The sequence below is a fragment of the Vibrio algarum genome, from assembly GCF_028204155.1.
Lineage (GTDB): Bacteria > Pseudomonadota > Gammaproteobacteria > Enterobacterales > Vibrionaceae > Vibrio > Vibrio algarum.
The window spans coordinates 575,738-806,423 of sequence record NZ_JAQLOI010000001.1 but is presented as its reverse complement, the minus strand read 5'-3'; the positions used below and the strand labels follow the sequence as shown (position 1 = coordinate 806,423).

Below are 230,686 nucleotides of genomic sequence, written 5' to 3'. Positions count from 1 at the left end.
TTCAGCCAAAATTGCTGCAAATAAAATTGGTAAGGCTGCGTTTTTTGCTCCGCCGATTTCGACTTCACCACTAAGAGCGGTATCGGAGCCCGTAACTCTAAACTTTTCCATATAAACCTTATAACGACATCAATTTCTTATCGCGTTCCCATTCTTCTGGGGTAAACGCTTTAATAGTAACAGCATGAATATCATTTCGTTGAATGTATTCCATCAGAGGAGAGTAAATTAATTGTTGTTTTTTAACTCGACTCAATGTTTCGAAACATGCGTCAATAGCAATTACTTCAAATTGACTTCCGTCACCTTTTACATGAATCTCTTGAATTTCAAGAGATTCTTCTAGAATTTTTTTACGTCTGTACTTTCCACGATAGATCCCATCTATTTTTTTATATGATTAACCAACATGGTTTCTATGTTGCTCAATTGGAATAATGTTCGTAACTGCTCAGGCACGAAGCTGAGCATTATATGACAGTTTGAATTTTTTGCATGCTGAATTAGATGAATTAACATAGCCATACCCGCAGAATCGACTCGATGAGTCTCTTCCAGTGAGACTTCACATTCTGAACTGGTCGGTTCCCAATCTTGAATAGTGGCCCAAAGGGCAGGCACAGTATCCCGGGTAAGTTCACCTGAAAGTTCATAGCCACTGGCTTTTTTTAACCACTGACACTCACTCAATTTGCCTCTCCTTCAAATCGGATCGGCCGACTAGATAACTCTGCTAATTCTTCAGTAACAGATGGAATGCCTTCTTTTCTAATTTTAGGGCCCCATTCAGACTGTTTGCTGGATAGAAGGCTAACACCTTCTGCGACCATATCAAAAGCCAACCATTCACCTGTTTTCTTGTTTACTCGCAACTTAAACTCAACCTTTATATCCGGTCGAGGAGCATCAACCACATCAAGCTTAACGCTATAGTTTCTTTTGGTAACGTCTAACTTTGTTTTGGGTTCAAACCGAACGCTTTGATCAGAGTATAGAGTTAACACCTGCGCATACGAAGTAACTAGATAATGACGAAAGGCCTCAACAAACTCTCTTACATTGTCTTTATTTTTCTCTTGCTTAAGATACTTGCCCAGCACTTTCAATGCAGAATAACGATAATCGACATAAGGCATCAGCTCTTCTTCAACGACAACCTTTAGTCGTTCAGGGTTCTCGCGAATACTTTCATTTTCCAATTTTAGTCGATCAAATAACTTTTGAGAGACCACTTTAGTCATCTCATATGGTTGGGTTCTATCGATATCTTGCGCGTAACCTGTGCTTGATATTGCTACCGTTAAGATAGCGACTTGAGCAATTTTCTTTATCCAATTCATAATCCGTTACTCCTCATCAGAACCGTTTACGCTATATAGTACTTGTCCGATTAAGTCTTCCAATACTAATGCTGATTTCGTATCTTCAATAAAATCACCATTTCCAAGCATCTCGATATCTTCATCTACAAAACCAGGAATAAGGCCAATGTATTGCTCACCGATTAAACCTGAGGTTAATATCTCTGCGCTTGAAGTTTCAGGAAATTGCCCATATTGTTCATCGATAGATAAAGTAACCACAGGTGTAAAACTGTCTTTATCTAGATCAATCGCACTCACTCTACCTACAACTACTCCACCAATTTTTACTGGTGATCGTACTTTCAGGCTACCAATATTATCGAAGTAAGCTTGCAGTTTATAAGCATTTCCAGAGCTCAGTCCTGTAACGTTCGCGACTTTAAATACCATGATTAAAATAGCGATCACACCAGCTAATACGAAAGCACCGACCCATAATTCCAATTTACGTGTTTGTTGCATTATCAGTTCCCGAACATCAAAGCTGTTAAGACAAAATCCAGTCCTAACACGGCTAAAGAAGAGTGCACTACCGTGCGTGTTGTTGCTTTACTTATACCTTCCGAAGTTGGTATCGCATCATAACCATTAAATAAAGCAATCCAAGTAACGGTAATTGCAAACACCGTACACTTTATAAAACTGTTGCCGACATCGCGTCCTAGTTGAACGGATGATTGAATAGCAGACCAAAAACTACCATGATCAACACCTTTCCAATCAACACCAACTATTTGCCCGCCCCAGATACCAACCGTTATAAAAATCATGGCAAGTAAAGGCATGGAAATTAGCCCGGCCCAAAATCTAGGTGCAATGACTCTTTTTAGTGGGTCTACGGCCATCATTTCTAGGCTGGAAATTTGCTCTGTTGCCTTCATTAATCCAATTTCTGCCGTAAGGGCCGATCCCGCTCTACCGGCAAATAATAGCGCAGTCACTACTGGTCCTAATTCTCTTAGAAGCGAAAGCGTCACCATTTGTCCTAAGCTACCTTCCGCACCGTAATCAATTAAGACAACAAAGCCTTGAAGGCTCAATACCATACCAATAAACAAGCCTGATACAATAATGATAGCGAGAGATTGGACACCAATGCTATAGAGTTGTTTTATCAATAATGGGAAATTTTTTATTGGGTGCGGCCTATTAAATATAGCGCCCACCAGCATTAATGTCGCTCGTCCAAAAGAACGGCATCTATTTATCGCATTTATACCCAAATTTTCTAAATAGCTAAGTAAAGGGTTAAACATGCTTATTTAAGTCCTCTGCAATGGGCTTAGCCGGAAATCGGAATGGTACGGGGCCATCTGCGTGTCCCATTAAAAATTGTTGTACCATAGGGTCTGGGTTTTCTCTTAATTCTTGTGGTGATCCTGACGCTATTATACGTCCATCCGCAAGTAAATATACTTGGTCAGCAATACTCATGACCTCCGGTACATCATGAGACACAACAATCGAAGTTAAACCAAGCGCCTCATTTAAGCTTCGGATCAATTGTACCAATACGCCCATTGTAATAGGGTCTTGCCCCACAAATGGTTCATCATACATGATAAGCTCAGGGTCAAGAGCAATCGCACGAGCTAACGCTGCTCTTCGAGCCATACCGCCAGAAAGCTCACTAGGCATTAAGTTCTCAGCGCCTCGCAGTCCTACAGCTTCAAGCTTTAAAGCAACGAGCGTACTAATTAACTCTTCAGACAATTGAGTATGTTCACGTAAAGGAAAAGCCACGTTATCGAATAGATTAAGATCCGTAAATAGAGCGCCAGATTGAAATAACATGCTCATTTTTTTCTTGCTTGATAAAGCTGGCTTCGCCCTAGCTTAGGGATATTCTGATTATCAAACCAGATCTCACCGAATTCGGGTAAAATTTGACCACCAATAAGCCTTAACAGAGTTGTTTTACCAATACCTGACGGTCCCATAATTGCCGTAATCTTACCTTCAGGAACGGTTAGATTAACGTTATCAAAGATGGTGCGTTCTCCCCGGCTAAAGGTAAGATTTTTTATTATCACAAAATCTTTTTCTGGCATAATCCCACTTTTCTAATTGGCTGATACTGTTAAAGCTATCAATTTAAACGTTATAATATCGACAATCTTGGCTAAGATACATAAGATTCAGATTCTAACCCTATTTCGACTAGAATTAGTACTCTTTCTAAGCGTATAATTCACGAATTGAGCAAAGGAATGTCTTCATTTGACTTTAGTACCAAAAAAACGGGAAAACATTCCCCCATTAGATTCTCCAAAATTAAACTTCCCTTTTATAACGCTGAAAGTAGAATTAGCGGCCACCTGTTTAATAGTGCAATTTTGTAGGAATCATCATGCTTGAAGCAGTTACTTTTCTAATAGTGGGTTTAATATTTTTAGTCTGGAGTGCCGATAAATTAGTTTTCGGTGCAGCAGCTCTGGCTAAAAACATCGGTATATCACCACTTGTCATTGGAATGACCATCTTAGCTATGGGCTCTTCAGCGCCAGAAATGATGGTTTCTGCGACAGCCTCACTAGCAGGAAAATCTGATACCGCTGTAGGTAATGTGCTGGGCTCAAACATTGCCAATATCGCGTTGATATTAGGCATAACTGCACTAATCAAACCACTTTCAATCAGTTCTGGCGTCATTCGTCGTGAACTTCCTCTCATGATTGTAGTCACTTTATTAGCAGGTGTTCTTCTTTGGGATAGCCACTTAGGCTATTACGAAGGTGTCACCTTGTTCGTGCTTTTTGCTGCGTTCATCATTGCAATGATGCGAATCAGCCACAAAGAAAAGAAAAATGGTGATTCATTTATTGAAGATCAAGAGTCCGAAATACCTGATGGTGTCAGCAATTGGAAAGCTGGCATGTGGGTTGTTATCGGCCTAATTGTACTTCCTCTTGCCGCCGACACATTGGTGGATAACGCTGTCGTTATAGCAAAGTTTTTCGGTATGAGCGATCTAATTATCGGTCTAACTATCATTGCAATAGGCACTAGCCTACCGGAATTAGCGGCTTCACTTGCGGGAGTATTAAAAGGTGAAGATGATATGGCTGTAGGGAATATTATTGGCTCAAATGTCTTTAATATTTTAGCGGTAATGGGCATTCCAGGCATCCTCAATCCATCCATGTTAAGTGAACATGCTATGGCACGAGATTTTTGGGTTATGCTTGGGGTTTCTTTGCTATTAGTACTTTTTGCCTTAGGAAAATCACGGAGCATCAACCGTATAGAGGGTGGTATCTTGTTTGCCTGCTTTGTCGGTTACCAAGTTTACCTCTTTGCGAATATGAGCGCATAATTCAGACGTTACTAATAGACTACATCGGAGTTTTTAATACATGTCCACGTTCGACTATAAAAGTTCAGCCATTAAGGTCTTAGATACTGAAATTGCAGGGCTCAAACAGTTAGTTCAATACTTTAATGATGACTTCTGTTCAGCATGTGACTTAATCCTTAATAATAAAGGGAAAGTTGTTGTAATGGGCATGGGTAAGTCAGGGCATATTGGTAACAAAATAGCGGCGACATTAGCAAGTACAGGAACTTCAGCATTTTTTGTTCATCCCGGGGAAGCCTCACATGGCGACCTTGGAATGATAGAACCAACAGATATTGTCATTGCTATCTCCAACTCTGGTGAGTCTTCCGAGATACTCTCTCTATTTCCTGTTCTGAAACGATTGAACATAAAGCTCATCAGCATGACTGGAAAACCACAGTCTACAATGGCGAAACTATCCGACATCCATCTGCAGATCACCGTTCCAGAAGAAGCGTGTCCTCTAGGTCAAGCACCAACAAGCAGCACAACCGCAACACTCGTTATGGGTGATGCTTTAGCCGTATCTTTATTACGTGCTCGCGGTTTTACGTCTGAAGACTTCGCGCTCTCTCATCCTGGTGGTGCATTGGGAAGAAAACTGCTTCTCAAACTAAAAGACATCATGCGCACAGGCGAAAACCTCCCTAAAGTGACAGAAACAGCCTTAATTCGAGATGCTTTAATAGAAATATCTCAAAAAGGGCTAGGCATGACTGCTATTGTTGATCAATACGACAAAGTACTTGGCATATTTACAGATGGTGATTTAAGACGGTTGTTAGATGAACAAGTAGATGTTTACTCCACGCAAATTGGTGATGTGATGACCAAAAGCCCTACAATGGCCGTTCCGAACATGCTCGCTGTTGAAGGGGTAAATATGATGCAAGAGAAAAGAATTACCAGCTTATTGTTGTGTGAAGACGAAAAATTAGTAGGCGCTCTCAATATGCATGATCTTTTAAAAGCAGGAGTAATGTAGTGTCAATTTCATCTCAAAACAATCTTGTTACTACCTTGTATGGCTCCGTTTCAAAAGAGATTTTCGACATTGCAAAGGAAATTAAATTACTCATCTGCGATGTTGACGGCGTTTTTTCAGACGGCCTAATTTACATGGGCAACCAAGGTGAAGAAATAAAAACGTTTCATACTCGTGATGGGTATGGCGTAAAATCGCTCATGAATGCTGGAATCGAAATTGCGATTATTACTGGCCGAAAATCACAAATTGTTCAAAACAGAATGGAAGCGCTAGGCATAAAGCTCATCTATCAGGGACAAGATGACAAAGTCAAGGCATACCAAGACATCTGTTCTAAACTAAGTATCTCACCAGAATTTACTGGGTACATTGGAGATGACCTTATCGATTGGCCTGTTATGGAAAAAGTCGCATTGAAGGTTTGTGTTGCAGACGGACACCCATTGCTTGCGAAACGAGCTAACTATGTAACCCATATAAAAGGCGGTTATGGCGCAGTGAGAGAGGTGTGTGACCTAATATTAGAAGCTAAAAATGAGTTAGATGCACATAAAGGTCTGAGCATATGAGCATTTCTCGCCTTTTGTATACCATCTTGATATTAGTAGCCGGCTATTCCGCCTACTATTTATTTGGTGTAAAAGACGTAGAAGTAATCCAGATTAGTCCAAACCTTGAACTGCCGGCTCTCAGCGGCCGAGATGTCGACAACGCAAGTTATAACGATTATGGTGTTAGAAGTTATCGAATTACCTCGGCTTATTTAGATCACTATGCAGTCAGCGGTGACACAAAATTCGAATACCCTGTCCTTTATATTTATAAGGATGGTGAACTTAAAGAGTGGGAAATCACAGCAGATCGTGGCACTTTAGATAAAAATCACGTCTTAACTCTGTATGATAACGTGCTCGCAAAAAACTTATTACCTGATGCTGGTTTTGATACCATGGCAACAGACAGCCTCTCTATTCATTTGGATAATAGAGATTTTTGGGCAGACAATCCGGTATTGTTGGTCGGCCCAACATTTGAAAACAAAGGGCAAGCGATGAAAGGTAATTTTGGCCAAAACGTCGCTACGCTGCTTAATCATGTACAAGGTAGATATGAAACTTTTACACCTTAGCCTTATAGCTTGTCTACTCGCGACAGGCAGCGCTTATGCACTTAAGTCTGACTCTGAACAACCAGTATATATAGATTCTGACACTCAAAATCTAGATATGAAAAGTAACACCGTTACTTTTACGGGTGATGTAAAACTTAAGCAAGGGAGCATAAATATCAATGCCGATAAACTTATCGTCATTAGAAACCCTGAAGACGGCTCACTAAGAGAAATCGAAGGTTACGGTGCACCAGCCACATTTTCTCAATTAACGGATGATGGCAAAACATTAAACGGACAAGCTAAAGAGCTTTACTATGACGTAAGTGATGACCAACTGACGATGATCGCTGATGCTGTGCTGTCTCAAGATGAAAGCACCATCAAAGGGAATAAAATCACCTACAAAATAACCTCACAAAAACTTACCGCAGATAGCGGTGCAGGTGAACGCGTCAAAACCGTTCTTCAACCAGCGCAAGCAAGCAAACCATAATATGGCAATATTAAAAGCAGAGCACTTAGCTAAAAGCTATAAAAATAGAAAAGTCGTTGCCGATGTTAGCTTAACGGTCGAATCAGGGCAGATAGTTGGGCTGCTTGGCCCAAACGGTGCCGGTAAAACCACTTCTTTTTATATGATTGTCGGCCTTGTCGCACGCGATGAAGGCAGGATCATGATTGACGATAACGATATAAGTATTCTTCCAATGCATAGTCGTTCCCGTATGGGGATTGGCTATTTGCCTCAAGAGGCATCCATATTTCGAAAGTTATCCGTTGAAGACAACATAATGGCCGTTCTAGAAACACGGAAAGAACTAAGCAGAGAAGACAGACAAGATAAAATGGAAGACTTGTTGGATGAATTCAACATTCAACATATCAGAAAAAACACAGGTATGTCTCTATCAGGCGGAGAACGTCGACGCGTCGAGATAGCAAGAGCCTTAGCTGCAAACCCAGAGTTCATATTACTGGATGAACCATTTGCAGGTGTCGATCCTATCTCTGTCATCGACATAAAAAAAATTATTGAACATTTAAGAGACCGAGGGTTAGGTGTACTTATAACTGACCACAACGTCCGCGAAACACTTGATGTATGTGAAAGAGCCTACATTGTTAGTCAAGGTCACCTCATAGCCGAAGGGACACCAGATCAAGTTCTTAACAATGAACAGGTAAAACAGGTTTATCTCGGTGAACAATTCCGTCTATGATTAAAGTAACAAAGAAAATGGATTTATTTGGTGCCTAATTTTAAGCATCAAAAATAAGAACAAGGTTTTAAATACTGGATGAAACCATCATTACAACTCAAACTTGGCCAACAGCTTGCTATGACACCTCAGTTACAGCAAGCAATTCGCTTGTTGCAACTGTCGACTCTAGACCTTCAACAAGAGATTCAAGAGGCATTAGAATCAAACCCTTTACTCGATGTCGATGAAGGCCAAGAAGAAGCCGCGGCTTCTGAAAACAATGAAAAAGAAAAAAACGATACCTCAACGGAGGCTACTGCTGAAGTAACCGCAGAACCAGAGGCGCAAGACAGCTCTGAAGTAATTGAAAAGTCAGAAATTTCTGACGACTTAGAAATTGATGCATCATGGGATGATGTTTACAGTGCCAATACAGGAAATACCGGCATTGCCCTTGATGACGATATGCCTATTTATCAAGGAGAAACCACTCAGAGCCTTCAAGATTATCTTCTATGGCAACTCGACTTAACTCCCTTTTCAGAGACAGACCAAACCATTGCAACGGCAATAATTGATGCGGTTGATGATTATGGTTATCTAACAGTATCTGTTGAGGATATTCTTGAAAGCGTTAGTAGTGAAGAAGTTGAATTGGATGAGGTTGAAGCCGTCTTAAAACGAATCCAACAATTCGACCCGTTAGGTGTGGCCTCTCGAAACCTTCAAGAATGTTTACTCCTTCAGCTTGCTACTTATCCCGAAGATACTCCTTGGTTAACAGAAACAAAGCTTGTGTTAACTAATCATATCGATCAGCTAGGTAACCGCGATTACAAACTAATTTCTAAAGAGAGTAAGCTAAAAGAAGCCCAACTCCGCGAAGTGATGCAGTTAATTCAACAGCTTGATCCTCGACCGGGCAGCTCTATAACACCAGATGAAACAGAATATGTCATCCCAGACGTCTCTGTGTTTAAAGATAAAGGAAAATGGTCAGTTACGATAAATCCAGACAGCGTACCAAGGTTGAAAGTAAATCAACAATACGCGGCATTAGGTAAAGGCAACAGTGCTGATAGTCAATTTATTCGTAGCAACCTACAAGAAGCAAAATGGCTAATAAAAAGTTTAGAAAGTCGTAATGAAACTCTATTAAAAGTATCTCGCTGCATTGTTGAGCATCAACAAGACTTCTTCGAATTTGGAGAAGAGGCCATGAAGCCAATGGTTCTAAATGACATAGCCTTAGCGGTCGAAATGCATGAGTCCACTATTTCTAGGGTAACCACGCAGAAATTTATGCATACACCTAGAGGTATTTTCGAACTTAAATATTTTTTCTCAAGCCATGTAAGTACTGATAATGGTGGAGAATGTTCATCAACGGCAATTCGAGCATTAATTAAGAAGTTGGTCGCGGCAGAAAATACAGCCAAACCATTAAGTGATAGCAAGATTGCCGCACTGTTAGCTGATCAAGGGATTCAGGTCGCAAGACGGACCATTGCAAAATACCGTGAGTCTTTAGGTATTGCTCCTTCGAGTCAGCGCAAACGCCTACTGTAGGCATCGATAAAAAGGAAAGTCTATGCAAATCAATATTAAAGGGCATCACGTTGATCTTACCGATTCAATGCAAGACTACGTCAATTCGAAATTTCTAAAACTAGAGCGTTTTTTCGAACATATAAATAATGTTCATGTGGTATTGCGCATAGAAAAAGTGCACCATATCGCGGAAGCAACACTGCATGTCAGTCAAGGTGATATTCATGCCACGGCAGACGAAGAGAACATGTATGCTGCTATAGACTCTTTAGTAGATAAGCTAGTACGCCAGTTAAACAAACATAAAGAAAAACTTAATAGTCATTAACTATGCAAATTAACCAAGTACTCTCATTGGACTGCACTAAAAGTGCAGTCCAATGCACAAGTAAAAAGCGAGCTTTAGAGCTCATCAGTCAAATAGCTGCCGAACACACTGGGCAAAATTCAAACGAACTGTTCGAATGTATGCTAAACCGTGAAAAAATGGGCAGTACTGGCATCGGTAACGGAATTGCAATTCCGCACGCAAGAATGACATGCTCAGATGAAGCAGTGGCTATTTTAGTTCAGTGTAGTGAACCAATTGCGTTCGACTCCATTGATAATAAACCTGTCGACCTATTATTTGCTCTTCTCGTCCCAGACGCACAATGCAAAGAGCATTTAAAAACGCTTTCTTCTATGGCTGAACGCTTAAGTGACAAGCAAGTTTTAAAACAACTTAGAGCAGCTAAAAGCGATGAAGAGCTTTTTGAGGTAATGATAAATAAAGCATGAATGGTGTAACTCAACAACAGGAAACAGCCCAATTAGTCATTATTAGTGGTCAGTCTGGCGCAGGAAAAAGTGTTGCGTTAAGAGTACTCGAAGATCTCGGTTATTATACCGTTGATAACCTCCCCATTGATTTACTCGACCAATTCATTAATTCGACGAAAAACAGTCAACAGAATGTTGCTGTCAGCATCGATATTAGAAATCTACCCAACAATCCTCAGTTTGTTACCCAGAAACTAACAGAATTAAGAAAAACGACCGATATGACACTGTTCTTTTTGGGAGCGACTCCTAGCTCCCTTTTAAAACGGTACAGTGAAACCCGACGCATTCATCCGCTTTCATTAGGCAAAGACAAGCTATCACTCGATCAAGCAATCGAAAAAGAGAAGCTGATTCTTGAATATGTAAAAGAGCAAGCCGATTTAGTCATTGATAGTAGTGACCAATCTCTGCACGATTTAAGTGAGTTGGTTCGCACAAGAATCTTAGGCCGAGAAAGACAAGAGCTCGTTATGGTATTCGAGTCATTTGGATTTAAATATGGGTTACCCCATGACGCTGACTATATTTTTGATGTGCGTTTTTTACCGAATCCACACTGGCAACCAGAGCTTAGGCCCTTCACTGGATTGGATACGCCCGTAAAGAATTTTCTTCAGACTCAAAAACAGGTCATCGAATTACAACAAGATATACAGCAGTTTATACAAAAATGGCTCCCCTCTTTAGAGCAGAATAATAGAAGCTACCTTACCATAGCGATAGGTTGTACTGGAGGTAAGCACCGCTCTGTGTATATAACACAACAACTTGGGGAATATTTTAAGGCCCAAGGTAAGCAAGTACAGATTAGACATACCAGTATTGAAAAACTCCGAGGTTAATTAGTGACTCAAAAATGTAGTAAAAAAGTGCTAATCCAAAACCGCTTGGGCTTGCACGCTAGAGCGGCGGTTAAACTCGTTGAACTAGCACAAAGTTACGATGCAGACATCACCGTCAGTAATGAAGAAAACAAAGAAATGTCAGCAGACAGCGTGATGGGGTTAATCATGTTAGAATCGTCGCAAGGTCAATACGTGACCATTTCAGCCACTGGTACCGATGCACCCATCGCTTTAGACGCGGTATGCGAATTAATTGAATCCAAATTTGAAGAAGACGAATAATCGATTTTGACACTGTTCCATCAATATCGATTATAAAAAATTCCTCTTGGTAATAAGAACTTATTAAATAAGGTACAAAATTAGGTTACTATTCACGAATTATAGTCACTAATTTATGTGGGGGAGAAAATGGCAGAGCCGCAACAAGAACTCGATCAAGCTCAACAAGCTCACCAAACCCTACAAGAAGTCAGCGACGCTCTCGATAGCGGTCGCTTTGTTCATGTTCGTCGCCAACTGCAGGACATGGAACCGGAAGATATCGCTCATCTTCTAGAAGCCTCTCCACGAAAATCTCGCGATGTACTTTGGCAATTAACCGATCCTGAAGACTATGGTGAAATCCTCGATGAACTAAACGAGGATGTCAAAGATGCGCTTGTGTCCCAAATGCCGCCTGAAAAGCTTGTAGAAGCAACAGAAGGCATGGATACCGATGACTTGGCTTATGTACTTCGAAGCTTACCTGATGACGTATCTAAAGAGATTTTAGGTCAAATGGATATCGCAGATAGGCATAGAGTAGAAACGGCTCTTGCTTATCCAGAAGACACCGCTGGCGGTATCATGAATACCGACGTAACCACTATTCGTGGAGACGTAGAACTCGACGTTGTATTGCGCTATTTGCGCATGAAAGGTGAGCTACCTGATGTTACCGATGCCCTCTATGTCATTGATGAGGATAGTCGCCTCATTGGGCATCTATCCTTAACAACATTGATAACCACACAACCTGATATTCAAGTCTGTGATGTGATGGACGACGCTGATGAAGCTATTCCAGTGGACGCCAGTGATTCTGATGTTGCTAGCTTGTTTGAGCGACGTGATTGGGTATCGGCCCCTGTTGTTGATGAAAATCAACACCTTGTTGGTCGAATTACCATCGATGACGTTGTTGATATTATCCGTGAAGATGCTGAGCACTCAATGATGAGCTTAGCTGGTATGGATGATGACGAAGATACCTTTGCTCCTGTTTTTCAATCCACCAAACGAAGAAGTGTTTGGCTTGGTGCAAATGTACTCGCAGCCCTTGCGGCAGCCTCAGTCTCCAACATGTTTGAGGCAACGCTTGAACAAATGGCAGCAATTGCAGTACTCATGACAATCGTCCCTTCTATGGGAGGGGTTGCCGGAAATCAAACCGTTGCTCTTGTTATTCGAGGGTTAGCTCTTGGTCATATCGGTGATAGTAATAAGAAAGAATTACTGCTAAAAGAAGCGGCGATTGGGTTCTTAAATGGGCTAGTTTGGGCATGTATCATTGGTGGAATAGTCGTGGTGTGGAAAGATGATTGGTTGCTTGGCGGTATTATATCTGCGGCAATGTTAACCAATTTAATCGTAGCGGGTATTGCTGGGGTTACTATTCCAATATTTCTTAAGAAAATGAACATTGATCCGGCTTTGGCGGGTGGGATGGCATTAACTACCATCACTGATGTGATTGGCCTATCTGTCTTTTTAGGGTTAGCCACCATATTTATTTAATGACAAAATGCCTAGAGCTTAGCACCTAGACATTTTGTCATAACGTTGTTTTATTCCCCAGCGACTTTCATCGATTCAATTAATACCGACCCAGTCTGAATCTGAGATCGTGTTTCAATATCAGAGCCTACAGCGACAATCTGCTTAAACATGTCTATTAAGTTACCTGCAATGGTCACTTCGGAGACAGGGTACTGAATTTCACCATTTTCTACCCAGAACCCAGCCGCTCCTCTAGAATAATCGCCAGTGACAACATTAACGCCTTGTCCCATGAGCTCAGTGACCAAAAGTCCAGTTCCAAGCTCTTTTAACATCTTTTGAAAGTCTTGCCCTGTCGATTTCACAAACCAATTATGAATACCGCCAGCGTGCCCAGTCGGTGTCATGTCCAATTTACGTGCTGAATAGCTCGTCAGAAGATAAGTCGCCAGTATACCGTCGGTAATAATAGAACGATCTTGAGTGAACACACCTTCACTATCAAATGGACTAGAAGCTAATCCTTTGAGGGCATGAGGTTTCTCTTCGATATTAAACCAATCAGGAAACACTTGAGTGTTTAAGGCATCCAGTAGGAAAGACGATTTTCGATATAGATTACCACCACTAATGGCCATCACTAAATGACCGATCAGTCCTGTAGCAACATCTGCAGCAAATAAGATAGGGAACTTACCAGTGCCTATCTTACGCGCATCCAAACGAGCGACCGTTTTTTCAGAAGAGCTTATACCGACTTGTTCCGGTGTCCACAAATCATCGACAGAACGAGCAACACTATAGCTATAGTCTCGCTCCATGACACCATTTTTTCCTTCACCGATCATGACACAACTGGTGCTGTGACGACTAGACGCATAACTCGCGAGTAGACCATGGCTATTCCCATAAACTCTTAGGCCATAATGACTATCATAACTAGCACCGTCACTCTGCTTAATGAGATCGCTATACTCTAGAGCGGCGGTTTCTGCTGCTATAGCAATTTTAGCAGCATGGTCCGGGTCGGGCTCATCGGGGTGAAAAAGATCCAAATCAGGAATGTTTTTCACCATGAGTTCTTTCGGTGCAGGACCTGAGAATGGATCTTCCGACGTGTATTTCGCTATATCAAGTGCAGCCTCAACTGTTTGTTGTATCGCTCTTTCACTTAAATCTGATGTGGATGCACTACCTTTGCACTGACCACGGTAAACCGTAATGCCTAAAGCACCGTCACTATTAAATTCTACGTTCTCTACTTCGCACATGCGAGTTGACACGCTAATGCCTGTTGTCTTAGTAATAGCGACTTCTGCGGCGTCTGCCGTTCCAGTGGCTAGTTTAAGCGCTTTCTCGACAGCAAGTTCAAGTTCTACTTTTTGCTGGGCAATCTGTTGTTTTGCGTCCATAATTTTAGTTCTTTCTAGATTATCTTTGCTTAGAATAACAAGCTTTTCGCATTCTCCCCATAATTCTTGCTAAAATAGTGTTATATCTCTCTAGATAACTACGAGTATCTAAAAAAATGGCCAGAAAAAACCAAAAAGCACCATGGGAAGAAGAAGAAGAAATCATCTGGGTGAGTAAAACCGAGATGAAGAATGATATGGAAGAGTTGCAAAAAATCGGGGTAGACCTAGTGGGTTTGAAAGCCTCTGTTTTGGAAAAATTCCCGCTTCCCGACACACTACGTATTGCAATCACAGATGCGCAACGTTTTAAGAACGAAGCAAAGCGTCGACAGTTGCAATACATTGGCAAGTTAATGCGAACAATTGAAGTGGAACCAATTCAAGCCGCCTTAGATAAATTTCATAATAAACATTCTCAAGCTACCGCTGAGTTACATAAACTTGAACAGCTTAGAGATAAACTTATTGAGCAAGGTGATGTAGTGCTCAATGAAATATTAGAAACCTATCCAGATGCAGACAGGCAGCGTATGCGCCAACTTTACTTACAAGCAAACAGAGAAAAGAAAGCGAATAAACCGCCAAAAGCCTATAGAGAAATATTCCAAATACTGAAGGAATTAAACGAAAAGCCCGAATAGTACCGTTCTCACTGTTAGGGCTAGTGTAATACTAGCCCTAATTTTTTGTATTTTTGCTTAAAACTCTAAATACAGACTATTCCGTACCACCCACGGTAATCGAATCTATCTTCAATGTGGGTTGCCCAACACCAACAGGCACACTTTGACCCGCTTTACCACAAACACCAACACCTTTGTCTAATGACAGATCATTTCCTACCATAGAGACTTGTTGCATCGCTTCTATACCTGACCCGATAAGTGTCGCTCCTTTTACTGGACGAGTTACCTTACCATTTTCAATTAAATAGGCTTCTGAGGTTGAGAATACAAATTTACCTGAAGTTATATCCACTTGCCCACCACCAAAGTTTGGCGCATATAGCCCCTTTTTAACCGTTGATATGATCTCTTCTGGCGTATGCTTACCTGGCAGCATATAGGTATTGGTCATTCGTGGCATTGGCAAATGGGCATAAGACTCTCTGCGTCCATTACCCGTTGGGTTTACCCCCATAAGATGGGCATTATGCTTATCTTGTATATAGCCTTTCAGTACTCCGTTTTCAATAAGAGTATTGTATTGTCCCTTTACTCCTTCATCATCAATATTCAGTGACCCACGGCGATCAACCATGGTTCCGTCATCAACAATAGTACAGAGTTCAGAAGTAACCTTGTCGCCGATTTTTCCTGAAAAAACTGAAGAACCTTTACGATTAAAGTCCCCTTCAAGGCCATGACCAACCGCTTCATGTAATAGTACTCCAGGCCAACCTGCGCCTAATACAACCGGCATTGCTCCCGCAGGTGCGGCATCTGCCTCTAGGTTAACCAAAGCTTGTCTGATGGCTTCGTCCGCGAATGCATAAGCCGCCTTTCTTCCATCATCATCTGCAATAAATTTGTCATAACCGTAGCGACCACCACCACCAGAGCTCCCTCTTTCTCTTCTATCACCTTTCTTCGCTAATACACTGATAGAAAGTCTGACTAAAGGTCGAATATCGGCAGCATATGTGCCATCTGTAGCAGCAACTAGTACCTGTTCATAAACGCCACTCAAGCTAACCGACACTTCCTGAATCAAAGGTTCTTTGGTTCGAATATAGGCATCTAGTTCTTTGAGGAGATCAATTTTTTGTTGCTTCTCTAAGCTTTCTAACGGATTGATATCGGAATAACTATTGTTGTTAGAAGAACGACTAAACGTTTTCACTTGGCCAGACTGCCCTTGCTGCGCAATACCTTTCGCAGCAACAGCACTTTGCATTAGACTATCTAATTGGATTTGATCTGAGTAAGCGAATCCTGTTTTTTCACCTGCAACGGCTCTGACTCCTACGCCACGATCAATATTGAAAGATCCGTCCTTAATAATGCGATCCTCCAACACTAAGGACTCATGCCAACTAGACTGAAAATATATATCCGCATAATCAATTTGACGTGTTGCAATGTTCGCTAACGTATCAGCAATATTCTGTTCAGTTAAACCAGAGGAGTTGAGTAAATCATTTTCCACACGATTAATGGTCATTCGTTGCCTTTATTCTGCTGTTAATAGAGTTTGAAATCGTACATGTCTCTGTAGAGGCATATTGCTTCGTACTGATTGCGTTATCCGATGATCTATATCATCGAGCAAAACTCCGACTTCACTGCTAAGTTGTTGGGTGATTTTACCCCAAGGTGAAACTATCATTGAGTGTCCCCACGTTTCTCGGCCACATGGGTGTCGACCGGTTTGTCCACTTGCGATTAACCAACATTGAGTTTCAATTGCCCTTGCTCTCAATAATACTTCCCAATGTGCGTCTCCAGTTGGTGCGGTAAACGCAGCTGGTAGAGTAATAATTTCTGCTCCTTCTGATACTAGCTTGGAAAATAGCTGTGGGAAACGAATGTCATAACAAATTGCCAGTCCAAGCTTTCCTATAGGAGTATCTACAACGACGACTCTCTCTCCGGACTGAAAAACTTCAGATTCTCGATAGCGAGTATGTTTATCGTCCACATCGGCATCAAACATGTGCAGCTTGTCATAATCGGCAACCAACTCTCCCATGCTATTGATAACTATGCATGTGGTACTGATTTTGTCCTCTCGGATGATGGGCATACTTCCAATAACTAACCACAATTTATAGCGTTTAGCCATGGCAAATAATTGCTCTTGAACAATACCCGAACCTAGTTGTTCCGCATTGAGTCGATAGTCATCTTTAGACCCAAATACGACGCAATTTTCAGGAGTTAGAACTAATTTAGCACCATCTTTAGCCAATTGCTTAAGCTGAATATCGATAAACGCCAAATTTTTTAATGGTTCTGGGCCAGATGTCATCTGGATTACACCAATACTATGCATATTACTTCCCTGCCTTTTTCTTAGAATCGGGTAGCGTAAACGCACCTTTACTCCATGACCGCTCTATCACCTCTGGGGAGTCTAGCGGCCCTACAACGTGGTAACGAATTTTAGTAAATACATCCACAACAGGAGAAATAACCGTTGAAATCGCAAACACAACAATAGCAGTTTGAGGAGCAACGGCAAAGGCGGTCAGTACCGGTATCCCCGAGGTTAAATCTGGCGTAAATTCCACTTCAGCATCGACTCTATTTAGATTTAGATCCGCCATACCGCGAATGCTCATCTCACCAGCCGTCGCATCCATTTCTATATCATTGGTAATAAATATACCATTTTCAATTTTACCAGAGCCTGTGATACTACTAAATGCTAACCCATTATCAAAAATGTCGGTAAAATCAAGCTGCATCTTTCTAATAATGGAGTCTAAACTAAACATCCCTAATAGTTTCGCCGCTCCACCCGCCTCAGATATTATCCCTTTACCGAACTCCGTTTTCATCTCACCATTCAACGTATTTACTTGTGCAGACCAAGGCGCACCCTGCCATGACAGCTGCGATGAAATGTCAAAAGGTGCTTTTTGTATACCAGAGCTAATGCCGAACCTATCCATCAATTCGGTATTGTTTTCACCTTTCATAGTCATATCTATGCTTGATTGACTCGTGGTATTGGTAAGATCCCACCAACCTTTTGCTTTGATGTGATTGGTTCCACTATTGATGTCAATGTTTTTCCAGTTAAGGCGCTCACCTTGCCTTTGCAGATCAACGTTTACTCTGCCAACTTTATAACCTTGTAACCAAAAATCTTTAATGTTTACCGTTAAGTTTGGTATCAGTCGATGGAAATTACGATCAAACTCGCTGATTAATGGCTGCTCTTTATCAGCATGAAATAAAGGTTTATCCGAAGCACCTTCATCCAACCAAGGTACATATATGTGTAACCAGTCCAGCGCAACAGTCAAATCATAAGGTTCTAAATAATTTGCTTGCCCTTTAACTTCAGAGCTATCGACACTAAGAATCCAAGATAAGTTTTTTTCTTCGCGTTAAATTTGACCTTATGCCAATCAAGAGAAGCCAATGTAAGCGTATCTGCCGATATATTTAGTCGTTGTGGCACGGGAATTTCAGGAGTATTCATCTGACTCAAGCGCGACGATTGCTTTGTGGTAGTCTGCTCTGTTAGCAGTGACAGCCAGTCATCAAGGTTAAAATGAGGAATCCGCAATATAACATCATGTCCTACAATTGGACTAACTTTGAACCCCCCTTTACCGACAAGTAAACTAGTCGCCTTTAGAATTGGCGTTGACTTGGTAATATCAATTTCTGCTTGGTATTTCACGTCTGGCAACTGCACGCGAGCTGAAATAACCTCTTGATTACCAGAAGCTTGCATCTGTAACTTAACTTTGTCTCCAGACACTTTATCCAGAGGGGCTGGATATTGACTCGATATAAACTCTAGATTGGCAGATGTATCAACTTGATAAGTGAAGCCAACATCATTAAGTTGAATGTCTAAATCCATACTCCATGGGGCGTGGCCTTGCACTCTTTTCGTCCATTTACTCCCGACGTAAGGCGCTAATGGTTCGACTTCCCAATCCCCAAGAATATTAATATCTACCGCATAAGATGATTCTAAATCTTCCCCTTTAAAATCGACTGATATCGGTTGTTCAAGTAGGCTTGCCGACAACCCAGAAGTTTGAACAATATCATTATCAAAGGTGATTCTACCTTTTGCTTGCTCAAGCTCCATTGGCGGGGTCTGAATACTAATATGATTCCCCACTAAGTCAGCGTATCCCCAAGCCCTAGACTCTTGGCTCATATCAAATGGTATTTTGAGTTGGAATTCCGACGTCACATTTCCTTTTACTCTCACGGTGGTTAACGCTGCCCCCACAGAGTTAACAAGTGGTGTCGCCATCATGTAATCACGAACAGCTTGACCAGTACCCGTTGCCTTCGCCTCTATTTCTACCGCACCCGTGGGTCTCAAATGCGCAATCTGTCCAGTTACCCTCTCTGCTTTAACGCCATTTAATGTTGCTGACCGAGAGTCTAGATACATTGATTCATTTTCAAATAGCAAATCAAGTTGCATATCAGTGATGGTTGGCCAGTTTGTATCAAAGCTAAATTTGGTGTTATACAAACCAACTTGAGCCTGAAATACGCCATTATTTTGGGTGTATGGGAAGGAGCTTAACGGCCCATACCAAATAATCTTCGCATTTTCCGCTTTACCACCTTGTATGGCGGTAGATAAGTAATCGGTTAAGCTTTGTCCCAGCGCTCTTGTTGGCAAATAGCGCCATGTTTCACCCGCGTTATAAACATCCGCTTCAGCGTACAGTGAGAGAAAGGCTGGTTGATCGGTTGGAAAATCAATTTTAAAAGCACCTTGAGCTTGTAGATCCGGTGTTGCAACGGTAATTTTATCTGCCCAAAGTCGCCAACCAAAATCGTCTAATTCCCAAACTATTTCGACTTCACCGTTTTTTATTCGTAAAGGTGCCTGGAATACATCCCCATAAGGCAGTACATCATCAACCAAGGTTGCACGTGCAAATAGTTTTGAACCATTCCCGGAAATATCCGCTTTAAGATCATGAACTTCGGGTAATAATTCCCACTGTTTTATTCCCGCACTACTAATTGACGCAGAATAAGCAACCGACGTATCTTCTTTGGCTTTTGATACTCTGATATCTTCAATCAAACCGTGCGGGTCTAATCTATCTAGCCATTGGTTAACAGACGCTGAGTTCGGAACTAAGTGCGCTAAAGGTCTTAAAGAGGCTATTTCGAGTTGGGATGCGTTGAGCGTCCATTCGTCTGGTTCCCATTTGAAGGCAAGATCCATACTAGGCCACTCATATTCATTACTTCTGATTCGAAGTGAATGTCCACTTACCTGCCATCCTTCTTTGTCTTGTAGCGGTATGAGTTTAAATATACCTTCTTCTATTTGGAGTAAGTGGTTACTTTCTTTTTTCCATAGCAATTCTGATGGTAAAAGCTCTACATAAGCGTGTATTGGCTGATTATTCTCGACACTAAACCAACTATTAAAACTAATGTGGCCACTTTCTATGCCAGTCTGTTCCATTAATTCATTGCTTAGCCAAGGCGTAATTCTTATGTTGTTCGCCTGAAGGTAAAAATCACCAGAGATATCTTGAATCGAGCCATTGTCTTTGAAATCTGCTTTGACTGCTAATTGGTTAATATGGCTACCTGAAACACTGATAGAGCCTTCTAACTTATGCTGCGTTCCTATGTTACGCCACCTTAACTGCTCAATATCGAGAGCTCGACTATCGCCATCATATGTTTGATAAACAACCTGAGAATCGAATAAATTAAAGTCTTTTAACTGACGGAAGAACAGCTTCTCTATCTGCTCAACAAAAGTAAGTCTCTGGCCTTGCTTTACGCTTTTTTCTTGTTGCCCATCATTTTTTTCAAAAAAATTAATACTACTGACGTCTAGGTGTAAACCTTTAACGTTCAGAGAAGCGACTTGAGGTTCAAGCGTGATTAGAGATTGAATCAGATCAAATTCGAGCTCGACGGTATCAATAGAAAAAGTGATGTCTTCAGTTGAGTCACCTTGAACATCAAGCTGCCTGAGGGAAATAGAAGGGTGAGTATTTCGCCAGTATCCTTTTACTTCTCCAATGCCAAAAGGAATGCCAGTAATATCACCAACTATTTGAGAAATTTCGGACTTAAAGTCATTCAATCGAGGAAGAGAAACACGCAAAACGGTCACAGCAATGGCTAAAGAAACCATTACTGTGACAATTAACCACATTACAAATCGCCCACTACGGGCGGCAAATGAAGTCACAAATACTCCATTACATCATGACGACGTCGAACTGTTCCTGAATATAAAGAGGCTCAGCCTGAATCTTAACTTGTTTTCCTATGAAGACTTCTAACTCAGCAAGAGCATGTGACTCTTCGCCTTCTAGGGTCTCGGCTACGGCTGGTGAGGCATATACTACAAATTTATCAGCTTCATAAGCTCGATTAACACGCGTAATTTCACGTAAGACTTCATAGCAAACTGTTTCAACAGTTTTCACTGAACCACGGCCTTCACACGTTGGACACTTAGAACAGAGAACATGTTCAATACTTTCTCTTGTTCTCTTACGGGTCATCTCAACTAATCCCAAGTTTGTAAAACCATTGATATTTGTTTTTACTCTATCAACAGCTAACGCTTGCTCTAGTGATGCGACAACTCTGTTACGGTGATCTTCCGACATCATATCAATGAAATCGATAATGATGATACCACCTAAATTTCTTAACCTTAATTGACGAGCAATGGCTTGAGTCGCTTCTGTATTCGTATTGAATATAGTCTCTTCAAGGTTTCTACGTCCCACAAATGCACCCGTATTAATATCAACGGTTGTCATTGCTTCCGTTTGATCGATGATCAAATAACCACCAGATTTCAATACCACTTTACGATCTAAAGAACGTTGTATCTCGTTCTCTGCATCAAACATATCAAAGATAGGCTTATCGCCTTCGTAAAGCTCTAATTTATCTGTAAGCTCTGGTACGAATTCTGAGGTGAATTCTTTAAGCGTTTCAAACACCAATCGAGAATCCACTTGAATTCTGGTCAACTCTGTACCTACAAAATCACGTAAAATACGCTGAGCAAGGCCGAGTTCACCATATAACGTCGAGCGAGTTTTGTACTTTGCTCGTCTTTCACCCACTTTTTTCCATAGTCGTTTTAAGAAAACAGCATCTTGAGCAAGCTCTTGTTCATCTGCGCCTTCTGCAGCAGTCCGAATAATGAATCCGCCTTCTTCATCACAATATTCTGCAACGGTTTTTTTAAGCGGTTTCTTTCTGCTTCACTATCTATTCGCTGAGAAACACCTACATGGCTCGCGCCAGGCATAAATACAAGATATCGAGAAGGGAGTGTAATGTCAGTGGTGAGTCTGGCACCTTTTGTACCAAGTGGGTCTTTGACTACTTGAACAACAATATCTTGGCCTTGACGAACTAGCTCTGAAATATCCCGAACCTGAAACTGTTGTTTTTCGTTTTCCGCAACACATTCCGTATGAGGAACAATATCTGAAGCATGTAAAAAAGCGGCTTTTTCTAATCCAATATCCACAAAAGCGGCCTGCATTCCCGGTAAAACACGAGATACACGACCTTTATAGATATTTCCAACGATTCCACGGCGAGCTTCACGCTCAATATGGACTTCTTGAAGGATACCACCTTCAATCATCGCTACCCTTGTTTCACTCGGAGTAACGTTTATCAACAACTCTGCACTCATGAGAGTACCTCAGTAAGCTTATAAAAATTCTTGCAAGAGCTGATCAGTTTCAAATAGAGGTAAGCCTACTACCGCGTAGTAGCTCCCTTCAATACGTGAGACAAATCGCCCACCTAAACCTTGTATTCCGTAACTACCAGCTTTATCACACGGTTCGCCTGATTGCCAATATTGGCTTATTTCTTCTTCTTTTAAAGGCTTAAACCATACGTCTGTTGTCACAAGCTTCGATAAAAACTTGTCTTTGGTGACAACAGTTACTGCCGTTAATACTTGATGCTTTTGTCCCGACATCGCTTGCAACATCTGCTTAGAATCTTGAAAATCAGCCGGTTTTTCAAGTACTCGACCTTGTAGTACCACGACCGTATCTGAACCTAGGACCGTTGCATCTTGATGCGCCATTTCTAACCCAGCAACGGCTTTTTCATAGGATAGCCGCAACACGTAGTCAGAAGGAGATTCGTCTTCCTCTTTTTTTCTATTACGTCTGGTTTAACAATGTGAAAACGATAACCAGCCTGTTGCAATAATTCTTTTCTACGTGGTGAACCTGAAGCTAAATAGAGATCCATTTTATACACTTACTCGTGTTTATTATCTTATATGCCAGTGTCTACGAACTCTTCGCAGTAACATAAATAACCAAGGCCAAAGGATACAGTCTATTAACCCTGCCCATAGTGACATCGGATTAAAAACAACATCTTGGATGATATATTCTCCACCAAACTCGAAAATTTTGGCCATCACGCTAATCAGCCCAATAAATATCGCTTGTTGCCAAAGTGCCATATTTCGGATTACAAGAAAATTAGCCGCAACTAAAAATACGGTAATGGACATCACTATGCCACGAATACCTAATGTGGAACCTAGCAATAAGTCCCATATTAAACCCAAGACAAAACCCGTACCTACATTGACTCTATGTGGTAGAGCCAATACCCAATAACAAGTAACGAGAAGTAACCAAGATGGTCGAAATAGATCCAGACCACCGGGCCAAGGAATAGTTTGCAATATTAATGCGACTAGAAAAGTCGCCCAAATCACGAGCTTCCCACGAAAAATACTATTGGCCATTCGAGTCCCCAACTACTTCTGCACTTTCTACTGACTCGATACTATTGACTAAAGATTTGGCCTGTTGCTGCCTATTTTCATTTGGCCATACAAGTAGCAAATACCTTAATCGATCAAACTCAACAACTGGGTCAGCCTCAATTTTAGCGAATTGACGGCTATTATCATTGTCCACCTTAGACACATATCCAACTGGGTACCCTTCAGGATATAGACCACCTAAACCAGATGTCACCAACAAGTCACCAACTTGAATATCAGTGCTAAGCGAAATATGTTCTAAATAAATCGATTCAAGATCGCCACTGCCTGAAGCAATCACTCTCAAATCATTACGAACCACTTGGACAGGAATCGAGTTATTTGAATCCACAAGCAGAAGTACTCTGGCGTTATGCCCGGCAACAAACGTTACCTGACCAACAATACCATTTTCGTTTATAACCGGTTGACCAACGTAAACACCATCGGTATGGCCTTTATCTATCACCACTTGATGTCGGTAAGGCGAAGAGTCAACAGCCATTACTTCAGTAACAACCTTCTTCTCATCGCGAATAAATGGCGAGCCTAATAGCTTGCGTAATCTTTTGTTTTCTTCTTGATATTGATTCAATAGCCCTAAATCGCTTTTTAGCAATAATACTTCTCTTTTTAAAGCAGTATTGCTTACTAGCAATTCTTGTCGAGAGTTAAACCTCTCATACAAACCATCGAACATAATTCGAGGTAAATTTGCGGCATATTGAATCGGAGCGACAACGCTGTTGAGGACATATCGAACATTAGAAAATGTATCAAGACGACTGTCAGCCAGCATTAAGCTGGCTGATAGTGATATTGCGAAAAATAGGCGCAATTGCAGAGAAGGTCCTCTGCCGAAAATTGGTTTCATTCCATTTCACCCACTCGTACTGGATAAATGGAATTATTCTTCACTAAAAAGATCACCGCCATGCATATCGATCATTTCTAACGCTTTACCGCCACCACGAGCAACACACGTAAGTGGATCTTCAGCGATAACAACAGGGATCCCTGTCTCTTCCATCAGTAATCGATCAATATCTTTCAATAACGCACCACCGCCCGTTAGCACCATGCCATTTTCTGAAATATCAGCGGCAAGTTCTGGCGGACATTGCTCTAGAGCAACCATGACAGCAGATACAATACCTGTTAATGGTTCTTGTAGCGCTTCTAAAATTTCATTCGAGTTAAGCGTAAAGCTGCGAGGCACACCTTCAGCCAGGTTACGACCGCGAACTTCAATTTCCGCCACGTCATCGCCAGGGTAAGCAGAACCAATAACGTGTTTGATTTTTTCTGCTGTTGCTTCACCAATTAAGCTTCCGTAGTTACGGCGCACATAATTGATAATAGCTTCATCAAAGCGGTCACCACCTATACGAACAGATGAAGAGTAAACAACATCATTAAGTGAAATAACCGCAACTTCAGTTGTTCCACCACCAATATCAATAACCATAGAACCGGTTGGCTCGGATACCCTTAGGCCAGCACCTATTGCCGCGGCCATTGGTTCATCAATCAGATAGACCTCACGAGCACCAGCGCCTAATGCAGACTCGCGGATAGCACGACGTTCAACTTGTGTAGAACCACAAGGAACACATACCAGTACGCGCGGGCTTGGTTTAAGAATGCTGTTGTCATGCACTTGCTTGATAAAGTGCTGTAGCATTTTTTCGGTTACATAAAAATCCGCAATAACGCCATCTTTCATAGGACGAATAGCAGAAATAGAGCCTGGCGTACGGCCGAGCATCTGTTTCGCTTCATGTCCTACTGCCGCAACGCTTTTTGCTGTTCCTGCGCGTTTTTGGCTAATAGCAACTACTGAAGGTTCATCAAGAACAATACCTTGTCCTTTAACATAAATTAGGGTGTTTGCGGTACCTAGATCAATTGATAGGTCATTTGAAAACATACCACGAAGTTTCTTAAACATATTCTTCGCTCATTCGCATAATATTAGAAGACAAAATTGCACTAAATGTACCAATGCATTGCCATTACAGCAAGGCATTGCTGCATAAACATGGGGTTAATCTCTCTTTTTCTTACAACCTTCTGACAAAAACCCCTTTTTAATAAGTTTTACTGCCCTGTAAAGCGATTTTCTCCTCGGAAAATCACTCTGTCATTTCCTCGGTAGATGCCAAACGTTACGACGGCCGACGGATCTTCTTCCTCTGTCCCATCCCAATAATATTGTAACCATGGCTGATCTACGTCAGAGCCGTAACAATTTATGTTGCTCCCAGAGACGCTATTGTCTCCTTGCCTTAACCACACCTTTACTTGCTCTCTAGCTGAGGTGGATTGCTGAGCATAAAGATCGCTAAATTCTCCAGTTTGGACGTTTGCATTTGAAGATGCGCCTTCTAAGGTAACATTACTGCTATTACTAAGCTCCGACCAAAGGACTTGTGTGCAGTAACCAGTAGAATTTAATACGCTACCGCTGTCTTGGCTGTTTTGGATAAAATCATCACTGCTTTCATCCCAGTATTCCACTCTCAAGGGAATACTAATGTTAGTTCCTTCATTGCCACCAACATCATCCAGTACCATGCGACCATACCTAAAGTCCGGTTGCTCTGAAAACCGTTGACCCGATAATGTGCCATCCAGATTAGAGTCAAAATCTAAAGACTCAAAATCCACTTCGTCAACTTTACTAGAGACCAATCCAAAATTAGAATTGCTGCTATTAAACGGACCATCTAATGTTGCTCCATTTTTCACAAAACTAAAGTCACTGATTCCTACTGTAATTTGCCCCGTGCTCGAGCCCCAATCAGAAGCCGACCAAGCTAGGTTTAAAGGCAAAATGCGACTTGATTCCACATTTTGCCAGTTGTCATTGCCATCACTATCAGGAATATTAGCGGTCGCTCTGTAGGTGATAGTGGAAATGTATGATGAGCCAAAACGTCCATAATTTGTCGTTATTAAAGGGCTTCCTTCATTGTCACTTCGGCTACTTTCTGCCTGAACAATAAAGTTGTGCTCAATATCCTGCCCCATATACGCAAAATCACTGTGGTTATCTGCGTATTTCCAAACGGTGTCGCTATTTTCAATGATGGTTAAGTGGTGAGGATAAAATCGTCCAACTTCTCGACTTCCCGTATCAATGGTCATATCTAGATATAAATTCGTATCACTGTCTGTAATGTCGTCAATATCTGCCGATATCAGTAAACTACCCACCTCATTCCAGTAAAGGTTATTGAATAGATAGTACGGACTGTCCGTGGTACCACTATTTGCGGTATGAAGTAGACTCTCTCCAGCACTAATGATAATACCCGATTCATCTTTAATGATGATCGACGAGCCTGTACCAGTGACACCACTTGTTGGTGTCTGCTTTTCCGCTCGAAGATAAACGGTAGCCGTTTCTGCATCACTAGCAAAAAAATTGGTGGTGATATCCGCACTACATTTAGACTCTAAGTCTGCGGTTCCCGCTGACTCTACATAAACAATGGGTATGACTTTGAGTGAGAAGAGTTCGCCTGCAGCCGTATAGGCGCTTCCACTACTAGAAGTGCCATCCATCGCTGAGCCGTTTTCATCACATATTGCGAATGTCCACGGTCTAGCATGAATTTCAAATGCACCACTAAGGGTACCAGTCCCATCAATTGGGCAATCATCAAAACCAGAGCAATCAAAATTCGTATCCGTGAGTGTGAGTAAGGATTTACCTGACTCCCAGTACGTAATATCCAAATTTGCAATACCATCTTCAAAATCAACCGGGGTGCCACCACCCGACTCATTGCTAATGTCTAAACTGCCCAGTGTTCCTGTTAAAGGCGATATTAATGAGTGAGTATAGGGGACACTACTTTGGTCATAATTGTCGACTTCCGTTTTGCTTCCATCATCACACGCAAGCACTTTAATCGTAATCTGCTGCTCTCTACCTGCGACCACCTTTTGCGTATCCGAATCAAAACTAAAAGGAACGAACTGATAAATACCGTTTGCCGAGTCAGCATCAGAGTAATTAACGAGACTCGCCTCTACATCGACTTCACCTGCGTTCGTTTTAGTTAAGTAGAGTGTTAAAACACCATTTACAACACTAAAGGTACCTGAGCTCACACCAGTTGTCGTGCTATCACTCGACAGCAACCCACCGTTGGATGCTTCGACAAATACAGTGCCTGAAAAATCATTGGCAACCCCACTTTGGTCTCTCACTTCAAAGCTCAATACCTGTGTATCGCAGACCAGTGAATAATCGATCGTTGGCTCTAGAACCAGTTCATACTCAGTAGGTTGTGATGTATCGAAACAGCTACTGTTTCCAATTATTTTTGCTCCTGACTGACTTAAAGTTAGATTTTTAGCCGTCGCCGCCCCTTCTAAAACTGAATTTTCTAACGTTAATCTATTTGCAAGAATTTTGGCTTTTAACTGACTTCCACTGTTAATCTTAATAGACATTGTTGCGTCTGGGCCAAGTATGGTTACATCGTCAGGTACCCCAGTTTGTATAACATCAATAGGATTATAAAAAGTGAAAGTAGTGCCGACAAAAATATTGGTATCGGTTCCTGTTTTTATCGAGTTACCCTGTGTATGAATAAGAAAGTTTTCAAACGTATAATTACCACCACTCGAAAACTCTGTTATTACTGGCGAGTTATACACATTGTAATTCTGTATTCTAAAATCATCTTCCGCAGGAAAAACAACCGTAAAGGACTCGTTGTTTATGCTAGTAATACTCAGGCTTTTTAAACTCTTAAGAATATAAATCGTGACATCTTGTCCCTGCTTATCATAGGAACAATATTGACTATTATTGCCACACACCCTTTTGTAACTATTTCCATTGTTACCATTGTGGCCTTCAATAACTAACACATCACCAGGGAACACGTCACTGATTTGCAGATCTACCTCAACTTTATCGATACTGTCGAGCCCATTAATGCAATAACCCGACTCACAGTTGTAATTAGAGGAATACGTATGATCCGATACGTTATCAAACGCCGTATTTACGTAATACTTATTATCTGAACCTTGGTAGACGTAGCTAGATGGCCACCCGTTAATATGAAAATCACTCGTCTTAGGGTTCGTTAAACTTAAGTTATCATCGTTATTTGGCGTCGTTCCTTTTGTGTACCAAGATTGAGCCGGTGCTGGAAATAGTTGGCATACACCAATGTCTTCTATCTCTTCATAAAAGACAAAATAGCCTATCTCTTCTGAGATGTGCGCTCTACTTCCTGAATTCGTTGTATCCTCCTCTATAACGAAGCTCACTTCCGAGCCATTGATATCACAACGACGAAGCCAACCTCCATCACTGCCATTTCGAGTCTGTTGACTCGCGACAACCCCGGTTAAAGAGTTCAAAGAAGTGGAGGCATAAACCGCACAACTATCCGCAATGGGCGTATCATTACTTCCATTAAGCGTATTTAAAGTTGAAAACGAACGAGAAAACTCAACGTGTGTATCTTCAACTGTGCCAGTAAAAGGCTCCGTAACAAGAAAGGCAATTTGTTCCGAATTATAGTTATAACCTGAAACTGACGAGCGAGACAATTCCAGAGACAAATCGACGCTAACCCGAGAAACACTCTTAATCCCTGTCGTAATCCAGTTATCATCATTATTACGACTTTGAACCTGTCCTAGAACGACGGGAGTTGATGTGAACTCGACGAAATTGGGATTTTGAGAAAAATCGACGCTAGTAAAATTAGAGGTAGCATTCGTGCTAGTACTACTGATGTCTGCGTAATCTGCATACACTTTATTTCCGTCAAAATAAGCAACACCCGGCTCAATAGCAAGATAACTCACGGAAGTCATTGGCTCTGAATTTGATGATGAAATAGCAGAAGGAATTTCTTGTACAATGCTTGCGCTGGTTGTGGATACCGACGTCACCGATAATGAAGCGGGGATATCCGCATCCATCAGCCCCGTATCAATGGTCGGCATAATAAAAACAAGAGGGGTAATATCGAATGTCTCTTCAAAACTGATATCGCAGCTACCACCGTTACAACTTGCCACGCCAAATTCATACATAGCATCATCACTGTATTGCCGTTCAAAACTGGGTAACGAATCTTCGCAACGGATATTTGACGTTCCTGAAGTACTCTCAATAACGGTACTATTACCGTTATGTATTTCTCGAACGCTACTATCCAGTGGGGCTCCCCAACTAGTCGTCGAGGTGGCTTTTCTGTAATAATTCAACTCATTTGTGGCGGCTTCATATGTTATGGCTGCATCATATTCACGAAATAGTGTTCCTCCATTAACATACAAATCGACATCATACATTTCAGCTGTTTCGCTACGACTTGTACTGAGTAGATAGAAGTCCTCATGGGAACCAGGTTGTTGAAGTTCAACGTTTTGAATGTAGAGCGCACCAGAGATATTAAAATAAACGGTAAAATCAGAGTTTGCGTTGACGCTACAACTTTCACTATCCCTATTCGAAGGTAAATCCCCTAAAGCCCAACTAAAAGTAGACATAAGACCAAGGACAATAGTTAATAACAACCTCATCATTACTCTCCAACCGCCTTTAGCCAGACTTCTTGTTCACGCTGTACCTGAAAAATTGACCCTGAACTACAAACAGCCTGTGTAGTGATACGATAATATTTAAGGTCGTCAGGCAATGTTGCCTCAGGTGCAGTACAGCTTATTATCGGCTCATTACAGGGCAGCTCATCGGCTAAGTCTACCCCTGCTGTAGTATTGTTGTTTATCGCGGTGCAGTTAGTAGCTAACTCAGAAAGGCTTCCATCGCCTCCAATGGGATATAACCGGGTAAGTGCCCATTCACTAGCGGAATTGGCTAAAAACCAAGCTTGAGTGCCTAAGTTTTCTCTTGTTAACGTGTCTTGGTTCGACCATTTTATGCGGATTAAATTAGTGGCGAGCAAGCTCATCACCACAACGATAAATACCGCCATGATGATCATATTGCCTTGTTGCCTTTTTACTTTAGCAGCGCGCCTTTGCTTAAGGTACATTTAACACCTGCACATCGTGTTTATAGAAGCTCTCTTCGTCATCATTAACAAACAGTAAATCCATGTGGACCAGACCACCTCTTTGTAATGTCGGCTCGGTATATTTAAACTGGCTTCGTGAAAAATCTAGTCCATCACCCACGGTATTTTTGCTCCCTGAGCCCACCGCTTTCGTCATAACACCTGTACTTGAAATACAATAAGAGACCAGATCAGAATAAGTATAGTAACGACGGGAAATTGAGTGGCTATCAAAATCATCATCCACTTTATAGCTGTAGACCGTAGAACTCGTGCCCAATTCAACTTCAGTACAAGAAGTAATACCATTATCTCGGCACCCCGCCAAAGAAACAGATCGACTATTGTTAGTAAGATCTGAAGGTTGGCTTGGGTTTATAGTGAGGCGGTCACCGCTCGCACCGCTCATTCGTGCCCCTTGATTGTCGACCACAAATTGAAGGGTACGGTCTATCTCATTACGTGAATAAAAACCTGCATTATTGATAGGATAAAATGTTAGGCACTTTTCAACTAGCGGATCACTCACGACATTAAAACTATTTGGCACCGCGTGGCGTATTTCCCGGGTAATTTTTTCGATGATAAATCGAGCTTGATTTTGAATTCTCTGTCTATCAATACTATCCGCGTAGCCACGACTGCCCATTTCAATGACAGAACCTGCGCCGATAAATATGATGCCCACAATAATGATGGTCATCACCATTTCTATAAGAGTAAAACCTTTAATTTTCATCAATAGTTTCCTCTATGAGCAACAAAATCGTACGCGCCATAGTTACCTGCAACAATCTCTACTGTCACTTTTTTAAACTGACTTGAGCCATCAATTGAATCTTCAACAACGACGACATTTGCAACAAAATTTGGGTATTCGTCACTGATATTCTCACCCAAAATATCGGTCAAGCTGCCCACTTCACTCTCTGTACAATTCGACTTACTTGCCTCATTTGTGTACCAACAACCGATATAATCATCCACATCATTAAAATTTTCAGGTTTACGTTCAGTACCATCAAGCTCATTTGAGCCAGCATCAGGCCCTAAAGAGGTAGAACAAGACACCAAGTCTCCATTGGCATCACTTTCACCACAGCGAGTAATGCCGCCATCGGGATCGCTATAATGATCATACCCTCTCGCTAAAATTTCTGTCATTAAGCTGTTAGCCAACGCAGAGGCCCGCACTTCATAGTGTGAACGAGCAGAGTCTTGTATTTGAGGAAACAGAAAAGAAGTCAGTGTCACCATCGCAATACCAATAATAACGATAGCAACGATGCTCTCAATCAGAGTAAACCCTGCCGCTTTTATTGTGTACCGATTAACAGCCATAAACATATCCTACGCTAGTAATACAGACACTAACGGTTTCTGTCGGGCTTTTTATATCAATTTGCACGCTGCTCGGGGTTGGTTCTCCCAACAGGTCAAAATCGACCGTCATACTCGGTTCAAAACTCACATCTGCTGGTAAAACAAGGTTATTGCTGCGTGAGTCATCGGTTGAGCTGCAACTGGCTAAAGAGCCTAAGCAATCACTGGTTACCGAAAGGCGATATTCCGATGAAAGGCTGTCTGAGGAATCGATATTGGATTGCATACGACCAAGCTGAATCTGGCGTATGATTGATATGGCTTGTTCTTGAGCTGCATAAGGGGAAAAACTGGAAGATCCGATATAGCGGCTAGCCGCATAGACGGAAAGTATGCTGAGAAGGAGAATAACAACGACTAGTTCAACTAGGGTAAAGCCGCTTGAATAACTGAGCTTCGACTTCATAAGATCCACTTTGTTATACCATAGATATTAATCGATAATTAACCCTGCACACTCAATAAAAAGAATAAATACGAGGAGCTAATAAGCTCCTCGTATTATTTTTGCTATTAATCGCATTCTTCGACAACGATCGTTGGTTCTTGTGCAACTGTTCCAGCAGGAACTAAACTATAGGAAACATAACAATTATCAAGCGTTCCTGTTGTGGGAAGGGTCAAGCTAGCCAACGTGTAATAAATGAAATTTGTAGCGACTCCTCCAGTGATACCGCTGCTTGCAACTTCTACCCACTGCTCGTCATCATCAAGACCAGTAACTACAGCTTCAATACCCGTTGAAGTTGCAGTCGGGTAACCCCATGCAATATTGACAGTTTTTCCATCTATAGTACGATCAGTAGCTGTCGCTACAGATTCATAGCCTTCAATAGCAGACTTCGCATACACTATTCCTGAAGCACCTTGCATTGCTCCTCTCAAACCTTCCAAACTTGCTTGGCGAGCGTCAGTCTGCAAATTCAAAAACCTAGGTGCCGCTGTAACAGCTAAAATACCCAGAATAACAATTACCACTACCAATTCGATTAGGGTAAAACCACCTTGTCTTTTCATAACTTCATCTCTCTAAATAAAATGTCACAAGCTCAGAACAACTGAATACTTGAAATTATAATTAATGCCAGATTGCCATACCTACGCTAATAAGTAGAGCTAATATACTAATAAATAGTGATGCATATCATCAATATCGTGAATTTAATTTGTTAGGTTAACCAACACACGTCCTGTGGTTATATCGTACTCAAAATTATGGTTCGTTGTGCCTTCTAATTGTGTATACGTACATGACGTCCCGCTGTTTGTCGCTTCTGCAGAATAGCGCGCATCTGTGTCCGAGGTGTCATTTTCAACAACCGTTGGCGGGTTTTGTAAAAGGTTTTCCATCAACTCTAAACAAATAGCATCTGTCGCCGCTGTAACATCAGAGCTTGTTGTGCTTGAAACCGCAATTGGGTAGCCATCACGAAAGCCACTGTTGGCTGAATCGGTAAGGATAAAATCAACACCGTCGTAATCAACCATATTCACATCGTTCTCTTGAGGTCTTGATTCCGCTTCCCATTGAGCTCGCGCAGAAAGTACTGCTGTTGCATAACCACCCGCAACACCTTCAATACTCGCTTTTTTCGCCTCGTCTGTGATATCTAAAAACTTTGGCAATGCGGCTACGGCTAAAAGGCCAACAACAACAATGACAATAACTAATTCAACGAGCGAGAAACCAGCCTGCTTCTTCATACTATTTTCTAACCTTTTCTTTGGGGCGCATTTTATCTATATGTATCATTTACTTGATTAACCTTTTGTTAATTCATATGCACCACTGATAAATCAATACTAACTGATAGCTTTTTATCTATAAGTTTCAATATTATAGCACTGTGTTCTTTATAAGAATAACTACAAATATAGCCATTTCCGATATTATTACTTTTTATACTTGTAAATTTCTGCCCAAATACATCTTTGCTTTCATTTAGTAGCAAAAGCCAGTACTCACAATCAACAATGTCGTTTTTGATTGGTAAAGGCCAACCTTCTGAATTAAATTGAATTTGTTGCCCTTCAATTAGCATCGTTTCCGGCCGTTTTTGAATCAACCAATTCTCTTTGTAATAGTTGGCCTTATTCAACATTCGTTTTGCAGCAACGGCATAAGCCGTTTCTACCGTTGTAACTTGTAACTTCTGTCCAACATATAATACAGAAAACATCAGTATCGATATTAGTAATAACCAAACCGAAAACCGCGGAGAGACTGTCGGAACCATACTCGGTTAACCTTTGCCCTGAATAGCATCCAACATACCCCACATTGGCAAAAATATTCCTAATGCGAGTATCAATACGATACCAGAAACAAAAACCAGTAATATTGGTTCTATCCTTGCCGTTAGTGTTTTTAAATCATAGTCTACTTCTCTATCATAAAAATCAGCCACTTCTAATAATAGCTCATCGATACGTCCAGTCTCTTCACCCACGGATATCATTTGAATAACGAGTGGGGTGAATATGCCACTATTAATTGCCGTATTTGAAACCGTTCCGCCCGCTTCTATCGAACTTTTCATCGCTAGCAGACGCAATTCTAAATATTTGTTTCCCATCGCTTCTGCAGATAAAGCTATAGACTGATTTAGTGGTACACCTGATTTCAACATAAGTGCGAACGTTCTAGAAAATCGGGCCATTTGAGCTCGAGTAACAATGCTCCCCACGATAGGCATCTTTAATCGAAAACCATCCCACTTTTCTCTGCCATTAAGGGTGGAGATCCAGGCTTTAAAAGCAAATAACGAACCGAAGATTCCCGCAAGAATAGCACCCCAATACGAGACGACAAAGTTAGACGTACCAATTAAAATCCGCGTTGGTAGTGGTAAATCGACACCAAATCGGCTAAACATACTCGCAAACTGGGGGATGACGAAGTAATTTAATATACCCAAGGCGATTACAACAAAAGCGATGACAAAGGTGGGGTATCGCATCGCACTTTTTATACGCTTTCTTGTTTCTAACTCTTGTTCATAATAGTTACTGAGTTGAAGCAATACCTCATCAAGCCGACCCGTGTTTTCACCCACGCTGATCATAGACACAAACAGCGGACTAAATACATGGCTATGCATTCCCATTGATGCTGATAGGTTTCGGCCGTTAGTCAGCTCAGATACGACTTCTTCTAAGGCTTTTTTGAGTTGTTTATTCTCTGTATTCGACGCTAAGCCATTGATAGAGCGAAGTAACGGAACCCCTGCTTTGGTTAAGCTGTACATTTGACGACAAAATATAACCAATACTTCTAAAGGAAGAGATGGCGTCAGCATTTTAGCGAGATCGAAATTCGCCAACCCGCTGCTGTTTTCACCACCTACAGTAATAGATGTAGGGATAATACCTCGGTTTATCAAGGAATCAGCCGCTAGCTCTTCAGTGGGTGCATCAACATCCCCTGTTACTTGCTTGCCATCGGACTGTCGCCCTTGATATCGAAAATTTGGCATCGCTTACTGTTTACTCCGCATATTGGATCTTAATAAATAATTCTTATTATAAGTAAATAGGATCACTGCTACCTGACGTATCACCTTCACCGAGGGCCATCACTTCTTCAACACAGACCACCCCTTTCAGAGCCAGCTCCATAGCAGAAGCTAACAGTGGTTTATACCCTGGTGCTTTTCTTGCCTTCTTAGCAAACCCGACAGCATCATCCGCACGAAGCGCATCCATCATCTCTTCTTCGAGTTCTAATAATTCAAATACACCTATACGACCTTTATATCCGGTTAGGTTGCAGTTTTGACATCCTCGACCTTTTAAAAAAGAGGCATTAGACTGATTAGGAAAACGGCTTTCTATCCAACTATGTTGCCCAGTATCAAGCTCTATTGGCGCGCTGCAATCTGGGCATATTTTTCGGATTAGTCGCTGTGCAAGTACCGCTCTTACCGAACTAGCAACAAGGTAGCCTGGCGCTCCCATGTCTATCATTCGTAAAGCACTGTCTACCGCATCGTTGGTATGCAATGTACTCAATACTAAGTGTCCGGTCAGTGCTGCTCGCAAACCTATTTCAACTGTCTCTTGATCTCGCATCTCACCAACAAGAATAATATCTGGATCTTGGCGTAGAAAGGTTCTTAACACTGTCGAAAAGTCTAAGTTAATCTTTGGGTTGACCTGAACTTGATTCACCCTAGGTAGGCGATATTCAACTGGGTCTTCCGCTGTGATTATTTTTTTAGAGGCGTCATTTAGCTCTGATAACGCACCATACAGTGTGGTTGTCTTACCGGACCCTGTTGGGCCTGTCACTAATATCATGCCATGAGGACGCTTAAGCTGGTGCCTGAATCTATCTAGCAGATCAGCGGGTAATCCTGATTCTTCTAATTTTCTAACACCTGCGGTTTGATCTAAGAGACGCATAACTACTGACTCGCCATGTTGAACCGGCATAGTCGACATACGTATGTCTATGGAGTGCCCTTTAGATCGAATATTGAATCTACCATCCTGAGGCAATCTTTTTTCAGAGATGTCTAAGTTCGCCATCAACTTTAATCTAAGCACCAACGCAGAGGCGATATTCACTTCAGTCAACAAGGTTTCATGTAAAATACCATCGATTCGCTGTCTTAAACGAAGTACGTTTGCATCTGGCTCTATATGAATGTCCGATGCCCCTACTTGTACGGCATCTTCAAATAGTGAATTAATTAACTTAACGACCGTAACTTCATCACTATCAGCATCTTCTGATAGCCCAAAATCAAACGCGTCCGTGGTCTGATGCTCGGCTTGTAACTGCTCTGCAAATGTGGCGATCTCTTTTGTTCGGCGATAATAACGATCAAAACCATCAACGAGCTGATGCTCCGGTGCGATAACGAATTCAAGTGTATATTGAGAAAGGCGAGTTAGAAGTGACTCTTGCGCAGATAAATCCGCAGGGTCACTCATTGCAACGCGCAATGTATCTCCATTTTTACCTATCACGAGAGCACGAAGTCGACGAGCATGTACCTCTGGTAAAATTTGAACGGCGTCAATATCGATATCTGCACGGCTAAGATCGATAACGGGTAGAAGTAGTTGCTGAGACAGAAACTCTAGCATTTGTGTTTCGGTTAAGAAGCCAAGCTGAATGAGCATATCACCCAGTTTTCTTCCTGTTTTCTTTTGAGCAAGCAGTGCATCTTCTACAGCCTGTTCGGTAATAATGCCTTCTTCTACCAGCAGGTCACCGAGTCTCTTTCTTAATTTAATTTGCACTGGACGTTTCCTCTAAACTCTCGAGAAGGCTCAGGCGATCACGTATAAATGCCTGCGTCTGTTTTGATACACCAACTCTGCCAATCGCTTGTTGATACGATTTTTTCGCTTCTGGATACATCATTTTTCGTTCTTGTTGTATTGCTAATCCTAGCCACCAGCGAGCACTGTCTGGTTCTTTTTCTACCAGCATTTGATAGGTTTCAAATGCGACAGTGCCGTTTTTAATCTGCTGAGCAAGTGCCGCACGCATCGCAAGGTAATCTGTATCTACATCGTTTGGTAAGTAAATAAGTGAACTAAGCGCGGCTTCTGGCTGATTTTCTTTTATTAGGATCTTAGATAGCGCAATTCTCAGTGCCTGACTGTCTTCATTTAATCTGATTCCGTGCTGCAATAGCTCTATAGACTTGCGCAAATCTTTCTTACCATAATATAGCGCTGCCAAACGTCGACGAGTATCTTCATCTGACGATTGATATTTAAGAGCGGTTTCGAACTCAGCAATAGCCCCATCTAAATTGTTGCTATCAAGCTCTTTTTTTGCTCTTTCAATCGCGTTATTCGCCAGTTGCCGTGGTGTCAATTCAACTTGTTCAACCGCCATACTTCCTACGACACTTTCTTTTTTCGCTGGTGTCGCTACTTGCGCAACTAAAACTGGAGGAGCGACAGGTTTCTTCACTATTGGTGTCGGTTTCTTCACAGTTAAGCTGGCTTTTTTTGATACCACGGTTATTGGTTTTGCCGAATTGATTGATTGGTTTGATTCTACATACACGCTAACGTTTGCATTCTCGATAACTTTTGATGTCGGTGAAGAGCTTATCGATGTCGCTATTGTTGGCTGCGCCGTTCTCTCATCTTGCGTAGGTATAGATAACGGCTCAGAGATGGGGGTAACAAGTGTTGTCATCTGCTGAGAAACAGCCCAACCACCCACACATAAGCTTAAAGTAAAGCCACCAACAGCCCATGCTAATTTATTGCTACTTGTCACTGGTGTAATTTCTGCTTTTTCAATCTTCGACTCTTTTTCAACATCTTTATTTTTATTTTCAATGTCGGCTAGAGCTTTATTCATTACACTCATGTCGTTCTCCAACCCCATAACGTCGGCGTTTTATATTTTGGTTTGAGCGCATCGTAGGTATCTTGAATTGCGTCATATATAAATTGATTTTTTATCGTTTTCTGTTGATTTCCAAACGCTAAAATTAAGCTTTTGTGGCAAATTTGATTAATCAATCTAGGGATACCTTTACTCGCTTTCCATATCGCTTTTTTTGTCTCAACGAGAAGAGTGATTTGTCTCCACCACTCATATCTATTCGATATTGAATATAGGCACACCCTTCCGAAATAGTTAGCGGCCTTAATATTGAACTAAACGTAATACGCTGCCTGAACTGCCTCATATGATTGGCTTCCAAGCGTTCGTCTAATTCTGGTTGACCAAACAAAACTATCTGCAACAATTTTTTATCTTCAGTTTCTAAGTTACCAAACAAACGTAGGGTTTCTAACGCTTCATCACTCAGTGCCTGCGCTTCATCAATTAAGGTAATTACCTGCTTACCATGCAGAGAAAGCTCTAATAATTTTTGCTGGATTGCATCGACCATTTGATTCGTCTCTACACCATTGATACCCAATTCTTTTGCTATTGCTGAGCGTAGCCCATCCCCTGAAAGTACCGGGTTAGGTAAATAAACTAACCCTACATCATCTGGTAACTGGTTAATAAGCATCCGACAGACCATCGTTTTACCCGTACCCACCTCTCCGGTAACTTTAATCAAACCCTCCCCCATTTTCACCGCAGAAATAACCGTCTGCAGAGCTTCATAATGAGGGGTAACCCTTGAAATAACTCCGTCGTTGGCGTTAGTCCAAATGGTGTTTTTTTAAAACCAAAAAAGGTTTGGTACATGATTACTCCGAGTCAGGGAACCACTCCTGTAATAGATCGCGTGAACGTTCTACTTCTTGCTGCCAAGTATGTACTCCAACAACGGTTGGTTTGAGTAAAATAACCAATTCTGTTTTTTCGGTATATTCCGTGGTATTTCTAAATAAATACCCAAGTCCAGGAATATCGCCTAATAGAGGCACTTTAGAAACCTGATCCAAGGTATTGGTTTTCATGAGACCACCAATAACCACAACATCTCCGTCTCTTGCTCTAATAATTGAATCTGATTCGCGAATAGATGAACTTGCCATAGGAGCATCATTTAAGAAGTCATATGTCTTTTCTTCTACATCAATAACAGCAGGATGAACATGCAACATCACATTCCCTTTCGCATCGATTTGAGGTGTTACATCTAATGAGATTCCTGAGAAAAATGGTGTTAGTTCATACTCTTGTGATAGAACAGTTTCATCATTTACTTCAATGTAATCATTACTGACTGCGGTAACATAATACTCATCCACTCCCACTTTTATCACCGCTTTTTGGTTATTTGCGGCGGTCACTCTTGGGCTTGATAAGACATTAAGATCACCTTGAGTAGACATAAAACTCAATACGGCTTCAAAGCTGCCGTCGCTAATGGTTACGTTGGTTTGACCGCCAAGTAATGAACCAATATCGTCTTGTCCAGGCAGCGTACTCGAAAGCGCTGTTCTTGCGATATCTACCGTTCCACCACCAATAGATGCACCGATATTGGACCAGTTAATACCTTGCTGATACCCGTCACTTAAGGTCACTTCCATTATTTTTGCTTCTAAAATTACCTGGCGTTGTAATCGTTCATGAGAAATATTTAGAAACTGTTTGATATCTCGAATTTCGCTTGGTAGAGCGCGAACCGTCAGCACACCAGCTTGGGCGTTAACAGAAACACTTCGTCCGCCCTCGGTGCCTATTAAACCTTGTGCCGCACTTTGAAGTTGAGTCCAAAAATCACTTTCACTTGTGGTTTCAATTGTTGTACCACCGGTCGTGTTGCTCGAAGAGCTACTCGAACTGCTGGAACTACTAGAATCATCACTGCTAGAGTCATCGCTATCATCTTCCGTCGATACTGTACTTGTGGTAATCGTAGTAAGTGAACGCCCACTTCGTTTTAGCTGTAAGTAGTCTACCGCTAACGTTTCTGTGCGCATTCCTGCTGGGTAAACTTGGATTATTTTCCCGTTTTTAATGATGTCATAACCATACATATCTCTAGCTACATCAAGTACTTCATCTAAAGTAACGTCAGATAGCGTTACGGTAATGCGACCAGATACATCAGGGTGAATAACAGCACTGTACTCCGTATTATTGATGATACTAGCGAAGAATGTTTTAGCTTCAACACCATCTGCTTGTACTCGAAAGCGTTTCAATGACGTTAATGCTGTGCTGCCATGCGAATCCAGTTCTGGCATTAAGTCGGCCTGAACAGATGCAGGGAGTTCATCTAAACTTCGACTATTCGCATTATTGACCGCTTCATTCAAGGCTTCTTTTATTTCTACTGGATCGCGGTGTCCCATTGAACACCCCATCAACGATGAAATAATAATTCCAATTACAACTTTACGCATAATCACTATCAAACCTTAGTTTTAATTCTTTATATCTGATTTAAACAGAGCTAAATGATGCGAAGTATTTCCTCGCACGACTGTTACTTCTTTCTCTGTGATCATTTTTACTTTGTAGCCACTTACCACGTCATTTACATTGGCTAACTTATCATCAAGCACAGCATAACAATCCGAATCTTCTTTACATACAATGCTTTGCAGTCTTGGTACGGGGTATTTTTTTATCGCGCTCTTACTAGCAGCCACCTTTGGCTCAATCCAGTTCAATGGCGCTGTAGGATCTTGAGAAGCCAATACTTTTGATGCTAAAAAAACCAACAAAAGCACACCTAGATTCATTCGAAAATTAACCACCAATGAACTCCTGTCTTGTCCCCAATGTGTATACCACTAACACTAATTTTGCTTTAGGGTACGCTTCAACTTCATATTGAAAGCTTCGCCAAAAATATTTCACCTTCATTGACTCTAATGCTGCTAGGTAGTCTTTAATATCAAAATACTTTCCAGTAAGCTCTAATCTTACAGGGTGTATGAAATAACCCGCACTTTCTTTCGCATCGGATAGTATCGACTCGGCAGGAAGAGACTGTAAAGACACCAGTTTTAACGTCAAACTCTTGTCTAGAACGGTTTCTAGTAACTCGGCCATATCAGAAGGTGATATTAACCCACCAACAAATTCAGAAAGTTCAAGAGATAGTGTCTGGCTTTCATCAGAAAGCTGTGAGAGTTGCTTCTCTAATTCAGCGTTAGGATCAACCAATAAACGTTCTTTTAATGACACTATTTCTGTTTCAAATTTAGTTATTTGCAAAGACTCTGCATCGCTCTGCTTTTTCTTTATCGTGCTTAGATTTTGAATTGGATCGATTAACAGAGTAAGTAAGATAAAAAATAGCCCAACTAAACCGCCTACTGATATCAACCATTTTTCTCGTTGAGATAATAGTGCAAACTTTTCTGAGAGCTTATTCCATGTTTGCATTTACTCTCCTCCCGCTGAAGGCAAGCTTTTCGATTCATCTTGCGTTACCAATTCGAACGTTACAATATCTTGTTCATTTCGCCCAATATTCATGCTTTCAAAGGTTCTTCCAACCAAATTAAGTTCGGTTTTAAATTGCTTTACCCATTTGGGCACACTGCTTGGTGTTCTCGCGACGCCCTTAAGATTCAGAACTTTTTCATTTAACTCAATATAGGAAATGGAGATATCATTTCTACCTAATTCAGACAAAGATGTCATAACTCCGGAATAGCCTTCCTTCAAAGAGTCATCAAAATGACGAATCACTTCCAGTGTCGATTTTTTCGCGTCAATATCGGCTTCTATTCTTTCAATTGCTTTAAGCATAGTTGGATTAGGTTTATTGTTCGCAACTTGAAAACTAAGTGTTTCAAATTCTTCTGCTAGTCGCTCTTTGTTTCTTGTCTTCACTTTCAATACTTGTTCAGTCACAGAAACTTGGTATGCCATATAGCCATAATACCCACACATAACCAACGCTAGAAGAACCCATATCGATACCACACTGCTTAGTGTAAATAGCTCTTTTTTGGGTTTTAGATGACTAGGGTATAGATTCACACCATCATCAGTGATTAATGAAAGCGTGTCACATAGTACCTGACCACATAAACCAGTATTATTTAACGCTGACACCTGAGTATTAAGGCGTTCAGATAAAGCCTTCGCTAACTCCTTTGAATCATCTTCATCACACATCACCAATAGATGATTAATTGCGGTATCGCGCATTTGAGATGATAGGTAGTCAATTGACCTCTGTAGTTCAAGTGCAATACTGTCAAGCTGCAATTCACTGGAGGCAACACCAGTAAGCGGAGAAACAACGCCTCGTATTACTCTTTGAAACCTACTTTTAGTCTCTACAAAAGCTCCGACTTTATAGCTGTCTTTTACCCCACGATAAAGCAGCATGAAGTTATCTATTTCTGTCGGTACATGCCCCCACACTTCGTCTTCTGGAATAACTCGACTTAACGTTATCTTTGCTTTATCTAATACATCAACCAGTGGTGTTAGATATTTCTTGCTTAGAACATAAGTTTGCGCTCGACGACCATCTGGCAACAAATAAGCATCAGCAACAATCTCGGTTACTCGTTCATTAATCAGATCTTTCAATAAAAAAGGCAGAGCGACGGCCCATTCTTCTTTAGGAAGTTCCGGTTTTTCTATTTGATAGCTTTGATAATAATGAGAACTAAAAACAACCGTTGCAGAATATTTGTGGTTTGCAAACGAACTAATTGCAACTTGTAACGCAGCCTCCCAACTCGATTGGATAGGAAACTGCAATGTCTCTGCATCGGCCTTGACAGAAGACGCGATATAAATAGCATCAACTTGGATTATTATTCTAAGTTGATTCTTGCTATTAGATGAAGAGGTTAACTTACTAAATAGCGATGGGACATTCATATAGTGTTCACATTATCCTTAAAACTTTTTACGCCAACGATTTCTGCGGCCAACCTGTACTTTGGGCGCTTCTGGTTTAGGTATAATTTGATTCTCTGCCTGGAACATTCTTCCTTGACCACCATCAACGCCTAATTCAACTAGGCAGTTCCACTCTTTACCGCGCTCCACACCAACCGCAATGACCTGTGTATTAGTCCCCTCACAAGCGCCGACTAAACTTCGGATAAACAGCTGATTTTCTTGTCTTTGTTCTATTTTTTTAACTAGGCTTCTGTGAAGTTTTAAATAGTCTATTTCGAGATCTTTAATGTAATGAGTGCTGGTTATAGTTCGTCCTGCTTGTCCAACAATGACTTCACAACCTAAGCCTGAAATCATTCTTACAACAGGTCGCATGTAGTCCAAGTGGTTAACAAGCTGCCCCTCTACAAATTCAAAGCTTAATTTACTTCTTGTTTCTGCTGTTAATTGTAGCAGCTCGTCTCTCAACCATCGGATATTCATCCGGTCTTTAAACGGCTCAACATTTAGGTTTATAGAATAACATGTTCCAAGAGTTGTGGTTTTTATAAATGTTAAAATAGTTTTTACAACCAATTGATCCATATGAGATTGATAACCCACTTGCTCAATAGCTGACATAAAGCGAGAAGCTTTTAATATGCCTAAACCGTCATCGTCTATTCTGGCAAATAACTCATTATGCAACAAGGTCGTTTTATTGGAAGCATGATTGATTAAATAGCATGGCTGCTCAAAGACCAAAACCTTCTCATTCGAAAAACATTTATCAAATAAAGTACGCCACCTAACGGAACCGCGCGAGTCTCCCGAAAGGTCCTTCTTATGAAAACGGCTCCAATTATTACTGTTTTGCAATTGAGCACTTTTCACAGCGGTCTCTACTTCACTAAGAATATGGCCTCTTCGCTCTCCTTCCGAATACACGGTAATGCCGATATGACACCAATTATCATGGTCCATGGTGTTTAGCAGTGATACTTTATCTAGTTGACGAACACATTGATTAGCGAGAACTGAAATATCTTTGCTATTTTGATGAGGGATAATTACGGCAAACTCTGATTCGAAATACCGGGCAAAAACGACATCAGGAAAACGCTGTACAATGTTGGATATCACATTACCGACTTCAACGATAAATTCATCACAACGCTGTTTATCAACCGATTCTGTTAGATTGTCCCAATCATATATTCTAAACAGAATGATAGAGCCATTGGCTCCACTTTCTTGTAACGCTGATTCTAATTTCGAATCAAAAAGTACTCTGTTTGCCGCTCCGGTCAATTGGTCTAAAAAGGTGTGTGTGCGTATAAAGGTATCGAAACGACTCCGCTCTTGCCTTGCGTCTTGAAGCTCCTCAATTAAAACGTCTAATGCTTCACTTGCAGTATATGGCCATTCATTGTGATCGCCTTTAGCATGCTGAGCAACTCGACCAGCTAATATCATTCTTCCTCGCTCTTCTAGTAACTCAGAGCCTCGGAGTTGTCGTTTGAGCCAATTAACTCCTTGAAAAAGACAGAATAGAACCAGAGCAATAGCCAACGAAACAGAAGATAAAGCACTAAATGAATGGCTCTGCTCCAAGTAAGGAGACAGCACTTTTATCTTAATAGAAAAACCCGCATTTTTTTCTAGTGGGTAGCTTTTTTCATACAGGCGAGATGTGTCTGTTGGGTTTGAACTATTCACGTAGTGATAAATCATTTCCTGAGATGAGAAGAGCTCTAACTCAATGATGTTACTTGCTCGAGACAGCAGTGGGATCCACTCTCTGACATTCTGAGCATCTTGATCGTCAGCTAATGACTGGTCTATGACAGAAACAATGCCGTCTACTTGTTGATTCAGGTACTCTTCGCCGATACTTCGAAATGTAAGTGTTCCACCAACAAATAGAATGAACATTGCACCAATAACAATAATAGTAACAAAAGCGGTTAGTCGTGTACTCAATTTAAGAGTTGGGGTGTAGCGCATGAATAGCAAAATCCTTTTAACTATTTTATCTTAACCCTTGTATCTAGCGTAATCCTAGATTTATATGCTTCCTCTAAGATATTAACCTTTATGTACGAGATGTGAATGCATGAATGCTTGATAATTCTAGTCTAGATCTCAATTAATCAAAAAGTCAGAGACTTACAATCGATATTCTACATCATCGCCTCTAATTTCTGGAAAAGTACACCATCTGATTTATGGGTCTTTAGTTAATAAGACCGCAAATAGTTAAGCAGAGCACAAAAAGTTAAACAACGTATAAAACGTTAAAAAGCCCGCAAAAGCGGGCTCTTTTAATGGTTCTAATCGACAATTAACTGCTAAAACGGAATATCGTCATCAAAATCCATTGGTGGTTCATTATACTGAGGCTGTGCTTGTTGTGGGGCTTGCTGAGGTGCACGTTGCTGAGCCTGCTGTGGCGCTTGTTGTGGTGCTTGCGCGGGTGCTTGTTGCACAGGTTGTTGAGGCTGGCCCCATCCACCTTGTTGCGGAGCTTGTTGAGTTGGAGCTCCACCTTGACCTTGGCGACCACCAAGCATCTGCATAACTCCGTTGAAACCTTGAACAACAACTTCAGTGGTGTAACGATCTTGACCACTTTGATCTTGCCACTTACGAGTTTGCAATTGGCCTTCAATATAAACTTGAGAACCTTTACGTAGATACTCGCCAGCGACTTCAGCTAGTTTTCCGAAAAGAGCAACTCTATGCCATTCCGTTTTTTCACGCTGTTCGCCTGTCGCTTTATCACGCCAGCTCTCTGAAGTAGCAATAGTAATATTAGCTACTGCACCGCCGCTTGGCATATATCTCACTTCTGGATCGCTACCTAAGTTGCCAACCAAAATAACCTTATTAATTCCACGGCTCGCCATGATCTGCTCCGTATACATGTTCTATAAAAATATAAGGCGACAAGAATACCATGAACTTTGATAGTCTCAACCCTTCTTGTATCTCAATGCCGACATATAGTATGAATAAAAGATAGATTACGCATACCTATTTTTGACTTAATTTCGAGTAACAACTCACTTCAATGAAATCCTACGGTCTAATTCATTTATATAAATCAACATCATACGAAAATACGTATAATTTCTTTCAATAGTCCATGACAGTTCAAAAATCTTCACGCTAAAGTAAAGAACATTTCTGACAATTGAGGTAAGTACGATGACAAGTAAAATGAATGTCGTGCATATTGAAAATGATACTTACTTTTCAAACCGACTAAAAAACGCAGTGGAAAACCACCCAAACAGTTATTATAGCGAGATACCAAAATCTGACATTGAAGATTCAACTTCACTAACAGGCACTTTTCTCTACGTTTTCGATTTCAAAACGGCAACGGAAATTGAAGCCCAACTCAAGCAACTTACTGAAATTAATAAATACTGCTTTACCGTCGTCTATGATGCCCCTACATCAATTACTACTTCGGATCTTATTAAGCTAGGTCGACTGAAAGGCTATTTATTTTCGAACACCTCCAGCGAAGATATCTCTTTTGCGATTAATGCCCTACTTTGTGGGGACAGTTCACTTCCCCTGAGCATTTCGAACCAATTAATTGAGTATTATCAGTCCCTAATAATTCGTTTTAGCGAACCTTATAACATTAACCTCACCCAGAGAGAGATTCAGGTATTAGAGCGACTTCGTTTAGGATTATCGAACAACAAACTTGCAGACGAGCTCTTTGTTAGTGAACATACGGTTAAATCTCATTTGTATAAAATATTTAAAAAAATAAAAGTATCAAACAGAACTCAAGCAATTGCATGGACACACAAATATTTACCCTAGTCATATATCTGAGAACATTTAGTTCAAAGGTACTATTGTGCCATGCTGCTATGATATTCTATCGTCAATAATAACTAAGAATCATTCGGTATAGGATTTATCTATGATCAAAAAATGTCTTTTTCCAGCAGCTGGCTACGGTACTCGATTTCTTCCCGCTACGAAATCTATGCCAAAAGAAATGATGCCAGTGGTTAACAAACCACTCATCGAGTACGGGGTTGATGAAGCCATTGAGGCAGGCCTGACCGGCATGTGTGTAGTTACAGGCCGAGGTAAAAACACGCTCATCGATCACTTCGACAAAAACTACGAACTTGAACACCAAATAAATGGTACCAATAAAGAAGAGCTATTAGGTGATATTCGTAGAATTATGGACTCTGCCCATTTTACCTATATCAGACAGCGTGAAATGAGAGGCTTAGGCCATGCGATTCTTACAGGCAAAGAGCTCATTGGTGATGCACCTTTTGCTGTAGTTCTCGCTGACGATTTATGTGTGAATGAAGAGGGTGATGGCGTTCTCGCACAAATGGTTGCGCTATATAAACAATTTCGTTGCTCAATTGTGGCTGTTCAAGAAGTACCAAAAGAAGATATTCATAAATATGGTGTAATTTCTGGAGAAATGATTAAAGACGATATTTTTCGTGTAGATGATATGGTCGAAAAGCCAGAACCTGGAACAGAACCAAGTAACCTCGCTATCATAGGTCGTTATATCTTAACACCTGATATCTTTGACATTATTGAAAATACTAAGCCAGGTAAAGGTGGTGAGATTCAGATCACTGATGCTTTGTTGCAACAAGCTAAGTCAGGGTGTGTTTTAGCTTATAAATTCAAAGGTCGCCGTTTCGACTGTGGTAGCGTTGAAGGTTATATAGAAGCGACAAACTACTGCTATCAAAACCTATACAAAAAAGATGAACAGAAAATGGAATTAGATAAGCACGCTACTGCAAAAACAAGTTAAAGATCTATTATTTCTGCATAAATGCCACCTCTTTAGGTGGCATTTTTACACTCCCATACTAACTGTTTTTTTATACAGTAATTCTTGCAGATAAATTTTACTGTGCGATACTTGCCCAATAGCAAGTAAAGTGAGCAGACAAATGGATCAAATAGAAATCAGAGGGGCTAGAACCCACAATCTAAAGAACATCAATTTAACCATTCCACGAGATAAGCTTACCGTTATCACCGGTTTATCAGGGTCGGGAAAATCCTCTTTAGCATTTGATACCCTTTATGCAGAAGGCCAGCGTCGTTATGTTGAGTCACTATCCGCGTACGCTAGGCAATTTTTATCTTTAATGGAAAAGCCAGATGTTGACCATATCGAAGGGCTTTCTCCTGCAATATCTATTGAGCAAAAATCCACCTCTCACAACCCTCGTTCAACTGTGGGGACCATTACTGAAGTATACGACTATCTAAGGTTGCTTTACGCTCGCGTTGGAGAGCCTCGCTGTCCTACTCATAAGGTTCCATTGACTGCTCAGACCGTTAGCCAAATGGTAGATAAAGTTTTAGAGCTGCCTGAAGGCTCTAAAATGATGTTGCTAGCACCGATCGTGAAAGAACGTAAAGGAGAGCATACTAAAACTCTCGAAAATCTGGCGGCACAAGGTTTTATTCGTGCTCGTATCGACGGTGAAACCTGTGATTTATCTGATCCACCTACGTTAGAACTCCATAAAAAACATACTATTGAAGTAGTGGTCGACCGATTTAAAGTGAGAGGAGACTTACAACAAAGACTCGCAGAATCGTTCGAAACCTCATTAGAACTATCAGGTGGAATTGCCGCAGTATGTTGGATGGAAGATAAAGAAAAAGAAGACATCATTTTTTCTGCAAATTTTGCCTGTCCACATTGTGGATACAGCATGCAAGAACTAGAACCAAGGTTATTTTCTTTTAATAATCCGGCAGGTGCCTGTGCTACATGCGATGGATTGGGAGTACAACAATATTTTGACCCAAGCCGAGTCATTCTCAATGACAACTTAAGTGTCGCTGAAGGGGCAATCAAAGGTTGGGATCAGAAAAACTATTATTATTTTCAAATGCTAACGTCGTTAGCTGAACACTACCACTTTGATCTATTTTCTCCGTTTAATGAACTGCCTAAAAAAATTCAAGATACTATTTTAAAAGGTTCAGGAAAAACGGAAGTTGAATTTAAATATATTAATGATCGGGGAGATATCCGTGTTAAGCGACATCCATTTGAAGGGATTCTAAATACATTAGAAAGACGCTATCGAGAAACAGAATCAAACGCTGTTCGGGAAGATTTAACGAAATACATTTCCACAAAATCTTGTACTAGCTGTAACGGTACACGCTTAAGAACAGAAGCAAGGAATGTCTTTATTGAAGATACTCCTCTGCCAGATATCGTTGAAATGAGTATTGCCGAAGCCATCCTCTTTTTTGAAAGCCTCTCACTTACCGGGCAGAAAGCACAGATTGCCGAAAAGGTGATGAAAGAGATAAATGACCGATTACGTTTCTTAGTTAATGTTGGCCTAAATTACCTTAACCTTTCAAGAAGCGCTGAAACTCTCTCTGGTGGAGAAGCCCAAAGAATTAGGCTAGCAAGCCAAATTGGGGCAGGATTAGTCGGTGTCATGTACGTACTGGATGAGCCATCGATCGGCTTACATCAGCGAGACAATGAACGCTTACTCAAGACACTGACTCACCTTAGAGACCTTGGAAATACGGTACTCGTTGTAGAGCATGATGAAGAAGCTATTCGCGCAGCCGATCATGTGATAGACATCGGTCCTGGCGCTGGGATTCATGGTGGTACTGTCGTGGCAGAAGGGACCATGCAACAAATTTTAGATACTCCAGAGTCCCTTACCGGCCAATATCTAAGTGGTGCAAAAGAGATAAGTATTCCTGAAAAAAGAACACCGAGAAATACGAAGAAAACGGTCGAACTAATTGGAGCCACTGGAAACAACTTAAAAAATGTCACTCTTTCGTTACCCGTTGGCCTGTTTAGCTGTATTACTGGTGTGTCTGGTTCTGGAAAATCAACGCTTATTAACGATACTTTCTACAAAATAGCTCAAACTCAGTTGAATGGTGCGACGACAGCTGAACCAGCACCTTATAAAAAAATCAAAGGATTAGAGAATTTCGACAAGGTTATCGATATTGACCAAAGCCCAATAGGTAGGACACCGCGTTCAAACCCAGCAACCTATACTGGAATATTTACGCCAATTAGAGAGCTATTCGCAGGAACGCAAGAATCTAGATCGCGAGGATATAAACCTGGACGGTTCAGTTTTAATGTTCGCGGGGGCCGTTGCGAAGCTTGTCAGGGTGATGGTGTTATTAAAGTTGAAATGCATTTCTTGCCTGATGTTTATGTACCTTGTGATGTTTGCAAAGGTAAACGCTATAACCGTGAAACCTTGGAAGTAAGATATAAAGGCAAATCGATCGACGAAGTTCTACAAATGACGGTAGAAGATGCTAGAGAATACTTTGCTCCTGTGCCTGTTATCGCACGAAAACTCCAGACTTTGATGGATGTTGGTCTCTCATACATTAGGCTCGGTCAAGCCGCCACAACGCTTTCCGGTGGCGAAGCACAAAGAGTCAAATTAGCAAGAGAACTCTCTAAGCGTGATACAGGTCAAACCTTGTATATTTTAGATGAGCCAACAACTGGCCTGCACTTTCATGATATTCAACAGTTATTAACCGTACTTCACAGATTAAGAGACCATGGTAATACTGTCGTTGTGATCGAACATAACTTAGACGTAATTAAAACCGCAGATTGGGTAGTAGATTTAGGGCCTGAAGGTGGACAAGGTGGTGGCGAGATTATCGCAGAAGGAACACCTGAAGAGGTTGCTAATGTGAAAGGTTCTCATACCGCAAGATTTTTGAAACCACTGCTAAAGCTCAAGAAATGACCCCAGAATGAATATGGGTTAAACAATACCCACTTTAAAAACAATAGACTCTAGGTTGTCTTTGAAAAAAAGGTAAAGTAGAAAAGCGAGCTTAGCTCGCTTTTTAATTAGGGATGCAAAAATGGCAATCATTCACCTTAGTGGCACAAAACTCGCTCCAAAAAAAGCTAAGGCACCGCTTAACCGCACATTCATGTTCACAATTGGCTTTGTATTTCTCATCGCCATGCATATTTACATTCCAAATCTTAATGGCATGGGTTTAGCCCTTCCATTTAATGCTTTCGTATGGACTTCTCTTAGTTTTATTTGCGCAATTGGTTTTTATCATATTGCCAGTACAAAGCGAATTCGTTACACCAAGTTAACCATTGTTCTGTTCATTTGCTGTATCATATTAACCCTTCCTATATTTTTTCAATTTGATAGATTCGGGATGCTCACCCAACCGAGGTTAATAGCCCTATGGTCGGGTTGGTTGTTTTTTTTAGTACTACAACAATTCAAACTTAGTAATTTGCATAAACAACGCCTACTCTGGTTTATTGTCATTGGCGCTATTATGGAAGTATTGCTCGGCTATGCTCAGTTTTTTGACTTGTTGCCTAAAGAGACTCTAGGCTACAACACGTTCACCCAAATGCCTTTTGGGATATTTCAATACCCGAGCGTCATGGTAAGCTTTCTATCTACCGGACTAGTGATTTCAGGTTATTTACTTGCAAGACAAGAGAGAAAATACGGCCAAAAGGTAAGTAGAACGCTGTTTCTTTACCTAGTCCCCCTCATCACTGCTCCATTAATCATCATCCTCGCGCGAGAATTTGAATGGCTCGGTACTGCGTTTGGGTCTGTTATTGTTGCCACCTATTTATATCGCTTCTCAACACCACAGAGGTTTAGTGGCTGGATATCTTCTTCAATCGCTGGTGTTGGGGTGGGTTTAATCCTATTTTCCACAATTAGTCTTGATACTCCGTATTCTCAAACACAACAAATTGAACGAGCAACTCTATTTCCACAAGCGATAGATATGTTCATTGAAAAGCCATTTACAGGATACGGATATGGCCGATTTGGGCCTGAATATATTTTATATTCAGCTCGTCAACACCAACTAAACTCTGAATATTCGGCTGGTTATTCCTCCGCTGAGCATCCATTAAATGAAACTCTATACTGGGGAATTGAAGGTGGAATAATACCCATTGTGGCGATAGTAATTGCAATGATAATGGTAGTATTCAAAATGTATTCGGCACGTAAAGGCACCAGATTAGCCATATTTAGCCTATTTGTACCCATTGTACTGCATAGCCAAATGGGCGCTCCATTTTACCTCTCTGCCATCCATTGGCTCATTTTTATCATACTTTTATATTGGGTAGATCAGAGAACCTCAAAATATAAAGTCCGCTCTATTTCAAAAGTCAGCAAGGTGTTAATAAGAACGACAAGCTTTATTGTTCCCGCAATAACAACGATGTACATGTTCGTCGCATTGCAGACCAATATAATGCTATTCAAGTTTGAAAACTCTTTCCCGAGAGACACGAAAATCCTGACTCAAGTGGTCAATCCAATGTCACAGAAATTACGTTATGAATGGAATCTATACAGTGAATCACTAAAGAAAGGTCTGGTCACAGGCAATAGGTTGGATGTTGAACATTATATCTCTTGGGCATTACAAGCGATTAGAGAAAAACCACAAGAACAGCTTTACAGCCACTTAATCATGGCTTACCTAGGCTTAGGTGAGGTCAGTAAAGCAAATCAGATACGTTCAGAAGCCGATTTTTTGTTCCCAAATTTTGATTTTTCTAATATAGATATAGAACCAATTGCCATACACAAAGCGTTTAACGAAGAAATTACAGAAGAATCAGAATTAACCACATCAAAAAATACAGAACCTAAAAATTAGACAAGAAAGTAGAGTGACGATAAACCACTCTACTTAAGGTTTTTATTTATTTAGCGTCTCATCCAACGCTTTTAGACACAAAGCGACATTCTCGTTTCGTGCTGCGTAACCCATTAAACCTATACGCCAAGTTTTACCCGCCAATGCCCCTAATCCTGAACCTATTTCAAGATTATAGTCATTTAGCAAGACAGATCTAACGGCCGCATCATCAACACCATCGGGTATGTATACAGCATTGAGTTGAGGTAACCGGTAAGCCTCATCTACTACAAATTGAATCCCCATTGCTTCAAGGCCTTTCTTTAGCTTTTCATGCATAGCTTGGTGCCTCTGCCATGCATTTTCTAATCCTTCATTTTTCAAGACTAATAAAGCTTCATGTAATGCATAAAGGCTATTTACAGGCGCAGTATGATGATAACTTCGCTTCCCCTCTCCACTCCAATATCCAAGCACTAAACTCTGATCTAAAAACCAGCTTTGTACTGGTGACTGTCGGTTTTGAATACGTTGAATAGCTGCCGCAGAAAAAGTAAGAGGAGATAAGCCAGGTACACAGGATAAACATTTTTGACTACCTGAATAAACCGCGTCTAAACCCCACTCATCCACTTTTAATGGCACACCACCAAGCGAAGTCACAGCATCTACAATGGTCAATACTCCACGCTCTTGAGCTAAAGCGGCTAATGCTTGTGCGTCACTGACTGCACCGGTAGACGTTTCTGCATGTACAAAAGCGAGAAGCTTTGTGTCAGGGTTTGCATCAAGTGTATCCTTCACTTTCTTAATGTCTACGGGCTCCCCCCATTCATTGTCTACAACAACAGCCTTTCCACCACATCGAACGACATTTTCACGCATTCTTTCACCGAATACTCCGTTTCGGCATACAACCACTTTATCTCCCGCTTCCACTAAGTTAACAAAGCATGCTTCCATTCCAGCACTGCCTGGGGCCGACACTGCAATAGTAAACTCATTTTCAGTTTGAAATGCATACTTAAGCAGTTGTTTTAGTTCGTCCATCATATTGATAAATAGAGGGTCTAAATGTCCTACTGTTGGGCGACTTAACGCTTGTAAAACTTGAGGGGAGATATCCGAAGGTCCAGGTCCCATTAATGTTCTGTGGGGTGGGATAAAGCTCTGTATCGTCATAATTATTCCTTTTTATAAGACGCGTAGGGGGTTAAAGACTAACTCAAAAATCATCATCCAACAATTCGACTCTAGTATAGAGGTCTAACCAGTAATTTAAAAAGTTCATTGCGATGTAGCAAAGTTATGGGTAATTATTCATATTAACAATTGACTTTTAAACGCCAACATCGTTCAATGAATGAGTCTTCATTTATTGAACTAAATTTAGACATTACGCTTTATAACAGAAGAGGAGCATTGCCCAGGCAGATGTTTTGTGGAGCCTCAACTCCTAGACATTACATTCAGGGGGAGCAGTGCCGAGATGATAATTCATTGAGTGTGAATATTCGTCGGTTGAATAGGTTGAATCCTATCGACTGTCACCAACCAAGTTTGGTGAAGAGCTTCTGAGGTCCGCATCCATATTTAATGCTTTTCCTCTGCTCTAGTAAACTCTCTTCAATATAACAAAATAGAAAGACTGTTAATTTGAAAATATACTGGGAGAAATGACGTGAGCGCATTCAATGTAGCGAAATTTGGTGGCACAAGTGTTGCCAACTTCGAAGCCATGAGCCGTTGTGCAGAACTTATCGAAAACAATCCAAATACCAAGCTTATTGTAAGCAGTGCTTGTTCTGGCGTAACAAATTTGCTTGTTGAACTTGCTAATGGTGTTCAGGATGAAAAGCGCCGTCAGGTTGTTATAGAGCAACTAGAAGATATTCATTACGCTGTCATTGATAAGCTAGCCGATCCTTTAGCAACAGAGCAGGCTGTTGCCTCTTTATTAAAGAGCGTTGCCTCTGCAGCTGAAGCTGCATCATTCCAAAGCAGTGACAAACTCACCGACCACATGGTTGCTTATGGTGAACGCATGTCGACTCACCTACTTACGCAAATATTAAAAGAACGAGGGGTAAGTGCTGTACGCTTTAATATCCGTGAGATAATGAGAACAGATAGCGCTTACGGTAAAGCAGAGCCAGAGTTGGATACTATTTCAAAACTAGCACAAGAAAAGCTCGTACCACTTTGCCAAAAACATGTTGTCGTAACACAAGGGTTTATCGGTGCTGATATCGAAGGAAATACAACAACATTTGGCCGTGGGGGAAGTGACTACAGTGCAGCTTTAATCGCAGAAGCGGTTGCAGCTGAAGGTTTAGAGATTTGGACCGATGTCCCTGGGATTTACACAACAGATCCTCGTATTGTACCGAAAGCGGCCCCTATCCCAGAAATTAGTTTCAGCGAAGCGTCAGAAATGGCCAACTTTGGTGCCAAAATACTCCACCCATCTACACTGGTACCCGCTCTACGCCATGGCATACCTGTATTTGTAGGCTCATCTAAAGAGCCTGAAAAAGGTGGAACATGGATTAGACAAGAAGTTGAAAGTTCACCGCTATTTAGAGCACTAGCACTGCGCTGCAACCAAACAATGATCACGCTACGAAGCCCAAATATGTTCCAAGCTTATGGCTTTTTAGCCGAAGTATTTAAGATCCTCGCTAAGTATAAGATATCTGTCGACTTAATCACGACCTCAGAGGTCAGTGTTTCACTAACTCTTGATCAAACCAATACGTCAGGTGGCGCTCCTGAACTACCAGCAGAAGCACAAAAAGAGCTAGAAGAGCTATGTATTGTTGAAGTAGAACAAAACCTCTGCTTAGTTGCCCTTATTGGGAATAACATGAGCGAATGTAAAGGGTACGCAAAGAAAGTATTCAGTACACTAGAAGACTATAATCTTCGTATGATTTGTTACGGCGCAAGCCCACACAATTTATGCTTTTTAGTTCGCTCTAATGATTCACGAAGAGCCGTTCAGGATCTGCATAGAGAACTGTTTGAGTTACGCGAATAAAAATTAGTTATCTTAATTAAAAAAGGCTTGGTATTTCTACCAAGCCTTTTGCACATACTTCAACAAAGCGGTTAATTGATGTTAGGCCCTAGCCACTTCTCGGCCTCAAGAATATCCCAGCCTTTCCGTTCTGCGTAATCCTTAACCTGATCTTGCTGTATCTGTGCAATAGCAAAATAACGAGAATCAGGATGCGAAAAATACCAACCAGAAACCGATGCTCCAGGCCACATAGCATAGCTTGATGTCAAAGACATACCAATCGATTCTTCTACATTTAGAAGCTCCCATATAGGCCCCTTTTCTGTATGTTCAGGGCATGCAGGATAACCAGGTGCTGGTCGTATACCTTGGTATTTTTCACGAATAAGGTCATCACTAGAAAGATTTTCATCTGCGGAATACCCCCAAATTTCCTTACGTACTTTTTGATGCAAGTATTCAGCAAAAGCTTCCGCTAGTCTATCCGCAACAGCTTGAATCATAATTGCATTATAATCATCACCTTCGGCTTTGAATTTATCTGCTAACTCTCGTTCACCAATACCACCTGTTACAGCAAAAGCACCTATCCAGTCTTTTTTACCACTAGATTTAGGGGCAATATAATCGCTTAAACAATAGTTAAAACCTTTCGGTTTCTCCGTTTGCTGGCGAAGGTTACAAAGAACCTTTGCAACCGTTGTGCGTGATTCATCTGTATATACTTCTATGTCATCACTGACACTTGCCGCTGGTAATAATGCACATATACCGTTTGCTTTCATTAACCCTTCACGTTCAATCTTATCCAACCAAACATTAGCATCGTCAAATAATCTCTTCGCTTCTTCACCCACTTCTTCGTGTTCAAATATTTTTGGGTATTTCCCCATGAGCGTCCACGTCATAAAGAAAGGGGTCCAATCTATGTAGCCTCGTAATATAGAAACATCAAAATCTTTAAATACCTGAATACCCAACTGTTCTGGTATTGGTGGAGTATAGCTTTGCCAGTCAATCGCGACTTTGTTGTCTCTCGCTCTTTGCAATGACACTGGTTTTGTTCGGGGTTTCTTACGATTATGTTGTTCACGTACTTTGATATAATCTTGCTCAAGCTTTTCAACAAATGCAGGTCGGAGTTCATCAGATAATAGTGAACTACAAACCCCTACAGCACGAGAAGCATTGTTAACATAGACTACCGGATGGCTGTAATTCTGCTCTATTTTAACGGCGGTATGAGCCTTAGATGTTGTTGCTCCACCGATGAGTAAAGGAAGATTGAACCCTTGCCTCTCCATCTCTTTAGCAACATGAACCATTTCATCTAGTGAAGGCGTTATCAAACCAGACAGGCCAATGATGTCGACATTTTCTTCCTTAGCCACTTTTAGAATATTTTCACATGAGACCATAACGCCAAGATCGATTATCTCGTAGTTATTACACTGCAAAACGACGCCAACGATATTTTTGCCAATATCGTGTACGTCACCTTTAACCGTTGCGAGAAGTATCTTTCCATTTGTGCTGCCCTCTTGCTTTGACGCATCAATGTACGGCTCAAGATAGGCAACTGCCTGCTTCATTACACGAGCGGATTTGACGACCTGAGGTAAAAACATCTTCCCTTCACCAAATAAGTCACCAACAACATTCATGCCATCCATTAAGGGACCTTCGATGACGTGTAAGGGTTTAGAAGCGCTTGCTCTTGCTTCTTCTGTATCTTCAACGATAAATTCGGTAATGCCCTTAACTAAAGCGTGTTCCAACCTTTTTTCTACAGGCCAAGTACGCCATTCTTGAGCCGATGAATCATCCTCTTTGCCTACGGCATTTTCTCGGTACTCATCAGCAATTTCCAGAAGATTTTCAGTTCCTTTATCTGTTCGGTTTAGAACCACATCTTCGACGGCATTACGTAGTTTTTCAGGAACGTTATCGTAAATTTCCAATTGCCCTGCATTTACGATACCCATATCCATACCATTTTTAAAACAGTGGTATAGGAATACAGCGTGTATAGCTTCACGTACGTAGTTGTTACCTCTAAAGGAGAATGAAACGTTAGATACACCGCCAGAAATCATGGCGTGCGGAAGGTTTCGCTTAATATCAGCAACCGCATTAATAAAGTCTAACGCGTAATTATTGTGTTCATCTATACCCGTTGCAACAGCAAATATATTCGGGTCAAAAATAATGTCTTCTGGCGGGAAACCTACTTCATCGACAAGAACACGATAAGCTTCTGTACAAATTTGTAATTTACGTTCACGCGTATCTGCTTGCCCAATTTCATCAAAGGCCATGACGATTACGGCAGCCCCATAACGACGAATAAGCTTAGCTTGATGAATAAATTTATCTTTCCCTTCTTTCAGAGATATCGAGTTAACAATACCTTTACCCTGAATACACTTTAGGCCCGCTTCAATGACTTCCCACTTTGAGGAATCGACCATGATTGGCACTTTAGCAATCTCGGGCTCTGTCGCGCAAAGGTTAAGGAAGCGAACCATACACGCTTCCGAATCAAGCATTCCTTCATCCATATTTATATCGATGATCTGCGCACCATTTTCGACTTGTTGGCGAGCTACGTCTAATGCCTCATCATAAAGCTCTTCTTTGATAAGACGCTTGAAACGAGCTGACCCAGTTACATTGGTTCGTTCCCCAACATTGACGAATAGAGTTGCTTTATCAATAGTCACCGGCTCTAAACCCGATAGACGACATGCTTTCGATATATCAGGCAATGCGCGTGGTTTTACGTTTTCAACTGCTAATGCCATTTGGCGAATATGTTCAGGAGTCGTACCACAACAACCACCGACCAAGTTTACGTAGCCACTTTGTGCCCATTCTGAAACATGCTCTGCCATATCTTCAGGAGAAAGGTCATACTCACCAAACGCATTAGGTAAGCCTGCATTTGGGTGAACTGACACATATGTTTCTGAGATTCGAGACATCTCAACAACATACTGCCTAAGTTCATCAGGTCCTAGTGCACAGTTAAGGCCAAACGAAATTGGATTGACATGACGAAGTGCATTGTAAAATGCTTCTGTAGTTTGACCTGAAAGTGTGCGGCCTGATGCATCAGTAATCGTGCCTGAAATCATTACTGGCAACGCAATATTAAGCTCTTCAAATACAGTATCAACCGCAAACGCACAGGCTTTCGCATTTAACGTATCAAAGATAGTTTCTATTAATATTAAATCGACACCACCGCGGATTAGAGCTTTAGTAGATTCAGAATAAGCTTCTACTAACTCATCAAAATTCACATTACGGAAACCTGGATCATTTACGTCAGGCGAGATGGAGCAAGTCCGGTTTGTAGGGCCTAATACACCCGCTACAAATCGAGGCTTATTCGGTGTTTTTTCGGTCCATTCATCAGCTACAGCCTTAGCCAACTTTGCAGCTTCGTAATTGATCTCTGCGCTCAGGCTTTCCATGTCATAGTCAGCCATTGCGATTGTAGTAGCGTTAAACGTATTCGTTTCTAGAATATCTGCACCCGCTTCCAAATAAGCTGAGTGGATCTCTTTAATCAATTCAGGTTGACTTAAAACTAGCAGATCATTATTTCCTTTGAGATCGGAATGCCAGTTAGCGAATCGCTCACCACGATAATCTTTTTCTTCAAGTTTGTAATCTTGAATCATGGTGCCCATACCACCATCGATTAACATAATTCGCGTTTTTAGCTGCTTCTCTATTTTTTCTTTCACTATACTTCCAGCCACGTTTAAGCCTCAATCCTTTTAACTTTAGAACTATCCTATCACACAACGAGTAGAAATCTAGACGTCTAAACAGTTTGATAATAGGAATATTCACAACCCTAAGTCTTTGAACGGTTTTTTAATTATTCACGTTGATAAAGTTCATTTTTCAACCGAGAATAGAACAAATAACACACCATTATTGGAGCGTTCTAATGAGCGTATATGACACTTTATGTTTTCTGGCAGCAGCCGCAATGATAATCGCTTTTATAAATTCTAAAGTAGGTAAATTTCAAACTACTATCGCTATTACTGCTGGTGCACTCATACTCTCCTTAATGATGATTGTCGCAGGTCAAAATGGCTGGTTTCAGCTCAATGAATTAGCCGCAAATACGATTAGCTCTATAAATTTCGAAGATTTTCTTCTGAAAGGTGTTTTAGGGTTTCTGCTTTTTGCAGGTGGGCTAGGTATCAATCTAACCAACTTAAAAGACCAAAAATGGGAAATCACATTACTAGCCTTGGGAGCGACACTTGTTTCGACATTTTTTATCGGCCTAGTGCTTTATGCATTAATTAACTGGCTTATAGGTGTGCAATTTGCCCTTGTTTATTGCCTATTATTTGGCGCATTAATTTCACCAACTGACCCGATTGCTGTATTGGCTATCGTAAAGAAACTTGATGCACCTAAACGGATATCTACACAGATAGAAGGTGAGTCACTTTTCAATGATGGATTTGGACTCGTCATTTTTGTCACGCTTTTTACCATAGCTTTCGGCAACGAAACGCCAACAATTGGATCTGTTTCTCTGTTATTTTTACATGAAGCTATTGGTGGCATTATTTACGGTGCGGCTCTAGGTTTGCTATTCCACTATTTAATTAGCGCAACAGATGATCACTCAATGGAGCTTCTTTTGACATTAGGCATACCAACTGCAGGGTATGTTTTCTCCGAAATCATTGAAGTTTCAGGTCCTTTAGCCATGGTTGTTTCTGGCATCATGATTGGAAACTGGACTCGTTATACTGGGTTCTCTAAAGAGAGCCAGGATCACCTGGATCACTTCTGGGAATTGATAGACGAATTCCTCAATGGATTACTGTTTCTTCTAATTGGCTTATCTATGCTTACTTTCAATTTTCATTCTGAAGATTGGATAGTGATGGTTATTTCGGTCCCATTAGTATTAGCTGCTCGCTATATAAGCGTATTCCTCTCCTATAAAGTGTTCAATCGATTTAGAACCTATAATCCTTGGTCCATAAGAATACTTACTTGGGGTGGGTTACGAGGCGGGCTCGCTCTCGCTATGGCGATGTCTATTCCAGCCGGTATCATGGTTGTGCCTGAAAAAAGTATTGATGTGCGAGAAGTGATACTTGTTATGACTTACTCGGTGGTTGTATTTTCAATTCTAATACAAGGTTCAACTATAACCCCGATGATCAATCGAGCTAAAGCTTGTGAATCTGAACCGCCAGCTCAAGCTCATGACGTAAACCAGAGAAGGTAACCATCGTTAGGGTGGATGTTAAATATTGGATATCAAATAATCGAAGTCAGAGAGTCAATAGCGATGGTAGCGTCTAACACAAATTAGTAATTGTTAGCGCTACCTGTTTCTTAGTCATCTTTGGTGAAGTTATCTTCAGAAAAATGTTCCAAATCATAAGGTGTTTGTTGGTAAACACAATAATTAAGCCAATTTGAAAATAGTAAGTGACCGTGGCTACGCCAACTCGCTATTGGTTCATTGTCAGAATTATCATTCGGATAGTAGTTGACTGGGACAGCAGGATCCATTCCCTCTCCTAAGTCACGCGCATACTCATTGTGCAGTGTATGGGACTCATATTCTGGATGACCCGTTACAAACACATTTCGCTTATCTTTAGTCGCTGCTAAATAAACCCCTGCTACATCTGAAACCGCGAGTATGTCTAAATCCGTATGCTCTTCTAAATACTCCGAAGAAAAATCTGCGTATCTGGAATGAGGTGCTAAAAAGCTATCGTCGAACCCTCTCAAGAGAGGATGAAACTTTTGCTGTATCTTATGAAAGTAGACACCTGAAAGCTTTTCCTTACGCGTTTTCTTAGGTAAGTCGTAAAGTAGTTTCAAACCCGCTTGTGCAGCCCAACAGACAAATAGAGTCGAAGTCACATGCTTACGAGCCCACGTCATGATGGTTTCTAAATGATCCCAATAAATAACATCTTCGAACTGAACTAAGCCTAATGGCGCACCTGTTATGATTAATCCATCATAGTTTTTTTCTTTTACCGTATTAAATTGACGGTAAAAATTATCTAGGTGCTCGGTAGGTGTATTCTTACTAGGTCTGTCATCTATACGGAGCAGCTCCACATCTATCTGAAGTGGACTATTCGAAAGTAGCCTTAGAAATTGTGTTTCTGTTTCTATCTTTTTCGGCATCAAATTAAGGATAAGTACTTTGAGTGGACGAATCTCCTGCGTAGAAGCACGAGACATCGGCATCACAAAAATATTTTCCTTCTTCAATACATCAGAGGCTGGCAATTCATCTGGTATCCGTATCGGCATAACCTTCCCTTAAGCTATCTAGACGTCTAAACAGCCAGACTAATTCAAAACGTATAGTTTGTCGAGTAACAATTAGGGTGTTTATATTTATATATTTGTAGGCTACTACCTTACAAATGATACTAAAGCCACTAATTGACTTATTAGATTAAATGCACATAAAAGAGATAAGGTTTTATGGAAGAATGCATCTGCTAAGCGCATATAAACGTTTTTAGCGGTTCGTGAAATCGAATGAATTTTGATCCCATCATTGATGTCAGTGTGATTGGATACCAAACGCAAAAAAGCCCCAGCATTTCTGCTGAGGCTTCGTAATATACTGCGTAAGATAATGGCGGAGTGGACGGGACTCGAACCCGCGACCCCCGGCGTGACAGGCCGGTATTCTAACCAACTGAACTACCACTCCACATGGTATTCTTACATTAACAAAGTCTGACTTAGATGCTTTGTTAATTTTTGCTTCTATCTTTTTCTAAAAAAGATAAAAACGAATAAGAGCCTGGCGATGTCCTACTCTCACATGGGGAAACCCCACACTACCATCGGCGCTATTGCGTTTCACTTCTGAGTTCGGCATGGAATCAGGTGGGTCCACAATGCTATGGTCGCCAAGCAAAATCTTAAAATTCGAAAAGCCAACAAAAATATAAGTTCTTCACACATTCAATGTTCTTCATTGAGTCCACAAAACCCCTTGGGTGTTGTATGGTTAAGCCTCACGGGCAATTAGTACAGGTTAGCTCAACGCCTCACAACGCTTACACACCCTGCCTATCAACGTTCTAGTCTCGAACAACCCTTTAGGACACTTAAAGTGCCAGGGAAGACTCATCTCAGGGCTCGCTTCGCGCTTAGATGCTTTCAGCGCTTATCGATTCCGAACTTAGCTACCGGGCAATGCCATTGGCATGACAACCCGAACACCAGAGGTTCGTCCACTCCGGTCCTCTCGTACTAGGAGCAGCCCCCTTCAATCTTCCAACGCCCACGGCAGATAGGGACCGAACTGTCTCACGACGTTCTAAACCCAGCTCGCGTACCACTTTAAATGGCGAACAGCCATACCCTTGGGACCGACTTCAGCCCCAGGATGTGATGAGCCGACATCGAGGTGCCAAACACCGCCGTCGATATGAACTCTTGGGCGGTATCAGCCTGTTATCCCCGGAGTACCTTTTATCCGTTGAGCGATGGCCCTTCCATTCAGAACCACCGGATCACTATGACCTGCTTTCGCACCTGCTCGAATTGTCATTCTCGCAGTCAAGCGGGCTTATGCCATTGCACTAACCACACGATGTCCAACCGTGTTTAGCCCACCTTCGTGCTCCTCCGTTACTCTTTGGGAGGAGACCGCCCCAGTCAAACTACCCACCAGGCACTGTCCTCACCCCAGATTATGGGGCTAAGTTAGAACATCAAGCATACAAGGGTGGTATTTCAAGGTCGACTCCACTCCATCTAGCGACGAAGTTTCAAAGTCTCCCACCTATCCTACACATGTAGGGTCAATGTTCAGTGCCAAGCTGTAGTAAAGGTTCACGGGGTCTTTCCGTCTAGCCGCGGGTACACTGCATCTTCACAGCGATTTCAATTTCACTGAGTCTCGGGTGGAGACAGCGTGGCCATCATTACGCCATTCGTGCAGGTCGGAACTTACCCGACAAGGAATTTCGCTACCTTAGGACCGTTATAGTTACGGCCGCCGTTTACCGGGGCTTCGATCAAGAGCTTCGTCCTAAGACTAACCCCATCAATTAACCTTCCGGCACCGGGCAGGCGTCACACCGTATACGTCATCTTACGATTTTGCACAGTGCTGTGTTTTTAATAAACAGTTGCAGCCACCTGGTATCTGCGACTCCCGATAGCTCCATCCGCTAGGGATTTCACCGTCAAGAGCGTACCTTCTCCCGAAGTTACGGTACCATTTTGCCTAGTTCCTTCACCCGAGTTCTCTCAAGCGCCTTGGTATTCTCTACCCGACCACCTGTGTCGGTTTGGGGTACGATTTCTTATAATCTGAAGCTTAGAGGCTTTTCCTGGAAGTATGGCATCAATGACTTCACCACCGTAGTGGCTCGACATCGGGTCTCAGCCTAACAATTTCCCGGATTTACCTAAGAAATTAGCCTACACCCTTGAACCTGGACAACCATCGCCAGGCTCACCTAGCCTTCTCCGTCCCCCCATCGCAATTATAAGAAGTACGGGAATATTAACCCGTTTCCCATCGACTACGCCTTTCGGCCTCGCCTTAGGGGTCGACTTACCCTGCCCCGATTAACGTTGGACAGGAACCCTTGGTCTTCCGGCGTGGGGGTTTTTCACCCCCATTATCGTTACTCATGTCAGCATTCGCACTTCTGATACCTCCAGCAAACCTTACAGTTCACCTTCAACGGCTTACAGAACGCTCCCCTACCCAACATAATAAATTATGTTGCCGCAGCTTCGGTGTATAGCTTAGCCCCGTTACATCTTCCGCGCAGGCCGACTCGACCAGTGAGCTATTACGCTTTCTTTAAATGATGGCTGCTTCTAAGCCAACATCCTGGCTGTCTGAGCCTTCCCACATCGTTTCCCACTTAGCTATACTTTGGGACCTTAGCTGGCGGTCTGGGTTGTTTCCCTCTCCACGACGGACGTTAGCACCCGCCGTGTGTCTCCCGGATAGTACTTACTGGTATTCGGAGTTTGCAAAGGGTTGGTAAGTCGGGATGACCCCCTAGCCTTAACAGTGCTCTACCCCCAGTAGTATTCGTCCGAGGCGCTACCTAAATAGCTTTCGGGGAGAACCAGCTATCTCCAGGTTTGATTGGCCTTTCACCCCTAGCCACAAGTCATCCGCTAATTTTTCAACATTAGTCGGTTCGGTCCTCCAGTTGATGTTACTCAACCTTCAACCTGCCCATGGCTAGATCACCTGGTTTCGGGTCTATACCTAGCAACTCGACGCCCAGTTAAGACTCGGTTTCCCTACGGCTCCCCTATACGGTTAACCTTGCTACTAAATATAAGTCGCTGACCCATTATACAAAAGGTACGCAGTCACAGGACGCAATGCCTGCTCCTACTGCTTGTACGTACACGGTTTCAGGTTCTATTTCACTCCCCTCACAGGGGTTCTTTTCGCCTTTCCCTCACGGTACTGGTTCACTATCGGTCAGTCAGTAGTATTTAGCCTTGGAGGATGGTCCCCCCATATTCAAACAGGATATCACGTGTCCCGCCTTACTCGTTTTCACTTAAAATGACGTGTCGGTTACGGGGCTATCACCCTGTATCGCGATACTTTCCAGAATCTTCACCTGCATCATTAAAAGCTTAAGGGCTAATCCAATTTCGCTCGCCGCTACTTTCGGAATCTCGGTTGATTTCTACTCCTCCGGGTACTTAGATGTTTCAGTTCCCCGGGTTTGCCTTATTAACCTATGTATTCAGTTAATAATACTAGCTTATGCTAGTGGGTTTCCCCATTCGGAAATCGTAGACTCAAGTGGCTTTTACTGCCTTATCTACGCTTATCGCAAGTTAATACGTCCTTCATCGCCTCTGACTGCCAAGGCATCCACCGTGTACGCTTAGTCACTTAACCATACAACCCCAAAGGGTCTTTATGTATGGCAAACAACCAAGGTTATAAATCGTTGTCTCTTTATTATGAGCGAGACAACATTTTCGATTTTGCCGGACTCAAATATTAAACAATCTAACCGAAGTTAGTTGTTTCCAAGAACACTTGAATGTGTGTTGGTTTGTTATTACCGAAGTAACAACAAGTACCTATCAATTTCTTTCTAAAAAGAAGTCAATAGGATTTGAGAACTTTTATTTTGACAACTTAATCACAGCCTTGAGCCGTTTTATTTCACTTTTTCAAAAGTGAAAACAATTAAGTTATCAGTCAGCTTTCCAAATTGTTAAAGAGCAAAGATTTTCATTCTACTTAAAGAAAAAAACCATTTTTAAATACACTCAAAGAATGTGCTTAAAGATGGTGGGCGATACCGGGCTCGAACCAGTGACCCCCTCCTTGTAAGGGAGGTGCTCTCCCAACTGAGCTAATCGCCCACAGTCATTTGCTTTATTAGCTAAAACAAATCTGTGTTTCTTTTCAAGAATGGTGGAGCTATGCGGGATCGAACCGCAGACCTCCTGCGTGCAAGGCAGGCGCTCTCCCAGCTGAGCTATAACCCCATCTTGAGTTTTAATTCCTTCGTGGGAAAGAATGGTGGGTCGTGCAGGATTCGAACCTGCGACCAATTGATTAAAAGTCAACTGCTCTACCAGCTGAGCTAACGACCCAATGGTATCCCGTAGGGGAGTCGAACCCCTGTTACCGCCGTGAAAGGGCGGTGTCCTAGGCCTCTAGACGAACGGGACACAGGTTGTATAAAAGTGTTGGGCACTTTCACACGCGCACCCGCAATTAAGCAGGTACATTTCTTTCATCTTCACTTATCAAAAAGTGAAAACAAAAGGCTCTCTTTACTTTCTAAACCTATTCAATCTGTGTGGACACTCATCAAGCAATCTATCGTTTAAGGAGGTGATCCAGCCCCAGGTTCCCCTAGGGCTACCTTGTTACGACTTCACCCCAGTCATGAACCACAAAGTGGTAAGCGTCCCCCCGAAGGTTAAACTACCTACTTCTTTTGCAGCCCACTCCCATGGTGTGACGGGCGGTGTGTACAAGGCCCGGGAACGTATTCACCGTGGCATTCTGATCCACGATTACTAGCGATTCCGACTTCATGGAGTCGAGTTGCAGACTCCAATCCGGACTACGACGCACTTTTTGGGATTCGCTCACTATTGCTAGTTGGCTGCCCTCTGTATGCGCCATTGTAGCACGTGTGTAGCCCTACTCGTAAGGGCCATGATGACTTGACGTCGTCCCCACCTTCCTCCGGTTTATCACCGGCAGTCTCCCCAAAGTTCCCGACATAACTCGCTGGCAATTAAGGATAAGGGTTGCGCTCGTTGCGGGACTTAACCCAACATTTCACAACACGAGCTGACGACAGCCATGCAGCACCTGTCTCAGAGCTCCCGAAGGCACTAAGCTATCTCTAGCAAATTCTCTGGATGTCAAGAGTAGGTAAGGTTCTTCGCGTTGCATCGAATTAAACCACATGCTCCACCGCTTGTGCGGGCCCCCGTCAATTCATTTGAGTTTTAATCTTGCGACCGTACTCCCCAGGCGGTCTACTTAACGCGTTAGCTCCGAAAGCCACGGCTCAAGGCCACAACCTCCAAGTAGACATCGTTTACGGCGTGGACTACCAGGGTATCTAATCCTGTTTGCTCCCCACGCTTTCGCATCTGAGTGTCAGTATCTGTCCAGGGGGCCGCCTTCGCCACTGGTATTCCTTCAGATCTCTACGCATTTCACCGCTACACCTGAAATTCTACCCCCTCTACAGTACTCTAGTTTGCCAGTTTCAAATGACCTTCCGGGGTTGAGCCCCGGGCTTTCACATCTGACTTAACAAACCACCTGCATGCGCTTTACGCCCAGTAATTCCGATTAACGCTCGCACCCTCCGTATTACCGCGGCTGCTGGCACGGAGTTAGCCGGTGCTTCTTCTGTAGCTAACGTCAAACAACAAACGTATTAAGCTTGCTGCCTTCCTCACTACTGAAAGTACTTTACAACCCGAAGGCCTTCTTCATACACGCGGCATGGCTGCATCAGGCTTTCGCCCATTGTGCAATATTCCCCACTGCTGCCTCCCGTAGGAGTCTGGACCGTGTCTCAGTTCCAGTGTGGCTGATCATCCTCTCAGACCAGCTAGAGATCGTCGCCTTGGTGAGCCATTACCCCACCAACTAGCTAATCTCACTTAGGCTTATCCAATCGCGGAAGGCCCGAAGGTCCCCTCCTTTCCCCCGTAGGGCGTATGCGGTATTAGCTATCGTTTCCAATAGTTATCCCCCTCAACTGGGCAAATTCCTAAGCATTACTCACCCGTCCGCCGCTCGACGCCTAATAACGCACCCGAAGGATTGTTAGTATCGTTTCCGCTCGACTTGCATGTGTTAAGCCTGCCGCCAGCGTTCAATCTGAGCCATGATCAAACTCTTCAATTTAAGTTTTTTGGCTCAATGAATACTGACTTTAAATTGCCTTTTACTTTTTAGCCAAAGCCAAATAGTAAAGTGTTCTTTAAAGTTCATACCATTCCAACAGAATGGTATTTAAATAACTGTGTTCGATATCCGAAGACATCAAATTAGGTCACTCAGTTCATTGAAACCGATTTTTGATTTCTTGCCCGAAAGCAGAGAATCATTGTCGATTGTCATCAACGAGTGCCCACACAGATTGATATAGGTTTAAATTGTTAAAGAGCGTTGCTTCTAGGCTTTCCCTTGAAGCGGACGTGCATTCTAGCGATTTAAAGTGAAGAGTCAAATACTTTTTCATTTTAATTTCGAAAGGCTTTTTCAAGCTGCTCGTCTTACTGATTTATCTGCAAAGCCTTGTGGGCTCTGCCGTGTCAGTGGGGCGCATTATAGAGAGATGAATCACATTGGCAATACTTTTTTTGCATTTTTTTAAGAAAAAATAGCATTAAAATGAGATCGTCATTTTAAGTGCTATTTTTACAACTTTACTCATAACTGACTCACAAGTTATCCACAGACTTGTTCTTTTCTGATTGCAAAGTGAACAATTTAAATCCCTAACCCCCCTCTTGAAGGTCATCATCTTCATGAAGGCCACACTCTCTTTTTAATCCAAAAAAGCGGGTTTCCTCTTCACTCATTCCTTCTTCCCACTTTTTAGTCGTGTGGGTGTCACCTAAAGACAAATATCCTTCATCCCGTAGTGGGTGATATGAAAGCCCATTATCAACTAAGTAGTAATGAACTTCTTTATTCGTCCAGTCAGCGATTGGCAGAAACTTAAATACCCCATTTTGTATAGATAAAATTGGCAGGTTTGCTCTAGAACTCGATTGCTCTCTTCTCAACCCTGAAAACCAAACTTTAGCGCCAAGTTCGTTAAGTGCCCTGCGCATTGGTTCGACTTTATTAATCTTGTTGTACTTTTCTATCCCCTTTACACCTTGCTCCCATAGTTTTCCGTGCCTAGCCTCTTGCCATACTGGACTCTCTAATGCACTGAAGACCTTAAGGTTCAAGTTTAGATTTTCGGTCAATTCGTCAATAAAGCGGTATGTTTCTGGAAATAGATAGCCCGTATCAGTCAGAATTACCGGTATGTTAGGTTTCACTTCATTAGATAGGTGTAACATCACTGCGGCTTGAATACCAAAACTTGAAGATACAACATGATTCTCAGCCAAATTATCAATTGCCCATTTAACGCGTTCTTGAGCTGATAGAGATTCTAACTCCGCATTAATTTCTGCAAGTACTAAGCTTTGCTCCACTTTATTAAGTGCGTTCAGTTCGCCTAAACTAAACGCTGCAACAGGTGTCTTAAGCATAAAAGTCTCTCTTAGAAATAATTACTTCCTCTATGATTCCAGCTCTTATTGTAAAATCACCAAAGCTTTCATTTTCATTTCTCTCAGTCGCCCATAGTCCAACCAACGTATCCATCTCTTCTAGGATTTGCTTGTCAGTAATGTTCTCTTTATACATTTTTGGTACCCGCGTACCCGCTCGGTTACCACCTAAATGCAAATTGTACCGACCTGGCGCTTTTCCTACTAAGCCCACTTCCGCTAGCATCGCTCGACCACAACCGTTAGGACACCCAGTAACTCTTAGTATGATGTTGTCTTGTTCCTGAAAATTATGTTTCTTTAAAATATTTTCAACATCAGTAACAAATTGAGGCAAGAAACGTTCAGCTTCGGCCATTGCTAGCGGACACGTAGGAAATGCAACGCAAGCCATAGAATTTATTCTTTGGGATGACACTGTGTCATCGACTAGCCCATGCGAACGAGCTATAGCGTCTATTTTATCTTTTTGGTCCGGAGTGACTCCCGCCACAATGAGGTTCTGGTTTGCTGTCATTCGAAAATCGCCGGTATGAATTTTTGCGATCTCCGCTACTCCAGACTTTAAAGGCTTATTAGGAAAATCCAGTAATCGACCATTTTCAATAAATAGGGATAAGTGGTAATTGCCGTCAATACCTTCTAACCAACCTATACGATCCCCACGAGTTTTAAACTCGTAAGCACGACTATCAGAAAACTGAACGTTGGCTCTTTTCTCTACTTCCGCTTTAAACACATCGATACCAACTCTATCTAGAGTATATTTGGTCTTTGCGTTCTTACGATTAGACCTGTTTCCCCAATCACGCTGAGTCGTTACCACTGCTGCGGCTATGTCTAACGTTTTATCTAAAGAGATAAAACCAAAATCATCTGCCTTTCTTGGGTACGTTGATGTATCGCCATGTGTCATCGCGAGGCCACCACCAACAAGTACATTAAAACCGATAAGTTTTCCGTTTTCCGCAATAGCGACAAAGTTAAGATCATTTGCATGAACATCTATATCGTTGTTCGGTGGAATAACGACTGTCGTTTTGAATTTACGTGGCAGATAATTACTTCCAAGGATAGGTTCTTCATCTGTCGTTTCGACTTTTTCACCGTCTAACCAAATTTCAGCATAAGCGCGGGTCTTAGGTAACAAGTGTTCACTTATTTTTTTCGCCCACTCATAGGCCTCTTGATGTAACTCTGATTCTATTGGGTTACTGGTACATAAGACATTACGGTTTACATCTCCTGCAGTAGCAATCGAATCAATACCAATAGAGTTAAGCGTCTGATGCATCAACTTGATATTCGGTTTCAATACACCATGGAACTGGAATGTCTGCCTTGTCGTAAGACGAATACTGCCATAAGAAGTATGTTCGTCTGCAAACTTGTCTATTGCTAGCCACTGCTTCGGTGAAATAATACCACCGGGCATTCTTGCTCTGAGCATTACGTTATGTAATGGCTCTAGTTTTTGCTTAGCGCGTTCGGCCCGAATATCTCGATCGTCTTGTTGATACATACCGTGAAAACGAATTAATTGAAAGTTGTCAGCAGTAAAACCACCTGTTATTTGATCTTTCAGATCCGTTTCAATTGTTCCTCGAAGAAAATTGCTCTCTTTTTTAAGTCTCTCATTAGCAGAAAGAGGGCCTAATACTTCACCTAATACAACTTGATCACTCATTAGTACACATCCCTCTGATAACGTTTTTCTTTACGTAAATTATTGATAAATTCTATTGCAGACTCTTCGCTAAGCTGACCATGTTCTTTAGCGATAGTAATTAATGCATCGTTCACATCTTTCGCCATTCGAGTAGCATCACCACAAACATAGATATATGCACCCTGTTCAATCCATTGCCATACCTGCTCCGAATGCTCTAATAGGCGGTCTTGAACGTAAATTTTTTCTTGCTGATCTCGGCTAAAAGCCACATCCAGTTTCGTCAAAAGACCCGCTTTTAGGTATTTTTGCCATTCAACTTGATAAAGAAAATCTTGCGTGAATGTCCTATCACCAAAGAACAACCAGTTTTTACCTGCTGCATCTCTGTTATCACGTTCTTGTACGAAACTTCTAAATGGTGCAATGCCAGTACCTGGGCCGATCATAATTAACGGTGCGTTATCATCAACGGGCAGTTTGAAGTTATTGTTGTGTTCAACAAACACCTTTATTTCCCCATCTTCTTCTAGGCGCTGAGCAAGAAAACCCGAAGCTCCACCTAGACGTTTTTCACCCGCCTTTTGATACTCAACAAGCCCAACGGTTAGGTGCACTTCGTCTTCAACCTCTGACTGCGAAGAAGCGATAGAATATAAACGTGGGGTAATTTTGCGGAAAAGACTAATAAGCTCATCTGCTGTTAGTTTGGCTTTCTTCTCTAGAAGCACATCAATCACTTGAGTATTTGAAGAGTAGTCACGTAATTTATCTTTGTCTTCAATCAGCTTTTGTAGCTTCTTACTACCTGAAAGTTGGGCATACTTTGTGACGAATTGAGGATTGCTTGCCGTTATCTCATATTTGGAGATGAGCGCTTCACGTATCGACATGCTTTCACCTGAAACATCAACACTCTCTACACCAGATAATCCTACTTGACCTAAAATAGCGTCTGCCAGTTCAGACCCATTTTCATACCATACTCCAAGCGCATCTCCAGGCTGATAGCTAATACCTGAACCATCTAGATCAATTTCGATATGGCGAACATCTTTGCCTGAATCACGCCCTGTAATTTTTTGATTCGTAAGCAGTGTTGCTGTATACGGATTTTGCTTGGTATATTGACTGTGAACCGCTTGAACTAAAGGGGCTTGTTTTTCGACAACTTCGACAGAGCTAGACAGTGCATCTTTAACTTTGTTTAGTGAATCAGATATCCATTGTATTGTAGATTCTTCATAATCCACGTCACAATCAAGTCGCTCTATAAACGCTGTTGCACCTAACTTAGCCAGATAACTATCGAAATCCTTACCCGTTTGACAATAGAACTCATAACTAGAGTCACCGAGAGCGACCACTCCGTATTGTAAACCATCTAGTTTTGGTGCTTTTTTCGATTGTAAAAACTCGTGTAATTCAATGGCATTGTCTGGTGGCTCACCTTCACCATTAGTTGAGGCGACAAAAATAACATGTGTTTCTTTGGCTAAATTCTTGCCTTTGTAGTCACTCGCATCAAACAATTCAGCAGTAATACCTTGTTCTTCTGCAGAGGCTTTAATTGATTCTGCGACACCTTTTGCATTACCTGTTTGTGATGCAAAAATAATAGTTAACTTACCAGCAGGCTGTGAGTTATTTACTGCTGTTTGATTCAGCGATGTATTTACGCCACCGGGCTGTGTTTGGCTTAAACCCCAAAAATAACCGCTTACCCAAGCTAACTGCTGGGGTGACAGCTCTGATACAGCTTGTTGTAATAGACCTGATTGCTGATCATTTAACGGGCTTGCTAGTGCAGAGAGTTCCTTTGATAACATTGTCACGACATTCCTATTAATTGCGTGACTATAGATTAACCACTCACGCTAATAACAAGAAAGAATAGAAGTTCATGTTTTATAACTTTTTGAGATAAGAAAATTTGAAAGAAAGGACTTATGCTATTTTTCTTCAACTCTAACCTGATTAAATCCAACTGCCATTGCAGACTTTGAGGCTACATCCAAATCTAGATACTGACACCCCTCACCTTCAGAGTCCGTTAATAGCACCAGTCCACCATGAGCGTGCCTGAACTCAACTATCCAGGTTCCATCTTGCACAGAAGGTTCTATAATTGCTTCAATTAGTTGGTTTTCTTGATATAAAGTTCTTAATTCTGTCAACGTCATAGCAACTTCCCTAATCACCCAATAACTAGATGTTATGAATAACACATGATAAGCATGGCTCATAAGCGCTAATATGTTAATTATTTTCTAACTTTTATTCCTAACTGGCATAAAAAAGCACCACTTAATAACGTGATTGCTTATATAGCTTAAATATTTTACCGATTACAAAATGACGCTCATACCCACAAACCAACCATCTATAAACACCGTGGCTTCATTTTCTTTGTCTTCATTGAAGGTATAGTCCATAACTCGATAGCCAGTTCTAAGAGCAACATCTACTGTTTGTAGATCTAAGGTATATTCAAAGCCCGCAATGAAATCGGCCGTTTTCTTATTGCCACTATTATAAAAATCAAACTGACCAATAATATCTAGATTGGTATTAGGAATTGTTATTGCGCCGTTGGCGTAAAAGCTCCATGTGGTCATGTTGAAAGCCACATTTTCTTCGGAGTATGTATACCGGCTATTTTTATAATTAGAGGCATTAATACCTAAATCAAGAGCTAAGCTCTCGTGATCCATCACATCGTAATAAAATATAAAATCATATTTATCAAATGAAGTATGTTGAGAATCAATTTCACTATATCTAAACTTGAAATGAGGGGCGTATGGAAGTTCTGTTTCTAGTACAAGCGTTAAAAAAGGCGTTTTATCTTCATCGTATCGTACATCGCTGATCTTAGTGCTTGCCCACCAATAATCTAAACCAACCTCACCACGATAAAAATCGTCCGCTATTGCCGATTGAGATATCAGAAATATTACGCAGCCGAGCAACAGTTTTTTTCCAGTGTCTATCATCTCCTCTCTCCTTTTGTTAACTGTCCTAGTAACGTATTGATACTAGCACACTTAATAAGAAAGAGTTTCTACAAGTTTTTAGCGATTAACGAGTTGTTGTAATGTAATTTTTGTAAAACCACACACCGATTGCAATAACAATTATCCAAGGCAATAGCTTAATAACAAATCCTATCATTCCCATTAAAAACATCACAAACATCGTGACACCGAGCGCGATGAACACCGTCATCATACTGAGCCCAGTAAAAAACAAAATACCAACAAACATTATAAAAAACAGTAATTCGAACATAACTCTCTCCCGTTTATCCCCACGCGTCTGAATGATTTGATGTAGTGGGCTTTAAAAGTAACACAGCAGGATTCAAGCCACTTTTATAAAATTAAAAAAACCTTATATTTCAGATAATAAAAAACCATCAGCATTAAGTCTGATGGTTTATAACGCGCTAACTGGTAAAATTAACCACTTACATGGCTAAAATTACACATCTAATTCTTTCGGAATTTTCGCTAATGCGGTTTCTACAACTTCAATACCAGCGCCTTTTTTATGTGCATTCTCACTTATATAGCGACGCCATTGACGTGCTCCAGGCATACTTTGAAAAAGTCCTAGCATATGACGCGTAATATGCCCCAAATAAGCGCCTTGCTCTAATTGGCTTTCGATATAAGGGTACATCTCATGAACCACTTGGCTCCGCTTTTTAATAGGTTTATCTCGCCCAAAAATTTGTTGGTCCACTTCAGCAAGAATATAAGGGCTTTGATAGGCTTCTCTGCCGACCATCACACCATCAACATGTTGTAGATGTTCAACAGTATCTGCTAAGGTTTTCACGCCACCATTCAATCCGATATTTAAATGCGGAAAATCTTTTTTCAGTTGATAAGCCCTTTCATAATCTAAAGGTGGTATTTCTCGGTTTTCTTTTGGGCTTAATCCACTCAACCATGCTTTACGCGCATGAATAGTAAAATCGTTACAACCACCACTTTCATGAACTTTAGATATGAATGTGGTCAAAAACTCATAAGAATCTTGATCATCTATACCGATCCGAGTTTTAACGGTTACGGGTATATCAACCACATCCTTCATTGCTTTGATACAACCAGCAACAAGATCCGGCTCTCCCATCAAACAAGCACCAAAGCGTCCATTTTGTACTCGATCAGAAGGGCAACCTACATTAAGGTTGATTTCATCATAACCACGTTCTTGCGCCAATTTTGCACAAGTTGCAAGGTCAGCAGCATTTGAGCCTCCCAACTGCAGGGCAACAGGGTGCTCTTCTTGGTTATAAGCTAAAAAATCACCTTTACCATGAATAATAGCGCCCGTTGTCACCATCTCGGTATAAAGCAACGCCTCTTGAGTTAACAAGCGATGAAAGTAGCGACAATGTCTGTCCGTCCAATCGAGCATGGGTGCGATGGAGAGGCGAGAAGCTGCGTATTTACTGGTGTTATTAGGCGTTGTCATGTTTTCTCTGGTCTTGTGATACTGTATAAATATACATGAATTAACTTGAATTGCGCTCAATATCTTCTATCGGTACGCATATAGTACGTATATAAAGAGTAGGACAATGGCATCATTCAGCATAAGAAAACGCAAGCTATCAAGCGGTGAACTCCGCTTCACAGTTGACGTTATCGTAAAAAAGAATTCCGCGATTATACACAGAGAATCTAAGACATTCAGAAAAAAGAGTTGGCGCGTTCCTTTGCCATGAAACGGGTAAACGAATTAGAGAACAACGGTATATCATCCGTTAAATCCGTACCGTTATACGTACTACTCGATAACTTTATGAATGACAGAGATTTATGGGATAAAACTGGCCGCACAAAACAGTATGTCATTAAGATGCTTAGAGATTGTGATATTGCAAAACTACAAAGCAATGAACTTATGACGAGTGACTTGATTGAGCATTGCAGAAATAGAAAAGGTGCAGGAGCGGGTCCCGCTACTCTTTATCATGATATTGCTTATCTTCGCTCTGTAATGAAAAAAGCCAAACCTGTTTTTAATATCACAGCTAATTACTCTATTTTTGAAGAGGCTGTTCCCGTTTTAGTTGATATGGGTTTGATTGGTAAAAGTCAAAAACGAACCAGACGGCCAACAGCAACAGAGCTAGAAAGGTTAAAAGAAGGTTTAAAAAAACGCCAAAATACGAAGCCTAACGGCCAAAACAGAATTCCATTCATTGATATTTTGGAGTTCAGTATTTTAACTTGTATGCGAATTGGGGAAGTGTGCAAGATTAGATGGGACGATATACACGAAGAACACAAGACCGTTATTGTTAGAGATAGAAAAGACCCACGCAAGAAAGCAGGTAATCATATGATTGTCCCCTTGCTTGCCGAATCATTTGATATCGCAATGCGACAACCTAAAAAAGGGGCTTTGATATTCCCTTACAACCCTAGAAGTGTAACAGCCGGATTTCAGCGAGTAAGAAACGATTTAGGAATAGAGGACTTACGCTATCACGATTTAAGGCGTGAAGGTGCAAGTCGATTATTTGAGAAAGGGTATTCAATTGAAGAAGTCGCTCAGGTTACAGGGCATAGGAACCTAAATATACTATGGCAAGTTTATACTCAACTATTTCCTCATAAATTGCATGACAGACACTAATTATAAGGCCCTAATAAGGGCCTTATTCAAAATTAATTAAGTTTGATTTATATACTTCTATTATTGTCTCATCCACAAAAATCTCGTTTTTCGATTCCTATCATTTTTTAGCTACTTTGTTTATTTGTTCCAAGAGTTTAATCATGCCCTCAATAGATACATCTGCGGGGTGATTATTTTTCTTAACCAAACTAGAAACTTCGTCCAACTGCATAAACAGCCCAGCTAACTGCTTGTTTATTTCTTTTTTAATTTCAATATCTTCCGTACCAACCAAGGTGGAGATGTATGTAGCTCCTCCACCTAAAAAACCACTTAGGTGGGTATATCTAAGTTCCATCATCTGATGAAGCTTGAATTGACTAAAAAAGAAATACGATAAAGCTAGCATCGATATAGCACCTACAACCCTCCCTATGTAAGATTGAATAATCATCGCATTGCTAGCACCCGCATCTATCATTGTAAGCTTACTAATAATAAGTGTATTTACTGGCATGAGCGCTAAAATTAAGATGAATGCCCACAAATAAAATTTTTTTGATTTGGTGCTACTCTCTAGCTCAGACTTTATATTTTCACCAAAATTTTTCTGAAGTCCCAACTCAGATTTCAAACCAAGTAGTTGCTTGATACCTTCATCTACTTTGCTCTGAACTGATATTGTCAGACTCTGGATTTCATTTTGCATTTCTAATAGAACTTGACTCTTGAATATTTGCACCTCCTCCATCACCATTTTTTGCGGTGATAAAATATTTTCAATAAATTCTTGAACTGGTGTAAAAGCATCCATTCCTTCTTGGAAGTAGGGAATTACATTCTGACTAGTAGGGGCTTTAGCTATGCTACTGGTCCACTTTGCATTCCAAGCATTAAAGAAATTTGTGTCAAACTCAATTAACATAATGTTTAATTCATCCCAGCTTTCTGCGATTGCCAATTGGTTGCGCAAAGAATGATAAAACTGTCTTTTTTGGTCAAAGCGCTTTTTAATAGCTACTGCTTTTTGCTTGATTTCATTTGCATTTGAAAGTCCATTAATCTCTTCTTCATTAAATAAAAAATTACTCATACACGCAAATTCCAACTGTTTGTTATCACCGCGACTATACGCTTATTAACAACTATTTAAAATCAAAAACACCTAGTAACGTTAATACCAATCTCGCACATTAGGTACTCGAATATCTCCACGCCTGCCATTACCATGGCATATTAAACAAAAGAAAGGCCATTACTAATAATAGCCCTTCTTTTGTTTAAAATTTTTAACTAGTTTTTATGTAATTCAAGGCTTGATTTTAAGTGTTCTGTTAATTTTTTTCTAAATACGTTTTTCCGCTAATCGAATCCGAATACATTATTGTTCTTATACCAGATATATCGAATGGTAATTTTTCGCGTGCGTCGCTACATAGAAGTATTACTTGTTTATTTATAGCATGTGCATATCCCAACTCATAGAATACGTTCGGATTATCGGGGGATATTTCTGCGATAAGTAACGATGACTTCCTTATGTTTTCTATAATATCGGCTATTATCGGCGTATTACTGGAAATCTCATCTGCTCTAATAACTTCTATTTGAAGTTCTGCACATATTGGGAGTATCACATCTCGATATACGGATTCGTACTTAGGGCTAAACTCCATAACAACGAATGCTTTAGGCTTATTGGGTGTAATATTGATATCACGGATAGAAACACTTGAATTACCGTGAAAAACAATTTCAGGATATGATTTATATAAAGCCACTTGTCCAGACACAATTTCCATTCCTTCAATAAAAACCTTGGTTGAGTCCGCATTTGCCTCTATGCTAACTTGGAGTTCTTGGTCTTTTTTAAATGAAAATTGAGTTACTGAACTAGCTACAGGGATAAAAGCTTTAGTATAGTTATGCTGCCATTGAATAGTTACTTTTGGTATATCAACTGTAGTAAATGTAATATAAACAGGGCTAGTACCTTGCCCTAGTACCAATGAGAACGTAGTACCAAAGTCATTCAAATTAACCTTGAATGTAAATTTACCCGTTATAAATTCTCTATTAGTTTTATACGTTTCGTAATGAAGTGTTTGATTTTGTGACTCCTCACCACCTTCTTTACTGACCGACTGGGCAGGAGGGCAGTAATCTATTGTATTACCTTCTATTTTGTCGAACCCTTTCAGGTTTATCCATTTCTGTTCGCCCATACGACCCTACCCTTTTGATTTATGCTTTATTTGAGTTTTCCCTATCTTACTCTTTTTTTATTCACTCAATTTAGTATTACTTACATTTTGACTTTATTATGGTTAATTGTTTAAAAATGTATATATCGAGAGTTAATATCTTTATTCATAAGTACAAAAAACCACTTCTCTGAGTGGTTTTTTGTACTTTATACTCGACTGAAATAACTTAGCTTCTAATGTTATCTATTGATACCTGAATCTAAGGCAAGTAGTGACAAACCATTGTTAATGGAAACCTACTGACGCTGAGCGTTACATTATGCTCAATCATGTTTAAGCTCATTGCGCAGCGCTTCATAGATACCAATAAGCAGTGGAACAGTAGCGCCAATCAGTCCCCCGATTTGAACGCCTGAACCGGTGACCGATGCAGATATTAACTCTGGATGACCAGTGGCAAGTGCTGCGCCTGATGCCACCAATACTAGCCCCTTTTTGGTGCTCGGTTGCGATAAGTCGAGTCCAATTTTCTTAAAAAATTTATTCATAACAGTTTATTTCCTTTTAGCCATTTGACTGCATAGGCGCCTAGAATCGTTGCGCCTACACCAATTAGTATTTTTTGAAACATCTCTTTCTTACTCATGCCAGTTCGACTCCTTTTTTCGCCTCGGACAATGAGTAGTGACGCCCATTTTCCATGATGGACATGGCGTGAAGCATTCGAGCTAACAAATCATCGTCCCAAAGATTCAATGTGTTCTCTGAGTTAACACCGAGTTCTTTCGCTACGAACGTGATGTAGTTTTCTGTGTGGTTTTCACTCGACGGTGCAAACTTAGAGATGATGCCGCGCACTGAATTGAGGCCATACAGCTTTTCATAGTTGCGCAAGAGCTTCGCCCCTGCGCGGAACCCATATTTAGGATGTTCAAATTCTTCAAAGACAGGATCAATATTGGTGTCGCTTTCACCTTGCCAATTATTCCCCTCTTTGATGTTGAGCGGATTGTTGTTGCGTATCCCTCGATTCACTCTAGACATAGCGCCTCCGTTTAAATAGAGCAGTTCATCATTTGTTAGTTTTGGCCGAGTCACATACTTAATCGCTATGACAGCCAACACGCCAATCACTAGCATTTTCATATTAATTAAACTCAGGTTGTCGTATATCGACACGGTGAATAATGGCTTTGAATACACCGCCCATTGGAGGCCCAACAGGACTACCATTTTCGAAAATACCTATCCGCAAACGAAAATCATCGAACACGTTCATGTCCATATTTTCTACAGGGAAGGTCAACGTCATGATCCCACTGGTGTGATAGTAGAACCCGTTAAGAATGGTTAGCGGAATGGTGTCAGGAACCACACCCATGTCGTTATCTCTTACCACACCGATATTCATGGAATAGACCGCATCGGCATCTATCGTGTCGCTTTCAAAAAGGGCTGAGACAGATAGACAAATGCGCACATCACTGGCACCACCTTCACGGTCAATCACTTCATGAATCGCTTTGCCAAAATCAATTTCGTCTGTTCCATCTCGCAAATACTGGGCGTCTATCCACTCGGTAATGTCTTGCCTTAGAGAGTATTCACCCGAATCAATTTCTCTATCAAACACAGCAAAGATGATATTGAGCGGGGTATCGCTTCCACCCCCTCAAAGTTGTCTATTTTATCCGCTAGATATTCAATTTTTGTGCGTTGGGAGCCTTGCGGCATCTCGCTCAATACACTCATAGATGCACCTCAATAATGCTTACTTGGTCACCGACATCACCAGTTAACGTGATTTCAGCGGTTGTGTTTAATTGGAGTTTTTCCCCGCCATGAAGCTCAAACGCTCCAACTAATACAGGGCTAACATTGGTTGTCATTGCTTTGATGATGAGCGTGGTACGAGTTAAGCTCTCATCAATGGTGTGAGGCATTTCGCCTACGGTAGACTCAAAGCCATTAGCAAGCGGCAATGCGCTCACTTCTATGCTTTGTCCTGCCTCCACTTGAATGGCCGGTAGCGCATTCACTTCGATACTTTGACCGGCTTCAATTTGCAGCTCTGGTAGGGCGCTAACCTCGATAGCTTGCCCCGCTTCAATTTGAATCGCAGGAAGCACGTTAATATCAATGGACTGCCCCGCTTGTATTTCCATGGGCGGCTGCTTCACCACTTCCATTTGTGAAAGCTGTGGAGCGATATACTCACCATTGCCGGTGATGATTTCGACAACACCAGTGTCACCCAAGTTATCGACATACAACCGACCGCGCAGGGTGGCAGATTTAATCTGCGCCCCTTGCTTTAGAAGGTAAGAGCCTTGTCCGTCACGCAATCGAATATCACCGGTCGCTTGAGCAATAAATGCAAAGTCGCCCATACATTCAAACTGCAACGATTCATTGGCTTGCATTAGTCGTTTAATGGTCATGTGAACACCTCTCTGGCAACGAAAACAGCCGCGACACCACCGACAACAATGGCAATGGCTTTGACCACTTGCTGCGTGGTTTCAATCTGACCACCATCAGCTTGTGTGGTTGCCAATTGAGCCACGGTATCAAGGCTTTTGCTGTGCTGTGTGGCTGCGCTACTGGCTACGGCTGCTAAGTGCTGCGCATTCACACTACTGGCGCGCTCAACGCTGTCCATGGCGTGTGTGGTGACGTCGGTATTGCTATCAATGACGGCCTCCACTCCATCACCTAACGTTGTCATAGTGAGCTCGGCCATTTCCGAGGCTTTTTCAATGGCCCCGTGGTCGGTCATGGTGATATCAAGTTTGGAGTTATTGACACCGGCAACGGTCACACCAAGGTTGTCACCCTGTATCCCGTTCTGACCGCTAATACTGGTTGTTTGTGTGTTATTGGTACTGCTAGAACTGCCGCCCTTACCCATACCTAAACCCCTTAAATCTCAAGTGCGTGAATGGTTTCCACAATTCCGCCCTTATGTTCTATACGTTCGATTTCACTCGCCCCAATCATTCGATATATCCGACGCATGCCTTTTTTGTAGGTATGACAAATCAAGCGCTTGTGACCGGCTTTTTTCACCACATCAATCAAGGTCGGCATACATTTGGCTAAGCCATGGCCGACTGAAATAATGAGTAAATAGCCGTCGTTAGTGACTTGACCAATAATACGAACGGAAAAGCCGTCCCCTTTGAAATGGTAAAAGCTCGCGTGATGCCCTTGAACTCGCTCCACAATGTCGGAGTGTTCGAGTTTTGGATACGGAGCCCCATCAAAGGCCGGTTTAATGATTTCGCAATGCGCGGGAAAATCCGGCATCTCTGGGCGAATTAGTCGAATGCTCATGTTATTTCTTTCCGCGAGTGAGAAGGAAAAGCGCAAGCAAGCCAACCGCCCCAACAACGAGTAAGGTCTTATTGCTTTCACCTGCGCCCATATTTAGGCCGCCAACAGTGAACCCGTTGTTTGTGGTTGCGGTCGCGGTACTTGGCCCCGCAGCGCCACCCCCTGCATCAATCGGCATGGAGCCGCCACCGGTTAAAGACGTTAATGCACCTAGCATCAGTTGCCCCCTTTTAGCTTGCTGTAGGCATAAAGCCCCACACCACCAACAGCGGTGACCGCGATAAGCTTTTTGGTACTAGAGCCGGTAAAGAAGCCAGCCGCAAAACCGGCCGCACCACCGAGTAATGGATAAAGTAAAATCAATGGCATGATGGTTAATCCTTAAACGCGATAATCACACCCAATACGGCCAATCCCCACACACCGGCAATAAGCGCGGTTTGTGTGTTAAAGCCATAATTGGGTTGCACTGGCAACGGATTGACAAGCTCCCCGTGGGTTGCTGCGCGGGCTCGGACGTTGGACGCTGCTCTTCCGGTGCGGCTTCTTTGGTCTTTTCAACCTCAGAATCTACCCAAGCATTCCAATAGCGTTCGCCACCCTCAACGACCGTGTCCGTTATGCCGCCAAACCATTCCCCTGCATCATCAAGTAGAGACATAGCGCCCCCTTATTTTTGCGTTTGATTAGGAAGCGGTGCGACTTGGTCAACACGTTCAACAATCAATGGAATGGCACCCGCATTGCTTTTTTCCACTTCAAACTTAAATTCTTGGTTTGAAGCCGTGTTCATCATGCCGTCGGCCGCAAAGCCATAGCTGATAAAATCCAACGTGAAGTGGTCTGCCATGGGTTCAAGTTCGGCTTGCTTTAAGTCGAAATCGTTATCGGCTTTAGTTGCATTGAACTGTTCAATGTTGTCTCGAAGGACTCGCATACGAGTAATGTCATTGCCGCCAAAATGAACGCGCTTTAAGTTGACCGCAGGGCTACGCTCTGGATAGTCAAATGGAGTACGACCTGCGGCCGCAGCGTTCCACGTCAGTTCATTGATTTTTGGCATGTAGTAACGGGTATCTTGCGAAGGAAGCACATGAGCACGAGCGCGGATAGTCGGTTGTGTTACTGGGTCGCCATTACCATCAACAGAATTTGGTGAGGTTTTAAGCGTGATGTACACAAACCAAATTTCACCTTGAAGGGTGACCAAATCACTTTGACGCATGCCGATTTTAGTACGCGCTTTGCGCTCACCAAACGGAATGACATAACGACCGGCTTCTTTGTACACTTTGGCGTGGTCAGTAATGACCGCAAGCGACTTGCCCGACAAGGAAACGATACTGTCACCACCGTTGACCACTTCGATACGTTCAATATCGGTGGCGTCGGTGATGTTCGTGATAAGTTCAATGTCGTGATACGTTGGCCCAGGCACTAAACGCAAACTCGGACGCTGCCCCCAAGCGACACCTTCAACGGGGTCAAGCTCTTTGGCGCGTGGTGCAAATGGTGTTTTTACTAATTGCATAATGCCCCCGATTAGCCAATCACATCTTCAACAGCATCAACGTTGTTTGATGCCCATACGACAGCCGCAGCAACGGCCGCGCCTACAAGGATTGCTTTCCAATCTAGTTTCATGAGTAAAACCTTTTTCAGTGAATGAGAAATAAAAAAGCCGCAGCATTACGGCTACGGCTTTCAGTTCATCATTGGTTTCACTCTCTTGACCGAATACTTTTTGTGAAAGGGTTGTGACTAGATGTGATTAACTTCACAAATCACCACCGAATTGCCCCCCGTTTATAGTGCTTTCCGTCTTGAAGTAGGTATTCCAGTTTGTCTAATTTATCTATCTCCCTTGCGGCAATACCGGTCATTTTTTCTAGATATTGCGCACTGGCAAAGGTCTTTTGCATCATCACACAGGCAAATTGACAGTTATCAATAATGGTCTTTGAGACTTCTTGACCACGTTGGAAGAGGTTAATCGTGTGAATATTGTAAGAGCGGCCCAATCGCAAAAGCTTGCCATGATATCCCGTGGCTTTACCGGCATTAGGGCTGTGCTCGGCCACTTCTTCACACACCACTTTGAGCGGCTTAACATGCTTTCCGTCACCGGCTGCCCAAACCACTTTGCAAAACATATCGAAGTCTTTAATGGTGGTTTCTTTTTGTGGCTGCCAACAGATTTTAAAACCTTGTTTGGTTTCTCGACCGGCAAGCAGGGCACGAGAGAAGTCACCAAGCTTTTGGTAAATCCGAATTTTTCGGCCATGAAGATAACCGTCATACTCTTTTTTAGGATCAAATATCACCACTTGGTCAGTGGCTTGCACAAAGAGCTTTTTGGCCGCTGAGGACTTGCCACTTCCCGACATGCCAACACAAAAGATATGACCGTTCGACAACTTGTTATTGTTGTTAATGGGTTCCATCTTTGTCACCTCGCTTAAGCGCTTCTTTGGCTCTGGCGGCATCTATCTTGCGCAGTTCAATTAAGGTTTTGTACTGCATGAACGCCACAAAACAAAACGCCCCCGCCAGTTGCATTTCTGCGCCCCAATCTTTAAACCATTGAGGCGGCTCAACGGCATACTTCATCAATACCGGTGCGGCCGTTTCCACAAGTAAACCGCCCTGCATATCGTCCACGCCTAAACGCTCATCCGCCAGTTTCAAACCAAAATCAAAAGCCGCCACCCCTTTGGCCGCATTTTCCTTTGCAAGATTAAGCGCCACCGCATCAGCGGCTTTTTTGGCGTCCTCTTTGCGCTTTTGCGCGTTATCTTGAACTACTTCATTGGTGTCAAAATCTTCACCATCCATTTCAGAAATCAATGCGCTCACCGCTTCTTTTGAACGGGTTTCTTGCTCATTCATGTCTATGGTTGGGTTATCGGTTATCTGCTCCATTACGCCACCGCCCTTACTGCTTTAATTGCACCGCCAATCACCAAACCCACCGCAGCCGCAATGCCAATGCGTTTAGCGGTAAATAAGGGCTTCGTTTCCACTTCACTTTGTGGATCACTATCACTCAACGTTTGTGGTTCGTTATCACTCTCAATAGGGGTAAATAATGGCTCTGGAGGTGATTCAACCGGTTGATTTAGTGCTTCCAGTTCGGCCTTCACTTCTTCAAGAGGTTTATAAGCACTCATGACCGCTTGAACGGGCGGTTTAGTGCGGTTATCTAAACCACATTCGCAGCGACCAAACACATACTTAATGCGTCTGCCGCTTCCTTGATAAATGGCTTTAGGTGATTGGCAAGTGGTACAAACCACATAACCGAGTGGGGTTTTATCGGTCATTTCGCGCTCCTTTTTCGAGTGCGGCAAGGCGCGCATTAAACGACTTCAACAACCAAACCACATTAATCAATAGCGGTTTAATGTGGTTCATTCCCCAAGGCGGTTTAAACAACGTGGCCGCCTCTTGTGCTTCTTGAAGTATCACTTCCGTTTTGTTTTCCATGTTGGTTCCTCTGTCTCACGACGTTAGTAATTAGATTGCCCCTGATTCCCATCGTTGGCATGTTACTTAGTTCACCAATAAGCGGTTATTGGTGAATGAAATGTTGGTGTATCGGTCAATGGATACTCTTGAACCTCTCATCAAAGGCGGGATTAAGCACTGTACCCCTTTAACGCTCCATCCGGTCACGTCCATCAATGCTTTTTCTAACGGTAAAATTGGCTTTTCTGGTGTCTGGTTACAGTTATTTTCAGTGCTCCAAGGGGAGCCGCTCCGCGACTCTAAAGCGCGCTGTAAATCTTTGCGACGAACCAAACTGTATTGAGTTGCGGCCGTTTCTATTATCTGACCTAACCACGAAAACCCAATGACTTTACGAACGGTTTCACCGTACTTGTTTTGCTTCTCTTGATATTCAATTTTGGCTTTCGTCGCCAATTTACAAAACAGTGACCACTTAGAAGAGTCGGTCGCTTGCCTTAACTCTTCCAGTTCTTCGCTAATGGGTAGGGTGTCACTGGGGTTGGCTTTGCGTAGATTTCGCCAAAGTGATACTGGCTCACCGCCAAATTGCTGAAACTGTCTGATTCGATGAGTAGACGCCCAAGCCCGAACGCGATAAGCGTATTCTTCCGCCTCGGTTTCTGGCATGTGATTACCATTGATGTTTTTCGATATGTATTTGGCAATATAAGCCGTTGCGCCCCCTTTGGATGGGTCGCACTCTTTCACATCAAAGCGCTTAGAAATATCATGGCCTAGTTCGTCTCTATCTTCGGAAATGGCGCAGGTTTTTAAGATCTCTATTAACGTATTCTTTTCAGCATGAGAGCAGAATAAAAAGTAATGCCCGTGACTAGTGGCGTCTTTGTGGGGTTCGGCCACCCGAAAACCAAAGTATTCAATGTCGTCTTTGGCAATCATGGCCCGTGCATTCGCCCACTTATTCATTAGGGCTTGATGCCCTTCTTTAACGCTTGCACCATTCCACTTAGCGCTATTGCGGTGGTACTTGCTCGGCAATGTCCAAGTGATGAATAGCGCGGTATAACCTAAATCTTGCGCCAACTCTTCAAAGCCACGACTACGCACCATCATTTCAATGCGACGGTTTTCAGGGTTGGCCGTTGTACGCTTGACCACCTCGGCCAATTCGAAATGCTCTCCGGTGTCATTGTTGAGCACCACCATGGCCTCAATGAACTGTAATCCTTCGCGTTGCTTGCGCTTCCAATTAGTAAATGAAAGCGGAGAGACATAACAGGTTTGATGCGCTTTTTCGCCCACTCGCAAAAGGGTAATTTGAGCATACTCAATATATTGCGCCCTCAAGTGGGTGAGGCGCTTTTCAATCCACAATTCATCTTGCAGCTTAAGCAAGGCAATTTCTAAAGAGCGTTCTAGCTCTTCTTCATCTTTGCCCTTAAAAGTAACTGATGGGGGATTAATGAAAATGTCTTTTAACGTCACTGATATCTCGTTATACAGCTCAGTTAAGGCCTCAACGTAAGAGACAAAAGGAACCGCATCAAAAGACGCAATAGTTTTAGAATGTTCATCACTCACCACTTCGGCCAGTGTCGAAAGGGCGGTATCACTCATCAAAATGTCATGGGTTAACCGGCAGGGCTTCGCTTTTTTTCGATAGTCTACAAAGGGAAACTTATCTTCGATAAAGGCCGCATGCTTTAACCCAAAGTTAACTCCATCACGGGCGGCTCGTTCTAGGTTCTCTTTGGTTGGATTGGTGCGACTTTTACGAGATTCAACTTTACGTTTCACATCTGAGCGCACCAACTCAGGCAAACGAGGAAAAAAGAACGAGCGAATGTATCACCGTTAATAATGCTCATGACATTCATGATTGCACCGTTCTTTTTAAGCCATGTTTTTCACGCAACTTATCCAATAGATATAAACCGCGTTTGCACTTCTTAGGGTCGAAATCGACCATTCCCGCCATGCTTTCACATGGCTTGTGAATTGGGTCTGTAATTGGCAAATCAGCAATGGATTTTCCAATGTTGTAATCAATATCCATAGTTAAACCTCTAAACTCTCTAGTAATTCGATAGCTTCAAGCGCTTGCTCTCGTAGGTTAAAGAAAAAGACAAATTCATCTTCGCCCATCTCATGTGCATTAAGGTGGACATTAATAGATTCTTCGAAAGCCTTGGCTTCACTTGAATGTGAAAAATCAATGTTGATACTGTGTAGTGGTGTATACATGACGATCTCCTCAATGAATATTTACGCTTTCCCATTCTTCTCGGGCTTCTAAGTACTTCTTGTCGATATATTCACTTAAATCCTGAGCACGAACCAAGTAAGGTGCTTTTTCGCTGTTTCTAATTTTGAACGTAGGAAATGGAAGAGTTGCCGCACTTGCGCGCTGCCTTGCTGTTCTTGGAGTAATCCCTAAAAATTCCTCGGAAATTTTTTCCAATGGAATTTCAGTACTTTCATATCTAGCTAACAACGCAAATAATGTGTTCATTCTTTCTCCTTGGTGTACACTTGAGGTAGTTCTGAGAAGTTCAAACGACCTCAAATGTCTTCAAACTAATTTTGAATCAATTATGAGGAAGTGAAGAAAATAATCAACCCCTTGAAGAATCATAGAGGATTCAAATGAATACTTTTGAGGAAAAAATTCTGCATTTAAAAGAACTAACAAAAACGAGTAGCAATGCAGAGCTAGCAAAGGTTTTAGAGATCTCTCCAAAAACTATTTACACATGGAAAGAACGCGACAAAATACCTGAAAAAATATTTTTAAAAGCGAGACATTTGTCTCAAAAAGGTTCTTTTCCTCTAAAAAATGGAATGATTAGCCTTACTTATTTCGACGTAGAAGCAAGTGCTGGACATGGCTCTTTAGTCGAAATTGAAGCGTCTAGTGATATGAATTTCTCAGAAAAGTACCTACGCGAGGAATTACACGTAAACCCTAGTGACGTATTTTTAATGCGAGCCAAAGGGGACTCAATGTACCCAACTCTAAAAGACGGTTCATTGTTGATGGTGAAGCGAGTAGAGGATTTCTGTGGTGATGGTGTCTATGTATTTAGAGTCAATGGTCAAGTCATGGTGAAGCGACTCCAATTCCAACCGACTAAAATTACCTTTAAGAGTGACAATGCACAGTTCTATGAACCATGGGAATTGACGCACATAGAGATTGAAACAATTGATTTTGAGATTCTAGGACAAGCGGTTTGGGGAGGGGAAAATTATAATAGTACGTACATAGTACGTATGGGCTGCCTGTAGACATTGATATTACTTAACTGGCGGTCCAATCAAGCATGGGTGCGATAGAGAAACGGGATGATGGGTATGTTTTATTGGTCATGATGAATTAAGCTTCTTCAAGTAAATAATGCAATGAAAGTAATTGATACACAAAACTGATCTTGCTTTTCAAGGGCGCAGATTTTACCTCAAGTTCGCCCTTCACCCAAGTAAAGTAATCAAGCAACTCTATTCCTTATATATCAATGAACAAACGCGCTCACGTTTAGCTAGCCATTCTTACACAGCCCCTCCCCCTCTAATTTACTGTATTCAATTAGAGATTATTAACGTTTTTACTTCAAATATTGCTCATGAATTTTGATTAACTTGATCCATTATTCTCTTTCCCTTAGGGTATGCGATGTTTCCAAGTATTATGTTTGATAAATTAGTGTATTATTAAAACAAGAGTCCAGTTATAAAGGTGGCTGATTTGGACAAGGTTTTACTTGAGCATGTATCAAGTATTTGTGAGGCTCGGGGGTTAGGTTTACACCTCAGAGAAAAAGAGTATTTGAGCTTATTTGTACGAATAAAAGTGCATCAAGTGCTTATGATCTTCTAGAACAATTAAAAGAGAGTGAGCCACAAGCTAAGCCGCCAACGATTTATAGAGCTTTGGATTTTTTGCTAGAGCAAGGGTTCATTCATAAAGTTGAATCTAACAATAGCTTTATTTCCTGTTGCTCATGTGGTGAAAACAAGCATTACTCCCAACTTCTAATTTGTGACCATTGTGGTAATGTTGTTGAACTACAAGATGATAACCTGATGACCTTGCTTGCAGGCAATGCAGAAAAGCACGGGTTCAAAATAACAAATCATGTCCTTGAAACACACGGTACCTGCAAAACGTGTTATTCAAACATGGAACAATAAGAAAGAGAGTTATGCGCGCTGAATTTGTAAATCCGTTTTTAGCTTCTTTGATGAATGTTTTAAAAACTATGGCTTCTCTTGAGCTGAAGCCGCTAAAACCTAGAGTTAAGAAAGATGAGATCGCTCGTGGCGATGTTTCGGGCCTGATCGGTATGGTAGGCGATAAAAGTAAAGGATCGATGTCTATTACTTTTGATGAAGGCCTAGCGCTAGAAATCATGCAAAACATGCTTGGTGAGCGTCCAAATGGTATTAATGAAGAAGTCACCGATATGGTGGGTGAGATTACTAATATGGTAACAGGCGGAGCTAAACGTATTTTGTCAGATAGCGGTTTTGATTTTGATATGGCTACCCCTATCGTTGTATCTGGTAAAGGACACACTATTCGCCATAAATGCGATGGAGCGATCATTATCATGCCATTTACCTCAGAATGGGGTAATGCATTTATCGAGATCTGTTTCGAGTAAAAAATTCGAAAGCAAAGAATTAAAAAAGGTTGATGCGATGCATCAACCTTTTTATTTACAACTGCAATTTAACGAATAAGTAATTACGCCTTATACGCTTTAAATGCGTTGATTAGACCGTTAGTTGAGCTGTCATGTGAATCAACCGGTGATTCATCCGCTAACTCTGGAAGTATTTGATTTGCTAATTGCTTACCAAGTTCTACACCCCATTGATCAAAAGTGAAGATATTCCAAATTACACCTTGAACAAAGATTTTATGCTCATACATTGCAATCAGGTTGCCCAATGTACGAGGAGTAATCTGCTTAACTAGGATAGAGTTTGTCGGTCTGTTGCCTTCAAACACTTTAAACGGTACTAGATCTTTCACTTCTTCCGCTGTTTTACCTGCTGCAATAAACTCTGCTTCTACTTGCTCTTTACCCTTACCAAAAGCAAGTGCTTCTGTTTGAGCGAAGAAGTTAGACATCAGCTTCTGATGGTGATCGCCTGCTGGATTATGACTAATAGCCGGTGCAATGAAGTCACAAGGAATTAGCTTAGTGCCTTGGTGGATCAACTGATAAAAGGCGTGTTGGCCATTTGTTCCTGGTTCACCCCAAATGATTGGGCCAGTTTGGTAATCGACAGCATCACCATTACGATCAGTGTATTTACCATTCGATTCCATATTTCCTTGTTGGAAGTATGCCGCAAAGCGGTGCATATATTGGTCGTAAGGTAGTATTGCTTCTGATTCAGCTCCATGGAAGTTGTTATACCAAAGACCGATCAACGCAAGAATAACTGGTACGTTTTTATCAAACTCAGTCTCAGCAAAATGCTTATCCATATCGTGAGCGCCTGATAATAGCTCAACATAGTTGTCATAGCCTACACATAGAGCAATTGACATACCTATAGCAGACCATAGTGAATAACGTCCACCAACCCAGTCCCAGAACTCAAACATATTTTCAGTATCAATACCGAACTCAGCAACGGCTTTACCATTAGTAGAAAGAGCTGCGAAATGCTTCGCGACATGAGCTTCATCACCAGCTGTTTCTAAAAACCAAGTACGCGCTGAATGTGCATTTGTCATGGTTTCTTGAGTAGTAAATGTTTTAGATGCAACTAGGAATAAAGTCGTTTCAGGATCCACTTTTTTCAATGTTTCTACGATGTGTGTTCCATCAACATTAGAGACAAAGTGCATATTTAAGTGATTTTTATACGGTGTTAGTGCTTCGGTAACCATATAAGGACCAAGGTCTGAACCGCCAATCCCAATATTCACAACATCAGTAATCGCTTTACCTGTATAACCTTTCCAGTCACCAGAAATAACACGACCAGTAAAGCCTTCGATCTTTTCCAATACAGCGTTAACTGCTGGCATAACATCTTTGCCATCAACCATTACTGGTTTATTACTGCGGTTACGAAGAGCGCTATGTAATACGGCACGACCTTCTGTTTTGTTGATCTTCTCTCCTGAGAACATTGCATCAATAGCTGCTTTTAGCTCAGTCTCATCCGCAAGAGCAAACAATTTTTCCATTGTTTCTTTGTCGATTAAGTTTTTTGAATAATCAACCAGAATGTCATCACCAAATTGAGTAGAAAAGTTCTCAAAACGCGCCTCGTCTAATGCGAATAACGTCTTAAGCTCCATATCTTGTGCTGATTCAAAATGCGTAGTTAAAGCCTTCCAAGCTTGAGTTTGCGTTGGGTTAATATTTTTCAACATAGTCTCTGTCCCGATACCACAGTAGGTTTAATTCAATTAAACGTAGACGAATTTCTACGAATATTGAATCGCCAAATTAAAATAAAGTTTTCGCGTTATTGAAAAATGAGCGCTTATTTCGATGAAAACTGTCTTTAGAGGCAAGATTTCAGCGATGTACCGTCTCAAATGGCTCTTTTATTATTGTTTAGCATGAGATTATGACGTAACTAGACATTTTTAATATTGAGTTACATCAGTTCTCGATTTGATCACTAGTTTTACCTGTTCAGCGTTATAATTTAAAGTACTTTCTATTGGGCTGAGTAACTTTCTTATGTGGCAGCAAACAACTATCCACTTAAAACCTAAAAGTCGTGGTTTTCATCTCATTTCAAATGAGATAACGCAAAATATTCCCGAAATTTCAACACTATCTATTGGTATGGTTCATTTGTTTATCCAGCATACTTCAGCAAGCTTAACGTTAAATGAAAATGCGGATCCAACAGTACGATCGGATATGGAAAGTCATTTCAATCAATTCGTACCTGAAAAGGCAATGTATTATCAACATACATATGAAGGGGATGATGATATGCCCGCTCATATTAAAGCGTCTCTTCTGGGGGCTAGTGTCACCATACCAATTACGAATGGAAAATTAGCTCTAGGAACTTGGCAAGGCATATACTTAGGAGAGCACAGAAACAACGGTGGTTCACGAACCGTAATCGCCACTATCTCTGGAAAATAGCTTTTCGTTACCAATGCACCGATAACTCATCGTTCGGTGCATTAAAAAGGTTGGTTTACCATTACACGAAAAAGATTGTCTTCACTTCCCCATGAAATCTCAGTTCGCACAACGATGCCCTCAACTTGAAAACGAATCGCACCTCCCGCACTCCACTTCATATCTTCGTGTAACGTTTTTAAGTTATACTCATCAGCAACTCGTCCTACATCTGCAAATGCTACCCATTGCCACCAAGGAACATTATAAAGGCTAAATAAAGGCCATGTACCCAAAGGCTGCCACTCAGGCATAACACGATATTCAGCCGTATAGTTAATAGCAGATCGACCATGGTAACGTCCTGCGGTAAAACTTCGTAAGCGAAATAGTCCACCAAGTTTTACACCTTCATATTCTGGCGGTCGATTACATTTACTATTTGAGCAGTTATTCCATGTTGGTGTGTCTGCCGTATAAACGCTAAACGCTAGAACCTGTTTGTTAAAAAAATCAGTTAAGGGCCCGATATCCCAATATTGACTATTCTGAAAGGCTACTAGGGCCCAACTTGTATCGTCTTTATATTCTGGAGAGTAGGTAACTTCGAATTGAGTTTTAGAGCCTTCTGTGGGGTTTCTATTGTCGTTTTGATTATTCCACTCAAACTTTAATTTTACGCCCCAAGTCTCTTCTGCTTCTTGGTAATTGGCATCTAGCTCTCTGGAAGCGTAAAAAGGCTGGACTTCAAATGAACTGACACCGCTATCATGCGGTGTTGATCCATTAATCTGTCTATTGGGTGCGTATCCAGCGGCGACGCCAAGGCGTTCTCCTTCTCCCCACGGGAAAATATAGCGGAAAGAGAAACGATACTTCTCTTCATAACCTGTTGTTACTGTCGCATCTGATGAGGATGAATCATTGCTGCCTTGTTCCCCAAGAAAATAATCGTTATCTACAAATTTTCCATTATAAAGTTCAGTGCCCATCAACCACCGTCCGCCGGGTTGATAGTTGGCTAAAGCGCCATAAGTTGCGTACGTGTCTTTATCCGAATACATACCCATTGCCAGCAAGCTCATTTGTGGCTGATAAATACCTTTGGCTACACCAGCAACACCAACCGTATTCCCCAAACTATCAGAAGAAAAAAGAAGGGAACGACTGCAGAATCTGGAGTCCAGTTTGGCCACCCATTGCTGTAGGTTGGTGTACTAAATATCGCTACAATTGTGAATAAGAGAATGGTTTTAAGATTGGTTATTGCGTTCATTTTATCCGCTTATTGATATATTGCATCTCAACTCGTGGAGTTAGCTTAGTCACTAGCTCATACGCAATAGTACCAATATGTTTGGCGACTTCCTCTACAGGTAATTGACGCCCCCATAATACCGCCTCATCACCCACTTTTTCTTCTGCATTCGGGCCTAGATCGACCGTAAGCATATCCATAGAAACTCTACCTGCAATAGGTACTTTTCTACCATTAATCCAAACCGGTGTACCGTATGGTGCGGTTCTAGGGTAACCATCACCATAACCAATGGCGATTACTCCAACCTTAGTATCACGCTCGCTCGTCCAGATAGCTCCGTAACCCACACTCTCTCCGGCTTTAACCTCTCTCACAGCAATTAGACAGGATTTAAGAGTCATAACTGGAAGGCAGTTATAATCCGTGGCATCGTCGTCGGCAAAAGGAGACACGCCATACATTATAATACCGCAACGATTCCAATCTAATCTGCTTTTTGGCCAAGCAAGAATACCTGCTGATGCAGCAATTGAACGTTCTCCTTCATAAGGTTCTGTTAACGTTAGAAACAACTTCGTTTGCTCTGACGTAACTGAACTATCTTGTTCGTCTGCACACGCAAAATGACTCATAAAACGAATGGGCTTAGCCACATTGTCACAACGATAAAGCCTATCTACAACATCAGAAAACTGTTCTGGCCTTATACCAAGTCGATGCATACCGCTATCAAGCTTAACCCAAACTTTTACCAGTGTTTCGATATCAGCCTGCTCTAAGGCTTCTAATTGCTCAATGCTGTGAACTGCGGTTTGGATATTATTGGCGACTAAAATAGGTAGGTCTAGAGATGAGTAGAAGCCTTCTAAAAGCAAAATAGGTTTTACAATACCTCCTGCTCTTAACTGGAGTGCTTCTTCTATACGAGCGACACCAAAAGCGTCAGCACCATCGGCATTTTGAGCAATTTTTAGTAGCCCATGTCCATAACCATTAGCCTTAACAACAGCCAGTAACTTACTTTCAGGAGCTCTAAGACGAATGTTCTCTAAATTATTTTTGAGTGCTTGTAAATCTATTACAGCCGTTGCTGCTTTCATATAGCTCATAAAGCATAGCCTTATTATTCGTCGTCAAATGCAGGGCCTGCATAATTATCAAAGCGTGAGAACTGACCTTGGAAAGTAAGTCGGACGGAGCCTATCGGGCCATTACGCTGCTTACCCAATATAATTTCGGCTATGCCTTTCATCGTACTGTCAGGGTGATAAACCTCATCCCTATAGATAAACATGATTAAATCCGCATCCTGCTCGATAGAGCCTGATTCACGCAAATCGGAGTTCACAGGACGTTTATCGGCTCGCTGCTCTAGGGAGCGGTTCAACTGAGAAAGCGCAACAACGGGAACGTTCAGTTCTTTTGCCAAGGCCTTAAGCGAACGTGAAATCTCTGCAATTTCCAAAGTACGATTTTCGGTCAGCGAAGGAACTCGCATTAACTGAAGGTAGTCGATCATGATCATACTAACTCCACCGTATTCACGAGCGACACGACGGGCACGCGAACGTAATTCAGTCGGAGTCAAACCAGAGCTGTCATCAATAAGCATGTTTTTCTTCTCCATAAGAATACCCATGGAAGAAGAGATACGAGCCCAGTCTTCATCATCTAACTGACCTGTACGAATTTTAGTTTGATCCACTCTAGAAAGAGAGGCGAGCATACGCATCATCAACTGTTCTGCGGGCATCTCTAAAGAAAAGATGAGTACAGGCTTATCCTGCGACATCGCGGCGTTTTCACACAGGTTCATTGCAAACGTTGTTTTCCCCATTGAAGGACGAGCAGCCACAATGATTAAATCAGAACCTTGTAAACCCGCCGTCTTCTTATTTAGATCGGCAAAGCCAGTATTTAGACCGGTAACCCCGTCTTGAGGGGACTTGTAGAGAATTTCGATACGTTCAAGCGTCTTTTCTAAGATAGAATCAACACTTTGAGGGCCTTCGTTTTCTCCGGTTCGCTCTTCTGCAATGGCAAAGACTTTGCTTTCTGCAAGGTCTAGCAAATCTTCCGATGTTCTACCTTGAGGTTCATAACCTGCATCCGCAATTTCATTCGCCACGCCAATGAGGTTACGAACCAACGCCCTCTCAGCAACAATATCTGCGTACGCATTAATGTTCGCTGCACTTGGCGTGTTTTTCGCGAGATCGGCTAAATAGGCAAAACCACCAACTTCTTCAAGCTGCTCTCTCTGCTCTAAAAACTCTGACAAAGTGATCAGATCCAGAGGGTTACTGTCCTCTAATATCGCTTTAACAGCTTCAAATATATGACGATGCGGTCGACTATAAAAGTCTTTCGCTACGACTCTTTCTGAGACAGTATCCCAACGTTCATTATCCAGAAGCAATCCTCCAATCACTGATTGCTCAGCTTCTAGAGAATGGGGGGAACTTTAATTGCGTCGACCTGGGTATCTGCAATAGTTTTGTTTCGGACTTCGACCATGGTAATACTCAATAGCTAGTTATAGCGCCACATTATAGCGGGATTCCGTCATTTGTAATCCCCAAAAAGAAAAAACGAAAATTAACATCGCCTTGACGAATATACATAATACACACTTATACTATTGTGCCTATTTAATAAACTAAAGTGTTTCGTGTCGTTGAAGTTATTCTCTACATCCGTGTTACTAATTAACGGACTGTTTTTCAGTGCTTTTATATCCGCCGAAGAAGACGCAAAACCGCTAACCTCTCCATTGCAATCAGAAGTGGAGTTTGGTTACCAATCTCATACCGGTAATACGGACGCACAATCACTTAATACCCGCGTTGATGCAGAATACACCTCTGGTCGCCATCGTCACTCTGGTGAGTTTAAGTTGTATAAACTAGATAAAAACGGCGAAGAAGATAAATTCCAACTAACATACGAAGCGCAAAGTGATTACAAATTGAATTCTGGGACGTATCTTTACGCTGGATTTAAAGGAATTGATTCAAGACACAGCGCTTATTTCAAAGATTACACTTTATCTGCTGGTGTTGGTTATCAAGTAACAAATTCAAAAGACTTATTAATCGAAATAGAAGCAGGCCCTGGTTATCGATATCAAGAACCAAACCTTGATGAACTAGACGACGATGACATTATCTTCCCGAATATTGTCCAAGAACCAATCTTCAGAGGACAGTTAAACTCTAACTGGCAGATTATCGATAACTTCGCACTTGCTGCAAAAGTCACATTGACGACAGGTAGTAGTAACTCGAAAGTAGACACAGAATTAAGTGCTATCAACAATATTACCGATGATATCGCGCTAAAAATAATACATGAGAGACAACATCACGATAAGGTTCCAGAAGGCCTAAGTGATGTAGAATCAAGTCTGTCGATAAACTTACTCTTTATTTTCTAACACAGATAATCAGATCTCTGATCTAAATAGCCGTTTCATACCATTTTAGCTTATCAACTGATTAATAATATAGAAGTAGTGGTTCAGACATAAAAAAACACCAGCCAGTGGCTGGTGTTTTTTCGTAATCATCTGATACTGAAATTACTCAGCAGCAACAACTTGAAGAGTCACTTTAGCAAAAACTTCAGAATGAAGTTGGATGCTAATTTCAAACTCACCAACGTTACGTAAAGCGCCTTCAGGAAGACGAACTTCACTTTTAGCAACTTCAACGCCTGCCGCAGTAATTGCGTCAGCGATGTCACGAGTACCGATAGAACCGAATAGTTTGCCTTCGTCACCAGCTTTAGATGCGATAACAACCGCTTCTAGAGCATTAACTGTCTCAGCACGAGCTTCTGAAGCAGCAAGCTGCTCAGCAACTTTAGCTTCAAGTTCAGCGCGACGAGCTTCGAACATTTCAATGTTAGCTTTAGTAGCCATAACTGCTTTACTCTGTGGAATAAGGAAGTTACGAGCATAACCAGACTTAACATTAACTGTATCGCCAAGGCCACCTAGGTTACCGATTTTATCAAGTAGAATAACTTGCATTGTTTAATCCTCTCTCTTAATAAAACGTGCTGTTTACTGATGCTTATCAGTATAAGGCAGCAGTGCTAGGTAGCGCGCACGCTTAATAGCGCGAGCTAGTTGACGCTGATATTTTGCGCTTGTACCAGTAATACGACTAGGTACAATTTTACCAGCTTCAGTGATGTAATTTTTAAGAGTTGCTACATCTTTGTAATCAATCTCTTGTACGCCTTCTGCAGTAAAACGGCAGAATTTACGACGACGGAAGAAACGAGCCATGGGCTATCTCCTGATCTTAAATTTTTTGATTAAGTATGTTGAGAATCATTAATGACCTAAGGTCAAAAATAATTACTCAGCTGCTTCTGGCTTAGCTTCTGGACGATCTGTACGCTCTTCACGACGTGGAGCACGTTCTGCACGCTCTTCACGTTGTTTTAGCATAATAGATTGCTCAGTAACTGCAGCTTTAGTGCGCATGATCATGTTACGTAGAACTGCGTCGTTAAAACGGAAAGCAGTTTCTAGCTCGTCGATCACTTCTTGGCCAGCTTCTACGTTCATAAGAACGTAATGAGCTTTATGAAGCTTGTTGATTGGGTAAGCCATTTGACGACGACCCCAGTCTTCTAGACGGTGTACAGTACCGCCAGCTTCAGTGATAGACCCAGTGTAACGCTCGATCATACCAGCAACTTGCTCGCTTTGATCAGGGTGCACCATGAATACGATTTCGTAATGTCGCATGTTTGCTCCTCACGGATTAGTAGCTTCCACAAATGGCTCGGTCGTCCAAGGGAAGCAAGGAACTAGTATAAAATGACCGAGAATTAAGGACGGCAAATATTATAGAAAAAAGGTGTTATTTACAAGGGCTATTTTAGGTATTAACGCTGGAATTTTATACAGGTTGTCGCTATCTAGACAGATTAGATAATAAAGCGAACTTTACGCTTAAAAAGAGGTTGTTCACGAGCGTTCAAAACAAGAAAATTGTCATAAACGCCCGCACTTTAAACGAAAACTAACTTCTTTGCCTAACGGCTTCAAATAAGCATATTCCAGAAGCCACCGAAACATTTAAGCTAGAGACGCTACCCGCCATTGGAATTTTAATTAAGTCATCACACGTTTCACGTGTTAAACGACGCATACCGTCCCCTTCTGCGCCCATAACAATAGCCAATGGGCCACCACTTAACTTGGCTTGATAGATATCGTGAGTCGCCTCACCTGCTGTTCCCACAATCCATACGCCTTGTTCTTGAATTGCGCGCATTGTACGAGCTAGGTTGGTGACACGAATGAGAGGAACGGTTTCTGCAGCGCCACATGCCACTTTACTTACCGTGGCAGTAAGTGGCGCAGATTTATCTTTTGGCACAATGACAGCGGCAACACCAGCAGCATCAGCATTACGTAAACAAGCACCAAGGTTATGAGGATCGGTTACCCCATCAAGGATAAGCAGCAGTGGTTGCTTCTGTTTTGCCAAAATTTCATCTAGGTCATTTTCATTTAATGCCTTTGCCGCTTTTACACGACCAATGATACCTTGGTGATTCGCGCCATTGGCTTTATCATCCAACGCTTTACGCCCCATCTGTTGGACTGAGATACCAAATTGTTGTAACTGATTAATTAGAGGTGTAAGACGTTCGTCTTGACGACCTTTTAATACAAAAGCTTCTATAAAGCGCGCTGGATCATGTTCTAAAACGGCTTTTACTGCGTGGATGCCGTAGATAAATTCATTACTCATTTTTTACTCTTTTTAAATACTTTATTTGGATAATTAGCTTTTGCTACCCGACTGATTACTTTTGTTTTTTTAGCCTTTGACTTTCTTGCCCGTGATTTTTTCTTCCGAGCTTTCTCTGCCTTACTTTTTTTATCGGCTGATTTTGCTTGACCCGTTCCTTCAGAAGAACCATCAGGTCGCTTAGTTGGCTCAACCATGGCCTTTGCTTTTCCACCACGTCGTTTCGACTTAGCCGCACTGTTTTTATCAAACGGTTTTCGTTTATCTGCTTCCACTGCTCGTTTTTTAGCCGTCTTTCCTTTGCCTCGAGGCTGGCGATTTGTCTCGACTAATTCAAAGTCTATCTGTCTGTCATCAAGATTAACAGATCGTACTTTTACTTTTACACTATCACCTAATCGGTAGATATTTCCGAAGCTTTCACCCTTTAATCGCTGTCCGATTGCATCGAAAATATAATAATCGTTAGCGAGTGAAGATATATGGACCAACCCGTCGATATGTAACTCAGACAAGCGAACAAAAAAGCCAAAACCAGTTACGTTAGCAATAACACCTTCTAGCTCTTCACCGACATGGTCTTGCATGTACTCACATTTCAGCCAATCGGACACTTCTCTGGTTGCATCATCTGCTCTTCGTTCTGTCATTGAGCACTGCTCACCATATACATCCATATCATCAAAGGAATAATGGTATCCACCCGTCGGTGTCCAGCGATCTGTATTACGACCTTCTTGCTTGGCTATAAGGTACTTAATTGCCCTATGTAGTAAAAGATCAGGATAACGGCGTATCGGTGATGTAAAGTGACCATAGCGTTTTAACGCCAAACCGAAATGTCCTGCATTATCTGGGCTATAAATTGCCTGCTTCATAGAGCGTAACAGCATGGTTTGAATCAGCTCTTTATCTGGACGTGTTCCAATTTCTTTCATCAGGTGAGCATAATCAGTTGGAGACGGCTCCAATCCACCCGATAGATTTAACCCTAACTCACCAAGGAAATCTCTAAAGCCCGTTAGCCTTTGCTCTCCTGGGGTTTCATGAATCCGGTATAACGCTGGTTCTTTAAGCTTCTCAACTAATGACGCTGAAGCAATGTTCGCTAAAATCATGCATTCTTCGATAAGTTTGTGCGCATCATTGCGAATAACAGGTTCGATACGATCTATCTTACGCTCTGCATTAAAAACAAACTTGGTTTCCAAGGTTTCAAACTCAATCGCTCCACGCTGATCTCGCGCACCTTTCAGCACCTTGTACATGTTGTGCAATTCTTCAATATGAGGTATTAATTTCCCATATCTTTCTCGTAACTCTTCGTCACCGTCTAGAATTTCGCCAACCTTCGTATAAGTTAAGCGCGCATGAGAATTCATTACTGCTTCATAATGCTTATAGCCTGATAGCTTACCTGTGGCTGAAACCGTCATTTCACACACCATACAAAGTCGGTCTACTTGTGGGTTCAGCGAACACAGACCATTTGACAGCACTTCAGGTAACATAGGGACAACTTGAGAAGGAAAATAAACTGAGTTGCCACGGTTGATAGCTTCTTTATCGAGTGCTGTGTCTGGCCTTACGTAATGGCTAACATCCGCAATAGCAACCCATAATCGCCATCCACCTGCTGGTTTTTTTGACAGAAAACAGCGTCATCAAAATCACGCGCATCTTCTCCATCAATAGTAACCAAAGGAAGTTCTCTTAGGTCTACCCTTCCAACTTTAGCTTGCTCAGGAACCTCTTCATCCAGCCCTTTAATCTGTTTTTCTACTTCATCTGGCCATTCATTGGGAATTTGATGAGTGCGAATCGCTATTTGCGTTTCCATTCCCGGCGCCATATTTTCACCAAGTACTTCAATCACTCGCCCCGCCATTCCTCGTGAACGACTGCCACGATCGGTGATTTCAATAACGACGACATTGCCCATTCGTGCCGACATTTTTTCATTTTCAGGAATCAAAATATCTTGGTGGATACGTGAATCATCAGGCACAACATAGGAGTATCCCTGCTCCAAGAAGAAACGCCCCACGATTTGTGTTTTACGTTCTTCAAGAACGCGAATCAAGCGGCCTTCTTTTCTCCCACGCTTGTCAGTTCCTGCAGGCTGAACCAAAACGTAATCACCATGGATGATCGTGCGCATCTGATGATGAGGCAGCATAACGTCGTTTTCTTTTCCTACACTTCCGTCCGGACGAACCCAACCAAATCCATCACGGTGGCCAATAACGTAGCCTTTAATCATCTCGAGTTTCTCTGGTAGCGCGTAACATTGTCGACGCGTGAATACCAGCTGCCCATCTCGCTCCATTGCTCTCAATCTACGACGTAAGCCCTCATACTGCTCTTCTCCCGAGAGGCTTAACGCTTCAAACAAGTCGTTTCGGTTCATTGGCACATTGGCTTGTTTTAAAAATTCAGTAATAAATTCTCGGCTAGGTACTGGATTTTCGTATTTTTGGGCTTCGCGATCAGCGAATTCATCTTTGGGCGTAGTATCTGACATGGGGAAACCTGCTTTAGCAAGATAGGAGTTACTTTAAGTATATAGAAGTGTGGGAAAAATAAGTAACTAAAAACACAAACACCCCATTTTATTGGGGTGCGGTGAGTACGGTATGCTCTAATTCGACAACGTTTTTATTGAGTCGCTACCAAAATACCTCTCGCCGTTTGGCATTAGCAATTATATTTTGTGGCATTCTCTGGGCTAAGCCATCACGTAGAACCGTAATTCTCTTATGCTGCCTTTTATCCGCAGTCACAGAGTTATACAACCAGCGATATGCATCTTCATAATCTAAAGGACTGCCGTAATCTCGAAGGAGCAATTCAGCCAAATGAATTCGAGCATTAAGGTTCCCCATCGCGGCAGCTTCACGCAGATAAGGGATAGCACGCTCTTTATCTTGCTGAACAATAGTGCCTCTAGAATAATAACGACCTAGCTGTTCTAATGCCGCCGGAAAACCCTGGTGGGCTGCGTTTTCAATATAATAAAGCCCCAGCTCCACATCTTTTTCGATACAAACCCCCCAAGTGAGCATATCCCCATAAAGAAGTTCATAAGCAGGCAAGTTAATCCTCGTTGCACGAGCAACGATATCCTCTACCAACTGACACTTATCGGCTTTTATTCGCTCTAGGTGTTTGTTGTTATTAATTAGTTTTATTAGCTCGGCTTCTGTATATATAGGTACTGGCTCACCAACATTGGCCATCTCAGCTTTTGCTTTTGACAGGGGTGACAGCACTAATAACAGGGCCGCAGCTATAAGTTTCAGCTTCATACCTGCACTCTTTAATCATACCGTGCTTAGTTATCGGCAGTTTACTTGTTCACTTTAGTCAAATATAGATCCTAAAAGTGATCTTTGTTCAGATATCACGGTTCATAAAAAACAAAAAAGCCGACTACATATTGTAATCGGCTTCTAAAGAGATTTCTTTACCCTTAACAATTAAGAGTTAAGAGTTAAGAGTTAAATGGGTGAACTCTTATGATCGTTTCATTACGGTCAGGGCCTGTAGAAACGATATCTACTGGAACGCCTGTAAGCTCTTCAATACGCTTAATGTAATCTAAAGCAGCTTGTGGAAGCATGTCTAGTGATTTGGCACCAAACGTGTTGTCGCTCCAACCAGGCATTGTTTCATAGATAGGTGTTGCTTCTTCAAAAGCTTCAGCAGCCATTGGAGACACTTCTAGAACAGAGCCATCTTTCATTTCATAGCCAGTACAAATCTTAAGCTCTTTCAATCCATCAAGAACGTCAAGCTTCGTTAGGCAGAAACCAGAGATAGAGTTAATTTGAATAGCTCTGCGCATTGCAACAGCATCAAACCAGCCACAACGACGCTTACGTCCAGTTGTAGCACCGAACTCATGGCCTTTAGTTCCTAAATGGTAACCAACATCATCATCAAGCTCAGTTGGGAAAGGACCTGCACCTACACGAGTACAATAGGCTTTAGCGATACCAAGAATGTAGCCGATATGACGAGGACCAAAACCAGAACCAGCGGCAACACCACCAGCAGTTGTATTTGAAGACGTTACATATGGATAAGTACCATGGTCGATATCTAAAAGCGTACCTTGAGCACCTTCAAACATGATTTTATCACCACGCTTACGAGCGGCATCAAGTTCATCGGTAACATCAATAACCATTGAAGTAAGTAGATCCGCATAACCAAGTGCTTGCTCAAGAACTTCTTCGTAGCTTACTGCTTCAGCTTTATAGAAATGAACAAGTTGGAAGTTATGGAAATCCATGACTTCTCTTAGTTTTTCAGCGAATGTTTCTTTATCAAATAAGTCACCAACGCGAAGGCCGCGGCGAGCCACTTTATCTTCATATGCTGGACCGATACCACGACCAGTAGTACCAATAGCTTTCTTGCCACGAGCAAGTTCACGCGCTTGGTCTAAAGCAATATGGTAAGGCAAAATAAGCGGACAAGCTTCAGAAATGAATAGGCGTTCACGTACTGGAATACCACGCTCTTCAAGAGGTTTCATTTCGCTAAGTAGTGCATCAGGAGATAATACAACGCCATTACCGATAACACATTTTACGTTATCTCGAAGAATGCCTGATGGTATTAAGTGGAGAACGGTTTTTTCACCGTCAATGACTAAAGTGTGACCCGCATTGTGACCGCCTTGATATCTAACGGTATACTTTGCATCTTCCGTAAGTAGGTCTACAATTTTACCTTTACCTTCGTCACCCCATTGGGTGCCTAGAACGACTACGTTATTTCCCATCTTTCCAGTTCTGATAGCTAGTTAAAAATGGATTCTAGCACCTAACTCAACATCTTGCAGTCATTTTTTGAGCATAAAAACATCATAAAACGGTAAGAGACTAATTACACAAGAAATATCCTTTTCAATTGCATTTAAACTCATCCTTTTTATTACCAACGAAATGAAAGTTAGGGTTATATTCTTCGCCTTGAACATAAAGAGAAGGCATAGGTAACACATTAAGTTGATACTTATCAATACCCTCTGCCTTGTCAAGTGACACTGGGTTCACCACCACTATTTTAAGATCGGGCGCTCGTTGATATATGGATGCACCAACGCCTAAGCCACCCTCTATGTGGAATTTCCCGGCAGTTAACATCACTCTATGATTTGGGTATTTATTCAATATAGTGACTATACTCTCGGCCATGGTTTCATCTCGGGTCATCTGCGCTGCAAATAGATTATTTATTTGAGTTTCTGTTCCGTGATGCATAGTAGAGACGAATTTTTGTTTATATGGGGTATCTTCTAAGGAAATTTTCTTTGCTATATATTTCCGTTTTTCATCTGGTAATTTGGCTATGTAATCTAACCCTTCTCTATTTATACAGCGAACAATATCGTTAGGAGCGTTGGCAGCGATGACGGGTATTTGATTCGCTTTCGCATACTCAACAAGTGGTCGATAGTCACTAGAGTAATTAGACCAGGCATCCCCTCGTTTAATAAGTGCCTGCTCCCCGAAGATGCCTTCAAGGTAATTTTCAATCACAGGTTGCTTATCTGTTGAAAATTGCTCCATGGCTAAAATGACAGGAGGCTGCGCCTTAGAGAGAGCTTGGAGTAAATCCGCTTGAAAGTGATGAATACCAGAATGAGAATGCCACTCCCCGACCAGAACCACATCTACCGTTGCCAGTTCTTCTACCAATGTACTTAAAGAAATAGGCACTCCAGACTGCATTATCTGGTAGTCATACATAGTAGATAAGTGGTGTGTATTCGACTGTTGGTGTTGCGCACAACCCACAAATATAAATGGTATTAATAAATAGAATAATCTTTGCATAAAGAGGTTCTACGTTTAAGAAAGTCATATTTATAGTATGGCTTATTTTCGGTGAAAAAAATCGCTACCATACTCATGGTTGGAAAGTCGTATTATTAGAGTTCCACTGGGGATATTTCAGGAACAAAAAAAGGAAGCCTAGGCTTCCTTTTTTCTAATGCATGTTCTTTCGAACACGTATCATTACACAATCAATCGAGATTATTCGAAGATTTTAGCAACAACACCAGCACCAACTGTACGGCCACCTTCACGGATTGCGAAGCGTAGACCTTCATCCATTGCGATTGGAGCAATTAGCTCAACCGTCATTTGGATGTTGTCACCTGGCATTACCATCTCTACACCTTCAGGTAGAGTGATGTCGCCTGTTACGTCAGTTGTACGGAAGTAGAACTGTGGACGGTAACCTTTGAAGAATGGAGTATGACGGCCACCTTCATCTTTAGACAGTACGTATACTTCTGATTCAAACTTAGTGTGTGGAGTGATTGAACCCGGAGCTGCCAATACTTGACCACGCTCTACGTCTTCACGCTTAGTACCACGTAAAAGGGCACCAACGTTCTCTCCCGCACGACCTTCGTCTAGAAGCTTACGGAACATCTCTACACCTGTACAGGTTGTAGTTGTTGTTTCTTTGATACCTACGATAGCAACTTCGTCACCTACGTTTAGGATACCACGTTCGATACGGCCAGTTACCACTGTACCACGACCTTGAATTGAGAATACATCTTCAATTGGTAGTAGGAACGGTTGGTCTACTGCACGCTCTGGTTCTGGGATGTATGAGTCTAGCGCTTCTGCTAGTTCAACAATCTTGTCTTCCCACTCTTTCTCACCGTTAAGTGCACCTAGAGCTGAACCTTGAATTACTGGAAGGTCATCACCTGGGAATTCATACTCAGAAAGAAGTTCACGAACTTCCATTTCTACTAGTTCTAGTAGTTCTTCGTCATCTACCATGTCACATTTGTTCATGAACACGATGATGTAAGGGATACCAACCTGACGACCAAGTAGGATGTGCTCACGAGTTTGTGGCATTGGGCCATCTGTCGCAGCTACTACTAGGATACCGCCGTCCATTTGCGCAGCACCTGTGATCATGTTTTTAACATAATCCGCGTGTCCTGGGCAGTCTACGTGTGCGTAGTGACGTGCTGGTGTATCGTACTCTACGTGAGAAGTAGCGATTGTGATACCGCGCTCACGCTCTTCTGGAGCGTTATCGATTGATGCGAAGTCCTTCGCAACACCGCCGTACACTTTAGCAAGAGTAGTACAGATTGCAGCAGTTAGAGTTGTTTTACCGTGGTCAACGTGGCCGATAGTACCAACGTTTACGTGCGGTTTCGTACGTTCAAATTTTTCTTTAGACACGATCGTGTTCCTTCCTAGTTATGATTCGCATCGGAATAAGCTCCGATGCGCGCCAGAATTTGCTATTTTATGCGCCAACTCGCGTTAGCGCAATATTTGAACTCATTGATCTTCCAAAAAAGAAGAAAAAATGTGTCCAGTTTTTTAACTACGCTCTGCAATGATTGCATTTGCAACATTTTTTGGCACTTCAGCGTACTCACTAAACTCCATAGAGTAAGAAGCACGACCTTGTGTCGCAGAACGTAAATCAGTTGCGTAACCGAACATGACAGACAACGGAACTTGTGCACGAATTATCTTCAGGCCAGCTGTCCCCTCGTCCATACCTTCGATGATACCGCGACGACGATTAATATCGCCAACAACATCACCCATCCAGTCTTCTGGAGTCGTTACTTCAACTTTCATCATAGGCTCAAGCAGAACTGGTTGCGCTTCTAATGCACCCGTTCTAAAAGCCATAGAGGCGGCAATTACAAACGCCATCTCACTTGAATCTACTTCATGATAAGAACCATCGAATAGTGTAGCCTTTATATCCAGAACTGGATAGCCAGCAAGCACACCATTATTCATCTGCTCTTCAATGCCTTTCGCGACAGAGCCGATAAACTCTTTTGGTACAATATCATTAGCTATTTCGTTAACGAAGACAAAACCTTCGCCAACTTCTGATGGTTCTAGTTTCAGCCATACGTGACCGTACTGACCTTTACCACCATGCTCGCGTATAAATTTACCTTCCGCTTTCGCTGTACCACGAATAGTTTCACGGTAAGCAACTTGCGGGTTACCAACTTTGCAGTTGACGTTAAACTCACGCTTCATGCGATCAACAATGATATCTAGATGCAGCTCACCCATACCAGAAATGAGTGTCTGACCGGTTTCGTCATCCATATCAACACGGAATGATGGGTCTTCTGCCGCTAGCTTCCCTAACGCGATCGTCATTTTTTCTTGATCAGCTTGAGAGCTAGGCTCTACAACAATCTGAATAACTGGATCTGGGAATTCCATACGTTCTAGAACAATCTTATGGTTCTGATCACACAGTGTTTCGCCAGTAGTGACATCTTTTAAGCCAATAATAGCTGCTATATCACCAGCTCGTACTTCTTTCACTTCTTCACGCTTATTAGAGTGCATTTGAACAATGCGCCCTAAACGTTCACGCTGTTGCTTAACTGAGTTGTAAGCCGTTTTACCGCTTTCAACAACACCAGAATAAACACGAATGAAAGTTAACGTCCCCACAAATGGATCCGTTGCAATTTTAAATGCTAACGCTGAAAACGGTTCGTTGTCATCGGCATGACGCTCTATTTCATTTTCGTTTTCATCGATACCTTTAATTGCAGGTACATCTACTGGTGAAGGTAGAAACTCAACGACAGCATCAAGAACAGCTTGTACACCTTTGTTTTTAAAAGCACTGCCACAGGTAGCAAGTACGATTTCATTGTTTAGAGTACGAGTGCGAAGGCCTTGCTTGATTTCAGCTTCTGTTAGCTCACCTTCTTCTAGGTACTTATCCATCAACTCTTCGTTGGCTTCAGCCGCAGCTTCAACAAGTTCTGTTCGGTATTCTTCCGCCATTTCTTGCATGTCAGCTGGAATATCTTCATAAGTGAAGGTCATGCCTTGGTCGGCTTCATTCCAGTTAATGGCTTTCATCTTGATAAGGTCAACAACACCTTTAAACTCGTCCTCTGCACCAATGTTTAATTGGATTGGAACTGGGTTTGCACCAAGACGGTCTTTAATTTGCTCAACCACTCGTAAGAAATCTGCGCCAGTACGGTCCATTTTATTGACGAAAACCATACGTGGAACGCTATATTTGTCAGCTTGACGCCAAACCGTTTCAGACTGAGGTTCAACACCAGATGAGCCGCAAAACACAACGACGGCACCATCAAGCACACGAAGTGAACGTTCCACTTCGATAGTAAAATCTACGTGTCCGGGAGTATCGATGATATTGATGCGGTGGTCAGGATATTGTGCTTCCATACCACGCCAAAATGTCGTGGTGGCTGCCGAGGTAATAGTAATACCACGCTCTTGTTCCTGCTCCATCCAGTCCATGGTAGCAGCGCCATCGTGAACTTCGCCAATTTTGTGAGAAAGGCCGGTATAAAACAGAATACGTTCACTTGTGGTTGTTTTGCCTGCATCTACGTGAGCCACGATACCGATATTACGGTAGCGCTCAATCGGAGTTTTACGAGCCACGATTCTATCCTCTCACTATAGGGATTATTAATGTTTAAAAATATCTATCTGCTTATAAACTCATGCTTAAGGCATAAAGAATAAACAAAAAACTATTTTGAAACAGTAATAAATACTTGAAATTTCCAAAGGAAAAGCACTGCGAAGGACTTCGCAGTGCTTAAAGGTCTTATTACCAGCGGTAATGAGCGAACGCTTTGTTCGCGTCTGCCATACGGTGAACGTCTTCACGTTTCTTAACAGCAGTACCTTTGTTCTCTGACGCGTCTAGCATTTCAGCAGCTAAACGTTGAGCCATAGATTTTTCACCACGCTTACGCGCAGCTTCAACTAACCAACGCATAGCAAGAGCGTTACGGCGAACCGGACGAACTTCTACAGGTACTTGGTAAGTTGAACCACCCACACGGCGAGATTTAACTTCTACCGATGGACGAACATTTTCAAGAGCTTCTTCAAATACAGCTAAGTGATCTTTACCAGATTTCTCAGCCATAGTTTCTAGTGCAGTATAAACAATCTTTTCTGCAGTAGATTTCTTTCCGTCAACCATAAGGATATTGACGAACTTTGCCAGCAATTCAGATTTGAATTTAGGATCTGGAAGGATCTTACGCTGACCTATTACGCGACGACGTGGCATAGGAATTTCTCCGTTGTCTTCTTCAGGTTATCCAAAACTTTTCAGTTTCTTCAAAAATATAAATAATTAATGTTTGGCCTTACTTAACGCTTGTTCGTAAACAGAGAATCATTAAGACTTAGGACGTTTCACACCGTACTTAGAACGACCTTTCTTACGGTCATTTACGCCTGCACAGTCAAGTGCACCACGAACTGTGTGATAACGCACACCCGGAAGGTCTTTAACACGACCACCACGGATTAGTACAACTGAGTGCTCTTGAAGGTTGTGACCTTCACCACCGATGTACGAAGTTACTTCGAAACCGTTAGTCAAACGCACACGACAAACTTTACGTAGCGCTGAGTTAGGTTTTTTAGGTGTAGTAGTATATACACGAGTACATACACCACGTTTTTGTGGGCACGCTTCTAGTGCTGGCACGTTGCTTTTAACAACTTGCTTTGCACGAGGTTTACGTACCAACTGGTTAATAGTTGCCATTAACTAGCTCCTGATTTGCTGAAATTATGCTTCATGAAAAATCTAACCCTACTATGAGGGACGCAAGATTTTATGCACGGAAGGAAGGTCTGTCAAGGTATTTAGGGATCTTTTTGATCCTAAAGGAACAAGCTGTCGCGGGTATATATGCTCAAATCTTGTACGGAGGTTATTAAGCACGGTGTTTATTATAAATATCCTACTTAAGCATAGTTAAATCACCATACAGATGATTTAACTTTATTCCCATGTAATAGAAGAAGAATGCTTCTCTGTTAGTGCAACAAAACCGCTAAAATCGACCATTAGATTGCTGGGGTCCAACGTTAAACCTCTAGCGTTTACGTCTGCTATAAGGCAATAAACAGGCTTAGAAGTCGCTGCAAGCTCAATATTCGCTTTATGTTCATTTAGGGCTGCGTATACCGCATCCTCTACTAAAAGTAGTTCATCGCCCTCTAGAGCAGTAGCAATAGCGTCACTTAACGAGCGGTAATGTTTAACAATATGCAGCATCTCAATTCTCTAGAAGGTAAGTAGCTTGTCACAGCGATGCAGTAATTCTGCCACCTTTGTTGCTTTTAGTTTGACGGGTTCATCCAAAACTAATTCAGCCTCAGCCAACCCGTTCGCTTTTAAAGAGTCCAAACAGACGTATATATCTTCAATGTCATAGAGATCCATGAGCTTAAACGCAGGTACATAATCTCTAGAAAATATAGCGGCCGTCTTTTGATTCGCCACGAGTTGAGTGACGCCTTCGCCGATAAAAAATACCGAGATATTCTCACTATATGCAGAAGCGGCCAATAAAGCGTCTAACCCTTCTCGACCTTTCGCTGAGGAATGTGGATGAGAACGAAAGACAAAACCTAGCTTATTCAAAACTGTACTACTCTATCTTGAGTCAGCAGAGCTTCAGCCAAACTACCCAATCCGATCTGCTCAAATCCATCGGCAAGGTTAGATTCATCACGAGTATGCAAGGTGGCTTCTTCTGTGCTGAGTATTCCACGACGTAAAGCAGCTGCCACACATGTTTCTAAACGAATATTATGTGTGGATGCTAATTGGCTCCAAGCACTGGTTAAATCAAACTCATCATTAGCCGGTACAACCAATTTCGAACCATTTGTTACCCCTTCTTGATAAAAAAACACAGAAACTATTGTATGGCCCTTTTCAAGCAATGCATTGGCAAACGCATAAGCGTTTCTTGCCGACTGAGAACCATATACGCTTCCGTTAACAACAAGGGTGTAACTTAAGATCACTTTTCTCCATCCTCAGTCTTACGCTGACGAATATAGAGATAGACAGTGTGTTTAGAAATATTTAAGCGATCAGCAACACGATTAATCGCATCTTTAATATCAAAAATGCCTTTGTCGTATAGCTCCATGACAATTTGACGGTTTTTAGTATTATTCGATACCGACTTATCAGCATTGATGTCTTCAATGCTTTGTTCCACAGTTTGATCCACAAGCTCTACAACATCGCTGGCAAAGTTTACTGAAGACGCGGCTTCTTTTGCTTCATCTGTTGGCATAAAAGAACGCAGAACTTGGGAAAATGACGCATCCAGATTGATGTTAATACATAACAGGCCAATAACTCGATTATTACCATTGCGAATAGCGATAGTAATAGACTTCATCAATACCCCGCCCTTTGCTCGAGTAAAGTAAGCCCGAGAGAAGTTCCGCTCAGAGCCTTCAATGTCTTTGAGCATCTTCAACGCCATATCAGTAATTGGCGATCCTACATGTCTACCGGTATTCTCACCATTGGCTATTTTGATTGCAGAGGTGTCTAAACTCTCTAATGAGTGAAGAACGATCTCACAAAACGGACCTATTAAACCAGCAAGACCATCTACTACGGCTTCATAGGATTTTAAAATGATCAGATCATGCTTGCTAAATGGTTCAACAATCACGGAATCCATCTCTAGTAACGCTTCCGCATGAACGATTTCTGATGTTGCCACTATTTCTAGCCTCGGTTTAAAAAATCAACTAATTAAGGCAAGTTTATCAGAAATTTTGAATCACGCACCGTTTTGATCTGTTCACTTTGCTGGTTTAAAAAAAGACTCGGATATCCGAGCCTTTTCATACAACCTAAAAGTAAAAGTTACTCAGCTGCAGGTGTTTCTGCTGGTGCTTCTAGTACTTCACCGTTATCAATGCTAATCAATTCAACTTCAAAAACGAGAGTTGAGTTTGCAGGAATAGTCGGTGTGTCTTGTGCGCCATATGCTAACTCAGGTGGAATAACAAACTTGAATTTAGAACCAACAGGCATAAGTTGTACGCCTTCAGTCCAACCTGGAATCACTCGATCAAGAGGGAATGTAGCCGTTGAGTCACGATCGTATGAACTATCAAATTTAGTTCCGTCAATAAGCGTACCTACATAATGCACTTCAACAGTATCTGTTTTAGCTGGTTTATCACCTTCAGCAGGCGTCATGACTTGATAAAGAAGACCTGAGTCCGTTTTCACTACACCTTCTTGTGTTTCAAATTCAGCACGAAAATCGTCGCCAACTTTAAGCGCAGCCGCTGCGTCAGCTTCCGCTTTCGCTTGCATCTTCTCGCCAACTATTTTTTCAAAATTTTCAAGCGCTAAACGCAGTTCGTCATCGGTTAGTTTTTCAGTATCTGCAAATACATCTTCAATACCTTGCAGTACAAGCTCTTTTTTCAACTCTATTCCAATTTCAGTTGAGCCTTCGATGCTAGATTCTATGTTTTTAGCAAAGTATAAACCGAAAGCATAAGCTGCTTTATCTTCATCTGTTTTAAAGTGAACGGCTTTTTCTGCCTCAGCTTGAACTTGCTCTACTTGTGGAGCTACTTCAGTTTTAGGCGTTTCTTCTTTTTGACAACCTACTGCCAACATTACAGTTGCAGCTAGTAGGGACACTTTAAACAAAGGTTTCATTAAATTCTCCAAATTAATGGCATTGCCATTGACGTTAGTACACACTTCTCATCAATTACTATCAATAGTGTGCAAAATTATTGGTGTATCAATATACTAGGTATATGCCTATCGACACAAACTGGATTCTTGATTGTAATGCGAATAATCTCTCATTATATGCTATTGGGTATTGTCATCACTCTGTTAAATGGTTGTTTTTTTCATCTCAAGATGAAGAAAAGTGGATCATAGAGCCCAAAGGCACCACAAGCTTTGCCCTTAGCAGAGATGCACGCTTTGCACTTCTCTACTCAAAAGAGCGTCAATTACTCTTATGGGATTTAAAAGAGAATCAAGAGTTAGCCTCTTTAGGCAAACAAGACCTCGATGGAAATAGCGTTTCTCATATACGTATTTCTGATAATAGCCGCTACGCGGTTACGTCTACCCAACTCAACTTCGCTGTATGGGATCTTTCATGGACCCAAGCCGAAGGGCTTTGGTCTATCTCTGACGGACTGATCCGAGACATTGATATATCAAGCAATGGCGAACAGGTATTACTTGGTTTATCTAATGGAAAGGCCATTTACGTCAATTTAGTCACCGGAAGGCGATTAGAGTTCCTTGCTCATAGAGAAAAAGTAAATACCGTGGCTATTTCATCAAATGGCAAGTTCGCTTTGACTGGTGGAAATGACTACAAAGCTTACTTTTGGAACACGGAGACAGGCCAGGCACTGTATCAATTTGAACACAATGCGAGAATTAACAGAATAGCGTTACAAAGAGACGGAAGATATGCGTTCACTTCTGATGGAGCAAAAGACAGCTTCGTTTGGGATCTTAAAACCGGAGAAAAAGTATCATCACTCAAGTCTCTTGCAAGACAATTAGTTTTCTCTTCTGCGCGTTTTTCAGATGATGGTGAACATTTAGTCACAGGTTCACCTAATGGTAGGGTCATGCTTTGGGAAACCAAAACAGGTAAACGAGTGGGCGGTTGGGATGTTGAACCGTTAAAAGATACTCGCCCTCCACGTGCAGTCGTGTATGATGCCGCCTTTGATCGTCAAAATAGAATCATATCGGCAACTTCTGCCGGTATTGCACAAGCTTGGAAAATAGAAAATGACTAATAACACGACTCAAGAATTACAGCAGCGCATTGAAGACCTAGAGTACAAAGCGGCTTTCCAAGAACAAACGATTGACGAACTAAACGATGCACTTAGCCAACAGCAACTCCTTATAACCAAGATGCAAGATCAGATGAAATATGTGGTTGGAAAAGTGAAAAACATGGATTCCTCAAATTTGGCAGATGCCTCTGAAGAAACCCCTCCACCACACTATTAATTTGAGTCCAACAAGTATGTTCGAGGAGGCCTGTTACCCTATGTTTAACTCGCCTTTAACACCTCATCAGCGAATATCGCCACATCCAACTGACCGTGTACGTTAATACTCGCTCGATACATCCCTAAGCTATTCATTGCATTATGAATATTTCCTTGATGATCAATCGCAATGAGTCCTCCCTCACCTCCCATCAATTTTAACTCGCCTTGTATGACCATTTCACTCGCGGTATACACATCTTCTTTAAGATATCTCATTCGAGCAGCAACATCAGCTGCTACCATTTTACGTATGAAACACTCGCCCATTCCTGTAGTAGAAATAGCAACATTGTTATTTTCTGCAAATGTGCCCGCACCAATTATAGGAGAGTCACCAACACGCCCATACTTTTTGTTAGTCAAGCCACCAGTACTTGTTGCAGCCGCCAGATTGCCAAATTTATCCAACGCCACCGCTCCGACAGTGCCGAATTTTTTGTCATCAGGAAATTTAGATTCAGAAAGGCCAAATGTTCCGGACTCTTTCATAGACTGTAATTGTTCATAGCGACGATCCGTAAAAAAATAGTCTTGCTCGGTATAATCAAAGCCATTATCAAAGGCAAACTCTTCTGCGCCATCACCAATCAGAAACACATGCTCACTTTTATTCATCACATCACGAGCGAGTTCTATCGGGTTTTTAATGTGTTTGACTGCCGCTACAGCACCCGCTTCCATCTCTTTTCCATGCATCACGGATGCATCCATCTCCACCATCTCTGTATGGGTCATTACCGACCCCTTACCCGCATTAAAGTGTGGGCAATCTTCCAACACCTTTACTGCGGCCACCGAAGCATCTAAGGCGTCGCCACCTTTATTTAAAATGTCATATCCAGCACGTACAGATTGTTCTAATGCAGCTCTGATTTGCTTATCGAGTTCCGGCGTTAAATTTTCTCTCAAGATGGTACCAGCACCACCATGAATAGCGATTGCAAATGGAGAAATTGACATAAATCGTCCTTAATTTATAAATAAAAAAGCCCTAAATAACTCTCAGAGTTCTTAGGGCTTTATTCAAATCATTTTACCGGGCCATAAATAAGCCCGCTAGAATTTGATCATACTTAGTGTGAACAGCCACAACCGCCGCCGTTCTCACCTTTGCCTTTGCCACCGCCACAGCAGCCTTCTTTCTTGCCTTCACCATGGTCATGGCCTTCGCCACCACAACAACCGCCTTCGTGATCGTGGTCATGGCCACAACCACCTTCTTTATGGATGTGTCCATGCTCAACTTCTTCAGCCGTAGCTTCACGCATACCCATGACTTCAACATCAAATGTTAATGTTTGACCTGCAAGCATGTGGTTACCATCAACGACAACTTCATCGCCATCCACTTCTGTTACTTCAACTGGAATTGGGCCTTGGTCAGTGTCAGCTAAGAAACGCATACCAACTTCAATTTGCTCAACACCTTGAAAAACATTCGCAGGTACACGTTGAACAAGTGCGTCATTATGCTCACCGTACGCATCTTCTGGAGCGATGGTTGCAGAGAATTTATCACCTACCGTTTTGCCTTCAAGTTGAGTTTCAAGGCCAGTAATTAGATTGTTGTGACCGTGTAGGTAATCCAATGGATTTTCTACTGTAGCTTCATCAACAACTACACCTTCTTCAAGCTTCACTTGGTATGCAAGGCTCACTACAACGTTTTTTTCAATATTCATTTTTGCTCCAAAGAGAATTAGGGGTAGTTGAACTATCTACCATCAAGATTATTTTCATTTTGAATACGGCTTATTATGGGGGCAAAATAATGAAACTCAAACCCTAGGGCTTAAAAAAACCGATCATATCTTCACCAGCGTGCTCTGATGACTCCGCAGATTTAGGCAGACGTTTATCGATATGCCCACATTCAACGCACTCTACCATTTCGATACTATTTTCAACCCACCAACGCAGAGAATCTTGCGCTGAACATTTAGGACAACTTGCACCTGCAATAAATCGTTTTTTTATTTTCATTGTTATTAAACCTGCTTTCTTATTTCTTCTGATCGGCTGCTGGGTAGAATACGATTACTTCCAGTGATTGGTCGACTGGTTGTCGGTTTCCATCTCTTGACCGAATATTTCTTCTAGCTCTTTTCGGGATTCTTTTGAACGCTGCGCGAGGTCTTTATCGTCGGTATGCTTGGGTAGTAACTCTTTAAGCATGGCATTGTCTAACTTACGGAAGTGATCCTCTGCTCTTTTTGCCTGATAAGGGTGCATTCCTAATTCAACCAATAGTTGACGACCTAAATCTAATGCGCCCAAAAAGGTTTCACGGGAATAATTAGGAACTCCGTGATTTAATAATTGATACGCTTCTACACGACTTCGTGCGCGAGCAAGGATCTTGAGATTAGGGAAATGTTGCTGACATATTTCCACTATATGCAAAATCTCGTCAGGGTTATCAGTACAAGCAACTAAGGCTTCAGCTTTATCAGCACCAGCCGCTCGTAGTAAATCTAACTGAGTCGCATCACCATAAAAAACTTTGTAACCATATTTTCTTAGCAACCTTATTTGGCTAGCATCACTTTCTAAAACCGTAATACGGATTTTATTGGCGTACATGAGTCGACCAACGACTTGACCAAAACGACCAAAACCGGCAATTATCACCCTCGGATTTCTGTTGATGACGTCCTCTTTAGCTAAGCCCTCATCGTTGTTAATCGTCGCTGAAAACCATTTTTTCTGGGCCAGTAACAACAATGGGGTCGTAACCATAGATAAACTCACCACCACTAATAAGAAAGACACTAATTCAGGCGCTAACAAATTTTCAGCTTGAGCTGCGGTAAAAAGCACAAAGGCGAACTCACCACCTTGACTCAAAATCGCAGCCATTCTACTGCGAGCTTTTGCTTGAGTACCAAATAAACGGGCTAAAACATAAAGAATGATCCCTTTTATTGCGACCAAACTAACAACAGCAATAAACACTTGAATCGGCTCTAACACAATTAAACCTAGGTTTACCGCCATTCCAACTGCAATAAAAAACAACCCCAATAACAATCCTTTAAAGGGTTCAATCGCCACTTCTAGCTCATGTCTATATTCACTTTCAGCAAGCAGAACACCCGCTAAAAAAGTACCTAAAGCCATAGATAAGCCCAGGCTTTGCATAATTAGTGCTATACCAATGACAACGAGTAATGCCGCCACGGTGAATAACTCTCTGACTCCACTGGTCACAACATATCGAAATAGAGGACGTAATAGAAAGTGACCACCAACAAGTAAAACGATAATGGACCCAAAGGTCGTTATTGTATCTAACCAATCTCCCCCACCACTTCCACCTGCAAGTATTGGCAATATCGCAAGCATCGGTATCACCGCAATATCTTGGAACAATAGAACAGCAAAACCGGATTGACCCGTTTCACTGCCTGCTAATCCTTGTTCTTCAATAACTCGCAACGCTATAGCGGTTGAAGACAAAGCCAACCCCATCCCCACAACCAAGCTGGTTTGCCATGAAAGCCCCAAAAAGCTCGCGATACTAGCAAGCACGCAAGAGGTCACGACAACTTGAGCACCACCTAAACCCAAAATGGGGCTTCTCATCTGCCATAATTTTTTAGGGTTAAGCTCTAAACCGATAAGAAAAAGTAATAACACCACGCCAAATTCCGCAAAGTGGAGAATGGCATCTACATCGCTAATTAATCCAAAGCCCCAAGGTCCGATCGCGACACCAGCGAGTAGATAACCTAAAACAGAACCAAGCCCTAATCGCTGTGCAAGTGGAACCGCAACGACAGCTGCAGAAAGAAAAATCACACCACTTTGCAAAAAATCGTTAGTCATTGCCATCAAACATTCCCCCCGATTTATCTGCTTTAAATTGTTCCCATGGGTTCTTTAGCCAGTCGCGGTAAGCTTCGGCGTGTTGCAATCGTTCTATATCAGAGATATGTCTTGCCCAATGCACAACAAGTGGCTCTAACCAGTGCATTCGACATAACCCAGCCGTTAACTCAAAGGGTTGTAAAATCTCTTCCATTGGATATTTATTGTAACCTGATGCAGCAAAGGCTTCGCGAGCCCCTCCAGTGGTAATAACACTTCTCCAATGTTTGCCTTCTAACGCACAATTATCCCCAAAAGCAAAGCCTTTGCCTAAAACGCGATCCATCCACTCCTTCAATAAAGCTGGGCAGGAATACATATACAAAGGGTGTTGGAATACGATGATATCGTGAGACAGGAGCAGTTCATGCTCTTTTTGAACATCTATAAAAAAGTCTGGGTACTGGGCATAAAGATCATGAACAGTGACGTGTTCTAGATCTTCAACTTTTTTTAGCATCACGTTATTGGCAACAGAGGTATCAAGTTCTGGATGTACAAAAATCACCAAAATTCGCGGTAAGGGTATAGTCGCGTCTATCATTCCTTGAAGAGCTTCCTTTACTTAGTTGCGGTCATTGATAAATTAACTCTTACCAATGAAATTGTCGCTATATTCATTTTTTTAGTGTTAAACATCATATCGCAAATTGCATAATGATCGACTTTTATTCTCAGAACGCCTACTATTCCCGCGTTTAAACCATTTCCTATCAATAAGATTTCTATGATTACGTTTTCAGATATTCAGCTGCTTCGAGGCGGTAAAGCTCTACTAGATCAAGCTACCGCAACTATACACCCCGGAGATAAAGTCGGTTTAGTGGGTAAAAATGGTTGTGGTAAATCCACGCTATTTGCACTATTGAAAGGCGAACTGTCCATTGACGCAGGCTCATTTGCTCAACCAGCTCATTGGGAGCTTGCTTGGGTTGCACAAGAAACGCCAGCTTTGGAACGTCCTGCTCTGGAATATGTTATTGATGGTGATAGAGAATATCGAAATTTAGAAGAACAATTAGCTCGAGCAGAAGAGGTTGACGATGGGACCTTAGTTGCCGAATTACATGGAAAAATAGACACCATTGGTGGCTACACTATACGAGCGCGATCGGCTGAACTGCTTAATGGTTTAGGCTTTAGCCAAGAACAAATGAGTTGGAATTTGACTCAATTTTCTGGTGGTTGGCGTATGCGTTTAAATTTAGCCCAAGCCTTATTGTGCCGATCAGATCTACTGTTGCTTGATGAGCCAACCAACCACTTAGATCTTGATGCCGTCATGTGGCTTGAGAAATGGCTGCAAAATTACCCGGGGACACTCATTTTAATTTCTCATGATCGGGATTTTTTAGATCCAATTATTAATAGAATTATCCACGTGGAAAACCAGCTTCTAAATCAATACACTGGCAACTATTCATCGTTTGAAAACCAGCGTGCTGAAAAATTGGTGCTACAACAAGCGATGTACCAAAAGCAGCAGAAGCAAGTTAATCATATGCAGAGTTATATTGATCGCTTCCGCTATAAAGCCTCCAAAGCAAAGCAAGCTCAAAGCAGAATCAAAGCCCTAGAAAAGATGGAAAAGGTTCTTCCAGCACAATTAGATAATCCATTCAGCTTCGAGTTTCGCGTACCGTCGGCGCTACCAAATCCAATACTAATGATGGATGAGGTGTCAGCAGGCTATGGTGATAACCTTATATTAGAAAAGATTCGTCTGAATTTGGTTCCAGGTAGCCGTATCGGACTGTTAGGACGAAATGGAGCCGGTAAATCCACGCTAATTAAACTGCTTTCAAGTGAACTTTCACCACAAGGGGGCGATCTAACTTACTCTCAAGGTGTCAATATAGGCTACTTTGCCCAGCACCAGTTAGAAACACTGCATCCCGAAGAAACGCCTTTGCAACATATGATGCAAATTGCGCCAAAACAGACGGAACAAGAGCTAAGAAACTATTTGGGTAGCTTTGGGTTTCATGGTGACAAAGCATTAGATAAAGTCGCCCCTTTCTCGGGTGGTGAAAAAGCTCGCTTAGTACTCGCGTTAGTCGTATGGCAAAAACCAAACCTATTGTTACTTGATGAACCAACCAACCACCTCGATTTGGACATGCGTCAGGCATTGACGTTTGCATTGCAAACATTTGAGGGCGCGATGGTTATCGTCAGTCATGATAGGTACCTACTTCGCGCTACAACCGATGACCTTTACCTAGTACACGACCGTCAGGTTTCACCTTTTGATGGCGACTTAAATGACTACTACAAATGGCTGACAGAACAAAACAAGGCTGATAAAAAAGAAGCCGCACAAGATCTGCCTGTAAAAAATACAACGAATAACGCGGCAGCAAAAAAAGAACAAAAACGTAAAGAAGCTGAATTTCGTAAAAAGACCGCACCACTACGAAAAGAACTTGAGAAGCTCGAAAAGAAAATGGATAAGCTTGGCGTAATACTCTCGGAGGCTGAACAAGAATTATTGGATACTTCTCTGTACCAAGCTGAAAATAAAGCTAAACTTAATAAAGTATTAGCCCTTCAAGCGACATCTAAATCTGAACTAGAAGAGACAGAACTCGAGTGGATGACCATTCAAGAGTCGCTAGAGGAGATGGAACAGGAACTTTAATGACAAAACTCGCTTCTTTTACACTGACGTTAGAACGGCTCTGGCAATTCAGTTTGCAGTATTATAGCGTGCGAGGGGTAAAAGAAGCGTGTCTTTCACTACAAAACAATTTTCATGGCAATGTAAATTTATTGCTACTACTAAAATGGTTAGATGAACAAAAACTTATTTTCAATGATGATGATTGGGGCAAGCTACTCCACTGCCTTCAGCACACTGAAGAGTTACTACTTCAATATCGAACACTAAGAAAAAAATAAAACCTCATGTACCAGCAACACTATACCGGGAATCATTAGAATTTGAGTTGCTGCTAGAAAAGCAACAACAATCTGACTTGGTTGACTGTATAAACTCTCTACAGCTCTCAACCAATACATCTGAGTCGCTAACACTTGGATACTGCCGTTCACTCAATGCTGAGCATCTATTTAGCGCCTTTTCTAAACCTACCAGTTAATGCCACAGTAAAAAACCATTGAACCAATTCACTGATTTACCTACATTAATGATGTAAAGCATTGGTGTTTAAAAGAACCGATACTTAAAGACACCTTAACACTCGTTATACTATTTACATTATTTATGTGATCAAAATGAATGAGATTTCGCAAACAACTCTAGGCATTTATGCCTATGAATGTTCGCTACAAAGAGCCCATTTCATATGACCAGTAAATGAGTACAATTTGTATAAAGTAGTTTTTGGATCATGGATGGTCAAAAGGTCAAATAATGAAGAAATTAGTCATTGTAAATGTGGGCTCAGCCCCTGAAGCACAAAGAGAAAAGTTCGGTGATTTTGAAATTTGGGCAAAAAATGCCATCACATATGAGCTTCCCTGTTTAGATAGACAACCTATCGAAATCATTTTTCATGATGGAATATCAAGCTCACTACCCAATTTTGATTCAATAGCAGGCGTGATCATTATGGGGTCTTTATCTATGGCAACTGAAAAAACAAACTGGATGCAGCGCCTTTCATCAGAAATATCTGACCTTATAAACAACAAAATACCATTGCTAGGCATCTGCTTCGGACATCAACTTATCGCCCAAGCGATGGGGGAGAGGTTGGTTACCACCCGAAAGGTCTTGAAATAGGCACGGTCAACATCAACAAACTAAGTTCCGCAGAAAACGACCCACTCTTTTCGTTTTTGCCTGCCCAGTTTTCCGCTCACGCAGTCCACTTTCAATCGGTGTTAACACTGCCAAAAGAAGCCACGCTATTAGCTAATAACGAATTCGAGCCACACCACGCATTTAGAATTGGGGAATGTGCATGGGGAGTTCAATTTCACCCTGAATTTACAGCAGATATTATGCGACTTTCACTTACCGGCTTAAAAGAGCATGTCATCGAAGAGTATGCAGAAAAACTAGCTGCCATTTTCGAGACCAATTGCGCGCGTCAAGTATTAGTGAAGTTTTCACAGTTTTGTATGACTAAAATAAATCTATAGTAATTATCAGATCTGCTCATTTTCTACCGGTGCTAATTTCTATTCTCTTATCTATGTTGTTATTCTCAGAAAGTGAGGATAACAACATAGACAAAGCAATGCTTCACCAGATAAATACCACACAAACCGCCGTTAAGGATCCCATACAAAGGTTAAATCGTCTCCAAGCCGAGGAACTCGACAACCACCGTCCAATCAACGTACCAAAACCTACCCAGATAGAAGAAGTCTGTATTTGAAAAATCCAAAAAATGGCAGCGATCACCAGTATTGACCACCAATATTCTCCACCTTCCAGTGAAAATGATCCAATTGCCGTCACCATCATCATCCACGCTTTAGGGTTAAGATACTGAAACAATGCAGCTTCAATAAATGTCATTGGTTTACTGGTTATATCACTATGGCCCGAGCTTGGCTTTGCGTTAGCTATTTTCCAGGCTAAATACAATAAGTAGCCACTACCTATCCATTTCATTGCTTCTTGAATTATTGGATATTGTTGAAAGATGAGTCCAAGCCCTGAAGCCAGCAAAAATACCATGCTCATCAATCCCACACCAATCCCAAAAGCATGCGGCAATGATCTTCGATATCCAAAATTAGCGCCTGAAGCGGTTAACATAACGTTGTTTGGTCCAGGTGTCCCTGTCATCACTAGAGCAAACATTGCAATTGAGATAAAAAACTGCCATTCCATTTTACTTTCCTCACACAGTGAAAATTGTATCGGTACAATACTTATTTATTAGTTGATTTTTCTCTTTTGTGCGCACAAAATGACCATAACAATGTAATTATTAAAGATCAAAAGGTTTATTGTCACCATGACAATCATAGAGTTTGCGTTATCCAAAACAAATACTGCACCAAAATACAAACAAATTGCCGAACTACTAGCAGAGAAGATTGAGTCAGGTCAGTTGACCGCAAATGACAAACTTCCAACTCATCGTTTCTTAGCAGATAAGTTAGGCGTTACGGTTGGCACAGTGACGAGAGCATACGCAGAGGCAGAGCGAAAAGGTCTAGTTGAAGCACGAGTGGGGGCTGGCACCTATGTTGTGGATAAGAAAAAAGTGTACTGGGCATTTGACCAAAGAGATAACTACGACCCTAACGAATGCAACTTCGGCTTTAACATTCCACCTATGTTTGATCGTAGCGAGATGCTAAAAGAGGCAATGGGTAACGTGGCTCAATCTGCTCAAGCACTCAATCAATTTATGATCTATCAAAAGCCCACTGGCATTGATTCTCATCGACAAATGGTGGCTAGTTGGCTTAACGAGCATGGAGTTAAGCTTGATGCTGATAGGCTATTGTTTTGCTCAGGAGCACAGCACGGAATGCAGATGGTTTTCGAAGCATTCACGAGAGCCGGAGATACTATTTTATCGGAAAAGCTGACTTACCCTGGTTTAATTAGTCTAGCTAAGCAGAAACAGCTAACCGTTAAAGGTGTAGAAATGGATGAGCAAGGTGTTCTACCAGCTGCTCTCGATGCGGCTTGTCGACAATTTCAGGTTAGATTCATCTATTTGACACCGACACTGCAAAACCCAACTACAGCCACCATGTCTCTTGAGCGACGTAAAGCGATCTTAGAGGTGTGTAAACAACATAACCTATATGTTATTGAAGACGATGTGAACGGGCTTCTCCCTAAGGATGCTCCTCCACCACTAGTCAATTTAGCACCGGAACAAGTATTCCATATTGGTGCTTTTTCTAAATGTCTCGCCCCGGGATTACGGGTAGGCTATATACAACCACCAAGTAAAATGCACCCTCACCTCAGCATTACATTACAAAACCATAGTTGGATGATAAGCCCTTTGCTTACCGCATTAACCTGTGAACTACTAAGCTCAAACAAGCTTGAAAACACCTTGCTTTTTATCCGCACAGAGATGAAAGAGCGTCTTACACTTGCACTTAACTATTTGTCCGATTACCAACTACAGTATACTCACGATTGTTTCCATGTCTGGTTAACGCTACCCGACCATTGGCGCTTAAGTGATTTTGTAAACAGGGCTGCTGAGAATGGCGTAATAGTAAAGTCGGCAGAGCTTTTTTCACCACCTGCGACCAATGTACCTCCAGCAGTGCGTCTTGCTTTAAGTTCACCAATCGATCAAGCTCAAGTTGAAACAGGACTCATTAAGTTAAAAGCCTTATTAGATAGTACCCCAATCAGTGACTTTACATTATGACCGAATTTAGAGCAGCAAGAGGGCTCAGCAATCCTCATTTACAAACCGTCATTCCAAGGATGATTCGCAAGCAGCCGCTATTCTCTGCACACTGGCAAACGCTAGAAACACCTGATGGCGATTTTCTAGACCTAGCTTGGAGTGAAGACTGGACCGCCCCATCAGCAAAAAACAAACCTATCTTTATACTTTTTCACGGTTTAGAAGGCAGCTTCGACAGCCCATATGCGAACGGTCTGATGCATGCTTTTTCTCAAAAAGGTTGGTTATCTGTCATGATGCACTTTAGAGGCTGTAGCGGCAGACCTAACCGACTCGCTAGAGCCTATCATTCTGGCGAAACTGATGATCCGCGCTTTTTTTAGAGTATTTACATACTCTTTTTCCTAATCAACCAAAGGTCGCTACTGGTATATCACTCGGTGGAAATATGTTAGTAAATTATCTCGCTAAATACCGCCAAGATCCTATCATTGAAGCCGCTACCGTTGTTTCTGCACCTCTCGACTTAGCTTCTTGTTCTGCACGAATAGAGCGAGGATTATCTAAGGTTTATGGGAACTACCTATTAACCTCTCTCAAAAAAACGCACTGCAAAAACAGAGACAGCTTACGTCGGAATTAGGCATTTCAACACAAGATATGGCATCCTTAAAAACACTGTATAGCTTCGATGATTTGATTACCGCACCTTTGCACGGGTTTGAAAGCGCTAAAGATTATTATCAAAAATGCTCTGGTATCCATGTTATAAATAACATTGGTGTGCCTCTGCAGGTGATTCATGCAAAGGACGACCCATTTATGACTCAAGCGGTCATACCTAACTTCTCATTGAACAAAAACATTCACTATCGCCTATTTACAAGCGGTGGTCATGTGGGCTTCTTAACGGGAACACTGACTAAACCCACTTTCTGGTTAGAACACGCATTACCTCGTTATTACCAGCATATAGCATCATCAATATAAGAAGAATTTATGATCATTCCATGGCAAGAAATCGACGGTGACACGCTCGATAACCTAATTAAAGAATTCGTTTTGAGAGAAGGCACCGATTACGGTCAAAGTGAAGTCACTTTGGAAGATAAAATTGAGCAAGTACGAAAACAGCTAAAGGCAGAAGACGCGGTCATTGTATTTTCGGAACTTCACGAAACCGTTGATATAAAACTCAGGCGCGAGTTCTGATAACAAAGAGTTAAGCATTTATTCTTTTTATAGAATCTCATACACTATTTTTAACATAACCGTATTCACCAATGTAACGACAAGGAATCTCATGTCAGCAAAACATCCGATTATCGCAGTTACAGGTTCATCTGGCGCAGGAACAACCACAACATCTGAAGCATTTAGAAAGATGTTTAATATGATGGACGTAAAGGCCGCATGGGTGGAAGGAGATAGTTTTCACCGATTTACTCGTCCTGAAATGGACATTGAAATTCGCAAAGCGAAAGAACAAGGTAAACACATTAGTTACTTTGGTCCTGAGGCCAATAATTTCCCAGCGCTAGAGCAGTTTTTTAGAAAATATGGTGACGAGGGCCAAGGCCAAGTAAGGCGTTACCTACACTCATTTGATGAAGCTGTACCTTATAACCAAATGCCGGGAACATTCACTCCTTGGCAAGACTTAGCGGAAGATAGCGACGTACTTTTTTACGAGGGCTTACATGGCGCGGTTGTAGATGGCGACATTAATGTGTCACAACACGTTGATTTACTGATCGGAATGGTACCTATTGTAAACCTTGAATGGATACAGAAATTTGTGCGTGATACACGAGATAGAGGGCATTCACGAGAAGCAGTTACCGACTCTATTGTCCGCTCAATGGATGATTATCTTAACTATATTACTCCTCAGTTTTCTCGTACCCATATAAACTTTCAGCGAGTTCCAACGGTAGACACCTCAAACCCTTTGAATGCAAAAGCTATCCCGAGCTTAGATGAAAGCTTTGTCGTTATTCGGTTACGTGGAATGAAGAATGTTGATTTTCCTTACCTTTTAGCCATGATTGATGGATCTTTTGTTTCTCGACACAATACATTGGTCGTACCGGGAGGAAAGATGAGCTTTGCAATGGAATTGATAATCAGACCCGTGCTACAACAATTAATTGAGACAGGCAAAATTGGTTAAATTTTAACCAACAAATGGATTTAGTTCTGATACCGTGACGATGTGCACACTTTGACCTAAGAATTCGGGAAATCAGGGCGATCAAAATCAAGAAATCGACTGCAAAAAAGGATATTATTCTTAACTGATATACATATGTAGCTTGCAGCTTTGAACGAGAAATCCTATGCTATCGTCACCGATTAAAAGGGGATGCAGCAAAGGAAAGCTGCTGAGCAGGCCCTGCAGATAATAGTGAGATAATTATGGTTCTTGGTAAACCTCAAACCGATCCAACGTTAGAGTGGTTTCTTTCACACTGTCATATTCATAAATATCCTTCCAAAAGTACGCTTATCCACGCTGGTGAGAAAGCGGAAACTCTGTATTACATTGTGAAAGGCTCTGTAGCCGTGCTTATCAAGGATGAAGAAGGTAAAGAGATGATTCTTTCTTACCTTAACCAAGGTGACTTCATCGGTGAGCTAGGTCTATTCGAAGAAGATCAAGAGCGTACTGCATGGGTACGTGCTAAATCACCATGTGAAGTTGCTGAAATTTCTTTTAAGAAATTCCGTCAGCTTATTCAAGTAAACCCTGACATTTTAATGCGTCTTTCATCTCAAATGGCAAGCCGTCTACAAACGACTAGCCAAAAAGTAGGTGACTTAGCATTCTTAGATGTGACAGGTCGTATTGCTCAGACACTTCTGAACTTAGCAAAACAACCAGATGCGATGACTCACCCAGATGGCATGCAAATTAAGATCACTCGTCAAGAGATCGGTCAGATTGTAGGTTGTTCACGTGAGACTGTTGGTCGTATTCTTAAGATGCTGGAAGAGCAGAATTTAATTTCTGCACACGGTAAGACGATTGTAGTTTACGGTACGCGTTAATAACACCGTTATAACATGATTAAAAAGCAGCGTTTACGCTGCTTTTTTTATCTCTACAACATCTTTAAAGTCGTCAGTTCCATCACAAAATTAGTCAACTGCTGCCCTCTAATATCTACTTGTTGTTCCTCTATTACCTTAAAACCACAATGTTCAAAAAAAGGCTTCGCCGTAACGCTGACATGAGAATAAATACGCGATAGATTGTTCTGATTACTCTGTTGATAAATACGCTGCATTAATGCACCAGCCACACCTCGCTTTTGATATTGATGTCCTACATAGAAATGGTCAATCAAGCCATCAGGCTGAAGATCAGCATAGCCGACAATTTTGTTATCTATCTCTGCAACAAAAGGCGTCAGTTTTTCCATAAGAACACGCCAAGACTCATAGGTAATCTCTTCAGATGCCCAAGCCTTTATTTGGCTTTCTGAGTAGTCTCTCTTATTAACATTATGCACAGTATCAAAAAATAGCGTTTTCAATTCTCTGGCGTCCTCAGACGTGTAAGCACGTATACGGATGACTGATTTCACTTAATCTCTTTTCCTTTTTAATTAGATAGCATACTTCATAAGCCTAACTAGTAATTCCACTATTTACTACACGCACAAAAAAACCGAAGCGTCTGTACACTTCGGTTTCCAATAACAATTAGGTTTAGAATTCTCTTTACTGAGTGACTTTAGAACAAGGCGAATGCGCTAAATGTACATCCGTACATGAGCACATTCAATGCCGCTATCAAGTCAGTGGTGAGAGGCTAAATCTTTTTGGCGGGTAAGGAGCAGCCATTACTGACTACCCCTCCCTAAGAACCGTGCGTGCGAGTTTCCCCGCACACGGCTCAAGCCTTTATAAGCCTACTCCAAAAAGCAAGCCAGCTAGAAAGAGTGCCGAACTTACCGAAGTAAGTTCAGCAGGGATCACAGCCATCCTAATTGATTCAAAGCAAGCAATAAGCCCGTTAAGGCATAGATTACATTCGAAACGTTAAAAATAACTGATACCCGTAGATCAAATTTCATGGCGATAGCCTTCAATAAGATCTAGGCGCCTAGACGTTAAATCCAGGATTTATATACCGCCCTGCCCGGCGGTTTGTAGTTCAATGTCTAGATCATATTCCTACAGCAGATAATGACTGCACCAATTGTGTATACCGATACTGTTATTTTGTACTGCTTACAGCACGCAGCCCACGTCTTTTTAGCGTGATGACGAACACGCGACGAGAGCGCCAAATGGTAGCTTCGTCTAGCGGTTAAGGTTCCACTAACCTCCTAGGGACCTTTTAGGTGGGACTAGTTTTGCACCCGGTACACAATAGACACTATCAAAACCTTTGAGCCACCTTATCATCAGCGACAACGGGGTTGATTGCCCACTCTTTCTATATGCGGTCGATTGAATAAAATTCAACCGCAATTACTATGAATTTGCTTGTGACAATTCATATGAAGCAACGTCAGGTTTGACTGTTTATCAGAACCCCCATCTACTCTACGAATAATATGGTGAACATCCCATTCGTCCTCAGTCTTAAAGACCTGATTACAAACAGCACATTTATAGTCCTGACGTTTCGCCAATGCCCATAGCTTCATGTTTCCTGCTAACGAAGATTTCAGCTTCCTGACCTTAAAGGTTTCGAAATACTGTTCATCTTCCGGTAGGTAACAATTCGCCCTAGCCCTGATTTTTACATGTCTTACGATATCAACTCTCGAAGCATATGCTAATCGATAGTATCCATCCTCTCCTTTTCTTGGTGCACTAAATACCCAATTTCGCTTATCCACTGTTTTAAAGTATTTAGCTCTAATCCAGCGTTTACGGCGGTTTTTATGGATACGTCTGCACCACTTCCAGAGCATTTGCCAAATACGATAGTCCACGTACTTGAAGGCTCTATCTGAACAGATGTGTCGGTGGTAGTTACACCATCCCCGAATCATCGGATTCAGTTTAGATATCACTGCCGCAGCCGAAGCTGTTTTGTGTGAATCCAAATAAGCTTTCACGTTCGAAAGCAGTTGCTTAACGCTTTTCTTCGCCGGCATGATTAACATCTTGCCTTTGTACTTGCGTAAGTTCTGCCCCAGAAAATCAAATCCTTTATCTATATGTGTTATCAGCGTCTTAGACTCTGACAGTTTCAGCCCTCGCTCAGCCATGAAGGCTTTCACTAATGGTAATACTTCATCTTCGAGCAGTTCTTTCGAAATACCAGTGATAATGAAATCATCCGCATAACGCACATAGTTGACCTTAGTCTTGTAACTAGCTTTGGTGTTCTTCTTCCCAAAATGGGATTCAAGCACCGATTCCAGACCATCTAAAGCCAAATTAGCAAGCACCGGAGAAATTATCCCTCCTTGTGGTGTTCCTGCCTCCGTAGGATTCAATTTCCCGCTTTCCATATACCCAGCTTTGAGCCACTTCCTGAGCACCGTTTTGTCCATATGGACATTATTAATTAACCAGTCATGGCTGATATTGTCAAAACACCCTTTGATATCCCCTTCCAACACCCATTGGGCGCTGTTTTTCCGGCTGAGGTTCACAAAGCATTGCTCTATGGCATCAGCTGTACTTCGATTGGGGCGAAATCCATAACTATTACGATCTGCTTTGGTTTCTGACACAGGCTCAAGAGCCAGAAGGTATAAAGCCTGCATAGCTCTATCCTTCATTGTCGGAATCCCTAGTGGACGCAATTTGCCATTTGATTTCGGAATGTAAACTCGTCTCAGCGGTTTGGGCTTGTAGCCTTTGCGCTTCAATTCATTGATAGCATCCCATTTCTTAACTGGTGTATTCCAAGTTACCTTATCAACTCCAGCGGTGTTCTTCCCTCGGTTCTCAGTTACCTTTCGAACCGCTAATGCTTTGGCTGAAAAGGAGCGTACCAACATACGTTGTAGCTTCTTTACTTGTCGCCAATCAGTTTCTATTGTTGCTTTCGCAATTCGCGTTTGCAGCCTCTTCACCGAAATGTGGCAGGCTTCCCAATCAATGGAATGCCAACTCTCATTAGAGCGCGAGAATGCAGGTACGCCTGTCGTTGTACTCATCTTGCTATCCTCTGGAAGTATTTCTCCACAAACAGCAAAGATATCTCACCCATAAGGTGAAAGATCTTCACCCTATGGGGAGTAGTACATAATGCTAATTTCTTAGAATTAGCCCTTTAGCTTTGCAAATGGTTTTGCGATTAAAGACCTCAATGGAAGTGGGCACGCTTTCACGTTAGAACAGCTGTCCCTATCCCGACTATTACCATCAGACATTCGCTTTTTCCATCGATCCTATACCCGCTAATCCAACAGTTCACCTTACGGTTCCCCTGCCTATAAGGCAGATTATCGGGCTTACCAAGTTCCCATGCTTGTACACAGCTGGTTAGGTTCTGCCTATTCAACGGTGGCATTAACGGTAGCGTTTCCCTAGATGTAAAAGAGAAACCTATCCACGTACCTTTTGGTCATAGCGTAGCAATGACATTTCGCTATTTCAGGCTCACGTCGTTTATCAGCAGTTCACATATGTTAACCATACAGCTAAGCCTAGCCTCTCATTTCATAGTCATTACGAAAATCCACAGTATTGCTCACGCAAAACCATGCCCAAAGCGGGGAGTACATTGTTAGGAAGCTTCCCACCCGTCCGTTACCAGACACGCAGTATCCCTAGGCTACAACCCGCTACAGAGTTGGTTTTATCTACACGGTTAGACAGTGCGCGTAAAACAATACAAACAAGAGCTTAAGTCACGTTAACTAGTTTGAGGTAAGAAATAGTCGTGCTACTGGAGTGGCATCACTATTACTTAGAAATGAAAATGTAAAATTCCTTGCGGTATAAAACACAACGCAATTCGAGTGCAAAACACAGGAATAGGCGCTCTTTGAACTCAGTTCAGAGAAGATAGTGCTAAATAGTAAGATGCATAAAAACTTGCAGGAACATTCCATTATTGAGATAGCTAATCTCTTGAGGGAAAGTCGGCAAAATATACATATATTGTTTGTATCAGCGTGAAAAACAGTATTAAAAATACCGTTTAGCTAGATTTGAAATTGTTACATTCCTTTCGGTGGGCAGACCTTTACCCTATTGGGCTTCCTATCCTAACTATTGTTAGGTTCGATCTTAAGGAGTACCAACTATCCCATATTTGGAATAGTTGGTCAAGAGGGTAATTAATTACCCTCTCTAGTTAACGCGACACTTGTCGCGCTACATCATGCCCGGCATGCCACCCATACCACCCATGCCACCCATATCTGGCATGCCTGGTGCGTCTTTAGCTGGTAAATCAGTAATCATAGCTTCGGTTGTGATCATAAGACCTGCAACTGATGCTGCGAATTGTAGCGCGCTACGAGTTACTTTTGTTGGGTCTAGGATACCCATTGCAATCATATCACCGTATTCGCCTGTCGCTGCGTTATAGCCATAGCTACCTTCACCAGCTTTAACGTTATTCGCAACAACTGAATCTTCTTCACCCGCATTTTCTACGATTTGACGTAATGGCGCTTCCATAGCACGAAGTGCAACGCGAATACCTACGTTTTGCTCTTCGTTAGAACCTTCAAGACCAACAACTTTAGATGCTGCGCGGATAAGTGCAACACCACCACCAGCAACAACGCCTTCTTCAACGGCTGCGCGAGTAGCGTGAAGTGCATCTTCAACGCGGTCTTTCTTCTCTTTCATCTCTACTTCAGTAGCAGCACCAACTTTGATTACTGCAACACCGCCAGCTAACTTAGCTACGCGCTCTTGTAGTTTCTCTTTGTCGTAATCTGATGTTGCTTCTTCGATTTGTTGACGAATTTGAGATACACGACCTTGAATCATCGTTTCTTCACCAAGACCATCGATAATAGTCGTATTTTCTTTAGTGATGATAATGCGCTTAGCTTGACCTAAATCTTCTAGAGTCACTTTTTCTAACTCTAGACCAATCTCTTCAGAGATAACCGTACCAGAAGTCAGTACAGCGATATCTTGCAGCATAGACTTACGACGATCACCAAACCCAGGTGCTTTTACTGCTGCAGCTTTAACGATGCCACGCATGTTGTTTACAACAAGTGTTGCTAGAGCTTCGCCTTCTACATCTTCAGCAATAATAAGAAGTGGACGAGACGCTTTTGCTACCGCTTCTAGTGTGGTCAAAAGCTCACGGATATTTGATACTTTTTTATCGATAAGAAGAATGAACGGGTTCTCTAGTTCAACCGCACCAGCTTCTTGATTTGTGATGAAATATGGAGAAAGGTAACCGCGATCAAACTGCATTCCTTCTACTACATCTAGCTCATCTTGAAGAGCTTGACCTTCTTCAACCGTAATAACACCGTCACGGCCTACTTTTTCCATTGCTTCAGCAATGATGTTACCAACAGTATCATCAGAGTTTGCAGAGATTGTACCTACCTGTGCGATAGCTTTCGTATCGGCACAAGGAACCGATAGGCCTTTAAGTTCTTCTACTGCCGCAATAACAGCTTTATCGATGCCACGCTTCAGGTCCATTGGGTTCATGCCCGCAGCAACCGCTTTTAGGCCTTCAGTAATGATTGATTGTGCTAACACTGTTGCGGTTGTTGTACCGTCACCAGCGGCATCATTTGCTTGCGACGCGACTTCTTTAACCATTTGCGCGCCCATGTTCTGAAACTTGTCTTCAAGCTCAATCTCACGCGCGACAGATACACCATCTTTAGTAATCGTTGGTGCACCAAAAGATTTGTCTAGTACTACGTTACGACCTTTTGGCCCTAGTGTTACTTTTACTGCGTCAGCCAGAACGTTAACACCTTCTAGCATCTTGATTCGTGCGTCGTTACCAAATTTTACGTCTTTAGCAGCCATCTTTAATATCCTTTCCTAAATTCTATTTTTATATTGCTTGTCGTTTAAGAGTGAATTACTCAACGCTTGCTTATTCAACAATAGCCATGATGTCATTTTCAGACATGATCAATACTTCTTTACCGTCAATTTTCTCAGTTTTAGTGCCGTAGCCTTCTGCGAAAATAACCGTATCACCAACTTTAACGTCCAAAGGTTGAACAGTACCGTTTTCTAAAATACGACCTTTGCCTACAGCTAGAACTGTACCGCGAGTAGATTTTTCTGCCGCAGATCCTGTTAGCACAATGCCACCTGCAGATTTTGATTCAACTTCTTTGCGCTCAACGATAACACGGTCGTGTAAAGGACGAATATTCATCGGGTCGTCTCTCCTGATTGTTGTTTCCATTAATGTAATTTAGTGCTGAATTATCAGCGCGTGAAAGATATGTGGGGGACAAGAGTTAAGATCCCAAGGGGAAAAACAAATTTTTTACGGATGAAGTCATATTTTTTGATTTAATCACGTTTTTTTTGAATAAAAGCCTACTTTTATCAGATCGGAGGTAATAATTGCACTGTTTTCAAGACTAGTTCAAAATCAAGCTAGGTGTTTAACTGGTAGCGAATAATGGCCTGTAAGTATTGTAAGGAAAATTGGTTCTGGAAAAAAATCGGCCGTTGCAAACGATGCATGGATCAATTAACGGTTCTTTCTGTGCTCTGTTGGGTTATTTGGTGGTTTGCCTTTCGAGATGACTTTAAAAGTGTTGAATCTATCGCGTTAATCATCGCTGGGTTCGGATTTAATTTTCTTCTATTTTTGCACCTTTGGTTTAAATTCGTTGTTTTTCCTATGCAGAAAAAAAGCCCCCTAAATAATAGAAGGCTTAATTTTATCTCGTGTTTTACAGTTCGATAATTAAATTTAAATTCATTTTATTTAGAAAGACTTAATGCTTCATTCATAACATGATATAGATAATTTTGCTCCACGACCCCTTGAAAAAGATACGCTTGAGGACCTCTAGCGAAGACTGCTACATCTTCACCAGAATGGGTTTCCGAACTCAAACGAACAAGAGATTGCTGTTTATAGTCTAATGCCAATACTTCCTGTTCAGTTAAATCAGAACGCTCTGTTTTAACCGCCCCTGGGCCATTTCCATAAGTAAGTGTGGTGTACTTTTTACCAAACTCATCTTGACTGAATTTACCTTTAGATTTAGACAACCCAAGTATATTGTTGCCACGGGTCGAATAACCATTCATAACAAGGGTATGAGCGTGATCAGCCGTTACTATAATTAACGTGTCTTCTAGGTTGGTATTTTCAAGTGCCGCTCTAATTGCATCATCATAAGCAATGGTATCTTCTAAGGCTCGTTTTGCATTCCCTTCATGATGAGCATGATCGATGCGCCCAGCTTCTACCATCAATACATAGCCTTCTTCATTCTTTGAAAGAATATCAATTGCCTTGGTAGTCATTTCAGCCAGAGAAGGTTCATCACCACGACGATCCGCTTCATATTTCATATGGCTGCTTTCAAATAAGCCAAATGCTCGAGTTGTGTTGTCATCAAGATTGTCGAAACCGGCCTGATCATAAACGTATTGACCTTCTGGGTATTTCGCCTGCCACTCTTCAATTAAATTACGACCATCTTTGCGCTTACCTTTCTTTCCTTCAGGATCAATCACTTCTACTGGCAAAAATTCTCGACGCCCACCACCAAAAGCAACCTGAATACCATTACCTTTGTCGAAGCTTACGAACTGAGTAGCAATATCAACACAACCTTGATTCTTTGCAATATTAGGTAAGTCATGTTCCCAGTTCCTATCTGCACTGTGTGCATAGGTTACGGCGGGTGTCGCATGAGTTAAACGAGCGGTACTCACAACTCCCACCGACATACCACGTTCAGCCGCTAGCTCCCATGCCGTTGTCGTTTCATTACCTAAAGCGGTGTTACAAAAACCACGTTGCACGTTGTCATTGATTGAGATAGTTCCCGCTTTAGTCTTCACACCAGAAACCATGGCAGAGGCAGTGCCTGCAGAATCAGGTATCTGCATATCGGTGTTATAAGTCTTTACTAGTGCCGCATGCGGCAGGCTCTCCATTGCCAAACTGTACTCTTCACCAAGTAAACCACGACGTTGGCCTTCAAAAATACGACCAGCCGTAATGGTGCCAACACTCATGCCATCTCCAACGAACAAGATAACGTTTTTTGCCGGCTTATCGATTGGCATATTGACCTTTGCTTTTGCAATTGCGGCCTGTGCTTCTGTATACCATGCATCGTTCTGCTGTGGTACTTCAACGGCCGTTGAAATACTTGATTCCGTATTGCTACAGCCTGTTAATCCGACTAATAAACCACTGATAGCTAGAGCTAAATGATGTCCCTTCACAAGGTTTCTCCGATTTAGTATTAAATGATTTTCTACGTGTATGTTTAACAACTAAATAGGCTAGCGATAGATATGTGACAGGGGATAACGGTTAGGTGAAGGTTTTTTGAAATTTTTGTGTACAGTGAAATTGTCTTATAAAAAGAAAAAAGCCCCTAATCCAATCCGGATAGGGGCTTTCTTAGATATTCTTCTAAGAAAAAGCAGTGGTACTTATTAAGACCGAGCTTTTTCTAAAATGTTCCCACAAAAAAGATCTTTTTTTAAGGCTATGCTAATGGTGTAATTTTTCCATTCAATTTCAACAAATTAAGCCACGTTAACTCGGATAATAGTTTGTTCGCAAAGATCAAACTCTAACGCCACCTCATCACACGCGTGTATTCTTGGGCATTGTTCGCAATCTTTTAGTACTTTTTCAGGCAGCAAACTCTTCGATGTTGGCAAGAAGTTCTGTTTCATGAAGAACTCTGGTGTACGAGTCAATACGAAGACTTTTCGTATTGCCATCTGTTTTGCCTTTGCAACTAAATGTTGGACAATCGCAGTACCTTGACCTTGTCTGTGCCATCCAGCCTCAATACCCAAAGAGCGTATTTCCGCCAAACCAGAGTCGTATACATAGAGAGAAGCGCACCCTGTGACTTCACCTTGATGCTCAACAACTGCAAAGGAACCAATATCTCGTATAAGTTCACTACGGTTTCGAGGTAAGTTTTCACCCATATTAGACCAATAAGCAACCATACCTTCTAGTGCGTCAATATCGGTTAATCTTGCTACACGAACCTTAATTGCAGAGACATTTCTCTTCTCTAGGCGTTGCTGCGCATGATCAACTGCATAGGCCACCTGCTTAGGAGATACACCACCTAAAGCTGAACGCTTATCTAAGCATGATTCAATAGTAAGGATCTCGTATACATCATCTTCGATAACATCAGAGAACACTTTTAACTCTTCAATCGATAGTTCTTCTAAAGCACACCCTTTTTCAATCGCTCCAACTACAGCCACACCGACGATGTGGTGTGCTTCACGGAATGGGATGTTTTTAGCCACAAGGTAATCGGCTAATTCAGTAGCATTAGCATAACCTTGCTTCGCTGCTTCTAATGTCCGTTCTTTGTTTACTTTTAAACCATCGAAACAAAGGGCCGCCATTTCCATGCAGTCATTCCACGTATCCAATGCGTCGAATAACCCTTCTTTGTCTTCCTGCATATCTTTATTGTAAGCGAGAGGAAGAGCTTTTACGGTCATCATCATCGCCGCTAACGAACCATATACACGACCACATTTCCCTCGAATAAGTTCTAATGCGTCAGGATTTTTCTTTTGCGGCATCAAGGATGAACCTGATGTAACAGTATCGGCTAATTCGATGAAATTAGATTCACCAGAATTGTAGAAAATCATATCTTCGGCAAGGCGCGAAAGGTGCAACATTGAGATAGAAGCGATAGACATCAATTCCATCACATGATCTCTATCTGAAACCGAATCTAAACTGTTACGTGTGGCTCGACGAAAACCTAAGTTATGAGCAAGATCTTGACGATCCATTGGATACGCTGTTCCCGCTAGTGCACCAGAGCCCAACGGACAGGTATCAAGACGATTGATAGCATCCCCAAGACGAGAATAATCACGTTCAAACATTTCAACATACGCTAAACACCAGTGAGCGAATGTAACCGGTTGTGCTCTTTGTAGGTGGGTATAACCAGGTAAAACGGTGTCCTGATGTTGTGATGCTACATCTACAAGTTGATTTTGCAAACGATCCAGCACAATGAGTAGATGCTGACCTTGTTGACGACACCATAGTTTTAGATCTGTCGCTACTTGGTCATTACGAGAACGGCCAGTGTGAAGTTTTTTACCTAGGTCACCTACTTTACCAATAAGTTGCTGCTCAACCCAGCTATGGATATCTTCTGCATCAGATTTAAGGATCTGCTCAGGGTCTTCCATGACTTCTAGCTTCAACTCGTTTAAAGCAAGTTCGAGTTTTTGTTGCTCTATTTCATTAAGAACACCAACAGAACGAAGTGCTTTAGACCAGGCAATTGACCCAACAATGTCTTGCTCAGCTAGTCGGTAATCAAAGCGAAGTGAATCGTTGAAATCTTTGAACCGAGTGTCTGCTGCTTGGGTAAATCTACCGCCCCATAATGCCATTGTGTATCTCCTGATCTTAACGGAAGCTAATTATTATTGTTAGTTGGTGTGTTATTGAGAGCTTAACACGCGGCTGTAGATACTAGCGATATACAACCGAGAATCAAGCTTCTGTTTTATTACTTTTGAAAAATTCTAATTACTTTTGCGAATTCAAAGTACGAATACGGCTGGCTAAAGAATACAAACGTATAAATCCTTCCGCGTGACTTTGGTCATACACTTCATCTTCACCGAATGTTGCAAATGCTTCACAGTACAAGCTGTTATCAGAACGCTTCTGAGTAGCTGTTGCTTGCCCTTTGTAAAGCTTAATAACCACTTCGCCATTAACATCTTGTGCTAGGCTTTCTGATGCAGCAATAATTGATTCGCACAGCGGAGTAAACCAACGGCCATCGTAGATTAAATGAGCCGCTTTTACACCTAACTCTTCACGGAACTCAAATGAGCTCTTATCTAGAACAAGTTGTTCTACTGCACGAAGTGCTTCCATCATGATTGTGCCACCCGGAGTTTCATAACAACCACGAGACTTCATACCAACCAAACGGTTTTCAACGATATCGATACGCCCAATTCCGTGTTCAACACCTTTATCATTTAGGTACATTAGAGCTTCGTATGGCGACATGTCTTTGCCATCAACCGCAACAACTTCGCATTTTTCTACTTTTATTGTTACGTATTCAGCTTCGTTTGAAGCTTCTTCTGGGCTTTTTGTCCATGCCCAACAATCGTCGTTTGGTGCGTTCCAAGTTTGCTCAAGAACACCACCTTCTGTCGAAATATGCCATGCGTTTGCATCGCGAGAATAGATTTTAGTTAATGATGCAGAGCACGGGATATTACGCTCAGCAAGGTAATCTAAACATTCCTCTCTGCTCACTAGATCCCACTCACGCCAAGGGGCGATAACATGTAGATCTGGTGCGAGTGCAGCGAATGCACCTTCAAAACGAACTTGGTCATTACCTTTACCAGTACAACCGTGCGCAAGAGCATCAGCCCCAACATTACGAGCACATTCCACTTGTGCTTTAGCAATAATTGGTCGAGCCATAGAGGTACCTAAAAGGTATTTACCTTCATATAACGCACCTGTTTTTAGTGAAGGATAAATGTACTCTTTAACCATCTCTTCTTTAAGATCCGCAACGTATACTTCAGATGCGCCAGAAGCGATTGCTTTTTCCTCGACACCTTCCAACTCTTCTGCACCTTGGCCAACATCTGCTACAAAAGCAACCACTTCACAGTCATAGTTCTCTTTCAACCATGGAATGATTACTGATGTGTCTAGACCGCCGGAATAGGCTACGACTACTTTTTTTACTTCAACCTTGCTCATAGTATTTCTCCTGATCTCCCGGACTGCTCTGGCGGTCAGTACATCGGGTTTAAAAATTGTTGTGTTTAATAATTATGTCTGTCTAAATTTTTACTGAGGCAAAAACTGTGTACCTATGCTCTTGCCTGAAAATAATTCGCTTAATTTTTCTGGGTAACGCCACGTTGCAACTTCAATTGGTCTACCAAGTTCGTTTGCAGCGTCTAAAGCTGCTTCCACCTTAACTATCATTCCATCTGTGATAACTCGGCCCTGAATCAGTGCATCTGCTTGCTTCTTATCTAGGTTAGGTAGCAAGTGACCTTTACCATCCAGCACTCCGCTAACATCTGAAAGGAGTACTAATTCTGCATCTAAAGAACTCGCGACAGCAACTGCAGCTTGATCAGCATTTACGTTCATCAGCTGACCTTTCTCTGTTAATCCGATTGAACTGATAATAGGTAATGCACCCGTTTTCAATATCGCTTTAAGTACACTGGCGTCACCTGCACTCGCTTTACCTACTGCCCCTAACTCTGGGTCCAATTCTTCAACCTTGCACAAGCCACCATCCGCTAAACAAAGACCAACTGCTTTAAGACCATTTCTAACCGCTTCACCTTGCAGCAATTTATTGGCAGTACCTGCCAATGCACCTGCTATAACTGGGATTTGGTCATAAGGCGTAACACGCAAACCATTTTTCTTTACTGTCTCTAGCTGTAACTTTGCCATTAACTCGTCAACAAGGTAACCACCCCCATGAACGATAACTAACTCTCTGTTCGCCTGATTTTGGTAGCTTTCAATCGCATTAAAAAGTTTACCTAGAGTGTCAGAACATGAAAGTGCTGCGCCGCCTAGTTTAATCACTAATGGTTTTAGATCTTGATTCATATTAATTCTCACAAAAGTGAAGTAAGCGGCTCAAAACCGTTACGAATATTTAAACACTGCATCCCATGGCTAGACGCACCTTTTAATAGGTTATCGATAGCGGAAACTACAATGACGTGCTCCCCTTCTACCTTCCATCCGATATCACAGAAAGGAGTAAATTCTACATCCTGTACTCTAGGGATACTCTCATGCTTTAAACGAACCGCTGGTTTATTTTGATAAGCTTTTTCAAACGCGTTATTTACGTCTTCAGCTGTAACACCAGTAGCGAGCTTCATAGTGATCGTAGCTAGAATGCCTCTTTTAAAGTTACCGAGATGTGGTGTAAAGATGACGTCACAACCAAGATGTGAAGCAATTTCAGGCTTATGACGATGAGTGAACAACCCATAAGGCTGCAAGCTCACTTCACAAAAACTGTTGGTCATACTCGATTTTCGACCCGCACCAGTAACACCACTTGTCGCATTAATAACTGGCCATTGATTGAGATCCAGCATATTCATTTCTACTAGAGGTTTAATGGCTAACTGGGAGGCGGTTGGGTAACAACCTGCTACAGCAATCAGGTCAGTATTTTTTATCTCTTTTTCGTTCCACTCAGCCAACCCATAAACAGCGCTGTTCAGAAGCTCTGTATGTTTGTGGTCGAAGCCATAAAACTTAGGGTAGAAACCTTCAGATTGAACGCGATACGCACCAGATAAGTCGAAAACCTGACAACCTTGCGCTAAAAATTCAGGCGCTAAATCGTGGCTAACTTCGTGCGCCGTCGCTAAGAAAACAACATCACACGCCTTTGCTACCGCTTCAACATCAGTTAGTGGTAGAACCTTCATATCAACGACACCGGACAGCTTGCCATGTAATGTGCTGATTTTCTTATTCGCGTCTACACTATTGGCGGAAACATATAATCCTGATAGCGTTAGCTCAGGGTGTCTTGTAACCATAAGAGCTAACTCAGCTCCTGTATAACCGCTTGCACCAATAATTGTGGTTTTTAACATCTTGACTTATCCAAATACTTGGGTAACTAACAACAGTCAAACTTGACTATTCATACTCAAAAAACGTCATTATTCGGTTTTTTATTCACAAATAATGATTTAATATGCTTTTTAACGTCTTAAGGGTTATCTGTCAATAGGGGAAGCGAAGATAATATGCAATTACCTAAATTTATCGATGTATACAAAGGGCTCATTTCGACCTCTTCTATCAGTTCAACCGACCCCAGTTGGGATGAAGGAAATAGCCAAGTCATTGAACTATTGGCTGACTGGTTAAGGCAAATGTCCTTCGAAGTGGATGTGGTCGAAGTTGAGAAAGGAAAATGTAATCTAATCGCGAAACGGGGACAAGGTGAGGGCGGTCTATTATTAGCGGGACATACCGACACAGTCCCTTTTGATCAAGGCCAATGGAATTTTGACCCACATGCACTAACAGAAGCGAATAATCGCTTTTATGGCTTAGGCACAGCGGACATGAAAGGATTTTTTGCCTTCATTATTGAAGCGGTCAAAAACATAGATTGGCAAAATCAGACAAAACCTCTTTATATACTCGCTACATGTGATGAGGAAACGACCATGCTTGGCGCTCGTCACTTTACCGACGAAGCGCCAATACAACCAGATTATTGCATTATTGGCGAACCAACAAGCCTAGTACCAATTAGAGGGCATAAAGGACATGTTGCAAATGCGATACGAGTAACGGGTAAATCCGGCCACTCTTCAGACCCCGCGTTGGGAGTTAACGCAATCGAGATAATGCATGAGGTGATGTACGCACTGATGCAACTGAAAAATAAGTTGGTTAAAGAGTATCATCATCCAGGCTTTGCCATTCCGTCACCCACTCTAAATCTAGGGCATATACATGGCGGCGATAGCGCTAATCGTATATGTGGCTGCTGCGAGCTTCATTATGATGTACGTCCTCTTCCTGGAATAAGCCTTGATGGTCTGGACAACATGCTCCAAGGCGCACTAAAAGAAGTTAAAGCCAAATGGCCAAACCGTATTGAGATTCGTCCACTGCATGAACCTATTCCGGGTTATGAGTGTTCACAGGATGATAGTTTTGTTTCGGGAATGGAAACCATATGTGAAATGAACTCTGAAACCGTAAACTACTGTACTGAAGCGCCTTTCTTACAACAATTATGCCCAACATTGGTTCTTGGACCAGGATCTATTGACCAAGCTCATCAACCAGATGAATTTTTAGCTTTCGAATTTATCGACCCTACAATTAACATTCTTTCCAAAGCAATTCGCCAATATTGCTTCTAGTCTTTAGTTATAAGGTCTTATTGCTCGCTGAATACCTTCTGTGTAATGTATAGAGTTGTGAAATAAAATTTCACAACTCTATAACCTAATGAGTTTTAGAAATGATCACAGTCAATTTAAAACCATTAAAGCCATTGTGTCTTTGTCTTTATTTGACTCTAAGCACAGATATTCGCTAGATTGTATCTTTAGGACGAAAATATACTGTAATTAAATTACGAGGCAGAAAGGAAATGAACGAGAAATATGCTGCTTTAAAAAGTAACGTGAGAACACTAGGTCACTTACTTGGCAATACTATAAAAAATGCACATGGCGAAGAAATTTTAGAGAAAGTCGAATTAATACGCCAGCTGTCTAAATCTGCCGAAAGAGAAAACGATCAACAAGCCCGCGAAGAACTAATACAGGTTATTTCTAACCTACCTGATGATCAATTAAACCCTGTAGCAAGGGCGTTTAACCAATTTCTAAATTTGACTAACATCGCGGAACAATACCATACGATTTCACGCCATTGTGATTCAAATATTTGCGAACCCGACGTCATCCATACATTATTTTCTAAGCTAACCGAGAATAGTGTAAGTAAGTTAGAAACCGCACAGGCTATTAAAGATCTCAATATTGAACTGGTTCTCACTGCACACCCGACTGAGATAGCTCGTCGAACTATGATCAACAAGCTAGTAAAAATTAATAAATGCCTTTCCCAGCTTGAACTAAGTGATCTTTCCTCGAGAGAAAGAGTGAAACAAGAGCGCCGATTAGAGCAGCTCATTGCTCAATCGTGGCATTCTGATGATATGCGTAAAGAGCGACCAACTCCTCTTGATGAGGCCAAATGGGGCTTTGCCGTTGTAGAAAATTCATTATGGGAAGCAGTACCTGAGTTTTTACGAGAATTCAATGACCGAGTGACGGATTATCTTGGCGAAGGGCTTCCTATTGATGCTCGTCCGGTTCATTTTTCTTCTTGGATGGGTGGCGATAGAGATGGCAACCCATTTGTGACTCATGAGATTACTCATGAGGTTCTTCACCTATCGCGCTGGAAAGCCGCTGATCTATATCTAGGCGATATTAATGAACTCGTCAGTGAGCTATCTATGATCGAATGTACTGACGAACTTAGACAACTTGCCGGCGAAGAGCATGAACCTTATCGCGCCGTATTAAAAAAAATCAGAACACTGTTAACCGATACACTCGAAGTGTTAGACGCAAAAATTAATCGAACTGACGTTCCGAATAAAGCCATATTAGAGAATGTTGAACAGTTATGGACTCCTCTTTACGCTTGTTATCAATCGCTACATCAATGCGGAATGGGTGTCATTGCTGACGGTTCACTGCTCGATAGTCTACGTCGAGTGAAAGCATTCGGTGTCCACCTTGTACGTTTAGACATTCGTCAAGAAAGTACTCGTCACTCAGATGTACTTTCGGAACTCACACGGTACTTAGGTATTGGTGATTATGATCATTGGAGTGAACAAGATAAAATTTCATTTCTTGTCAATGAGTTAAGTTCAAAACGACCGCTCCTCCCTCGCAACTGGCAGCCTTCTGAACCGGTTCAAGAGGTTTTAGACACCTGTAGGATAATTGCTAGTCAATCTCGTGAGGCATTTGGTTCTTACGTCATCTCAATGGCAAGAACTGCATCAGATGTACTCGCGGTACACTTACTACTTCAAGAGTCTGGTTGTCAGTTCCGAATGGATGTATGTCCACTTTTTGAAACACTAGATGACTTGAACAATTCAGAAGCCGTAATCAAACAGTTACTCGAGATAGATTGGTATAGAGGCTTTATCCAAAATCACCAAATGGTCATGATTGGTTATTCTGATTCAGCTAAAGATGCTGGTGTGATGTCAGCTGGTTGGGCTCAATATAGTGCTATGGATGCGTTAGTCCGCGTATGTGAAGAAGCGAATATCGAGCTAACACTCTTCCATGGCCGTGGAGGCACAATAGGTCGCGGTGGGGCTCCAGCACATGCGGCACTCCTTTCTCAGCCACCAAAAAGCCTAAAAGGTGGCCTACGAGTCACTGAACAAGGTGAAATGATTCGTTTCAAGCTTGGCTTGCCAGATATAGCTGTAAACAGCTTTAATCGATACGCGAGTGCTATTCTTGAAGCTAACTTGTTACCACCTCCTAGCCCAAAACAAGAATGGCGCGATCTAATGGAGGTTCTGTCACAAGTTTCCTGTGAAGCGTACCGTTCTATTGTTAGGGGTGAACCTGACTTCGTTCCGTATTTTAGGGCCGCGACACCAGAGCGAGAGCTTGGTATGTTACCTTTGGGATCACGACCATCCAAAAGAAACCCTAACGGCGGCGTTGAAAGCTTAAGAGCGATTCCTTGGATATTCTCTTGGAGCCAAAACAGATTAGTTTTACCTGCTTGGTTAGGGGCTGGTGAATCGATACAGTACTCTATCGACAAAGGTCACCAGAACTTATTAGAAGAGATGTGTCGCGAATGGCCTTTCTTTTCTACCCGCCTTGGTATGCTAGAAATGGTTTATTCAAAATCGAATATTGAGATTTCACGCTATTATGATCAAAGGCTAACAGATAAATCACTTTGGCGATTAGGGGATCAATTACGAGACCAGTTGCAAAAAGATATTAAAGCGGTTCTTAATGTAGAGAACAATGAAAACTTAATGCAAAGTGATCCGTGGGGGCTAGAATCGATCCGATTACGTAACATTTATGTTTTACCGATGAACATCCTTCAAGCAGAGCTGTTATACCGGACTCGTCAAGCAGATGAGCCATCTTCCGAACTAGAAGAAGCATTGATGGTAACAATCGCAGGCATTGCTGCTGGCATGCGCAACACAGGATAGTAATTAAACCCAAAAACAGGACATAATGCCTCACCTTTACAGCATATTGTCCTGTTTTTTCTCCACCCTGAGAGATTTATCATCCTTTTGAGACAATTTGCCCCTTTTTTTGATTTTCACAACAAAATTTAATGGTATGCTTACGCCCCATTGTGCTCCAAATATCGACTATACTAATAACAAGCACAATAATAAGGAATCAAACTCCACAGGCTTCTAGGTGAATATCGGCTGAAGATAAGAGTAACGAATAAACGCAGATTTATCGTTATTCTGAACTGCAAATTGATGAGTGTCATAAAGCACGTACGCAGTTCAAAGATGTGAGTTTTTATATTACTAATTATTGGATTTAAGACATGTCATTACCACACGTAATCCTTACCGTTTTAAGCACTCGTGATGCTACCGGGTACGATATCACCAAAGAGTTTTCATATAGTATCGGCTATTTTTGGAAAGCGAGTCATCAGCAAGTTTATAGAGAGCTCAATAAAATGGCTCAAAATGAACTCGTCACTTGTGTTTTACAGCCACAAGACGGCAAACCAGATAGAAAAGTTTATTCAATTACAGAAGCCGGACGTCGTGCATTAGGCGAGTGGTTTGAACTACCTACAGCACAACCAACTGTTAGAGATGAATTCAGCGCTAAGTTAATGGCTTGCGCTATAGAATCTGCGGATTCTTTCAAAGAACAAGTCTCGACACTTATTGGTGAATCTAAACAGTTAGTCAATCATTACAAAGAGATTGAAGCAACTTATTATGGTGATCCAACCAAACTAGACAGGCATGCTAAATTAGAACGTCTTACGCTTAGACGTAACCTAATTATACGTGAAGCTTGGGTAGGTTGGGCAGAAGAAGTCTATGCAGAAATAGAATCAATGGATTAGGACGAGCCAGTTCATTCCTTTGTTTCTAAAACATAAAAGGGTTGATGTACATACATCAACCCTTTTATCGTTATGTTTATCGGTTCACTTTATTTTGTTGGTCTTACACCGAGTGTATGACACAACGCAAACGTCATTTCTGCTCGGTTTAGTGTATAGAAGTGAAAATCCTTTACTCCTTCCCTACTCAAGATTCTAACCATATCAATCGCTTGGCTTGCACCAACTAATTGACGAGTTGTTGGATCATCTTCTAAACCAGCGAACTGCTGAGCCATCCATCCTGGAACTTTCACATGATTCATTGCTGCAAAGCGAGACGCTTGAGTAAAGTTAGATACTGGTAGAATTCCCGGTACAATCTCTACATCAATACCAGCACTCACACAACGATCTCGGAATCTGAGGTAGCTTTCAACATCAAAGAAAAATTGAGTGATTGCGCGGTTAGCACCCGCATCCACTTTTCTTTTCAGATTAAGTAGGTCTGACTGGGCACTTTTTGCTTCTGGATGCACCTCAGGAAATGCCGCGACTGAGATATCAAAATCATGACGTGATTTAAGCAACGTCACTAAGTCGGATGCGTACATATCAGGTGCACCGCCACCAGCGGGGATATCACCACGTAAAGCGACAATATTACGGATACCGTTTGTCCAATAGTCTTCTGCTATTTCTACAAGCTCATCGCGGCTTGCGTCGATGCAGGTTAAGTGTGGAGCCGCCACTAAGCCTGTCTGCTCTTTTATTTCTTTAATTATGGAATGGGTACGATCGCGCTCACCAGAGTTTGCACCATAGGTAACAGAAACAAATTTAGGTTGAAGCGTTTTCAACCGATGAACTGAGTTCCACAGGGTTTCTTCCATTTTTTCGCTGCTTGGCGGGAAAAATTCAAAAGAGACATTAATGTCACCAAGCTCCGCAATATTCTGATTCAAGGCGTCTAGATGACTAGCGTGTGAATAACTCATAGTTCTCTCCCATTCGGGGCTGATAGATGTTGTGTTGTTTTATTATTTTGACGTTTAGACGTCTATATGTCTGTAGAATGTAATGAAATGAGATCAATGTCAACACGATGATCATGAACTTTTTTCATGTAACTGGTGAGAATTGTTCAAGACCTAACTAAAATAAGAAAAATCCCCATTTGCATGGGGATTAATTTTAATATGAAAACTAAAGCAAATTAGATATACGATTAATATCTGATTGCAACGCGCCTGCGGTGACTTCTCTGCCGGCACCAGGGCCTCGAATAACTAAAGGATTATCTTTATACCATGCACTTTCTATAGCAAAAATATTGTCACATGGAAGTAAGTTTGCCAATGCGTGTTCTCTATTTAGCTCTTCTATTCCAACGGTTGCCTTACCACCTCTTTGTAACCGGGCAACATAACGCAAAACCTTATCTTCACGTTGCGCTTTCTCCAACCGCTCCGCGAGCTGCTCACTTAACAGTTGACCTTGATCGAAAAACTGGTCAATAGACAAATCTTTCAATTGTTCGGGGATAAGAGATTCGACTTTCACACTTTCAGGTTCAATCTTTAAACCTGACTCTCTAGCAAGAATCACCAATTTCCTCATTACATCGGAACCATCTAAGTCACAACGAGGATCAGGTTCAGTTAACCCTTGTTGCCAAGCTAACTCTACAAGCTCACTGAATGGGACAGAACCGTCAAATTGCTGAAAAAGCCAAGATAACGTACCAGAAAAAATCCCAGAAAGTGCTGTTATCTCATCACCGCTTTCTCGTAAATCGCGAACGGTATGGTTAATAGGTAAACCGGCTCCAACCGTTGCGTTATAGAACCAATGCCGACCAGTTTTTGTAAAAGCATCCTGTACTTTGTGATAAAAGTCGCTAGAAGCTGAACCAGCCACTTTATTTGCTGAAATAAGATGGAAACCCTTTTCAGCAATATCAGGATACTTCATCGAAACCGCTTCGCTTGCAGTCACGTCTAACACAATGACTTCATCGTATTCTTGTTGATGACTAAGTTGCTCTAACCAATCATCACCATTACTGTCGATAGCTTCATCATCATAACGATTAACAACACTTGCTGAGTCGATACCATTAAAGTCCATCCAGTAGGTTTGACTGCCAACAATGCCAATCAAATCAAAACTCATACCTCGACGCTTCTCTAATTCAGTTTGCTGTTTAGAAAATAGTTCTAGCCAACTTGATCCAATATTTCCTTTACCACACAATACCAACCCAACGCGTTTTTGCGCCTGAAAGAGCTGAGTATGGATACCCTGTACAAGAACTGAGGTATCTGACGTTCGTAAAACAGCGGCTAAGCTCAAGCCTGATTCTGCATCACACATAAACTCAACGGGGGCATTTTTAAGCTGTTGATAAAAACCGTGGCTATGAATTGGGTTTTTTGTCACTCCTGCACCAACAGCAGCAACCATCGAGTAACCCTCTTTTAGACGGATATCAGCTTCAATTGCAGCATCATGTAAATAACCAAGAGCACCAGAAGCAACTTCAGCGGTATAAGCAAGAAGCAATTCACCTTGATCCGCTTGAACTTCATAGGCTAGCGGTTGGAGTTGCGCTCGTTGCAAGCTTTGTAAAACTTCGTCTTTGGCTCTTTCAAACTCATGAGCATGACTAAACAACAATTCAATAAGCAACACTTCATCTAACGAGGTAACTATCTTGGCTCCTCTACCAGAGGCCAATACTCTCTCTATTCGAGTGGACCCGGCTTCAGGTTGATAGCTACATCTAAGCTCTAAATCCATTGTACTCTGTGCGACCGGTTGCAAAGTTCTACTATGTAAAACAGGTGCAGCCAATCGAGCTAATTCGCTCGCTTCATCAAGTCGGAGAAGGGGAAGTAAGCACGCGTCATTAACCTTGCGAGGATCGGCACTATATACACCACATACATCACTCCAAATAGTCACTCGGCTCGTTTCCGCTAACGCACCAATCACCGTAGCGGAATAATCTGATCCGTTTCGACCAAGTAAAACCGTGTCACCTTGACGATTTTTAGCCATAAAACCTGTAACAACAAGTCGATGCTGAGAATGCTGCGCTAATACTTCTTTTAATAGCGGCCAAGAATTTGAACGGTCTACCTCTGGCTGCGTGCCAATATCAGCCCTTAAAAAATCTCGTGAATCTATTGCCACTGCAGGCATTTCTGCTTGAGATAGAAGTGCAGAAAGCAACCTCGATGACCATATTTCTCCATGTCCGAGAACCTGAGCTTCTTGCTCCAGAGTCAATGGAATTTGTAAATCACCCAAAGCAGAAAATTCCGTATGAAGACGATCCAATAATTCATTTGGAGATTCTAATAGCTGCTCTATCAAAGTCGAATGAAAATGACGTAACGACATAAGTAACTCATGCGCTGTTCGTCCATCTTTTTTTAACGCACTTAACCAATTTATAAGTTGGTTGGTCGTATCCCCAGCGGCAGACACAACAATTAAATCTTCACTTTGAGAGTACTCAGCAAGAATATTAACTACACGTTTATAACACTCTGCATCAGCTAAGCTGCTTCCACCAAACTTGTGAAGTTGACGCGTAACTGTCATTTAGACTGTCTCCTGAACTTTGTTAAATGCGTTTGTTAGATCTTCAATTAGATCTTCACTGTCTTCCAGTCCAACCGATAATCTCAGTAAAGACTGAGCGATGCCAGCCTCTTTAAGTGCTTCTTCACCCATTGCTCTATGAGTCATTGACGCTGGATGGCATATCAAACTTTCTACACCACCAAGCGATTCTGCTAGAGAAAAGAGAGTAAGTGCGCCAACAAACTCTTTTAGTTTTTCCATTGAACCATTAAATTCAAAACTTAACATTGAGCCAAAACCAGATTGTTGCTTCTTAGCAACCTCATGGCCCGGATGCTCAGGAAGGCTTGGATGATATATAGTTCCGACAAGTTCCTGTTTAGATAGGAAAGCTAAAATAGCTTGGGAGCTTTCTTCATGTATTCTCATACGAGCCCCTAGCGTTCTTATCCCACGCAATGTCATATAGCTATCGAAAGGCGTTCCTGTTGCTCCAATACAATTCCCCCACCATGCAAGCTCTTCTGCATGCTCTTTAGTCTTGGTTACTATTACACCACCAATGACGTCCGAATGGCCGTTTATATATTTGGTCGTTGAGTGAATCACAAAATCAGCACCCAGTTCTATAGGCTTTTGGTATATAGGTGTCATAAAGGTATTGTCGACTGCAACCAACGCATCAACAGCATGTGCTTTCTTGCACGTCTCTTCTATATCAACAACCCTTACAAGTGGGTTTGACGGCGTTTCTAGAAGAACCAATTTAGGTTTTTTAGCCAGAGCGGACTCAAGTGCTTGTTGGTCTGACTGATCGATAAAGAGAACATTAAAGTCGCCTTTTTGTGCCCTCGTATTAAATAGCCGATAAGTGCCCCCATAACAGTCATTAGGTGCCACAATAAGATCATTGGGGCCAATAAAAGCAGAAACCCATAAATTTAATGCTGATGTACCACAGTTTGTCACAACTGCACCACTTCCTGATTCCAGTTCAGAAAGTGCGAGCTCTAACATGCCTCGATTTGGGTTGCCTGATCGCGTGTAGTCATATTTCGGCACATCACCAAAACTAGGAAAACTATAATTAGTCGATAAGTAAATTGGAGGCACAACGGCATGAAACTGAGAGTCAGTTTCAATACCCGTTCGAACGGCGATAGTGGCAGGTTTCTTTTGTGTCATGAGCTGGCTTTCCTTTCGATAAAATCCGTTTTTATTTTCTTTATGGGCTAACTATAACTGAATCCCGGACATTAGAATCAATATCAAGACACTTTACTGCTAGTTTTTTGAGACGTCAATACCTCTAGACGTCTATATGTCTTTGCTTATGGCGGTAAATCCCGCTAGAATTCTATTCCATAATTATTTTATGACTATTTTGACAAAAGGTGAGCAATGGCTGATTGGAATGGCGAATACATAAGTCCATACGCAGAGCACGGAAAAAAGAGTGAACAAGTTAAGAAGATCACCGTTTCTATCCCTCTGAAAGTTTTGAAAATTTTGACTGATGAGCGTACCCGCCGTCAAATTAATAATTTACGACATGCAACGAATAGCGAGTTACTTTGCGAAGCATTTCTACACGCATATACAGGTCAGCCATTACCAACAGATGAAGATTTGAGAAAAGATCGCCCTGATGATATTCCAACTGAAGTTAAAAAATTAATGACAGAAATGGGAATTGAATTTGAAGCGTTTGATGAAGAGTAAATAATAAGCTTGAAAAAAGTCGTTCTAAATAACACTTTCGTGTAATGCTGCTCGATTAAGGTTATCTATACCTATTATCCTGACGAAACCGATGTCGTTACCTCCACAAAAGTGGTGATAACGACATCTATATTGAACCGATATTAACTCATATAATTTTTTGGTAGCTCAATTCTTGCAACGCCAGATTCTACCGCTGCTATCGCAACCGCTTTCGCCACGCGAGGTAGTAAACGAGGATCCATCGGTTTAGGAATAATATACTCATTGCTAAACTCTAACTTACTTACCCCTGCCGCCTTCAATACTTCTTCAGGAACAGGCTCTTTAGCAAGTTGACGTATCGCTTCAACCGCAGCCAGTTTCATTTCTGTATTTATTTCACTTGCACGCACATCTAGAGCGCCACGGAAAATAAATGGAAAACAGATAACATTATTTACTTGGTTTGGGTAATCAGAACGACCAGTACCCATAATGAGATCATCTCTTACTTGATGCGCTATTTCTGGTTTTATTTCAGGATCTGGATTCGAACATGCAAATACCACTGGCTTATCGGCCATAAGTTTGAGTGCTTCCGCAGGTAATAGATCCGGGCCAGAAACACCTAAGAACAAGTCTGCACCTTCAATAACATCTTCCAACGTACGTTTATCTGTATTATTCGCAAACATTTTCTTATATTCATTGAGATCTTCTCGGCGAGTATGGATCACACCTTTACGATCCAACATATAGATTTTTTCTCGCTGCGCGCCACACTTAATCAATAGCTCCATGCACGCTGTAGCTGCGGCACCAGCACCAAGACAAACAATCGTTGAATCGGCAAGTGTTTTACCTTGGAGTTCAATAGCATTTAGCATGCCTGCCGCAGTGACGATAGCCGTACCATGTTGATCATCGTGGAATACCGGCACATCGCAGCGTTCGATCAACTGACGCTCTATCTCAAAACAATCGGGGGCTTTAATATCTTCTAGGTTGATCCCACCAAAAGTATCGGCAATAGCGGAAACGGTATTAACAAACTCTTCAATAGTGCGATGTTTCACTTCGATATCAATAGAATCTAAACCAGCAAAACGTTTAAAGAGTAATGCTTTACCTTCCATTACTGGTTTTGATGCCATAGGACCTAAATTGCCCAAACCCAAGATAGCAGTACCGTTAGAAATCACAGCAACCGTGTTACCTTTTGCCGTATATTTATACACATTATCAATATTCTGTGCGATCTCTCTCACCGGCTCAGCAACACCTGGGCTGTATGCTAAGGCTAGATCTTCAGCTGAATCCGCTGGTTTAGTCAGTGCTACTGCAATTTTACCCGGAGTAGGGTAAGCATGATAATGAAGTGCTTGTTGACGAAAGTCATCTTGTTGGTTGTCTTCGGACATAAGATTTAGTTCCAGTTTCTATTAGGCAGGGGTGATTTTAAAAAGTACTCGTCTGTATTCGGGTAGATAGTAAATGATAGAAACAAAACTTCCTATACCGAAACGGATTAACGTCATAAAGTTTTGTTATTAGATATACGATCAAAAAAGGACGCCTAAGCGTCCTTTTAAATTCGGAATTACAACATAGCAATTATTTGCTAGATAGTGCACCGAAACGTTTGTTGAAGCGATCAACACGGCCGCCAGTATCAACGATACGTTGCTTACCAGTGTAGAACGGGTGACATTTGTCACATACGTCTAGGTGGATAGATTCTTTTGCTAGAGTCGAGTTAAACTCGAAAGAGTTGCCGCAAGAACAAGTTGCTTTAACTGCTTTATATTCAGGGTGGATACCTGTTTTCATGGGAAAACCTCATTATAGGCCGTGTCGCCATCCGATTCTAAGCCGGACACCACACGTATTTACATAACATGGTATAAATAGATATACCGTCAAGGCGCAGTATAGTAATGAAACAACGCACTGGGATCAACTAATTTGAATCTTTTTTCTACAATTTCTCCTTTTTTCACCTAGTTCACTTCTTCGGTACCACACCCCACCAATAGGCTTTTTAGATAGTTCACTACTTTATGACCCAGAAAATCAGCATTTCTCGTAATTAAGCAGCGTATCAACTACACTAACCCTTCGTTTCACTTAGCTGATTAACCATCAATAATGCGACCATCCATAGCTCAAATTGCCTTGCCAGTGCCACTAGACAAAAAGTTTGATTACCTAATTCAAGCTCATCAATTTCCAGTCGTTGGCGGTCGTGTTTCTGTCTCATTTGGCCGGCAAACCCTTGTTGGTATCGTTACCGCAATGGTTCATCAGTCGGACTTTCCAATCGATCAGTTAAAAAGCATCAAACAAGTATTAGATGTAGAACCCATTTGGCCAGATAACCTTTACACACTGCTCAATTGGTGCAGTCAATTCTACCAATACCCTCTAGGTGAAACCCTCAGCAATGCGCTCCCAACAGCGTTAAGAAAAGGAAAGTCAGCTGAATTTGCTTCGCTGATTGAATGGCAGATAACAGAAGCAGGTAAAAATCAATTAATGAGTGGCTTTGGTCGGGCAGTGAAGCAAGCCAAAGTAATGCATTTACTTGAAAACGGATCAATACCCCATCAACAAATGATAGATGAAGAAATCTCCAGCTCCGTATTAAAAACGCTAAATGAAAAAGGATGGATTTCCTCTACTGAAACAAAACCTAAAGCAACACTTTGGCCAGAACAGATTGAAAACTCAGAGGACAAACCAAAGCTAAATGAAGAACAAGCCGTCGCAATCGCAACTGTCAACAGTAACCGACGCTTTGGTTGTTACCTTTTAGAAGGTGTGACCGGTTCCGGTAAAACAGAGGTTTACCTAAATCTAATCAAACCTATTTTGGACTCGGGCCGACAAGCTTTAGTTCTTGTTCCCGAAATAGGGTTAACGCCCCAGACTATCAATCGGTTCAAAAGACGATTCAATGTTCCTGTTGAAGTCATTCATTCAGGACTGAACGAAACGGAAAGGCTCAATGCTTGGCTTTCCGCGCGACAACAACAGGCTGGTATTGTGATTGGAACCCGATCCGCATTGCTTACTCCATTTAGGGATCTCGGCATTATTATTGTTGATGAAGAGCATGACACCTCTTATAAACAACAAGACAGCTTAAGATATCACGCACGAGATGTAGCCATTATGAGGGCCCACAAAGAAAACATCCCAATTGTTTTAGGGTCAGCCACGCCTTGTTTCGAAAGTTTACAGAATGCTATCTCAGGTAAATATCATCACCTCATATTAAGCGAGCGAGCTGGTAATGCGGTCCCTGCTACACATAAAGTTTTAGATATCAAAGGGCTTTATTTGGAGGGGGTTTATCAGCCCCTTTAATCGCTGAAATGAGAAAACACTTAGATTCTGGAAATCAAGTGATGTTGTTTCTAAATCGAAGAGGGTTTTCCCCGCGTTGATGTGCCATGAATGCGGCTGGACCGCAGATTGTAAGCGATGCGATGCGTACTATACGTACCATCAAAATAGTAATGAAATGCGATGTCATCACTGTGGTTCTCAACGTCCTGTTGTACACCAGTGTCATGGATGTGGCTCAACTCAACTAGTCACGGTTGGGGTAGGCACCGAACAGTTGGAGCAGCAACTACAGTCGCTATTTCCTGAATATAAAACGCTACGTATTGATCGTGATAGCACAAGAAGGAAAGGTTCACTAGAGGCTGCATTAGAAACCATTCGAAATAACAAAGTTCAAATACTCATTGGTACGCAAATGCTTGCCAAAGGACATCATTTCCCTGACGTAACCTTAGTAGGGCTACTCGATGTGGATGGATCTTTATTCAGTAGTGATTTTCGAGCTTCAGAACGTTTAGCTCAACTCTTTATCCAAGTCGCGGGTCGAGCAGGCCGAGCAAGTAAACCCGGTGAAGTTCTATTACAAACTCACCACCCTGAACACCCTTTGCTGCAAGCTCTTCTCTACAAAGATTATCATCACTTTGCTCACACTGCGCTTAGAGAAAGAAAATTAGCAATGCTTCCGCCCTTTACCTACCTGACATTATTTAGAGCCGAAGCCAACAATAGTAGTCTAGTAGAAGACTTTTTAAGACAGGTTAGACACACTCTCGAATCAAATCCTATGTTTGACGGTTATTCTATGGTTATGGGCCCAACTCCTGCACCTTTAGCAAAACGTGCAGGTAAATCGCGATGGCAATTACTACTACAAACCCCACATAGAAGCACTATGCAAAAACTTTTGCACAGTGCAAAATCCGCAATACAACTGTTACCTTTAGCCAAAAAAGTACGCTGGTCTATAGATATTGAGCCTCAAGATCTGAGCTAACCATTTGTTACGCGAATGATTTGTACTTGTTTATATTCACCAACGAGACATTCATCACACAACATATGCAAAATTTGTTACTCTACCCGTAAATTACATTTCTCTAAAGCAATACACTTAGAGCATAAACATACAGTTACATAACAATTATTACATTTTGGATATATAGAGGTTATTATTTATGGCGACAATGAAGGATGTTGCCCAGCTTGCAGGTGTTTCAACCGCTACGGTTTCACGTGCTTTAATGAACCCAGAAAAAGTTTCTGCATCGACTAGAAAACGTGTAGAAGACGCTGTACTGGAAGCTGGATACTCCCCAAATTCTCTAGCTCGAAATCTTCGTCGGAATGAGTCAAAAACAATTGTCACCATTGTTCCTGATATTTGTGACCCCTATTTTACAGAGATTATTCGAGGTATCGAAGATGCGGCAATGGAGCATGGCTACTTAGTTCTGCTAGGTGATAGCGGCCAACAGAAAAAAGAGAAAGCTCATTCGTTAACCTGGTATTTACTAAGCAAGCTGATGGAATGCTACTGCTTGGTACTGACTTACCATTTGATGTAAGCAAACCAGAACAAAAAAATCTTCCTCCTCTGGTAATGGCTTGTGAATACGCGCCAGAGTTAGAGCTGCCGACCGTTCATATTGATAATTTAACATCAGCTTTTGAAGCCGTTAATTACCTAACTCAAATGGGTCATAAAAAGATTGCACAGATTTCAGGCCCAGAAGAAGCCGCATTATGCCAATTCAGACATCAAGGTTACCAACAGGCATTGCGTAGAGCTGGTATTGCGCTAAATACCACTTACTGCACTTATAGTAACTTTAGCTTCGAAGGTGGCGCTAAAGCACTTAGAAAATTATTATCATTACCAGATGCACCTACTGCTATTTTCTGCCACAACGACACAATGGCTATTGGTGCGATTCAAGAAGCGAAAAAACTCGGGTTACGTGTACCTCAAGATCTTTCAGTCGTTGGCTTTGATGATATTCAATTCTCTCAATATTGTGATCCACCATTGACGACGGTTTCACAGCCTCGTTATGAAATTGGCCGTCAAGCGATGTTAATGATGTTGGAATTATTGAAAGGTAGAGATGTTCGAGCTGGTTCAAGGTTATTAGAAACAAAACTCGTCATCCGAAACAGTGCCGCTCCACCTAGAGCTTAACTATCCAAACTAAATTTTAGGTATTTACATTTTTAGCGGTGCTCAATAGCACCGCTTTTTAAACTAAGATTGTCTTCCTGATGCATTCTGGATTACCATATCCCTACCGAAATTTAGCTGATATGTTATGGCCAATAGAGATTATGTAAGACGAGGCCAAGGCTCTCGTAAAAACACTAAGCGTAAAAAGGCTCCCTCAAAAAAACCGTGGAAAATGGGTTTTCTCGCCGTTCTTTTATTAGGAGGGTTTGGTTATGGTTTAACAATACTAAATAACGACCCAGAGCCACCGGTCACACCAGAAGTGAAACCGACGACTAAACCGCAAACAACGAAAAATAAAGCCAGCTTGCCAGAGTTACCTGAAGAAGAGTGGGATTATGTTAAGTCTCTGCCCAATAAAGAGATCGAGATAGAAGCTAAGGAACAAGTTATATCTGCAGTCCCATACATTATGCAATGTGGTGCCTTTAAATCTTTAAGCCAAGCAGAAAGTCGCAAAGTGAACATCGCCTTCCAAGGCATTAGTAGTAAGATTCGTAAAAAAGAAGGCAGCAGCTGGTACAAGGTTGTTTTGGGGCCATATAAGCTTAAGCGCGATGCAGAAAAAGACAAACACACATTACAAAGAGCTAAAATTGAACCTTGTGCGATTTGGAAAGAAGAGCAATAAATAATTCAAAATAAAAATTTAATCCACCAAAAAGCGAGATAGTTAACTATCTCGCTTTTTTCATCCTTGAAATCCTTCACGATTATCCTCATATATTCGCTATCTCACTAGTAAAAAGAAAAGAGGCTATTCTCGTGACTACCATTGTATCTGTACGTCGTAATAATAAAGTTGTTATTGCTGGTGATGGACAAGTATCTTTAGGCAATACCGTAATGAAAGGTAATGCTAAAAAAGTTCGCCGTTTATATAACGACAAAGTGCTTGCTGGCTTTGCTGGAGGTACCGCTGATGCGTTCACCCTATTTGAACGATTTGAAAGTAAACTGCAAATGCATCAAGGTCACCTAACCAAAGCTGCGGTAGAACTCGCAAAAGATTGGCGTAGTGACCGCGCACTTCGAAAATTAGAGGCTATTCTCGCCGTCGCCGATGAAACTGCTTCGCTTATCATCACAGGTAACGGAGATGTTGTGCAGCCAGAAAACGATTTAATTGCTATTGGTTCTGGTGGTAATTTTGCTCAAGCCGCTGCAACTGCTCTTTTAGAAAATACAGAATTAGATGCTCGTGAGATAGCAGAGAAGTCTCTGAACATAGCTGGTGATATTTGCGTATTTACTAATCATCACCACACAATTGAAGAACTATAATTTTCTGCTCAGAATTGAGGAATAACTACATGTCCGAAATGACACCTCGTGAAATCGTTCACGAATTAAACCGCCACATTATTGGTCAAGACAAAGCAAAACGTTCAGTCGCTATAGCACTACGTAATCGCTGGCGCAGAATGCAATTAGAAGAAAGCTTGCGAGTAGAAGTTACGCCAAAAAACATTTTAATGATTGGTCCAACAGGTGTTGGTAAAACAGAAATCGCACGCCGCTTAGCGAAACTTGCCAATGCTCCCTTCATTAAGGTAGAAGCGACCAAATTCACAGAAGTGGGTTACGTTGGCAAAGAGGTAGAAACCATTATTCGCGACCTCACCGATGTTTCAATAAAAATGACCCATCAACAAGCCACAGAAAAAGTAAAATACCGAGCTGAAGAACAAGCTGAAGAGCGCGTTCTAGACGCATTGTTACCTCCAGCACGTGATGCATGGGGTGAAAATGAAAAACAAGAAGATACTTCATCAAATACTCGTCAAATATTCCGAAAAAAGCTGCGAGAAGGCAAACTAGACGACAAAGAGATCGATATTGATGTTGCCGCGCCTCAGATGGGCGTAGAGATCATGGCTCCTCCAGGAATGGAAGAGATGACCAACCAACTTCAAGGTATGTTTCAAAATCTAGCGGGCAATACAAAGAAAAGCCGCAAAATGAAAATTAAAGATGCTTATAAGGCCTTAGTTGAAGAAGAAGCAGCCAAACTCGTCAACCATGAGGAGTTAAAAGAACAAGCTATCTACAACGCGGAGAATAACGGCATCGTATTCATCGATGAGATAGATAAAATCTGTAAGCGTGGTGAAAGCTCTGGTCCTGATGTTTCTCGTGAAGGCGTACAGCGAGATCTACTTCCTTTAATTGAAGGTAGTACGGTTTCAACCAAACACGGCATGGTAAAAACAGACCATATTTTGTTTATTACATCTGGTGCATTTCAAGTATCGAAACCTTCAGATTTAATTCCTGAACTTCAAGGTCGTCTGCCTATTCGTGTTGAACTAGAAGCCCTTTCTAGCGATGATTTCAAAAGAATACTAACAGAACCTAAAGCTTCTTTGACTGAACAGTATATTGCTTTGCTAAAAACTGAAGAAGTAAACATTGAGTTTTCTGAAGATGGTATTAATCAGATAGCAGAAGCGGCTTGGCGTGTAAATGAAACAACAGAGAATATCGGTGCTCGTCGTTTACATACTGTAATGGAAAGGCTCATGGATGAAATATCTTTCGATGCTACAGATAAGCCTGGATCTAAAATGGTGATTGACTCAGCCTACGTAAATCAACGTTTAGGTGAATTTATCGAAGATGAAGACCTAAGCAGATTCATTCTGTAACTTCCAATAATTACGAACGTTTTTAGATAAGCCCATCTACCCCTTTAGATGGGCTTTTTATTATTTGTGCAATTGGTATACTGCTTCCATCAAATTAAGGTAAACAATGTCAATGAAGCAGTCACTCGCAATCTGGCTAGATGCAGCAAGGCCAAAAACTCTACCACTCGCTCTCGTTACAATTACGACGGGCAGCAGCTTAGCTTATTCAAATGGCAGTTTTTCTTTTGCTGTTATGGCACTCGCTTTACTTACCGCGATACTTCTACAAATTTTATCTAATTTGGCCAATGATTACGGCGATGCTCAACAAGGCACTGACAACGATGAGCGCTTAGGCCCAACCCGTGCAATGCAGTCAGGAGCTGTAACGCAAAGAGAGATGAAGCGGGCTATTGTGCTTAATATTGGCTTAACGATCCTATCGGGCTTAGCTCTCATCTTTTATTCTCTTGAAAGCTTTACTAATATCATGGCATTTTTAGGCTTAGGGTTTCTCGCCATATTAAGCTCTATCGCTTATACCGTTGGCAATAAACCCTATGGATACGTCGGTCTAGGTGACCTGTCTGTTTTTGTATTCTTTGGCTTATTAGGTGTTGGGGGAACTTACTTTCTTCATACTGGCTTTATCCATGCTGACATTTTCATTCCTGCCATTGGATGTGGATTGTTAGCCGTTGCTGTACTCAATATTAATAATATGCGCGATATCGATAATGACCGAGCCTGTGGTAAGAAAACCGTTGCAGTAAGGCTTGGAGAGCAACCCGCGAAGTATTATCACATCATATTAATTGGATTGGCTTTTCTCTCATATGTCTATTATCTATTTAGCCACAGTACGACTATTTGGATTATTGTTCCTTTCTTTTTATCCGCTATTACCTTAGCAAAACATGGCAAAGAAGTACTGGAGTCAAGCTCTCCTGTCTCTATTGCACCAATGATGCCAGTTATTGTTAAATGCGCATCAATTACTAACATTTTGTTTTCACTGGTAGTTGTAGCTCAAACAATAGTTAGATAATTGAGCCTTGTCATTGCATTGACTCATCGAGTCGATATACTCGATAGTCTTTTCAGTAGCCAATAGAAGACAACGCATATGGAATACAACACCTCTGCTCTTTGTGATATTTACTCAGACCAAGTCGATGTAGTCGAACCAATGTTCAGCAATTTTGGTGGAAGTGCCTCATTTGCAGGTCAACTTACTACCGTAAAATGCTTTGAGGACAATGGTATTATCCGCTCGATCCTAGAAGAAGATGGTACTGGTCGTATTCTCCTAATTGATGGTGGTGGGTCTTTACGCAGAGCGTTAATTGATTCTGAAATTGCCGCGCTTGCTGAAGAGAATGATTGGGAAGGCATTGTTGTTTATGGCTCAGTACGAGAAGTAGATGAGTTAGAGGACATGAGCATAGGCATACAAGCCCTTGCTTCTATTCCTGTTGGTGCAGCAAGTCAGCAAATTGGTGACATTGATGTTCCAGTGAACTTTGGTGGCGTTACCTTTTTACCGGAAGACTATCTTTATGCGGATAACACCGGCATCATTATCTCACAAGAACCATTAAACGCAGATTTGGAAATTCTTGAAGACGATACCTTTGAAGACATCGATGATGAAACCGAAGAAGACATTCGCTAAACAATTTAATCCATTAAAAAGCAGCCCTGTGTTAGTGGCTGCCTTTTAGCTTTTAAAAAGTTACTCTACATCTTCCATCTTTCCGAGCAAAATACGTATTCTTTGCTGCCAAGCTTCATGCTCTTGACGCATCTGTTCATTCTGTTGCTCTAGATCCGAACAATTATCTTTTAATGAGGTTGTTGCTTGCTCCAAGTTTTGGTTTTTTTGCTTAACTTCTTCTAATTCCATCTGCAACAAGGTGATAGTATCAACCGCGGTTTGGATTTTTGCTTCTAACTGCTCTAGCACTTCTAAAGACATACATTCTACCTTTACTTTTGTTCTAGTTGACTGAAAGAAAATTCAGTCACGAATGGCTTTATTCTACTCACGCTTTTCAATATAAACACGTTTAATATCATGATTCTCGAGTTATATGCTCAAAATTAAAACAACTGCACTCATTTTTTTAACTTATTAAGCCTCCAATCAGCTTCATATTGAATCCAGCACAGCTAATTTTATTTTCTATCAGAAAATGACAAACTGGCGGATGAAACAAAACCAAAAAGGCAAACGTTTACTCTTTTGTATGATAGAATCCCCGCAAATTTTTTCTCCCGATTTTTTACTATTTTGGAGTAGGCATGAAACGCGATTTAGCAATGGCATTTTCTCGTGTAACAGAAGGTGCAGCACTGGCAGGTTATCATTGGCTCGGACGAGGTGATAAAAACGCCGCGGATGGAGCTGCTGTTGAGGTGATGCGTACGCTTCTCAACAAAACAGAAATCGATGGTGAAATCGTCATCGGTGAAGGCGAGATCGACGACGCACCAATGCTATTTATTGGAGAGCATGTTGGTATTGGCGGAGATGCTGTAGATATTGCTGTCGACCCGATCGAAGGCACTCGCATGACCGCAATGGGTCAAGCGAATGCTCTAGCGGTGCTTGCCGCTGGTGAAAAAGGCAGCTTTCTAAAAGCGCCGGATATGTACATGGAAAAACTCGTTGTTGGGCCTCAAGCTAAAGGCTGCATCGACTTAGATAAACCACTTACAGAAAACTTAGAGAATATCGCTCAAGCGATGGGCAAATCTCTGAATGAGCTTGTAGTAACCACCTTAGCAAAACCACGCCATGACAAAGTTATTAAAGAGATGCAAGAGATGGGTGTCCGCGTATTTGCCGTTCCAGATGGCGATGTAGCTGCATCAATTCTCACTTGTATGCCAGATAGCGAAGTTGACGTAATGTATTGTATCGGTGGAGCACCTGAAGGTGTTGTTTCTGCCGCGGTTATACGTGCCCTTGACGGAGACATGCAAGGCCGTCTGCTTCCTAGACATGAAGTAAAAGGCGATACCGAAGATAATCGCATCCACGGAAATCAAGAACTCGCTAGATGTAAAGAGATGGGCGTAGAAGCACGTATCATCTTAAAGATGGAAGATATGGCATGCAGTGACAATGTTGTTTTCTCAGCAACGGGGATCACTAAAGGCGATTTGCTCGAAGGGATTACACGCAAAGGTAACATAGCTACTACGGAAACCTTACTTATTAGAGGTCGTTGTAGAACCATTCGACGTATCAAGTCTATCCACTATTTAGACCGTAAAGACCCTGAAATTAGAGATATAATTCTTTAACTTTCCTACTTAAACATCGTCAAGCGCAGCTAATATAGCTGCGCTTTTTATTTTGCTCATTAGTTAAGGATTTGCTTTATTAATTACTTAATTCATAATAAGAACTGTAATGATAAGTTACGAGTATAATCTTAGGTACTTGCGGTGAAAACAACGGATAGAATATTACAGAAACTCAAGAGTGAAGGTTCTTTGACAGCAAAGAACCTTGCAGACGATCTTAACATGACGAGCATGGGAGCACGTCAACACCTGCAGACGTTGGAAGAAAACGGCTTGTTAGAGTTTTATGATTTAAAGGTAAAGGTAGGACGCCCTACACGCCATTGGCGGCTTACATCTAGAGGACATGCACAGTTTTCCGACCGTCACGGAGAACTTACCGTTCAAGTCATCGAAGCCGTCGGCACATTATTTGGGGAGGATGGTATAAAAAAAATCGCGTTAGAGAGGGAAAAACAAACATTAGAGAAATACAGTGAGTCAGTATCAAAATTCACTGACCTTAAAGGTAAACTGCAACAACTTAAAAATCTTCGTGTTGAAGATGGCTACATGGCAGAGTTAACCGAAGTGGGTAATGCATTTATCTTAATCGAAAATCACTGCCCTATTTGTAAAGCTGCAAAAAGTTGTCCTAGCTTGTGCCTATCTGAACTGAATGTATTTCAAAAATTACTTGGTGAAAACTGCAAAGTAGAACGCACTGAACACATAATAAAAGGCGAAAGGCGCTGTGTTTATCATATTCGAGACACACTGAACTAGACAATGATTAGAGGCAATTTTACCCCTCGGACTAGCTAAAATTGACTACACTTATATGAATGTAAAATAATGTAAGCGTCAATTACAGGAGGGTTAATGCCACAAATTCAGTATGATCAAACACTTCCATCTTTTGACGAACTGGTCGAATTAGCTCAAAACAATCCCCAAGGTTTCGAGACGTTTAAGCGTAAAGCATGCGAACAAGTGATCACTGGCGCATCAGAAGAAATGATACCGAGACTACGCGCCCAACAAAGTCATATTGATCGAGTTATTAGTCACTGCAAAAACCCATATCATATCAATATTGTTTTAGCGAGGGAGCTGAGTCTTCAGGTTGTTAAGATGCATGAGGTGCTGGAAGGAGAACATAACTTAGACGATGGCGCTGAAATAATTCCATTTTCTCCACGCCATTAATTAATGACAAATACAATACGCTACCTTATTGGAGGTTTGCCGTACTGATTTTCTTCTTTATTGCCTTCAAACAAACCACACTCAGCAAATATCCATGCACCGCATGCCATAGCAGACAGAGATATTATAGATTGCACCATAGAGGGTTGGAATTGCCCCCTGCCTCCGCTACAGGTATCATGAATCGGGTCAACACAAGAGGTAAATGCAATACTAACCAACGCAAAGATTTACCCCTATCGTGCCAACGCTTTCCTGTTATCGCTAGATCAGGAATAACCAATAGCACTAAAATTACTGGAAGCACCATACTATCCGACTCTGGAAACAGATTTTTCACTAAAGTGGCGACAGTAATAATCATTAGAAAGTAGAACGCATTCCACAGCCAAAAAGTTCTGCGACTTGCTCTTCCTCGAAATGAAAAAAGCAGTTCAGGTATCGACATCAATATTTACCTTAAATTTAATTGAGTACCTTCTTGAAGGTACTTCTATCCATATCACGCATGTTCACCGACACGCTTTTTACTGTCCCAGCTTGAGCAGTTAGGACATCAATAAGCTGATGAGACAACTTGTTTTTTTGTTCGTCTGACCGACCAGATAACATCTCAAACGTAATATGAATAAAGTCTTCACTATCATCATATTCGCCAATCAACCATTGATGACATCGCAAAGCACGAGACTTCACATCATCGGCTTGAAATAAACCACAATCCAAAGCAACCTGATGAAGGTCCTTTAATAACCCCTGAATATTTACTCTATCTTCAACGGAGTTAGTGTATTCCAATACAATATTTGGCATTTGATATATTTCCTTAAGTCAGACTGAATCAAAATACAGTAATCCGAGCAAATTTCTAAAGTTTAGCTATTATTTTGTATGCTGGATCAAGTTTGACTAACAACCGTACAGATCTAAAGCCAAAGATTCGATAAAGAAATGATTCGTGTCATGATCTAACAGGCTTTATCTGTTATATTCTTTCGAAATATTGTTTATTTTTTACATTAATTACTTTTTGGAGATATTCTTATGCGTCATCCTGTAGTTATGGGTAACTGGAAACTTAACGGTAGCAAAGCAATGGTAACTGAGCTACTAAACGGACTTAACGCTGAGCTTGAAGGCGTAACTGGTGTTGACGTTGCAGTTGCTCCACCAGCACTTTATGTTGACCTAGCTGAGCGCTTGATCAAAGAAGGTGGCAACAAAATCATTCTTGGTGCTCAAAACACAGATTTAAATAACAGTGGTGCATTCACTGGTGATATGTCTCCAGAAATGCTTAAAGATTTTGGCGCAACTCACATTATCATCGGTCACTCAGAGCGTCGTGAATACCACAACGAATCTGATGAATTTGTTGCACAAAAATTCGCATTCCTTAAAGAAAATGGCTTAGTTCCTGTACTTTGTATTGGTGAGTCAGAAGCACAAAACGAAGCTGGTGAAACTGTAGCAGTATGTGCTCGTCAACTAGACGCAGTAATCAAGACTCAAGGCGTTGAAGCTCTAAATGGTGCTATCGTTGCTTACGAACCAATTTGGGCAATCGGTACTGGTAAAGCTGCAACAGCTGAGCAAGCACAAGAAATCCACGCAGCTATCCGTGCTCACATCGCTCTATCAAGCGAAGAAGTAGCTAAGAACCTAGTTATTCAATACGGTGGTTCTGTTAAAGATAGCAACGCAGCAGAACTATTTGGCATGCCTGATATCGATGGCGCGCTAGTTGGTGGTGCAGCACTTGATGCAAAAGGTTTTGCAGCAATCGCTAAAGCAGCTGCAGTAGCAAAAGCTTAATTTATTCATATCATCTAAGCTTTGCGCTTAGTGGTGACAAAAAAGTCAGCCAAGGCTGACTTTTTTATTTATAAAGCATTACAAAAATAAAAACGGCCACTAATCTCTTAGTGGCCGTTTTTATCAGTTTCTAATTAAGTCTAGAACAATTCGTCTGCAACTTTATATAAATCTGTACGTACTGGACGCTTCATATTCTCGATAGCATCGATTATATCATGGTGAATCAGCTCCTCTTTTTGGATACCAACACAACGACCACCTTCACCTTCCATTAGAAGATGGACAGCGTAATTACCCATGCGAGATGCTAAAACACGGTCAAATGCCGTCGGACGACCACCACGTTGAATATGACCAAGAACCGTTGCACGAGTCTCTCGACCTGTAGCCGCTTCGATATCTTTAGCAAGTTCATTCGCATCCATCATTAGCTCTGTTAGCGTAATAATGGCATGCTTCTTACCTTTAGCGATGCCGCTTTGAAGACTTGCAATTAACTCTTCTTTGCTCCATGGCTGTTCCGGAGTAATGATGTACTCACAACCACCAGCAATCGAAGCCATTAAGGTCAAATCACCACAATGACGCCCCATAATCTCAACAATAGAAATTCGTTGATGCGATGATGACGTATCACGTAGACGATCAATATTATCAATAACAGTGTTAAGCGCTGTTAAGTAACCGATAGTGTAGTCAGTACCAGCAATATCGTTATCAATAGTGCCCGGTAGGCCAATACATGGGTAACCCATCTCAGTTAGCTTCTTAGCCCCCATGTAAGAACCATCACCACCGATAACGACTAATGCTTCGATACCATGTTCGTTTAGATTCTCAATCGCTTTTTCACGAGTTTTTACTTCTCTAAACTCTGGAAAACGCGCAGAACCTAAGAAAGTACCACCACGGTTAATCACGTCAGAAACACTAGAACGATCTAATTTTTCAATACGGTTTTCATATAAGCCTTGATAGCCGTCGTAGATACCATACACTTCAATACCCGCTGAAAGTGCGGTACGTACTACGCCACGAATGGCTGCGTTCATCCCAGGTGCGTCACCGCCACTTGTCAAAACACCAATCTTCTTAATCATGCTCACCCTCGATTTTTAAATCAAATTTACAAATTTTAAATACCAACATTGTCATCATGTAATATTGTTTATAACAATATCGGCAGAATTCTTAATAGCCATTTCCTATATTCGCTCATTGCGCTTCTTGCGTCTTAGGGAGCCAATAAATGATGTAATTTATTCATTTATGAAAGAGTATTACATTTTGAGGGACAACTGAGTTGATTCACATCAGAATCGGTTTCAGTTTCCTTCATTCAAACAAAAGATAGCTCAAAATAACGCTTTTTGTCGGTGTAATTACTGAAATAAATTTACCAACCAAGTTCTTTTTGTCCTTTTTCTGTCCCATAGACTACAGAATATGGGTCTTGGTGAATAAGAACATCTGCATTTGGAAACGCATTTATAAGTTGTTCTTCTACTTCATCCGATATCTCATGAGCCCGGATCAGTAACATATTGTCTTCCAATTCCAAGTGCAACTGAATAAACCTAACTGGTCCTGACATTCTAGTTCTTAATTGATGCACACCCAAAACACCTTCAACAGACATAGCCACTTCACGAATGGTGTTGAGTTCTTCTTCTGGTAACTGCCTATCCAACAAGGATTGAACGGCTTCTAGTACCATTTTTATGGCACTAATCAATATAAATACACCAATACCAACCGCGAATGTTGCATCTGCCTGAGTAACACCAAAATAACTCAAACCAAGTGCTAACATAATCGCAATATTCATATAGATATCGGTTTGATAATGCAACGAATCTGCAGATATTGCTTGGCTTCCTGTCTTTCTTACAACGTGCTTTTGAAACATTACAAGCCCCAAAGTAACAAGCGTCGCAAAAAGACTCACATAGACACCGTATTCTGGAGAAGTTAACTCATGTGGGCGAAAGAAGCGATCCACCCCATTAAGGATAAGAAAACACGCAGACCCAGAAATAAACATAGCCTGAGCAAGTGCAGCCAAAGATTCTGCTTTTCCATGCCCAAAAGTATGCTGTTCATCCGCAGGCTGAAGAGCGTAACGAATAACCACTAAATTAACACCAGACGCAGCAAGATCGAGTAAAGAGTCAATGAGTGATGCCAGTAAACTTACCGAGCCGGTAACCCACCAGGTCGCTAGCTTTACAATCAGAAGTAATGTCGCTATTGCAGTTGCCATCCAGGCAGCCATTGACACTAAACGGGCGTATTCTTCTTTCATATCAGATCAAAATAGGAAGATTTGGTTGGATTATAGCCATGAATTTGTGACTTGGGTATCATTTTATTTTTGTAGCCGACAACACGAAGAAAAGCAGCACAAGGCTGCTTTTCTATACGTAGAGGATTAATGAATAAGCTAGGCTTTATTTGTTTTTCCCTTTACGTTTCTCCATTCGCTCTGACATTTCTTCCATACGCTCTGCTTGCAATTCTTTTAATTGCTCTTTTTGCTCGTCAGTTAAAATGCTCATCATTTCGTGTTGTTTAGCTAGTTTTTGCACACGGCGCTCTGCTTGTTTTTCAACCATTGATTTAGCAAGTTGTTCTGCTTTATCTTGGTCAAAGTCAGCGGCAAGTACAAGATCTTGTACTGCAGCATGCTGTGCCTTCATTTCCGCTTGACGAGCTTCTCTATTTGCTTGACGATCTGCTTGCATTTCTGTTCGGTTAGCTTCACGCAAATCACTTAGTTGTTCTTTCTGTTCATCAGTTAAATCTAACTGACGAATTAAGCTTTTATCAAATCCATCATTTTTACCACGCTGGTTGTCTCCACCTTTACCACCGTATGCAAATACGCTCGTTGTCGCAAAAATCATCGGGAGAGCAGTTGCGGCAATGATTAATTTTTTAGTTACTTTCATAGGTTATTCCTCACGTTATTCTTTTAAGTTTGCTGTCTTCACAGCGGTTAAGCATAGAATAGGTGATACACGGTAAAGTAACGTCTAGAAAGCGTAAAGAAGCGTAAAGATAAAAGAAGCAGTTAATTTTACAGGTAAGATCTATCATACTAAACGTAACAAAAGTATAAGAGGTATCAATAATGGCCAACATCTTATTAGTTGATGACGACATCGAGCTTACAAGTCTACTCAAAGAAGTTCTTACATTCGAAGGGTTCAACATTACCGAAGCTAACGATGGTGAAGCAGGGCTTGCCGCTGTAAACGACAAAATCGACCTCATACTATTAGATGTCATGATGCCGAGAATGAATGGTATGGACATGCTGAAAAAGCTAAGAGAATCTTGGGAAATCCCCGTGCTTATGTTGACAGCAAAAGGGGAAGAAATAGACAGAGTGATAGGGTTAGAGCTCGGTGCCGATGATTACCTTCCTAAACCATTTAGTGACAGAGAACTGCTCGCTCGTATTAAAGCTATCCTTAGACGAACACAAGTCAATAGCACCGCCAAATCAACTGACTACATCGAATATCAAAACATTAAAGTTTATCCTGGCAAGCAAGAAGCTTATGTTGGCAGTATGCTTTTGGAGTTAACCACGACCGAGTTCGCCTTGCTTACGCATTTTATACAGTATCCGGGTGAATCTTTGACCAAAGAGGTGTTGAGCTTAGATGTACTGGGTAAACGTTTAGCCCCATTTGACCGAGCCATTGATATGCACGTCTCTAATCTACGCAAAAAGTTACCTGAACGCAGTGATGGAAAGCCTCGAATAAAAACCTTAAGAGGGCGCGGCTACATGCTCGTTGAGGAGGGATAAATGAGACTTCCTAAAATATCCAATCTTTATGGCCGTATTTTTGCCATTTTTTGGTTTACCCTGTCCTTAGTTTTGATCGCCGTTTTGCTTGTTCAAGATGCGGATCCGAGGCAAACACATCGCATACAAAAAAACAACATCGAAAGACTTTCTAAGTTGGGTGAGCACCTTGAAGACAAATACGATAACTATAAATCTATTAGAGCTGTATTAGACAAAGTAAATCCCAAAGGAAGAGACGAGAAAAAAGAAGGAAAACCGGTAATTTATTTTTCTGATCTTACTGGTAATTTAATCGACTCTAATAGCCGAATGCAGCGTCGTGCAATACAAAACTTTATTACAAGCCTTGATTCATTAGATAGCCCACAACAAAGATTATATGGCCGCTACATGGTAGCTGGCCCGATGCCCGTGACCATCGCAAATCAACAACTACTTCTCTTTATCGCTGGAGAATGGGATCAAACTCCACCCTTTTTATTACAGTTATTTGATCAACCAATCCGGCTTCTTCTAGTCGTTATGCTTGTCAGTACCCCTTTACTTCTTTGGTTAGCCTATGCTCTCAGTAAACCCGCTCGCCTACTAGAAAATGCAGCTAGAAGGGTTGCAAATGGCGAGTTCATTGAAGACCCGAATCTCGAAAAAGGCAGCTCGGAATTCCGTGAAGCAGGCGCAGCATTTAACCAAATGGTGATCGCTATCAATCAGATGATATCTGGTCATCAAAGACTGCTATCAGACATATCCCATGAGCTTCGTTCCCCACTTACACGCTTAAGAATGGCAAACGCATTAGCAACTCGAAAACAAGGTGAATCATCTGAATTAACTCGTATCGATACTGAAGCTGAACGTCTAGAGAAAATGATAGGCGAACTATTAGAACTTTCTCGTATGCAGGTTAATAGCCATCAAGTCAGAGAGACTCATTCAGCGACCACTCTGTGGGAGGAGATTATTTCTGACGCTCAATTTGAAGCAGAACAAAAAGAGAAGTCCTTCATTTACGGTAAAATACCAACTTGTTCGATAACGGGTAATCCAAACCTATTAATGAGTGCTATTGAAAACATTATTCGCAACGCTATTCACTATAGCCATACGTCGATTCGCGTCCAATTCACTCTATCTGACAAAACACTCGCTATTTGTGTTGAAGATGATGGCGATGGTGTACCAGAGACCGAATTAAATGACATATTTCGGCCTTTCTATCGAGTATCGACCGCGAGAGATAGAAATTCTGGAGGTGCAGGATTGGGATTAGCAATAACTGAAAGCGCCGTGCGCCAACATAATGGGACTATTCGTGCAGAAAAAAGCCCTTTAGGTGGATTAAAGATGACCATCACCTTACCGAGTGAAATGGCATAATTATCCATAGTTCAGATTAACAAGGGTCGGTTCTTCTTTGAAACCGACCTGACCCTCGTTATACTCGCACTTCCAGCAACCAACCACGTTGAAAATCATGCTCGACATTGCACTTTTTGAACCAGAAATAGCTCCAAACACAGGCAACATTATTCGTCTATGCGCTAACTGTGGAGCAAACTTGCACCTCATCGAACCGTTAGGATTTGATCTGGAAGAGAAAAAAGTACGCCGAGCTGGCTTGGACTACCATGATTTGGCAAGAGTAAAAAGACACAAAGACCTCGCTGCGTTTATCGACTATTTAGAGAATGAACGTGAAGGGTCGTTTAGAATTTTTGCTTGCACAACGAAAACGACAGGGCATCATGTGGATGCCAATTTTCAAGCTAATGATGTACTGTTATTCGGACCAGAAACTCGCGGATTACCAGCCGATTTAATAGAAAGCTTGCCATTAGAGCAGAGAATTCGCATCCCGATGATGCCAGATAGTCGAAGCCTCAACCTCTCGAATGCAGTTGCGATTATCGCTTTTGAAGCTTGGCGCCAATTAGGGTTTAAAGGGGCAATTTAGTAACGCGGAAGGGTATAGGCTTCTAGTTTCGTCAACATAGAAGCCTATGAAGGCTAATTCAAACGATTATTTGAACCATCATTACTGTCATTAGCATCATCTTTTTTCTCATACTCTCCTTCGAAAGTATTACCATCATCACGCGATGATTGAAATGGGTCTTGTCCAAATGGGCTTTGACCAAATCCACCACCTTGCGCATGAAAGCCTGCACCGCCGGCCACACTGTTAATTTTGACTCTTTTCATGAGCTCTTTCGCTATTTTTGCTCTTGGTGCCGGCAATAACACGAGCATTCCAAACGCATCGGTCATAAACCCAGGAGTCAGTAAAAGCACACCCGCTACCGCTAGCATAACGCCTTCAAGGATTTGTTGTGCTGGCATTTCGCCTTGCTGTAAACGACCCTGTACTGACATGAGTGTTGCAATACCTTGACTACGCACAAGAGAAGCCCCTACAAAAGCAGTCACAAGCACTAGCGCAATAGTTGGCCATAAACCAAGAAACCCACCTACTTGAATAAATAGGCCAATTTCAACAATAGGAACAAAGATAAACAGCAACAATAAAATAGGAAACACACGCTCTCCAATGATCAAATAGGGTCAGTGAATATAACTCTCAGTGTACTTGCAAAACCATCGTTCAAACAGGGCAATTACAATATTTTACAGTATTAATACAAATAATGAATATTTTACAAAAAGCTGACCTAGAATATGGTTAGTTTATTAATCCCCTAACACTAATTGGGTATCATCTGCGATGAAGCCTGCAAGGATTTAATGCCATCTAATCTGTCGAACGGAAGCTACAAAGCGGAAATGGCCAGTCATTCATTCTTTTCTTAGAATAATTATCCAGGGCTAGACTATGAGCAAACTAAATAAAACCAATCTAAAAGCCAAACCAGCCACAAGAATTGAACACGACCTCCTAGGCGATCGTCACGTACCTATTGACGCTTATTACGGTATCCATACGCTTCGAGCGATGGAGAACTTTAATATTTCAAACAACACAATTTCTGATGTACCTGAATTTATCCGTGGAATGGTCATGACCAAAAAGGCGGCAGCCTTAGCCAACAACGAATTAAGCGTTATTCCTAGTCATATTGCTGACTATATCGTTAAAGCTTGTGACCTTATTTTGCAAACCGGAAAATGTATGGATCAATTTCCATCTGATGTATTCCAGGGTGGAGCAGGAACTTCCGTCAACATGAATACCAACGAAGTTATTGCGAATGTCGCTTTGGAATTAATGGGCAAAGAGAAAGGCCAATACGAGTTTATAAATCCAAACGAACACGTCAATAAGAGTCAGTCAACTAATTGTGCCTACCCAACAGGGTTTCGAGTCGCTGTTTACACCAGTATTTATCATCTTATTGAAGCTGTTGAATACCTTAAAGGCGCTTTTGACCTAAAAAGTAAAGAGTTTGACTCTATCATCAAAATGGGGCGAACTCAGCTTCAAGATGCTGTCCCAATGACGGTTGGACAAGAGTTTCGAGCATGGGCTGTCACCATAAACGAAGAGATCCGCAACCTTAAATATATTGCTGAGCTGCTATTAGAAGTTAACCTCGGTGCAACCGCTATTGGTACTGGGCTTAATGCCGCAAATGGATATCAAGTACTCGCTGTTAAACATCTTGCAGATGTTACTGGATATCGTTGCATTCCTGCTGAAGACCTCATCGAAGCCACGTCAGATTGTGGCGCCTATGTTATGGCGCACAGCGCATTGAAAAGGCTTGCGGTTAAACTATCCAAAATTTGTAACGACCTGAGGCTACTTTCATCAGGGCCTCGCACTGGCTTAAATGAACTTAACCTACCTGAGCTTCAAGCAGGTTCGTCCATTATGCCTGCAAAGGTTAACCCGGTGGTGCCAGAAGTCGTCAATCAGGTTTGCTTTAAAGTCATGGGCAACGACACGACCATTTCTTTTGCAGCAGAAGGCGGACAACTCCAACTGAATGTGATGGAGCCGGTTATCGCTCAAAGCATGTTTGAATCGCTAGACCTCTTAAAGAACGCCTGTATTAACCTACGCGATAAATGCGTCGATGGCATTACGGTAAATAAAGAAGTTTGTGAAGGGTATGTATTCAACTCCATTGGAATAGTCACTTACCTTAACCCGTACATTGGTCACCATGAGGGCGACATTGTAGGGAAAATTTGCGCTGAAACAGGAAAAAACGTCAGAGAAGTTGTACTGGAAAGGGGTTGCTAACTGCAGAGCAACTCAACGATATATTCTCAGTAGAGAATTTAATGAAGCCTCAGTATAAAGCGAAACGCTACGACTAATCTAAAGCAATAGGTGCAAAGTAAATAAAGGTAACCCCTTTGCACCTCGCTCAACTAAATTATCCAATTATGGAGATATGACTTGTGGTCATGATCGAACTTTTTATAGTACTGTTATTTATATTTTTAGGCGCTCGTATTGGTGGTATTGGTATCGGCTTTGCTGGTGGTGCAGGTGTTATTGTACTGACGATGGTACTAGGTGTAGACGCTGGTAATATTCCTGTTGATGTCATATTAATCATCATGTCTGTGATCACCGCTATAGCGGCAATGCAAGTGGCCGGGGGAATGGATTGGTTAGTACAACTCGCCGAACAGTTCTTACGAAAAAACCCAAAAAACATCACTTTTTATGCACCTATCGTTACTTATGTAATGACACTGCTAGCTGGCACTGGTCACACCGCTTTTTCTACATTGCCTGTAATCGCAGAGGTGGCTAAAGAACAAGGTATAAGACCATCGCGTCCTCTTTCCATCGCTGTTGTCGCCTCACAAATCGCTATTACCGCCTCCCCTATCTCGGCTGCTCTGGTCTTTTTTTCCGGAATATTAGAGCCTCTGGGTGTTGACTACCTGAGCTTGTTAGCCGTTTGTATTCCAACAACGTTCATTGCTTGTATGGTGGGCGCTTTTGTAGCAAATATGATGGGTAAAGAACTAGAAGACGACGAAACTTATCAAGAGCGCATGAAAAAGGGGCTAGTTAAGAATAAAGGAGTAACTACTAGAACGATTCTTCCTTCAGCAAAGACATCTGTATATATCTTCCTAACTGCTATTATTGCCGTCGTTATCTATGCAACCATGATCAGTGGAACCGTGGGTCTAATTGAAAACCCGACCATCGGTCGTAACGATGCTATCATGGCAATTATGCTGACAGCTGCCACCGCAATTGTCATGATCACTAAAATAGATGCTTCCCAAATTGCTAATGCGGCAACCTTTAAGTCAGGTATGAGTGCTTGTGTTTGTGTACTTGGCGTTGCATGGCTCGGTGATACCTTTGTTTCGAGCCACATTAATGAAATCAAAGAGTTTTCCGCTCATATTCTAGAGCAGTACCCTTGGATGCTAGCAATTACTCTGTTCTTTGCTTCTATGTTGCTCTATTCTCAAGGTGCCACAACAACCGCATTGATGCCCGCAGCACTTGCTATTGGTGTTGCCCCATTAACCGCCGTAGCATCCTTCGCCGCCGTCAGTGCTCTATTTGTACTGCCTACCTACCCAACCCTGCTTGCCGCGGTTGAGATGGATGATACCGGTTCAACACGAATTGGTAAGTATGTATTCAATCATCCATTTTTTATTCCGGGAGTGGTTACTATCACCACTTCAGTCGCGTTAGGTTTTACCTTTGGTGGGTTAATCTTGTAATTTTTTTTAAAAATCCCTCTATAAAGGAGACTTCGGTCTCCTTTATTTTAGCTCATGTTAGCTTATTCACTATTTTTCCATATTTTCTCTAGTATGATGAAACCTTCCTAGACCTTATCCGGTCTTATATTCATCTTATCTTGGTTTAGTAGTTGATCTATATGCGCGCTTTTTTCTCTCTAATACTTATCGGATTACTCTCCTTTTCTGGCTCGGCTTTAGCACTTTTTAATAGCCCAAGCGCATCGAGTTCCAATGGTGGATTCAACAATAACAATTCAGATTTTGTTACGGTCGAGCAAGCATTCCCTTTTTATGGCAGCCAAATCGGTGAAACCGTGCATCTTGAATGGGATGTAATGGAAGGTTATTACCTATACCAACAGCGCTTATCCGTTAGTGCAGAAAACGCACAAATTGGTGATCTCGATATGGTTGATGGTTCTCCTTATCAAGATGAATTTTTTGGTTCGGTTAATATCTACACCGAACCGTTAAGCATTAAAGTACCACTGCTTTCTGTTGGAGAAAGCGCAAAACTGATTGTTCAATATCAAGGTTGTGCAAAAGCGGGCTTTTGCTATCCCCCTGAAACAAAAACCATCGATCTCATGCCGTTTTCTCAAACGAACACGTCAGCCGCTATTATTGACTCAATTAAAAACAACACCAAGAAATCAGAAGTCAGTGTGGCGGATAAAACGCAACGATTAAGCAAAGAATCAGAACTGGCAGGCAACTTAGCTGATAACTGGTGGACTCCATTTATGTTCCTCGCACTCGGTATTGGTTTAGCATTTACACCCTGTGTTTTCCCTATGTATCCTATTCTCACTAGTATTGTTTTAGGCAGTGGGAAACTAAGCCAAGCAAGAACGTTCGGACTTTCATTCGTTTATGTACAAGGGATGGCACTAACCTATACCTTATTAGGCTTGGTGGTCGCTTCTGCAGGGCTTCAATTTCAAGCGGCGCTGCAGCACCCCTTCGTTCTTATCGGTTTAAGTGTCCTGTTTGTTTTACTTGCCATGTCTATGTTTGGCTTATATACCATTCAGTTGCCTACTAGCGTACAGACATGGTTAAACCAACAAAGCAACAAACAAAAAGGTGGAAACCTGCTTGGTGTCTTTGCTATGGGAGCGATTTCTGGTCTAGTTTGCTCACCTTGTACGACAGCACCTCTTTCAGGGGCATTACTTTACGTCGCACAGAGTGGAGATTTACTAACCGGAGCCGTGGCTCTTTATGCTCTTGGATTAGGTATGGGTATACCATTAATTATTGTTGCTGTATTCGGCAATAAGTTACTTCCACGTGCTGGTGCTTGGATGGACAGAGTTAAGATCTTATTCGGATTTATTCTTCTCGCGGCGCCTATATTTTTAATTGAACGAATTATTCCAGAGCAATGGGCCATTACATTATGGGGAATTCTTGGTGTGGTTGCCTTTGGTTGGCTTTATCACGTTAAAAATAGCTTAGAGTTTGGTGGTTGGAAACAGAGCTTAGTCGGTGTTATTGCTGTATTAGGGTTAGTTGCTTCAGCTATGCCTGTTTATAACCAATGGTTTGGTGATACAGAAGGAAACGGCTATCAGCCTCAAGTCAGCTTTACTCGTATTACCTCTGTAGATGAGTTAGAACAACAGCTAGTACTCGCAAATAAAGCTAACAAACCGGTGATGTTAGACTTCTACGCAGATTGGTGCGTCGCATGTAAAGAGTTTGAGAAATATACCTTTCATACTCCTGGGGTCGAGAGCCAGTTAAAAGAATTTGTTTTACTACAAGCCGACGTAACAAAAAACACACCCGATGATATCGAGCTATTTAAGCGACTAAAAGTAATGGGCTTACCAACCATTGATTTTTGGGACGCCCGTGGAAACTATATTTCTAATGCCAGATTAACTGGGTTTGTTGAATCTGAACCATTTCTAGAGCACTTATCTATTCAAAATTTAGGCAAGTAAATGGTTTTAAAACAGAGGGGCTTTCATCGGGTATTTACATATCGGGCATAAATTCATTGTGTATAACCGCAAAAATTGAATTATGCTCACACGATGAAAGCACCCTAATTCATTCTCCACGTTAATGACTTTTATCTCGTTACATCCTATATAGGCAATCAACAGATAAAACTTCAATAAAAAAACTTAAAAGTCGATACTGTTCAGAAATTTAACGAACAATTATTGTCCATTGGCCTAAAGCGTACAATACTTAGTTGAAGCTATTATTTAACTAAATTATAAAGAGCCCTTAACGTCATGGAATCGACTTACACAATTATCATCGCGGATGACCATCCACTGTTTAGAAATGCATTGTTTCAATCAGTACATATGGCGATCAGCGGTGCAAACCTACTCGAGGCAGACTCGCTAGAAGCTTTACTAAGCCTGCTTGATAAAGAGGCCGAGCCAGACCTCTTATTACTCGATCTGAAAATGCCTGGCGCAAATGGAATGTCTGGCCTTATTCAACTAAGAGCTGAATATCCAGATCTACCTATTGTCGTAATATCTGCAAGCGAAGAACCAAATATTGTGGCCCAAGTAAAAACACACGGTGCTTTCGGGTTTATACCTAAATCAAGTGATATGCGAGCACTTATTGCTGCTCTAAATCAAGTATTAAACGGTGACCCTTTCTTCCCAGAAGAACTGCTTAAAAATGCCAATGTGAATACTGACCTAGCTGAAAAATTAGCGTCGTTAACACCGCAACAATACAAAGTACTTGGTATGCTGTCAGATGGATTGCTTAATAAGCAGATTGCCTATGAGTTAAGCGTATCTGAAGCCACCATAAAAGCTCATATGACGGCTATTTTCCGTAAGCTCGGAGTTCAAAATCGAACTCAAGCGGTTATCCTTCTACAACAGCTTGAATTGCAAAGTTAGACCTTAGGTGTAGAGTATTAGACCTTAGGCTAAGTTAACAAACTGTTAACATCTGTTTTTTATAACCTACCTATCATAAACGCCCTAAATATGGGCGTTTTCTTGTTTCAGCCCCCGACTAAAGTTGCACTGAGATCTTGCAAGAGTACTGCTAATCTAAATCACGTAACAGTTTATTAACACCCAATAACTAAACGGAAGGAGAAGGCAATGTCATTCGAATCGTCGGATCACGCTCAAGCCTACTGGAAGGAAAACCTAAAGATCATGGGCTCACTGCTAGCGATATGGTTCTTAGTGTCTTATGGCGCTGGAATCTTATTTGTAGACGCACTAGATACAATCCAAATTGGTGGATTCAAATTAGGATTCTGGTTTGCTCAACAAGGTTCAATCTACACATTCGTTGTGTTGATTTTTATATATGTTGCACGCATGAATGCGCTCGACAAGAAATATAACGTACAGGAAGATTAAGAGGCTAAAGAAATGGATATTCAAACTTGGACGTTTATTCTTGTCGGTATTACATTTGCGCTATATATCGGCATAGCAATTTGGGCTCGCGCAGGCTCAACAAGTGAATTTTATGTTGCTGGCGGTGGTGTACACCCAATAGCAAATGGCATGGCGACAGCTGCAGACTGGATGTCAGCCGCATCGTTTATCTCAATGGCGGGTATTATCTCATTCATCGGTTACGATGGTGGTGTATATCTAATGGGTTGGACTGGTGGTTATGTACTACTTGCTCTTTGTCTAGCTCCTTACCTACGTAAGTTTGGTAAATTTACCGTGCCAGATTTTATCGGTGACCGTTACTACTCTAGAACGGCTCGTATGGTAGCAGTATTCTGTGCAATCTTCGTATCGTTCACCTATGTAGCAGGTCAGATGCGTGGTGTCGGTGTGGTATTTGCTCGTTTCTTAGAAGTTGATATCAACATGGGTATCATCATCGGTATGGGTGTGGTGTTCTTCTACGCTGTACTAGGCGGAATGAAAGGCATTACCTATACTCAAGTAGCTCAATACTGCGTACTTATCTTTGCTTTCATGGTTCCAGCAATCTTTACCTCTCTTATGATGACCGGTTCTCCAGTTCCACAACTTGGATTCGGTTCAACCGTGACAGGCAGCGATGTATACCTACTAGACAAACTTGATGGATTAACACAAGAACTCGGCTTTACCGCCTACACCGATGGGTCGAAGAGTATGGTTGACGTATTCTTTATCTGTGCGGCACTAATGGTTGGTACTGCTGGTCTACCTCACGTAATTATTCGCTTCTTTACTGTACCGAAAGTATCTGATGCTCGTATCTCTGCTGGTTGGGCTTTGATCTTCATCTCTATCCTTTATACAACAGCACCAGCGGTTGCCGCCTTTGCTCGTGTAAACATGATTGAGACGATTAACGGTCCAGATATGCAAGGTGTCGCAGCAGCAGAAGCTCCAACATGGTATCAAAACTGGGAAAGTACTGGTCTAGTAGCATGGGACGATAAGAACGGCGATGGTAAGATGTTCTACTCTGGCGATGAGCGCAATGAGATGAAGATCAACCGAGATATCATTGTATTAGCTTCTCCTGAGTTGGCTAAACTTCCAAACTGGGTGGTTGCATTACTAGCCGCTGGTGGTTTGGCGGCAGCACTATCAACAGCAGCAGGTCTACTACTAGTAATCTCGACTTCAATATCGCATGACTTATTGAAGAAAGGATTTAGGCCAAACATGACAGATAAACAAGAGTTGTTTGCTGCAAGGATGGCGGCCTTCTTTGCCATAGTCTGCGCAGGTTACCTAGGTATAAATCCTCCAGGCTTTGTAGCACAGGTTGTAGCGTTTGCCTTTGGCTTAGCAGCATCATCCTTCTTCCCAGCGATTATCTTGGGTATCTTCTATAAGAAGATGAACAAAGAAGGTGCAATTGCAGGTATGCTATCTGGTATCGCATTTACTACGATTTACATCGTGTACTTCAAGTTCATCAACCCAGCGGCAAACGTGCCTGAAAACTGGTTATTTAGCATCAGTCCAGAAGGTATCGGTACGCTAGGTATGTGTGTGAACTTCATTGTTTCAATTGTTGTGAACAAGTTTACAGCAGAAGTACCGCAGGATGTTCAAGATATGGTTGAATCAATCCGTTACCCTAAAGGTTCGGGTGCAGCTCACGACCATTAATCTATAATTAAATAGATTAAGAAAGCCGATGCAGTTTGCTGCATCGGCTTTCTTTTTTGTATGAAAAAAGGGCCGCTATAACCTTTTAGAACATTGCTATACAACCTTTATTAATGAATACGGTTTAGTACCGCTCTAAGCTTTAATGGCTTAACGGGTTTAGCAATAAAACTAAATCCATTAGACGTAATTGCCGTCAGCATCTCTTCTGTTCTATCTGCACTAATAATAATACCTTCGAAACTATTCCCCAAACGCAGACGACATTGCTGCAATACCTCTAGTCCAGTCCTATCATTGTCTAAACGATAATCAGAAAAGATGACATTAGGTTTCCAGTCGTCTTGCATCAGTTGTAAGCTTTCAACTAAATCACGTGCAGTCCTAACATCACAGCCCCAACGTTCTAATAGCGTTCTCATTCCAGAAAGTATCTCTAATTCGTTATCAACACAGAGCACGCGTACATTCGATAGTGACGAAATGTCTGGTTGTACTACAGGCACGATAACCGGTTCGACGAATTCCCCCTCTCAAGAGTAATTGAAAAAACCGAACCTTCATCAGGCCAAGAGCGTAACCCAATATCATGCTCTAGTACCCGAGCAATACCTCTAGAAATAGCAAGCCCAATACCAAGCCCTTGAGATATATGACTAGGGTCTCCACGGGTGAATTCATCAAAGATTTCGGATTGCTTATCCAGTGCAATCCCGACACCATTATCCCAAACTTCGATTCTCACCATACCGTTTACTCGACGTGTACCCAACAGTACTTTGCCCTTTGGGTTATATCGAAATGCATTTGTCAAAAAATTTTGCAGAACACGACGTAGCAGTTTTGGATCAGAATGAACGATGAGATTGGATGGAATCATCTTGAAATCAATGTGTTGTTGTTTTGCTAGTGCACTAAATTCCGCATTAAGGTTGTTTAATACTTCATTAAGCTTAAACCCTTTTATATCTGTTTTTAGCTTGCCTGATTCAAGCCTAGAGATATCCAACAAGTCACCAATCAACTCTTCCGCAGCCCCCAAAGCGCTTTCTATATGGGTAGATAATTTTTTTGTTTCTCCATCTTTGGCCACTTCAGAAAGGGACGATGCAAAAAGTCGGGCAGCATTGAGTGGTTGCATTAGGTCATGACTTACCGCAGCCAAAAAGCGGGTTTTAGATTGAGACTCAGTATTGGCACTTTGTGTTGCGGATACGAGCCTTTTATTGAGCGATTCAAGCTCTTTAGTACGCTCTAACACTCTATACTCTAGGTTTTCATTCACCTCTTTGAGCGTTTTTTCTGCCTCACGGAAAACGGTGATATCGGAAAAACTCATTACGAACCCACCACCGGGCATCGGATTCCCCTGCACTTCTATAACCGTTCCATCAGGATAAACACGCGAAGAAGTGTGTTGTGTACCGCACTCTAGATGGTAAACACGTTTACGCACATGTTCTTCAGGATCTCCTGGGCCACATAGCCCCATCTGAGCATTATGCCGAATGACTTCCGCTATTGGTCTGCCAATCTGAATAAGCCCCGGAGGAAATTCAAACAACTCCAAATATCTTTGATTCCAAGCCACTAGTCTAAGTTGTTTGTCGACAACAGTAATCCCTTGGCTAATATGTTCAATCGCACCCTGTAATAGCCCTCGACTAAAGTCATACAACTCAGAAGCCTCATCTACAATGGTAGCGACTTCTTCTAACTGCATATTCTTACCCTGAAGAGCAGAAGTAAGCACTAACTTAGCTGATGACGCTCCAAAAACGCCAGCCAGAACTCTTTCCGTATGACGAATCAAACCTGATGTCGCTTGTTGATTAGGGAGTAATGTCTGCTCTTCTTGTCGCCAATAATTATTAAAAGCCGTTCTAGCTCGGGTTCGACCGACAAATCTTCCTGCCAACATTTCGAGTTCTAAAACCGTCACTCGGCTTTGATACAAACTCATGTTTTCGCTTTCAGGTAGAGGTGTCCCTACAAAGGCCGCTGATTGTAAACGCTCACTTAAACTAGAGCGTGTTACTAACGAGATAAGTACGTAGCATAGGGCATTAACAATAACGCTTAATGCCATACCCCAATCTGATGCGGTGAGTGACCAGTCGGCTAAAAACTGTGGTGGACGAATAATCCACAATAAAAAATTACTCTCTGAGTCCCCTGCTAACATATCTGTCTGACTCATAAGAGTAACTAACCAGATAACAAAGCCAGCCAACAAACCAATATACACCCCTTTTTTGTTGCCTAATCGCCAATACATACCACCAATAAGCGCTGGAGAAAATTGTGCAATAGCAGCGAAAGACAGCAATCCGATAATGGATAACGAGCGGATATTATCCAATGCCATATAGAAGCCCCAAGCACCAAATAAAATAAGCAATATCAATATTCTACGAACATTAAGAAGCAACCCAGAAAAGTGCGTATGGGTACGATTTGAAAGTTTTATTCTACGGAGCAACAGCGGAAAGACCAAATCATTAGACATCATGATAGCAAGGGCAATAGTAGACACGATTACCATTCCACTCGCCGCTGATGTTCCGCCTAAGAATGCCAAAAGTGCGATGTCCTTTGCACCCACAGAAAGTGGCAGGCTGATCACATAAGCATCGGCCGGGCTTCCGGCTAGAAGGCTTTGCCCAACCCAAGAAATCGGTAATACAAATAAACCGATTAAAACCAAATAGGTCGGAAATACCCTTCTTGCAACATGGAGATCTTGTGCTCGCTCATTTTCCACAACCATGGTGTGAAACTGTCTAGGCAAACAGACGATAGCGGCCATGGTTAATAGCGTATGTATAACTAACCCAGGAATATTCGGAGATTCATAGGTTTCAATTGCTATATCGATCAACTCTATCTCAGGGCTACTCAATGCGAGATAAAATATAAATAGTCCCACCACTAAAAAAGCGGCTAGTTTTACTATCGATTCAAAGGCAACGGCCATCATCATACCGCGATGATGCTCTGTATTATCGATATGGCGAGTACCGAATAAAATAGTAAAAACAGCCAAGGCTCCAACAACAAACCAAGATACATGCCCATCCTCATACCCCAATTGAGAGGTGAGATCCGGCGCTATAATATCTAGACCCATCGTAATCCCTCTTAATTGCAAAGCGATATAAGGTAATATTCCTACCACTGCAATTAAGGTAACCGTCACGGCCAAACCTTGTGATTTTCCGTATCTTGCCGCTATAAAATCAGCTATTGATGTGATGTGCTCTCTTTTTGCTATTAATATTAGTCGCGCTAGTACTCGCCAACCAAATACAAACACCAAAATAGGAGCAACATAAATAGGAAGAAATGACCACGGATTATTACTGGCTTGCCCTACGGTTCCGTAAAATGTCCAAGATGTGCAATAAACGGCAATAGATAGGCTATAAATCCACGGACGCCAACGGGACAACCATTTAGTCTGCCTGTCACCGTACCAAGCGATTAAAAACAGAATCCCGAGATAGGTGAGAGTAACGGGAACAACAATCCATCCTTGCATTGACCTTTCCTTGAACGATTTTTAGAGACAAAAAAACCGGAATATTAGATTCCGGCTTTAGTGTAGTTAAAGAATTGTTAATTCTCAGGTGGTTAGCTCTCGATTTGTGGCTCAAGTAGCCCTTTTTCTACTCTACTCTAATTTTTTTAGGCTCGACCCTAACGAAGAGCGCTAAAATACCCATCAGGGACATCACCCAGAATACATTTGCTCCCCACATTTCAAAGCCTACACCACTCAATGCGGTCATTACTGCTGTAAATGCTCCCATAGGAATCGCATTGTATAGAGCCTGCAACGGCACCATTTCATTTTGGTTGGCTCGCTGAATATATCTAATCGCCGCCAAGTGCGCCGTAGCAAATGTAACACCATGCAATAATTGAATTAAACCTAATCCCCAAACATCCGTCACCGTAGCAGTTAAAGCCCAACGCAGCGCTATCCCTGCTGAAGCTATTAAGAACATAGTTCTTAAACTCATATTACTAAACAACCTTTTACTGGTTGCAAATACGGTTATCTCGGCAATAACACCGATGCTCCATAAGTAACCAATCACATTTTCTGGATGCCCTACCGACTTCCAATAAATAGTACTAAAACTGTAATAGGCTGCATGGCTTCCGTGGATGAGAGAAAGCAAAATTAAAAATCTAAAAACGTCCGGTCGTTTAATCAACGCGAGCAATTTAGGTCTAACAGAATCTTCATCGCTAACGCTCACGGGTGGAGGATTAGGCGTTCGCATCGCAAGTAGAAGGCCGACAGCTGTTCCTGCTAACGCAGTATGAACAATCATATCGGTGCCATATAGTGATATTAGATAACCAACTGTAGTAGAACCGACTATAAAAGCAATAGAACCCCATAAGCGGGTTCTACCGTAATCCAACTTACCAAGTTTAGCGTAGTAATTAGCCATCGCATCTGAAAGAGGGATGGCTGGTCCGCAACAAAGGTTAAACAGAATAGTGGCCACAGCCATCATCCAAAAATCGCCACCGGTAAAAAAATGAAACCAGATAAAAAGAACTGAAAAGAAACTAAGCCAACGGATTGCGGGTAATAAGTGCTCAACCTTATGTAATCTCGGCGTAATCACAAGGTTCGCAATAAAACGAGTCGCAAATGCCAACCCCATTAATAAACCTATATCACTAGCTGATACACCCTGCTCTTTAAACCAAAGCGCCCAGAAAGGGATATATACGCCATAGGCGAAAAAGAAACCAACAAAGTACTGAGAAATCCAGCCAAAAGGCGATGGGGAAAACATAATTAACCTAGCTTTTATGAGTGTATTATAAATCGCCGCCATTATGCCTATGATCCCTTAACTTAAAAAGGGAACAGTTAACTATTTCCTGTTCCCTATTTCTTATGCTCCAGCCATTAGACCAAAGTCGTCTGGAGGTTAAGCAGAAACTTGCCAGACTATAACTAAGGTTTTACTCGGAGCGAATCTTGCTATGCCTGACAAATTTAATATGCAATCTCCCCTTTTGACCGCCTATCTGAAGCGCAACAATTACAATTACGTTCTTCTTTAGACGTAGCCTATTATCGAGAAAAAGATGTGTTATTGAAGGCGGGCGTAAAATGCGATTATTTACATATTCTAATCAAAGGCGCAGTAGAAGAGCGATCCTCCGACGATCTAGAGATATTTGCTCACTATGCAAACGATGATATTTTTGATGTTCGAGCCCAGTTTGAGCATGTTTCAAAACATAAATACGTAGCGCTAGAAGACACGTTATCCTATCTATTACCGACCCAAAAATTTCTCGAACTTTACAATGCTAATGGACAGTTCGCTGCCTACTTTGACAACAACTTAGCTAAACGACAAGAGCTTATAGAGGCGGCTCAACAACAACAAAACCTCGCTGAATTTATTTTAAGTAAGGTAGATAGCACTATTTATCACCCCCTTTAATCCTTAAACCTGAACTTCCGCTCATTGAAGTCACAAAAATGCTAAAAGAAAAAGGCGTCGACGCAGCACTCGTTAGACTTAATGATAACGACAAGCGCCTGTTAGAGCACATTGGTGAACACCCATATGCCATTGTCACTAGAACTAATATGCTGCACGCGGTCATGCTAGAAAATCAGCCATTAAATACCGCAGTTGGTGATATTGCCACCTTCCCCGTTTTTCATGTTGATGACGGCGATTTTTTATTTAACGCAATGATAACCATGACAAAGCAAAAGATGAAACGCGTCATGGTGTGTGATGGCAATGACGCTGTTGGCATGCTAGACATGACTCAAATACTAAGTGCATTTTCGACCCACTCTCATGTATTAACCCTGAGTATCGCAAGAGCAAGTAGTATTGAAGAGTTAGCGCTTGCAGCAAACAAACAAAGAAACCTAGTTGAAAGCTTAATTACTAACGGTATTCGCACAAGATTCATCATGGAACTTATCTCGGCGGTGAATGAACAAATAATTGAAAAAGCATTTGAATTGGTTGTTCCACCAACAAATCATGATGATATCTGTCTGATGGTATTAGGCTCGGAAGGCCGTGGAGAGCAGATACTCAAAACAGATCAAGATAACGCCTTGATCATTAAGGATGGCGTAGAAATAGAGAACCTATCGTCAATAATGGATAACCTAACCCACACATTGCAACAGCTTGGCTATCCACTCTGCCCCGGAAAGGTCATGGTCAATAATCCTGATTGGGTAAAACATAGCGAAGACTGGAAAAAAACGTTAAGTGATTGGGTTTCAGCAGCAAGACCTGAACAGGTAATGAAAATAGCCATCGTCGCCGATGCTCATGCCGTTGCTGGTAATAAGTCTTTATTAACCCCGATCAAGGACTACTTAATCAAACGAATGGCCAATCAAGAACTCATTCTCACTGAATTTACTCGCCCTGCTCTTAACTTTTCAATACCTCTCACGCTATTTGGTAAAGTGAAATCGTCTAAAGAAGGCGTAGACATAAAAGGCGGCGGCATATTCCCCATTGTCCACGGCGTTAGAGCCTTGAGTCTTGAGCACGCCCTAGATGTGAATAACACCTTCGATAGACTGATTGCTCTCCAAGAAAAGAAAGTGCTAGAAAAAGAGACGGCAGACAACCTCAGTGAAGCGTTAAAACTATTTCTAAAACTTCGTTTAACACAACAATTATCTCAACAGCACAGTCACAACAAAATTGAACTAAAATTACTAGATAGAACCGAACGAGACCTGCTCCGGCATAGCTTACATGTAGTCAAGAAATTCAAACAGTGGCTTGGTTATCATTATCAAATTAGGGATTAGGCATGAATTGGCTTAGGCGCAATTGGTGGTACTACAAACTCAAAGATTCACCTTACCGTGAATTATTTGCCGTGCCTACACACCAAGAGTTTGTTTCTCTAGATTGTGAAACCACCAGTCTAGACCCCAAAAGGGCTGAACTGGTCACAATTGCCGCAACCAAAATTATTGGCAATAGAATCATTACTAGTGAACCGTTTCATGTTCGCTTACGGGCGCCACAATCTTTAGACTCTGGCTCAGTGCGCATTCACCGCATCCGTCACCAAGACCTTATTGATGGTATTAGTGAAAAAGAGGCGCTAAAAGCACTACTTAAGTTTATTGGTAATCGGCCTTTAGTCGGATACCACATTCGCTACGACAAGACGATATTAGATATTGCTTGTCAAAAACAACTTGGATTCCCACTTCCAAATAGACTCATTGAAGTGAGCCACATCTATCACGAGATGTTAGAAAAACACCTTCCCAATGCTTATTTTGACTTAAGTTTAGACGCGATATGCAAGCATCTGGGTTTACCAGCTCAAGACAATAAACATGATGCCCTACAAGACGCTATCTCTGCAGCGCTAGTCTATGTGCGGCTAACTTATGGTGATCTACCAGCACTGACGTCCGCATACATGAGATAACGTTGACAAAACTCGATTAAGGTTTCGAAACACAGTGACGACAAAATACAAATTCGAGAAATAAACGTCTGAGCGCGTCGCCAGGTCTAAATTTATCCTAAAGTCTAATTGAGAAAAAACGCGCTGTAACCGACAGTTATAGCACTCAACTAGGTTTATAAAAATCTATAGCACAATGCTTATCAAAATGAACTCAATGGAAGTTTGCTTAAATCACAAGGAGAGAAGCAATGAGTGTGTATCCAGTCAAAGAAAATATAAAAGCCACAACCCACGCTGATAACGATACTTACCTTTCTATGTATCAACAGTCTGTCAGTGACCCTGAAGGATTTTGGGGAGAGCATGGTAAAATTGTCGATTGGATAAAACCTTTCACCAAAGTAAAAAATACGTCATTTGATACTGGCCATGTCGGTATTCGTTGGTTTGAAGATGGCACTCTAAATGTATCGGCAAACTGTATTGATCGCCATCTAGCGGATAAAGGTGATGACGTTGCAATTATTTGGGAAGGTGACGACCCAAATGATGATAAAACGCTTACATTCAATGAGCTACATAAAGAAGTATGTCGCTTTTCTAATGCCTTAAAAGATGCTGGTGTTCATAAGGGTGACGTTGTTTGCCTTTATATGCCAATGGTTCCCGAAGCCGCCATAGCAATGTTAGCTTGTACTCGTGTTGGTGCTGTACACACTGTCGTATTCGGCGGATTCTCTCCAGAAGCGCTTTCAGGCCGAATTATCGATTCAAATGCAAAAGTTGTGATAACCGCAGATGAAGGCGTCCGCGCTGGCCGAGCTGTCCCACTAAAGAAAAACGTAGACGAAGCGTTAACCAATCCAGAAGTGAAAAGTATCACTAAAGTGATGGTACTTAAACGAACTGGTGGCGATGTAGAGTGGCATGAACACCGTGATATCTGGTGGCACGAAGCGACAGCTAACGTTTCCGATTATTTCCCACCAATGGAGATGAAAGCAGAAGATCCACTGTTTATTCTCTACACCTCAGGTTCCACAGGTAAACCTAAAGGTGTGTTACACACTACTGGTGGTTATCTGGTCTATGCTGCGATGACCTTTAAATATGTGTTCGACTACAATGAAGGCGATACCTTCTGGTGTACGGCAGATGTTGGTTGGATAACCGGACACACTTACTTGGTTTATGGCCCATTAGCAAACGGAGCCAAAACCATTCTATTTGAAGGTGTGCCTAACTACCCAAATACTAGCCGTATGAGCGAAGTGGTTGATAAGCATCAAGTATCTACTCTATATACCGCTCCAACTGCGATTCGAGCACTTATGGCAAAAGGTGACGAAGCAGTTGAAGGCACAAGCCGCAGTAGCTTACGTATTATGGGGTCTGTGGGTGAACCAATAAACCCTGAAGCGTGGGAGTGGTATTACAAAACAATTGGTAATGAAAAATCCCCGATTGTTGATACATGGTGGCAGACCGAAACCGGAGGAATACTCATTTCTCCTCTACCAGGCGCAACCGCACTAAAACCAGGTTCGGCAACACGACCATTCTTCGGTGTTCAACCTGCACTTGTGGACAACATGGGTAATATTGTTGAAGGGGCTACAGAGGGGAATCTTGTTATTCTTGATTCCTGGCCGGGTCAAATGCGTAGCATATACGGAGATCACGATCGTTTTGAACAGACTTACTTCTCAACATTTAGAGGTATGTACTTTACTAGTGATGGTGCTCGTCGAGATGAAGATGGTTATTACTGGATAACTGGTCGCGTTGATGATGTATTGAACGTGTCTGGTCACCGTATGGGTACAGCAGAGATTGAATCCGCACTCGTAGCCTTCAGCAAAATAGCTGAAGCCGCCATAGTGGGTGTGCCGCATGATATTAAAGGCCAAGCGATTTACGCTTACATCACATTGAACGATGGTGAGTACCCAAGTGCAGAGCTACATAAAGAAGTAAAAGATTGGGTTCGAAAAGAGATAGGACCGATAGCGACACCAGATGTACTTCACTGGACAGACTCACTACCGAAAACACGTTCAGGAAAGATCATGCGTCGTATACTTCGTAAAATCGCAACGGGAGACACAAGTAACCTTGGAGATACCTCAACACTTGCCGATCCAAGTGTTGTAGACAAACTCATTGCTGAAAAAGCGGAGATGCCATAGAAATTTATAACGAATCTTTAAAAAGATGACTCCTACCATTTGCGCTACTTTATGTAGCGCTTTTTTTTGTGTCAAAATCAACAAACGTTTTAAACACCCCCGAAGAAACCATAATTTACTGTTGAGATTCGTTCATGCAGTTGGCAAAAGTGTTACCCCTGTAACATTTAATAACTTTCACCCCATGAGATTAGACCAGTAAAATGCTGCTATTTGCAGTGAATTAGCTATAATCGTGGTCTTAAATGATGATTGACTAAAAATTAGCGGGAAAATCATCAAAATTGTCTATAATAAATCAGACACACTAATTAAATTCTAGTTAAAGGAAGATAGCCACAAGATGACTGCAAAGTTACGCATTCTGCTTTTAAACGGTCCAAATCTTAACCTCTTAGGGGTTCGAGAGCCTGGTCACTACGGTTCGCAGACCTTAGAACAGATAGTGGATAGTTTGATTATTCAGGCTGATGCTGCTGATGTTGAACTTCAGCACCTACAGTCAAACAGAGAGTATGAGCTGTTAGAAGCGATTCATGCTGCTCACAATAATGTTGATTTCATTATTATCAATCCCGCGGCTTTTACCCATACCAGTGTTGCACTTCGCGATGCTTTATTAGGTGTGGCTATTCCGTTTATCGAAGTTCACTTATCCAATGTGCATGCGCGTGAATCTTTCCGTCATCACTCTTATCTATCCGATAAGGCAGTAGGCGTTATATGTGGACTCGGTGCGAAAGGTTACCAATTTGCTTTGACAGCAGCGATAGAACAGCTGAAGTCAGAGTCTTAAAGAACTAATTTCGCTTCACCCTGTCATAGGTTTGAAGCGCTCAACAGATAAAGAGAAAGAAAAGATGGATATACGTAAAATAAAGAAACTGATTGAACTAGTAGAAGAGTCTGGCATTTCTGAACTTGAAATTTCAGAAGGTGAGGAATCCGTACGAATCAGTCGTAACAGCCCTGCTCAATTTGCACCGATGCAATATGCAGCAGCACCTGCGCCTGTTGCTTCAGCCGCACCAGTTGCCGCTCCAGAAGTCACTGCGGAACCCGCTGTAGTAGAAGTGGCTGGTCACAAAGTACTTTCTCCAATGGTAGGTACGTTCTACCGCTCTCCAAGCCCAGAAGCCAAATCATTTATTGAAGTAGGTCAATCTGTTTCTGCTGGTGATACTCTATGTATCGTAGAAGCCATGAAAATGATGAATCAAATCGAAGCAGATAAATCTGGTGTAATTACTGCGATCTTGGTTGAAGACGGTGCTGCAGTAGAGTTCGATCAACCACTTGTTGTTATCGAATAATAGAGGCCATTCACTATGCTGGACAAATTAGTCATCGCGAACCGAGGTGAAATTGCACTTCGTATACTTCGCGCCTGTAAAGAGATTGGTATCAAAACCGTCGCCGTTCACTCTACCGCTGACCGAGATCTAAAACACGTTTTACTCGCCGATGAATCCATTTGTATCGGTCCTGCTCGTGGTATTGATAGTTACCTAAATATTCCTCGTATAATTTCAGCAGCAGAAGTGACAGGTGCTGTAGCGATTCATCCTGGTTACGGTTTCTTATCTGAAAATGCAGATTTTGCAGAGCAAGTTGAGCGTAGCGGCTTTATTTTTGTGGGCCCTAAAGCAGAAACGATCCGCCTGATGGGTGATAAAGTTTCCGCTATTACATCAATGAAAAAAGCTGGCGTACCATGTGTACCGGGTTCTGACGGTCCACTTGATGACGATGCTAGCCTAAACAAAGCTCACGCTAAACGTATTGGTTACCCAGTAATTATTAAAGCTTCCGGTGGCGGTGGCGGACGTGGTATGCGTGTTGTACGCAGTGAAGGCGAGTTAATTGAAGCTATCGCAATGACACGAGCAGAAGCAAAAGCCGCTTTTAATAACGATGTGGTTTACATGGAGAAATACCTTGAAAACCCTCGTCACGTAGAAGTACAAATTATCGCTGATGGTCAGGGTGGCGCAATTCACCTTGGTGAACGTGACTGTTCAATGCAACGTCGCCATCAGAAAGTTGTAGAAGAAGCACCTGCTCCAGGTATTACAGCGGAAATGCGTAAATTCATTGGTGAACGCTGTACTCGTGCATGTATTGAAATTGGCTATCGCGGTGCTGGTACATTTGAATTTTTATATGAAAATGGCGAATTTTACTTTATCGAAATGAATACTCGTATTCAGGTTGAGCATCCAGTAACGGAAATGGTAACTGGTGTTGATCTTATTAAAGAACAACTTCGTGTTGCTGCGGGCCAGCCATTATCGTTTACTCAAGACGATATCAAACTAAGCGGACACTCTATCGAATGTCGAATCAACGCTGAAGATCCGGTACGTTTCTTACCTTGCCCAGGAACAATCAACCGATTCCACGCTCCGGGTGGTATGGGCGTTCGTTGGGAATCGCATATCTATACTGGTTATACTGTTCCGCCCCATTATGATTCAATGGTTGGTAAGCTCATTACTTACGGTGAAAATCGTGATGTGGCTATCGCACGTATGAAAAATGCGTTAGGTGAAATGATCATCGAAGGTATAAAAACCAACATACCATTGCAGCTAGACATTATGAATGACGAAAACTTCCAACACGGTGGTGCGAATATTCACTATCTTGAGAAGAAACTTGGTCTTCAATAAATAAGCTGGTTTAGCAAGTACTACAATAAAAGCACTCTTTTTAGAGTGCTTTTTTATTACAACTTAACCTTGGTTACACCACACTATTTCCCAACTTAAAACCCTGTACAAATAGACAGTTAAATGCTTGAATATCAGAAATTAAAGAACAAAAGATGAGTTTACCTATGTCACGACTTTTATCTGCTGTACCAATCACCTCCTTATCAGGTGTTGGATCAAAGGTTGCCGAAAAGTTAGCAAAAGTAGGCTTACATACCGTTCAAGATCTACTATTTCATTTACCTTTACGCTACGAAGATCGCACTAGAATTTATCCTATAGCTAAAGTTCATACCGGACTATGGGCTGCTGTACAAGGCAAGGTAATGAATGTTGATACTGTCTTTGGCCGAAAAAAATGCTTGCCGTAAAAATAAGCGACGGCAACGGCACTCTGACCTTGCGATTTTTTAACTTCACCGCAGGTATGAAAAATAACTTTACGGAAGGCAAACAGGTTCATGCCTATGGAGAAGTAAAAAGAGGCAATTTTGGTTTAGAGATCGTACATCCAGATTATAAGTTTTTTGCTCCAGCCACGACACCAGATATAGAACAAAACTTAACTCCCGTATACCCAACAACAGAGGGGCTTAGGCAAAATACGCTTCGAAACCTTAGCGAACAAGCGCTACAACTATTAGATAAATCAGCTATTGAAGAAGTCCTACCTAACGGTTTATATAATAACCAATTAACGTTAGCAGAAGCACTTCACACTATTCATCGCCCACCACCGAATATCAATATCGACGAGTTTGATGAAGGAAAAACCCCTGCTCAACAAAGGCTGATAATTGAAGAGCTGTTGGCACAAAACTTATCTATGCACTCAATTAGACACAAAGGGCAGCAAGATACAGCACTACCTTTACCTGAAACGGGAACTCTAAAAGAAAGACTATTAGAACAACTTCCATTTTCTCCTACCAATGCTCAAAAAAGGGTAGTAGGAGAAATAGAAGCGGACCTAGTTAAGTCCCATCCAATGATGCGCCTGGTTCAAGGCGATGTTGGCTCGGGTAAAACACTCGTTGCCGCACTTACAGCAGTAAGAGCCATTTCTCAAGGATACCAAGTGGCTCTTATGGCACCCACTGAGCTTTTGGCAGAGCAACACACTATTAATTTTACGAATTGGTTAGAGCCTTTAGGCGTTCAAGTCGCTTGGTTGGCAGGAAAACTAAAAGGAAAGACCAAAGAAGAAGAACTAAGGAAAATCGCTAGCGGTGAAGCAAAAATGGTGGTGGGGACGCATGCCCTATTTCAAGATCATGTCGAGTTCAACCAGTTAGCATTGGTCATTATTGATGAGCAGCATCGTTTTGGTGTTCATCAGCGACTCAAGCTACGCGAAAAAGGAGAAGCACAAGGCTCTTTTCCCCATCAACTTATCATGACTGCCACGCCCATCCCTCGAACCTTAGCAATGACGGCATACGCAGATTTAGAAACCTCTATCATTGACGAGCTACCACCGGGAAGAACGCCGATTCAAACGGTAGCAATACCAGACACCAAGAGAGATGCCATTGTAGATAGAGTACGAAATGCTTGTCTAAACGAAGGAAAACAGGCGTACTGGGTTTGCACCCTCATCGATGAGTCCGAAGTTTTAGAGGCACAAGCCGCTGCCGATACAGCCGATGAACTGCAAAGGCTCCTGCCTGAGCTTAAAATAGGGTTAGTTCATGGCCGCATGAAATCAGCAGAAAAACAGACAGTAATGCAACAATTCAAAGATAACGAATTGCATCTATTGGTTGCCACTACCGTTATAGAAGTGGGGGTTGATGTTCCAAACTCGAGCTTAATGATTATCGAAAATCCTGAACGTTTAGGTTTAGCTCAACTCCACCAACTTCGGGGTCGAGTAGGCCGAGGCACTGTTGCCAGCCATTGTGTATTGCTTTACCACTCGCCTCTTTCCAAAACAGCGCAAAAACGATTGGGGGTTTTACGAGAAAGTAATGATGGCTTTGTTATTGCGCAACGCGACTTAGAGATAAGGGGACCAGGAGAACTCTTAGGAACAAAGCAGACCGGTATCGCTGATCTGAAGATAGCCGATTTAATAAGAGATCAAAGGCTGATCCCTGAGATACAACGTATGGCTAGGTATATACACGATAATTATCCAAGTAATGCAAAGGCTATCATTGAGCGCTGGCTAGGTGAACGCGATATCTACTCTAACGCATAAAATTTTACCGTGTAAGATCTAATGCGTTACGTTCTTTTTTCTGCTTATTGAGCTTGTTCTGCCGAGAAGTCGAGGGGAAACTAAGCTGAACTCTAACCCCTCCTTCAGAACGATTAGTCACTGAAATAGTACCGCTATGCTGAGTAACGATTCTTTTTACAATAGCCAAACCTAACCCTGTCCCTTCACTCCCTCTTGCTGAGTCTCCCCGAGTAAAAGGTTCAAAGAGTTTATCTAGCTGTCCAATATCAATACCAGGGCCATTATCCTCCACACTAACCCAAACAGAATGCTTATCTGCCGTTGAACCTGTTGCTATTCGTATCCAGCCAGCACCGTACCGCTCTGCATTTACTACTAGATTGGTTAGTGACCGTTTAACTTCAATCTCATTCCCCAGTAACTCGCACTCTTCTAAAGAGAAATTTGTTTCTACTTCAATTGACTCATCCTTTATCGCCGTAAAAACACTCTGTGCTAAAGCATTAAGATCGACATTGTTAAAGCCCTCTGTATTTACCGGCTTTAAATAATCCATAAACTGACCAATTATTTCATTACATTCTTCAGTATCTAAGATAATACCTTCGGCCAAGTAGCTGTCTTCAGGGGACATCATTTCTGTTGCCAATCGAATTCGGGTCAACGGTGTGCGCAAATCATGACTGATTCCTGCCATCAACAGTGCCCTATCTTCTTCCAGTGCCTGAATATCCTTGGCCATTTGATTAAAAGCTTGAGTAACCGCCTTAATCTCATTAGCACCTCTTTCCGCTAATGGTGGTGGAAACTCGCCTCGACCCACAATTCTTGCCGCTCCTTCCAGTGCCATTAAGGGTCGGTTTTGGATTCTTACAAAGACCCACCCTGCAAATATAATGAGAACAGCCATTAACAGACTATTCCGAAACAGCGGCATAAAATCTTCTTCCTGCAACTCTGAAAGCGGAATTCTCAATAATACATTTGGCAGTTCATCTATCCTTATCCACAAAATATAGCTTTCACTCGCAAGCGCTAATCTAACTTCGGCATGGCTATTTAGTTCCTGACTCATGTGCTCACTTAAAAAATCGATACTGGTCGCTGTATCGAATTCTTCATGTATCGCTTCGTCTGAGTGATGTGCAGTAACACCTAATTTTTCAAGTAGCTTTCTTCTCGATGGCGCTTCTAAATACACACCATTTTCTAATTCAACATAATCATCCAACATCAAATTTACTTCGTGAGCAATAATGCGATTGAACTGCTGCAAGCTAGGTAATAATGCATAATTGAATATGGCGAAATAAGAATAAACTTGGCTTGCGAGCAAAACCAAGACAAAAAGAATGACGGTTTGAGTGCGTGAACTACGGATGAGCATAGGAGCCTCGAAATAATAAAGCCCTTAAGATGTGATAGTTTAGACTATTTCTTAAGGGCCTTTAAACAGTGAATTAAGCGTCTTGGCCGTCAGGCACAAACACATAACCCAATCCCCATACGGTTTGAATATATCTAGGGCGACTTGGGTCTTCTTCTAACATTCTTCGCAATCTAGAGATTTGAACATCGATAGAGCGTTCCATTGCGGAATACTCTCGGCCTCTAGCCATGTTCATTAGTTTATCTCTAGACATTGGTTCTCTAGCATTATTTACCAACGCTTTAAGTACCGCAAACTCACCCGACGTTAACGGCATGAATTCGTCGCCTCGGTACATCTCTCTTGTTCCTAAGTTCAAGCGAAATTCACCAAACTCAATATTCGTTTCTTCCGAACTGGGTGCTCCAGGAGCCTCAATAACTTGCCTACGTAAAACGGCCTTAATACGAGCTAATAATTCACGAGGATTAAATGGCTTAGGTAGATAGTCATCTGCACCAACCTCAAGTCCGACAATACGGTCTATCTCATCGCCTTTCGCGGTTAACATCAATACTGGGATCATGTTTTCCGCCATTCTTAAACGGCGGCAAATCGAAAGACCATCTTCTCCGGGTAGCATTAAATCTAACACCACAAGATGAAAAGTTTCTCGCTTAAGTAACCTATCCATCTGCTCACCATTTGCAACCCCACGAACCTGAAAGCCTTGCTCAGAAAGGTAGCGCTCTAGCAAAGAACGAAGACGTGCATCATCATCAACTACTAAGATTTTATGGTTCTCTTGCATTCAACTTCTTCTCATTTGTGTATGGTTTAGTATTAAGCATAGATAAGAATAACTTAATCGCATATTTGTAGGGTAAATAGCACGTCAAAAATTGTTAGTTTTCATGTCAGAATCGACAATTTTTCTCAAAATCAACAATAAGACGACCTACTTAAACATATAACACCGTTCTTAACTCACTATTTTTCATATTCAATAGAATTAATGAACCACTCTTTATCACCTTCAGGGGTTTTAACTGCAAATTCATCATCAACTTCTTTCTTTAATAGTGAGCGAGCCATCGGAGAGTCGATCGAAATATATCCTTTTGCGTCACCGTAAATCTCTTCCGGTCCAACAATTCTGAATTTTTTTACCTCTCCAGCTTCGTTTTCTATTTCGACCCAAGCACCGAAAAAAACCTTACCCTCTTGTTGAGGAGAATAATCAACAATAGTTACCTCAGGTAAAAATTTTCTCAAAAAACGCACACGTCTATCAATTTGTCGAAGCAAGCGCTTATTAAAGGTGTAATCTGCATTTTCAGAACGATCACCTAACCCCGCCGCCCAAGTAACTATCTTGGTAATTTCAGGACGTTTTTCATTCCAAAGGTGATCATGCTCTTGTTTAAGCTTATTATAACCTTCTCGGGTGATCAGTTTTGTTTTCAATTCAATACTCTCAGTTCAATCGACACTTATAGAAATCTATCGTTATTCTCGATATTTAACCAGTATATCCATTGATTGTACATCCACGGATATCTATTCCACTGCATGCTTAAAGATGAACCATTCGAATTTCAACGACTTTCTGCTAGACTCCCCCACAATTCCAACCGATCAAAAAGGTCACTTTCATGCCTTGGATTCAAATAAAACTCAACGCTACTGCGCAAAATGCAATGCAAATTGGCGATATGTTATCTGACAAGACAGATGCACTTTCAGTCACCTTTCTTGATGCGAAGAACACACCTGTTTTTGAGCCTCTTCCAGGAGAAACTCGATTATGGGGCGAAACAGATATCGTGGCTTTATACGATGCAGAAGTAGACACCACATGGGTAATCGAGCAAATTAAAAATTCTGGTTTATTTGCCGACAATTTTGCTTATAAAGTTGAGCAACTTGAAGACAAAGACTGGGAACGCGAATGGATGGATAACTTCCACCCAATGAAATTTGGTGAGCGATTATGGATCTGCCCTAGTTGGCGTGATATTCCTGACCCTACCGCTATTAACGTCATGTTAGATCCTGGCTTAGCCTTTGGCACAGGCACCCACCCAACGACATCTCTCTGTCTAGAGTGGCTAGAAAGTATCGACCTCGAAGGTAAAACGGTAATCGATTTTGGTTGTGGGTCTGGCATTCTAGCTATCGCAGCAATTAAATTGGGTGCAAACAAAGTAATCGGTATTGATATAGACCCTCAGGCCATCCTCGCTTCAAAAGAAAATGCCAAGCGCAACGGCGTTGAAGATCAACTTGAACTGTTCTTACCTGAAAATCAACCTGAAGGATTAGTTGCCGATGTTGTTGTGGCGAATATTCTTGCCGCGCCACTACGTGAATTGTCCCCGGTAATTAAAGGACTCGTAAAGTCAAAAGGTTTATTAGCGATGTCTGGAGTGTTAGATACACAGGCAGAAGATGTTGCTAACTACTACAGAGACCAACTAAATATCGACCCAATTGCTGAAATTCAAGAATGGTGTCGTATTTCTGGAGTAAAAAAATAGCCACACAAATCGCACTAATTGATTGAATTTTAGGCAATTTGGAAAACAAATTGTAAATGCTCAAAAAATAGTCTTTTCACGCATCGAAAAAATGCGTAAAATGCGCGCCCTTGCTAGTTCAGAACTGTGAAGACCTTTTGAAAATCGGAAATCATCAACTTAAGAACAATTTGATTGTTGCTCCTATGGCAGGTGTCACCGATCGACCCTTTCGAGAGTTATGCCTCCGATATGGAGCGGGAATGGCTGTCAGTGAAATGATGTCATCTAACCCGAAGCTATGGAAAACGGCTAAATCTAAGCAACGCATGGTGCATAAAGGCGAATCGGGTATTCGCTCAGTACAAATTGCGGGTTCTGATCCTAAGTTAATGGCGCAAGCAGCTCGATATAGTGTTGAAAACGGTGCACAAATCATCGATATCAATATGGGCTGCCCAGCTAAAAAGGTGAATTCAAAGCTTGCGGGGTCAGCTCTGCTAAAACACCCAGATATGATTGAAAAAATCTTAACTGAAGTGGTTAATGCAGTAGATGTACCAGTAACTCTGAAAACCCGTACAGGCTGGGATACAGACAATAAAAACTGTGTCGAAATCGCTAAAATGGCCGAAGGCTGCGGCATACAAGCTCTTGCTCTTCATGGAAGAACAAAAGCCTGCATGTACAAAGGCGAGGCAGAATACGACAGCATTAGAGCCGTCAAAGCGGCTATCTCTATACCCGTTATTGCCAATGGTGATATCGACAGTGCAGAGAAAGCCAAAAAAGTTTTGGATTATACCGGAGCCGACGCTTTAATGATTGGCCGGCCTGCCCAAGGTCGACCATGGATTTTTCAGGAAATCCTACACTATTTGGAAAACGGCACCACTATGCCTGAGCTTCCAATTGTGGAAGTAAAGGAGATTTTACTTGAACATGTTCAAGAACTTCATCGCTTTTATGGTGAGTTTCTTGGCCCCCGCATCGCACGTAAGCATGTGGGTTGGTATCTAAAAGAGCATGAACAAGCTAGTGAGTTTCGCCGTACCTTCAACGCTATAGATGCTGCGAGCCAGCAACTGGATGCACTAGAAGGTTACTTTGTACAATTTGCATCATAAATTACTAGAAGAGCTAGACATAATATGTTCGAACAAAATTTAACTTCCGAACCACTAACAGTAACTACTGTAACTTCACAAGATCAAATCACTCAGAAGCCATTACGTGACTCTGTAAAAGCATCTTTGAAAAATTACCTTGCTCAGTTAAATGGCCAGGACGTTGACGACCTGTACGAACTAGTATTGGCTGAAGTTGAACAACCACTACTAGACACCATCATGCAATACACCCGCGGTAACCAAACACGCGCAGCAAATATGATGGGTATCAACCGTGGTACTCTTCGTAAGAAACTAAAAAAATACGGCATGAACTAAAAACCAGTTTGTAAACTATTGATTTAAAAGGCCAAGGAGATTTATCTTCTTGGCCTTTTATTTATTTGCTGCACACATTGCTACACGCGGTGAATTTTCTCTAGCTTCGACTAAAAGTACTATTTGATCTTACTTTTATATATCCACTTCTATCAAGAATAATGAAATGATCCGCACCAGAAATTTTGGACACTGAGTTAAGTGAGTAATTACTAACGAGGTTAACAATGACCACTAAGAAAACACGAATCAAACATGCTCTTGAATTTAAAGCCGAAGCGCTATGGCTTAGTGGCGAAACAATATGACCAAGCAAGTGATCCGCCACATGAGGATAAACGCCTAAATCATTAAGCCTAGTCACCATCGTTCTGCGTAAATAATGCAGCGTCCACGCTTCGTTATGTTTTAGTTTTTCAAAAATCATCATTCCGTTCAATAACATGTGGATTCTATACGAATGCCACAAATGCATTCGCTGATACGCTACACCTTCAGATATCTTACTTGTAATTACTCTAAACAAAGCCCATCGGCTACATAACGGAAAAACGTTCTCGCTTTACCGTTGTTCGAATTTTTCTAGTTTATTACCCCATTCAGAAATGACGGATTTAATGATGCCTTAGCATTTTATTGTAAATAACAATAATGGAATGCTATCCATGAAATTAATGTTATCGATTACATTAAATAATGCTCATTTCTTGGTCGTTTTATATTTAACGATCACCTGTTTTATCGAGATGGAAAAATGAAAACATATTTATTAAGTGCCTCAATTTTATTATTACTTTCAATGACAGCTCACGCCAAAGTGCATTCTGTTCAGCCAATTAAACAAAATAAATTGATTGAGACACACCAAAATAATGAACATATTTATATCGGTTTACGCGGAGGGTGGACGAACTTTCAAGATGCATGTTCAAGTGGTAGTTCTGAGTGTAACAACAATACCTCTGGCTTTGGTCTGTATGGCGGTTATCAATTTACACCTTGGTTTGCGCTTGAAGCGGCAGTAACCGACTATGGTTCACCAAACGCTCGTTATGGGGCAAGCAAGGTTAGTGCGGATATCTTGGGGAGTGAGCTTACTGGCCTATTTTCATACGACGTTTCTCAGCACTTTGATATTTACCTTAGAGCAGGAGCTGCTTATCAAAATATTGATAAAGAAAGCGGCTCAATTGCCGAGCAAACGTCTAATGAATGGGGCATCGTGTCTGCGGTGGGATTGGATTATTTGTTATCTGAAAACTGGTCTCTTCGTGGAGAATATCAGTTTATAGATGGTATTGGGAATGATGAACTAATGCAGGCTGATATGCATTTCATATCGTTAGGATTAACTTATCATTTTGGCCAGAAAAAACCTTTTACTACAAGGCTCACTCAAACCATGAAACCTACAACGGAGATTAAAAACGTTAGCAACCAAGCATCGATTAAAAATGGGATCAATCAATGAATTTTTTAACACTTATGTGCTTATTTTTAATGTCGTTGATGCTTGCGGCTTGTAATGGAGATAATGGTATTGTGGGGGAATCAGGTGACCTTTTGAATAACCCTGATATAGAAAGTGTCGTTATTACAGATCTTCAGGTCACGCCTACTTTAACTAATATTTTGGTCAATACGACTCAAGCGTACATCGCAACAGCCGTACTATCCGATAACTCCATTGTGGATTTAACGACGGCTCCTGAACTTTCTTGGTCTAGCTCTGATATCACTATAGCGACTATAGATAACGCCAGTGGTATGGCTACAGGCGTATCTCCGGGTACGGCAACCATCACCGCAACAGGGACAATGAATGGTGTAACCTTCATTGAATCTGTTGAGCTAACTATTCGTCAACCGATACTTCGCATAAAGAAGATATATAGTAATGACTCTGCATTCGCCGCACTAACTTCTGACGGAAGAGTGATCTCGTGGGGGGATGACTATGGTGGTGGTGACTCATCAGAGGTTAAGGATGACTTAGTCGATGTGGTCTCAATAACAAGTGGTGGCCCTACGTTTGCAGCACTAAAATCTGACGGCACAGTGGTGACGTGGGGCGATAGTTATATTGCTGACTCATCAGAGGTTAAGGATGACTTAGTCGATGTAGTCTCAATATCAAGTTCACTACTGGCATATGCCGCGCTAAAATCTGACGGCACTGTCGTGACTTGGGGCCTCACATCTTACGGTGGTGATTCGTCAAGTGTTAAAGATGATTTAACCGATATTGTCTCTATATATGGTCACCTTCATGGATTCTCAGCACTAAAATCTGACGGCACAGTGGTGACGTGGGGCGATAGTGCTATTGCTGACTCGTCAAGCGTTAAAGATAACTTGACTGATGTGGTATCAATATCCAGTAATTATTATGCGATTGCTGCGCTAAAATCTGACGGCACTGTCGTGACTTGGGGCCTTACATCTCACGGTGGTGATTCGTCAAGCGTTAAAGACAACTTAGTCGATATTGTCTCTTTATATAATATTAATCGTGCATTCGCAGCACTGAAATCTGACGGCACTGTCGTGACTTGGGGCGATAGTACTATTGCTGACTCGTCAAGCGTTAAAAATGATTTAACTGATATTGTATCTGTATATGGCGATACCAGTGCATTCGCGGCGCTAAAATCTGACGGCACTGTCGTGACTTGGGGCGACTCGTCTGCCGGCGGTGACTCATCAAGCGTTAAAAATGACTTAACTGATGTTATATCAATATCAAGTACGAGTAGTGCGTTCGCAGCGCTAAAGTCTGACGGCACTGTCGTGACTTGGGGTCATTGGTTATACGGTGGTGATTCGTCTAGTGTTAAAGACGACTTGACTGATGTGGTATCAATACTAAGTGGTTTTTATACGTTCTCAGCATTGAAATCTGACGGTACAGTGGCGACTTGGGGCGACCCATCAAACGGTGGTGATTCATCAAGCGTTAAAAATGATTTAACCGATATTGTATCTGTACATGTTGGCCTTAATGGAGGAGCCACAGCGCTAAAGTCTGACGGTACTCTGGTTACATGGGGAAGTGAAACGTTCGGCGGCGACTCGTCAGTAGTTAAAGACGAGCTTGATACTCTTGTTTTTACAACAAAACCAGCAGACTTCGACCGTGATGGTGACGGCTTAACAGATGAATACGAAATGCAGACGTGTATCGATAATATGTCAGCACCTAAAGGGGTGTTTTTTCAACCTTGTCTAGATGTTGCGAATGATGACACTGATGGTGACGGTGTCTCTGATGGTGATGAGATAAACATGGGAAGAAACCCATTAAGAATTGATTCGCAGGTCATTGACCAGTCGACAGGGGTGCTAATTACTCAAACATTAGAGAAAGACGATAAGTCTGGCGATTATAACTATGACGGAAGAGTAGACAGCTGGATGAAGCTTAACCCTTAATTCTGTCGCAAACTAAGCTACCCGACTTAAAGCCCAAGCAATTTAATTTGCTTGAGCTTTTACTATGCAGGGCTAACCTTCCACTTCGTTCATTACTTCAATGCCTCCAAAATAGAACAGTGACTTGCGTCATCATCGCTATGCCCACAACAAGCATCATTAATCTTTTTTAGTGCGTTACGAATTTTTGTTAGTTCTTTGATTTTTTCGTCAATCAGCAATAATTTCGCCGACGTAATACCTTTTACTTCAGCACAGCTGTGTTGAGTCGCTTCAAGGCGAATGTCTAACAACTCTTTAATTTCATCAAGACTCAACCCTAACCGCTTCGAATTCAGAACAAACTTAACTTGCTCAAGGCTGTTATCAGAATAAATACGATAACCAGAATCGCTGCGACCAGTTGGTTGAATAAGGCCGTTTTTTTCGTAAAATCGAAGAGTATCGGTTGTAACTCCACTTATTTTTGCCAACTCTCCAATTAAGTACATTTTTACCCTTACCTTTTCTGTTTAAAAAACAAGCCACTTTTAATTAATTATGTGAAGCCAATCGATTGCGCGAGCATTTTCGGCACAAATTGGGTAGAATACGCGCCATCAAAACACAGAGCTTTTATCTGAGCAAGAAACTGCTTATTCTACAAAGGTCTTTACCAAAAATGCCCCACTTTCTAAAGGAAGTAGAAACGCCTTCATTTTTGGTAAATATCTTTATACCTATCACGAACGATAGGCATAAGCATATCCCTTAAAATTATTTCTGTGAATTCGAGGAAAATGGAAGCAATGAATAACGCCCGCCCAATCCGCCGTGCTCTTATCAGCGTATCAGACAAAACTGGTATTGTTGAGTTCGCTCAAGCTCTTTCTAATCGTGGCGTCGATATTTTATCGACTGGAGGAACAGCTCGCTTGTTAGCTGAACAAGGTATCGCGGTTACTGAAGTTTCTGATTATACCGGTTTTCCTGAAATGATGGATGGTCGTGTAAAAACCTTACACCCTAAAGTTCATGGTGGTGTACTTGGTCGTCGTGGTCAAGACGATGACATAATGGAACAACACGGTATCGACCCGATTGATATGGTTGTTGTAAACCTGTATCCGTTTGCAGAGACAGTAGCAAAAGAAGGTTGTACATTAGCGGATGCCGTTGAAAACATCGATATCGGCGGACCAACAATGGTTCGAAGTGCTGCAAAAAACCACAAAGATGTTGCGATTGTAGTTAACGCATCTGACTACGACCGTGTAATCGCAGAAATGGATTCAAACGACAAGTCTCTAACCTTAGAAACTCGTTTTGACCTTGCAATAGCAGCATTTGAGCACACCGCAGCCTATGACGGTATGATCGCAAACTATTTCGGGACGATGGTTCCTTCTTATGGTGAAAACAAAGAAGGTGACGAGGAATCGAAGTTCCCTCGTACTTTTAACCAACAGTTCGAAAAGAAACAAGATATGCGCTATGGCGAAAACAGCCATCAAGCCGCAGCTTTCTATGTTGAAAGCAACCCAGAAGAAGCCTCTGTTTCTACTGCTCGTCAAATTCAGGGCAAAGCCCTTTCTTATAACAATATTGCAGATACTGATGCAGCACTTGAGTGCGTTAAAGAATTTGCTGAGCCAGCTTGTGTTATCGTTAAGCACGCAAACCCATGTGGCGTTGCGCTTGGTAAGGATATTCTTGAAGCCTATAACAGAGCATATCAAACAGACCCTACATCAGCGTTTGGTGGCATCATTGCTTTCAACCAAGAACTAGATGCGGAAACAGCGCAAGCGATTGTAGAGCGTCAGTTTGTTGAAGTTATCATTGCACCAAGCGTATCTGCAGAAGCAATCGAAATTGTAGCGACCAAGAAAAACCTTCGCTTACTTGAGTGTGGTGAATGGACGACCAAAACAACTGGCTTCGATGTTAAGCGCGTAAATGGTGGTCTATTAGTCCAAGACCGCGATCAAGGTATGGTTACCAAAGACGACCTTACAATTGTATCGAAACGTCAACCAACAGAAGACGAACTAAAAGACGCCCTGTTCTGCTGGAAAGTAGCAAAATATGTGAAATCTAATGCCATTGTTTATGCTAAAGGTGATATGACTATTGGTGTCGGTGCTGGTCAAATGAGCCGCGTTTACTCTGCTAAGATTGCGGGTATAAAAGCCGCAGACGAAGGGCTAGAAGTTCCTGGTAGCGTGATGGCATCAGATGCATTTTTCCCATTCCGCGATGGTATTGACGCAGCAGCAGAAGCCGGAATTAAGTGTGTCATCCAACCAGGAGGCTCTATGCGCGACAATGAAGTAATTGAAGCTGCTGATGAGCATGGTATGGCAATGATATTCACTGGCATGCGCCATTTCCGCCATTAATTAATACGCCTAGGTTCTATTTTCTGTCCTAGGCGGTAGATTTGAAATTTTTGATTCCCTTTTTATAAAAGGGAGTTTTTTAAGCATTAGAGCAAGTCAGTGAAGCTCATCCAAGGAAAAAGCACGCCGTTTACGTCAGTAAATGAGCACTTTGGACGCAGAAGCAGCATCACTGACGTAGCTATAAGGATTGAAAAAATGGATGTATTGATCATAGGTGCAGGCGGTCGTGAGCATGCACTTGGCTGGAAAGCCGCGCAAAACCCAGACGTTGCAACGGTATATGTTGCACCTGGTAATGCTGGTACAGCACTAGAACCAAAACTATCGAACGTTGACATAGCCGTAGAAGACATCGACGCTTTAGTCGCGTTTGCAAAAGAAAAGTCTATTGAATTGACTATCGTTGGCCCTGAAGTCCCTCTGGTTCTTGGTGTCGTAGATGCTTTCCGCGCAGCTGATTTACCTATATTTGGTCCAACTAAAGCCGCAGCACAGCTTGAAGGTTCAAAAGCATTCACCAAAGACTTCTTAGCTCGTCACGATATCCCTACCGGTTGGTATGCAAACTTTACTGAAATTACACCGGCTATCGAATATGTTCGTGAAAAAGGGGCACCAATTGTAATAAAAGCAGATGGTTTAGCAGCAGGTAAAGGCGTTATCGTTGCCATGACACTTGAAGAAGCTGAAGAGGCTATCAAAGATATGCTCGCAGGTAATGCCTTTGGTGATGCAGGCAGTCGAGTCGTTATCGAAGAATTTCTTGAAGGCGAAGAAGCCAGCTTTATTGTGATGGTTGACGGTAAAAGTGTCCTACCAATGGCCACCAGCCAAGATCATAAACGTGTTGGCGACAAAGATACTGGCCCAAATACTGGTGGTATGGGGGCTTACTCTCCCGCACCTGTAGTGACCCCAGAAATACACGAACGTATTCTAGAAGAAGTGATCTATCCAACAGTTCGCGGTATGGATGCGGAAGGTCACCCTTATACCGGTTTTCTCTACGCGGGCTTGATGATAGATGCAGATGGCACACCGAAAGTTATCGAATATAACTGTCGATTTGGAGATCCAGAAACACAGCCAATTATGATGCGTATGGAGTCTGACCTTGTCGACTTATGCTTAGATGCGCTTGATGAAAACCTTGAGAATGCGGAATCATATTGGGATCCGCGTGCTTCTATAGGGGTTGTACTTGCTGCTGGTGGTTACCCTGCGGATTACGCTAAAGGAGATGTTATCTCCGGGCTTTCATTAGATGAAGTAGAAGGTGAAAAAGTATTCCATGCTGGCACAAGTAACAAAGAAGGCGATGTTGTAACGAATGGCGGTCGAGTGCTTTGCGCTACAGCACTAGGTAATACGGTCTCAGAAGCGCAAGAGCGTGCCTATGAACTTACAAAGCGCATAAGTTGGGATGGTATGTTCCATCGTAGTGATATTGGCTACAGAGCGATAGAGAGAGAAAATCGAAAGTAGTTTCCTTTCTGTATCAAAAAAGGCGCATTATGCGCCTTTTTAAAATCATATAATCAAATAAACCATCTACTCATCTTTAATAAGTATCGGTCTTTCAACACAATCAAAACTCTCATCTTCTAACATTAATAGGTCATTCACTACTATCTTGTTAATAGGGGTCGCACCTACAAACGCAGCATAGCTGTCTAGGTTTGCAAGTCGATTAATGACAAAAGTGGGTAACGTTTGATTGAATTCTATTTTTTCGAATTTATTTCCATCGCAGCGGTTAAATACCTCGCCATCCCAATACCCTTGAATCAGTTCAGAGCCTTTACTATCTTGTTGTTTTGTTACGACCTGAATCGATTCTGCTTCATTCAAAAGCATTTGTATCTGACCGGTTCTTAAAGGAAGCACCTTACCATCAAGCCTATATTGTTGGTAAACCGCCTCACCAGTGTTGTCAAAGCGCAAGTGTATACGATAAGGAACAAGATCCATCGAAGCTTGTCTTTGCACTCCTTCTCGAACTATTTCCTTAATAATACTTTTTCTCCAACGATAGTCTGACTTATACCAGCCATAGTCACCTGAGGCGACATAATCGGATGCGGAGAAAGGAAGGTCTAAGCGCTCGGTATACCAATAGAAACTTGTGGCATCACCCGCGGATTGACCACCAGTGATAGTATTGAAAATGTCGGTATTATTTGTCGTTGGGCTAGATGAACAACCCAAAAGAAATGCGGAGAATAGAGGCGCTATAAAATAATTTTTCATAGAGGATATAAGTATGACACCGAGCACTTGGCTCGGTGTCAATTATATTACTTCACTGATTCTTTCAGTGCTTTACCAGCTACAAATGCAGGTACATTAGCCGCAGCAATTTGAATCTCTTCACCAGTCTTTGGATTACGACCAGTACGTGCTGCTCGGTGATTTACTTTGAATGTACCAAAACCAATTAGTTGAACTTGGTCACCCTCTTTTAGTGTATCAGTAACACTACTTAGAGTTGCTTCAAGAGCAGATTTAGCTTGAGCTTTAGATAGATCCGCTTTTTCAGCGATAAAGTCGATTAATTGGGTCTTGTTCATTAGGTTTCCCTTCTTATGTGTTATCGAATCCGAACCACTGTAATGCATAAAGCCCCCGTCTGGCAAAGGTTTGTCGATGAACTTTTCCTTAAATGACGAAAGTTTAAGCTGATTATGAGTAATAACTCACAATTTGATACACTTTCACATGCCAAAAACGTTAATTGCTACGCAGTAACACTAGTAAATACAGTATGTAAGCCTTATATATTGTATATAAATCATTTTGATTTATTAATAAACCACATAGGAATTTTCTTAAAAACGCATGTTTTTACTTACTATATATATCACTATTGCCATCGGTGTTTCGTTCGTGTGTTCAGTACTTGAAGCCATTTTACTGAGTATTACTCCCAGCTACTTGGCTCAATTAAGACAAAAAAACACCCCTCTGCACCAAAACTGAGTCAACTTAAAGATAATATTGACCGACCTTTAGCATCAATATTAACTTTAAATACCATCGCTCATACTATTGGAGCAGCAGGTGCCGGTGCTCAAGCTGCCGCTGTATTTGGTAATCAGTGGTTAGGCTTATTTTCTGCGCTTCTAACATTAGGGATATTACTGCTATCAGAAATTGTACCAAAAACTATCGGTGCAACATATTGGCGACAACTCGCTCCAATAGCAGCCACAATGCTTGGCTGGATGGTATGGGCATTAACCCCGTTTGTTTGGTTATCAGAACAGATTACCAAACGCTTGGCACGTGGCCACACGCCACCTAAATTGCGCGATGAAATGTCTGCAATGGCCATGTTAGCTAAAGAAAGTGGTGAATTTAATGAAGGTGAATCAAAAATACTTCACAACCTACTGACATTACACGATGTACCTATCACACAAATCATGACGCCTAGACCAGTGGTCTTTAGAGTAGAAGCTGAACTCACTATCAATGAGTTTATAAACAGACATAAAGATATTCCTTTTTCAAGACCGCTTATCTATGGGCAACAAAAGGATAATATTTTAGGGTTCGTCCATAGATTAGAGCTGTTTAAATTACAGCAATTGGGTCAAGGTGAAAGGCAGTTAGGTGCGGTTATGCGGCCAATCAATGTCCTTCTTAACAACACGGCTTTACCTAAAGCGTTTGATCACATGATGAGCAACCGCCTACAATTAATCTTGGTTGTAGATGAATATGGCACAATTCAAGGGATTGTTACTCTTGAAGATATCTTTGAACATTTATTGGGCGAAGAGATAGTAGATGAAGCGGACAAAACAACAGATATGCAAGAATTAGCTTACCAACGCTGGGAGACGTGGAAAAAACTGCACGACGTCAAAGAAAGCAATGACGACTAAGCGCTAGTAGCCAATAGCTAAACCGCATACGTAAAAAGGAGGCTATCGCCTCCTTTAATATTGATTAAACTGAAATACCTAGATTACTAATACCTTCATCCTTGATTTCTTGACGTAAGTCTTTAATCAATTCGACATCGCGCTTCTCTGCATCTTTCAGCGGTCTGTAGATGGCCCATTGGACATCCCATTCAGTACAAACTGCTTCATTATCTTTTTGATTTTCATTTGTGATTTCTTCAGACCCTTGCGCTTCCTCCAATTGAGCAACCGTCAAAACAGACAATTCGCTCAACGACAGCATATTTTCGAACAAGTAATCTCTATCTAGCAAACCATGAATCAACTGTGATAAACCTTTGCATGCATCAATAGCGGGGTAGACTCCGTAGAAGTCAAATTCTTCCGACGAAGGAATAAGCTCTTCTAGTTTTTCTAATTGACGTTCAAAATTAATTTTTGCCGTTTTTACCGTCATCAACTCCCAGATACTATCTAGGATATCGCGATATACACGCGCTTCCGCAAATTTTGTATTCTCACAGAATACAGCATAATTCGGATACATACGTTCACACAAACAAGCCATAAAGGTTATTTGTTGCCAAGGTTCAAATTTCTCGAGACGTACTTGCAGTGGATTCTGTAACATATCAGCTCTATGGTTTAGAAATAATCAGCGGCAGTGTACTTGATAAAGTAAAGGGAAAAAAGAAAGCAGATGGATAATTTTATAAACAAAGTCAAAATTATTACTGAATATAACCATGAATACGTTGAAATGCTGAATCAGGCTGAATTACCTGATTTAGTCATTACTGACGACAACAGTGAAGCCAATATTCTTTTAGGTTCGCCACCATTAGTCTCGGCAATTATCGACGAGTTCTCAAACCTTGAATGGATGCAATCCGCTTATGCGGGCGTTGACACACTAATAGCACCTAATCTTCGTAAAGATTATCAACTCACCAATGTAAAAGGCATTTTCGGTCAACAAATCTCTGAATATGTTTTAGGGTATGCTATATCGCACTTTCGGCATTTCAACACCTATCAAATACAACAGTCTAATAGGCAATGGCTTCCTCATAAATACCACACAGTTTCGGGGAAAAATTGTTAATTTTAGGAACCGGAGCCATAGGCAACCACTTGGCTCAATCTGCCTCAGTATTTGGGTTACATACTATTGGAGTCAATCGCACTGGGATCCCTCCCAAAGATTCTGCATTTGTTGAGATTGTCCATATTGAACAGATCCACGATCTTTTAAGTAATATTGATATTATTGTTTCTACATTGCCAAATACAGAACAAACAGCAGGTATATTCGATCAAAGATTTTTTTCGTCGTGTAGAGGTGCGCTGTTTTTTAACGTCGGTCGAGGTAACTCCGTTGATACGGAAAGTCTACTTGACGCTCTTAAAATGGATAATATACGTCATGCTTTCTTAGACGTATTTATCAATGAGCCAATATCTGAAGATTGTCCTTATTGGCTCAACCCCAAGGTCACGGTTACACCTCATGTGGCAGCGTGTAGTTTTCCTGAGCAAGTATTTGAAATTTTTAAAGACAATTATTTAAGGTGGCGGGATGGGTTTTCACTTTTACATACTATCGATTTTAACAAGGGCTATTAATGAATCTTCGTGTAAAAATAATCCGTAGTTTGAAAAAGCATGGTTGAGCACTCACAAGTCTAGAAGCGAACAGAGTGAGCGCTCAATCGATTTTATTTGTGATAAGGCTTAGATAGCTCATGAACCGCTTCTACAAACACACCGGCATTCTCAGGTGGCACATCTAAGTGAATACCGTGGCCTAAGTTAAATACATGGCCAGTGCCTGTATCACCAAAGCCTTTTAGAATCGTCGCGACTTCTTCTTGGATACGTGGCGCAGGAGCGTAAAGAACGGATGGATCCATATTGCCCTGAAGGGCGACCTTATCACCAACTCGTGCTTTCGCATTCTCGATATCTATTGTCCAATCAAGACCAACAGCATCACAGCCCGTCGCTGCGATTTGCTCTAACCACATACCACCGTTTTTAGTAAATAAAGTAACAGGAACACGACGACCTTCATTTTCTCTAATCAAGCCATCAACAATTTTCTGCATATATTGAAGAGAAAATAGGTTGTAATCGCGCGGTGTTAGTACTCCACCCCATGTATCAAATACCATGACCGATTGGGCACCAGCTTTGATCTGCGCATTTAGATATTCAATAACGCTATCTGCTAGTTTATCTAACAATAAGTGCAGTGTTGCGGGTTCTGCATACATCATTTGTTTGATTTTCGTGAATGCTTTTGAACTCCCGCCCTCAACCATATAGGTTGCTAACGTCCAAGGACTGCCAGAAAAACCAATTAGAGGCACTTCACCTTGCAAATCTTTACGGATTTGACGCACTGCATTCATAACATATTGAAGCTCACCTTCAGGATCAGGAAGGCCTATCTTGTCTACATCAGCTTTGCATGTAATAGGGCGTTCAAACTTAGGACCTTCACCAGTTTCAAAATGTAGCCCCAATCCCATCGCATCAGGAATGGTTAGAATGTCAGAAAACAAAATAGCTGCATCTAACGGGAAACGGCGCAAAGGCTGTAGCGTTACTTCAGAAGCCAATTCAGCATTACGACAAAGAGACATAAAGTCGCCGGCTTGACCGCGAGTCTCTCTGTATTCAGGTAAATAACGGCCTGCTTGACGCATCATCCATACAGGGGTGTAATCTACAGGTTCTTTCAATAGAGCACGTAAATAGCGATCATTTTTTAATTCGGTCATTCCGTCTTTCCAGTTTGAGCATAATTTTTCAAAAACCTATTCTAACATTCTTTAAATCTGCTGCTATACGAGCTTTGAGTCCTAGATCATGTTATCAAGTTTTTAATTAATTATTCTTTTGCGTCTCATTAACGAGCATGATACAAATCCACCCGCTAGCGAAAACAATAATAAAATTAGGTAGCTAAAATACCTAAACATCTCATAACGACATCTTACTTACCCCCTCCGTTTACGGAGGGTTTTTTTTATCTTAAATTTATTTCTTCAATCGTTTTGTCGATAAGAGCGCGAGCAATCGTACCTTCGGGAGCAACTATTGGCATCTTCTTGGGTTCGAACCATTTAACATCGGCAAGCTCAGTATAGTCAGGCTCAATGTCTCCCGAATCATAATCAGCTAAAAAAGCGACCATCATATTGGTTGGAAAAGCCCATGGCTGACTACCAAAATATCGAATATTTTTAATATTGATACCCGCCTCTTCTTTTACTTCCCTTGCTACACACTGCTCTAAGGTTTCACCAACCTCTAGAAACCCTGCGATTACGGTATACATACCACCTTTATGCTGGGGGTGTTGAGCTAAAAGTATTTGACCTTCTTTACGAACGGCTACAATGACGCACGGGAAAATACGTGGGTAATGTATGGTCCGGCATTCTCCACACTGCATTGCAATTTCATTATGATTAAGGAAATTGCGACCACCACACTGCGCACAAAAACGCTGACTCTGTATCATATGACCATACTGAACCGCCTTACTGGCTAATAAAAACAGTTCTTGTGGCATCAGCAAATTCTCTCTCAGAGAGTCTAATTCTAGTACTCGCTCCACATCTGCTTCATTTACCCACATGACAGGCTTAGAGAAATACTCACCTATTTTAATCGCTTTGTCTGATGGAAGGTTTAGCTGTTCAGCTGTCCCTAGTGGTATTTCCTTATTCAGCAACCAAATATCACTGTTGCTCACCACGATCCAATACGCATCGAGCTCACTGTCATTAACACTATTTTTTAACATCCTTTGACCTCTTCGCTTGAAGTTCAACCATTTTACTGGCAATCTAAATTCATACCAGAAATAGTTGTCACGGAATAATACATAGACATTGCTTTTGGTATCAATAAGATAAAAAATCGTATTTAAGCGACCCGTTAATGGGATTTTCGATTGTAGCAATGTGCGCAATCTGATCATGAGGGACATGGTCATGTTAAATAAATTTAAAAAAACACAAGAGCAATGGGGCGGTTCCAGTGAAGTAATTGATCACTGGCTAGATACTCGACAAATCGTAATCGTAGAATATTGTCATCTAGCGGCATTAAAACCGAACATAAATAAAAAGGCGGTAGGTCAACTTCCTACACCGGCAGAATTACAAAAATTTTGCCAACACCTTGTAGATTATATATCTGAAGGCCATTTCAAGATCTATGAGATGGTGATGGATAAATGGAAATCGACCGGATTTTCTCCAACTGATGAGATTAATCAAACTTACGGCAAAATCGTACTGACAACCGACCCTTTACTAAATTTCACCGACAAATATGCAAACGTTAGTGAGGTCGACACACTCGACGACTTAGACAATGATTTGTCATTAATAGGTGAAATTACTGAAACACGTTTCGAAGTCGAAGATCAGCTTATCCAGTTGATTGCAGATAGTTTAGCTGTACCTCCAGGAGCATAGTTGTAAAACAACAAAAACCTCCTGTAATAGTGGCACTAATCACTCCTAGTGATCAGTGCTTTTTGTTTTGTTTGCTTGAAATTCAACTTCTAACAACTCTACTATTTTTCTGTTTATTCTAATTTTCCCGCCTTTGCTACAGGCACAAAAAAAGCACCCTAAGGTGCTTTTTATTTAAGCTTTATTAACGCTACTCTTCTGAAGAAAAGCCAGCATTAAGAAGTGCCGCTAAGTTGTCTGTTGCTTGTTCAGCTGATGGTGCTTCTGGACCACCACCCGCACGTAGCTTTTGACGCTCTTGATGATAGGCGAAACCAGTACCAGCTGGGATCAGTCGACCAACAATAACGTTCTCTTTCAAGCCACGTAACTCATCACGCTTACCAGAAACTGCTGCTTCTGTTAGTACGCGAGTCGTTTCTTGGAACGAAGCTGCTGAGATGAACGATTCAGTTGCTAGGGATGCTTTAGTAATACCTAGTAGTTCACGTTCAAAACGCGCAGGCTCTTTGCCTTCAGCTACTAACGCACGGTTAGCAATCTTAACGTTAGCATATTCAACCTGTTCACCAGCAAGGAACTCAGAATCACCAGCAAATGTAATAGTACACTTACGAAGCATTTGACGAACGATAGTTTCAATGTGCTTATCGTTAATCTTAACACCTTGCAGACGATATACTTCTTGTACTTCGTTTGCGATGTAAGAGGTAACTGCACGGATACCACGTAAACGTAGGATATCATGCGGAGTCTCAGGACCGTCGGCAATAACATCACCGCGCTCAATCTTCTCACCTTCAAATACGTTCAACTGACGATGCTTAGGAATCATCTCTTCGTAATGATCACCACCATCTCTAGTAATAATCAGACGACGCTTACCTTTTGTTTCTTTACCAAACGACACAGTACCTGTGTGCTCAGCAAGAATCGCAGGTTCTTTAGGCTTACGAGCTTCAAATAAATCAGCTACGCGAGGTAGACCACCGGTAATATCTTTGTTTCCGCCCGATTTCTGAGGGATACGAGATAATGTGTCACCGATACCAACTTCCGCGCCATCTTCAATCTGTACAATCGCTTTACCAGGCAGGAAGTAGTGAGCTGGCATATCAGTACCAGGGATCATTACATCTTTACCTTTTGCGTCTACTAGTTTGATCGCTGGGCGCATATCTTTACCAGCAGTAGAACGAGCCGCAGGGTCAGTAACTTCACTTGAAGAAAGACCTGTCAAGTCATCAGTTTGACGAGATACTGTCACACCATCAATCATGTCCACGTATTGAATACGACCGGCCACTTCGGTGATGATTGGCATTGTATGCGCTTCCCAGTTAGCAACTACGTCACCAGCTGTTACCGCTTCGTCATTCTTCTTGCTTAACATAGAACCATAAGGGAGTTTATGCTTCTCTTTCGTACGGCCAAACTCATCAATGATGGTAAGTTCAGATGCACGAGAAGTGATAACCAACTTATCGTCTTTGTTTGTAACAAACTTAGCATTGTGAAGTTTCACAGTACCCGTTGTCTTAGCTTGGATGCTGTTCTCTGCTGCTGCTGTCGATGCAGCACCACCAATGTGGAACGTACGCATGGTAAGCTGTGTACCAGGTTCACCGATAGACTGAGCAGCAATAACACCCACTGCCTCACCTTGGTTTACTAGGTGACCACGTGCTAGGTCACGACCGTAACACTGTGCACAACAACCGAAGTCTGCATCACAGGTAACTACTGAGCGCACTTTCATGCTATCTACAGAGTTCTCTTCCATGATTTGACACCACTTCTCATCAATAAGAGTGTTACGTGGAATCAATACATCATCAGTACCTGGTTTTTGTACGTCTTCAGCTACAACACGACCTAGTGCCAACTCAGAAAGTGCAACTTTAACGTCACCACCTTCGATATGAGGCATCATGTCGATACCTTCGTGAGTGCCACAGTCATGATCATGTACTACAACATCTTGAGCAACATCAACTAAACGACGAGTCAAGTAACCGGAGTTTGCTGTTTTCAGTGCCGTATCCGCAAGACCCTTACGAGCCCCGTGCGTTGAGATAAAGTACTGAAGTACGTTCAAGCCTTCTTTAAAGTTTGCAGTGATCGGCGTTTCGATGATTGAACCATCTGGACGAGCCATTAGACCACGCATACCAGCAAGCTGACGAATCTGTGCAGCAGAACCACGAGCACCGGAGTCAGCCATCATATAGATGCTGTTAAACGATTCTTGTTGTTCCTCTTCGCCGTCACGGTTTACAACAGTTTCAAAAGAAAGGTTATCCATCATCGCTTTCGCAACACGGTCGTTGGTAGACGCCCAGATATCGATAACTTTGTTATAACGTTCACCAGCAGTAACAAGACCAGATTGGAATTGTTCTTGAATTTCGCGAACTTCTTCTTCGGCAGCTGAGATTTCAGTGTACTTAGCGTCTGGCACAACCATGTCGTTGATACCAACAGAAACACCAGAAAGTGCAGCGTAGGCAAAACCTGTATACATGATTTGGTCAGCAAAAATTACCGTATCTTTTAGACCAAGCTTACGATAAGCCTCGTTCAAAAGGGTAGAAATTTGTTTTTTACCAAGCTTCTGGTTAACAAGACTAAATGGTAGGCCTGTAGGTACGATCTGCCATAGCATTGCACGACCAACTGTCGTATCAACCATGCTAGTGTTAGTCGTTCTCTCGCCATCTTCATCTACAACAGTCTCAGTGATACGAACTTTAACGCGAGCGTGCAGTTCTGCAGACTTAGTACGGTATGCTTTCTCAGCTTCAGCTGGTCCAGCAAGGTACATGCCTTCACCTTTAACGTTGACCTTGTCACGAGTCATGTAATAAAGACCCAATACCACATCCTGAGAAGGTACGATAATTGGATCACCTGACGCTGGCGACAGAATGTTATTCGTCGACATCATCAGTGTACGAGCTTCAAGTTGAGCTTCCAGAGTTAGTGGTACGTGTACCGCCATCTGGTCACCATCGAAGTCGGCGTTATATGCAGCACACACTAGTGGGTGTAGCTGAATCGCTTTACCTTCGATTAGTACTGGTTCAAACGCTTGGATACCTAGACGGTGAAGTGTAGGTGCACGGTTTAACAGTACTGGGTGTTCGCGGATTACATCATCTAGGATATCCCAAACGATCGCTTCTTCGCGCTCTACCATTTTCTTAGCTGCTTTAATAGTCGTAGCCATACCACGAGTTTCTAGCTTGCTATAGATAAATGGTTTAAATAGCTCTAGTGCCATCTTCTTAGGAAGACCACACTGGTGCAGACGTAGGTATGGACCAACTGTGATTACAGAACGTCCAGAGTAGTCAACACGTTTACCTAGAAGGTTCTGACGGAAACGACCTTGCTTACCCTTGATCATATCAGCAAGAGATTTCAGAGGACGTTTATTAGAACCCGTAATCGCACGACCACGACGACCGTTATCTAGAAGCGCATCAACAGACTCTTGCAACATACGTTTTTCGTTACGTACGATGATGTCCGGAGCTGCTAGCTCTAGTAGACGCTTCAAACGGTTGTTACGGTTAATCACACGACGATATAGGTCATTCAGATCAGACGTTGCAAAACGACCGCCATCTAGTGGAACTAGAGGACGTAGATCTGGTGGCAGCACAGGAAGAACTGTCAAGATCATCCATTCTGGATTGTTACCAGAAGTAATGAATGCTTCAACAAGCTTCAAACGCTTAGTGATTTTCTTACGCTTAGTTTCTGAGTTAGTAGTCTCAAGCTCTTCGCGCATCTGTTCAGTTTCAGCGTGTAGGTCCATAGTTGAAAGCAGATCTTTGATCGCTTCAGCACCCATCTTCGCTGTGAACTCATCACCCCATTCTTCTAGACGATCGAGATACTCATCTTCAGTAAGCATCTGACCTTTTTCTAGATCAGTCATACCAGGTTCTGTTACTACGTACATTTCAAAATAAAGTACGCGTTCGATATCACGCAGAGGGATATCCATTAACAGACCGATACGAGACGGTAATGATTTTAGGAACCAGATATGTGCAACTGGAGAAGCTAGTTCAATGTGGCCCATACGGTCACGACGAACTTTAGTTTGTGTAACTTCAACGCCACACTTCTCACAGATAACACCACGGTGTTTTAGACGCTTATATTTGCCACAAAGACATTCATAGTCTTTTACTGGTCCAAATATACGCGCACAGAAAAGACCATCACGTTCTGGTTTGAACGTACGATAGTTGATCGTTTCAGGTTTCTTAACTTCACCAAAAGACCATGAACGAATCATGTCCGGTGAAGATAGACCGATTTTGATAGCATCAAATTCTTCGGTCTTATGCTGTGCTTTTAGAAAGTTTAATAAGTCTTTCACAATCAGCTCCTGTAAGGAGTTAAAAGGAACCCGCTAGATGGATTAACCATTCAATAACGAGAACCTTTCTACCGATAATCCTGTTCCATCCCTATAAAGAGTCTTTATAGGGAAACGGGATTACTCTTCGTCTTCTAGCTCGATGTTGATACCTAGTGAGCGAATCTCTTTCAACAGTACGTTGAACGACTCAGGCATACCAGGTTCCATGCTATGGTTTCCGTCTACGATGTTTTTATACATCTTAGTACGACCATTCACGTCATCGGACTTAACAGTCAACATTTCTTGTAGAGTGTAAGCAGCACCGTATGCTTCTAGTGCCCATACTTCCATCTCACCGAAACGCTGTCCACCGAACTGAGCTTTACCACCAAGTGGTTGCTGAGTTACGAGGCTGTAAGAACCCGTCGAACGTGCATGCATCTTGTCATCAACAAGGTGGTTCAGTTTAAGCATGTACATGTAACCAACAGTTACAGGACGCTCAAATTCATCACCAGTACGACCATCAAATAAGCGCAACTGACCAGATTCTGGTAAGTCACCCAATTTCAATAGCTCTTTGATTGAAGATTCTGGAGCACCATCAAATACCGGAGTCGCAATAGGTAAGCCACCACGTAGGTTTTTCACCAGTGTACGAACTTCATCATCAGATAGAGCCGCAATGTCTACTGTCTGACGCGTATCACCAAGATCATAAACCTTTTGTAAAAACTCACGGAATCGAGCAAGTTCTTGCTGTTCCTTAAGCATTTGGTTGATCTTGTCACCGATACCTTTCGCAGCTAGACCCATATGAACTTCAAGGATCTGACCAATGTTCATACGAGACGGTACACCTAGTGGGTTAAGTACGATGTCAACAGGCTGACCTTTTTCATCGTAAGGCATGTCTTCAACAGGGTTAATCTTAGAGATTACACCCTTGTTACCGTGACGACCGGCCATCTTATCACCAGGTTGGATACGACGCTTAACCGCTAGATAAACTTTAACAATCTTAAGTACACCAGGTGCTAAATCGTCACCTTGAGTGATCTTACGACGTTTGTTTTCAAACTTCTTATCGAAATCTGCTTTAAGCTCATCCCACTGCTCAGCAAGTTGCTCAAGCTGTGATTGAAGCTCATCGTCTTCTAACGTTTGCTCTAACCACTGTTTACGGTGAATAGAGTCAAGTTTAGCTTCAGAGTAACCGCCTGCAACAAGTACAGCTCTAACTCGAGCAAGTAGACCACCTTCAAGAATTTCAAACTCTTCAGTAAGGTCTTTCTTCGCTTCTTTAAGCTGCATTTGTTCAATTTCTAGTGCACGCTTATCTTTTTCAACGCCATCACGAGTGAAGACTTGAACATCAATAATCGTACCTGAAACAGAGTTTGGTACACGCAGTGATGTATCTTTAACGTCTGATGCTTTTTCACCGAAGATAGCTCGTAGGAGTTTCTCTTCAGGAGTCAGCTGAGTTTCACCTTTAGGTGTCACTTTACCAACTAGGATGTCGCCACCCTTAACTTCAGCACCAATATAAACGATACCTGATTCGTCTAGTTTAGACAGAGCAGACTCACCTACGTTTGGAATATCCGCAGTGATCTCTTCAGATCCCAGCTTAGTATCACGCGCCACACAAGATAATTCTTGGATGTGGATAGTCGTGAAACGGTCTTCCTGAACGACACGCTCAGAAACGAGGATCGAATCCTCAAAGTTGTAACCGTTCCAAGGCATAAATGCCAAGCGAATATTTTGACCAAGCGCCAATTCACCGAGGTCTGTTGAAGGACCATCAGCAATTACATCACCTTTTGCTACTGGTTCACCAGGTAACACGGTTGGGCGTTGGTTAATACAAGTATTCTGGTTAGAACGCGTGTATTTAGTTAGGTTGTAAATGTCGATACCGGCTTCGCCTGGTACTAATTCACTTTCGTTAACCTTAACTACGATACGAGACGCATCTACTGACTGAACAGTACCACCACGTTTAGCTACAGCTGTAACACCGGAGTCAACCGCTACGTTACGCTCGATACCAGTACCTACAAGAGGTTTATCTGCGCGTAATGTCGGAACGGCCTGACGTTGCATGTTTGCACCCATAAGTGCACGGTTCGCATCATCATGTTCAAGGAACGGGATAAGCGATGCAGCGACAGATACAACCTGGTTGGTTGCAACGTCCATGTAGTTAACTTGGTCACGTGGGTGAAGACCAGATTCACCTTTCTGACGAGCTGTAACAAGTTCTTCACCAAAAGAATTTGTCTCAGTTAGTGCAGAGTTCGCCTGAGCGATGATGAACTGACCTTCTTCGATAGCTGATAAATAATCAACTTCGTCAGTCACAATACCATCTACAACACGACGATAAGGAGTTTCTAGGAAACCGAAATCGTTACAACGTGCAAACGCAGACAGTGAGTTAATTAGACCGATGTTTGGACCTTCAGGCGTTTCGATCGGACATAGGCGACCGTAGTGAGTTACGTGAACATCACGTACTTCAAAACCTGCGCGTTCACGAGTAAGACCACCAGGACCCAAAGCAGAAATACGACGTTTATGCGTCACTTCTGATAACGGGTTGTTTTGGTCCATAAACTGTGAAAGCTGTGAAGAGCCAAAGAATTCTTTAACAGCGGCAGAAATAGGTTTAGCGTTGATTAGATCTTGAGGCATGATTGCATCAAGGTCACCAAGGCTCAAACGCTCTTTTACAGCACGTTCAACACGTACTAAACCAACACGGAATTGGTTTTCAGCCATTTCACCTACGCTTCGAATACGGCGGTTTCCTAAGTGGTCAATATCATCCACTTCACCTTTACCGTTACGAATGCCTATTAGCTTCTTCATCACTTCGATGATGTCAGTTTCGTCAAGAATACCTTGCTCACCGGCATCATCGCGTCCGATAGAACTGTTAAACTTCATGCGACCTACAGTCGACAAGTCATAACGTTCTTCAGCGAAGAATAAGCTTTGGAATAAAGCTTCTGCTGCTTCTTTTGTTGGTGGCTCACCAGGACGCATCATGCGATAGATTTCAACTAACGCAGAAATACGGTCAACCGTGCTATCGACACGTAATGTGTCTGACATGAACGGACCGTGGTCTAGATCATTGGTGAACAATACCTGTAAATTTTTGTGACCAGCTTGAGAAAGATTAGCTAATGCTTCTAAGCTTATCTCTTGGTTTGCTGCTACGATAATCTCGCCAGTATCTTCATTGATATAATCTTTTGAAGCTATCTTACCAACGATGTACTCAACAGGTACTTCGATGAACTCGATACCATCTTTTTCAAGATTACGTATATGACGAGCCGTAACACGACGACCAGTTTCGATATAAGTCTTACCGTTTGCTTCAATATCAAAGTTTGCCGTTTCACCACGCAGGCGATCAGGAACCAACTCCATCATCAGAGTTTGGTCTTTTACTTCGAAGTTCACTTTTTCGAAGAAGATATCTAAGATCTCTTCTGTCGTTTTCTGTAGTGCACGAAGAATGATAGATGCAGGTAGCTTACGACGACGGTCGATTCGTACGTACAAGTTATCCTTAGGATCGAACTCAAAGTCTAGCCATGAGCCACGGTAAGGGATAACGCGTGCGTTATATAAAACTTTACCTGATGAGTGGGTTTTACCCTTATCGCTGTCGAAGAACACGCCTGGGCTTCGGTGCAGCTGGGATACGATAACCCTCTCAGTACCATTTATTACAAAGGTACCATTATCAGTCATCAATGGGATTTCGCCCATGTAGACTTCTTGTTCTTTAATGTCTTTTACGGTACCTGCCGGTGCATCTCTATCAAATACAACAAGGCGTAATTTTACGCGCAATGGTTTTGAATAAGTTACACCACGAATTTGACATTCTTTAACATCAAAAACTGGTTCACCAAGACGGTAGCTAACGTATTGCAGCTCAGAATTGCCGTTATAGCTCTGAATAGGAAATACAGAACGAAAAGCGGCTTCAAGACCGTGTTGTCCCTCGGGATCCTGATCGATAAATTTATCGAAAGAATCGAGCTGGATTGATAGCAAATATGGAATGTCCAAAACTTGTGGACGAGTACCAAAATCCTTACGGATGCGCTTTTTCTCGGTATAAGAGTAAACCATGGGGTTCCTCAGCTCGCTGATAAGTGACCCAATCTACCCAATCATTTTCTAAACGAAAAGAGCGGGGCAGTACTAGCAACTGTTTACTGTAGACCCTATGCAAGCTGACTTACATAGCGGTTTTTTTGCATGGTACATTGGCAACTAAACAGCAGGAAAATTCGCCAACGCCCTACAGCGCAAAAAGGCCGGTGGTTATAAAACCACCAGCCATTAGCCTTTCGGCTAAGCTAAGTAATTATTACTTAACTTCAACAGTAGCACCAGCTTCTTCTAGAGTCGCTTTTAGTGTTTCTGCTTCTTCTTTAGATACAGCTTCTTTAACAGCAGCTGGAGCGCTATCAACTAGGCCCTTAGCTTCTTTAAGGCCTAGACCTGTAGCGCCACGTACTGCTTTGATAACAGATACTTTGTTACCGCCAACAGCAGTAAGCATTACGTCAAATTCAGTTTGCTCTTCTGCAGCTTCACCAGCAGCAGCGCCACCAGCAACAACAGCTGCTGCAGCAGAAACGCCGAATTTTTCTTCCATAGCTTCGATAAGCTCTACAACTTGCATTACAGACATTTCTGCAACTGCATCTAGGATTTGTTCGTTAGTAATAGACATAACAATTCTCTTTTAAGTCAACAATTAGTTTATTTTGCAATCAGTAAAAAGCAAGGCTTACGCCGCAACTTCTTCTTTCTGATCGCGAACAGCAGCGATTGTACGTACCAGCTTGCCAGCTGAAGCTTCTTTCATGCACATCATTAGGCGTGCAATAGCTTCGTCGTAAGTTGGTAGTGTCGCCAATACATCAGCGTCAGTAACTACGCCTTCAAATGCAGCAGCTTTGATCTCAAATGCTTTATTCTCTTTCGCGAAATCTTTAAAGATACGCGCAGCAGCACCTGGGTGCTCGTTAGAAAAAGCGATCAAAGTTGGACCTACGAATACGTCTTGTAGACATTCGTAGTCTGTACCTTCTACAGCGCGACGTGCTAGTGTGTTGCGAACAACTCTCATGTAAACACCCGCTTCACGAGCTTGTTTACGTAGAGAAGTCATCGCGCCAACAGTAACGCCACGAGAGTCAGCTACAACTGCAGAAAGTGCATCACCGGCTGCTTCGTTGACTTCAGCAACAATTGCTTTTTTGTCTTGAAGGTTTAAAGCCATCTTGGATTTACTCCTGGTTGTCGTTACACCACCCAATACTCATAAATAAATATCGGGAGTTAATACGGTGCATTCCCAGAGAAAAGACAATCTAAATAAAGCTTGGCTTTCTTCAGTTCGGGCACCGTCTACGTAGGTAATTATTAAGTCTTAATCACAAGGATAAAAACGCCTACGGTCTTGGACGGAAACTGCAATATTTGAGTTATTTCGACTCTTTAACTAGTCAAAAAATCAAAATATACTCGTAAGAAAGCAGTTCCAACCACAAATTAAATAGGCGCAAAATTATACATCAATGCTGCGCCTATGCAAATTAGTTTGTTGCTGTGTTCAAGCTAGCCTGGTCAACTGCAACACCAGCACCCATCGTAGTAGATAGGCTTACTTTCTTCAGGAAAACACCTTTCGCTGAAGACGGTTTAGCTTTCTTAAGCGCTACTAAAAGAGCTTCTAAGTTCTCTTGTAGTTGGGCTGTTTCGAAAGAAGCTTTACCGATAGTAGTGTGGATGATGCCGTTTTTGTCGTTACGGTAACGAACCTGACCTGCTTTAGCATTCTTAACTGCTTGTGCAACATTAGGTGTTACTGTACCAACTTTAGGGTTTGGCATAAGACCGCGTGGACCTAGGATAGTACCTAGTTGTCCAACAACGCGCATTGCGTCTGGAGAAGCAACAACAACGTCAAAGTCCATAACGCCTTTTTTAACTTGCTCAGCAAGATCTTCCATACCTACGATATCTGCGCCAGCTTCTTTAGCTGCTTCAGCGTTAGCACCTTGAGTGAACACTGCAACGCGGATTTCACGGCCAGTACCGTGAGGTAGCACAGTTGCGCCACGTACGTTTTGGTCAGATTTACGAGCGTCAATACCAAGATTAACTGCCACATCAACACTTTCAACGAACTTAGCAGTAGCTAGCTCTTTAAGAAGTGCAACAGCTTCGTTAATTTCGTATTCTTTAGTTACGTCAACTTTGTCGCGGATTACGCGCATGCGTTTAGTTAGTTTTGCCATGATCTTAACCCTCTACCACTAGGCCCATTGAACGAGCAGTACCTGCGATAGAACGTTTCATTGCTTCAACGTCTGCGCCAGTCATATCTGCAGCTTTTGTTTCTGCAATTTCTTGCAGTTGAGCGTCAGTTACAGTACCAACTTTCTCAGTATTTGGACGACCAGAACCAGACTTAACGCCTGCTGCCTTCTTAAGAAGAACGGCTGCCGGTGGTGTCTTAGTTTCGAACGTGAAAGAACGGTCGCTGTATACAGAGATAACAACTGGGATCGGTAGACCTTTCTCAACAGATTCTGTTTTTGCGTTAAACGCTTTACAGAATTCCATGATGTTTACACCGTGTTGACCTAGAGCAGGACCAACTGGTGGACTTGGGTTCGCCATACCCGCTGCAACTTGCAGCTTGATATAAGCTTCAACTTTCTTAGCCATGATATTTCCTAATGCTTGGGTTCAAACGCCAATCTTTTGATCAGCTCCCCGCTTTTTCAATAATAACCTGTAAAAAGGCGCGAAATTATAATCACATTTCGCGCCTTAAACAAGTCTAAAAAGATGTTTTTTTAATCAAGTTTCTCAACTTGACCAAATTCAAGCTCAACTGGTGTTGCACGACCAAAGATCGAAACAGACACTTTAATGCGGCTCTTCTCGTAATCCACTTCTTCAACAGTACCATTAAAATCTGCGAATGGACCATCGTTAACACGTACGACTTCACCTGCCTCAAACATAGTCTTAGGACGAGGAGCTTCGCTCGCTTGTTCTAGGCGGTTTAAAATGGCATCAGCTTCTTTATCAGTGATAGGAGCTGGACGGTCAGAAGTACCACCAATGAAGCCCATTACACGTGGAACGCTGCGTACAAGGTGCCATGACTCGTCATTCATCAACATTTGAACAAGAACATAACCTGGGAAGAACTTGCGTTCACTCTTACGGCGTTGGCCAGCGCGCATTTCTACTACTTCTTCAGTAGGAACTAGAACTTCACCGAAGTAATCTTCCATCGTGTGCATTTTAATATGCTCACGAAGAGATTGAGCCACACGACCTTCATAACCAGAAAAGGCCTGAACCACATACCAACGTTTTTTTGGAGCTTCACTCATGAATTAAAACCCTCATGCACCAGTAACTAAGGAAACTAGACGAACCATAATGCCGTCAATTCCCCAAAGTATTAAAGCCATAATAATACATACGACTAATACGATCAGTGTTGTTTGCATGGTCTCTTGGCGAGTAGGCCAAACTACCTTGCGAACTTCCATACGAGATTCGCGTGCAAAACTGATCGCTGCTTTTCCTTTCACCGTCGTCGCCGCGATACCAAGAGCAGATGCGAATAAAACAACAACTCCAGCTACACGTATAACAACAGACATTTCACCATACAGGTAATTACCCACTACAGCAGCGGCTAGCAGAGCAAAAGCGATAATCCACTTAAATGTATCTGCTGCACTTGAGCTATTAGGAGTTTCAGCGTTTGCGTTCATAAAACCAACCTGTTACAAGTCTTAACTATAGACGACAACAACCCCGCTGCTGCAGGGCTCATTCTTTTATACGTCTAATAAATCGACGTACCTAGAAGCCAACATTAACATCTTGACTTAAAAATTCTTTGTTTTTCAATAAGATTGGCACTAACTTAACCAATCCTTTTATCTTGTGCTTAAAAAGGGCATCAAATGATGCCCTTTTTACTAGCGGTTCGTCAAATCTTATTCGAAGATTTTAGCAACAACACCAGCACCAACTGTACGGCCACCTTCACGGATTGCGAAGCGTAGACCTTCATCCATTGCGATTGGAGCAATTAGCTCAACCGTCATTTGGATGTTGTCACCTGGCATTACCATCTCTACACCTTCAGGTAGAGTGATGTCGCCTGTTACGTCAGTTGTACGGAAGTAGAACTGTGGACGGTAACCTTTGAAGAATGGAGTATGACGGCCACCTTCATCTTTAGACAGTACGTATACTTCTGATTCAAACTTAGTGTGTGGAGTGATTGAACCCGGAGCTGCCAATACTTGACCACGCTCTACGTCTTCACGCTTAGTACCACGTAAAAGGGCACCAACGTTCTCTCCCGCACGACCTTCGTCTAGAAGCTTACGGAACATCTCTACACCTGTACAGGTTGTAGTTGTTGTTTCTTTGATACCTACGATAGCAACTTCGTCACCTACGTTTAGGATACCACGTTCGATACGGCCAGTTACCACTGTACCACGACCTTGAATTGAGAATACATCTTCAATTGGTAGTAGGAACGGTTGGTCTACTGCACGCTCTGGTTCTGGGATGTATGAGTCTAGCGCTTCTGCTAGTTCAACAATCTTGTCTTCCCACTCTTTCTCACCGTTAAGTGCACCTAGAGCTGAACCTTGAATTACTGGAAGGTCATCACCTGGGAATTCATACTCAGAAAGAAGTTCACGAACTTCCATTTCTACTAGTTCTAGTAGTTCTTCGTCATCTACCATGTCACATTTGTTCATGAACACGATGATGTAAGGGATACCAACCTGACGACCAAGTAGGATGTGCTCACGAGTTTGTGGCATTGGGCCATCTGTCGCAGCTACTACTAGGATACCGCCGTCCATTTGCGCAGCACCTGTGATCATGTTTTTAACATAATCCGCGTGTCCTGGGCAGTCTACGTGTGCGTAGTGACGTGCTGGTGTATCGTACTCTACGTGAGAAGTAGCGATTGTGATACCGCGCTCACGCTCTTCTGGAGCGTTATCGATTGATGCGAAGTCCTTCGCAACACCGCCGTACACTTTAGCAAGAGTAGTACAGATTGCAGCAGTTAGAGTTGTTTTACCGTGGTCAACGTGGCCGATAGTACCAACGTTTACGTGCGGTTTCGTACGTTCAAATTTTTCTTTAGACATGAGTTGTCCCTCTAGGTACGGATTTAGGTGGCTTTGATGACCACGCAACCAAAAATACTTGGTAATTTAACTTTTAGTGATTAAATACTCTTAACCATCAAAAGGCGTCAAAAGGAAATAGATATTTCAGAGCTGGTGCTGATACCCAGATTTGAACTGGGGACCTCACCCTTACCAAGGGTGCGCTCTACCGACTGAGCTATATCAGCACTCATAATAAGTTGGAGCGTGCAGCGGGAATCGAACCCGCATCATCAGCTTGGAAGGCTGAGGTAATAGCCATTATACGATGCACGCACGCGTAACTCTGAGAGCTATTTCTTTAAGAATATGGTGGAGGGGGACGGATTCGAACCATCGAAGGCGGAGCCGGCAGATTTACAGTCTGCTCCCTTTGGCCACTCGGGAACCCCTCCAAAATTTCTCTTTCTTAAAAGCTCTTTACTTTTAAAAAATGGTGCCGACTACCGGAATCGAACTGGTGACCTACTGATTACAAGTCAGTTGCTCTACCTACTGAGCTAAGTCGGCACATAAGTGGAGCGCATTCTATGGGATGATCTTTTACCTTGCAATAGGAAATTTAAAAAAAATGTCCTTTTCCTAAAGTTTCTACTTTTTAGACCATTTTTTATGCCATTTATAGCTAATAATCATCGATATGTAGCTCAAGTCCCTTGAATTCATTTTTAGTTGATGTATTTTTCTCACTTCCTAATCTGTTTATGCTGAGTTTTTATGAGCCCTTTTATGTCTTTTAGTCGCAACCACTGGGCGGAACTGAGAAATTCAGTGCCTATGACTCTATCTGAAGATGATCTAAAAGAGCTCCAAGGCATCAATGAAAAGCTCACCATGCAGGAAGCTGTCGAGATTTATTTGCCACTAACTCGCCTGCTTAACCTCTATATTTCAGCCCGACAAAGTAGGAATTCGGTATTAAATGATTTTTTAAATAAATCCGAGCATTCGCCTCCTTTTGTGATCGG

Annotated in this window: 190 protein-coding genes, 9 tRNA genes, 3 rRNA genes, 22 pseudogenes and 1 riboswitch (2 of these 225 cut by a window edge); of the genes and pseudogenes, 80 read left to right on the top strand and 144 right to left on the bottom strand. The window is 41.8% G+C overall.

The window, feature by feature from the left end; genetic code table 11:
* The 7 genes and pseudogenes from murA to mlaF form a co-directional block, all read right to left on the bottom strand.
* A protein-coding gene (gene murA, locus PGX00_RS04045; protein ID WP_272133094.1) for a UDP-N-acetylglucosamine 1-carboxyvinyltransferase crosses the window boundary here: on the bottom strand, window positions 1-111 show its start. Its footprint begins 1,155 nt before the window's first position; the window shows 111 of its 1,266 coding nt (coding positions 1-111); it begins with the start codon at window positions 109-111; its stop codon lies off the left edge, out of view.
* A 7-nt stretch (window positions 112-118) separates the two neighbouring features.
* Window positions 119-379, bottom strand: a complete 261-nt coding sequence (gene ibaG / locus PGX00_RS04040) for a BolA family iron metabolism protein IbaG (RefSeq protein WP_272137914.1) — start codon at window positions 377-379, stop codon at window positions 119-121.
* Window positions 380-384: 5 nt separating this feature from the next.
* Window positions 385-690, bottom strand: coding sequence for an STAS domain-containing protein (locus PGX00_RS04035; RefSeq protein WP_272133092.1), 306 nt, complete (start codon window positions 688-690; stop codon window positions 385-387).
* On the bottom strand, window positions 687-1,340 hold the full coding sequence (locus PGX00_RS04030) for an ABC transporter substrate-binding protein (protein ID WP_272133090.1): 654 nt from the start codon (window positions 1,338-1,340) through the stop codon (window positions 687-689). Before PGX00_RS04030 ends, PGX00_RS04035 begins: the two co-directional genes overlap by 4 nt.
* A gap of 6 nt (window positions 1,341-1,346) precedes the next feature.
* The gene (gene mlaD, locus PGX00_RS04025) at window positions 1,347-1,826 is read right to left on the bottom strand and encodes an outer membrane lipid asymmetry maintenance protein MlaD (RefSeq protein ID WP_272133088.1); all 480 of its coding nucleotides are present in this window, start codon (window positions 1,824-1,826) and stop codon (window positions 1,347-1,349) included.
* 2 nt (window positions 1,827-1,828) lie between these two features.
* The gene (gene mlaE / locus PGX00_RS04020) at window positions 1,829-2,620 is read right to left on the bottom strand and encodes a lipid asymmetry maintenance ABC transporter permease subunit MlaE (protein WP_272133087.1); all 792 of its coding nucleotides are present in this window, start codon (window positions 2,618-2,620) and stop codon (window positions 1,829-1,831) included.
* Window positions 2,613-3,415 (bottom strand): annotated as a pseudogene (mlaF, locus tag PGX00_RS04015) (phospholipid ABC transporter ATP-binding protein MlaF). The gene mlaE and the pseudogene mlaF overlap by 8 nt, the downstream one beginning before the upstream one ends.
* Window positions 3,416-3,714: 299 nt before the next feature.
* Here mlaF and PGX00_RS04010 point away from each other — a divergent pair.
* The 12 genes from PGX00_RS04010 (at window position 3,715) to mgtE (ending at window position 13,008) form a co-directional block, all read left to right on the top strand.
* Entirely contained in the window at window positions 3,715-4,680 is a 966-nt protein-coding gene (locus tag PGX00_RS04010) for a calcium/sodium antiporter (RefSeq protein WP_272133085.1), read from the top strand.
* Window positions 4,681-4,720: 40 nt separating this feature from the next.
* Window positions 4,721-5,689, top strand: a complete 969-nt coding sequence (gene kdsD, locus PGX00_RS04005; RefSeq protein ID WP_272133083.1) for an arabinose-5-phosphate isomerase KdsD — start codon at window positions 4,721-4,723, stop codon at window positions 5,687-5,689.
* Between the two features lie 5 nt (window positions 5,690-5,694).
* Window positions 5,695-6,261: a 3-deoxy-manno-octulosonate-8-phosphatase KdsC gene (kdsC, locus tag PGX00_RS04000; RefSeq protein ID WP_272137912.1), complete on the top strand. Its 567-nt coding sequence runs from the start codon at window positions 5,695-5,697 to the stop codon at window positions 6,259-6,261.
* Window positions 6,258-6,821 carry an LPS export ABC transporter periplasmic protein LptC gene (lptC, locus tag PGX00_RS03995; RefSeq protein WP_272133081.1) on the top strand — a complete coding sequence of 188 codons (564 nt, stop codon included), beginning with the start codon at window positions 6,258-6,260 and terminating at the stop codon, window positions 6,819-6,821. Before kdsC ends, lptC begins: the two co-directional genes overlap by 4 nt.
* Window positions 6,802-7,299 (top strand): lipopolysaccharide transport periplasmic protein LptA, encoded by a 498-nt coding sequence (gene lptA, locus PGX00_RS03990; RefSeq protein ID WP_272133080.1) that lies wholly within the window; start codon window positions 6,802-6,804, stop codon window positions 7,297-7,299. The genes lptC and lptA overlap by 20 nt, the downstream gene beginning before the upstream one ends.
* Window position 7,300: 1 nt before the next feature.
* Window positions 7,301-8,026: an LPS export ABC transporter ATP-binding protein gene (gene lptB, locus PGX00_RS03985; protein ID WP_272133078.1), complete on the top strand. Its 726-nt coding sequence runs from the start codon at window positions 7,301-7,303 to the stop codon at window positions 8,024-8,026.
* A gap of 78 nt (window positions 8,027-8,104) precedes the next feature.
* The gene (locus PGX00_RS03980) at window positions 8,105-9,577 is read left to right on the top strand and encodes an RNA polymerase factor sigma-54 (RefSeq protein WP_272133076.1); all 1,473 of its coding nucleotides are present in this window, start codon (window positions 8,105-8,107) and stop codon (window positions 9,575-9,577) included.
* 22 nt (window positions 9,578-9,599) lie between these two features.
* Window positions 9,600-9,887, top strand: a complete 288-nt coding sequence (gene hpf / locus PGX00_RS03975; RefSeq protein ID WP_272133074.1) for a ribosome hibernation promoting factor — start codon at window positions 9,600-9,602, stop codon at window positions 9,885-9,887.
* A gap of 2 nt (window positions 9,888-9,889) precedes the next feature.
* Window positions 9,890-10,339, top strand: a complete 450-nt coding sequence (gene ptsN / locus PGX00_RS03970) for a PTS IIA-like nitrogen regulatory protein PtsN (protein ID WP_272133071.1) — start codon at window positions 9,890-9,892, stop codon at window positions 10,337-10,339.
* Window positions 10,336-11,226 carry an RNase adapter RapZ gene (gene rapZ / locus PGX00_RS03965; protein ID WP_272133069.1) on the top strand — a complete coding sequence of 297 codons (891 nt, stop codon included), beginning with the start codon at window positions 10,336-10,338 and terminating at the stop codon, window positions 11,224-11,226. Before ptsN ends, rapZ begins: the two co-directional genes overlap by 4 nt.
* 3 nt (window positions 11,227-11,229) lie before the next feature.
* Window positions 11,230-11,511 carry an HPr family phosphocarrier protein gene (locus tag PGX00_RS03960; protein WP_272133067.1) on the top strand — a complete coding sequence of 94 codons (282 nt, stop codon included), beginning with the start codon at window positions 11,230-11,232 and terminating at the stop codon, window positions 11,509-11,511.
* Window positions 11,512-11,640: 129 nt separating this feature from the next.
* Entirely contained in the window at window positions 11,641-13,008 is a 1,368-nt protein-coding gene (gene mgtE / locus PGX00_RS03955) for a magnesium transporter (RefSeq protein ID WP_272133065.1), read from the top strand.
* A gap of 50 nt (window positions 13,009-13,058) precedes the next feature.
* Here mgtE and pmbA read toward each other — a convergent pair whose 3' ends face one another.
* A complete protein-coding gene (gene pmbA / locus PGX00_RS03950; RefSeq protein WP_272133063.1) occupies window positions 13,059-14,402 on the bottom strand; it encodes a metalloprotease PmbA in 1,344 nt (447 codons plus the stop codon).
* A gap of 116 nt (window positions 14,403-14,518) precedes the next feature.
* Here pmbA and yjgA point away from each other — a divergent pair, with 116 nt between their 5' ends.
* Entirely contained in the window at window positions 14,519-15,046 is a 528-nt protein-coding gene (yjgA, locus tag PGX00_RS03945) for a ribosome biogenesis factor YjgA (protein WP_272133061.1), read from the top strand.
* 76 nt (window positions 15,047-15,122) lie between these two features.
* Here the strand turns inward: yjgA and tldD are convergent, their stop codons facing one another.
* The 26 genes and pseudogenes from tldD to PGX00_RS03815 all read right to left on the bottom strand — a co-directional run bounded on the left by tldD (window position 15,123) and on the right by PGX00_RS03815 (window position 46,471).
* Window positions 15,123-16,568: a metalloprotease TldD gene (gene tldD, locus PGX00_RS03940; protein ID WP_272133059.1), complete on the bottom strand. Its 1,446-nt coding sequence runs from the start codon at window positions 16,566-16,568 to the stop codon at window positions 15,123-15,125.
* A gap of 9 nt (window positions 16,569-16,577) precedes the next feature.
* Window positions 16,578-17,399: a carbon-nitrogen hydrolase family protein gene (locus PGX00_RS03935; RefSeq protein ID WP_272133056.1), complete on the bottom strand. Its 822-nt coding sequence runs from the start codon at window positions 17,397-17,399 to the stop codon at window positions 16,578-16,580.
* 1 nt (window position 17,400) lies between these two features.
* A pseudogene (locus tag PGX00_RS03930) lies at window positions 17,401-21,281 on the bottom strand (YhdP family protein).
* 10 nt (window positions 21,282-21,291) lie between these two features.
* A pseudogene (rng, locus tag PGX00_RS03925) lies at window positions 21,292-22,604 on the bottom strand (ribonuclease G).
* Window positions 22,605-22,778: 174 nt separating this feature from the next.
* Window positions 22,779-23,335: pseudogene (locus PGX00_RS03920) on the bottom strand (Maf family protein).
* Window positions 23,336-23,357: 22 nt separating this feature from the next.
* Window positions 23,358-23,846: a rod shape-determining protein MreD gene (mreD, locus tag PGX00_RS03915; protein ID WP_272133055.1), complete on the bottom strand. Its 489-nt coding sequence runs from the start codon at window positions 23,844-23,846 to the stop codon at window positions 23,358-23,360.
* A complete protein-coding gene (mreC, locus tag PGX00_RS03910) occupies window positions 23,836-24,741 on the bottom strand; it encodes a rod shape-determining protein MreC (RefSeq protein WP_272133053.1) in 906 nt (301 codons plus the stop codon). The genes mreD and mreC overlap by 11 nt, the downstream gene beginning before the upstream one ends.
* A gap of 33 nt (window positions 24,742-24,774) precedes the next feature.
* Window positions 24,775-25,818, bottom strand: a complete 1,044-nt coding sequence (locus tag PGX00_RS03905; protein ID WP_272133051.1) for a rod shape-determining protein — start codon at window positions 25,816-25,818, stop codon at window positions 24,775-24,777.
* A 149-nt stretch (window positions 25,819-25,967) separates the two neighbouring features.
* Window positions 25,968-30,437 carry a DUF6701 domain-containing protein gene (locus PGX00_RS23095; RefSeq protein ID WP_272133049.1) on the bottom strand — a complete coding sequence of 1,490 codons (4,470 nt, stop codon included), beginning with the start codon at window positions 30,435-30,437 and terminating at the stop codon, window positions 25,968-25,970.
* Complete coding sequence (locus PGX00_RS03895; RefSeq protein WP_272133047.1) at window positions 30,437-30,907, bottom strand: hypothetical protein; 471 nt, start codon at window positions 30,905-30,907, stop codon at window positions 30,437-30,439. Before PGX00_RS03895 ends, PGX00_RS23095 begins: the two co-directional genes overlap by 1 nt.
* Complete coding sequence (locus PGX00_RS03890) at window positions 30,897-31,667, bottom strand: PilW family protein (protein ID WP_272133045.1); 771 nt, start codon at window positions 31,665-31,667, stop codon at window positions 30,897-30,899. The genes PGX00_RS03895 and PGX00_RS03890 overlap by 11 nt, the downstream gene beginning before the upstream one ends.
* Window positions 31,667-32,269 (bottom strand): type IV pilus modification PilV family protein, encoded by a 603-nt coding sequence (locus PGX00_RS03885; protein ID WP_272133043.1) that lies wholly within the window; start codon window positions 32,267-32,269, stop codon window positions 31,667-31,669. The genes PGX00_RS03890 and PGX00_RS03885 overlap by 1 nt, the downstream gene beginning before the upstream one ends.
* Window positions 32,259-32,717, bottom strand: coding sequence for a prepilin-type N-terminal cleavage/methylation domain-containing protein (locus tag PGX00_RS03880; RefSeq protein ID WP_272133042.1), 459 nt, complete (start codon window positions 32,715-32,717; stop codon window positions 32,259-32,261). The genes PGX00_RS03885 and PGX00_RS03880 overlap by 11 nt, the downstream gene beginning before the upstream one ends.
* Before the next feature lie 107 nt (window positions 32,718-32,824).
* Window positions 32,825-33,328, bottom strand: coding sequence for a type II secretion system protein (locus tag PGX00_RS03875; protein WP_272133041.1), 504 nt, complete (start codon window positions 33,326-33,328; stop codon window positions 32,825-32,827).
* 144 nt (window positions 33,329-33,472) lie between these two features.
* Window positions 33,473-34,015, bottom strand: a complete 543-nt coding sequence (locus PGX00_RS03870) for a prepilin-type N-terminal cleavage/methylation domain-containing protein (protein ID WP_272133039.1) — start codon at window positions 34,013-34,015, stop codon at window positions 33,473-33,475.
* A gap of 68 nt (window positions 34,016-34,083) precedes the next feature.
* Entirely contained in the window at window positions 34,084-34,548 is a 465-nt protein-coding gene (locus PGX00_RS03865) for a hypothetical protein (protein WP_272133036.1), read from the bottom strand.
* Window positions 34,549-34,554: 6 nt separating this feature from the next.
* Entirely contained in the window at window positions 34,555-35,787 is a 1,233-nt protein-coding gene (locus PGX00_RS03860; protein WP_272133034.1) for a type II secretion system F family protein, read from the bottom strand.
* A 46-nt stretch (window positions 35,788-35,833) separates the two neighbouring features.
* Window positions 35,834-37,561: a GspE/PulE family protein gene (locus tag PGX00_RS03855; RefSeq protein ID WP_272133032.1), complete on the bottom strand. Its 1,728-nt coding sequence runs from the start codon at window positions 37,559-37,561 to the stop codon at window positions 35,834-35,836.
* The gene (locus tag PGX00_RS03850) at window positions 37,551-38,654 is read right to left on the bottom strand and encodes a tetratricopeptide repeat protein (protein WP_272133031.1); all 1,104 of its coding nucleotides are present in this window, start codon (window positions 38,652-38,654) and stop codon (window positions 37,551-37,553) included. The genes PGX00_RS03855 and PGX00_RS03850 overlap by 11 nt, the downstream gene beginning before the upstream one ends.
* Window positions 38,651-39,494, bottom strand: a pseudogene (locus PGX00_RS03845) (ExeA family protein). Before PGX00_RS03845 ends, PGX00_RS03850 begins: the two are co-directional and overlap by 4 nt.
* Window positions 39,495-39,496: 2 nt before the next feature.
* On the bottom strand, window positions 39,497-41,107 hold the full coding sequence (gene mshL / locus PGX00_RS03840) for a pilus (MSHA type) biogenesis protein MshL (RefSeq protein WP_272133029.1): 1,611 nt from the start codon (window positions 41,105-41,107) through the stop codon (window positions 39,497-39,499).
* A 21-nt stretch (window positions 41,108-41,128) separates the two neighbouring features.
* On the bottom strand, window positions 41,129-41,464 hold the full coding sequence (locus PGX00_RS03835) for an MSHA biogenesis protein MshK (RefSeq protein ID WP_272133027.1): 336 nt from the start codon (window positions 41,462-41,464) through the stop codon (window positions 41,129-41,131).
* Window positions 41,457-42,098, bottom strand: coding sequence for an MSHA biogenesis protein MshJ (locus PGX00_RS03830; protein ID WP_272133025.1), 642 nt, complete (start codon window positions 42,096-42,098; stop codon window positions 41,457-41,459). Before PGX00_RS03830 ends, PGX00_RS03835 begins: the two co-directional genes overlap by 8 nt.
* Window positions 42,099-43,559 (bottom strand): MSHA biogenesis protein MshI, encoded by a 1,461-nt coding sequence (locus PGX00_RS03825; protein ID WP_272133023.1) that lies wholly within the window; start codon window positions 43,557-43,559, stop codon window positions 42,099-42,101. It lies immediately after the preceding gene.
* Between the two features lie 18 nt (window positions 43,560-43,577).
* Window positions 43,578-45,569 (bottom strand): RNase E specificity factor CsrD, encoded by a 1,992-nt coding sequence (csrD, locus tag PGX00_RS03820; protein ID WP_272133021.1) that lies wholly within the window; start codon window positions 45,567-45,569, stop codon window positions 43,578-43,580.
* A 344-nt stretch (window positions 45,570-45,913) separates the two neighbouring features.
* The gene (locus PGX00_RS03815; protein ID WP_272133020.1) at window positions 45,914-46,471 is read right to left on the bottom strand and encodes a single-stranded DNA-binding protein; all 558 of its coding nucleotides are present in this window, start codon (window positions 46,469-46,471) and stop codon (window positions 45,914-45,916) included.
* 301 nt (window positions 46,472-46,772) lie between these two features.
* On the opposite strand from PGX00_RS03815, the gene PGX00_RS03810 reads away from it, so the two are divergent.
* From PGX00_RS03810 to PGX00_RS03795, 4 genes are all read left to right on the top strand, one after another.
* The gene (locus tag PGX00_RS03810; RefSeq protein WP_272133018.1) at window positions 46,773-47,408 is read left to right on the top strand and encodes a response regulator transcription factor; all 636 of its coding nucleotides are present in this window, start codon (window positions 46,773-46,775) and stop codon (window positions 47,406-47,408) included.
* Between the two features lie 103 nt (window positions 47,409-47,511).
* On the top strand, window positions 47,512-48,387 hold the full coding sequence (galU, locus tag PGX00_RS03805; protein ID WP_272133016.1) for a UTP--glucose-1-phosphate uridylyltransferase GalU: 876 nt from the start codon (window positions 47,512-47,514) through the stop codon (window positions 48,385-48,387).
* Between the two features lie 142 nt (window positions 48,388-48,529).
* Entirely contained in the window at window positions 48,530-51,364 is a 2,835-nt protein-coding gene (gene uvrA, locus PGX00_RS03800; protein ID WP_272133014.1) for an excinuclease ABC subunit UvrA, read from the top strand.
* Window positions 51,365-51,485: 121 nt separating this feature from the next.
* Entirely contained in the window at window positions 51,486-53,291 is a 1,806-nt protein-coding gene (locus PGX00_RS03795; protein ID WP_272133012.1) for a PglL family O-oligosaccharyltransferase, read from the top strand.
* A 42-nt stretch (window positions 53,292-53,333) separates the two neighbouring features.
* Here PGX00_RS03795 and PGX00_RS03790 read toward each other — a convergent pair whose 3' ends face one another.
* On the bottom strand, window positions 53,334-54,455 hold the full coding sequence (locus tag PGX00_RS03790) for a pyridoxal-phosphate-dependent aminotransferase family protein (RefSeq protein WP_272133010.1): 1,122 nt from the start codon (window positions 54,453-54,455) through the stop codon (window positions 53,334-53,336).
* 222 nt (window positions 54,456-54,677) lie between these two features.
* Window positions 54,678-54,855, top strand: a riboswitch (Lysine riboswitch).
* A gap of 99 nt (window positions 54,856-54,954) precedes the next feature.
* Here PGX00_RS03790 and lysC point away from each other — a divergent pair.
* Window positions 54,955-56,313 (top strand): lysine-sensitive aspartokinase 3, encoded by a 1,359-nt coding sequence (gene lysC, locus PGX00_RS03785; RefSeq protein WP_272133009.1) that lies wholly within the window; start codon window positions 54,955-54,957, stop codon window positions 56,311-56,313.
* A 71-nt stretch (window positions 56,314-56,384) separates the two neighbouring features.
* On the opposite strand, the gene metH is transcribed toward lysC, so the two are convergent.
* On the bottom strand, window positions 56,385-60,065 hold the full coding sequence (gene metH / locus PGX00_RS03780) for a methionine synthase (RefSeq protein WP_272133007.1): 3,681 nt from the start codon (window positions 60,063-60,065) through the stop codon (window positions 56,385-56,387).
* A gap of 194 nt (window positions 60,066-60,259) precedes the next feature.
* Between metH and PGX00_RS03775 the strand changes: the two genes are divergently transcribed.
* A complete protein-coding gene (locus tag PGX00_RS03775) occupies window positions 60,260-61,573 on the top strand; it encodes a cation:proton antiporter (RefSeq protein WP_272133006.1) in 1,314 nt (437 codons plus the stop codon).
* A 110-nt stretch (window positions 61,574-61,683) separates the two neighbouring features.
* On the opposite strand, the gene metA is transcribed toward PGX00_RS03775, so the two are convergent.
* From metA to dusA, 16 genes are all read right to left on the bottom strand, one after another.
* Complete coding sequence (metA, locus tag PGX00_RS03770; RefSeq protein WP_272133004.1) at window positions 61,684-62,625, bottom strand: homoserine O-acetyltransferase MetA; 942 nt, start codon at window positions 62,623-62,625, stop codon at window positions 61,684-61,686.
* A gap of 335 nt (window positions 62,626-62,960) precedes the next feature.
* Window positions 62,961-63,037: transfer RNA gene (locus tag PGX00_RS03765), tRNA-Asp, on the bottom strand.
* Between the two features lie 91 nt (window positions 63,038-63,128).
* Window positions 63,129-63,244: ribosomal RNA gene (gene rrf, locus PGX00_RS03760) — 5S ribosomal RNA — on the bottom strand.
* Window positions 63,245-63,336: 92 nt separating this feature from the next.
* A 23S ribosomal RNA gene (locus PGX00_RS03755) occupies window positions 63,337-66,229 on the bottom strand.
* Window positions 66,230-66,629: 400 nt separating this feature from the next.
* Window positions 66,630-66,705 (bottom strand) — tRNA-Val (locus PGX00_RS03750).
* Between the two features lie 50 nt (window positions 66,706-66,755).
* Window positions 66,756-66,831, bottom strand: a tRNA-Ala gene (locus PGX00_RS03745).
* Window positions 66,832-66,863: 32 nt separating this feature from the next.
* Window positions 66,864-66,939: transfer RNA gene (locus tag PGX00_RS03740), tRNA-Lys, on the bottom strand.
* A 2-nt stretch (window positions 66,940-66,941) separates the two neighbouring features.
* Window positions 66,942-67,017 (bottom strand) — tRNA-Glu (locus PGX00_RS03735).
* Between the two features lie 159 nt (window positions 67,018-67,176).
* A 16S ribosomal RNA gene (locus PGX00_RS03730) occupies window positions 67,177-68,728 on the bottom strand.
* The 16S, 23S and 5S rRNA genes sit together here with 5 tRNA genes alongside, the layout of an rRNA operon.
* Window positions 68,729-69,324: 596 nt before the next feature.
* On the bottom strand, window positions 69,325-70,095 hold the full coding sequence (locus PGX00_RS03725) for a phosphoadenylyl-sulfate reductase (protein ID WP_272133003.1): 771 nt from the start codon (window positions 70,093-70,095) through the stop codon (window positions 69,325-69,327).
* Window positions 70,088-71,803, bottom strand: a complete 1,716-nt coding sequence (cysI, locus tag PGX00_RS03720; RefSeq protein ID WP_272133001.1) for an assimilatory sulfite reductase (NADPH) hemoprotein subunit — start codon at window positions 71,801-71,803, stop codon at window positions 70,088-70,090. Before cysI ends, PGX00_RS03725 begins: the two co-directional genes overlap by 8 nt.
* Window positions 71,803-73,614, bottom strand: coding sequence for an assimilatory sulfite reductase (NADPH) flavoprotein subunit (locus PGX00_RS03715; RefSeq protein ID WP_272137910.1), 1,812 nt, complete (start codon window positions 73,612-73,614; stop codon window positions 71,803-71,805). The genes cysI and PGX00_RS03715 overlap by 1 nt, the downstream gene beginning before the upstream one ends.
* A 123-nt stretch (window positions 73,615-73,737) precedes the next feature.
* Complete coding sequence (locus PGX00_RS03710) at window positions 73,738-73,968, bottom strand: hypothetical protein (RefSeq protein WP_272132999.1); 231 nt, start codon at window positions 73,966-73,968, stop codon at window positions 73,738-73,740.
* A gap of 165 nt (window positions 73,969-74,133) precedes the next feature.
* A complete protein-coding gene (locus PGX00_RS03705; protein WP_272132997.1) occupies window positions 74,134-74,781 on the bottom strand; it encodes a TIGR04219 family outer membrane beta-barrel protein in 648 nt (215 codons plus the stop codon).
* A gap of 85 nt (window positions 74,782-74,866) precedes the next feature.
* Complete coding sequence (gene pspG / locus PGX00_RS03700; protein WP_272132995.1) at window positions 74,867-75,076, bottom strand: envelope stress response protein PspG; 210 nt, start codon at window positions 75,074-75,076, stop codon at window positions 74,867-74,869.
* Between the two features lie 192 nt (window positions 75,077-75,268).
* Window positions 75,269-76,273, bottom strand: a complete 1,005-nt coding sequence (gene dusA / locus PGX00_RS03695; protein ID WP_272132993.1) for a tRNA dihydrouridine(20/20a) synthase DusA — start codon at window positions 76,271-76,273, stop codon at window positions 75,269-75,271.
* Between the two features lie 106 nt (window positions 76,274-76,379).
* Between dusA and PGX00_RS03690 the strand changes: the two are divergent.
* Window positions 76,380-77,443, top strand: a pseudogene (locus PGX00_RS03690) (site-specific integrase).
* Window positions 77,444-77,543: 100 nt separating this feature from the next.
* Here PGX00_RS03690 and PGX00_RS03685 read toward each other — a convergent pair.
* The 19 genes from PGX00_RS03685 to PGX00_RS03595 all read right to left on the bottom strand — a co-directional run bounded on the left by PGX00_RS03685 (window position 77,544) and on the right by PGX00_RS03595 (window position 88,951).
* Window positions 77,544-78,518, bottom strand: a complete 975-nt coding sequence (locus PGX00_RS03685) for a hypothetical protein (RefSeq protein WP_272132992.1) — start codon at window positions 78,516-78,518, stop codon at window positions 77,544-77,546.
* Window positions 78,519-78,759: 241 nt separating this feature from the next.
* The gene (locus tag PGX00_RS03680) at window positions 78,760-79,650 is read right to left on the bottom strand and encodes a nucleoside 2-deoxyribosyltransferase (RefSeq protein WP_272132990.1); all 891 of its coding nucleotides are present in this window, start codon (window positions 79,648-79,650) and stop codon (window positions 78,760-78,762) included.
* Between the two features lie 305 nt (window positions 79,651-79,955).
* Window positions 79,956-80,180, bottom strand: a complete 225-nt coding sequence (locus PGX00_RS03675) for a hypothetical protein (protein ID WP_272132989.1) — start codon at window positions 80,178-80,180, stop codon at window positions 79,956-79,958.
* Between the two features lie 94 nt (window positions 80,181-80,274).
* The gene (locus tag PGX00_RS03670) at window positions 80,275-80,778 is read right to left on the bottom strand and encodes a structural protein (RefSeq protein WP_272132988.1); all 504 of its coding nucleotides are present in this window, start codon (window positions 80,776-80,778) and stop codon (window positions 80,275-80,277) included.
* Between the two features lies 1 nt (window position 80,779).
* Window positions 80,780-81,265, bottom strand: coding sequence for a hypothetical protein (locus PGX00_RS03665; protein ID WP_272132987.1), 486 nt, complete (start codon window positions 81,263-81,265; stop codon window positions 80,780-80,782).
* 115 nt (window positions 81,266-81,380) lie between these two features.
* Entirely contained in the window at window positions 81,381-82,073 is a 693-nt protein-coding gene (locus tag PGX00_RS03660) for a hypothetical protein (protein ID WP_272132985.1), read from the bottom strand.
* Window positions 82,070-82,411, bottom strand: coding sequence for a hypothetical protein (locus PGX00_RS03655; protein ID WP_272132984.1), 342 nt, complete (start codon window positions 82,409-82,411; stop codon window positions 82,070-82,072). Before PGX00_RS03655 ends, PGX00_RS03660 begins: the two co-directional genes overlap by 4 nt.
* A gap of 143 nt (window positions 82,412-82,554) precedes the next feature.
* Window positions 82,555-82,968, bottom strand: a complete 414-nt coding sequence (locus tag PGX00_RS03650; protein ID WP_272132982.1) for a hypothetical protein — start codon at window positions 82,966-82,968, stop codon at window positions 82,555-82,557.
* Between the two features lies 1 nt (window position 82,969).
* Window positions 82,970-83,185, bottom strand: a complete 216-nt coding sequence (locus tag PGX00_RS03645; RefSeq protein WP_272132980.1) for a hypothetical protein — start codon at window positions 83,183-83,185, stop codon at window positions 82,970-82,972.
* Window positions 83,185-83,337 (bottom strand): hypothetical protein, encoded by a 153-nt coding sequence (locus tag PGX00_RS03640; RefSeq protein ID WP_272132979.1) that lies wholly within the window; start codon window positions 83,335-83,337, stop codon window positions 83,185-83,187. The genes PGX00_RS03645 and PGX00_RS03640 overlap by 1 nt, the downstream gene beginning before the upstream one ends.
* 301 nt (window positions 83,338-83,638) lie before the next feature.
* Window positions 83,639-84,499, bottom strand: a complete 861-nt coding sequence (locus PGX00_RS03635) for a major capsid protein P2 (RefSeq protein WP_272132978.1) — start codon at window positions 84,497-84,499, stop codon at window positions 83,639-83,641.
* A 253-nt stretch (window positions 84,500-84,752) separates the two neighbouring features.
* Entirely contained in the window at window positions 84,753-85,412 is a 660-nt protein-coding gene (locus PGX00_RS03630) for a type IV secretory system conjugative DNA transfer family protein (RefSeq protein ID WP_272132976.1), read from the bottom strand.
* Complete coding sequence (locus tag PGX00_RS03625) at window positions 85,399-85,890, bottom strand: hypothetical protein (RefSeq protein WP_272132974.1); 492 nt, start codon at window positions 85,888-85,890, stop codon at window positions 85,399-85,401. The genes PGX00_RS03630 and PGX00_RS03625 overlap by 14 nt, the downstream gene beginning before the upstream one ends.
* Window positions 85,890-86,291: a hypothetical protein gene (locus PGX00_RS03620; protein ID WP_272132972.1), complete on the bottom strand. Its 402-nt coding sequence runs from the start codon at window positions 86,289-86,291 to the stop codon at window positions 85,890-85,892. The genes PGX00_RS03625 and PGX00_RS03620 overlap by 1 nt, the downstream gene beginning before the upstream one ends.
* A complete protein-coding gene (locus PGX00_RS03615; RefSeq protein ID WP_272132971.1) occupies window positions 86,281-86,454 on the bottom strand; it encodes a hypothetical protein in 174 nt (57 codons plus the stop codon). The genes PGX00_RS03620 and PGX00_RS03615 overlap by 11 nt, the downstream gene beginning before the upstream one ends.
* A 66-nt stretch (window positions 86,455-86,520) precedes the next feature.
* Complete coding sequence (locus PGX00_RS03610) at window positions 86,521-88,236, bottom strand: replication endonuclease (RefSeq protein ID WP_272132969.1); 1,716 nt, start codon at window positions 88,234-88,236, stop codon at window positions 86,521-86,523.
* Between the two features lie 76 nt (window positions 88,237-88,312).
* Window positions 88,313-88,495, bottom strand: a complete 183-nt coding sequence (locus tag PGX00_RS03605) for a hypothetical protein (RefSeq protein WP_272132968.1) — start codon at window positions 88,493-88,495, stop codon at window positions 88,313-88,315.
* A 2-nt stretch (window positions 88,496-88,497) separates the two neighbouring features.
* On the bottom strand, window positions 88,498-88,683 hold the full coding sequence (locus PGX00_RS03600) for a hypothetical protein (RefSeq protein ID WP_272132966.1): 186 nt from the start codon (window positions 88,681-88,683) through the stop codon (window positions 88,498-88,500).
* Window positions 88,684-88,693: 10 nt separating this feature from the next.
* Entirely contained in the window at window positions 88,694-88,951 is a 258-nt protein-coding gene (locus PGX00_RS03595) for a pyocin activator PrtN family protein (RefSeq protein WP_272132964.1), read from the bottom strand.
* A gap of 134 nt (window positions 88,952-89,085) precedes the next feature.
* Between PGX00_RS03595 and PGX00_RS03590 the strand changes: the two genes are divergently transcribed.
* The 3 genes and pseudogenes from PGX00_RS03590 (at window position 89,086) to PGX00_RS03580 (ending at window position 91,103) form a co-directional block, all read left to right on the top strand.
* Window positions 89,086-89,727 (top strand): LexA family transcriptional regulator, encoded by a 642-nt coding sequence (locus PGX00_RS03590; RefSeq protein WP_272132962.1) that lies wholly within the window; start codon window positions 89,086-89,088, stop codon window positions 89,725-89,727.
* Between the two features lie 448 nt (window positions 89,728-90,175).
* Window positions 90,176-90,630: pseudogene (gene zur / locus PGX00_RS03585) on the top strand (zinc uptake transcriptional repressor Zur).
* Between the two features lie 11 nt (window positions 90,631-90,641).
* Window positions 90,642-91,103 (top strand): chemotaxis protein CheX, encoded by a 462-nt coding sequence (locus PGX00_RS03580; protein WP_272132961.1) that lies wholly within the window; start codon window positions 90,642-90,644, stop codon window positions 91,101-91,103.
* Between the two features lie 83 nt (window positions 91,104-91,186).
* Here PGX00_RS03580 and pgi read toward each other — a convergent pair whose 3' ends face one another.
* Entirely contained in the window at window positions 91,187-92,839 is a 1,653-nt protein-coding gene (gene pgi / locus PGX00_RS03575; protein ID WP_272132958.1) for a glucose-6-phosphate isomerase, read from the bottom strand.
* 316 nt (window positions 92,840-93,155) lie between these two features.
* On the opposite strand from pgi, the gene PGX00_RS03570 reads away from it, so the two are divergent.
* Window positions 93,156-93,575: a secondary thiamine-phosphate synthase enzyme YjbQ gene (locus tag PGX00_RS03570; protein WP_272132956.1), complete on the top strand. Its 420-nt coding sequence runs from the start codon at window positions 93,156-93,158 to the stop codon at window positions 93,573-93,575.
* A 41-nt stretch (window positions 93,576-93,616) separates the two neighbouring features.
* Here PGX00_RS03570 and PGX00_RS03565 read toward each other — a convergent pair.
* From PGX00_RS03565 to PGX00_RS03555, 3 genes and pseudogenes are all read right to left on the bottom strand, one after another.
* Window positions 93,617-94,830, bottom strand: a pseudogene (locus PGX00_RS03565) (BamA/TamA family outer membrane protein).
* Window positions 94,827-95,924: an alanine racemase gene (gene alr, locus PGX00_RS03560; protein WP_272132953.1), complete on the bottom strand. Its 1,098-nt coding sequence runs from the start codon at window positions 95,922-95,924 to the stop codon at window positions 94,827-94,829. Before alr ends, PGX00_RS03565 begins: the two are co-directional and overlap by 4 nt.
* 14 nt (window positions 95,925-95,938) lie before the next feature.
* Window positions 95,939-97,332, bottom strand: a pseudogene (locus PGX00_RS03555) (replicative DNA helicase).
* A gap of 190 nt (window positions 97,333-97,522) precedes the next feature.
* On the opposite strand from PGX00_RS03555, the gene PGX00_RS03550 reads away from it, so the two are divergent.
* Window positions 97,523-98,251, top strand: coding sequence for a DUF481 domain-containing protein (locus PGX00_RS03550; RefSeq protein ID WP_407702371.1), 729 nt, complete (start codon window positions 97,523-97,525; stop codon window positions 98,249-98,251).
* Window positions 98,252-98,395: 144 nt separating this feature from the next.
* Here the strand turns inward: PGX00_RS03550 and rplI are convergent, their stop codons facing one another.
* The 17 genes and pseudogenes from rplI to fkpA all read right to left on the bottom strand — a co-directional run bounded on the left by rplI (window position 98,396) and on the right by fkpA (window position 114,149).
* A complete protein-coding gene (gene rplI, locus PGX00_RS03545) occupies window positions 98,396-98,848 on the bottom strand; it encodes a 50S ribosomal protein L9 (RefSeq protein ID WP_272132951.1) in 453 nt (150 codons plus the stop codon).
* Window positions 98,849-98,881: 33 nt separating this feature from the next.
* On the bottom strand, window positions 98,882-99,109 hold the full coding sequence (rpsR, locus tag PGX00_RS03540; protein ID WP_000090471.1) for a 30S ribosomal protein S18: 228 nt from the start codon (window positions 99,107-99,109) through the stop codon (window positions 98,882-98,884).
* 72 nt (window positions 99,110-99,181) lie between these two features.
* On the bottom strand, window positions 99,182-99,577 hold the full coding sequence (gene rpsF / locus PGX00_RS03535; RefSeq protein ID WP_272132834.1) for a 30S ribosomal protein S6: 396 nt from the start codon (window positions 99,575-99,577) through the stop codon (window positions 99,182-99,184).
* A 277-nt stretch (window positions 99,578-99,854) separates the two neighbouring features.
* Entirely contained in the window at window positions 99,855-100,592 is a 738-nt protein-coding gene (rlmB, locus tag PGX00_RS03530) for a 23S rRNA (guanosine(2251)-2'-O)-methyltransferase RlmB (protein ID WP_272132832.1), read from the bottom strand.
* A pseudogene (rnr, locus tag PGX00_RS03525) lies at window positions 100,589-103,116 on the bottom strand (ribonuclease R). Before rnr ends, rlmB begins: the two are co-directional and overlap by 4 nt.
* A gap of 145 nt (window positions 103,117-103,261) precedes the next feature.
* Window positions 103,262-103,900, bottom strand: coding sequence for a flagellar protein MotX (gene motX, locus PGX00_RS03520; RefSeq protein ID WP_272132830.1), 639 nt, complete (start codon window positions 103,898-103,900; stop codon window positions 103,262-103,264).
* 185 nt (window positions 103,901-104,085) lie between these two features.
* Window positions 104,086-105,384, bottom strand: a complete 1,299-nt coding sequence (locus PGX00_RS03515; protein WP_272132828.1) for an adenylosuccinate synthase — start codon at window positions 105,382-105,384, stop codon at window positions 104,086-104,088.
* A 124-nt stretch (window positions 105,385-105,508) separates the two neighbouring features.
* Window positions 105,509-106,441, bottom strand: a complete 933-nt coding sequence (locus PGX00_RS03510) for a ChaN family lipoprotein (protein WP_272132826.1) — start codon at window positions 106,439-106,441, stop codon at window positions 105,509-105,511.
* A 201-nt stretch (window positions 106,442-106,642) separates the two neighbouring features.
* On the bottom strand, window positions 106,643-107,827 hold the full coding sequence (gene tuf / locus PGX00_RS03505; protein WP_272132665.1) for an elongation factor Tu: 1,185 nt from the start codon (window positions 107,825-107,827) through the stop codon (window positions 106,643-106,645).
* A 144-nt stretch (window positions 107,828-107,971) separates the two neighbouring features.
* Window positions 107,972-110,068 carry an elongation factor G gene (gene fusA, locus PGX00_RS03500; RefSeq protein ID WP_272132824.1) on the bottom strand — a complete coding sequence of 699 codons (2,097 nt, stop codon included), beginning with the start codon at window positions 110,066-110,068 and terminating at the stop codon, window positions 107,972-107,974.
* A 172-nt stretch (window positions 110,069-110,240) separates the two neighbouring features.
* The gene (rpsG, locus tag PGX00_RS03495; RefSeq protein WP_244358407.1) at window positions 110,241-110,711 is read right to left on the bottom strand and encodes a 30S ribosomal protein S7; all 471 of its coding nucleotides are present in this window, start codon (window positions 110,709-110,711) and stop codon (window positions 110,241-110,243) included.
* Between the two features lie 111 nt (window positions 110,712-110,822).
* Complete coding sequence (gene rpsL / locus PGX00_RS03490; protein WP_005417208.1) at window positions 110,823-111,197, bottom strand: 30S ribosomal protein S12; 375 nt, start codon at window positions 111,195-111,197, stop codon at window positions 110,823-110,825.
* A 240-nt stretch (window positions 111,198-111,437) separates the two neighbouring features.
* Window positions 111,438-111,713, bottom strand: a complete 276-nt coding sequence (gene tusB / locus PGX00_RS03485) for a sulfurtransferase complex subunit TusB (RefSeq protein WP_272132813.1) — start codon at window positions 111,711-111,713, stop codon at window positions 111,438-111,440.
* A gap of 9 nt (window positions 111,714-111,722) precedes the next feature.
* Window positions 111,723-112,082, bottom strand: a complete 360-nt coding sequence (gene tusC / locus PGX00_RS03480; RefSeq protein ID WP_272132811.1) for a sulfurtransferase complex subunit TusC — start codon at window positions 112,080-112,082, stop codon at window positions 111,723-111,725.
* Window positions 112,079-112,471 (bottom strand): sulfurtransferase complex subunit TusD, encoded by a 393-nt coding sequence (gene tusD / locus PGX00_RS03475; protein ID WP_272132809.1) that lies wholly within the window; start codon window positions 112,469-112,471, stop codon window positions 112,079-112,081. The genes tusC and tusD overlap by 4 nt, the downstream gene beginning before the upstream one ends.
* Window positions 112,468-113,148, bottom strand: a complete 681-nt coding sequence (locus PGX00_RS03470; protein WP_407702370.1) for a helix-turn-helix transcriptional regulator — start codon at window positions 113,146-113,148, stop codon at window positions 112,468-112,470. The genes tusD and PGX00_RS03470 overlap by 4 nt, the downstream gene beginning before the upstream one ends.
* 188 nt (window positions 113,149-113,336) lie before the next feature.
* Window positions 113,337-114,149, bottom strand: coding sequence for an FKBP-type peptidyl-prolyl cis-trans isomerase (fkpA, locus tag PGX00_RS03465; protein ID WP_272132805.1), 813 nt, complete (start codon window positions 114,147-114,149; stop codon window positions 113,337-113,339).
* Between the two features lie 138 nt (window positions 114,150-114,287).
* Between fkpA and PGX00_RS03460 the strand changes: the two are divergent.
* A pseudogene (locus PGX00_RS03460) lies at window positions 114,288-115,270 on the top strand (WD40 repeat domain-containing protein).
* Window positions 115,263-115,490: a SlyX family protein gene (locus PGX00_RS03455; RefSeq protein ID WP_272132804.1), complete on the top strand. Its 228-nt coding sequence runs from the start codon at window positions 115,263-115,265 to the stop codon at window positions 115,488-115,490. The pseudogene PGX00_RS03460 and the gene PGX00_RS03455 overlap by 8 nt, the downstream one beginning before the upstream one ends.
* Before the next feature lie 44 nt (window positions 115,491-115,534).
* On the opposite strand, the gene PGX00_RS03450 is transcribed toward PGX00_RS03455, so the two are convergent.
* From PGX00_RS03450 to kefG, 5 genes are all read right to left on the bottom strand, one after another.
* Complete coding sequence (locus PGX00_RS03450; RefSeq protein ID WP_272132802.1) at window positions 115,535-116,494, bottom strand: isoaspartyl peptidase/L-asparaginase family protein; 960 nt, start codon at window positions 116,492-116,494, stop codon at window positions 115,535-115,537.
* Between the two features lie 113 nt (window positions 116,495-116,607).
* On the bottom strand, window positions 116,608-117,216 hold the full coding sequence (slyD, locus tag PGX00_RS03445) for a peptidylprolyl isomerase (RefSeq protein WP_272132799.1): 609 nt from the start codon (window positions 117,214-117,216) through the stop codon (window positions 116,608-116,610).
* A 103-nt stretch (window positions 117,217-117,319) separates the two neighbouring features.
* A complete protein-coding gene (locus tag PGX00_RS03440) occupies window positions 117,320-117,517 on the bottom strand; it encodes a YheV family putative zinc ribbon protein (protein ID WP_272132797.1) in 198 nt (65 codons plus the stop codon).
* A 54-nt stretch (window positions 117,518-117,571) separates the two neighbouring features.
* Complete coding sequence (gene kefB / locus PGX00_RS03435; RefSeq protein WP_272132795.1) at window positions 117,572-119,368, bottom strand: glutathione-regulated potassium-efflux system protein KefB; 1,797 nt, start codon at window positions 119,366-119,368, stop codon at window positions 117,572-117,574.
* Entirely contained in the window at window positions 119,355-119,948 is a 594-nt protein-coding gene (gene kefG / locus PGX00_RS03430; protein WP_272132794.1) for a glutathione-regulated potassium-efflux system ancillary protein KefG, read from the bottom strand. Before kefG ends, kefB begins: the two co-directional genes overlap by 14 nt.
* A gap of 183 nt (window positions 119,949-120,131) precedes the next feature.
* On the opposite strand from kefG, the gene PGX00_RS03425 reads away from it, so the two are divergent.
* The 4 genes and pseudogenes from PGX00_RS03425 to PGX00_RS03410 all read left to right on the top strand — a co-directional run bounded on the left by PGX00_RS03425 (window position 120,132) and on the right by PGX00_RS03410 (window position 123,514).
* Window positions 120,132-122,045 carry an ABC transporter ATP-binding protein gene (locus PGX00_RS03425; RefSeq protein WP_272132793.1) on the top strand — a complete coding sequence of 638 codons (1,914 nt, stop codon included), beginning with the start codon at window positions 120,132-120,134 and terminating at the stop codon, window positions 122,043-122,045.
* Window positions 122,045-122,505: pseudogene (locus PGX00_RS03420) on the top strand (TIGR02444 family protein). Before PGX00_RS03425 ends, PGX00_RS03420 begins: the two are co-directional and overlap by 1 nt.
* Before the next feature lie 275 nt (window positions 122,506-122,780).
* Entirely contained in the window at window positions 122,781-123,152 is a 372-nt protein-coding gene (locus PGX00_RS03415; protein ID WP_272132791.1) for a glutamine amidotransferase-related protein, read from the top strand.
* Window positions 123,153-123,250: 98 nt separating this feature from the next.
* Complete coding sequence (locus tag PGX00_RS03410) at window positions 123,251-123,514, top strand: type 1 glutamine amidotransferase family protein (protein ID WP_272132789.1); 264 nt, start codon at window positions 123,251-123,253, stop codon at window positions 123,512-123,514.
* Between the two features lie 103 nt (window positions 123,515-123,617).
* On the opposite strand, the gene PGX00_RS03405 is transcribed toward PGX00_RS03410, so the two are convergent.
* Entirely contained in the window at window positions 123,618-124,214 is a 597-nt protein-coding gene (locus PGX00_RS03405) for a LysE family translocator (RefSeq protein ID WP_272132787.1), read from the bottom strand.
* A 127-nt stretch (window positions 124,215-124,341) separates the two neighbouring features.
* On the opposite strand from PGX00_RS03405, the gene PGX00_RS03400 reads away from it, so the two are divergent.
* The 6 genes and pseudogenes from PGX00_RS03400 to crp all read left to right on the top strand — a co-directional run bounded on the left by PGX00_RS03400 (window position 124,342) and on the right by crp (window position 128,766).
* On the top strand, window positions 124,342-125,733 hold the full coding sequence (locus PGX00_RS03400; RefSeq protein WP_272132786.1) for an aminotransferase-like domain-containing protein: 1,392 nt from the start codon (window positions 124,342-124,344) through the stop codon (window positions 125,731-125,733).
* A pseudogene (locus tag PGX00_RS22855) lies at window positions 125,730-126,334 on the top strand (hydrolase); the annotation flags it as partial. The gene PGX00_RS03400 and the pseudogene PGX00_RS22855, both read left to right, overlap by 4 nt.
* A gap of 59 nt (window positions 126,335-126,393) precedes the next feature.
* A pseudogene (locus PGX00_RS22850) lies at window positions 126,394-126,705 on the top strand (hydrolase); the annotation flags it as partial.
* Window positions 126,706-126,714: 9 nt separating this feature from the next.
* Window positions 126,715-126,927 carry a YheU family protein gene (locus PGX00_RS03390; RefSeq protein WP_272132785.1) on the top strand — a complete coding sequence of 71 codons (213 nt, stop codon included), beginning with the start codon at window positions 126,715-126,717 and terminating at the stop codon, window positions 126,925-126,927.
* 91 nt (window positions 126,928-127,018) lie between these two features.
* Window positions 127,019-127,888 (top strand): phosphoribulokinase, encoded by an 870-nt coding sequence (locus tag PGX00_RS03385; protein WP_272132784.1) that lies wholly within the window; start codon window positions 127,019-127,021, stop codon window positions 127,886-127,888.
* A gap of 245 nt (window positions 127,889-128,133) precedes the next feature.
* On the top strand, window positions 128,134-128,766 hold the full coding sequence (gene crp / locus PGX00_RS03380; RefSeq protein ID WP_272132783.1) for a cAMP-activated global transcriptional regulator CRP: 633 nt from the start codon (window positions 128,134-128,136) through the stop codon (window positions 128,764-128,766).
* 53 nt (window positions 128,767-128,819) lie between these two features.
* Here the strand turns inward: crp and PGX00_RS03375 are convergent, their stop codons facing one another.
* The 4 genes from PGX00_RS03375 to PGX00_RS03360 all read right to left on the bottom strand — a co-directional run bounded on the left by PGX00_RS03375 (window position 128,820) and on the right by PGX00_RS03360 (window position 135,019).
* Entirely contained in the window at window positions 128,820-129,305 is a 486-nt protein-coding gene (locus tag PGX00_RS03375; RefSeq protein WP_272132781.1) for a GNAT family N-acetyltransferase, read from the bottom strand.
* Between the two features lie 882 nt (window positions 129,306-130,187).
* Entirely contained in the window at window positions 130,188-131,846 is a 1,659-nt protein-coding gene (ltrA, locus tag PGX00_RS03370; RefSeq protein WP_272132780.1) for a group II intron reverse transcriptase/maturase, read from the bottom strand.
* Window positions 131,847-133,011: 1,165 nt separating this feature from the next.
* Complete coding sequence (groL, locus tag PGX00_RS03365) at window positions 133,012-134,658, bottom strand: chaperonin GroEL (RefSeq protein ID WP_272132778.1); 1,647 nt, start codon at window positions 134,656-134,658, stop codon at window positions 133,012-133,014.
* Window positions 134,659-134,728: 70 nt separating this feature from the next.
* Window positions 134,729-135,019 (bottom strand): co-chaperone GroES, encoded by a 291-nt coding sequence (locus PGX00_RS03360; protein ID WP_047874558.1) that lies wholly within the window; start codon window positions 135,017-135,019, stop codon window positions 134,729-134,731.
* A gap of 252 nt (window positions 135,020-135,271) precedes the next feature.
* On the opposite strand from PGX00_RS03360, the gene PGX00_RS03355 reads away from it, so the two are divergent.
* Complete coding sequence (locus tag PGX00_RS03355) at window positions 135,272-135,562, top strand: DUF3624 domain-containing protein (RefSeq protein ID WP_272132773.1); 291 nt, start codon at window positions 135,272-135,274, stop codon at window positions 135,560-135,562.
* Window positions 135,563-135,579: 17 nt separating this feature from the next.
* On the opposite strand, the gene PGX00_RS03350 is transcribed toward PGX00_RS03355, so the two are convergent.
* The 5 genes from PGX00_RS03350 to argC form a co-directional block, all read right to left on the bottom strand.
* Complete coding sequence (locus tag PGX00_RS03350) at window positions 135,580-137,064, bottom strand: alkaline phosphatase (protein WP_272132771.1); 1,485 nt, start codon at window positions 137,062-137,064, stop codon at window positions 135,580-135,582.
* A 309-nt stretch (window positions 137,065-137,373) separates the two neighbouring features.
* On the bottom strand, window positions 137,374-139,248 hold the full coding sequence (argH, locus tag PGX00_RS03345) for an argininosuccinate lyase (protein ID WP_272132769.1): 1,875 nt from the start codon (window positions 139,246-139,248) through the stop codon (window positions 137,374-137,376).
* A gap of 139 nt (window positions 139,249-139,387) precedes the next feature.
* Window positions 139,388-140,599 carry an argininosuccinate synthase gene (locus PGX00_RS03340; RefSeq protein WP_272132767.1) on the bottom strand — a complete coding sequence of 404 codons (1,212 nt, stop codon included), beginning with the start codon at window positions 140,597-140,599 and terminating at the stop codon, window positions 139,388-139,390.
* Between the two features lie 90 nt (window positions 140,600-140,689).
* Window positions 140,690-141,478, bottom strand: coding sequence for an acetylglutamate kinase (gene argB / locus PGX00_RS03335; RefSeq protein ID WP_272132765.1), 789 nt, complete (start codon window positions 141,476-141,478; stop codon window positions 140,690-140,692).
* Between the two features lie 8 nt (window positions 141,479-141,486).
* Window positions 141,487-142,491: an N-acetyl-gamma-glutamyl-phosphate reductase gene (gene argC, locus PGX00_RS03330; protein ID WP_272132763.1), complete on the bottom strand. Its 1,005-nt coding sequence runs from the start codon at window positions 142,489-142,491 to the stop codon at window positions 141,487-141,489.
* Window positions 142,492-142,647: 156 nt separating this feature from the next.
* Here argC and argE point away from each other — a divergent pair, with 156 nt between their 5' ends.
* The 3 genes from argE (at window position 142,648) to PGX00_RS03315 (ending at window position 147,550) form a co-directional block, all read left to right on the top strand.
* The gene (gene argE / locus PGX00_RS03325; RefSeq protein ID WP_272132761.1) at window positions 142,648-143,784 is read left to right on the top strand and encodes an acetylornithine deacetylase; all 1,137 of its coding nucleotides are present in this window, start codon (window positions 142,648-142,650) and stop codon (window positions 143,782-143,784) included.
* A gap of 233 nt (window positions 143,785-144,017) precedes the next feature.
* Entirely contained in the window at window positions 144,018-146,651 is a 2,634-nt protein-coding gene (ppc, locus tag PGX00_RS03320; protein ID WP_272132759.1) for a phosphoenolpyruvate carboxylase, read from the top strand.
* 359 nt (window positions 146,652-147,010) lie between these two features.
* Window positions 147,011-147,550, top strand: coding sequence for a PadR family transcriptional regulator (locus tag PGX00_RS03315; protein ID WP_272132757.1), 540 nt, complete (start codon window positions 147,011-147,013; stop codon window positions 147,548-147,550).
* An 89-nt stretch (window positions 147,551-147,639) separates the two neighbouring features.
* On the opposite strand, the gene metF is transcribed toward PGX00_RS03315, so the two are convergent.
* From metF to PGX00_RS03300, 3 genes are all read right to left on the bottom strand, one after another.
* The gene (gene metF, locus PGX00_RS03310; protein ID WP_272132755.1) at window positions 147,640-148,527 is read right to left on the bottom strand and encodes a methylenetetrahydrofolate reductase; all 888 of its coding nucleotides are present in this window, start codon (window positions 148,525-148,527) and stop codon (window positions 147,640-147,642) included.
* A 208-nt stretch (window positions 148,528-148,735) separates the two neighbouring features.
* Window positions 148,736-151,141 (bottom strand): bifunctional aspartate kinase/homoserine dehydrogenase II, encoded by a 2,406-nt coding sequence (locus PGX00_RS03305; RefSeq protein ID WP_272132753.1) that lies wholly within the window; start codon window positions 151,139-151,141, stop codon window positions 148,736-148,738.
* The gene (locus PGX00_RS03300) at window positions 151,142-152,308 is read right to left on the bottom strand and encodes an O-succinylhomoserine (thiol)-lyase (protein ID WP_272132751.1); all 1,167 of its coding nucleotides are present in this window, start codon (window positions 152,306-152,308) and stop codon (window positions 151,142-151,144) included.
* 216 nt (window positions 152,309-152,524) lie between these two features.
* On the opposite strand from PGX00_RS03300, the gene metJ reads away from it, so the two are divergent.
* Entirely contained in the window at window positions 152,525-152,845 is a 321-nt protein-coding gene (metJ, locus tag PGX00_RS03295; RefSeq protein WP_195704547.1) for a met regulon transcriptional regulator MetJ, read from the top strand.
* A 143-nt stretch (window positions 152,846-152,988) separates the two neighbouring features.
* Here the strand turns inward: metJ and PGX00_RS03290 are convergent, their stop codons facing one another.
* Together PGX00_RS03290 and rpmE are read right to left on the bottom strand one after the other, a co-directional pair.
* A complete protein-coding gene (locus PGX00_RS03290) occupies window positions 152,989-154,248 on the bottom strand; it encodes a malic enzyme-like NAD(P)-binding protein (protein ID WP_272132747.1) in 1,260 nt (419 codons plus the stop codon).
* Window positions 154,249-154,441: 193 nt separating this feature from the next.
* Window positions 154,442-154,657: a 50S ribosomal protein L31 gene (gene rpmE, locus PGX00_RS03285; RefSeq protein WP_272132745.1), complete on the bottom strand. Its 216-nt coding sequence runs from the start codon at window positions 154,655-154,657 to the stop codon at window positions 154,442-154,444.
* Between the two features lie 318 nt (window positions 154,658-154,975).
* Between rpmE and priA the strand changes: the two are divergent.
* The 7 genes and pseudogenes from priA (at window position 154,976) to rraA (ending at window position 162,707) form a co-directional block, all read left to right on the top strand.
* A pseudogene (priA, locus tag PGX00_RS03280) lies at window positions 154,976-157,175 on the top strand (primosomal protein N').
* 181 nt (window positions 157,176-157,356) lie between these two features.
* Window positions 157,357-158,360 (top strand): annotated as a pseudogene (gene cytR / locus PGX00_RS03275) (DNA-binding transcriptional regulator CytR).
* 127 nt (window positions 158,361-158,487) lie between these two features.
* Complete coding sequence (locus PGX00_RS03270) at window positions 158,488-159,033, top strand: SPOR domain-containing protein (RefSeq protein ID WP_272132743.1); 546 nt, start codon at window positions 158,488-158,490, stop codon at window positions 159,031-159,033.
* Between the two features lie 134 nt (window positions 159,034-159,167).
* On the top strand, window positions 159,168-159,686 hold the full coding sequence (gene hslV, locus PGX00_RS03265; RefSeq protein ID WP_272132742.1) for an ATP-dependent protease subunit HslV: 519 nt from the start codon (window positions 159,168-159,170) through the stop codon (window positions 159,684-159,686).
* A gap of 29 nt (window positions 159,687-159,715) precedes the next feature.
* Complete coding sequence (gene hslU / locus PGX00_RS03260) at window positions 159,716-161,050, top strand: HslU--HslV peptidase ATPase subunit (protein ID WP_272132741.1); 1,335 nt, start codon at window positions 159,716-159,718, stop codon at window positions 161,048-161,050.
* Window positions 161,051-161,162: 112 nt separating this feature from the next.
* Window positions 161,163-162,080, top strand: a complete 918-nt coding sequence (locus PGX00_RS03255) for a 1,4-dihydroxy-2-naphthoate polyprenyltransferase (protein WP_272132739.1) — start codon at window positions 161,163-161,165, stop codon at window positions 162,078-162,080.
* Between the two features lie 78 nt (window positions 162,081-162,158).
* Complete coding sequence (gene rraA / locus PGX00_RS03250; protein ID WP_272132737.1) at window positions 162,159-162,707, top strand: ribonuclease E activity regulator RraA; 549 nt, start codon at window positions 162,159-162,161, stop codon at window positions 162,705-162,707.
* A gap of 60 nt (window positions 162,708-162,767) precedes the next feature.
* Here rraA and zapB read toward each other — a convergent pair whose 3' ends face one another.
* Window positions 162,768-163,010 carry a cell division protein ZapB gene (gene zapB, locus PGX00_RS03245; RefSeq protein WP_272132735.1) on the bottom strand — a complete coding sequence of 81 codons (243 nt, stop codon included), beginning with the start codon at window positions 163,008-163,010 and terminating at the stop codon, window positions 162,768-162,770.
* A 326-nt stretch (window positions 163,011-163,336) separates the two neighbouring features.
* On the opposite strand from zapB, the gene glpX reads away from it, so the two are divergent.
* The 3 genes from glpX to PGX00_RS03230 all read left to right on the top strand — a co-directional run bounded on the left by glpX (window position 163,337) and on the right by PGX00_RS03230 (window position 165,535).
* Window positions 163,337-164,344 (top strand): class II fructose-bisphosphatase, encoded by a 1,008-nt coding sequence (gene glpX / locus PGX00_RS03240; protein WP_272132733.1) that lies wholly within the window; start codon window positions 163,337-163,339, stop codon window positions 164,342-164,344.
* Window positions 164,345-164,488: 144 nt separating this feature from the next.
* The gene (locus tag PGX00_RS03235; protein WP_272132732.1) at window positions 164,489-165,112 is read left to right on the top strand and encodes a helix-turn-helix transcriptional regulator; all 624 of its coding nucleotides are present in this window, start codon (window positions 164,489-164,491) and stop codon (window positions 165,110-165,112) included.
* A gap of 96 nt (window positions 165,113-165,208) precedes the next feature.
* Window positions 165,209-165,535, top strand: a complete 327-nt coding sequence (locus tag PGX00_RS03230) for a DUF3135 domain-containing protein (protein WP_272132730.1) — start codon at window positions 165,209-165,211, stop codon at window positions 165,533-165,535.
* Between the two features lie 124 nt (window positions 165,536-165,659).
* Here the strand turns inward: PGX00_RS03230 and PGX00_RS03225 are convergent, their stop codons facing one another.
* Window positions 165,660-165,983, bottom strand: coding sequence for a DUF805 domain-containing protein (locus tag PGX00_RS03225; RefSeq protein ID WP_272132729.1), 324 nt, complete (start codon window positions 165,981-165,983; stop codon window positions 165,660-165,662).
* 17 nt (window positions 165,984-166,000) lie between these two features.
* Window positions 166,001-166,348, bottom strand: coding sequence for a 5-carboxymethyl-2-hydroxymuconate Delta-isomerase (locus PGX00_RS03220; RefSeq protein WP_272132727.1), 348 nt, complete (start codon window positions 166,346-166,348; stop codon window positions 166,001-166,003).
* Between the two features lie 231 nt (window positions 166,349-166,579).
* On the opposite strand from PGX00_RS03220, the gene tpiA reads away from it, so the two are divergent.
* Entirely contained in the window at window positions 166,580-167,350 is a 771-nt protein-coding gene (gene tpiA, locus PGX00_RS03215; RefSeq protein ID WP_272132725.1) for a triose-phosphate isomerase, read from the top strand.
* A gap of 140 nt (window positions 167,351-167,490) precedes the next feature.
* On the opposite strand, the gene pfkA is transcribed toward tpiA, so the two are convergent.
* From pfkA to PGX00_RS03200, 3 genes are all read right to left on the bottom strand, one after another.
* On the bottom strand, window positions 167,491-168,453 hold the full coding sequence (gene pfkA, locus PGX00_RS03210; RefSeq protein ID WP_272132724.1) for a 6-phosphofructokinase: 963 nt from the start codon (window positions 168,451-168,453) through the stop codon (window positions 167,491-167,493).
* A 296-nt stretch (window positions 168,454-168,749) separates the two neighbouring features.
* Window positions 168,750-169,658, bottom strand: a complete 909-nt coding sequence (fieF, locus tag PGX00_RS03205; RefSeq protein WP_272132722.1) for a CDF family cation-efflux transporter FieF — start codon at window positions 169,656-169,658, stop codon at window positions 168,750-168,752.
* Window positions 169,659-169,803: 145 nt separating this feature from the next.
* A complete protein-coding gene (locus PGX00_RS03200) occupies window positions 169,804-170,304 on the bottom strand; it encodes a CpxP family protein (RefSeq protein WP_272132721.1) in 501 nt (166 codons plus the stop codon).
* Window positions 170,305-170,486: 182 nt separating this feature from the next.
* Between PGX00_RS03200 and PGX00_RS03195 the strand changes: the two genes are divergently transcribed.
* The 3 genes from PGX00_RS03195 to PGX00_RS03185 all read left to right on the top strand — a co-directional run bounded on the left by PGX00_RS03195 (window position 170,487) and on the right by PGX00_RS03185 (window position 173,130).
* Window positions 170,487-171,173, top strand: coding sequence for a response regulator (locus tag PGX00_RS03195; RefSeq protein ID WP_272132720.1), 687 nt, complete (start codon window positions 170,487-170,489; stop codon window positions 171,171-171,173).
* Window positions 171,174-172,553, top strand: coding sequence for an envelope stress sensor histidine kinase CpxA (gene cpxA, locus PGX00_RS03190; RefSeq protein WP_272132719.1), 1,380 nt, complete (start codon window positions 171,174-171,176; stop codon window positions 172,551-172,553). It abuts the gene before it with no gap.
* Window positions 172,554-172,650: 97 nt separating this feature from the next.
* Window positions 172,651-173,130 carry a tRNA (cytidine(34)-2'-O)-methyltransferase gene (locus PGX00_RS03185; RefSeq protein ID WP_272132717.1) on the top strand — a complete coding sequence of 160 codons (480 nt, stop codon included), beginning with the start codon at window positions 172,651-172,653 and terminating at the stop codon, window positions 173,128-173,130.
* A 53-nt stretch (window positions 173,131-173,183) separates the two neighbouring features.
* Here the strand turns inward: PGX00_RS03185 and PGX00_RS03180 are convergent, their stop codons facing one another.
* A complete protein-coding gene (locus PGX00_RS03180) occupies window positions 173,184-173,714 on the bottom strand; it encodes an FxsA family protein (RefSeq protein WP_272132715.1) in 531 nt (176 codons plus the stop codon).
* A gap of 292 nt (window positions 173,715-174,006) precedes the next feature.
* Between PGX00_RS03180 and aspA the strand changes: the two are divergent.
* The 6 genes and pseudogenes from aspA to PGX00_RS03150 all read left to right on the top strand — a co-directional run bounded on the left by aspA (window position 174,007) and on the right by PGX00_RS03150 (window position 181,948).
* Window positions 174,007-175,457, top strand: a pseudogene (gene aspA, locus PGX00_RS03175) (aspartate ammonia-lyase).
* Window positions 175,458-175,541: 84 nt separating this feature from the next.
* Entirely contained in the window at window positions 175,542-176,843 is a 1,302-nt protein-coding gene (locus PGX00_RS03170) for an anaerobic C4-dicarboxylate transporter (RefSeq protein ID WP_272132714.1), read from the top strand.
* 161 nt (window positions 176,844-177,004) lie between these two features.
* Complete coding sequence (locus PGX00_RS03165; RefSeq protein ID WP_272132711.1) at window positions 177,005-178,819, top strand: protein-disulfide reductase DsbD; 1,815 nt, start codon at window positions 177,005-177,007, stop codon at window positions 178,817-178,819.
* Between the two features lie 300 nt (window positions 178,820-179,119).
* Entirely contained in the window at window positions 179,120-179,755 is a 636-nt protein-coding gene (locus tag PGX00_RS03160; protein ID WP_272132710.1) for a response regulator transcription factor, read from the top strand.
* A gap of 210 nt (window positions 179,756-179,965) precedes the next feature.
* The gene (locus PGX00_RS03155; RefSeq protein WP_272132708.1) at window positions 179,966-180,232 is read left to right on the top strand and encodes a DUF4212 domain-containing protein; all 267 of its coding nucleotides are present in this window, start codon (window positions 179,966-179,968) and stop codon (window positions 180,230-180,232) included.
* 12 nt (window positions 180,233-180,244) lie between these two features.
* Window positions 180,245-181,948, top strand: a complete 1,704-nt coding sequence (locus tag PGX00_RS03150) for a sodium:solute symporter family protein (protein WP_272132707.1) — start codon at window positions 180,245-180,247, stop codon at window positions 181,946-181,948.
* 110 nt (window positions 181,949-182,058) lie between these two features.
* Here PGX00_RS03150 and PGX00_RS03145 read toward each other — a convergent pair.
* Window positions 182,059-185,489, bottom strand: a pseudogene (locus PGX00_RS03145) (PAS domain-containing hybrid sensor histidine kinase/response regulator).
* A gap of 127 nt (window positions 185,490-185,616) precedes the next feature.
* Window positions 185,617-186,768: a 3-phenylpropionate MFS transporter gene (locus tag PGX00_RS03140; protein WP_272132705.1), complete on the bottom strand. Its 1,152-nt coding sequence runs from the start codon at window positions 186,766-186,768 to the stop codon at window positions 185,617-185,619.
* Between the two features lie 193 nt (window positions 186,769-186,961).
* Between PGX00_RS03140 and PGX00_RS03135 the strand changes: the two are divergent.
* From PGX00_RS03135 to recG, 7 genes and pseudogenes are all read left to right on the top strand, one after another.
* A pseudogene (locus PGX00_RS03135) lies at window positions 186,962-188,786 on the top strand (DUF294 nucleotidyltransferase-like domain-containing protein).
* 2 nt (window positions 188,787-188,788) lie between these two features.
* Window positions 188,789-189,424: a 3'-5' exonuclease gene (locus PGX00_RS03130; protein WP_272132703.1), complete on the top strand. Its 636-nt coding sequence runs from the start codon at window positions 188,789-188,791 to the stop codon at window positions 189,422-189,424.
* A gap of 230 nt (window positions 189,425-189,654) precedes the next feature.
* Window positions 189,655-191,595 carry an acetate--CoA ligase gene (acs, locus tag PGX00_RS03125; RefSeq protein ID WP_272132702.1) on the top strand — a complete coding sequence of 647 codons (1,941 nt, stop codon included), beginning with the start codon at window positions 189,655-189,657 and terminating at the stop codon, window positions 191,593-191,595.
* A gap of 343 nt (window positions 191,596-191,938) precedes the next feature.
* Entirely contained in the window at window positions 191,939-192,391 is a 453-nt protein-coding gene (aroQ, locus tag PGX00_RS03120) for a type II 3-dehydroquinate dehydratase (RefSeq protein ID WP_272132700.1), read from the top strand.
* Window positions 192,392-192,455: 64 nt separating this feature from the next.
* A complete protein-coding gene (gene accB, locus PGX00_RS03115) occupies window positions 192,456-192,908 on the top strand; it encodes an acetyl-CoA carboxylase biotin carboxyl carrier protein (RefSeq protein WP_272132699.1) in 453 nt (150 codons plus the stop codon).
* A gap of 15 nt (window positions 192,909-192,923) precedes the next feature.
* Window positions 192,924-194,267 (top strand): acetyl-CoA carboxylase biotin carboxylase subunit, encoded by a 1,344-nt coding sequence (accC, locus tag PGX00_RS03110; protein ID WP_272132697.1) that lies wholly within the window; start codon window positions 192,924-192,926, stop codon window positions 194,265-194,267.
* A gap of 167 nt (window positions 194,268-194,434) precedes the next feature.
* Window positions 194,435-196,512: pseudogene (gene recG, locus PGX00_RS03105) on the top strand (ATP-dependent DNA helicase RecG).
* A gap of 4 nt (window positions 196,513-196,516) precedes the next feature.
* On the opposite strand, the gene envZ reads toward recG, so the two are convergent.
* The 3 genes from envZ to greB all read right to left on the bottom strand — a co-directional run bounded on the left by envZ (window position 196,517) and on the right by greB (window position 199,330).
* Window positions 196,517-197,881 carry a two-component system sensor histidine kinase EnvZ gene (gene envZ, locus PGX00_RS03100; RefSeq protein WP_272132696.1) on the bottom strand — a complete coding sequence of 455 codons (1,365 nt, stop codon included), beginning with the start codon at window positions 197,879-197,881 and terminating at the stop codon, window positions 196,517-196,519.
* 73 nt (window positions 197,882-197,954) lie between these two features.
* Window positions 197,955-198,674: an osmolarity response regulator transcription factor OmpR gene (ompR, locus tag PGX00_RS03095; protein WP_272132695.1), complete on the bottom strand. Its 720-nt coding sequence runs from the start codon at window positions 198,672-198,674 to the stop codon at window positions 197,955-197,957.
* Between the two features lie 179 nt (window positions 198,675-198,853).
* Window positions 198,854-199,330, bottom strand: a complete 477-nt coding sequence (gene greB, locus PGX00_RS03090) for a transcription elongation factor GreB (RefSeq protein ID WP_272132693.1) — start codon at window positions 199,328-199,330, stop codon at window positions 198,854-198,856.
* 188 nt (window positions 199,331-199,518) lie between these two features.
* Between greB and prmA the strand changes: the two genes are divergently transcribed.
* From prmA to fis, 3 genes are all read left to right on the top strand, one after another.
* Window positions 199,519-200,403, top strand: coding sequence for a 50S ribosomal protein L11 methyltransferase (gene prmA / locus PGX00_RS03085; protein ID WP_272132691.1), 885 nt, complete (start codon window positions 199,519-199,521; stop codon window positions 200,401-200,403).
* 137 nt (window positions 200,404-200,540) lie between these two features.
* A complete protein-coding gene (gene dusB / locus PGX00_RS03080) occupies window positions 200,541-201,509 on the top strand; it encodes a tRNA dihydrouridine synthase DusB (RefSeq protein ID WP_272132690.1) in 969 nt (322 codons plus the stop codon).
* Between the two features lie 24 nt (window positions 201,510-201,533).
* Window positions 201,534-201,830 (top strand): DNA-binding transcriptional regulator Fis, encoded by a 297-nt coding sequence (fis, locus tag PGX00_RS03075; protein WP_272132689.1) that lies wholly within the window; start codon window positions 201,534-201,536, stop codon window positions 201,828-201,830.
* Between the two features lie 100 nt (window positions 201,831-201,930).
* Here the strand turns inward: fis and PGX00_RS03070 are convergent, their stop codons facing one another.
* Complete coding sequence (locus PGX00_RS03070) at window positions 201,931-202,275, bottom strand: site-specific integrase (protein WP_272132688.1); 345 nt, start codon at window positions 202,273-202,275, stop codon at window positions 201,931-201,933.
* Window positions 202,276-202,584: 309 nt separating this feature from the next.
* Between PGX00_RS03070 and PGX00_RS03065 the strand changes: the two genes are divergently transcribed.
* Both PGX00_RS03065 and PGX00_RS03060 read left to right on the top strand, forming a co-directional pair.
* On the top strand, window positions 202,585-203,301 hold the full coding sequence (locus tag PGX00_RS03065; RefSeq protein WP_272132687.1) for an outer membrane beta-barrel protein: 717 nt from the start codon (window positions 202,585-202,587) through the stop codon (window positions 203,299-203,301).
* Window positions 203,298-205,262 carry a hypothetical protein gene (locus tag PGX00_RS03060; protein WP_272132686.1) on the top strand — a complete coding sequence of 655 codons (1,965 nt, stop codon included), beginning with the start codon at window positions 203,298-203,300 and terminating at the stop codon, window positions 205,260-205,262. Before PGX00_RS03065 ends, PGX00_RS03060 begins: the two co-directional genes overlap by 4 nt.
* A 92-nt stretch (window positions 205,263-205,354) precedes the next feature.
* Here the strand turns inward: PGX00_RS03060 and zntR are convergent, their stop codons facing one another.
* Window positions 205,355-205,753, bottom strand: coding sequence for a Zn(2+)-responsive transcriptional regulator (gene zntR / locus PGX00_RS03055; protein WP_272132685.1), 399 nt, complete (start codon window positions 205,751-205,753; stop codon window positions 205,355-205,357).
* A 297-nt stretch (window positions 205,754-206,050) separates the two neighbouring features.
* On the opposite strand from zntR, the gene purH reads away from it, so the two are divergent.
* On the top strand, window positions 206,051-207,643 hold the full coding sequence (gene purH, locus PGX00_RS03050; RefSeq protein WP_272132684.1) for a bifunctional phosphoribosylaminoimidazolecarboxamide formyltransferase/IMP cyclohydrolase: 1,593 nt from the start codon (window positions 206,051-206,053) through the stop codon (window positions 207,641-207,643).
* A 198-nt stretch (window positions 207,644-207,841) separates the two neighbouring features.
* Window positions 207,842-209,131: a phosphoribosylamine--glycine ligase gene (gene purD, locus PGX00_RS03045; protein WP_272137905.1), complete on the top strand. Its 1,290-nt coding sequence runs from the start codon at window positions 207,842-207,844 to the stop codon at window positions 209,129-209,131.
* Between the two features lie 66 nt (window positions 209,132-209,197).
* Here the strand turns inward: purD and PGX00_RS03040 are convergent, their stop codons facing one another.
* Together PGX00_RS03040 and hupA are read right to left on the bottom strand one after the other, a co-directional pair.
* Window positions 209,198-209,896 (bottom strand): DUF1481 domain-containing protein, encoded by a 699-nt coding sequence (locus PGX00_RS03040; RefSeq protein ID WP_272132682.1) that lies wholly within the window; start codon window positions 209,894-209,896, stop codon window positions 209,198-209,200.
* A 47-nt stretch (window positions 209,897-209,943) separates the two neighbouring features.
* Window positions 209,944-210,216, bottom strand: coding sequence for a nucleoid-associated protein HU-alpha (gene hupA / locus PGX00_RS03035; protein WP_272132681.1), 273 nt, complete (start codon window positions 210,214-210,216; stop codon window positions 209,944-209,946).
* Between the two features lie 268 nt (window positions 210,217-210,484).
* Between hupA and PGX00_RS03030 the strand changes: the two are divergent.
* Window positions 210,485-211,536: pseudogene (locus tag PGX00_RS03030) on the top strand (CNNM domain-containing protein).
* A gap of 64 nt (window positions 211,537-211,600) precedes the next feature.
* Here the strand turns inward: PGX00_RS03030 and PGX00_RS03025 are convergent.
* Window positions 211,601-212,188: a YjaG family protein gene (locus PGX00_RS03025; RefSeq protein WP_272132679.1), complete on the bottom strand. Its 588-nt coding sequence runs from the start codon at window positions 212,186-212,188 to the stop codon at window positions 211,601-211,603.
* A 69-nt stretch (window positions 212,189-212,257) separates the two neighbouring features.
* Here PGX00_RS03025 and PGX00_RS03020 point away from each other — a divergent pair.
* Window positions 212,258-213,183: pseudogene (locus PGX00_RS03020) on the top strand (D-2-hydroxyacid dehydrogenase).
* A 92-nt stretch (window positions 213,184-213,275) separates the two neighbouring features.
* On the opposite strand, the gene hemE reads toward PGX00_RS03020, so the two are convergent.
* The gene (gene hemE, locus PGX00_RS03015; protein WP_272132678.1) at window positions 213,276-214,343 is read right to left on the bottom strand and encodes a uroporphyrinogen decarboxylase; all 1,068 of its coding nucleotides are present in this window, start codon (window positions 214,341-214,343) and stop codon (window positions 213,276-213,278) included.
* A 248-nt stretch (window positions 214,344-214,591) separates the two neighbouring features.
* Window positions 214,592-215,374: an NAD(+) diphosphatase gene (gene nudC, locus PGX00_RS03010; protein WP_272132677.1), complete on the bottom strand. Its 783-nt coding sequence runs from the start codon at window positions 215,372-215,374 to the stop codon at window positions 214,592-214,594.
* Window positions 215,375-215,558: 184 nt separating this feature from the next.
* Here nudC and rsd point away from each other — a divergent pair, with 184 nt between their 5' ends.
* Window positions 215,559-216,053 (top strand): sigma D regulator, encoded by a 495-nt coding sequence (rsd, locus tag PGX00_RS03005; protein ID WP_272132676.1) that lies wholly within the window; start codon window positions 215,559-215,561, stop codon window positions 216,051-216,053.
* A 190-nt stretch (window positions 216,054-216,243) separates the two neighbouring features.
* On the opposite strand, the gene rpoC is transcribed toward rsd, so the two are convergent.
* The 13 genes from rpoC to PGX00_RS02940 all read right to left on the bottom strand — a co-directional run bounded on the left by rpoC (window position 216,244) and on the right by PGX00_RS02940 (window position 230,228).
* A complete protein-coding gene (rpoC, locus tag PGX00_RS03000) occupies window positions 216,244-220,449 on the bottom strand; it encodes a DNA-directed RNA polymerase subunit beta' (protein WP_272132675.1) in 4,206 nt (1,401 codons plus the stop codon).
* Window positions 220,450-220,569: 120 nt separating this feature from the next.
* Window positions 220,570-224,598 carry a DNA-directed RNA polymerase subunit beta gene (rpoB, locus tag PGX00_RS02995; RefSeq protein WP_272132674.1) on the bottom strand — a complete coding sequence of 1,343 codons (4,029 nt, stop codon included), beginning with the start codon at window positions 224,596-224,598 and terminating at the stop codon, window positions 220,570-220,572.
* Between the two features lie 241 nt (window positions 224,599-224,839).
* Window positions 224,840-225,208 carry a 50S ribosomal protein L7/L12 gene (rplL, locus tag PGX00_RS02990; RefSeq protein WP_272132672.1) on the bottom strand — a complete coding sequence of 123 codons (369 nt, stop codon included), beginning with the start codon at window positions 225,206-225,208 and terminating at the stop codon, window positions 224,840-224,842.
* A 57-nt stretch (window positions 225,209-225,265) separates the two neighbouring features.
* Window positions 225,266-225,760, bottom strand: a complete 495-nt coding sequence (rplJ, locus tag PGX00_RS02985; protein ID WP_272132671.1) for a 50S ribosomal protein L10 — start codon at window positions 225,758-225,760, stop codon at window positions 225,266-225,268.
* A gap of 316 nt (window positions 225,761-226,076) precedes the next feature.
* Complete coding sequence (rplA, locus tag PGX00_RS02980) at window positions 226,077-226,781, bottom strand: 50S ribosomal protein L1 (RefSeq protein ID WP_272132669.1); 705 nt, start codon at window positions 226,779-226,781, stop codon at window positions 226,077-226,079.
* 4 nt (window positions 226,782-226,785) lie between these two features.
* Window positions 226,786-227,214 (bottom strand): 50S ribosomal protein L11, encoded by a 429-nt coding sequence (gene rplK / locus PGX00_RS02975; RefSeq protein ID WP_195704624.1) that lies wholly within the window; start codon window positions 227,212-227,214, stop codon window positions 226,786-226,788.
* A 131-nt stretch (window positions 227,215-227,345) separates the two neighbouring features.
* Entirely contained in the window at window positions 227,346-227,894 is a 549-nt protein-coding gene (nusG, locus tag PGX00_RS02970; RefSeq protein WP_272132668.1) for a transcription termination/antitermination protein NusG, read from the bottom strand.
* 12 nt (window positions 227,895-227,906) lie between these two features.
* Complete coding sequence (gene secE, locus PGX00_RS02965; protein WP_272132667.1) at window positions 227,907-228,284, bottom strand: preprotein translocase subunit SecE; 378 nt, start codon at window positions 228,282-228,284, stop codon at window positions 227,907-227,909.
* A 228-nt stretch (window positions 228,285-228,512) separates the two neighbouring features.
* On the bottom strand, window positions 228,513-229,697 hold the full coding sequence (gene tuf / locus PGX00_RS02960; protein WP_272132665.1) for an elongation factor Tu: 1,185 nt from the start codon (window positions 229,695-229,697) through the stop codon (window positions 228,513-228,515).
* A gap of 133 nt (window positions 229,698-229,830) precedes the next feature.
* Window positions 229,831-229,906, bottom strand: a tRNA-Thr gene (locus PGX00_RS02955).
* A gap of 13 nt (window positions 229,907-229,919) precedes the next feature.
* Window positions 229,920-229,994: transfer RNA gene (locus tag PGX00_RS02950), tRNA-Gly, on the bottom strand.
* A 34-nt stretch (window positions 229,995-230,028) separates the two neighbouring features.
* Window positions 230,029-230,113, bottom strand: a tRNA-Tyr gene (locus PGX00_RS02945).
* A gap of 39 nt (window positions 230,114-230,152) precedes the next feature.
* Window positions 230,153-230,228, bottom strand: a tRNA-Thr gene (locus PGX00_RS02940).
* A 207-nt stretch (window positions 230,229-230,435) separates the two neighbouring features.
* Here PGX00_RS02940 and coaA point away from each other — a divergent pair.
* Window positions 230,436-230,686, top strand: the start of a protein-coding gene (coaA, locus tag PGX00_RS02935) for a type I pantothenate kinase (RefSeq protein ID WP_272132663.1). Its footprint extends 673 nt past the window's final position; 251 of the gene's 924 nt are visible here — the first part of the coding sequence; it begins with the start codon at window positions 230,436-230,438; its stop codon lies beyond the right edge, outside the window.

What these genes read in the sequence shown, in the direction of transcription:
- PGX00_RS03615 (WP_272132971.1), bottom strand. Translation starts at nt 86,454, where the DNA reads ATGGAAAACAAAACGGAAGTGATACTTCAAGAAGCACAAGAGGCGGCC.
- argB (WP_272132765.1), bottom strand. Translation starts at nt 141,478, where the DNA reads ATGAATCAAGATCTAAAACCATTAGTGATTAAACTAGGCGGCGCAGCA.
- PGX00_RS03860 (WP_272133034.1), bottom strand. Translation starts at nt 35,787, where the DNA reads ATGCCAAATTTTCGATATCAAGGGCGACAGTCCGATGGCAAGCAAGTA.
- PGX00_RS03290 (WP_272132747.1), bottom strand. Translation starts at nt 154,248, where the DNA reads ATGTCCGAAGACAACCAACAAGATGACTTTCGTCAACAAGCACTTCAT.
- PGX00_RS03130 (WP_272132703.1), top strand. Translation starts at nt 188,789, where the DNA reads ATGAATTGGCTTAGGCGCAATTGGTGGTACTACAAACTCAAAGATTCA.
- rpoB (WP_272132674.1), bottom strand. Translation starts at nt 224,598, where the DNA reads ATGGTTTACTCTTATACCGAGAAAAAGCGCATCCGTAAGGATTTTGGT.
- PGX00_RS03440 (WP_272132797.1), bottom strand. Translation starts at nt 117,517, where the DNA reads ATGAAAATAAAAAAACGATTTATTGCAGGTGCAAGTTGTCCTAAATGT.
- rpsR (WP_000090471.1), bottom strand. Translation starts at nt 99,109, where the DNA reads ATGGCTCGTTTCTTCCGTCGTCGTAAATTCTGCCGTTTTACTGCAGAA.
- PGX00_RS03160 (WP_272132710.1), top strand. Translation starts at nt 179,120, where the DNA reads ATGGAATCGACTTACACAATTATCATCGCGGATGACCATCCACTGTTT.
- kdsD (WP_272133083.1), top strand. Translation starts at nt 4,721, where the DNA reads ATGTCCACGTTCGACTATAAAAGTTCAGCCATTAAGGTCTTAGATACT.
- PGX00_RS03470 (WP_407702370.1), bottom strand. Translation starts at nt 113,148, where the DNA reads ATGGATTCCGTGATTGTTGAACCATTTAGCAAGCATGATCTGATCATT.
- accB (WP_272132699.1), top strand. Translation starts at nt 192,456, where the DNA reads ATGGATATACGTAAAATAAAGAAACTGATTGAACTAGTAGAAGAGTCT.
- PGX00_RS03195 (WP_272132720.1), top strand. Translation starts at nt 170,487, where the DNA reads ATGGCCAACATCTTATTAGTTGATGACGACATCGAGCTTACAAGTCTA.
- metF (WP_272132755.1), bottom strand. Translation starts at nt 148,527, where the DNA reads ATGAGTTATTCACACGCTAGTCATCTAGACGCCTTGAATCAGAATATT.
- PGX00_RS03385 (WP_272132784.1), top strand. Translation starts at nt 127,019, where the DNA reads ATGTCAGCAAAACATCCGATTATCGCAGTTACAGGTTCATCTGGCGCA.
- rraA (WP_272132737.1), top strand. Translation starts at nt 162,159, where the DNA reads ATGGAATACAACACCTCTGCTCTTTGTGATATTTACTCAGACCAAGTC.
- PGX00_RS03360 (WP_047874558.1), bottom strand. Translation starts at nt 135,019, where the DNA reads ATGAATATTCGTCCTTTACACGACCGTGTTATCGTTGAGCGCAAAGAA.
- PGX00_RS03390 (WP_272132785.1), top strand. Translation starts at nt 126,715, where the DNA reads ATGATCATTCCATGGCAAGAAATCGACGGTGACACGCTCGATAACCTA.
- rlmB (WP_272132832.1), bottom strand. Translation starts at nt 100,592, where the DNA reads ATGAGTAATGAATTTATCTACGGCATCCACGCAGTAAAAGCCGTTTTA.
- mgtE (WP_272133065.1), top strand. Translation starts at nt 11,641, where the DNA reads ATGGCAGAGCCGCAACAAGAACTCGATCAAGCTCAACAAGCTCACCAA.
- pfkA (WP_272132724.1), bottom strand. Translation starts at nt 168,453, where the DNA reads ATGATTAAGAAGATTGGTGTTTTGACAAGTGGCGGTGACGCACCTGGG.
- PGX00_RS03980 (WP_272133076.1), top strand. Translation starts at nt 8,105, where the DNA reads ATGAAACCATCATTACAACTCAAACTTGGCCAACAGCTTGCTATGACA.
- pspG (WP_272132995.1), bottom strand. Translation starts at nt 75,076, where the DNA reads ATGTTCGAATTACTGTTTTTTATAATGTTTGTTGGTATTTTGTTTTTT.
- hemE (WP_272132678.1), bottom strand. Translation starts at nt 214,343, where the DNA reads ATGACCGAATTAAAAAATGATCGCTATTTACGTGCTCTATTGAAAGAA.
- kefB (WP_272132795.1), bottom strand. Translation starts at nt 119,368, where the DNA reads ATGGCAATGACTAACGATTTTTTGCAAAGTGGTGTGATTTTTCTTTCT.
- PGX00_RS03450 (WP_272132802.1), bottom strand. Translation starts at nt 116,494, where the DNA reads ATGTCAATTTCTCCATTTGCAATCGCTATTCATGGTGGTGCTGGTACC.
- PGX00_RS03515 (WP_272132828.1), bottom strand. Translation starts at nt 105,384, where the DNA reads ATGGGAAATAACGTAGTCGTTCTAGGCACCCAATGGGGTGACGAAGGT.
- PGX00_RS03830 (WP_272133025.1), bottom strand. Translation starts at nt 42,098, where the DNA reads ATGCAAACATGGAATAAGCTCTCAGAAAAGTTTGCACTATTATCTCAA.
- PGX00_RS03255 (WP_272132739.1), top strand. Translation starts at nt 161,163, where the DNA reads ATGAAGCAGTCACTCGCAATCTGGCTAGATGCAGCAAGGCCAAAAACT.
- rplI (WP_272132951.1), bottom strand. Translation starts at nt 98,848, where the DNA reads ATGCAAGTTATTCTACTTGATAAAATCGGTAACCTAGGTGGCCTTGGC.
- PGX00_RS03415 (WP_272132791.1), top strand. Translation starts at nt 122,781, where the DNA reads ATGAAGAAATTAGTCATTGTAAATGTGGGCTCAGCCCCTGAAGCACAA.
- PGX00_RS03025 (WP_272132679.1), bottom strand. Translation starts at nt 212,188, where the DNA reads ATGTTACAGAATCCACTGCAAGTACGTCTCGAGAAATTTGAACCTTGG.
- PGX00_RS03725 (WP_272133003.1), bottom strand. Translation starts at nt 70,095, where the DNA reads ATGCTTAAGACACCTGTTGCAGCGTTTAGTTTAGGCGAACTGAACGCA.
- PGX00_RS03710 (WP_272132999.1), bottom strand. Translation starts at nt 73,968, where the DNA reads ATGACGTTGACAGAATTAAGAACTTTATATCAAGAAAACCAACTAATT.
- tpiA (WP_272132725.1), top strand. Translation starts at nt 166,580, where the DNA reads ATGCGTCATCCTGTAGTTATGGGTAACTGGAAACTTAACGGTAGCAAA.
- PGX00_RS03935 (WP_272133056.1), bottom strand. Translation starts at nt 17,399, where the DNA reads ATGCATAGTATTGGTGTAATCCAGATGACATCTGGCCCAGAACCATTA.
- rpsG (WP_244358407.1), bottom strand. Translation starts at nt 110,711, where the DNA reads ATGCCACGTCGTCGCGTAATAGGTCAGCGTAAGATCCTTCCAGATCCT.
- PGX00_RS03795 (WP_272133012.1), top strand. Translation starts at nt 51,486, where the DNA reads ATGGCAATCATTCACCTTAGTGGCACAAAACTCGCTCCAAAAAAAGCT.
- fkpA (WP_272132805.1), bottom strand. Translation starts at nt 114,149, where the DNA reads ATGAAACCTTTGTTTAAAGTGTCCCTACTAGCTGCAACTGTAATGTTG.
- PGX00_RS03590 (WP_272132962.1), top strand. Translation starts at nt 89,086, where the DNA reads ATGAATACTTTTGAGGAAAAAATTCTGCATTTAAAAGAACTAACAAAA.
- hslU (WP_272132741.1), top strand. Translation starts at nt 159,716, where the DNA reads ATGTCCGAAATGACACCTCGTGAAATCGTTCACGAATTAAACCGCCAC.
- PGX00_RS03885 (WP_272133043.1), bottom strand. Translation starts at nt 32,269, where the DNA reads ATGGCTGTTAATCGGTACACAATAAAAGCGGCAGGGTTTACTCTGATT.
- PGX00_RS03905 (WP_272133051.1), bottom strand. Translation starts at nt 25,818, where the DNA reads ATGTTTAAGAAACTTCGTGGTATGTTTTCAAATGACCTATCAATTGAT.
- accC (WP_272132697.1), top strand. Translation starts at nt 192,924, where the DNA reads ATGCTGGACAAATTAGTCATCGCGAACCGAGGTGAAATTGCACTTCGT.
- PGX00_RS03155 (WP_272132708.1), top strand. Translation starts at nt 179,966, where the DNA reads ATGTCATTCGAATCGTCGGATCACGCTCAAGCCTACTGGAAGGAAAAC.
- alr (WP_272132953.1), bottom strand. Translation starts at nt 95,924, where the DNA reads ATGAGCTATATGAAAGCAGCAACGGCTGTAATAGATTTACAAGCACTC.
- PGX00_RS03300 (WP_272132751.1), bottom strand. Translation starts at nt 152,308, where the DNA reads ATGACACAAAAGAAACCTGCCACTATCGCCGTTCGAACGGGTATTGAA.
- PGX00_RS03625 (WP_272132974.1), bottom strand. Translation starts at nt 85,890, where the DNA reads ATGGAGCAGATAACCGATAACCCAACCATAGACATGAATGAGCAAGAA.
- cpxA (WP_272132719.1), top strand. Translation starts at nt 171,174, where the DNA reads ATGAGACTTCCTAAAATATCCAATCTTTATGGCCGTATTTTTGCCATT.
- PGX00_RS03060 (WP_272132686.1), top strand. Translation starts at nt 203,298, where the DNA reads ATGAATTTTTTAACACTTATGTGCTTATTTTTAATGTCGTTGATGCTT.
- prmA (WP_272132691.1), top strand. Translation starts at nt 199,519, where the DNA reads ATGCCTTGGATTCAAATAAAACTCAACGCTACTGCGCAAAATGCAATG.
- PGX00_RS03600 (WP_272132966.1), bottom strand. Translation starts at nt 88,683, where the DNA reads ATGTATACACCACTACACAGTATCAACATTGATTTTTCACATTCAAGT.
- PGX00_RS03790 (WP_272133010.1), bottom strand. Translation starts at nt 54,455, where the DNA reads ATGACGATACAGAGCTTTATCCCACCCCACAGAACATTAATGGGACCT.
- PGX00_RS03595 (WP_272132964.1), bottom strand. Translation starts at nt 88,951, where the DNA reads ATGAACACATTATTTGCGTTGTTAGCTAGATATGAAAGTACTGAAATT.
- pmbA (WP_272133063.1), bottom strand. Translation starts at nt 14,402, where the DNA reads ATGGACGCAAAACAACAGATTGCCCAGCAAAAAGTAGAACTTGAACTT.
- PGX00_RS03340 (WP_272132767.1), bottom strand. Translation starts at nt 140,599, where the DNA reads ATGAGCAAGGTTGAAGTAAAAAAAGTAGTCGTAGCCTATTCCGGCGGT.
- PGX00_RS03705 (WP_272132997.1), bottom strand. Translation starts at nt 74,781, where the DNA reads ATGATAGACACTGGAAAAAAACTGTTGCTCGGCTGCGTAATATTTCTG.
- rplL (WP_272132672.1), bottom strand. Translation starts at nt 225,208, where the DNA reads ATGTCTATTACTAACGAACAAATCCTAGATGCAGTTGCAGAAATGTCT.
- PGX00_RS03670 (WP_272132988.1), bottom strand. Translation starts at nt 80,778, where the DNA reads ATGAAAATGCTAGTGATTGGCGTGTTGGCTGTCATAGCGATTAAGTAT.
- PGX00_RS03640 (WP_272132979.1), bottom strand. Translation starts at nt 83,337, where the DNA reads ATGCCATTGATTTTACTTTATCCATTACTCGGTGGTGCGGCCGGTTTT.
- PGX00_RS03140 (WP_272132705.1), bottom strand. Translation starts at nt 186,768, where the DNA reads ATGTTTTCCCCATCGCCTTTTGGCTGGATTTCTCAGTACTTTGTTGGT.
- PGX00_RS03270 (WP_272132743.1), top strand. Translation starts at nt 158,488, where the DNA reads ATGGCCAATAGAGATTATGTAAGACGAGGCCAAGGCTCTCGTAAAAAC.
- cysI (WP_272133001.1), bottom strand. Translation starts at nt 71,803, where the DNA reads ATGAGTGATCAAGTTGTATTAGGTGAAGTATTAGGCCCTCTTTCTGCT.
- hpf (WP_272133074.1), top strand. Translation starts at nt 9,600, where the DNA reads ATGCAAATCAATATTAAAGGGCATCACGTTGATCTTACCGATTCAATG.
- argC (WP_272132763.1), bottom strand. Translation starts at nt 142,491, where the DNA reads ATGTTAAAAACCACAATTATTGGTGCAAGCGGTTATACAGGAGCTGAG.
- rpsL (WP_005417208.1), bottom strand. Translation starts at nt 111,197, where the DNA reads ATGGCAACTATTAACCAGTTGGTACGTAAACCTCGTGCAAAGCAAGTT.
- PGX00_RS03620 (WP_272132972.1), bottom strand. Translation starts at nt 86,291, where the DNA reads ATGACCGATAAAACCCCACTCGGTTATGTGGTTTGTACCACTTGCCAA.
- tuf (WP_272132665.1), bottom strand. Translation starts at nt 229,697, where the DNA reads ATGTCTAAAGAAAAATTTGAACGTACGAAACCGCACGTAAACGTTGGT.
- zntR (WP_272132685.1), bottom strand. Translation starts at nt 205,753, where the DNA reads ATGTACTTAATTGGAGAGTTGGCAAAAATAAGTGGAGTTACAACCGAT.
- PGX00_RS03405 (WP_272132787.1), bottom strand. Translation starts at nt 124,214, where the DNA reads ATGGAATGGCAGTTTTTTATCTCAATTGCAATGTTTGCTCTAGTGATG.
- rpmE (WP_272132745.1), bottom strand. Translation starts at nt 154,657, where the DNA reads ATGAAAACAGGTATCCACCCTGAATATAAAGCAGTTAAAGCAACTTGT.
- PGX00_RS03630 (WP_272132976.1), bottom strand. Translation starts at nt 85,412, where the DNA reads ATGGAACCCATTAACAACAATAACAAGTTGTCGAACGGTCATATCTTT.
- PGX00_RS03685 (WP_272132992.1), bottom strand. Translation starts at nt 78,518, where the DNA reads ATGAGTAATTTTTTATTTAATGAAGAAGAGATTAATGGACTTTCAAAT.
- nusG (WP_272132668.1), bottom strand. Translation starts at nt 227,894, where the DNA reads ATGAGTGAAGCTCCAAAAAAACGTTGGTATGTGGTTCAGGCCTTTTCT.
- glpX (WP_272132733.1), top strand. Translation starts at nt 163,337, where the DNA reads ATGAAACGCGATTTAGCAATGGCATTTTCTCGTGTAACAGAAGGTGCA.
- PGX00_RS03510 (WP_272132826.1), bottom strand. Translation starts at nt 106,441, where the DNA reads ATGCAAAGATTATTCTATTTATTAATACCATTTATATTTGTGGGTTGT.
- PGX00_RS03775 (WP_272133006.1), top strand. Translation starts at nt 60,260, where the DNA reads ATGAGCGTATATGACACTTTATGTTTTCTGGCAGCAGCCGCAATGATA.
- PGX00_RS03200 (WP_272132721.1), bottom strand. Translation starts at nt 170,304, where the DNA reads ATGAAAGTAACTAAAAAATTAATCATTGCCGCAACTGCTCTCCCGATG.
- hupA (WP_272132681.1), bottom strand. Translation starts at nt 210,216, where the DNA reads ATGAACAAGACCCAATTAATCGACTTTATCGCTGAAAAAGCGGATCTA.
- fis (WP_272132689.1), top strand. Translation starts at nt 201,534, where the DNA reads ATGTTCGAACAAAATTTAACTTCCGAACCACTAACAGTAACTACTGTA.
- PGX00_RS04010 (WP_272133085.1), top strand. Translation starts at nt 3,715, where the DNA reads ATGCTTGAAGCAGTTACTTTTCTAATAGTGGGTTTAATATTTTTAGTC.
- PGX00_RS03715 (WP_272137910.1), bottom strand. Translation starts at nt 73,614, where the DNA reads ATGTTATCAAAGGAACTCTCTGCACTAGCAAGCCCGTTAAATGATCAG.
- mreC (WP_272133053.1), bottom strand. Translation starts at nt 24,741, where the DNA reads ATGAAACCAATTTTCGGCAGAGGACCTTCTCTGCAATTGCGCCTATTT.
- rsd (WP_272132676.1), top strand. Translation starts at nt 215,559, where the DNA reads ATGGTCATGTTAAATAAATTTAAAAAAACACAAGAGCAATGGGGCGGT.
- mlaE (WP_272133087.1), bottom strand. Translation starts at nt 2,620, where the DNA reads ATGTTTAACCCTTTACTTAGCTATTTAGAAAATTTGGGTATAAATGCG.
- mshL (WP_272133029.1), bottom strand. Translation starts at nt 41,107, where the DNA reads ATGCGTAAAGTTGTAATTGGAATTATTATTTCATCGTTGATGGGGTGT.
- PGX00_RS03570 (WP_272132956.1), top strand. Translation starts at nt 93,156, where the DNA reads ATGTGGCAGCAAACAACTATCCACTTAAAACCTAAAAGTCGTGGTTTT.
- slyD (WP_272132799.1), bottom strand. Translation starts at nt 117,216, where the DNA reads ATGAATATTGAAAAAAACGTTGTAGTGAGCCTTGCATACCAAGTGAAG.
- dusA (WP_272132993.1), bottom strand. Translation starts at nt 76,273, where the DNA reads ATGACAACGCCTAATAACACCAGTAAATACGCAGCTTCTCGCCTCTCC.
- PGX00_RS03650 (WP_272132982.1), bottom strand. Translation starts at nt 82,968, where the DNA reads ATGAGCATTCGACTAATTCGCCCAGAGATGCCGGATTTTCCCGCGCAT.
- yjgA (WP_272133061.1), top strand. Translation starts at nt 14,519, where the DNA reads ATGGCCAGAAAAAACCAAAAAGCACCATGGGAAGAAGAAGAAGAAATC.
- PGX00_RS03655 (WP_272132984.1), bottom strand. Translation starts at nt 82,411, where the DNA reads ATGACCGACCACGGGGCCATTGAAAAAGCCTCGGAAATGGCCGAGCTC.
- PGX00_RS03865 (WP_272133036.1), bottom strand. Translation starts at nt 34,548, where the DNA reads ATGGTTCCGACAGTCTCTCCGCGGTTTTCGGTTTGGTTATTACTAATA.
- PGX00_RS03825 (WP_272133023.1), bottom strand. Translation starts at nt 43,559, where the DNA reads ATGAATGTCCCATCGCTATTTAGTAAGTTAACCTCTTCATCTAATAGC.
- ompR (WP_272132695.1), bottom strand. Translation starts at nt 198,674, where the DNA reads ATGCAAGAGAACCATAAAATCTTAGTAGTTGATGATGATGCACGTCTT.
- fieF (WP_272132722.1), bottom strand. Translation starts at nt 169,658, where the DNA reads ATGAAAGAAGAATACGCCCGTTTAGTGTCAATGGCTGCCTGGATGGCA.
- argE (WP_272132761.1), top strand. Translation starts at nt 142,648, where the DNA reads ATGCAATTACCTAAATTTATCGATGTATACAAAGGGCTCATTTCGACC.
- aroQ (WP_272132700.1), top strand. Translation starts at nt 191,939, where the DNA reads ATGACTGCAAAGTTACGCATTCTGCTTTTAAACGGTCCAAATCTTAAC.
- crp (WP_272132783.1), top strand. Translation starts at nt 128,134, where the DNA reads ATGGTTCTTGGTAAACCTCAAACCGATCCAACGTTAGAGTGGTTTCTT.
- lptA (WP_272133080.1), top strand. Translation starts at nt 6,802, where the DNA reads ATGAAACTTTTACACCTTAGCCTTATAGCTTGTCTACTCGCGACAGGC.
- tusB (WP_272132813.1), bottom strand. Translation starts at nt 111,713, where the DNA reads ATGCTGCATATTGTTAAACATTACCGCTCGTTAAGTGACGCTATTGCT.
- rapZ (WP_272133069.1), top strand. Translation starts at nt 10,336, where the DNA reads ATGAATGGTGTAACTCAACAACAGGAAACAGCCCAATTAGTCATTATT.
- PGX00_RS03355 (WP_272132773.1), top strand. Translation starts at nt 135,272, where the DNA reads ATGGCCTGTAAGTATTGTAAGGAAAATTGGTTCTGGAAAAAAATCGGC.
- PGX00_RS03660 (WP_272132985.1), bottom strand. Translation starts at nt 82,073, where the DNA reads ATGACCATTAAACGACTAATGCAAGCCAATGAATCGTTGCAGTTTGAA.
- PGX00_RS03185 (WP_272132717.1), top strand. Translation starts at nt 172,651, where the DNA reads ATGCTCGACATTGCACTTTTTGAACCAGAAATAGCTCCAAACACAGGC.
- csrD (WP_272133021.1), bottom strand. Translation starts at nt 45,569, where the DNA reads ATGCGCTACACCCCAACTCTTAAATTGAGTACACGACTAACCGCTTTT.
- purH (WP_272132684.1), top strand. Translation starts at nt 206,051, where the DNA reads ATGAATAACGCCCGCCCAATCCGCCGTGCTCTTATCAGCGTATCAGAC.
- PGX00_RS03870 (WP_272133039.1), bottom strand. Translation starts at nt 34,015, where the DNA reads ATGAAGAAGCAGGCTGGTTTCTCGCTCGTTGAATTAGTTATTGTCATT.
- PGX00_RS03305 (WP_272132753.1), bottom strand. Translation starts at nt 151,141, where the DNA reads ATGACAGTTACGCGTCAACTTCACAAGTTTGGTGGAAGCAGCTTAGCT.
- groL (WP_272132778.1), bottom strand. Translation starts at nt 134,658, where the DNA reads ATGGCTGCTAAAGACGTAAAATTTGGTAACGACGCACGAATCAAGATG.
- motX (WP_272132830.1), bottom strand. Translation starts at nt 103,900, where the DNA reads ATGAAGCTGAAACTTATAGCTGCGGCCCTGTTATTAGTGCTGTCACCC.
- argH (WP_272132769.1), bottom strand. Translation starts at nt 139,248, where the DNA reads ATGGCATTATGGGGCGGTAGATTTACCCAAGCAGCAGACACTCGGTTC.
- pgi (WP_272132958.1), bottom strand. Translation starts at nt 92,839, where the DNA reads ATGTTGAAAAATATTAACCCAACGCAAACTCAAGCTTGGAAGGCTTTA.
- zapB (WP_272132735.1), bottom strand. Translation starts at nt 163,010, where the DNA reads ATGTCTTTAGAAGTGCTAGAGCAGTTAGAAGCAAAAATCCAAACCGCG.
- PGX00_RS03150 (WP_272132707.1), top strand. Translation starts at nt 180,245, where the DNA reads ATGGATATTCAAACTTGGACGTTTATTCTTGTCGGTATTACATTTGCG.
- rplA (WP_272132669.1), bottom strand. Translation starts at nt 226,781, where the DNA reads ATGGCAAAACTAACTAAACGCATGCGCGTAATCCGCGACAAAGTTGAC.
- ltrA (WP_272132780.1), bottom strand. Translation starts at nt 131,846, where the DNA reads ATGAGTACAACGACAGGCGTACCTGCATTCTCGCGCTCTAATGAGAGT.
- PGX00_RS03635 (WP_272132978.1), bottom strand. Translation starts at nt 84,499, where the DNA reads ATGCAATTAGTAAAAACACCATTTGCACCACGCGCCAAAGAGCTTGAC.
- mlaD (WP_272133088.1), bottom strand. Translation starts at nt 1,826, where the DNA reads ATGCAACAAACACGTAAATTGGAATTATGGGTCGGTGCTTTCGTATTA.
- metA (WP_272133004.1), bottom strand. Translation starts at nt 62,625, where the DNA reads ATGCCGATACGGATACCAGATGAATTGCCAGCCTCTGATGTATTGAAG.
- PGX00_RS03895 (WP_272133047.1), bottom strand. Translation starts at nt 30,907, where the DNA reads ATGTACCTTAAGCAAAGGCGCGCTGCTAAAGTAAAAAGGCAACAAGGC.
- PGX00_RS03425 (WP_272132793.1), top strand. Translation starts at nt 120,132, where the DNA reads ATGATTACGTTTTCAGATATTCAGCTGCTTCGAGGCGGTAAAGCTCTA.
- rpsF (WP_272132834.1), bottom strand. Translation starts at nt 99,577, where the DNA reads ATGCGACATTACGAAATCGTATTCATGGTGCACCCTGATCAAAGCGAG.
- PGX00_RS03880 (WP_272133042.1), bottom strand. Translation starts at nt 32,717, where the DNA reads ATGAAGTCGAAGCTCAGTTATTCAAGCGGCTTTACCCTAGTTGAACTA.
- PGX00_RS03580 (WP_272132961.1), top strand. Translation starts at nt 90,642, where the DNA reads ATGCGCGCTGAATTTGTAAATCCGTTTTTAGCTTCTTTGATGAATGTT.
- rplJ (WP_272132671.1), bottom strand. Translation starts at nt 225,760, where the DNA reads ATGGCTTTAAACCTTCAAGACAAAAAAGCAATTGTTGCTGAAGTCAAC.
- PGX00_RS03400 (WP_272132786.1), top strand. Translation starts at nt 124,342, where the DNA reads ATGACAATCATAGAGTTTGCGTTATCCAAAACAAATACTGCACCAAAA.
- ppc (WP_272132759.1), top strand. Translation starts at nt 144,018, where the DNA reads ATGAACGAGAAATATGCTGCTTTAAAAAGTAACGTGAGAACACTAGGT.
- uvrA (WP_272133014.1), top strand. Translation starts at nt 48,530, where the DNA reads ATGGATCAAATAGAAATCAGAGGGGCTAGAACCCACAATCTAAAGAAC.
- PGX00_RS03455 (WP_272132804.1), top strand. Translation starts at nt 115,263, where the DNA reads ATGACTAATAACACGACTCAAGAATTACAGCAGCGCATTGAAGACCTA.
- PGX00_RS03675 (WP_272132989.1), bottom strand. Translation starts at nt 80,180, where the DNA reads ATGAATAAATTTTTTAAGAAAATTGGACTCGACTTATCGCAACCGAGC.
- secE (WP_272132667.1), bottom strand. Translation starts at nt 228,284, where the DNA reads ATGAACGCAAACGCTGAAACTCCTAATAGCTCAAGTGCAGCAGATACA.
- PGX00_RS03890 (WP_272133045.1), bottom strand. Translation starts at nt 31,667, where the DNA reads ATGAAAATTAAAGGTTTTACTCTTATAGAAATGGTGATGACCATCATT.
- nudC (WP_272132677.1), bottom strand. Translation starts at nt 215,374, where the DNA reads ATGTTAAAAAATAGTGTTAATGACAGTGAGCTCGATGCGTATTGGATC.
- acs (WP_272132702.1), top strand. Translation starts at nt 189,655, where the DNA reads ATGAGTGTGTATCCAGTCAAAGAAAATATAAAAGCCACAACCCACGCT.
- PGX00_RS03850 (WP_272133031.1), bottom strand. Translation starts at nt 38,654, where the DNA reads ATGAGTGTAATGAATAAAGCTCTAGCCGACATTGAAAATAAAAATAAA.
- metJ (WP_195704547.1), top strand. Translation starts at nt 152,525, where the DNA reads ATGGCTGATTGGAATGGCGAATACATAAGTCCATACGCAGAGCACGGA.
- PGX00_RS03815 (WP_272133020.1), bottom strand. Translation starts at nt 46,471, where the DNA reads ATGGCGAGCCGTGGAATTAATAAGGTTATTTTGGTTGGCAACTTAGGT.
- envZ (WP_272132696.1), bottom strand. Translation starts at nt 197,881, where the DNA reads ATGCTCATCCGTAGTTCACGCACTCAAACCGTCATTCTTTTTGTCTTG.
- PGX00_RS03810 (WP_272133018.1), top strand. Translation starts at nt 46,773, where the DNA reads ATGACAAGTAAAATGAATGTCGTGCATATTGAAAATGATACTTACTTT.
- PGX00_RS23095 (WP_272133049.1), bottom strand. Translation starts at nt 30,437, where the DNA reads ATGATGAGGTTGTTATTAACTATTGTCCTTGGTCTTATGTCTACTTTT.
- ptsN (WP_272133071.1), top strand. Translation starts at nt 9,890, where the DNA reads ATGCAAATTAACCAAGTACTCTCATTGGACTGCACTAAAAGTGCAGTC.
- galU (WP_272133016.1), top strand. Translation starts at nt 47,512, where the DNA reads ATGATCAAAAAATGTCTTTTTCCAGCAGCTGGCTACGGTACTCGATTT.
- PGX00_RS04030 (WP_272133090.1), bottom strand. Translation starts at nt 1,340, where the DNA reads ATGAATTGGATAAAGAAAATTGCTCAAGTCGCTATCTTAACGGTAGCA.
- PGX00_RS03875 (WP_272133041.1), bottom strand. Translation starts at nt 33,328, where the DNA reads ATGAAAAGACAAGGTGGTTTTACCCTAATCGAATTGGTAGTGGTAATT.
- PGX00_RS03645 (WP_272132980.1), bottom strand. Translation starts at nt 83,185, where the DNA reads ATGCTAGGTGCATTAACGTCTTTAACCGGTGGCGGCTCCATGCCGATT.
- PGX00_RS03225 (WP_272132729.1), bottom strand. Translation starts at nt 165,983, where the DNA reads ATGTCGATACCTGAACTGCTTTTTTCATTTCGAGGAAGAGCAAGTCGC.
- PGX00_RS03680 (WP_272132990.1), bottom strand. Translation starts at nt 79,650, where the DNA reads ATGGGCGAACAGAAATGGATAAACCTGAAAGGGTTCGACAAAATAGAA.
- PGX00_RS03605 (WP_272132968.1), bottom strand. Translation starts at nt 88,495, where the DNA reads ATGGATATTGATTACAACATTGGAAAATCCATTGCTGATTTGCCAATT.
- lptB (WP_272133078.1), top strand. Translation starts at nt 7,301, where the DNA reads ATGGCAATATTAAAAGCAGAGCACTTAGCTAAAAGCTATAAAAATAGA.
- rplK (WP_195704624.1), bottom strand. Translation starts at nt 227,214, where the DNA reads ATGGCTAAGAAAGTTGAAGCTTATATCAAGCTGCAAGTTGCAGCGGGT.
- mreD (WP_272133055.1), bottom strand. Translation starts at nt 23,846, where the DNA reads ATGGCCAATAGTATTTTTCGTGGGAAGCTCGTGATTTGGGCGACTTTT.
- PGX00_RS03315 (WP_272132757.1), top strand. Translation starts at nt 147,011, where the DNA reads ATGTCATTACCACACGTAATCCTTACCGTTTTAAGCACTCGTGATGCT.
- PGX00_RS03065 (WP_272132687.1), top strand. Translation starts at nt 202,585, where the DNA reads ATGAAAACATATTTATTAAGTGCCTCAATTTTATTATTACTTTCAATG.
- PGX00_RS03040 (WP_272132682.1), bottom strand. Translation starts at nt 209,896, where the DNA reads ATGAAAAATTATTTTATAGCGCCTCTATTCTCCGCATTTCTTTTGGGT.
- PGX00_RS03070 (WP_272132688.1), bottom strand. Translation starts at nt 202,275, where the DNA reads ATGTTATTGAACGGAATGATGATTTTTGAAAAACTAAAACATAACGAA.
- purD (WP_272137905.1), top strand. Translation starts at nt 207,842, where the DNA reads ATGGATGTATTGATCATAGGTGCAGGCGGTCGTGAGCATGCACTTGGC.
- PGX00_RS03220 (WP_272132727.1), bottom strand. Translation starts at nt 166,348, where the DNA reads ATGCCAAATATTGTATTGGAATACACTAACTCCGTTGAAGATAGAGTA.
- PGX00_RS03230 (WP_272132730.1), top strand. Translation starts at nt 165,209, where the DNA reads ATGCCACAAATTCAGTATGATCAAACACTTCCATCTTTTGACGAACTG.
- PGX00_RS03165 (WP_272132711.1), top strand. Translation starts at nt 177,005, where the DNA reads ATGCGCGCTTTTTTCTCTCTAATACTTATCGGATTACTCTCCTTTTCT.
- kefG (WP_272132794.1), bottom strand. Translation starts at nt 119,948, where the DNA reads ATGATAGACGCGACTATACCCTTACCGCGAATTTTGGTGATTTTTGTA.
- lptC (WP_272133081.1), top strand. Translation starts at nt 6,258, where the DNA reads ATGAGCATTTCTCGCCTTTTGTATACCATCTTGATATTAGTAGCCGGC.
- tldD (WP_272133059.1), bottom strand. Translation starts at nt 16,568, where the DNA reads ATGACCATTAATCGTGTGGAAAATGATTTACTCAACTCCTCTGGTTTA.